This is a genomic window from Parapedobacter defluvii (assembly GCF_014642075.1).
Classification (GTDB): domain Bacteria; phylum Bacteroidota; class Bacteroidia; order Sphingobacteriales; family Sphingobacteriaceae; genus Parapedobacter; species Parapedobacter defluvii.
In genome coordinates this window covers 57,672-288,357 of record NZ_BMIK01000002.1, presented here as the reverse complement: position 1 = coordinate 288,357, position 230,686 = coordinate 57,672, and the positions used below count along the sequence as shown (strand labels likewise).

The following is a 230,686-nucleotide window of genomic DNA, read 5'->3' as shown; positions in this document are numbered from 1 at the left end:
CATGGGCATTGCCAAACGGTGAAGGTAGACGCAAAAAAAACCACAGAAGAACACCTTCCAGGTGCAGATACAAAGCCGGCAAAGATTTATCCGCTGGAGCTATTGGCTTTCACATTAGCCTATGTCATCAACCTGCCGTTGGATACCGACTATGCCATCAAAACGGCAGATGATGCCCCTCCCAATACTGCTGTCCCCTTGTTTATCCAACACTGCACGTACCGTATTTGAGTACTGACCATTGATTCTTCACCGACGGGCCAAGTTCACTGTTTCGCCCGCTGGGGCCATGGTGCAGCCGCACCATATCTTGGTTTTAAATCAATATCAGCATTCAAATTCGTAAAACATGACTTATCTGATCAAAGCGTACACCACGCTATTGTTGTTGCTCCCCATCTCGCTAATGACTAAGGCCCAGAACGAGCACAATTTTATCCTTACTGTGGCGGGCAATTGCAACATGTGCAAAGCCCGGATCGAGAAAGCGGCAAAAGATGCCGGCGCAGAGGCTGCCGCATGGAATGCGGCGAACCAACAACTTCAGCTTTCCCTTCCTTCCGCGAATTCCAACTTGGATACCATCAAAAAAAGCATCGCCGCTTCAGGCCACGATGTAGATGGGTTACGTGCCGATGACGACGCATATAATGCACTACCCGAGTGCTGCCATTACCGGAACCCGTCGAACATCCATAAGGTTACCGGACAAGACCATCGTGATCATGAGGTTACCGGCGTCGTGATGCAGGAAAACAACCGTGGCGAACTCACCCCCATTGAATCGGCCAACATCCGCTGGCTGGAAGATGCGACCATCTATGCGCAGACAGATACTTCTGGGGTGTTCAGGATTGACCACGAGGAACACTTCAAACGGCTGATCATCTCCTACGCGGGACACCAGTCCGACACGCTTACCATAAACGACCCACATGAAGTGGTAGTGATCACTGCCAAAGACAACGTATTGGCCGAGGTAACCGTATCTGCGAGGCGGCGTTCCAATTATATTTCGGCCCTCAGCCCGACACGGCTAGAAGTCCTTACCGGGCAGGAACTATTCAAGGCAGCTTGCTGCGACCTCAGTGAAAGCTTCGAAACTAATGCATCCGTAGATGTGGTAAGCAGCGATGCGGTGACAGGCAGCAAACAGATCCAAATGCTCGGCCTAAGCGGTATCTATACCCAACTGACGGTCGAAAACCTACCCGGTCCACGCGGACTGGCTACGCCACTTGGACTCAACAGCATCTCCGGAACATGGATAGAATCCATTCAGATCGGTAAGGGGATCGGGTCGGTAGTAAATGGTTTTGAGAACATTGCAGGGCAAATCAATGTAGAATTGAAGAAACCCGAAACATCGGAACGGTTGTTTTTCAACGCCTATACCAATAACATGGGGCGGTCAGATATCAACGTCAACCTGTCTCATCGGTTTAGTGACCGGTGGACAGGCGGGCTCCTGCTGCATGATAATTTCATGTACAATAAAAACATGAATTTCAGTAAAAATGGATTCCGGGATATTCCGGTGGGAAACCTGTTCTCGGGTGTCAGCCGGTGGAAATACGAAGACGGAAAAGGCTTAATGCTCCAATTTGGCGTCAAATTTCTCAGTGATGACCGTACAGGCGGACAAATCGATTTCAATCCCACAACGGATAAGCTTACGGAAAATCGCTACGGACTGGGATTTGACATCGAACGGTATGAGGCATTTGCCAAAATCGGCTATGTATTTCCGCAGCAGACGCAACGCAGCATCGGCCTGCAACTCGCTGGCACGTCATTCAATCAAACCTCCTATTTTGGTCTGCGCACCTATGATGCCGAGCAGCAAAACGGTTATGCGAACTTAATTTACCAGGACATCATTGGCACCGTGGTGCATAAATACCGCACGGGCCTGAGTATGCAATATGACCGGTACAAGGAACAGTACATCGCACAGCGGTTTAGCCGGACCGAAGTCGTTCCGGGCGGCTTTTTTGAATATACCTATGGCCCTTCTGATAAATTTGATGCGGTATTGGGTATCCGCGGCGACTATAATAACCTATATGGCTGGTTCGCGACACCCCGTGCACACGTACGTTATCAACCCGTGGCCGGTACCGTCTTCCGGATCAGCAGTGGCCGTGGCCAGCGCACTGCAAATATTTTTGCAGAAAACACCGCCGCATTGGCCAGTGCTCGGACCGTACGTATCGTTACCCCAGACAATACCCAAAATGCGTATGGACTGAAACCTGAAATTGCCTGGAATACCGGTATCAGTTTCGACCAATCGTTCCGGTTGTTCCACCGCGAAGCCTCATTCAGTACTGAATTTTTCAGAAACGACTTTATCAATCAAGTGGTTGTCGACTATGAGAACCCACGTGAATTATCCTTCTATAATCTGGAAGGCAAATCCTATTCGAATAGCCTGCAAACCGAGCTGCGTTTCATGCCGCTAGCTCATTTTGAAACACGGATGGCCTATCGCTTTTTCGATGTAAAAACCACCTACGGAAACACGTTATTGCAACGCCCGCTTGTAGCCCGGCACCGGGGCTTCCTTAATCTTAGCTATGCTACACATAGCAGCGGATGGCATTTCGACTATACGCTCAATATTACGGGTCAGAAACGATTACCCTCCACCGAGGCGAATCCGGTGGAGTATCAGATCCCCGGATATTCACGCGCCTACAGCACGATGAACGCCCAGATCAGCAAAACCGTTGGCAAAACCCGCCCGATTGACCTCTATATTGGGGGCGAGAATCTTACCGACTTTTTTCAGCCAAACCCGATACTCGCGGCCGACCAACCGTTTAGTCCGTATTTTGACTCATCGCTGCTTTGGGGGCCCATCTCCGGACGGATGTTTTATGCAGGGATCCGGTTTAGCATTAAATGAAGGATTAGGGATTAAGGACTAAGGATTAAAGATCAAGGATCGCCCGTCTTTCCTTGATCCTTATTCTTTTTATCCTTATTCTTTTTCATCTGTAAATAATTTTGTTCCATCGGTCAGATGGAGCTTACCTTGTTTAAAATTTACATTTCCTTGTGTGATAAAAATGAAATTTTAAACATGGACGGTTCATTTAACATTAAAAAAGCGGGAATGGAGCACTTCGCTGAGTTTCGCAGTAGGCAGCCCGACCACATTGGTGTACGATCCTACGATCTTCTCAATGGCCACAATGCCGATCCACTCCTGGATACCGTAAGCACCTGCTTTATCAAAGGGCTGGTAATGCTGGACATAATAATCAATCTCATCGGCCGATAGACTCCGGAAATGCACTTCGGTGAGATCGTGAAATACCTCGATAGCTCCTTCATGTAAGAGTGCCACTGCGGTGATCACCTCATGCCGCCTGCCGGATAACAGGGTGAGCATTTCTTTTGCATGGACTTCATCCTTCGGCTTGCCAAGTACCCGGCCATCGATGGTTACAATGGTATCCGCTGTGATGACCAACGCATCGGTAATTTCCTCCCTGAAAGCCTGGGCTTTTTTTTCGGCTATGTAACGTACCGCTGTCACCGGATCCAGTTCGTCGGGGAAAGATTCCTCCACTTCACGGATAGCCACCGTAAACGAAAGCCCCATCAATGAAAGCAGTTCTTTCCGTCTGGGCGATTGAGAAGCAAGGATAATACGCATTGCGAATCGATTGTCTGCTATTACTGTTCTTTCAGATACTGGCTACCTCCGGATCCTCATGCCACGTGCCTTGTAATTTCATTACTTTTTCGATCACATCGCGTGCAGCTCCCTGACCGCCCTTACAGAACGACACGTAAGCCGAGATTGCCTTAATCTCCTCCACAGCGTCGGCCGGACAGGTGGCAAATCCCGCCACCTTCATATTGCCTAGATCGGGTATATCATCCCCCATGTATAGAATATCCCGATAGGTCAGTTGACGGAATGACAGCCATTCACGCAATACTGCACTTTTGTCACTCACTGATAGAAAAACATCTGCTATTCCCAATCCTTCCATTCTCTTTTTTACCCCTGCCGATCGTCCGCCGGTAATCACAGCCATGGGATACCCCCTTTTTATGGCCAGTTGCATGGCGTAGCCATCTTTTATATTAAACGACCGAAGTTGATCGCCCTGTTCCGTAACCAATATATTTCCATCAGACAACACGCCATCCACATCAAACACAAAGGCCTTTACCTGCTTAAACTTATCAAATAACATGATTAAGTACTATTTGAAGCCAAACTTAGCATTAAAATCCGAACTTTATGAGTACCGGGCAAAAAGTGTTATTCTGGGTGACATCGTGTCCACTAAACCCGTCGTCCTTAACCGTTCTCGCTACACGTTTGAAAAGACAGCCATTATAAATGGCCACAATAGTCCGTATTTTATTTTGGCATGGCCTTTGCTCCTATAATAGAAACGCTTAAAAAATAATATATAAGCGGATTTACAAGCAATGTTCTTTTGACAATTTATTAACAAAAGTTTCATTGAAAAATAAAAAAGAGATGCTATTTTTGCATCAGAAAACAAACCCGGGTAGTACCGGGATTTTAAAGTGTCTTTTCATAATTTAGGTTTATAATTGGTTAGTAACAAACCCCGGTGCCCATCACCGGGGTTTTGTTTTAGTTACTTCTTTTCTCCTTTATCCGTACTGCTTCCCGGTTTTGCAATGGATCCGCGCATATCTGTATCTGCCTGTATATTTTGCATCCGGTAGTAATCCATTACACCCAAATTACCATTCCGGAATGCTTCAGCCATAGCCAAAGGCACCTGTGCCTCGGCTTCGATTACTTTGGCACGTGCTTCCTGTGCTTTGGCCCGCATTTCCTGCTCGGATGCCACGGCCATCGCACGGCGCTCTTCCGCCCGCGCATTGGCTACCTTGAGGTCGGCCTCCGCTTGGTCCGTCTGCAATTTTGCCCCTACGTTTTCTCCGATATCGATGTCTGCAATGTCAATAGACAAAATCTCAAACGCAGTACCGCTGTCCAGTCCTTTTGCCAAAACAGTTTTTGAAATACGGTCCGGATTTTCCAACACCTCTTTGTGATTGGAAGCCGAACCGATCGTAGTTACAATCCCCTCTCCTACGCGGGCCAAAATGGTCTCTTCACCTGCTCCACCCACCAACTGATTGATATTGGCTCTTACAGTAACCCTTGCTTTCGCGATCAGCTGAATACCGTCCTTAGCCACGGCCGCTACAGGCGGCGTATTGATGACACGTGGGTTGACCGATATCTGCACGGCATCAAACACATCCCGTCCCGCCAGATCAATGGCCGTCGCCAGCTTGAAATCCAACGGAATATTGGCTTTGTCTGCTGAAATCAATGCCTTGATTACACTGTTTACGTTTCCACCTGCCAGGTAATGCGTTTCGATTTCATTCGAAGAAATATTCAGTCCGGCCTTGGTGGACGTAATCATCGCATTGGTAACCAAGGCGGGCGAAACTTTGCGCAGGCGCATCAGTAATAAATTCAACAAATTGACCCGGACACCGGACAACTGCGCGGTGAACCAAAGGTTTACGGGGAGCAAATAAAGTAAGACAAAGAATGCTACGATAACTCCGACGATCATCAGAATAGGGGTGAAATTGGGATCCATACGGTCTAATATGTTTAATGATGCTGTTTTAAAACTTCTAAAGATACAACTTTTATTTGTTTTACGCGGCAATCCGGTTTTATGTTTGGATAACCCAACCCAAACCGCTATTTTTAACGCATTTCAAAGATAGCTGCTGATCACCATGAACATTATACCTGTAGTGGATACACGTACAGCCCACTTGTTTGTAACCATGCCATTGCGTCTCTATCGGAATGATCCTAATTATATCCGGCCGCTCAACGCGGATGTTGAAGCCGTGTTTGATCCCGAAAAGAACCCCCGCTTCCAGCGGGGGAATTGTGCACGGTGGCTGTTGCTGGATCGTTCGGACAATCCGATCGGTCGTATCGCGGCGTTTTACGAAGAAAAAACCGGCAATACCGAATCCTGGGTGGGCGGATGTGGTTTTTTTGAATGCATCCACAATCAAAAGGCCGCCGATCTGCTGTTTGATACGGCCAAGTCATGGCTGTTGGAACACGGCGTAGAAGGGATGGATGGTCCCATTAATTTTGGCAACCGGGAACGTTGGTGGGGACTACTCGTTGACGGCTTCCATCCGCCGTGCTACTGCTGCAACTATAATCCTCCTTATTACCAGGAACTTTTTGAGCATTATGGGTTCCAGGTATATTTCAAACAGTTTACCTACCGCCGGGAAATTGCCACGCGTCTTTCCAGCAGAGTAGGTGAAAAAGCGCTGGTTGCCCTTCAGGATGCAGGATACACCTTCGGGCATATTGACCGTCGCCAGCTTGGGAAGGCTGCCGAAGATTTCCGTTCCGTATACAACGAAGCCTGGGCAAAACACGAAGGAGTAAGTCCGATGAGTGCCGAAAGTGCACACAAATTGATACAGAGCATGAAACCCATCATCGATCCGAAAATCATCTGGTTTGCATACCACGAAAATCGGCCGGTGGGCTTTTGGGTCAATATACCGGACGTTAATCAATTGATTGTCAAGTACACGAATGGCCGACTTACATTACCCGCGAAAATACGCTTTCTGTGGAACCGGTGGCGTAAACGTTGCAAAACCATGTTTGGCATCGTATTCGGTGTGGTACCAGCGCACCAACGCAAGGGACTCGAAGCAGCTCTCGTGGTGGCTGCTGCCAAGGTCGTGCAGGACCCCAAACAACTGAAGTACGAAGAATTACAGATGAATTGGATCGGCGATTTTAATCCGAAAATGATGAATGTAGCCCGGTATATCGGTGGTACGATCTATAAAACGCACCATACCTACCGTTACTGGTTTGATCGTACCAAACCCTTTGAGCGGCATCCCATACTTTAGGCTTGACTTTTTTATTTTTACAAACGGGAGAACGGCTAATTAACGATGAAAAAAATATCATTCAAGGCACATATATATATTGGCTTTTCCCTACTTATCGGTATCCTGTGCATCAGCCTATTCTATATACTGTATCAATTCAGATACATTGACATTTCGCACCAGATACTTGACAACATCAAAATTACCATCCTGATCACCGCAAGCCTGACCTCTGCAGTCATCTGCTGGCTGCTCGTTTATGCCACCAAGACTTTCGAACGGCAAAAGAAGACAGCATTACTCATCCGCGAAACCAACAGCAATTTAGCCAAGCTTTCCGAAGAAAAGGAACTAGACAACTGGATATTGAGCGGTTTGGCCAATCTTGATGAAAAAACCCGTGGTGGACTCAGTGAGCAGGAAATTGCGACGATTACCATCCAGGAAATCTGCAAGTACCTCAACGCAAAGATTGGGGTCATTTACCTGAAAAGCAGAGCAGATGAAAACACATTCGTACGGATGGGATCTTATGCTGCCGACGTGCAATCCCTTCGCCCCAGCATAGAAAGCGGCCAAGGCCTCGCGGGTGAATGCATCGCCTCCGGGGAAACCATCGTCCTTTCGGAAATACCCAAAAACTACCTGACGGTTACGTCTTCGTTGGGCAATAGCAAACCTGAATACCTCGTCATACAACCACTTGTCTACAAAAACGAAGCCGTTGGTGTAATGGAACTTGGCTTTTTCCGCAAAATTGATGATACGATACTGCGTTTTCTCGAAAAGGCCGCAGTTAACCTGGCCACTGCAACTGAGGTAGCCATAGCCCATGCCACCCTCACCCTGCTTTATGAAGAAACACAGCAACAGGCCGAGGAACTCGAAGCTCAGCAAGAGGAGCTACGGACCACCAACGACGAACTCATCCACAAAACCCATCAGTTAGCGGCATCTGAAGAAGAATTGAGGATACAGCAGGACGAGTTGAGACATACCAATCTTGAACTTCAGGAAAAGGCGAGGTTACTGGAAGAGCGCAATTTCTCCATCGAACAAGCCCGTCAGTCCATCGCGATGAAAGCGAACGAACTAGAACAGTCGGGCAAATACAAATCGGAGTTTTTAGCGAACATGAGCCATGAGTTGCGAACCCCATTGAACAGCATTCTCATACTCGCCAAACTGTTGGAAGATAATAAACCCGGTAACCTCTTGCCGGATCAACTGAAATATGCGTCAGTGATCCACAATGCCGGGAAAGACCTGCTACATTTGATCAACAACATTCTTGATTTATCAAAAATCGAATCCGGGAGCATGGAGCTGGTGATCGAAGACACAATGCTGTCGTCCATCGCCCAGGATTTGTTGGACCTCTTCAATGGTGTCGCAAACGGAAAATCAATTGATTTTAAGGTCGTTGTTGACAGCACCCTACCCCCTATCATCGCAACAGACGAACAGCGCCTGCGGCAGATTCTAAAAAATTTACTTTCCAATGCGTTCAAATTCACGAAAGAAAACGGAAAGGTAGAGCTTATGTTTACACGGGGTGCGAATGATACACTGGTGTTATCCGTAAAAGATACCGGTATCGGCATCCCCGAAAGCAAACAGCAATTGATATTCGAAGCCTTTAAACAAGCAGATGGTTCAACAAACCGTAAATTCGGAGGTACCGGTTTGGGGCTCTCGATTTGCCGCGAACTGGCCACCATGCTGGGCGGAGAAATCCAGCTTGAAAGCCGGGAGGGGGCAGGCAGCACCTTTACCCTGATACTTCCCATGCAGTTTAAGGCGGAAGCAGCGAGCGCAGTCGTTACCGACTACACCGGCTCACCCACGGTAACAGTACCGGAACAAGAGATGCCAACTGGGCCGCAGGTACCTCCGCAATCGGCTAACACCGGAAATCCCAAAAGGCTACTGATTATCGAAGACGATCAGAATTTTGCGGAAATACTGGAAAATTGCGCCCATGAGCATGGATTCGAGACGCTGGTCGCCCACCAGGGCGACACAGGACTGCAGATGGCTGTGGAACACCTACCCGATGCAATCATTTTGGACCTTGTACTACCCGCAATGGATGGCTGGACCGTACTGAAAAAACTGAAACTCAACCCCGGCACCGAAAATATCCCCGTACACCTGATGTCGGCAGACCGGCCAAACAGGCGAAAAATCAAAGAAGCTGCCGTGGGCTTTCTTAAAAAACCAGTTGACAAAAAATCATTGGATGATGCATTCGAACATCTTCACAAGATGACCGAATCTCCACTCAGAACGGTATTGGTTGTCGAAGATCAAAAAATCCAAAGCGATAGCCTCAAAACAAGCCTGGAAGAAAGTGGTGTGGACGTGATACAAGCTTTTACCGGCAGTCAGGCAATTCAGTTCCTTACATCCGGCGAACATTTCGACTGTATCATTCTCGATATCAACCTGCCGGATAAGTCCGGAGCGGATTTGCTCGATGAAATCAAAGGTATTCCTCAATATGCAGACACACCCGTTATCATCAACACTGCAATGGACCTCAATGCAGAAATGACGGACCGCATGCTTCACCACACGAAAACGCTGGTGATGAAATCGGATAAATCGAACAGCCGGATCCTCGACGAAGTAAATCTGTTTATAAACCGGATAAAAAATGGCACGCCTGCCGCGCATTCTTTCCCTTGGCTTGGCGGATCTCTATCAAAAAAGCAACCGCTTGACAATGCGTTGGAAGGCAAGCGTATTTTGTTGGCAGATGACGACATGCGTAATATATTCGCCTTAAGCACGGTTTTTGAATCCTATAACCTGATCGTGGAGACGGCAAATAACGGAACAGAGGCCCTGTCCATTCTTCAGCAGAAACCCGGTATCGATTTGGTATTGATGGATATTATGATGCCTGGGATGGATGGTTACGAAGCCATCGCTAAAATCCGCACCCATAAAAAGTTTGCAAAACTGCCCATCATTGCGCTTACGGCAAAGGCGATGCCGGACGACCGGCGGTTGGCACTTGAGGCGGGCGCCAATGACTATATCACCAAACCCGTAGATGTGAATAAATTACTTTCGCTCATACGGGTGTGGATCAGCTAATAAGTGGCAACTAAAATGAGTTTGTCGTTTGAAAACCTGGAAGAATTGATTGAATTGGTCAACCATGTCCATGGTTTTGATCTGAATGGATATTCGCGTGCTTCGCTTAAAAGGCGTATTTCCCGTATCCTCGATTTGTATAGACTTGATTTCCGTGGATTGAAACACAACCTGATTAATACTTCTGGCTTTTTCTACCGCTTCCTTGGTGAGATCACGGTCAACGTCACCGAAATGTTCCGTGATCCGCTTTTTTACGTTGCATTGCGTGAGGAAGTTTTTCCCTATTTGGCCACTTTTCCGCACATAAAGATATGGAGTGCAGGTTGTTCCACCGGTGAAGAGGTTTATTCATTAGCCATACTACTTAAAAAACAAAATCTCTATGACCGTTCTTTTATTTACGGCACAGACATCAATTCAAAGGTTCTTGAAACGGCCAAACAGGGTATTTTTGATCTAGGAAAGATGAAAGTGTACTCCGATAATTACTTACAGACGGGATGTGACGATTCTTTTTCCGACTATTACACTGCGGGATACGGCGCGGCTGCCATCCACCACGATTTGCGAAAAAACATCCTGTTTTCGATTCATAATCTCGTTTCGGATGGCGTATTCAATGAATTTCAGTTGATCACCTGCCGTAATGTCCTGATTTATTTCGATACAGCATTGCAGGAGCGTGTGTTTAACCTTTTGTATGAAAGTTTAGCCCTCTTTGGTTTTCTTGGTCTGGGATCAAAAGAGACCCTCCGATCGGAGCACCTGAGAGAGCGTTTTAGACTTATTAACAAAAAACAAAATATTTATCAAAAGATTGCCTAATTTAACTCCATATGCTGTTAGCAAACTTCAAAAAATTGAAGTACTGCTATTGGCATGCTCTGCCGGTGGATTTAATGTGTTGTTCAACATGCTCAAAGTATTCCCGGGAGGCCTGCCAATTGCAATCGTGGTCATCGTTCATCGAAATGCCCGATATGAAACTAACATCGAGGAGAGCATCATGACCAAATCTCATATTACCGTCAAGGTGGCGGAAGAAAAAGAACCTATCCGGCGAGCTACGGCTTATTTTGCGCCGGCAGGATATCATTTGTTGATTGAGCCGGACCATACTTTTTCACTGGATATCTCGGAACCGGTAAATTTCTGCAGGCCTTCCATTGACGTAACCCTACAAAGTGCTGCCGATGTGTATGGACCGGCCATCGCAGCGGCATTATTATCCGGAGCCAACCAAGACGGTGCACAAGGTATGTGTGCGGTGCAACGCGCGGGAGGACTCTGCATCGTACAGGATCCACGGGAGGCAGCGGTCAAAACCATGCCCGAAGCAGCGATCGGACTCGGGGCGGCCGATCTTATTCTTACAAACGAAGAACTCATTACATTCAGCCGACAGCTGGATACTTATATTTGACAGAAATCAGTTGACAGAAATCAGCATGGAGAAATTAAAATTAGTTATTGTTGATGATAAGGAGGAAAATGTACTCAGCCTAAAGGCACTGTTGGCCGATATCGACAATTTAGAAATATGGGGGAGCACTTCACCGAACGAAGCACTGCGCTATTGCTGGAACCAGGATGTGGCCATCGCATTGGTGGATGTACAAATGCCCGAGATCAATGGGTTTGAATTTGTCTCGTTATTGCAGAGCAATCCGAAAACCTGGCAAATCATGGTAATCATGGTGACTGCAATTTCCAAGGAAGACAAATTTCTCCTTAAAGGACTGCACAGCGGCGCCGTGGATTACCTCTATAAGCCCCTCAATCCGGACATCACGATTGCGAAGGTCAAGTCGTTTATGCAACAAGTGTATATCCAACGGGAGCTAAAACGGAAAAATGAAGAGCTGGAACGATCCCATATAGAGCTGGTCAAGGCAAAAAAAGAAGCGGATCTTGCCCGGAAATCGAAAGAAAATTTCCTCGCCAACATGAGCCATGAGATACGTACTCCTATTAACGGTATTACGGGAATCACGACGATGTTGCGAAACTCCCCCCTCAATGAAGAACAGTCGGAATGGTTGGATTACCTGGAAAATGCTTCACAGCAGCTACTGCTAATCATTAATGACATCCTCGACCTTTCCAAAATTGACTCGGGCAAAATGCGGCTGGATTATGCCAAAACATCGCTTACCAACATCTTGAAAGAACTCACGAATTTATTCGCCTATAAAGCCGAACAAAAAGGAATTGCGTTTCAAGTAGTCAGCGACGAAAACCTGCCCAAGCATATCCTTGCAGACTCATTGCGCCTGACGCAAATATTGAGTAACCTGATTTCCAATGGCATCAAATTTACTGAAAAAGGAAGCGTCACGCTCGAAGCCAAACTCCTCAAGCGATCAAAACATCGCGCACACATCCAGTTTTCCGTAAAAGATACCGGTATTGGCATCACCGACAGTGCGCTGGATAAGATTTTCCAGTCGTTCGAACAGGGAGAGGAAGGCATTACCAAACGCTTTGGCGGCACCGGACTAGGGCTCGCCATTGTAAAGCGCCTGGTCAACCTGCATCAAGGCCAGATCCATGCGTATAGTGAACTGGGTAAAGGGAGCGAATTCGTTTTTCAATGCTGGTTTGACGAAGAATCTTCCGAAGCAACCCCCAAATCCGAAAAAAGACAATATACGGATTTACCGCCGCTGACTGACATCCGTATACTCCTTGCGGAAGACAATGAGTTGAACAGCTTTATGGTTACCCATATGCTCAATACCTGGGGCATCACTGTCGATACGGTAAAAAATGGAAAGGAAGCCCTGGAAAAAGTAGAAACTACTCCATACAACTTAATTCTTATGGATGCACATATGCCCATCATGAGTGGATTTGATGCAATCCGTACCATCCGGAACGATCCACAGGAGCACATCCGTAAGATACCCATTATTTCTATTTCCGCTTCGGTACTGCAACGTGAGCAGCAGGCTGCATACGCCGCGGGGGCCGACGCCGTAGTGGGAAAACCATTCGATCCGGTATCCTTGTACCAAATCATCAAGACCCTGACACATACGACGACAAAAAACACAAAGTGACATTAAAATTACAATCAGGTGATAATTGCACTTTTGTACATTTTTAAATTCGACTACCTTTGGGGCGCAAACAAACAGCAATTTGAAATGAAGCGATTATTTTTGATGCCCGTAGTAGCGGGAGCCGTTTTTTTCGCCGCCTGCGGTGGCAACCAAACGAAAGAGCAATCTTCCACTGAATCAACTGAGTCAGCAGCCCCCACAGAACAAGCACCTGCTGCAGATATTCCGGGGTTAGATACAGTGGCTGTAAGCAATGACCTGACCTTAAATGCGAACGATCTAATGACGTTTGATAGAAAACTCTTCCGGGTAAAAGCCGGTCAATCGGTAAAACTGACGTTGCATAACGTAGGAGAGATGCCTAAAGAATCCATGGGACATAACGTGGTTGTCCTTGCGCCTGGAACCGATCTTCCTGCTTTTGGTGGTGAAGCCATTAAAGCGGTTGACACCGAATACATTCCGGTTACCTTTGGATCATCCATCGTGGCTCACACCAAATTATTGGGACCAGGTGAAACGGATGTTATCGAATTTACGCTGGACGAAAAAGGTGTTTATCCTTTCGTTTGCAGCTTTCCGGGTCACTACGGTGTGATGCAAGGAAAAATTGTAGCCGAATAAGACAAATAGCCTTTCATTTTTATAAAAAGACAGCCGTACGGCTGTCTTTTTTTGTATCTTTGACCATCTGAGTAGACTAACATCATCACATGCAATACGACGTCATTGTAATCGGTAGCGGACCCGGCGGATATGTGGCCGCTATCCGCTGTGCGCAATTGGGCCTGAAAACAGCCGTCATTGAAAAATACAGCACATTTGGGGGTACCTGCCTAAACGTAGGGTGTATTCCTTCCAAAGCCCTTCTGGACTCTTCGGAACATTACCACAACGCTGCCCATCATTTCGGGAGCCATGGTATCAATCTGAGCAATCTCAAAGTTGACATGAAGCAGATGATTGCCCGGAAGGATGATGTTATCAAGCAAAATGTAACCGGCATCGAATTTCTTTTCAAGAAAAATAAGATTGACAGCTTTACCGGAGTGGGATCTTTTGTGGATAAGAACACCATCAAGGTGACAAAAAATGACGGCAAGACCGAGCAGGTCAGTGGCAAACATGTGATTATCGCGACCGGATCCAAACCGACAGCGCTGCCTTTTCTCCCCGTTGACAAGAAGCGGATCATCACTTCTACCGAGGCATTGGCACTTGCAGAGGTACCCAACCACCTCATCGTTATCGGTGGCGGGGTAATTGGTCTGGAACTAGGCTCAGTCTACGCCCGGCTGGGTTCAAAAGTATCCGTTATCGAATACGAAAAAACCATCCTTCCAACCATGGATGGCGGATTGGGCAAGGAACTGCAACGGGTATTAAAAAAAACACTAGGCATGGAATTTTACCTGGGCCACAAAGTAACAGGAGGAACGGTCAAAGGGAAAAAAGTGACGATCACCGCCGAGGATCCAAAAGGGCAGCCTGCAAAATGGGAAGGCGATTACTGCATCGTCGCTGTGGGCCGCACAGCCTATACGGAGGGACTCGATTTGGACAAGATCGGCATCAAGTTGGAAGAACGGGGTAAGAAAGTACCGGTAAATGAAAATCTGGAAACACCGGTACCGGGGGTATATGCCATCGGTGATGTAATCAAAGGAGCCATGCTTGCCCATAAGGCAGAGGATGAAGGTGTCTTCGTTGCCGAACGCATTGCGGGGCAAAGACCCCACATCGACTACAACCTGATCCCGGGTGTCGTATACACATGGCCCGAAGTAGCCAGTGTCGGGAAAACCGAAGAACAACTGAAAGCGGAAGGCCGCAGCTACAAGACCGGCTCTTTCCCCTTTAAGGCCAGCGGACGTGCAAAGGCCAGCGGCGATACAGACGGGTTTATTAAAGTATTGGCGGACACCGAAACAGACGAGGTGCTGGGCGTACACATGATTGGGCCGAGGGCAGCAGACATGATTTCCGAGGCGACCGTCGCCATGGAATACCGGGCATCGGCCGAAGACATCGGCCGGATTTGCCATGCACACCCTACCTTTACGGAAGCATTCCGGGAGGCGTCTTTGGCTGCCACGGCCAACCGGGCGATTCACATGTAGAAGACATGAATTTCCATACACGCAAGTGGGTAAAACCCGAGGACCTCAACCCAAACGGCACGTTGTTTGGAGGCACATTGCTCCGATGGATCGACGAAGAAGCCGTAATTTATGCCATTGTACAACTAGGTAATCCCCATGTGGTCACTAAATTTATTTCTGAAATCAACTTCGTAAGTTCGGCTAAACAGGGTGACATTATCGAACTGGGTATTACCGCTACGCACTTCGGCCGGACATCTATTACACTTACCTGCCAGGTGCGCAACAAAATAACACGCCAGCGTATCTTAACAATAGATAGATTGGTATTTGTCAATCTCGACCCGGAGGGGAATCCATCACCACACGGAAAGACGGAAATTACATACGCCTATTCGGGTGACCGTCCTTAAGATCGTTCTTCGTGCCTCAACTTCCTTTCGACGAAAAATGGGGCAAAAGGAATCAGCGAAGCAAGGAAAAATATCGCCACACGGCTAAATTTCCATTTGTATTTGTCTGTGCACATCCACAGCAAATAAACGTAGGCGATAAACAGGATGCCGTGGGCCCACCCCACATATTTAACACCCAAAGCAGCCCACTCAAAATCAGTGGTACGCTTCAATACAGAAAATGTAACCAAGACAACCATGGAGATCCCCTCTACCAAGGCAACGTTACGAAACCAATCCAAAATTTTGTTATTCGCGCTCATGATGATTAAATTGGGCGCAAAATAGGCAATTATGTACCATCCGGCACCATAGTTAACAGGCTTTGACCAAAATGTGACCGTTAACCGATACTTTTGGGTTTCCCGGCTTTCCAAAAAAAAGCGTAAGTTTGTAGCCACCGTATTTTTGATCTGACAGCAAAAAACAGGAATCAATCTCAGGAAACAGAATATATATGAACTACGACATCATTGTAATCGGGAGCGGACCGGGTGGTTATGTTGCGGCCATCAGGGCATCCCAGCTTGGTTTTAAGACCGCCATTATAGAGCGGGAGTCCTTGGGCGGCATCTGCCTCAACTGGGGCTGTATTCCCACAAAGGCTTTGCTTAAAAGCGCACAAGTATTTGAATACCTTAACCACGCCGAAGACTATGGCATTAAGGTAACCGGCGGTGAGCCCGATTTCGGTGCTATTATCAAACGTAGCCGTGGGGTAGCCGACGGTATGAGCAAGGGCATCCAGTTTCTGATGAAGAAGAACAAGATCGATGTCATCATGGGTACTGCCCGCATTAAAAAGGGCGGAAACATTGAAGTAAAAGATGCAGAAGGCAATACCAAAACGTATCAGGCAAAACATACCATTTTAGCTACAGGCGCACGCTCGCGTGAATTACCCAACCTGAAACAAGATGGTAAGCGAGTGATTGGCTACCGCCAGGCAATGAACCTAGAAAAGCAACCCGAGTCATTGGTGGTTGTGGGATCCGGAGCCATCGGTGTTGAATTTGCCTATTTTTATAATGCCATTGGGACGAAAGTGACCGTAGTGGAATATCTTGACCGCATTGTGCCGGTGGAAGATGAGGAGGTATCCAAACAACTGGAACGCAGCCTTAAAAAGGCGGGTATTCAGATCCTTACCGGTGCCGAGGTACAGTCTGTAGATACCTCGGGCAAACTGAGCAAAATACAGATCAAAACGTCAAAAGGTACCGAAACGATCGAAGCTGAAACGGTACTCTCAGCAGTTGGCATTACTCCCAACATTGAAAACCTCGGGTTGGAAGAAGTGGGTGTCAAAACAGAGAAGGGCCGTGTAGTGGTAGATGATTTCTATAAGACGAATGTGGAAGGTGTTTACGCCATCGGTGATATCGTGAAAGGCCAAGCCCTGGCACACGTAGCGTCTGCCGAAGGCATTACCTGTGTCGAAAAAATCAAAGGCCTGGATGTTCATCCCATCGATTACAATAACATTCCGGGATGTACGTACTGTTCGCCGGAAATTGCTTCAGTAGGATACACCGAAAAAGCGGCGAAAGAGGCCGGATATGAAATCAAAGTAGGTAAGTTTCCCTTCTCCGCATCCGGCAAGGCGAGTGCTGCAGGTGCTAAGGATGGTTTCGTTAAAGTCATCTTCGATGCCAAATACGGGGAATTTCTAGGTGCCCACATGATCGGTTTCAACGTTACCGAGATGATTGCGGAAGTAGTGGTGGCACGCAAACTGGAAACCACCGGACACGAAATCATCAAATCTGTACATCCACATCCTACCATGAGCGAAGCCATCATGGAAGCAGCAGCCGATGCATACGGAGAGGTGATACACCTATAAACAGTTAGTAAGGGAGGGCAATGCCTTTTCAGTCATTGCCCTCCCTCCTTTTAAACCGCAGCTAGCTCCTGAATCCAATCCAAGAATTAATTTATCCCGGATTAACCAACCGTGAATGGAAGGTGATTTTTGTGGGTTCCCGCCCTTCTGTCGTTTCTATTAGCTGAAAGAGCAACTCAGCCGCCTTTCTCCCCTGGTCTCCGGGAAATTGTTCGATAGACGCCATGGGTGGGTTTTCTATATATTTCCAAAGCGGATAATTTGCATAGCTGATAAAGTGGATATCCTGATTGAGGGCGACTCCCCGTTTCCGTACGGCTTTCATTACATCCATTGCCACATAATCATTGAAGGAAACCACCGCAGACGGCCTATCCGACAAAGCCAAAAGCTGCAAAATGGCGGCCTCATTACCCTCAGGCGTCAGGTCTGTATTGACCATGTATTCTTCTTTAAACGGTATACTGTGTTTGGATAGACCTTTTCTGTATGCCTTTTCGCGCTCCATGCTAGCCAGCAGACGTGCGGGACCATTAATCAGCGAGATCGCATGGTGCCCACAGGAAACAAACCGATCAATGGCTTCCAGCATACCGGTCTCCAGATCACAATATACCTTATGTATGTTCTCAATATCCGGTACACAATCAAAAAAAACGATGGGTATACCTGCGCTTTCCATCAGTTCTATAAAGGGATAATTTTGCGTATTCTTGCCGATTGACATCAGTACGCCGTCGACCCGATGCGTTTTCAGTGTCTGGAGTATGCGCATTTCACGGTCGGCATCGTCCAGGGATTGCCCCATGATGACTGTATAATTCTTTTCACTGGCCACATTTTCAATTTCACTGATCGCCGCTGAAAAAAAAGGCTCCGACAGACTTGGGAGCACTACCCCTACCGTAAACGTCTTACGCTGCTTAAAAAAAATTGCTGTTTGGTTGGGTTCGTAATTTAATTCAGCCGCGACCTTCTTCACACGCATCGTAGTTACCAGCCCAATACTTGGGTGGTCATTCAGTGCCCGGGAAACGGTAGAAGGTGAAATCTTCAACCGTTTGGCAATTTCCTTGATTGTTGCTGGCTTCCCTTCTTTCATTGAAGTGCAAGATACTAATTATCACCCAAAGTCGCATAGTTAAAAAAGATACATACCCTTATTTCGCCGATTATCCAGGACACCATTCAAAGAAGGAGTACGAGTTTTGGTTCCGTTTACGGCTGTCTTTGCCTGAGGGCTAACCTGCTGGTCAGAAAAACTACCGTTACGCACATAATATAATGCCTCAGCGATCATATCCTCTTCAACATCGCCAAAATCTTTTGTGAGATCATCGTAAATCAATTTATCGACTTCCATGCCTGAAAAATAGTTGCCGTATCCCACTGAATTAAATGTCTGGAACGATACCGCATAGAGGTCTACCCCTAAGATATTCCAGTTGAAAAATCCAACCGGCTTTCCATACGTTCTGTGCTCACCAATCAACTTTACGTCCACGTGCGGCGTTAAATTGTTAATCAATAGCTCGCTAGCTGATGCAGTCCCTTCCGTTACCAAAAAATAAATGCGGCGAAGGTTGAGGGCATTCGTCTTATGGAAATGCACAGGAGAGAAATCAATGCGGACCCGATGAGCCAGTAAAAAGTCGTCCAATCGAGGATTCACCTTATTCGTATACATTAACCCGCTGCCTACCGATGAAGGTGCTAGCAAATTTGAAAGATACTCAGCGGTCACGACGGCTCCTCCCCCATTGTATCGGAGATCTACGATCATTTCCTCGACCCCTGCCCCCTCAAACCGTGTCATCAGTTGATCCAGTTGCTGTTTAACATACGTCGCGTTTCCCCAATCGTTGAGCGTTGAAACAAAGGCATCAAACGCAAAGTATCCCACTTTCTTTTCCCCAACGGTATACACCTGACTTGCCAATATAGGCTGCAATTGATAATTGCTACGATTCAGTTGGAGTGACACCTCACTCCCATCCGGCTTTCGGAGTAACAGATCCACACTGTTGCCATCCAGCGCATTGAAAAGAAAATCAAAATTATCAGCTTCTATAGATGCGAGCGATAAATCGCTTCTGCCATTTATGCGTAGCACCTGCCACCCCCTTTTTACGCCAGCTTGATCTGCAGGTGAACCTGGATCTACTTTTTTGATATACAGATCTGTGTCGTTATGGTAACGAACGTCAAACCCGAAGCTACCGGCTAGTCCCTGCTGTATTTCCGCATTAACGGTTCCCCAACGGTCCAAAAAGCTGAAACGGTCGAGCGGATTTCCTTTCTCGTCTTGAGCATATGTCTTCAACGATTCCAAGACCGCATCCGCAGAATTGAAGCGGCCGGTGTTTCCCCGCACATCCCCAAACCAATCGGGTAAATCGTCCTGCCACAGGTAAAACCCATACGTATACAGATAAACCGAATCTTTCAATAGGTCTTCGTCCGTATCCGCCTGTTTAGGGCGTTCGAGCTTCGGCATGACTGTATCCTCGCTACAAGCCGACATAACGAGGGTTAACACCCCCATTACCATAAAAATTTTTATCGTCATTCTATTCATTTGTCGTCTGTCAAAATCCGTTCTACATCCACGCTATCCACACCCGCAATCCTTGCCAGCCTATCATCGCCGGGGGCATGGATATATAAAACATCCTCGCTCTCCAAGCCGTTTTCCGCCAGCAAAAACGTCATGGGTTCCTTCTGCTGGCCAGCCAGTTCTTCTTCAAAATACACTTTGATAACCCGGTCCAGCCCTTCCCATTCCACATGCCTCAATTTATTCAACTGCATGGCAGGGTTTCCGCCGGTCAATATAAAAAGCGGCTTCCCGTTTTCGTGTGCTGCCCGCATAATGTCCCTGACGGATTCATAAAGCAACAGTTTTAAGGGGAGTTTTGCTGTAAAATGGAGCCGATCAAACTGTGCTTGGTACTTGTTATCGATACCGAATACTTCAGCGCCCCGTTCAAAAAGTCTGTCTTCGCCGTGATGCATATAGGCCGATTTCAGAAACTCGGTCAGATCTTTGGCGGGCGGCACGGTTTCGGTGTATTCAAGCAAATTTGCGAACAGATAATATACTTGTAAAAGATAATCCTTTTTTGGAAAAAGCACATCATCCAGTCCAATGACAAGTGCCCTTTTTTGATAAATATTCACGTCTGTTCGCATATACCGGTTGGAATCACAAATAACAGAATGGTTTAATTCATCCGCTAATCGGCAATGCAACATAACGCTATTTCATCGCCGGAGTCCGACGGCGTAAAAACACCCGATAACCCATCGAATTGCCGATTCACCCTTTTGCCGACAATCACCGTATCTGCGGACAATATGACCAAAGGCATTTGTTTGGGTGGATTTTCGATGACGGGAAGCTGAGTTAACGTATTCACAGCGGGCACCCATACATCAATGCCGTATTCCGAAAAAAGGGGTCGGGCCTCAGCCATCGGGTGGAGTTCCTGTATCCCCAAGGGAATCACCACCGAAATTTCCCTATCGAGGCATCTTTTAAGTACTTCGTGTACGAAAGCAGGTGCATTGGGATGCGGAATTCTCAGGAAATTCCCCCCATCTATAAGCACCTGCGGCACATCGGCTGCTGAGCCGAATAAAGGGACATATGCTGCGGGCAGTCTCTTTGCTACGCGTTGGGCAAACGGCTGCATACCCTGTGTAATCAATACCTTATCCTGCATGGCGGTCAACCGATTCAATCCGTCCATCTTTAATATGGACAATACGGTCGGCAATCGTTGCCAACTCCTCGTTATGTGTCACGACGACGAAGGTCTGATTCAATTGCGCCCGTAGGTCCATAAACAGCTTATGTAATGCTGCTGCATTTTCAGAGTCGAGGTTTCCCGAAGGTTCGTCGGCAAGAATAATGGATGGATTGTTTACCAAGGCACGTGCCACCGCTACCCGCTGTTGCTCACCGCCTGACAATTCTCCGGGTTTGTGATCGGCACGCTGCCGTACCCCCAACAAGTCCAGCAATTCCGTCGCCCGGTGCTCCGCCTTCTTCCGGCTCTCCTTTTTAATAAAAGCGGGGATGCAGACGTTTTCCAGCGCCGTAAACTCCGGGAGTAGGTGATGAAACTGAAAGACGAAACCAATGTGTTCGTTGCGGAACATGCTCAGTTGCTTGGCTTGGAGCGATCCGACGTCCGTTCCGTTTATGACTACCTTGCCCCGGTCGGGGCGATCCAATGTACCTATAATGTGTAAAAGGGTACTTTTGCCGGCGCCGGATGCGCCGATCAGGCTCACGATCTCTCCTTTGGCAACGTGGAGGTCTACTCCTTTCAGAATCGGTAACGTGCCGTATGATTTATAAATGCCAGTAGCTTGTAGCATGCTGCGAAGGTAGGCAATTTTTAGAGGTTTCCCTTGACCATTCCCGATTAAAACCCTACTTTTACGCCAAATTTTTCGCAAATGAACATTCACGAATATCAAGGCAAACAGATACTGAAGAGTTTCGGCGTACGGGTGCAGGAAGGCATTGTCGCTGAGACGCCTGAAGAAGCTGTGGAAGCAGCCAAAAAGTTGAAGGAAGACTACAACTCGGACTGGGTGGTGGTGAAAGCCCAGATACATGCCGGTGGCCGTGGCAAGGGTGGCGGCGTGAAGCTGGCCAAGAATCTTGACGAGGTGAAACAGCGGGCTTCCGACATCATCGGTATGCAACTGGTGACCCCTCAAACGGGGCCGGAAGGCAAAAAGGTAAACAAAGTATTGATTGCCCAGGATGTTTATTATCCCGGCGAAAGCGAAACCAAGGAATTTTATATGAGCGTGCTGCTGGATCGTGGCCGCGGCCGCAACATCATCATGTATTCCACGGAAGGCGGCATGGACATTGAAGAAGTCGCCGCAAAAACACCGCATCTTATTTTTAAGGAAGAAATTGATCCGAAAGTCGGCCTCCAAGGCTTTCAAACACGTAAAATTGCCTTTAACCTCGGGTTAAGCGGTGTGGCGTTCAAAGACATGACCAAATTCGTTGCTTCCTTATATAAGGCATATGATGCTACAGATTCTTCGCTCTTTGAAATCAATCCGGTATTGAAAACTTCGGACGATAAGATTCTGGCTGTAGACGCAAAGGTGAATCTGGATGAGAACGGTTTGTTCCGTCATCCGGATTATGCGGAGATGCGGGATGTAACCGAAGAAGACCCCACAGAGGTAGAAGCTGGCGAGTCCAACCTCAACTATGTAAAGCTTGATGGAAACGTAGGCTGCATGGTGAATGGTGCCGGGCTAGCCATGGCTACCATGGACATCATCAAACTGGCAGGAGGCGAACCCGCGAATTTCCTGGATGTAGGGGGCACGGCAAATGCACAAACCGTCAAAGCTGGGTTTAACATCATTCTGAAAGATCCGAATGTAAAAGCCATCCTCATCAACATTTTTGGAGGCATTGTACGGTGCGACCGCGTAGCTCAGGGTGTTATTGATGCGTATCAGGAAATCGGTAATATTCCCGTTCCGATCATCGTCCGCCTTCATGGCACAAACGCCGAAGAAGCCAAACGGCTGATTGATGAATCCGGGTTGGAGGTTTACTCGGCTATTTTATTAAAAGAAGCCGCAGACCTGGTAACCAAGGTTTTATCGTGACTATAAAATTTAAATGATGTATCAAAGCCTCCAGTTTCATTGGAGGTTTTTTTGGTTTTAGTATATCCGATGATTGCAGCCCTTATCCACTGGAACATATCTCCCGAAATCACCAAACTTTTCGGGGTATTTCCGGTACGCTACTACGGCTTATTATTTGCGATGGGCATTGCTGCCGCATATTATGTCATGGCTCGGATATACAAAAAAGAAGGTATTCCACCTGAACAATTTGAGCGACTGGCAATCTATACGATATTGGGAACCTTTATCGGTGCGCGGCTTGGACATTTTATCTTTTATCAACCCGAATATTTCTGGAAGGCTCCCATTGAAATATTTCTTCCCATAGCAAAAATAGACGGGGCTTATCGGTTTGTTGGGTTTGGCGGATTAGCCAGCCACGGTGGAACCCTTGGTATCCTCATCGCTATCATCCTATATTGCCAAAAAACCAAGCTGGGTTTTCTTTGGGTAGTGGACCGCCTGGCCATTGTTGCCCCCTTAACGAGTGCTTTTATCCGGATCGGGAATTTCATGAATTCTGAAATCATTGGCAAACCCACGGGAGAGGGTTACGGTATCATCTTTCAACGGGTAGATAATCTTCCCCGCCATCCCGCCCAGCTTTACGAAGCGGTTTCTTACCTGGTTATTTTTTGTGTAATGCTTTTTCTGTACCAAAAAAATAACCGACCCAGTGGCTTTATGTTCGGGATATTTCTGATTTTATTATTTTCTGCCCGCTTCTGTATTGAATTTTTCAAAGAAGATCAGGTTGCCTTTGAACAAGGGATGGCGCTTAATATGGGGCAATGGCTAAGTATCCCCTTCATTTTAGCCGGCATAGCATTAGCGCTATACAAAAACAAACCTACGCCGGCAACAGTTGAATTAACAAATGGCTGATCGCCGGAAGCCGATCGCTGAAAGCGGATAGCTACAAACAACCGAAAGGTAAGATATGAAACATACACGTATAAAGGATTTATTGAATGCAACGGAATACGGGCAACAGGTAACCGTAAAAGGATGGGTTAAAACATTTCGGAACAATCAGTTTATAGCCATCAACGATGGATCTACCCTCGGCAACATCCAAGCGGTGGTAGATTTTACCCGTACCGATGAAAACCTGTTGAAGCGGATTACCACCGGCGCAGCCATTGCGGTTTCCGGGCCGCTGGTAGAATCATTGGGCAAGGGGCAACGGGTCGAAATCAAGGTAGAGTCGCTCGAAATACTCGGCGACAGTGATCCGGAAAAATTTCCGTTGCAGCCCAAGAAACACAGCCTCGAATTTTTACGTGAAATCGCCCACCTACGGTTCCGTACAAATACCTTCAACGCGATATTCAAGGTACGCAATGCATTGTCTTTTGCCATTCATCAGTTCTTTTTTGACCGTGGATTTGTGTATATGCATACCCCGATTATCACGGGGTCTGACGCCGAAGGTGCGGGCGAAATGTTCAAGGTGACGACCCTGGATTTTGACCATACGCCGAGGAACCCGGATGGTTCCGTTGATTACCGGGAGGATTTTTTCGGCAAGCCTACCAATCTGACCGTATCCGGACAACTGGAGGGCGAATTGGCTGCCATGGCCTTGGGCAACATCTATACATTCGGGCCGACGTTCCGTGCGGAAAACTCAAACACCACGCGTCACCTGGCGGAGTTTTGGATGATTGAGCCGGAAATGGCCTTTTACGAACTGGAAGATAACATGGATTTGGCAGAGGAACTTCTCAAATACGTTATCCGATTTGCCCTCGACCACTGCCCCGATGAAATCGAATTCCTCAGGAACAGGCTACTGGAAGAGGAAAAGGGTAAACCCCAACAGGAGCGCTCGGAGATGGATCTCGTCACGAAACTCCATTTCTGTTTGGACAACCAGTTTGAGCGGATTACGTATACAGAAGCGATCGATATATTGCGCCAAAGCAAGCCCAATCAAAAGAAACAATTTAAATACCCCATAACGGGTTGGGGTACTGACCTGCAATCTGAGCACGAACGGTATTTGGTAGAAAAACATTTCAAGAAGCCGGTCATTATTACCGATTACCCGGCAGAAATCAAATCATTTTATATGCGGCTCAATGAGCCGGATGACCAGGGACGGCAGACCGTTGCTGCCATGGACATCCTGTTTCCCGGCATTGGCGAAATGGTAGGCGGCTCACAGCGCGAAGAGCGATACGATAAGTTGGTGCAACGTATGCAGGAACTGGGTGTTCCGACCGATGAAATGGACTGGTTCCTGGATACCCGGCGTTTTGGCACCGCCCCGCATTCGGGGTTCGGTGTCGGATTTGAGCGGCTGGTCCTCTTTGTTACAGGTATGACCAACATCCGCGATGTAATTCCTTTTCCGCGTACGCCAAACAACGCGGAGTTTTGATGGTTTAATTAGCACACAGATGACACAGATTAAACGGATTTACGCATCCGTGTCATCTGTGTTCAATTGCTGAAACGATGTTAATACGTATCTATGAAGAGAATCCGAATCCGAAAGCCATCCAACAGGTAGTGGACGTGCTGCGCAGAGGTGGCTTGATTATTTACCCAACGGATACTGTTTATGGCCTGGGCTGTGACATCAACAACCACCGCGCAATTGAGCGGGTGTGCGAACTGCGGGGCATCAAGCCTGAAAAGGCAAATCTGTCTTTTGTCTGCAATGACCTCACCAGCATTGCGCAATACACCAAGCCCTTTGATACCGCAACATTCCGGTTGCTGAAAAAGGCGCTTCCGGGTCCATTCACGTTCATTTTTAATGCCAGCGGACAGGTACCCAAACTATTGAGCTCGAAGAAAAAGACTGTGGGTATCCGCGTACCGGATAATGCCATTGCCCGGGAGATCGTGCGTGAGCTGGGCAACCCCATCGTATCGGCCTCCATCCACGACGACGACGAAATCGTGGAGTACTCCACGGACCCGGAGCTGATTCACGAAAAATACGGCAACCAAGTAGACCTGGTCATCGACGGAGGCTACGGCGGCAACGTTGCCTCTACGGTGGTGGATGCTACTTCGGGTGATTTCGAAATTGTCCGCGAGGGAAAAGGCGATTTGTCCCTTTTTTTGTAAATTTGGGCATTTCTCACGAGATTACCCATCCATGCGTAAACAGATCAAACAATTTTTTGAAGCCGACTCGGCCAGTGGCATGACATTGTTGGTGTTTCTGGTTATTTCCCTGGTTATTGCCAATTCACCCCTGGGCTCCGGTTTCGAATCGTTACTTGCCCATCCGGTAGGAATCGAGACACCGCAGGTCCATCTCCGGTATAGCATCCTCCAATGGATAAACGATGGCTTAATGGCTGTGTTCTTCCTGATGGTCGGCATAGAGATAAAACAAGAGCTGGCACATGGCCAGCTTTCATCGGCTAAGAAAGCGTCACTTCCCTTCTTTGCCGCACTGGGTGGCATGCTGATACCGGCAGGCATTTATTTACTGTTTAATATGGGCACTGAAACCGCTCACGGCTGGGGCATTCCGATGGCAACGGATATTGCGTTCGCCATTGGCATTCTTTCGCTATTAGGCAAACGTGTACCGATTGCACTGAAGGTATTTCTGACGGCCCTGGCAATCGTGGACGATCTCGGAGCCATTCTGGTCATAGCCATCTTTTATACAACTGATCTGGCAGCAAGTTATTTGCTGTATGCACTGGGAATTTTCCTGCTGCTGACTTTTATGAACCGGATGGGCCTGAAATCCATTTGGCTATACCTGATTCCAGGGTTATTTATTTGGTATTTCATCCATCATTCCGGCATACACGCTACCATCGCCGGCGTACTTACTGCTTTTGCCATTCCGATTCGGGGTAGAAATGGCGGCCCCTCTCCGATCCAACAGGTTGAACACGCCATCAGTACTCCCGTCAATTTTTTCATTATGCCCTTGTTTGCCCTCGCCAATACCAATATCCGGTTTGAAAGTGGAATGGTAGAAGGACTTACCAGTCCGCTTGGGCTCGGAATTATCGCCGGATTATGTATAGGCAAACCTTTGGGCATCACCCTTCTATCCTGGATTGCAGTCAGGCTGAAGGTAAGTGAGCTTCCCAAAGGCACACAATGGACCCAACTGCTCTCCATTGGATTGATTGGAGGCATCGGTTTTACGATGTCGATATTCATCGCGTTACTTTCTTTTGAAGACCTCAATCATCAGACAGCGGCTAAATTTGCCATTTTGGTCGCGTCGATATTCTCCGGCAGTATTGGATATGTTATCCTCAATCGATTAGGGCGCAAGTATACGAACCAAAACAGCAACTAGTGAATACACCGTTTTTAGCGTTAACCGACGTAACCGTGACGAAAGAGGGGCAACCCGTTGCCAAGAACCTCAACTTCAAAATGGAAAGAGGTCAACAGTGGGCCATTACAGGATATCCCGAAGAGTCAAAACGCCTGCTTCTGGAAGTATTTACCGGGCGTACCCCGATTACCCGGGGTATCGTTCGTCATTATTATGCGGATGACTACCTGGCGCAACCCGAAGATGGCACCTACCGTAACCACCACGACCTGGTCTGTTACGTCCCTTTCCACCATCATTTTCGCAGCAAAAGCAACGTGCAGAACTTTTATTACCAGCAACGGTTCAACAGTACAGAGGCGGAGGATGTTGCCACCGTAACCGAGTACCTACACAGCATTACGTCCAAGAATCCGGTAATCACCTGGAAGACCAACGATGTGATGGAACTGCTGGCGCTTGACCCGCTGGCCGACAAAAACCTGATTAAATTATCCAACGGGGAAACACGGCGGCTCATGATTGCCGCCGCTCTGGTCCGCAATCCCAGGCTGTTACTTCTCGACCATCCACTCATTGGGCTCGATGTGGAAACACGGCATCGATTGAATGGAATTCTGGACACCATTGCCAGGTCCGGTACACAGATCATCCTCGCTACCACTCCAGAAGAAATCCCACCGTGTATCACACACGTTGCCGTAATCCAGGGAGATACCGTCATCGCGCAAGGACCCAAGCGTGAAATCAAGTGGTCCCCCCCCGAACTGGCTACTTCCCAATCCCAGCTGCACCAGTCATTACACGGCCCTATCCGTAGGCTGCTCGAACCCCGCCCCCCTGAAGACTCCAAGGTGGTTGTTGAGCTGAAGAATGTAACGGTACGTTATGGAGATAAGCTCATCCTGGATGGAATAACCTGGCGGGTGGCTACCGGTGAAGCCTGGGCCTTGCAGGGTCACAACGGCGCTGGCAAATCTACCTTGCTCAGCTTGATTAACGGCGACAATCCACAGGCGTACAGCAATAATATTACGCTATTTGGGCGAAAACGCGGCTCGGGCGAAAGCATTTGGGACATCAAAAGACAAATCGGCTACGTGTCACCGGAGCTACACCAATATTTTCCCAAAACCCAAACGGCATTGCAGGTAGTACTTTCGGGATTTTTTGATACGGTTGGACTATTCCGGAAAGTAAGTGCTGCACAGCAGGAAACAGCTCTTCAATGGCTGCAGCTTTTTGGCATGGCCGATACTGCTTCCCTGCGTTTGGCACAGCTGAGTCCAGACCGGCAACGGCTGTGCTTGCTCGCCAGGGCAGTAATCAAAAACCCGACACTGCTCATTCTCGATGAGCCCTGCCAAGGCCTGGGACCGCAGCACCATGATTTTTTCAAAAATTTAGTCGACGAGTTACATCGCATCGTCGGTACAACGCTCATTTACGTAAGTCACTATGCCGAAGATATCCCCGCTTGTGTAACGAAGTATATCCGATTGGAAAAAGGGAAAATCGCAGAAAAAACAGACAGACATGCCTGACTACAGTCACCAGTTAAGCCAATACATGCCCGCGCTTGCTGCGCCGGTTATTTCCCGATGGATTGTTGATAGCCGATGTCTTTTCCGCATCAGCAAAAGCCGATCGTCCAAATTGGGCGACTACAGGGCGCCACATGGTAAACATGGACATCGCATATCCGTAAATCACAATTTGAATCCTTACGCTTTCTTGATTACGACCATCCACGAGTTTGCCCATTTAAAAACTTGGAATAACCATAAAAATAGCGTAAAGCCCCATGGACAGGAGTGGAAAACCCATTTCGGCCAACTTATGCAACCTTTTATCCAATTGAGGGTTTTCCCCGGTGACGTCGAAGCGGCCCTGATTCGCTATCTGGCTAATCCGGCTGCATCAAGTTGTACGGACCTGGGATTATTCCGCGTATTGAAACGATATGATATCCAAAGCAATGGTATCCAAGTTGTGGAGCAATTGCCAGAAAATGCTATTTTTTCCCTCAAAAACGGCCGTGTTTTCCAAAAGAAGGAAAAAATCAGAAAGCGGTACCGCTGCATTGAGCTAACCACACGGCGCATCTATCTTTTCAGTCCGGTTGCCGAAGTAACGGTGCTGGAATCTCCAATTAATTCCGTAATTTTAGCACGTCATTCATCGTAATGGCAACAACAGCCCCACTATCGAGTTGGGGATGGTACTAACATAAACAACTAAAAAACTATGTACACCGGGATCAAACACCTGCATTCAACTTTGGCTTATGTACTACTGGCCGGATTGGTTATTTCCATTCTTTACGTCTTATTCGCTTACCTGCAAAATAAAGGGTATAACCGTAAAATGGCATTGTTAGGACTCATCTGTGCGCATCTGCAATTGGTCGTTGGTTTGATCACCTATTTCGTCTCACCTTATGGCATTAAAAATGCATCAGGAGCCGCAATGAAAGATAGCGTAGCCCGCCTTTACTTTCTCGAACACCCCCTCATGATGCTGGTAGCCGTTGTGCTGATTACCGTCGGCTATTCACGGGCAAAACGATTGCCAACCCCCAAACAACAAAATGCAAGTGTGCTGATATTTTATATCATCGGATTGATTTTGATTCTTTCCCGCATTCCGTGGCATGCCTGGCCAAGCGGACTGGCCGGCTAGTAGCAGCGTCGAAAAAATGTGTTAGGTTTTTTTGAGGAATTTCGTTATCTTTATCCTGTATTTGCGAAACGCCGATTATAGTTATAAGCTGGCCCCTGTATTTCTGTTGACATATTAAGCAACGACTTGACTTATGAACCGTTCCTGTTTGAAATTTCATTTTTATCACACAAGGAAATGTAAATTTTAAACAGGATAAGCTCCATCTGACCGATGAAATAAAATTATTTACAGATGAAAACCGTTAAGCACATCCTCAACAACAAACCAGCCGTCGTCTATTCGGTATCCCAAGATGTTTCTGTACTGGAAGCATTAAAGATGATGATGGAAAAAAACATCAGTGCATTGCTGATCATTGAAAACGGGGCATTACGGGGCATCTTTACGGAAAGGGATTATGCCCGCAAGATTATTCTACAGGGAAAATCCTCCAAAGATACGCCCATGTATGAGGTGATGACTCCTAATCCGCATACCATCTCACCGCATGAAGCCATTGATCATTGCATGCAGCTGATGACCAATCATCATTTCAGGCATCTCCCGGTTGTTGAAGGAGATACAGTGATCGGTATGCTTTCTATCGGTGACTTGGTCAAATACATCATCGAAGACCAGCAGCAGACCATCAACCAATTAGAAAATTACATTAATAGTTAGCAGGTTACGTCATCGTCCTATTTCATAATCCGGAACACCACGCGGAAGACAATAAACCAACCGAGGGCGAGCAGGATATTGGAAATGGCGGATAGCAGTGCTGAATCCTGTAAGAACCGGAGGAAGGTACCAGCCAACCCGATTGCTACAGCAATAGCCAATGTTACATAATAATGGGTTTGATTTGCGTTGTTATCGGTTTTTCTCGGAGGTGTTTTTTCTAATGCAGTTGCCATATAAATAACATTTGCGCCAAAAGTACAAAAAAATATCTCAAAAAAACTACGAATACACGAATTAACACGAATCATCTAACAAACGAATCATCTGACAAACACGGATCATTTATAACCATCTGTGCATTCGTGGCAAACATCAACTGCTATCGATTAATACCCCCGCTTCCGTGGCTATTCGTGTAAACTTAAATTACTATCTTTGGCATCGTAAAATAACCTCAAAACAAGTAACCTACAGAAAATGGCTTTACAAGATAAAATAGATCAGGACATTAAGGCAGCCATGCTGGCCAAAGACAATACCCGGCTCCGCGGCCTACGCGCCATCAAGGCAGCCATACTGCTTGCAAAAACAGAAAAAGGACCTGCCGAGGCACTCACGGAAGACACCGAAGTTAAAGTGCTGCAGAAATTGGCCAAACAACGACGGGAGTCTGCGGAGATTTACAAACAGCAAAACCGTGACGATCTGTATCAGATCGAAATAGAAGAACTGGAAGTAATCGAAAGCTTCCTGCCAAAGCAGCTCAGCCGTGAAGAAGTGGAAAGTGCCGTCAAACAACTCATTGCTGAAACGGGTGCTTCGGGTCCGAAAGACATGGGCAAGGTGATGGGATTGGCAAACCAGAAACTCGCCGGAAAAGCAGACGGCAAAACCATTTCCGAAATTGCCAAGGCCTTATTAACCGAGAATTAGCTGTTGTCGGCAGTCGGCTATCAGCTGTCGGCAATCGGCTGATAGCTGATAGCTGATAGCCTAAATCACCTTTCGGCTTCCGATTTCCTTATCGCGCTCATACGTAGAAATGTGGCGCTCTTTTTTGCTTTCGAAGATATCGTCAATCGTAATCATGATGCCGGTTTCCTCTACCGTACCAAATTCGTTGTTCTGGGCGGTACCAAACGTTTTCATGGTAGAAGATAGATTCATATAGGTATTGATCAACGGGGGGATGTTTTCCCCCAGTGCCCGTATCCGGGTATTGAGTATTTTATATCCCTCCTTATATTCAAGTCCTTCAAAAAGCCGGCGGAAGTGCGTGGTATCACTAAAATAGCCGAGAGGTCTGATCGGCCAAACCAAATTTTCGTTATCCGGAAAATAATGGTGCATGAAATAAATCAACAGATCTCTTGCCTCCTGGTTATAATGCGGATACATGGTTACCTTTCCAAACAGGTATTTAACGTCGGGGTTGAGTTTTACCACGGCGCCCAACCCATCCCACAGATTGTCAAGTGAAAACAATCCTTTCCGGTTATCCTTTCCTGGCTGGTATTTGGGTTGCACAAATGAACGCCCCAATTCAATGGTGTAAGGTAAGTATTCGCGAATGAATTTGGGCGAAAAATGAAAATAATGAGCGGTGGATAAGTTGATTTCTCCGTGGCTGTTTGTTCCTACATCCTTACATTTAATCAGCCGGTATCCCGCGATGATTTCCTCGTCTTCTGGGTTCCAGGCAATCAGTTGGTCATAAGCATCGGCACAGGTATCGTTATCATCCAAGTCGAGATCCAACCCCGTACCACCTCCGGCCGCGCGAAAAGTCAGTTCCCTCAATCGTCCGATTTCTCTTACCGTGTTTGGCGCATTGTGATGATTTATCAGGTAAATTTCGTTATTCCCATTGTTGGTATACCTGACAAACGCCTCCTGAGTAAGCTCCGTTTTTATGAGACTGCGGTCAACAGGTGCTATTATTTCTTGCATATAGTTAGTTTTCAGGGGCTAAGTCGTAAACCAATTGTTTTATATGCCCAGCCCACTCTCTTTCACTTTTAGAGGCGTCAAAATAAGTATAAGAAATTGGTTTTCCTATACATATGGTTACTTTTTTGTTTTTCTGCGCAAACATTTCATCTGCAAGATAAAACATTTCAATGTTAGCCTTGATTCCTATAAATTCCCTGAAACGGGCGAAATTATAAAAAAAATTAGAATTTTTTCCTTCGATGTACACGGGCACAATATCTTTCTGATATTTTTTAGCCTTGTTGATAAAACTTTTTTTCCACTCCAGGTCCTCAATCCTGCCCTTTCGCTTGCGGGATACCAGTCCGGCTGGAAAAACCAGGAGCGCATGATCGCGCGCATAGGCTTCCTCAATTTGCTCCATCCCTTTACGACCCTGTGTTCCGTGTTTGTTTACTCCCACGAATAAGGGTTCCAGGTTCTTGATGTTCAACAGAATGTCATTCACCAAAAATTTGATATCCTGTCTGTATTTGCCCAGTGCATGCATGAAGGCAATTCCATCCAATCCGCCCAGGGGATGGTTCGAGGCAAAAATCGCTCCTCCCGTAGCCGGAATATTTTCTTCGCCGCGGAGTTCAACAACGACACCCAGTTCTGCAATCAATGCATTCACAAAATCAAGCCCATGCAAGTGTCCTATGTTGGCCATCACCTGGTTGATGTCCTCTTCATGCACGACTCGTTCAATGTAACGCAGTAAGAAGCGAGGTATCCACTGGAGGAGTCGCGGGTTTTTCTTCCGGATAACCTCCCTAATAACAATGTATTTGTCTTTATCTTCCAAAACAGCGTATGCGATCAGCAGCCAAAAGTAGTAAAAGTTCGTGTATTGTCATTCGTTTGTTTAATTACCTTCTAAAATCATCAATATGTGAAAAAAAACGCAAAACAGTCGTGGTTGTCAACAAAACCGACTAATTTTGACAAGATTAAACGATTTGACATTTTACTCGTTTAATAAATAAAGAGCTTGGAGAGCAGTCATGAATATCGGTCAAGTCATTACAGAAGGCAATTATGCGATCAATCCGACGGATAGCATCCGCTATACGCTGGATAAAATGGCCGACCTACGCCTGACCCAATTGCCGGTGGTAAAAGACGATCTGTTCCTCGGATCGGTATCTTATGAAACCTTAGCAGGTCTTACAAACGTCGATCAAAATATCGAGCAGGCCGATGTGGCGTATCTGCAAATTCATCTCTATGCCACCCAGCACATTTATGACGCCCTACTCTTTTTTCAGATTTATCAACTTGATCTCTTAGCCGTTGTGGATGAACAGCATACCTATTTAGGGGCCATCACGCCACTTGAGCTGGTCAGCACATTGAGCCAAACCATGTCTATTCATCAGCCCGGAGGCATTATTGTGTTGGAAATGGGATATCGCGACAATGCACTTTCACACATCGCTCACATTGTCGAATCGGACAACGCACAGATCCTGAATTCTTATGTACAAACTTTCTCGGATTCCTCCCGGCTGGAGGTCACCATCAAAGTCAATAAATCGAATATTTCATCCATCGTATCTTCGTTTTTACGGCACGATTACACCGTCAAAGCTACGTATAACGACGAGAATAGCCGCGACAACTCCCGCGACCGCTACGAGCAATTGATGAACTACATCAACATGTAAAACTATGAAGATAGCGGTTTACGGACGGGAATTCCAACCATCGGTCATCCCTTATGTGCAGCACCTATTTGACGTATTGATAGCCCGAAACGCCGAACTGTGGATATACGAAGATTTTCAGCAGTTCCTGGGGCAGCAGATTACCTTTTCTGGAGCATTCCATAATTACTCCAGCCGCAGCCAATTGCCGGAAGATATCGGGTTTATGCTGAGTCTGGGCGGTGATGGCACTATGCTGGCTGCGGTGTCCATCGTGGGCGACTCAGGGATTCCCGTTGCGGGTGTCAATCTCGGGCGACTCGGTTTTTTGGCAGATATTAACAAAGACGATATCGACACTGCCATCGAGGCCATTTTCCAGGGCGAATACAACATTCAGAAACGGACGCTGTTATCGGTATGGTCCGAGCAGACGACACTCTTCAAAGGCAGTCCCTTTGCATTAAATGATATTACGCTGTTCAAAAGCGACAGCTCGGCAATGATTACGGTAAGTGCGTACCTCAACGGTGAATTACTGAACGCGTATTGGGCAGACGGGATCATTGTGGCTACTCCTACCGGATCAACCGCCTATTCACTGAGCTGCGGCGGCCCCATTATTGTGCCTGGTAGCGGCAATTTTGTCATCACGCCCATATCACCGCATAACCTCAATGTGCGGCCTGTGGTTCTTTCGGATGACATCGAATTGGAGCTGCAAATCGAAAGCCGGAGCGGCAAGTTCCTCTTATCCTGCGATTCACAAACAACTTCGGTTTCTACAGATATCCGGCTCAAAATCCGTAGGGCCCATTACCAGGCCAATCTGCTACGGCTGAAAAATTACAGCTATTTTTCCAACCTGCGCAACAAGTTGCTTTGGGGACTTGACGCCCGGAATTATTGATGGAATGCGGATAATCGATGGAACACGGATAACGCAGGTTTGGCGGATTTACACGGAGCCCTTTACACGTGAACGAAAATAGCTATCTTTATCCCCTTATAATTTAGACGACCATAGCGTGCTTCGAGGACTATTGACGTTATTCATCGCTTTCCAATTTATGAATGCCTGCGCGCAGGAATGGGAATTCGGTTTACAGGGAGGCAGCTCGGGTTACATGGGCGATCTCAATCCCGAAAATCCATTGGCGTTCAACGATTGGTCGGCAGCAGCGTCCGTTAAATACAACCTCGACCATACCTGGGGCCTACGGGGCAATTTTGCTTACGCGAATGTGTTTGCATACGACGGTTATTCCCGCTTCGAACAACGGCGTAATCGTAATCTCGGCTTTTTCGGTGCAGTGAAAGAAGCGGCGCTGCTGGTAGATTTCAATTTCTTTAAATGGCTGCCCCAACGGGGTAGGATTGTTTACACGCCGTATATTTTTGCAGGGATTGGGGGCGTGCGGTTTAACCCGAAACGATATGTATCCGATCAATCGGGAGCGATTCATACCGCTATATTAAGGGATTGGCAAACGGAATACGATAGATTGTATAACAGCACACCTTACGGCCGATATGCTGTGTCCATCCCTTTTGGTGCTGGATTCAAATACAACCTGAGGGGTTCGTGGTCCGTGGGAATTGAACTTGGATATCGGCTGACTTTGACCGATTACCTAGATGATGTCAGTGGCAATTATGGAACCTTTCCCCCAAAAAAAATCGACCCAGGGATTTGGCGAGCCCTTGCTTACGGTAATTCTCCCAATGCCCAGCCGGGAAGCCAACGCGGCGACGGCCGTCCGTATGATTCGTTCATGACCATTGGTATTACCCTCTCCTACACAATCTTCAAAGGAGGATGTCCGGAATGGCAGTAAGTCCTCAAAAAAATCTTAACTTTGCCCTGAATTATTGAATGGATAGTAAAGAAATTATAGACAGGGCCCGGTTACCCCAACACATCGCTGTTATCATGGATGGCAACGGGCGATGGGCCAAAGAGCAGGGTAAGTTACGTGTATTTGGCCACAAAAACGGGGTAACTGCCGTTCGGGATACCGTGGAAGGAGCCGTTGAAATCGGTGTTAAATACCTAACACTCTATGCTTTTTCCACAGAAAACTGGAACCGCCCAAAGCTGGAGGTTTCTGCCTTGATGGAGTTATTGGTCAACACCATCAACAAGGAAACAAAAACACTCATGGACAACGGCGTACGGTTGAATGCCATCGGCGACCTTGGTAAATTGCCTTCCAGATGCCACAAACAACTGTCTGAAGCCATCAAAAAGACGGCTGAGAACCAGCAATGTACCTTGACACTTGCGTTGAGTTACAGTGCCCGTTGGGAAATCGTCCAAGCCGCCCGCAAACTAGCGATAGAAGTCCAGCAAGGCCGCCTCCATCCCGATGAGATCGATGAAAACCGTTTTGCCCAATCGCTTGAAACGCATGATATACCTGATCCGGAACTGATGATCCGCACCAGTGGCGAACAACGAATCAGCAATTACCTATTGTGGCAGCTGGCTTATGCCGAGTTATATTTCACGGAAAAAATGTGGCCGGAATTCAGAAGAACCGACTTATTTGAGGCTATCCTTGCCTACCAACGGCGCGAACGCCGCTTCGGATTAACAAGTGAACAAGTAGTGAGGTAGTGGTGGGGGCCGGTGGTCAGTGGTGGGGGGCCGGTGCCGGGGAGCCGAATTGCTGAAAGCCGATAGCCGATGGTTTGATAACTGATAGCCAACACAGAATAGCTCAAAAAAAAACCTTTTAACAAAAATTAACAACTGTTTGACGTACTTTAGCGGCAATAAATTAGATAGATGAAGCGAATACTCTTTTTTGTACTCATTACCATATTGGCAGCAGAGACCACCCTAGCCCAACAACGCGGTAGACCTGTGGATGATTCGGATGAATTCAGCTACCTCAATCCGCAGAATTATATCATTGGCGGGATAACGGTAAGCGGCACGGAATACCTCGATAATGATGTGCTCATCACCATTTCCAAACTGGTTGTGGGGTCACGAATTGAAGTGCCGAGCGATGCTACCTCCAACGTGGTAAAAAACCTGATGTCCCAAGGCTTGTTTGATGAAGTAGAGCTCTATGCCGATGCCATAAAAGGAGATTCCATCTTCTTCAACATCCACGTAGTGGAACGCCCACGCCTTACCCGGATTGACATTGAAGGTCTTAACAAGACCCAAACCGAGGAAGTACGCAAAAAACTCAACGAAAATACCGGAAAAATCGTCAATGAAAATCTGATGAATACCACCCGGAATACCATCACCCGCTATTTAAGTGAAAAAGGATACCTGTATCCCGAAATCACCATGGCTCCGGTAAAGGATTCCGCCCAGGTAAACAACCAGATTCTGGTGGTCAATGTAGACAAGAACCGGAAGGTGCGCGCACACCGGATCAACTTTACCGGCAATGAAGATTTTTCGCAACATCAACTCCGTAAATTTTTCAAGGGTGTACGTCAACGTACGTGGTGGCGGATTACCGGGCCCGGCAAATTTAAGCAGGATAAATACAAAGAAGCCAAGGAAAAGCTCATCGCCAAAATGCACGAACGCGGCTACCGGGATGCAGAAATCCTACGGGATACGTTCTACAAGTACAACAACCGCAACGTCATTGTGGATATTGACTTATACGAAGGCTCCAAATATTATTTCGGGAACATTACTTGGCAGGGAAATGCCAAATATTCTGACTCGTTGCTAAATGTTATCCTCGGCATCCAAAAAGGTGAAGTATTCAGTGAAGAAAAACTGACTACTAAACTCATGGGACCAACCCGCAACAGCGATGACGTTTCTTCACTGTATCTGAACGATGGATACCTGACCTTTACCGTAGACCCGGTACAGACCAAAATCTATAACGACACCATCGATTTGGATCTGCGCATCTATGAAGGTGCCCAGTTCACAATAAACAACATCATCCTGAAGGGCAACGACGTAACCAATGACCGGGTGCTGCTCCGTTCCATTTACACCAAACCGGGGCAGAAGTTCTCAAAAGAGCTATTAATGCGGAGCACACGTGAAATTGCACAACTCGGCAATTTTGACGAGCAGAAAACCAATCCGGTACCGACAAATCTGAACCATTCGGACGGAACGGTTGACATTGAGTACACCGTGGTGGAAAAACCCTCGGATCAGGTAGAACTGTCCGGCGGATTCGGCGCCGGTCAGGTGATCGGCACACTGGGACTTTCATTCAACAATTTTTCAACCCGGAACTTTTTTGACAAGACTGCCTGGAAGCCACTTCCACGGGGCGACGGACAGAAACTAAGTCTACGTGGACAAACCAGTGGCAAGCGCTACCAGTCGTATAGTTTCTCCTTCTCGGAACCCTGGTTGGGAGGCAAAAAGCCCATTTATTTCGGGGTCAGTGCGTATACATCGTCTTCCTCGTTCGGCGGATTCGATTACTGGACCGGACGGCAGATTGCAGCGGACAAAGACCTGAACCGCATCTGGATGAACGGGGTGACCGTCAGCTTGGGTAAGCGCCTGCAATGGCCCGACAACTATTTCCAACTGAACTACTCGGTGGGATTCCAGCAATACAAGTTACAGAATTATCCCGGGTTCCTGTTTGAAAACGGAACATCCTATAACATTAACCTCACCCAGGAAATCAGCCGTAACTCGGTCGATGCTCCGATCTATCCAACGTCGGGATCGCACCTACGGTTAACCATCCAGGTGACTCCCCCCTATTCGTCGTTTAATAACGTCAACTATCCCACAGCGCCCAACGAAGAGCGTTACAAGTGGACGGAATACCACAAATGGAAATTTGATTCCCAGTGGTACACGCGGATTACCGGTAAATTAGTGCTGAAAGCGCAGGCCCAATTCGGATTCCTGGGTACCTACAACAGTGTTACCGGCCAATCGGCTTTTGAGCGTTTCAAACTGGGTGGAGACGGTATGATGGGATTTGACTTCCTTCAGGGTTCTGAAATTATCGCAATGCGGGGCTATGCCAATGGCATGGTTATTCCTGACGGTGCGGATGTAAACATTGCCCGCAATTCAGGGAGTCCCATCTACAATAAGTACCAATTGGAACTGCGCCACCCGGTTATGCTGAATGACCAAGCTACCGTATTCGTACTGGCTTTTGCGGAGGGCGGAAATACGTGGAACAACTTCCGCGATTTCAATCCGTTCAAAGTTCGCCGTTCAGTAGGTGTAGGCGCCCGCATCTTCCTGCCTATCTTCGGTTTGCTGGGTATCGATTACGGCCATGCGTTTGATCCGATACCGGGTGTAGATGCCGGTCAATGGCGGCAGAATTTCACATTCAGTATCATGCAGCAGATGGGAGGATTTAACTAATTAAATAAAAAAATGGAATTACTTTTGCAGCGATATTCCAGAAATCAAAATATGTACTAAAATGAGCATGAAAAAAATAATAGGTGTAATAGCATTGACCGTGATGGCATCATCGGCGACATTTGCCCAACGGTTTGCCTACGTAGATACCGAGTACATTCTCAAACATATACCCGAATACCTCGCCGCCCAAAAACAATTGGATGCACTATCTGTCCAATGGCAGGAAGAAGTAGATAACCGGTTTGCCGACATCGAAAAGCTTTACAAAGCTTACCAGGAAGACCAGGTATTGCTCAGCGAGGAAATGCGCCGGAAAAGAGAAGACGAAATTGTGCTCAAAGAGCGAGAAGCCAAGGAGTTTCAACGTCAGAAATTCGGTTTCGAAGGAGACCTTTTCGAGGAGCGAGTAAAACTGATCCAACCCATACAGGACCGGGTAGCCCAGGCCATACAAGCTATCGCAACCGACCAGAGTTTGGATATTGTACTTGACAAAGGCAGCGAAGTTACTTTTCTTTACGCCAATCCCAAGTTGGATAAAAGCAATGATGTTATTACGCGCTTAGGATATAAACCCGATCCTTCACTTGCAGAAAAATGATTCATTTCGTATCATTGCGCTGTTTAAGAAAATTAGTAACTTACAAATAAAAACTGTATAATTCACAAAGCAGGGCTCGGAAAACAGGCCCCACAACAATGTAAAAATCAAAATGAATAGCATGAAAAATTTGTTAAAAGGTGTAGGGATCGTTGCGGTGCTGTTTTTATCAACCGGACTCGTTAGTGCGCAGCAGAAAATCGGGCATGTCAATTCCAATGACATTATTCAATCGATGCCTGAATTCAAAACCGCTCAAACGGAATTTGAAAATCTCCAAAAGGCCAAAGAAGGCGAATTACAGCAAATGGGAACGGAGCATGATAAAAAGCTCACAGAAGCCCAAACCCTGCAACGTAACCGGAGCGAAGCGAATAAAGACTCGATAGATAACAAACTGCAACAAATAGGCACAGAATTGCAGGAAATTGCGCGACGCATTCAAGAAGTACAGCAACTTGCTCAAGAGGACTTACAGAAGAAGCAAGAAGAATTATTTGCACCTATCTTCCAAAAAGCAAATACAGCCGTTCAAAGTGTTGCAAAAGAAAAGGGATACGCATACGTATTTGATATCGCCAACTCGGCTATTCCTTATTTTGCGGGAGGCGATGATCTGACTACGGATGTAAAGACCAAATTGGGCATCACTTCCACAACGCCGGCAGCTACTCCATCGAAGTAACAGGCTAACAGAAAAAATATAAAAATATAGCGAATGAGGTCGTCTCAAAATAATGAGACGACTTTTTTTATCTTTGATCTTTGACATTGTGGAACTTCTAAAAAGTATACTCATTTTGCTAGTTGCTGTTGAGCACTTGTACATTCTTTGGATAGAAATGTTCGCTTGGGAAACCGCCGGAAAAAAAGCTTTTGGCGGCAGCTTACCGGATCATCTTTTTACACCAACGAAGAAATTGGCTGCTAACCAGGGGCTCTACAACGGCTTTCTTGCTGCAGGTTTAATTTGGTCATTACTGATTAACGATGCGATATGGAGTCAATACATCGCTGCTTTTTTTCTGTCGTGCGTCATTATCGCAGCAGTTTATGGCGCGATCTCCGCAAGCCGAAAAATACTCATTATCCAAGGATTGCCCGCTATTGCTGCACTAACGGCGTTATGGTTGCTCTAAGCACTACTTAAAGTATCACCAAATCTTCGATCACTACCTGCCCCACGTGCTCATTCATACGCCCAATAATCTGGGAGCGCATCAGCAAAAGTTCATGCTTGATGACGGATGATTCTACCTTAACAAACAACTTCCGATCACGGATGTAGAGCTGTTTGGTACGGTTAGCAATGGCATTGCCCATCAATTGCGGCCAAGCAGCTATCAACGCAGTCTCGTCAAACCTGCGCCGCAATTTGTACACATCAAGCATCTTTTCAATTGCCTCTTTGATGGTTATATCGTCACCTCTGCCACTCATATCCTTTCGAATTACTGTACGGTGCCGTGACTGATTTCATAAACCCGCACCTTTCGGTTTATTTCTTCAAAGATACGGTTTATACGGACCGCATCCGTATCGGTGAGAAATATTTGTCCGAAATCATCGGCAGACACCATTTGCATAAGCTTGCGGGTGCGGTGATCATCCAATTTATCAAAGATGTCATCCAGCAATAACAAGGGCTTGAAGCCTTTCTGTCTATATAAAAAACTATACTGTGCCAGTTTCAATGCAATCAGGAAAGATTTCTGCTGTCCTTGGGAACCGAATTTCTTGAGCGGCATATCCACGTGGATGGTAAATTGCAGATCATCCTTATGAATACCTACGGTTGTACGCTCCAACGCCCTGTCCCGATCCAGGTGTTGTTTCAATAGCTCTGCAAAATTACCGCCCATCAATTGGGATTCGTAAGTCAAAGAGACACTTTCAGCTGTTTCCGTCAGAAAGCCGTAGTGCCTGTTAAACTCCGGGATAAACTCATCCATAAATGCACGTCGTTTCTCAAAAATCGGCAGCCCCAATTCGACCAGCTGCGCATCCAGGACATCCAACAGACCTTTATCCAATACTCCACCCCGGGAGGCCTGCTTTAGCAGGCTGTTGCGCTGCATAAGGCAACGGTTATAAGCAATTAGCCGATCAAGATAAGGGAGGTCGGTCTGTGAAATCACATTATCGACAAAGCGGCGGCGCTCCTCGCTCCCCTCGGTTACAATCGCCGAATCGTTTGGAGAAATCATGACCAACGGAAACTGGCCGATGTGGTCCGCCAGGCGGGTATATTCCTTCTTATTCTTTTTGAATTGCTTTTTTTGATTTCGTTTCAGACTGCAGGCTACCAAATCCAGCTGTCCATCCTTATCAAACTCCCCCTGCACCATAAACCAGTCTTCTCCCTGTTTGATTTGCTGGGAATCTACAGGATTGAAATAACTTTTACAAAGTGAAAGGTAATGGATGGCATCCAGCAGATTGGTTTTCCCGGCTCCATTGGCGCCTGTAAAGGCATTTACTTCGCGGGTAAATTGGAGCGTGGCCTCCGTATAGTTTTTGAAATTAAGGACAGACAATTTTTTCAGCCACATACCTGCAAAGGTAAGGTTTTTGATGGCTATTCCGCAGACGGCTTGATTTCTTCAAATTCCACAAATTCCCCTGCCTTTTTTGCTCCCTTTGATTGGTTTTGGGGCGGCACATAGTCGATACGTATCTTGCCGTCGGGCTGACGGGTACCATGGTTACGATAGGGCGCATTCCGTTGTTGGTACGGCTGCTGCGCATTGTCCATTACCTTCTGAGCCATCTTACGCATTGCCCAAGGGAAGATCAGCCGGAACACAATACGTACCAACCATAAAACGGCGATTGCTATGAATAAAAATTTCAGTAACCCCATACGTACACAAACATACGTAAAAAAGGATAAGATTTATTTACTGTATTTGTTTTTTTACGAACTTTTTAACGATCCATTGACAAAAACCCACCGTATTTATTGAGCCGCGTCCTTCCCCGATTTGTTTTTCGCTTTGAGAATGGCCTGCTCAAGTTCCACCTGCCGCTGCGTACCGATGATGTACACCAGCCCGTCCCGGTCGGTCAACCACACGGCGTCTTTCCCTCCCGCATAAAACTTAATCCGCCCCTTTTGATGCAGGTTATATACCGGATTGTTGATAAAGAACTTACTGTAGGGTTTACGCTCAATTTTCACAATGCTATTCAGGTCAATTTTGACCAGGCGGGTAGTCCATAAACCGCTGAGTTTTACACTCCCCTGTTCTACCGTAATGCGGTATTGAAGCATATACATCATCACAATGGACACAAATATGATCGCACTTCCCACCAATAGGAACAATTGGCTTTCGCTTTCCCGTTCGATGTTGATGTAGTATGCGATAAAACAAAACAAAGCCAGTACCAGCCGCACACTCACCCAACCACGGTCACGGCCCAAATATTGATTTTCGATGTATATCGGTTTTTCTCCCATGGGTTTAAAAACATGCTAATGTAAGCACTTTTTTGGTTTTGCCCGTAATTTTATAACGATCGTCCATCCGATAGGGAACCACCCACAGGATATCGCCATTGCCGTTGGTCACTACAGGCACTGTATGCTTGCGGTGTACTGGAATTTTCAACGATACAAATAGATCGCTCAATTTCTTATGTCCCTTCATCCCCAAGGGCCGAAATGCATCCCCCTCTTGCCAGGACCGGATAGACAGTGGAAATACGATTTTATCCGCATCAAATTGCGCGATGTGCATTTCCGCTTGGATACGCTTGTCTTCCGATACATGAGATTCGAAACGGCATGTCCCCCATTTTACCGCTGCTCCCGGCCGCTCAAGGGCAGCAATCGGTTCATGTATTGCCTTTTTTGGGGTAAGGATTACCTCTTCGCGGTCTACATACAGCACATAGGATGACGAGGCAAACTGTTTACCTGATATCCCCGTCCCCATTAATGTACCGGCTAAGTCGCTCATTACGGCATCCGTAAAGCCAAAGGGCTTAAATAACTCGTACATCAGGAACTGCTGTGGTTCCAGGGTTGCCAATGCACGTTTACTCATGCGCCATTCTCCCTCCTTATATTCGGCAAAAAGCTGTTTGCGCAATTGTTTCACGTGGTGCTGTAATACGGTGTAGGCATCCGCAAAATGGGCCATACTTTTCGCCAAGGTTACTTCCAGGTCTGGATTGAGTTCCTTTAACCGGGGGATAACCTCCATACGGATTTTATTGCGGGCGTATTTGGTGGAGAAGTTGGATAAATCGTCCCGGTATTCCAGTTTATTCTCCTTTACGTATGCTGCGATTTCATCTGCGTTGAGAAAAAGCATCGGGCGGATAATGTGGCCACGCTTGGGCTGTATACCGCATAGGCCGGCCAACCCTGTCCCGCGCACCAGGTTAAGCAATAAGGTTTCCACATGATCGTTGCGATGTTGGGCTACCGCAATGTATTTGTAGCCTTGCGATACCCGGATGGTTTCAAACCAAGCATAGCGCAAATCACGCGCTGCCATTTGAATGGAAATACCGTGTTTACGTGCATACGATGCTGTATCGAAACGGGTTACATAGAAGGGCACATTCAATGTCTTTGCAAGTTCATATACCAACGCCTCATCCGCATCGGATTCCTTCCCCCTTAGCTGAAAGTTGCAATGCGCAAACCCCACGGCATATCCCGACTCGACAAACAGCCGGGCCATCATCACCGAATCTTTGCCTCCACTCACCGCTATTAAGATACGGTCATGCGGCTGGCACAGTGCTTGCTCTTGGAGATATTGGATAAATCGCTCCGGTACGCTCATAGGGCCAAAGGTACAGGTTATCCAACAAAAAAATCATCCATATAAGGCGCATTTTATCTAAGTTTGCTCCCGTGAAGAAAAGCCTGCTGCTCATATGCCTTTCGATGTTGGTTTCCTCCTTCCTGCATGCGCAGCAGCGGGACGAATTGAGGCTTATCTCTTCCTCACACAGCCGTCTCAGTGCGTCCACCGGCAACATGATGAATTACCGCCCGGTATACGAACACCATGGCTCCACATTATCGGCAGATAGCGGCTACGTATACAGCGACGACGAAGAAAAGCAATACTTCGATGCATTTGGAAAGGTCATCATCACCCAACCCAATGGTACGGTCATTTTTGCAGACAAACTCCACTATGTAGCGGAAACCCAGCTGGCCACCCTTACCAATAACGTACGCATGGTAGACGGAAATTCGGTATTGACCACCAATTACCTCACATACAACATGAAAAATGGTGTGGGAACTTATACGGGAGGCGGCCGGATCGTGAACACAACCGATACCATTACCAGCCGGAACGCCACGTATTTCGACAATTCCAAAGACGCCTATTTCCGTTATGATGTAGTGGTTCGCACGCCGGATGTCAAAATATATACCGATACCATGCGGTACAATTCCGTATCCAAGGTCACCTTTTTCTACGGTCCCACCAATATCAAAGGAAATGAGGGAGAAAATCTCTACACAGAACGGGGTGAGTATAATACGGAAACCGAACAGGCATGGTTTGACCGCAACAACCTGTATACTTCCGGAAGCCGGTTTTTACAGGGTGACAGTTTGTTTTATAACGGTCAGACCGGCAATGGACGTGCCGTGGACAATGTGATATTCATTGACACTGCCGATCAGTTCTTTGCCTATGGCGGCGTGGGATTGTACCACCGGGGCGACGAATCCATCACCATGACCCGGAATCCATTGGTCATGACCGTAACACGGGCCGACAGTGTTCGGAAAGACAGTACAGCAGTAGACAGTACCGTGCTAACGCGTACCGCCTTGGATAGCACAGCGGTGGACAGCGCAGCCATGGACAGCCTGAAACACCCCGCGGGTGACCGGCCTTCCGTCGATACCATTTATATGACCGCCGATACCCTATTTTCTCAGGTCATTCCGCTGAAGGACTATATACCCAAGGTCTTTGAGCTTGACCGCGAAGGCGGGGCGCTTGACGAATATGAAGACGAAGATTACGGCGAAAATTTTGATGAGATGGAGGGAATGGATGCCGACACCACGGATTCCCTGATAGTTGCCCCTCCCGGTGACAACCCGGAGGAGTTCCCTAAGGACTCAGTAGCAAACCAGCCCGATTCGTTGGCGAATGTTTCAAAAGCTCCACCTGACAGCACCAAGGCGTTGCCGGACAACGGCGCAGTGAGGGTAGACACCGCATTAGCCAACGTTTCGCCTAAAACCGATTCGGCACTGCTCAAGACACACATCAAACGGGTAGAAGCTGTACCGTTGCAGACTCAGGCAACCCACGATGTGTTAGCACGCAATCTTGCCGCAGACAGTGTGTTGCGTGCACAAGCCTCAATACCCACCGGTGGCGAGGCAGATAGTCTGATGGCGGGTGCCGTCGCTGCAATTTCGCGCCCTCCCACTGATACGGTAACGATGGATCCGCTTGCCAGCGATACGGCCAAAACGCGTATCATCAAAGCCTATTACAACGTGAGGTTGTTCAAATCGGATCTCCAGGCAGTTGCTGATTCCGTGTACTATGGGTATCCCGATTCGATGATGCGGTTTTTTGGCAAGCCCATGATCTGGGCCCAAGGTTCGCAGATGACTGCGGATACCATCTATATGCAGATCCGCAACGAACAGCTGGATAACATGCTGCTGGTAAGCAATGCCTTTATGGTAAATACCCAATTGGATTCGACCAAATATAACCAGATCAAGGGCAGACGGATTACCGGATTTTTTACAGACAATGCCTTGGAACGGATGTTCATCGACGGGAATGCCGAAAGCATCTACTACATTGTCGATGAGAAACGAAAAGCTTATACAGACATGTACCACAGCCGCAGCAGCCGTATCAAGATATTGGTGGACAGCAACCAGATTACCCACTTTATCCCGATCCGGGGCATTGACGGCAAAGTATATCCCCTTAATCTCGTTCCCCAAGAGGAGGAAATATTGGAAGGTTTTGTATGGAAACCGGGCGACCGTCCGACATCCAAGGAAGACCTGCTCGCACGCCGGCGACCACCTGCCGATGCCGATACGGTAGTTCCGGCCGATACGACCCATACAACCGATGTGCCCTCCGGCCGCGCCATACAGGAGGAAGAACCCGATCCTCCTACCACTGATACGACTTCGAACGAAACCGAGCGGGATTACTCCAGTATCCATCTGTTTCGCTTGAAAATGCTCAATAAATCTCCGGAGCTAGTTGCCCGGGGATGTTACTCATCTTCGATTGGCCCGCTGTTGCAGCAACGACTATCCGAGGCCGATCGGCGGAGCCTGACCGTCAGGAGGCCGTGGCTATGCACCGCACCTTTCAGCACTTCCTTTGCCACTGGTACACCCGTTGGGCATCCGCGGCCAACAGGCACCGTATCCTAGCGGAGTCTGCTGGCAGTCGGAGTGCGATCATCCTGCAGTCAGGGTGCTGAAAACAGCCAGCGGACCGCCGGCACATGGCAGGCCGATAGTTACGTCATGCGCAGCAGTCAGGCAGCGGTTACGCAGCAGGTACGATGGCTTTATGGTTGCTCTTACATCCGTTCGTGCAACCAATTGGGCAGCCATCGGTAAAGCCAAGCGACCATACGCCAGCGCCGGGTTACATAAATTATATGCCGCTGTTTACGCAGCCCTTGGTAGATTTGCGTTGCAGCCTTAGGTACGGGAGCGACCCAAAAACGGGCCGGTGACTTTGCGGCGGGTGTGTCTACGAAACCGGGACAGATGTCTGTAATAACTATACCCGTCCGTTCTTTGCGGGCTTTTTGCCTCAATCCCTCCAGATAGGTAATCTGATAGGCTTTGGTAGCACTGTATGCCGGTGCCTGTCTACTTCCCCGGATGCCCGCTACCGAAGTGATAGCGGCCAATTGGCCATGCCCCTGACGTTTAAAATAGTTGAATGCCCAATCGGCAAGACAGGTAAAAGCTTCTACATTCAGTGCGATCATCCGATGCTCTACTTCAAAATCCAGCGAACGATTGACATCCCCGCCCCCGGCACTGATTACAACGGTATCTAAGCCACCCATCGCAAGTACTAGTTCTTCCAGGTGTATAGTGACATTCGCGGTATCTGTCACATCGAATGACCGGAACCGATATTGATCGGGATCCGTGGCGGCTAATTCCAGAAGAAGCTCTTCCCTGCGGCCCGTGATACCTACCGTATAGCCCTCCGACACCAGTAATTGGGCCAGTGCACGCCCAATGCCGGACGTAGCCCCTATAATCATGATTTTTTTTTGCTCCGTTGTACCCATGTGCTTATGCTTTGGGGATAAAGATAATAGTTTCATTCCGATGGATTTCGCTATCCCGTTTTCATTTATTACCTTTGTATAACGGCAGCACTTTCTTACCCTTCGTTTTTGCCTGCTTCTTCGTTAGCAAAATCATCGAATATGCTCCTTAGTTGTTATCAACATCAAAGTTTAATTTAAAGTTCATCAATGGGAAGATCTCAGGAAACATTCAACAAAAAAGAAAACGTAAAGAAAAAACTTCAGAAACAAAAAGAAAAAGAACAGCGTCGTGAAGAAAGACGTCAAGCGGCATCATCCAACAAAGGAAAAAGTCTGGATGATATGATGGCGTATGTAGATGAAAATGGAAATATTACGACCACACCGCCTGATCCCAAAAAACTTAAACCCATATCTCCCGATGAGATTATTATCAGCACCCCGAAATTGGAAGATTCGGAAGAGGATAATGGGGTACGCACAGGCCGCGTAGCCTATTTCAACGATTCCAAAGGATATGGCTTTATCTCTGACGCGCAAAGCGGAGAACGCATATTCGTGCACATCAACGACCTGGCCGGGCCTATTGCCGAAGAAGACCGTGTGGAATTCACCTTATCCAAAGGGCCTAAAGGTCTACAAGCTACTTCCGTAAAAAAACTCTCGTAATACCTCTGTATTAACTGTACTTAATTAGTTTGCAATGCGCACGACATAGATATCCTGCGCAATTGCAAACCACAGTGACACTTAACTTGCATGGGACCCTCCCAAATGCCCACGCCTCTTCTATAAAAAGAACGCTTGGGATGATAGTGTGGTGCAAGGTAACGTGGCCGGTTTGGAAAGGCAATACCTAAATATCGGTATTTTTAAACAATACCAAGGGCTGCTTGTTGCTTTAGCAGGAAAGAGCTACTAGACAGAGAAGCATGATACAGGAAAAATTCAGAAAATGTATGGAAGCGTGTTACGATTGTGCAGACGCATGTGATCATTGTGCAACAGCGTGTCTCGGAGAAGATCACGTAAAGGCGATGGTCACCTGTATCCATTTAGACCGCTTTTGCGCAGAGGCATGCCGGATGGCCGCCTCCTTTATGGCTAAAACCAGTGGAATTGGCCACCACGGCTACGTAATCCAGCTTTGCGATTTATGTGCTCAGATCTGCGATGATTGTGCTGATGAATGCGAAAAACATGACATGGCTCATTGCCGCGTCTGTGCGGAGGCATGCAGGCGCTGCTCGGAAGCATGCAGGCAAATGGAAGCCGCTTAGTTTATCCCCATGCGTCTTTAAACCCATGTGCTTCAAGCACATCCTGCGGCACACCGTCCCATACCCCGGGACGGTTGCCAACGTATCCGATGTCTTTCACACCCATCTCGCTGGTGAAAAAACCCGAGGCTGTCAGGTTGCGCATCAGGTTGAAAAACGCGACCCCCTGCCCCATTTCGGGCTTGGCCTTTGCCGGATAGGCGATTTCATTCACCAGTTCCAGCTGTTGTGATTCACCGCAATCGGCAAAGGCCTTGCCGTAGCGCCGCTGACATTGTACGTCCAGCCATTTCAGTCCACCACGCATCGGCGTTTGATAGGCCGGAATATCCTTGACCATAAACTCGATGAAGGCAGGGACACCTGCATCGGTTGCACTTCCTGAAACACCGTCGGCAGGAATAATAATGTCTGCCAGTACTCCGATGGCAGTCAGCTCATGGTCGGTGAAGAATTTCTCACCGGCCAGTTTCCCATTCCGTGCATGCTCCCAGTCCTGTACGCCCGGCAGTTTATCTGCAAGCTTTGCCGTTTCCTTTCCCGCCTTGGTTTGATGCCCGCATCCATCCAGCAGCAGGGCGCCCCCTGCAGCTGCCAGCCCCAGCGCCTTGAGCGAATCTCTTCTATTCATAAGCTATATAGGTCCGAAGACCGTTTTATATGTTAGATATTTAGTTTATTACGTTGTTCCAGGATATAGTCAGCTGTCCGCATTGACAGTGCCAGAATCGTCCAAGTCAGGTTCTTGTCACCCTGCTGCACAAACGGACCGGCATCTACGACAAAAAGATTGCGGCAGTCATGCGCCTGGCTCCATTTGTTCAGTACCGATTTCTTGGGATCGTCGCCCATCCGTGTGGTTCCCCCTTCGTGGATGATCTTTCCCGGTGCTTCCAAGCCGTACTTGGTTTCCGGCCCCGGCATGGAAGAAGCCACGACAGCCCCCATTTCGTGCAGGATTTCCCGGAAGGTTTCCTGCATATGCCGGGCTTGTTCAACTTCTTCGTCGGCCCATTTATAATGGAACCTGAGTACGGGTATTCCGTATTTATCTACACGCGATGGATCGATCTCACAATAGTTGTCATAACGTGCCAACGCGGTACCCCGGCCCGCCATACCCACACTCGCCCCGTAAAATCTGCGGTAATCTTCCTTCAGCGACACGCCATAGCCACCCTGTTCCCGTTGCGCTCCGTCTTTGGTAGGCACCAGGTGATTCACATGCGGAACCCAATCCATAAAACCATAAGAAGGCATGTGCATACCCCCACCATACTCAATGTGGTAACCACGCGGGAAGTTCAGCTTACTGTTATCGCCCCACCAGGGCGAGTAAATGTGTACGCTGCCTACCCCGTCTTCGTTATATCGTTTCCGGTCCAATAATTGCGGCAGAAAACCTCCGGCACTGGCTCCCGTGGAATCATGCAGGTACCGTCCTACCAGACCGCTGCTGTTACCCAGTCCGCCTGGGTGAGCGGCTGAACGGGAGTTTAGCAGCAACCGCGCACTCTCGCAGGCGCTGGCGCCTAAAATAACCAGCTTACCCCGTACGGTATGCTCCTGAAGGTCCGTGGTGCTTACGTACGAAACACCTGTGGCAAGCCCCTCGTCATTCGTCAGCACCTCTCGTACCATGGCGTTATCAATTACCGTCAGGTTACCCGTCTTCATGGCCGGTATTACCAAACAGGAAGAAGAAGAAAAGTCGCCGTATACACGGCATGCCCTGCCGCACTGCCCGCAGTAGAAGCACGTGCCCCGGCCTTCCACGCCCGGCAATGCTTCGGTGAGTACCGAGCCACGGCCGGCAATCACCGGTACACCTGCTTTCTGGGCACCGCGACGGATATAAAGCTCGTTCAGCCTGGGTTTAGGTGGTTTCAGGAAAATTCCGTCCGGTTCGTTGTGAATTCCCTCCACCGTGCCATAAATCCCGATCATCCGGTCCACCCGGTCATAATAGGGCTTCACTTCATCGTACATAATCGGCCAGGAGTCGGTTATGCCATCGGTGGGTTTGAAGTCATCCGGGCCCATGCGGAGCGAAATACGTCCCCAGTGGTTTGTCCGGCCGCCAAGCATCCGTGCACGAAACCATTCGAACTCTGTACCCGCTGCACGTGTATAAGGCTCACCATCCAGTTCCCAACCTCCGTAGGCCGCGTCGAAATCTCCGAACGGACGGACGGTACCCGCTCCCCGCCGTGGGGACTCCCACGGCCAACGCAATTGCAGTGTATCCTTAGCCGGGTCAAAAAACGGACCCGCCTCCAGCATCAGCACCTTCAACCCAGCGTTGGCTAGCACATAGCCTGCCATACCCCCTCCAGCTCCCGAACCCACTACCACTGCATCGTATACCTCGGGGTTTTCTTTGATTTGATAAGAAATCATTCTTCTATGGTCTATATATAGTTACTGTTTAGTTTGATAGCAAATGAACACGTTCATGAGCGCTACCACCGGCCAAATATATAATTTTTCTTGATAATAATGCAAAATGATGGCTAAAACGATTATGCAAATGCCCCAAAGAAAAAGCCCAATTTGCCGGATATGCAAGCTAATATGCGGTCATTAACCTAATAGGTAGTTTTCAAAAATTCGGCGAGTTTAGCCACGGCAATTGCACGGTGACTGATGGTATTCTTCTCAGCGGCACTCATTTGCGCAAACGTACGGCTGTGCCCATGAGGTGTAAACAAGGGGTCATAACCGAACCCACCGTCGCCACGCCGTTCGAATCCGATTGAACCTTCTACGGTTCCCTCAAAAAAATGTTCAGCTTTCCCGACCCGCAACGATATAACCGTCCGGAACCGCGCCCTTCTATCTGATTGGTTGCCTAACCGCTGTAGCAGCAGATCGATGTTTTTCTGCATATCCCGCGTGCCGGAATAGCGGGCCGAATACACACCGGGTTCATTGCCTAATGCCAGCACCTCAAGCCCTGAATCGTCTGCAAAACAGTCGTATCCATATTTGTCATACAGATAACTGCTTTTTTGCGAAGCATTGGCTTCAAAGGTATTACCCGTTTCCGGTATCTCATCGGTACAACCGATCTCTGCCAATGTCAGGATACGAAACTGATCACCGACGACTGCTTGTACCTCTTCGAGTTTATGAAGATTATTGGTGGCAAATACTAATTCAATCATACCAGCAAGGTCTTTATGGTGGTCCAAAACACCCGTTTTTTTTCGGCATCCACCAACATCTCGTCAAACGAGTAGGTCTTGAAAATCGTTAAACCGTCCGATTCATCCCACGACAACGGCACGCCCAATGCGACCACGATCCGCGATTTGAAAAAAGTGATGAGATCTGTTTTTGCCGGAATCTTGGACAGTTTTCCGACATTTAGCAAGGCAATGTCATCCATAGACAATTTCAGTGCCGCCAATGTTTTGGTAAATGCATCCAAGGCTGCGGCAGACATCCACTCATGCTGCGGTTCATGCGTTAAAAACAGGTAATTCCGTTTATTTGCGCCGTAATAAGAAAATTGAAGCGATACGCTAGGAGCTGCACTGGGAGCAGCCGAATGACGATCTGATGAATCCGTCATCGGTTCGTCTATACCGAAAATGGTTTCCGTCATCAGGTAACGAAGTGCCGTTGGATCAACAGTATGTAAGGATGATTCCCGCATGCGCTCTCCTTATTGTCCCAGTACCCAGGCAAATATCAGCGGTGCAACGATGGTGGCATCCGATTCAACGATATATTTAGGTGTATTGACATCCAATTTTCCCCAGGTGATTTTCTCATTGGGTACGGCTCCCGAATAAGACCCATACGAAGTTGTCGAATCCGAAATCTGACAGAAATATGCCCAAAAGGGTACGTCGTGCCATTCCAGGTCCTGATACATCATCGGTACTACACAAATCGGAAAATCGCCGGCTATCCCCCCTCCTATCTGGAAAAATCCTACGCCTTTTCCTCCGGAATTGGCGCGATACCATTCCGTTAGGTACACCATATATTCGATGCCGCTCTTTACGGTTGACGCTTTCAATTCGCCTTTGATTACATAGGATGTAAAAATGTTACCGGTGGTAGAGTCTTCCCATCCCGGCACCACAATCGGTATGTTTTTTTCTGCGGCGGCTAATATCCACGAGTTTTTGGGATCTATTTCATAATATTGTTCCAGTTCGCCCGACCGTACAACCTGATATAAAAATTCATGGGGGAAATACCGCTCACCGCGCTCCTCCGCATTACGCCATACTTTTTCAAGGTGTGATTGCAGGCGACGGAAAGCTTCTTCTTCAGGGATACAGGTATCCGTGACCCGGTTGTAGTGATTTTCCAATAGGTCCCATTCTTCCTGCGGACTGAGATCGCGGTAATTAGGTACCCGTTTATAATGCGAATGGGCAACAAGGTTCATCACATCCTCCTCCAAATTCGCCCCGGTGCAGCTGATGATCGCTACTTTATCCTGACGGATCATCTCGGCCAGTGAAATCCCCAGTTCAGCGGTACTCATCGCACCCGCCAAAGAAATCAGCATTTTCCCGCCAGCATCCAGGTGTGCTTCGTATCCCTTAGCGGCATCAACCAATGCGGCCGCATTGAAGTGCAGGTAGTTTCTTTCAATAAATTGAGATATTGGACCTCTTGTTTTGCTCATTGCTCTGTTGTACTTGGTTTTTGCCTACAAAGGTAGGGTTTTAAATAGGAAGTTAGAAGTACTTTTGCACAAGCGCCGTATGTGGAAAACCTAACTCATATCAATCCAATTAATTGACATCGCGCGCTCCTCAAGTTTACCACATCGTTAGGCTTTGCTTGCAAAAATCCGTAAGTTTGTTTGGGTTTAATTACTTCCCCAGTAATTTTTGAAGCAAGCGATGTATTTGATTTTTGACACCGAAACAACCGGTCTTCCCAAGCGATGGGATGCCCCCATTTCCGATACAGATAACTGGCCGCGATGCATACAGATTGCCTGGCAACTGCATGATTCGATGGGCAACCTGATCGAACATCAGGACTACCTGATCAAACCGGATGGGTTCAATATCCCTTTTGATGCGGAGCGCATCCACGGCATATCCACAGAGCTGGCGATGGAGCAGGGAATTCCCTTGGTAGGCGTTCTTGAAAAATTCAATGCAGCATTGACCCAGGCAAAATTCGTAGTGGGGCAGAACATTGGGTTTGATATCAACATCATGGGATGTGAGTTTCACCGATATGGCGTGGCTACCCCATTGGCACAATTACCCGTGCTGGATACCTGTACCGAGGTTACGGCTGAGTTACTCCAGCTTCCCGGCGGACGTGGCGGCAAATACAAATTGCCCAATCTCACCGAACTGCATCAATACCTTTTCGGAATCCCCTTTGCTGAGGCGCATAATGCGACTGCCGACGTTGAAGCAACCACGCGTTGTTTTCTTGAGCTCATTAAGCGGGAAGTATTCACTCCCAACGAATTGCAGGCGGATACGGGATACTTCGTAGAATTCCGCCAATGCAATCCGCAACCCATCCAGCCTGTTGGGTTGACACACATCAACCTGAAAGCAGCCTCGGATGAAATACGAAGACGCCTGCAAGATCAGCAACAGGCAGCGATACCTACGCAGGATCTCGAAGCGAATAGGCGCGACATGGCGAAGGTTGACTTCGTACACCTGCATAACCATACGCAATTCTCCGTGCTCCAGTCGACCATATCCGTGGGCGACCTGGTGAAGGCGGCGGCGGCTCACAAGATGCCTGCGGTGGCGATTACCGACCACGGCAACATGATGGGGGCCTTTCACTTTGTGAGCAATGTACTGAACCATAACAAGGCCGCAGAGGCTAAAAACAAAGCTGCTGTTGAAAAAGGCGAAAGTCCAACGGAAGTGGTCATCAAGCCGATCGTGGGTTGTGAGTTTTACATCTGCGACAACCATACCGATAAATCACGCAAAGACAACGGCTACCAGGTGGTCTTTCTGGCCAAAAACAAAAACGGGTACCACAACCTGGCCAAAATGTCGTCCATCGCCTACACGAAAGGCTTCTATTACGTACCGCGCATCGACCGCTCCGTTGTTGAACGATACAGGGAAGATGTCATCGTACTCTCGGGCAACCTATACGGCGAAATCCCCAATAAGCTTCTCAACATGGGTGAAAACCAAGCCGAGGAAGCGTTGCTATGGTGGAAGGATACTTTTGGGCCAGATTTTTACATTGAGCTCATGCGGCACGGACAGGAAGATGAAGACCGCGTAAACCAAAGCCTCATCGCCCTGGCGGAAAAACACGACGTGAAAGTGGTCGCTACCAATAACACCTATTATATAAATAAAGCGGACGCTCATGCACACGACATCCTACTCTGTGTAAAGGATGGCGAGAAACTTACTACGCCTAAGGGGCGCGGGCGAGGTTTCCGCTTTGGGCTGCCCAACGATGAATACTATTTCAAGTCGGGCGAAGAAATGAAAAAGGGGTTTGCCGACCTACCCGATGCCATCCTGAATATCCAGGAAATCGTCGATAAGATCGAACCCTATTCGCTGTACCGCGATGTATTGCTACCCAAATTTGAAATACCGGAAGAATTCCAGGTGGCGGAAGACAAAGACGACGGAGGCAAACGGGGCGAAAACAAGTACCTGCGGCATCTCACCTATGAAGGGGCAAAAAAGCGGTACGCCGAGATTACCGATGAGATCCGCGAACGGCTGGATTTTGAATTGGCGACCATCGAACGGACCGGATACCCCGGTTACTTCCTTATCGTACAGGATTTCATTGCGGCCGCACGCAATATGGGGGTATCTGTCGGGCCGGGTCGTGGATCAGCGGCGGGGTCGGCCGTTGCTTATTGCCTCGGCATCACCAACATTGACCCCATTGCCTACGACTTGCTGTTCGAACGGTTTCTTAACCCCGACCGGATATCCATGCCCGATATTGATATCGACTTCGACGACGAAGGCCGCGGCCGCGTTATGGAATACGTTATTAATAAATATGGCGCCAATCAGGTGGCCCAGATCATCACGTATGGTACGATGGCAGCCAAATCATCCATCCGGGATACGGCCCGCGTGTTGGATCTTCCCTTGTTCGAGGCCGATAAGATTGCCAAACTCATACCCAACCTAAAACTCAACAAGATTTTCAACATGGATGCGCAGGCACTCAAGAGTGCCCTGCGCTCCGAAGAGCTGGAAAATGTGCAGCAATTGGTATCCATGGCCCAGGGCACCGGCCTGGAAGCTGAAACCATCAAACAGGCACAGGTACTCGAAGGCTCGCTCCGCAATACCGGCATCCACGCCTGTGGCGTCATCATCACACCGGATGACATCACCAACTTTGTGCCGGTGGCCACCGCAAAGGACTCCGAGTTGTATGTCACCCAATTTGACAACTCCGTGGTGGAAAGCGCCGGACTGCTCAAGATGGACTTTCTCGGTCTTAAAACACTCACGCTGATTAAAGACACCGTGAGCATCGTCAAACAACGTCATGATATTGACCTGAATCCGGACGAATTTCCGATTGATGACGCGCTGACCTATGAGCTTTTCCAACGCGGTGAAACCGTCGGTATCTTCCAGTATGAGTCGCCCGGCATGCAGAAATACATGAAAGAGCTGAAACCAACGGTATTCGGCGACCTGATTGCGATGAACGCTTTGTACCGACCGGGGCCCATGGAATACATTCCCAGTTTCATCCGCCGCAAACACGGTTTGGAACCCATTACCTATGATCTCGATGCATGTGAAGAATACCTGAAGGAGACCTATGGTATTTCGGTATACCAGGAGCAGGTGATGCTTCTCTCCCAGAAACTGGCTAATTTCACGAAAGGCGAAGCCGATGTTTTGCGGAAAGCCATGGGTAAGAAGCAGCGCGATGTACTGGACAAGATGAAGACCAAATTCATCGACCAGGCTGCGGCCAATGGACACCCGCCAAAAGTCTTGGAGAAAATATGGAAAGACTGGGAAGCGTTTGCCAGTTATGCATTCAATAAATCGCACTCCACCTGTTATGCCTGGGTGGCTTACCAAACGGCGTACCTGAAAGCACACTACCCTGCGGAATACATGGCCGCCGTGCTCTCCAACAACATGAATGACATCAAACAGGTGACTTTTTTCATGGAGGAATGCAAGCGCATGGGCTTGCAGGTACTGGGGCCTGACGTCAATGAATCTTACTATAAGTTTACGGTAAACGACAAAGGAGCCATCCGTTTTGGCATGGGCGCTGTGAAGGGGGTGGGCGCAGGTGCCGTAGAAACCATCGTACAAAGCCGGAAAGAAAGTCCTTACAAATCCATTTTTGACCTCGCACGGCGTATTGACCTGCGGGCTGCCAATAAAAAAGCATTTGAAAGTTTGGCCTATGCGGGCGGATTCGACTGCTTCGCAGGCACACACCGTGCCCAGTATTTCCACGCGGATAGCGATGGCGGTGGTACAACGCTCGAAAAAGCGTTAAAATACGGAGCTAAATACAAGGAAAACGAAAATTCGGCACAGGTGAGTCTCTTCGGTGGCGGCAGTAGCATAGAAATTCCGGAGCCGGCTCTCCCCTTCTGCCCTGAATGGGGGCTGATTGAGAAACTGAAATACGAAAAGGATGTCATCGGCATCTATTTGACAAGTCATCCGCTGGATAATTACCGCTTCGAAATCAGCCACTTTTGTCAGCACCCGGTGCGGTTGCTTGCATTGATCGATAAGATGAAAGAGCTGGAAGTCGACGAGGAGCTCCGCATGGAATTCAACAAAATCAAAAATCGGGAACTGACCATCGGCGGCATGGTCACAACGGCAAGCCACCGCATTACCAAAAACGGCAAACCGTTTGGCGTGATGGTTTTCGAAGACTATTCAGATTCGTATGAGATTGCCTTATTCGGAGAAGACTATGTAAAAATGAAGGGTTACCTCAACGAAGGATACTTTATCCAAGTGAAAGGCATCATTCAAGAGCGCTTCCGACAACCGGGAAATTGGGGGTTTGAGGTCAAAAGTATGCAGCTGCTTTCAGATCTACGCGATAAGCTGGCTAAATGCCTGACCATACAGGTGCCCCTGCATGAATTGAATGATAGTTTTGTAAACCGTATCCAGCACCTCGTGCATACGAATATCGAACAACACGAAAACACAACCTGCCAACTGAAATTTGCAGTCCGAGATTTTGAATCGGAAATCAGCGTAGAAATGCCATCCAAAGGCCTGAAAATCAGCCCAAGTAATGACTTTATAGAAGCACTTATGGAGCTGAATGGAGTCAATTACAAGTTAAATTAATGTCAGATTGTCGGTAGGTATGCGTTGGCAATAATTTTGATAACTATCTTTGCAACAGTGATGGGGGATGGGTGATCGGTGATTGGTGGTCAGTGATCGGAGATCAGAGGCTGATAGCAAAAAACAAAACGTGTAAACAATTAAAGTAAAAATAAGCTGGGTAGCCGGCAGACAACAGACTGGTAGCTGACAGCGCAACTAACTAACATCATGGCATTAGAAATCACAGACAGCAACTTTGATGAAGTTGTATTACAATCAGACAAACCTGTATTGGTCGATTTTTGGGCTGAATGGTGCGGTCCTTGCCGCATGGTAGGCCCCATCGTCGAAGAATTGGCAAAAGAGTACGATGGAAAGGCAGTCGTAGGCAAGGTCAATGTAGACCATAATCCGGATATATCGGTAAAATACGGTATCCGTAATATCCCTGCCCTGCTCTTTTTCAAGGATGGTCAGATTGTGGACAAACAAATCGGAGCGGTACCCAAATCTGTATTGGCAGATAAATTGGTCAAACAACTATAAAAAACCGTACAAATCGCGTGACATGGCCCGCTGTATTCATATAGTGGGCCATGTTGTTTGGGGTGGGGTTCATGCCAGAAAAGCCCTTGTATAACGTTCATCCAAAGAGGCCAAAGGCGCTTCAAGCATAGCGCATGCAGATTTCGGGTATTTTCTGTATGTTTGTGAAGTGATTTGATTTATGCTAAAACAGACTTTACAACAGAAGTTATTACAAAAATTATCACCCCAGCAGATCCAGTTCATCAAACTGCTGCAGGTGCCTACTGTTTCTTTGGATACCCGTATCAAGGAAGAACTGGAAGAAAATCCAGCTTTGGAAGACATCAGTCTGGCCAATATGAACGAGCCGGCCGAAGAATATCCCGATAAGGACCCCGATGAAGATAGCTTTGGAGAGGACGATCAATCAACAGAGCTCGACGAGTTCAATGTAGATGACTACCTGCAGGCCGACGACATAAACGATTATGGCGGGGGCCAAAACAGCAACGGTGATGACGAAGACGACCGCAAGGAAATTCCTATCGCCATCCAAAACTCGTTTTTCGAAAACCTCCAGCAACAATTGGATCTGCTGGCATTATCCGACAGGGATTTCCTGATCGGTCAGCAGATCATTGGCAGCCTGGATGACGATGGTTACCTGAGGCGTCCTATCTCTTCGCTCATTGACGACCTGGCATTTTCTCAAAACATCATTGCTGAAGAGCAGGAGATGGAAGATATGCTGAAAGTCATCCAGGAATTTGACCCGGCAGGCATTGGTGCCCGCAATCTTCAGGAATGTCTGCTCATTCAGCTTCGCAAAAAAGATCAGGATAATCCGATCATCAAAAAGGCGATGGCCGTGGTGGAAGATCACCTTGAAGAATTTACCAAGAAGCACTACGACAAGCTGGAACGCTCACTCAACATCAATTCTGATGAGCTGAAAGAAATCGTTAATGAGATTCTGAAACTTAACCCCAAACCCGGTGATTCGGGCGCTGTAGCGGGGAAACAACTGCACATCATTCCCGATTTTCACATCACCAACAACGACGGGGTCCTGCACCTTACCCTGAATGCACGCAACGCACCAGAGCTGCGTGTAAGCCGGTCCTATCAGGAAATGTTTGACCACTACGACAAGGCGGCGCAAAAGGACAAAAAGATGAAGGAGGCGGTACAGTTTGTCAAGCAAAAGCTCGATTCGGCAAAATGGTTCATCGATGCCATCAAACAACGGCAGCAAACGTTGCTTAAAACTATGAATGCCATCATGAATTACCAATATGAGTATTTCCTGACAGCAGATGAGCGCAAGTTGAAACCGATGATCCTGAAGGATATCGCTGACCGTATTGACATGGATATCTCAACGGTTTCCCGCGTGGCCAATTCCAAGTATGTACAAACCGAATTTGGAACGTTTCTGCTGAAATCGTTTTTTTCGGAAGCAATCCAAACGGACACTGGCGAAGAAGTATCCAATAAAGAGGTAAAGAAAATACTGGAAGAATGTATATCGACAGAGAATAAACGGAAACCCCTGGCAGACGAAAAGTTAACGGAAATATTGAAGGAAAAAGGATATACGATCGCCCGTCGCACAGTGGCCAAATACCGGGAAGCCATGGGTATACCCGTTGCAAGGCTCCGTAAGCAGCTGTAGGTGGTGGTCAGAGAAGGATGATCAGTGGTCAGTGAACGGTAGTCGGTAGTGGTAAATAATCGGCATTATTAATTAAATCCTAAATAGAATGAACAAGTTATTTCTTACTGCAGCCATTGCATCCACGTTACTGGGGTGCACCGGCACCCAACAAAACAAAGACTCTGCCGAAACACCCGCGGCTCCGGAACTGACACTTTCCTGGAAAACAGACACCTCATTTACCGGTTCGGAATCGACACTATACGACCCCGCGGCTGGTGTCATTTATGTTTCCAACGGCAACACCAAGGCCGGAGAAAAAGACAACGATGGGTTTATTTCCATCCTCAATACGGATGGTACCGTCCGGGATTTAAAATGGGTAGAAGGAAACCTTCACGCACCAAAGGGTATGGCGCTACTCAATGGAAAGCTATATGTGACAGACATTGATGAAGTAAAAATCATTGATGTTGCATCAGCGGCAATTGAAAAGACCGTGGCTATTGATAGTGCCCTCTTCCTGAACGACCTTGCCACCGATGGCCAGCAGCTTTATTTTTCAGATAGCCGGGCAGGAAAAATTTACAGCATGGCGACAGATGGCAACTATACGGCCATTTCGACGACAAATCCAAATGTAAACGGACTGGAATGCCACGATGGTCATTTGTATGCGCTGGACGGTGAGGGCCTGAAAAAATTCAGTAACGATGGAAGTTACACCCAGGAAACGATCAATACAGAAGTAACCGGCGGTGATGGATTGGTAATACTGAACGACAGCACCTTCGTGGCCAGTCGGTGGCATGGAGAGATCTTTTTCATCCGTGGAGGCGAAACGACGGTCATTCTGGATACCCAGGCTGAAAAATCCAACACGGCGGATATTGGCTTCGTAGCGGATAAAAACCTGGTTATTGTGCCTACCTTCCTGAAGAACGAAGTCGCCGCGTACGAACTGAAATATTGACTTAATAGAATGCGGATGACGCTGATGATTTATTACGCTAAGAATCCATGTGATCATTAGCCACGGATGGCACGAAAAGCACGGATAATTCGTGTCAATCTGTGGAATCTGTGACGTAAAGAAAAAACCCGTGTCAATCTGTTTGATCCACGTCATCCGTGTTCCATACGCTTTTCGTATCTTTGCGCCTCAATAATAGGATAGCATCATGACCAAGGTGAAAATCGGGACGGTACAAATGAGTTGCGAAGCGGACAAGGCTACCAACTTAGCTAAAGCGGGTGACCAGATCCGTGTGGCCGCCTCTAAAGGGGCACAAATCATCTGCCTTCAGGAATTGTTTACGTCGCTTTATTTTTGCGATGTGGAAGATTACGACAATTTTGAACTGGCGGAGCCCATTCCGGGCCCGGCTACGGAGACTTTGCAGGCCCTCGCCGCCGAACTGGGCGTGGTCGTCATTGCTTCCTTGTTTGAAAAACGCACTCAGGGTCTGTATCATAATACCACGGCGGTCATCGATGCAGACGGCGCCTATCTTGGAAAATACCGCAAGATGCACATTCCCGATGATCCGGCATATTACGAAAAGTTCTACTTTACACCGGGGGATCTGGGGTATAAGGTTTTCAAAACACGGTATGCCACCATTGGTGTACTGATTTGCTGGGATCAATGGTATCCGGAGGCTGCGCGGATCACCGCCTTAATGGGGGCAGAGATTTTATTCTTCCCCACTGCAATCGGTTGGGCTACGGATCAGGACGAAGAGACCAATCAAGATCAATACAACGCTTGGCAGACCATTCAACGGAGCCATTCGGTAGCCAATGGGCTGCCTGTGGTCAGTGTAAACCGTGTCGGATTTGAACAGAATGGTGCGATGAAATTCTGGGGTGGAAGCTTTGTCACCAACGGCCAAGGGCGGTTATTGTACTTAGCATCTCACGATGCGGAAGAAACCGAAGTTACCGAAGTGGATTTATCCCAATCCGACTATTTCCGGAAACACTGGCCCTTCCTGCGTGACAGGCGGATTGACAGCTATAAACCGATCACCAAGCGGTTTATAGATTAAATTGGAACCGTCACTTCAGACTTTCCCAGTTTTTTCCCAAAACAGTACATTTCTTTGTTTAAAATGACTTCTCCAACACCCAAAGCGTTAGGTTATTATTTTCCCGCAGAATGGCATCCGCACCGGGCTACCTGGTTGAGCTGGCCGCATAAAGAGGCTAGTTGGCCTGGCAAGATCGATGAAGTATACCGACCTTACTGCCAATTTATTGAGGAGGTATCTACCGGAGAGCAAGTATGTATTAACGTGGCCGATGCAGCTATGCAGGCGGCAGCTACCAATCACCTCACGGAAGCCGGTGTTGATCTCTCCAAAATTGAATTTTACCACCATCCGACAGATGATGCCTGGTGCCGTGACCACGGTCCTGCGTTTCTCGTCAATCCCGGCGCCGATATACAAAAGCTGGTTGTGGATTGGGGGTACAATGCATGGGGAAATAAATATCCGCCTTACGAACAGGATGATGTCATCCCCTCTTTGGTGGCAAATGCGCTGAATCTTCCCGTCGTATACCCGGGCATTGTGATGGAAGGCGGTTCTGTAGATTTCAATGGAAAGGGCACAGTACTCACCACCACGGCGTGCCTGCTCAACAAAAACCGCAATCCGCATTTGAATCGAAACGAAATTGAAGCCTATCTTTTTGACTACTATGGTGTGTCACAGATTCTTTGGTTGGGCGACGGCATTGTAGGAGACGATACCGATGGTCACATCGATGACATCACGCGTTTCGTAAACGAGGATACGGTGGTCACCGTAGTTGAAACAAACCGAGCCGACGAAAACTATGCAATTTTGCAGGACAATCTGAAATTGCTCCGAAAGATGCGATTGACGGACGGCAGGCAACTTAATATCATCGAATTGCCCATGCCAGCTCCCGTCATATACGATGGACAACGGCTTCCGGCCTCGTATGCAAACTTCTATATTGCGAATGCGGCCGTCGTTGTGCCTACATACCGCGATGAGCTGAACGATCAGCGTGCACTGGATATCCTCGCATCCTGCTTTCCCGACCGCAGGGTGATAGGAATAGATAGTACAGATATCATATGGGGGCTTGGTAGCTGGCACTGCTTAAGTCAACAAGAACCAGACGTCATCCATTTACCCTAAAATTTATAAATCAATAACCAAGAACATGAATTATCGGCTGCTGACATTATTTATAACCTATATTAGCCTTTTGTCTCCAACTGTATTATTCGGCCAGCGGCAACGTGACGAACGCCCGACCATTGAAAATTTCAAGGGTATCCAATATACCGGCGACGATTCGACTTTCTACATCAATTTCAGGTTCCGAATGCAGAGCCGCTTAAAATATACATCACTCAGCGGAAATGACTTCGGTGCCGAATCTTTTGAGGCAAGGATCAGAAGGTTGAGACTGCGTATGGATGGCTACATTTACACACCCAAATTATCCTACAGTATACAGCTCGGTTTTACGCGCGGTGATCAGGATTACGACGATACCGATGTACCGAATATCGTGCGCGACGCCGTGATTTTTTATAATTTTACGGATAACTTCTACGTTGCCTTCGGACAGAATAAGCTACCCGGAAACCGCCAGCGTGTAAATTCTTCGGGTGAGTTGCAATTTGCCGAACGTTCGTTGGTCAATGCAACTTTTAACATCGACCGCGATTTCGGTATAAAAGCCTATTATTCACCTAAGATCGGCGATGTGCCCCTTCATTTCAAGGCCGCCATCAGTACCGGGGAGGGGCGTGTAGCCAATGTTACCGACGACGGATTGGCGTATACCGGACGGGCGGAATTTCTACCCCTGGGTGAATTCACCAACGAAGGCGATTACTACGAAGGCGATCTTGAATATGAGGAAACACCCAAGGTGGCCTTTGGCGGGGGCTATAGCTTCAACGACCGGACAACACGTTCAGGCGGCCAAACTGGAAAATATCTTACTGCACCGCTTACGCTGAAAACTTCTTTCTACGATGCAATCTTCAAATACCGGGGTTGGGCATACCAAATCGAATACATGAAACGGGGAGCGGATAACCCATTCAGCACAGACAAAGAAGGGGAAGTGGCCTACACATTTAAAGGTCAGGGTGTAAACCAGCAGCTCTCTTATGTATTGAATAAGGACTCCGGTTACGAGCTCGCAGGCCGGTATACCTGGATCAAACCCCATCAAGATATCCGCGCATTCGAACGACAAACGGAAATCGTAGAATTGGGGTTAACCAAATATTTCCGCGCCCACCGTCTCAAATTGCAGCTGAATACCCATTACCAAACCAAAGACGGTGTCTATCAGACGGGCTACGATGGAAACAATTGGGGAGCTACTTTCCAGATTGAGTTAGGGATATAATTCCGACAGCTGATAGCCGAAAAAATGAAATACTACGTCATAGCTGGAGAAACATCGGGCGACCTACACGGCGCCAACCTCATCCATGCGCTGAAAAGACTAGATACTGAGGCGGAATTCCGGATCGTCGGCGGCGACCGGATGCAGCAGGCTGCGGGCGAGACCGCGGCCATCCACATTGCGCAAATGGCTTTTATGGGGTTTGTGGAAGTGCTTGCCAATCTTAGAACCATCGCCAGAAATCTACGGATTGTAAAAGCAGACATCGCTGCCTATGCCCCCGATACATTGATCCTGATTGATTTTCCCGGCTTCAATCTAAAAATCGCCTCCTATGCCAAAAAAATCGGCATGAAGGTATGTTACTACATTTCTCCGAAAGTATGGGCATGGAATCAACGGCGTGTCTTAAAAATCAAACGGGTGGTAGACCGGCTGTTCTGTATCCTGCCCTTTGAGGTTGAATTTTACCATAAATGGGGCATGGAAGTCGACTATGTGGGAAATCCACTCCTGGATGCGATAGCGGGTCATACAGACAATCCCTTATTTATCCAGGAAAACCACCTCTCGGGAAAGCCCATCATTGCATTACTCCCCGGTAGCCGCCACATGGAAATCAGCAAACTGCTTCCCCTGATGAGTGACCTGGCTTTCCGGTTTCCTGCCCACCATTGCGTAATTGCCGGTGCTCCCAACTTCGATGAATCCTACTATAAACAGTACATGGGCGAAGCCGACCTACCCGTGGTGTTCAATGCGACTTACGACCTGCTGAAGCACGCAGAGGCTGCTGTGGTGGCCAGCGGCACAGCAACGCTGGAAACCGCGCTGCTAAACGTTCCCCAGGTGGTGGTCTATAAAGCCAATCCCTTGTCCATTGCCATTGGCCGGATGGTCATCCAGGTCAAATACATCTCGCTGGTAAACCTTATTCTGGATAAGCCCGCCGTCAGGGAACTGATCCAAAAAGAATGCACGACGGAGGAAATTGCGGCCGAACTCGATCGCCTATTGAATAAAAAAGCGTATCGAGAACAGGTATTTGCAGATTACACCACTCTCCATCAAAAAATGGGGGAACCGGGTGCATCCGGACGCACGGCCCAGCTGATAACCAACTTTCTGGGTAGACAGACCGAGGATTGATTGGAATGCTATGCGATCAGCTTCCGGTAAAAGTCGAGACTTTCCCGAATCAATTCTTCTTCCACAAACACGTCGATGCTACATTGCCCTATGGAACTGAGTAAGGCGAAGCCGATCTGATTTCCCGCATTCTTTTTGTCATTTTTCATGAGCGCCAATAACCCGTCGTAAATATCGGGACTAAAGGTATAATCGGGAAAATGCACGCGGAACGTCCGGATAACGTCTTCAAGCGCATCTTCAGAAAGCCCGTTTATTCGATGCGCCAGGTATGCCTCACAAATCATTCCCGCTGCAATGGCCTCGCCATGCAACAACGGATTACGATCGTTTGCCAAGGAATGGCCTTCCAGTGCATGACCGATGGTATGACCAAAGTTCAGTATCTTTCGGATTCCCTTTTCCAGGGGATCCTGGGTCACAACGCTGTTTTTGATGGCTACCGAATGCTGGATGTGTTCAAGGGACACGGTTTCAACATCCAATCCTTTGACCTTTTCATAAAATGCACGGTCGGCAATCAGACCGTGTTTGATGACCTCTGCAAAACCCGAAACCAGCTGCCTCCTATCCAGTGTTTGCAGGAATGTAGACGCAATGAATACCGCTTTTGGCTGTGCGAATGTGCCGATGATGTTTTTCACATTATCCATATCAACCCCGGTCTTGCCACCCACAGAGGCGTCTACCTGCGATAATAACGTGGTAGGAACCTGGATAAAATCAATCCCCCGTTTGAACGTAGATGCCGTAAATCCGCCCATATCCGTAACCACCCCACCGCCAAGATTGATCATCAGACTCTGGCGGTCTGCACCGAAGTCGAGCATCATTTTCCAGATACCTACACAGAAATCAATGTTCTTATTTTCTTCGCCCGGATCTACCTCAATGACATCGTATCCGTCGAATTCGGGTAACGCTGCCTGTAACACCGGCAGGCAATGTATACAGGTATTTCGGTCGGTCAGTATCAATATCCGGGAGTAATTACCCCGTTGGATAAATCTATTCAACTCGGCCAACGAATCATCAAAAACGACGTCATAGCCTATGCTGGTTATTGTGTGGTCACTCATCCTGGTTATCTTGCTTTCATCAATTTCAATTCAAAATCTTTTACCCGATCGTAATATGGAATGTTGGAACGCCGCGCGAATTGGATAAAATTCATGATGACGCTGTCCCGTTGATCCTGTGGAATGGAAGGTACTACGTCACTGCCCGTCTCATCCATGATTTTCAACCCACTTACACCTTTTATCGAATCGGGGAACTGCTCGGTATGCATCAATACCGCTGCATATTTTTGGATGCCTTTGGAATAGGCCGCCAAAGGCGTAGGTACCGTCACTGTATCGGTTTCCAGTTTCTCGACGACGGCATCGGTCCCTTTTTTTGCAAAGGTCTCTACCGTAATGGCCAGGATATACGGCCTGTCTCCTTTCTTCTTATTTCCCGTGCAGGCACATAGGGATACAAGCAATAAAGCAATCAACCCGTTTTTCATTGATTCACGATTCATTTCTGTATATTGACTTGTTTTCCATTGAACTCAACTATGTCTTCCGGCTTTACTTTCAGACGTTTTCGGTGATCGACGTTTCCATTGTAACGCACCAATCCCGCCGACACAACTGCTTGCGCCTCTCCTCCATTTTCCACCCAATTGAGAGCCTTAAGCAATTGAATCAATGTAATGTATTCTCCCTTGATCCGATACGTAATCATGGCGCAAATGTACAGGAAGTTTTTGTAACCCCGTATAGGTTTCTGTTGTTCACTAAGACGGGGTTCTTCTGCTCAGGCCGCAGAGGCTATTTGCTCAATCGCCACAAGGACTCGGTACTTTTTTCGGCAAGTGTTTGTTTCCAATGGCCCTCAAGCTTGCTTCGCAGGTTGACCGCAAAAGTTGGCAAACCGAACGACGTGAGTTCATGAACACCGATGAAAACAAAAACACGAGCGTGAATAACCTCGTCGCTTGGATACTTTGCTACAAAGGTAGTGCTTCAACGTGCAGACCGCAAAGCATATGCAGGAACGACCATACTGGCAGTAACCAAGCGGATTGGGGAAGCGGCTGCAATACGCGCCATGTATGCTTTGCAATCAACCTGCGACCGAGGCTTCAAAGCCTTGACCTTTGGTTCTTTGGGTCAAGCCAAAGAACGAGCTTTGCGGCGACTGAGCGAGCCTGTCCGGCGAGGACAAAAAACCAATTCATTGCAATCTCCGCAATCAGAAACGTATATGATTAACAAATTATCAATAATAAACATAAATAATAGGTAATTATCAACAAAAATGATAAAAGTTTGATAAAAATTTAATTATTTTCATTTTATTTACTAATTTAGCAATTGGAATTTAGCTAACTAAACAGAATGACTGATAGATTGAGAAAACAGGAGGGGCTATACCATGCTGATTTTGAGCATGATGCATGTGGTGTAGGTTTTATTGCGAACCTCAAAGGCAACAAAACTCATCAACAGGTGCGGGACGCGTTGACCATGCTCGAAAACATGGAACACCGCGGTGCCTGCGGTTGTGATCCCGAAAGCGGTGACGGTGCCGGCATCATGATTCAACTACCGCACGAACTTCTTTGGGAAGAATGTATCGCGCTGGGTATTCAATTGAGTGAGCCCGGCTACTACGGCACGGGAATGGCTTTCTTACCGAAAGATGCGGAAGCAAACCGAATTTGCCTTGAGATTATCCAACAGGCTACCAAGGAAAGAGGCATGGATTTCCTGGGTTTCCGGCGTGTCCCGGTAAATCCGGAAGGGATTGGTACCACCGCATTGAGCGTGGAGCCAGAGATTGTTCAGTTCTTTGTTTCTCGGCCCGCGGGCGTGACGGATACCACCGAATTTGAGCGGAAACTATTTGTACTGAGGCGATTGATCGCTAAAAAAGTACGGGAAACCGCGGAACTCACCGAAGATCTCTATATCGCATCGTTGTCCTGTAAAGTAATTGTTTATAAAGGACAGTTGACTACTTATCAGGTGGGCACCTATTATCCCGATCTTTCGGATAAACGGGTGGTCTCTGCTTTTGGGTTGGTCCACTCCCGCTTTTCAACCAACACGTTCCCCTCGTGGCAATTGGCCCAACCATTCCGCATGTTGGCCCACAATGGTGAGATCAACACCCTGACGGGTAACCTCAATTGGTTTTATGCGGGTTTACGCTCTCTGTCTTCTCCCTACTTTACCGAAGAAGAACTGCAGATTCTCCTGCCGGTGGTTGATGGGCACCAGTCAGATTCGGCCTGTTTAGACAACGTGGCTGAACTGCTACTCCACAGCGGCCGTAGCATCGCCCATGTGATGCTTATGATGGTTCCCGAAGCGTGGGACGGCAACTCCCAAATGGATCCATTGAAGAAAGCATTCTATGAATACCATGCTACGCTGATGGAACCTTGGGACGGACCTGCGGCCCTTTGTTTCACCGATGGCACCACCATTGGTGCTATGCTCGACCGGAACGGCTTGCGGCCTCTCCGGTTTGCCGTCACATCGGACGACCGTGTGATCGTTGCTTCGGAAGCCGGCGCCCTGCCCATTGACGAAAACCTCATCATAAAAAAGGGCCGCCAACAACCGGGTAAGATTTTCCTGATTGACATGGAAAAAGGAGAAATCCTATCGGATGAACAGGTAAAAGGCGAATTGATAGCGAGACAGCCGTATAGCGACTGGTTACACCAATACAAAATCCGGATGGACGAGCTTGCCGAACCCCGGGTTACTTTCACCTATTTATCGAAGGAGTCTGTATTCAAATATCAGCAGATATTCGGCTACTCCCGCGAAGACATCGAAGGGATCCTTACACCGATGGCGCTGGACGGAAAGGAACCCGTCGGATCCATGGGAACAGACGTGCCCTTAGCCGTACTTTCCAATCATCCCCAGCACCTGTCAAGTTATTTCAAGCAGTTCTTCGCACAGGTTACCAACCCCCCGATTGACCCGATCCGCGAGCGCCTGGTCATGAGCTTGGCCACCTTCATCGGCAATGCGGGGAATATTCTGGATGAAGATAAAATGCACTGCCACTGTGTAGCGCTGGAGCATCCCATATTAACAAGCAGGGAGCTTGAAAAACTCCGTAGCATTGACACCGGAATTTTCCAAGCCAAAACTCTGCAGTGTTATTTCAACGCCAATGGCAAGCCGGGTGCCCTGGAAGAAGGATTGGCCCGCCTGTGCCGCTATGCGGAAGATGCGGTGAAGGATGGATTTGAGGTAATCATCCTCTCTGACCGCGCGATTGATTCGCAGCACGCGGCCATCCCTTCGCTGTTGGCTGTATCAGCCGTTCACCACCACCTCATCAAAACCGGACACCGCGGTGCAGTGGGTCTTGTTGTGGAAGGCGGTGATGTATGGGAAGTGCACCATTTCGCCTGCCTGCTGGCATTCGGCGCAACAGCGATCAATCCCTATATGGCATTGGCGTCCATCCGTACACTCAAAGAGCAGAAAATACTGGATACTGACCTAACCTGGCCCCAACTTGCCAAGAACTACGTGAAAGCGGTATGCGGCGGATTGCTCAAGATTTTCTCGAAGATGGGCATTTCCACCCTGCAGTCGTACCATGGCGCCCAGATTTTTGAGGTGCTGGGTATCAACAAAAATGTGGTGGATACCTATTTCTGCGGTGCCGTTTCCCGGATCGGTGGATTGGATTTGGATGATATCGCCCGCGAGGTACTGAGTAAGCACCATCGCGGCTTCACCAGTTCGCGCAATGCCGCCGACCTGTTACCTGAAGGAGGTATCTATCAGTGGAAAAGAAGAGGCGAAGCACACCTGTTCAACCCGCAGACGGTACACCTGCTTCAACAGGCATGCCGCACGGGCGACTACGAAACCTTTAAAAAGTATAGTGCGCTTATCAATAACCAAAAGGAACGCATGTATACCCTGCGCGGATTACTGGACTTTGCACGGCACCGCACACCGGTTCCCATTGACGAGGTGGAACCTGCGGAAAACATCATGAAACGCTTCGCTACGGGTGCCATGTCGTTCGGGTCCATCTCGCACGAAGCACACAGTACCCTCGCCATTGCGATGAACCGCATCGGCGGCAAAAGTAACACCGGCGAGGGTGGTGAGGACGAGATCCGTTACAAACCGTTGCCAAACGGCGATTCCATGCGCTCGGCCATCAAACAGGTGGCTTCCGGCCGTTTCGGTGTGACTTCCCATTACCTCACCCAGGCCGATGAGCTGCAGATTAAGATGGCGCAGGGCGCAAAACCCGGCGAGGGCGGACAGCTGCCCGGACACAAAGTGGATGATTGGATTGCCAAGGTAAGGCACTCCACTCCGGGTGTGGGATTGATTTCTCCGCCCCCGCACCACGACATCTACTCCATCGAAGACCTGGCACAACTGATCTTTGACCTGAAGAATGCCAACCGCGACGCCCGGATCAATGTGAAACTGGTATCCAAAGCCGGTGTAGGTACGATTGCTGCGGGTGTTGCAAAAGCCCATGCCGACGTGATCCTTATTGCCGGATACGACGGTGGAACCGGGGCATCTCCCATCAGTTCAATCAAACATGCCGGATTGCCCTGGGAGTTGGGATTGGCTGAATCGCACCAAACCCTCGTGAAAAACGGGCTACGCAGCCGCGTGGTGCTGCAAACCGACGGACAGCTGAAAACCGGACGGGACATTGCCATCGCAACCTTGCTGGGCGCTGAAGAGTGGGGCGTGGCAACGGCCGCTCTGGTAGCTGGCGGATGCATCATGATGCGGAAATGCCATCTGAATACCTGCCCCGTTGGGGTGGCTACCCAAGACCCCGAACTTCGTAAACTGTTTACAGGTAAGCCCGAAGATATTGTCAATCTGTTTAAGTTCCTCGCCGAAGAATTGCGGGAAATCATGGCCGAGCTCGGTTTCCGTACCATCAATGAAATGGTAGGCCGTGCGCAATTCCTCAAAAAACGGGAGAACATAGACCACTGGAAAGTTAACAAACTGGATCTGTCGGGCATACTCCACGTAGCCCACAGCCGTACGGGCGATACACTGTACCAAACGGAACACCAGGATCACGGATTGGATATGATCCTGGATTGGGGGCTGGTAACTCAGGCACGTAGTGCGCTGGACAGCAAAACCCCGGTTTTCGGCACATTCAACGTAAAGAATACGGACCGTACCATCGGCACCCTGTTATCCAATGAAGTATCTAAGATATACGGCGGCGAAGGCCTTCCCGACAATACGATCAACTATAAGTTTACGGGTTCGGCCGGACAAAGCTTTGGTGCATTTGCCGCTAAGGGACTTTCTTTCGAATTGGAAGGCGAGGCCAACGACTACGTGGGCAAAGGCTTGTCCGGCGCGCAGTTAGCCATTTACCCGGCGCACAACAGCCCTCTGGTACCCCATGAAAATATCATTATCGGTAATGTGGCACTGTACGGCGCTACTTCGGGCCACCTGTTCGTATGCGGACAGGCGGGCGAGCGGTTTGCCGTGCGCAACTCCGGTGCCACAGCGGTGGTGGAAGGTGTGGGCGATCATGGGTGTGAATACATGACGGGCGGACGGGCTCTGATACTGGGTGCAACAGGACGTAACTTTGCTGCGGGAATGAGTGGCGGTATTGCGTGGATATACGACCTGGAAGGTACATTCAGGGACAACTGCAATACCGAAATGGTCGATCTTGATCCGCTCGAAGCCGAAGATGAAACGGCTATTATTGCGTTGCTGAAACGGCACATACACCTCACAGGTAGCAAACGGGCTACCTCCATCCTCCAAAATTGGAAGACCGAAAAAAGCTATTTCATCAAGGTATTCCCGCGGGAATACAAAAACGTATTACGGTCAAAATTAATAGAGGCTTGATGGAGAGAAAGAAAGGACTTAGGGAGCAAAGGGTAAGGAGTAAGGAACAAAGACTAATGACTAACGACTAACGTCTAAAGACTAAAATAAGATGGGAAAACCAACCGGATTTAAGGAATTTGAACGGGCGCTCCCCAAAAAGGATCCCGTTGCAAACCGGAAGAAGACGTACAATGAATTTGTACATCCATATAGCGACGATGAACTCAACAGGCAGGCCGCACGGTGCATGAACTGTGGCATACCTTTCTGCCATTCGGGATGTCCCTTGGGTAATGTCATTCCCGAATTTAACGATGCGGTATACGACGGAAAATGGGAAGAAGCATACCGGATATTGGTGTCTACCAACAATTTTCCGGAATTTACGGGGCGGATATGCCCCGCACCCTGCGAATCGGCTTGTGTGTTGGGCATTAACCGATCGCCGGTTGCAATCGAAGAAATCGAAAAGCACATCATTGAAATCGCCTACAAACGGGAATATGTGAAGGCAAGGCCTACGCACCTGAAAACAGGAAAACGCGTGGCTGTTGTGGGCAGTGGCCCTGCAGGGTTGGCAGCAGCTGCGCAACTGATCCGCGTGGGTCACGAGGTAACCGTATACGAACGGGACGATAAACCGGGAGGATTGCTCCGTTACGGTATTCCGGACTTCAAATTGGAAAAATGGGTAATAGACCGCCGGATCAAAGTAATGAAAGAAGAAGGCATCGTGTTCCGCTGCAATGCCGAAGTGGGCAAAAATGTTCCGGCTGCTGAACTGCAGGCGTACGATGCGATCGTGCTTGCGGGTGGATCTACCATTCCACGTAACCTCAACATTCCGGGCAGGGAGCTTAAAGGTGTGCATTTTGCCATGGAGTTTCTGAAACAACAAAACAAACGGGTGGGCAACTCACCCTTTGAGGAGGAGGAAATTCTGGCCACAGGAAAACATGTGCTGGTCATTGGCGGGGGCGACACGGGCTCCGATTGCGTGGGTACCTCAAACCGCCACAAGGCCAAGTCCGTGACCCAATTTGAGCTGATGCCCCAGCCGCCCCAACAGCGTACGGAAGCCATGCCCTGGCCTACATACCCCATGCTGCTTAAAACCACCACATCGCATGAAGAAGGCTGCGAACGCCATTGGAGCATCAGCACGAAGGCGTTCATCGGCGATGACAAGGGCAACCTCAAAGCCGTGCGCATCGTTGACCTGGAATGGGAACGCGATCAGTTGGGCCGTCCGGTAAAATTCGCTGAAGTCCCCGGTTCCGAGCGTGAGATTCCCTGTGAACTCGCTTTGTTGGCCATGGGGTTCCTGCATCCACAGCACGAGGGACTTCTGCAACAGCTGGGTGTGGAATTAGACGAACGGGGCAATGTACGGGCAAAGGAAGGTGAGTACCAAACCTCCACCGCACGCGTTTTTGCGGCTGGCGATATGCGCCGTGGCCAATCGTTGGTGGTGTGGGCTATTTCTGAAGGACGCGAGTGTGCACGCAAAGTAGACGAGTACCTGATGGGCTATTCGGAACTTGAAAGCAAAGATGCTGTGTTTGACTACGCTTGATACGTACCGGTGGATTTCCGTTTGGCCAGTCGGTATCTCACGATTGGATAAAGGAAAACCGCCCCAAGAATGATAACAGCGCCGGCATAAAAGCCGGCGCTCATTTTTTCCTGATGACCAAAAAACAGCCAGGCGAGCGCGATCCCGTAGATCGGCTCCATATTGCTTGCCAGCGCTACACGAAATGCACTGATTTCCTTCATCACCGATACCGCTGCGACATACGCACCCGAAGTGCATACCGTACCCAGTAATAGCAGGTAGAGCCAGTCTGCTCCCGTTGCTTTCATTTCCTCATTAAAGCCACCCGAAGCCAGCATAACCAACGAAAGCAACAGCCATGCCCCCGCCATCTCATAAAGGCTGATGAGGGTAGCGCCGCTGCGCTTAATCAGCATGGAATTGATCGTACCAAAGAAGGCTGCCGCCAATGCCGCCGCCAATCCCAAAACAATCCCCCTGATATATTGGCTTTCAAATTTAAAAACCAGGTAGATGCCAACAATAATCAGCAAGCCGACAAACACTTCCATTTTTGAAGTTCGCCGCTTGTAAAACAACGGCTCCACCAGTGCTGTAAACAGCGTAACCGATGACAAGCAAACCAATGTAACCGATACCGTAGACGCCTTGATAGACTCAAAAAAAAGCAACCAATGCAATCCCACCAATCCGCCTGTGCAAAAGAAAGAGACAAAGTCCCGCCCACTTACTGCAAAAGATCGACCCCTGAGGGCAAAATAAAGGGCCAGCGACACGAAAGCAATCCCCACCCGGTACCATACCAGATGAACAGCTGAGATGGAAATGAGGTTACCCAGTATTCCGGTGAATCCCCATACCACTACGGTAAGATGCAAAATAAATAGATTGCGGCCGCTTGTTGGAGGTTCCATGGCAAAGGTTGGTTTATTTCGGTGCTTTATGCAGGAGGTAAAATGCTAACAAACCGAAAATGATATTAGGAATAAAAACTGCAATGATAGGCGGTAGCCCCCCTTTCAGCGAAAACATGGTCGAAAATTGGATAAACACAATGTAGGTGAAACTTAATCCAATTCCGATACCCAACGATAGCCCGATTCCGCCACGTACTTTCTTTGACGATAGGGCCACGCCCATCAGTGTAAGCACATAGGCAGCCAACGGCGTGACAAAGCGTTTGTATTTCTCCAGTAGCAAATCGGTCATCATGCCCGTGCCTCTGATTTTCTCTTTTTCGATGCGATCGTTCAGTTCGGTCATCTTCATAGCCGTGAATATATTGTCGTACACTTCGAAATCTCCCGGCGACATGTCCAGCAGCGTGTCCATGCTGGTACCTTTTACCATTTTCTCTTTTAGCGAATCGATCATGCGGATCGTATAATTTTCAATCCGCCAGTTATTTTTGATGGAATCCCACGTGATGCGGTCTGCCATCAGTTTTTCGGTCATCTCCCCTTCCTTGAATTTTTCAAGCACAAAATTGTACCCTATTTTCCGGTTATTGTCAAAATTATCAATGTACACATAGCTATCTTCGTCAATCTGCATGTGGGTGGAACTTTTGGTATTATTCGCGACGGGTTTTACATAAATCCGCTCAAAACCCACTTTTAGCTTATTGGTACGGGGAATGATGTATACACTGAACGCGAAATTGAGGGCAAATATTAAGGTGGCCGCAACCATATAGGGACGTATGAACCGATTGAAACTCATCCCTCCACTCAAAATCGGTACAATTTCGGTTTGGTCTGCCATTTTAGCCGTAAAAAAGATAACCGCAATAAAATTGATCAACGGCGACAGCATGTTCAGGTAAAAGGGAACAAATCCGGCATAATACTCAAACACAATTTTTGAGAGCGGGGCCTTGTGTTTCATAAAATCATCCAGCCGCTCAGACACGTCAAACACCACAGCTACGACAGTAAAAATAGCCATCGTAAATACAAACGTACTCAGGTATTTCCGGATGATATACCGATCAATAATATTAAACGAAGACTGCAGCCACCTCATCATACCCTATAACCTTTCGTCCAATTGTACCACCATTTTATTTTTCCATGCAAGAAAATCACCCGCCAAAATATGTTTGCGCGCCTCTCCCACCAACCAAAGATAAAAATGAAGGTTATGCAACGACGCAATCTGTGCGCCAAGAATTTCCTGCGACCGGATGAGATGCCTTAAATAAGCCTTGGTATATACCCGATCGGCCAGCAAATCACTTGTTGCATCAATCGGCGAAAAATCTGCCTCCCATTTCTTATTTTTGATATTAATAATCCCTTCTTTGGTGAACAGCATACCATTGCGCGCATTCCGCGTGGGCATTACGCAGTCAAACAGATCGATACCCAAGGCGATGTTCTCCAGGATATTGACCGGTGTACCCACTCCCATCAGATAACGCGGTTTTTCAGTAGGAAGTATGTTACAAACCAATTCGGTCATCGCATACATTTCCTCGGCCGGTTCGCCCACAGAAAGGCCACCGATGGCATTCCCGTCGCGTTCGAAGGATGCAATGGTTTCCGCTGACCGTGCCCTCAGATCCGGGTATACCGACCCCTGGACGATGGGGAAAAGCGTCTGTTCGTAACCATACAGCGGCTGCGTTTGGTCAAACCGCTCGCAACAGCGTTTCAGCCAGCGATGGGTCATATCCAACGAGCGCTTTGCATAGGAATAGTCACAGGGATACGGCGTACATTCATCAAAAGCCATTACAATATCTGCGCCGATGATCCGCTGCGTATCCATGACATTTTCAGGTGTAAAAAGGTGCTTCGAGCCATCAATATGCGAACGGAACGTTACTCCTTCTTCTTTGATTTTCCGTACTTCGGTAAGCGAATACACCTGGTAACCTCCACTGTCGGTTAATATCGGTTTGTCCCAACCGTTGAACCGGTGAAGGCCACCCGCACGGTTCAGGACATCCAGTCCGGGCCGCAGGTAAAGGTGGTACGTATTTCCGAGAATGATCTGCGCACCGATATCGTGTACCAATTCATGCTGATGTACCGCCTTTACGGTACCTGCTGTGCCTACAGGCATAAAAATGGGTGTCTCGATGGTGCCATGGGCGGTCTCCATTAAACCGGCACGCGCCCTGCACTGTTTATCTGTTGCCTGAAGGGTAAATTTCATGTTGCGCAAAAATAGGAAAAACAAATTAACCTACTATCTTTGGCAACGTATATGGACATATTCAGCCAAATAGCCGAGAACGCTTTTATCCTGTTATCGGGAATATGCGGGTTACTGTTGCTCTTTCAATTGTATTACATTTTATCGGTTTACAGCAAACTGGCACTTTACAAAATCCCGTCCTTACCGGTTAAATCTTCGCTCCCCCCCCTTTCCGTCATTATCTGTGCCCGTAACGAGGAAGAAAATTTACGGCGGAACCTTCCACATATCCTGGCGCAGGATTATCCTGCGTTTGAAGTGATCCTGGTCAATGATTTCTCCGAAGATGAGACCAAATGGTTGTTGCGGGACCTTTGCGCGCAATCTCCGTACCTCAAAGTAGTCGAAATCGCCGAGCATGTACGCCTCAAGCACGGCAAGAAGTTTGCCGTCACGCTTGGTATCAAAGCCGCTCAATACGAACACATGGTTTTTACCGATGCCGATTGCATTCCGCAATCCGACCAATGGCTCAAACACATGGGCAGTTCCTTTGATGGCGGAGAGGAAATCGTGCTCGGTTATTCTCCTTACCTGAAAAAACCGGGATTTCTCAATGCTTTAATCCGTTTTGAAACATTTCACACCGCCATGAGCTACCTTTCCTATGCACTTCGGAAGAATGCATACATGGGGGTAGGGCGCAATCTCGCTTATACCAAAAGCTTGTTTTTCAGGGGAAAGGGATTTGCAGCCCACATGCATATCGCCTCGGGTGACGACGATCTATTCGTGAACCAGAACGCTACCCCGCATAATACGGTCATCTGTATCCACCCCGAAGCACAGGTGTGGAGCGAACCCAAAACTACATTTTCAGCCTATGCCCGGCAGAAAACCCGGCATGCAGGGGCTTCCAAAGCGTACAAACCCTCCCATCGACGCATGTTAGCCACACAGCTTGTAACCGCGTTTCTTTTCTATGTGTTTGCCACCGCAACGCTTGTCGCCTACCCACAATACGGATACGTTGTCGCCGGAATGTATCTCTTCAGGCTGCTGGCGCAGCTCCTGGTCTATTATCCCATCATGAAAAAATTGCAGGTGAAGGGACTGTTATGGGGATTACCGGTGCTTGACTTCGTTTATTATTGCTATATCTGCCTCAATGGCTTTGCTGCACTTTATAAGAAGGACGTAAAATGGAAGTAATGTTCAGTCCGGGTGTCGAGATTATCTACCACTATTTCCCCAAGCTTTCCGAAATACAACGAGAACAATTTGCGAAATTAGGTACCCTATATGCGCACTGGAATGCGCAGATCAATGTAGTCTCACGCAAAGATATGGATAGTCTTTACCTTCACCATGTATTGCATTCCCTCGGTATTGCCAAGTTTATCCATTTTACTCCTGGCACACGTGTACTGGATGTCGGCACAGGGGGTGGCTTCCCGGGCATTCCATTGGCAATTTTATTCCCTGAACTATCATTCCATCTTGTCGACTCCATTGGCAAGAAAATCAAGGTTGTGCGGGAAGTTTCCACAGCAATTGGATTGAAAAATATGGAGGCTTACCACATGCGGGCAGAACAACTGGATGAAAAATACGATTTCGTGGTATCGCGTGCCGTTACCCGTTTGGCCGACTTCTACCCCTGGGTTAGCAATAAATTCCTCAAGAAAGATAAAAATGCCATTCCCAATGGCATCTTATACCTGAAAGGGGGCGATCTGCGCGAGGAAATACGGGAAGCGCGTGTGCGCGCAGAAATCCACCCATTATCCCAGTATTTTGCCGAAGATTTTTTTGAAACCAAACACCTGGTGTACATTCCGGTTTAAGCAAAGCGGGAATGCACTATGTGAGCAAAGGCAGCAGTTTAAGGGTCACGAACAACTGTCCCAAATGGCGTTGTGTATGTTCTGCCGCATGAAATAATAATCCGATCAAGGTTGTAGGGATACGTTTCCTGCCAAGGTACCGCGGATGGGTCAATTGATTTTCATCCGTCTGTTTGAGCTGCCCAATGGCCCAATCTACCCGTTCCTGTAAAGCAATTACCAACCCCGCACCACTTATTTCCGGCATTTCCATCCCTTCCGCGCGCAGACGGGCAAACTGCGCCTCCGATAAGGCCTGGTTGTTGGCATAGGTAAACATGCGTTCGATCACACCATCCATATGCTGTAAATGAAAGCCCACAGCAGCCCTCCCACCCGGGCGCTGCCATAGGTACCGGTTATCAAAATCTTCCATGTATACGGCCACTTCTTCTTTTACCTGCAACAGGGCATGTGCCACCGGCTGCAATAATGCCGGGACACCGGATATGGGACCGCGCATCCATACTTCGAGTTGTCGTTCTTCAGCCATTGATCTATCTCATTTTAAATGTACACAATATCGTATTTTTTTTCTACATTCGTATCCTCCTATGAGCCTGTTTCACCAAATCGCATTAACAAAAATAAACGGTGTCGGACCGGTCATTGCCCGTCATTTACTGGATCATTTTCAGGATGCCGAAGCGGTATTTTCTGCATCCCGGAAAGCACTTATGACCATCCCGGGAATCGGAAGCCGATTGGCCACTGCCATTTTAGAAACGCGGGTATTACGCGACGCAGAGAACGAACTTCAATTCATCGAAAAGCATCGTATCAAAGTACTTTTTTGGAATGAAAAGCATTATCCCAAACGCCTCACGGAATGCCCTGACGCGCCATTATTGCTTTATTATAAAGGAAACGCAGATCTTAACGCACCACGTATCATCAGTATCGTCGGCACACGAAACGCCACTTCCTATGGAAAAGCAATCTGCAGCGAACTGATCAGGGACCTTCAACCCTACCACACCAGCGTAATCAGCGGATTGGCATACGGTATTGATAGTCATGCCCACCAAAACGCCCTCGCTTATGGTTTACCTACTGTAGGCGTCCTGGGCCACGGTCTCGATCGGATCTACCCCTCGGCTAACCGCGAAATGGCAGCAAGAATGCTGGATCAGGGAGGATTACTCACCGAATTTCCATCCGGCACCAATCCCGATAGACAAAATTTTCCGATGCGCAACCGCATCATTGCCGGCTTGGCCGATGTGACCATCGTTGTGGAGGCCGCTACCCGCGGTGGCGCACTCATCACCGCAGAAATTGCCAACACCTACAACCGCGACGTATGTGCATTTCCGGGAAACCTGAATCAGGAATTTTCCGCAGGATGCAATTACCTCATCAAAACCAACCGTGCACACCTGATTACCGGTGCGAAGGACCTGGAATATCTTATGAACTGGGAAATCGACGAAACGCCTGCCCAGCCCAAACAACTCCCTCTTCATATTTCAATGGACAGGACTGAACAGCAGGTATTTGACACCATTCAGGCCATGGGACAGATGGCGGTGGATGAGCTCTCACGACGGTTGCAATGGCCACAGAGCAAACTAGCCATCACACTGCTTGAAATGGAAATGAAAGGCATCCTCGCTGCATTGCCGGGTAAGATGTATCGAATTCTTTCATAATCTTATTGGTTTTCTTCACTTTTTCCCTACCTTTGTGGCATGGGTAAGTCTTTTACGACCAGCTCCCCGAGAATCCCCCAGGGTGGGAACACAGCAAGGGTATTGGGTTGTAGCGGTGCGATAAAAGGAGCTTGCCCATATTTTATTTGTAGTTACCGGTTACTAACAAGTGTATGGCGACGCTTGCATATCCCCGCAAGTTTATCTAAGTTTGCACCCCATAACAACAATTTGCATGAGTTGGTTTAGACGTGAAAAGGCCGGAATCAGTACGGCTACCGAGCATAAAAAGGAAGCGCCCGACGGTCTTTGGAATAAATGCCCTTCCTGCAAAAAACCGTTGCTGAATATTGAGCAGATCGAAAATAAATATGTATGCCAGTATTGCGGTTATCACCTCCGCATCGGATCGGCAGCATACTTTTCCATCCTATTTGATGACAATCAGTTTACCGAGCTATTTGCCAATCTGAGATCGGGAGATCCCCTGCATTTTGAAGACACCAAGAAGTATACGGAACGACTGGAAGAAAGCTATGCCAAAACCGGATTGAACGATGCGATCCGCTGTGCCCGTGGCAAGGTACAGGGCCGTGATTTGGTGCTGGCATGCATGGATTTTACGTTCATCGGCGGTTCCATGGGATCGGTCGTGGGCGAAAAAATCGCCCGGTCTATCGACTATTGCTTACAACATCGGACTCCGTTCATGCTGATATCCAAATCGGGAGGTGCCCGTATGATGGAGGCTGCATTTTCATTGATGCAGATGGCCAAGACCTCTGCCAAACTTGCGCTGCTTAACGAAGCTAAATTACCTTACATCTGCCTGCTGACGGATCCGACAACCGGCGGGGTAACCGCTTCTTACGCCATGCTTGGCGACATCAACATTGCCGAACCGGGAGCACTGATTGGTTTTGCCGGCCCCCGTGTCATTAAGGAAACCATCAAAAAGGACTTACCTAAAGGGTTTCAGACTTCCGAGTTTTTGCTGGAACATGGGTTTTTGGACTTTATTGTCGACCGTCGGCAACTCAAAGAAAAAATAGCCCTGTTTTTATCCATGGTCAGCTAGCTGATTTTAATTTTGTACATAAAGGCAATTTTATATAAGTTTGTTTTCAACTAATTGGCGACCGCAGTATCGAAGTCAGTCTGAACTGTGAACTGAAGTGAATCAAATACAGCGCTAATGGCGAAAACAAAGTATCATTATAATTCTCATACGCTGAAATATGAGAAAATAAAAACAAGCACCAAGACCTGGGTTTTACGAATTATCGGCTTCCTGACCAGTTCCTTCGCTTGTGCCATTTTTCTTTTCTATGTGGGTTTCACATTTTTTGACTCGCCCAAAGAAAAACAGATGCAGCGGGAAATGGACCAAATGGCGCTTCAATACAACCTGATGCAGGAACGCATGAAACAGATCGATGCTTCCCTCGAAAGCATGCAGCGCCGCGACGATCATATTTACCGGGTCATTTTTGAAGCAGACCCCATCGATCCTGATATCCGCAAAGCGGGATTTGGCGGCATTAACCGATATAAAAGCCTGGAACACTTCAGCAATTCAGATTTGATGGTTGAAACGGCCAAAAAACTCGATTACATAACCAAGGCACTGTATATACAATCGAAATCGTACGATGAGCTGACGGAAATGGCTAAATCCAAAGCGGAAATGATGGCAAGCATACCAGCCATCCAACCCGTAGACAGCCGGAAAGGACAGGTTGGTGTATCAGGTTTCGGGATCCGGATACACCCGGTATATAAAATCCGGAAAATGCACGCGGGAATCGATTTTGCGGCACCCGTAGGTACTCCGATTTACGCAACCGGAAATGGAAAGGTCGAAGCGGTGGGAATGGATAGCGGATATGGACAGCGGATAATCATCAATCATGGCTACAGCTATAAAACGCTATACGGCCATATGAACCGGTTCGCTGTACGGGTGGGTCAACAGGTAAAACGAGGTGACCTGATCGGTTACGTGGGCAACACGGGAATTTCCACAGGCCCTCATGTACATTACGAAGTGCATAAAAACAGCAAACCGGTGAATCCCATAAATTTCATCTATAATGATCTTTCACCCGCAGAATATGTAGCGATTCTAGAAGCTGCTTCCCAGGAAAATCAGTCGTTTGATTGATAGCCTTAGGATATTCCAAGGGTAATCGTATCTTTGCAATACAAGGTGCATTAATCTGGTTCGTTATATGCCTTACAAAGAGCGCGAAATCAACAAACTCTATTACACCATGGGGGAAGTGACGGCCATGTTTGGCGTCAATGCGTCCCAAATACGGTTTTACGAACGTGAGTTCGATATTCTTCAACCCAAGAAGAATAAGAAAGGCAACCGCCTGTTTACGCCGGACGACATTGCCAATCTGAAAATCATCTTCAATTTGGTCAAAGATAAAGGATACACATTGCAGGGGGCGAGAGATTATCTGCGGGACAACAAAAGTGAAGCGCGGGAAAACCAACGGGTGATTGACTCACTCCAGCGCCTGAAAGCCTTCCTACTGGAAGTGCGGGACAGCCTCTAACTGTATAAACTCCTCCACTTTTTCCACCATTGCTGTACTACCGATAAAAATCGGTGTGCGCTCATGGAGATTCCGGGGTTGGATATCCAGGATCCGGCGATACCCATCGGTTGCTTTCCCACCTGCCTGCTCGACGATGAAAGCCAATGGATTGCATTCGTACATCAAGCGCAATTTGCCTTGGGGATGGGATGACGTAGTGGGATACAGAAAAACCCCGCCTTTGATCAAATTGCGATGTACATCGGCCACCATTGATCCGATATACCGGGAAGTAAAAGGCCGGTTGGTCTCCTTCTCTTCTACCTGGCAATATTTGATGTAATCTTTTACCCCCTGTGGAAATTTCACGTAGTTTCCTTCGTTAATCGAATAAATCGTCCCATCAAGCGGTATCCGCATATTGGGATGTGAAAGACAAAACTCACCGATCGAGGGATCGAGTGTGAAGCCGTTCACCCCCTTGCCTGTGGTATAAACCAGCATCGTGGAAGAACCATACACCACATAGCCCGCCGCAACCTGACAAGTTCCTTTTTGAAGCACTTCCTCGGGCCGTACGGGTCCCACCGGATTCATGCGTCTGTATATGGAAAAAATGGTACCGACAGAAACATTGACATCAATGTTCGAAGAACCATCCAATGGATCGATACAAACGATATATTTGGCATCTTGCGATACATGTGAATCGATAAAAATACAATCATCGTGTTCCTCAGAGGCAACCAGACAGCATTCGCCGCCACTACGCAAAGCTGAGATGAATTGCTCATCTGCATACACGTCGAGCTTCTTCTGGCCTTCTCCCTGAATATTGGTGGTACCGTTATCCCCGAGTATATCGACAAGCCCGGCTTTGTTTACCTCCCTGTTTACAATTTTTGCGGCAATACCGATATCGCGCAAAAGCCTTGACAATTCACCCTTCGCATACGGAAAGTCTGCCTGCTTTTCAATAATGAACTGGCCCAACGTGGTCACTTTCGTCATAGAGTCCGTTTTAGTTAGTGTATTTTATATTTTAAAATTTCGGACAAAAATAGCCAAAAATGCCATTTAAGCAAGTAAATCATAAAAACTTAGTGTAAATAAAAAATTAATTGCCTCTCAATTCTATCACTTCCAGGTTTTCAATACGCTTATCGTCGATGCTAAAACGTAAAAGCGTACGGACTTTGTGCCACCCCTGTTTTCCCGCGGCTCCGGGGTTGAGGTGTAAACACTGTAACTTTTGATCGTACATCACCTTGAGAATATGCGAATGCCCGCAAATAAAGAGCTTTGGAGGGTTCAATTGGATGGCTTTGCGCACCTGGGGGCTGTAGTGATTAGGGTAACCACCGATGTGGGTCATCCAGACATCCACGGCTTCGCAATCGAAACGCAGGTGTTCGGGATACACAGCCCGGATATCTTTACCGTCTATGTTCCCATATACCCCCTTTAAGGGTTTAAAGGCCGCAAGTGTATCTGCCACGGCAATATTTCCGAAATCTCCCGCATGCCATATTTCGTCGCACGACTCAAAATAGTTGAATACGGCCTCATCCAAGTAACCGTGTGTATCCGAAAGCAATCCGATCCTGGTCATATAAAGGCGAATATAAGGATTCTTAGAACGCCACAAAAAAGTCTTTCAGCAATGCCCGGTATGCAGGACTGTATATGCCTTTGTCTTCGTAAATCACCAAATCGCCGGTAAGTGCAGGGAGCGCTGACGGAAGTTTGCCTATGGCTACGATGCGGCGGATCGGAGGTTGGGATACAAACGAACGGATAGCTAGCCGTCCTTGCACGACCATCCCGTACTCACCGGTTGCCCGTTGTTCGATCCATTCCGCCAAAGAAACCGGGAGTATAAGCTGAAGGCTCCCCTTTTCTTCCAGCCACATAGCCGCCCGCTCCAGCAACTGGGAGTAAAATAACACGTTGGTATGCCGTGATACCTGTTTCCGCCGATCGCGGTTTTTAAGCGCATGCAGAAAAAAGGGCGGATTGGATACGATGAGATCAAAAGGTTTCTCCGGCTGGAAATCTGCCAGTGCCACCTCCTGAGCAGAAATGCGCTCCGCGAAAACGGATCTGATAAAATTCTTGCCCGCCAGCCTGGCCGCTGTTGCATCCATTTCGATGGCGGCTACCGTCGCCCCGGGAAACCGTTGTGCCAGCATCAAGGCGATCACGCCTGTACCCGTACCTATATCGAGGATGCGAACGGGATTTGTCGCAAAGGCGACAGCCCCCAGCAATACACCATCGGTATTAATCTTCATGGTACTTCCGGTCTGATCAACTGCAAATTGTTTGAAGCGGAATATAGACATACGGGGTAAAGTTAAAAAGTTTGTCACATTGCCAAAAAAAAGGATTTTCTATTGCGGAATTACTGAATAGTTCCGATTATTGTACAAATTCATAGATAATCTGCGTTTTCTAAGCGAATTGCCGAATAACCTGTTGCATACATGAAGAATTTTCGGTACGGTACTGACAAACTTACGATAGGATCGGTTATAGGGCTCACACGGGGCCTCCTTCAGGGAACACTTTCTGCCAAGTCACGGCATAAAGTGGATCAATCCGAAGCGTTTGTAAAAAGCATGGTATCCCACAACGATGTCGTATACGGCATCAACACAGGATTCGGCCCTTTATGCGATACCATCATTTCCGCCGAAGATACACCCCAACTGCAATACAATCTGCTGCAGAGCCATGCAGTTGGCGTTGGCAACCCCATTCCGGCCAGCGTTGCTAAAACGATGATGATTATCAAAGCGCAGGCGCTAGCCCAAGGGTATTCCGGTGTGCAACTACGTACATTGGAACGCATTATCTGGATGGCTGAACAGGATCTCATCCCCGTTGTGCCTTCCCGGGGTTCGGTTGGTGCATCCGGTGATCTTGCCCCGCTTTCCCACCTGTTTTTGCCGCTCATCGGACTGGGCAACGTGTATTACAAAGGGGGCATCATACCCGCCGACGTGGCACTGAAGGCCTATGGGATGTCTCCACTTCAGCTTGGCCCCAAAGAAGGATTGGCACTCATCAATGGCACTCAGTTCATAGCAGCCTACGCTGTGCACGCCTTACACCGGATGTACAACGCACTGGAAGTAGCCGATCTGATCGGAGCGATGTCGTTGGAAGGACTGATGGGCTCTTACAAACCATTTGATTCACGCCTACACGAAATCCGGCCGTTTCCGGGCAATCAGTTAGTCGCTCATCGCCTGTGGGAATTGCTCCATACATCCGAGATTGCCAATTCCCATCCCGATTGCGGACGTGTACAGGATCCATACTCATTGAGGTGTATGCCCCAGGTGCATGGGGCTTCACGGACGGCTTGGCTGCATCTCAAAGAGCTCACCGAAATCGAAATCAATGCCGTCACCGATAATCCCATCGTATTGGGCCCGCATGAAGCCATCAGCGGCGGTAATTTCCATGGCCAGCCCTTGGCCCTAGCCATTGATTATGCCACTGTCGGTGCCGCGGAGCTGGGTAATATTTCGGATCGCCGGAGTTATCTCATCATCGAAGGCCGGTATGGTCTTCCCAAGCTGCTGATACCGAATGCAGGCCTTCACTCGGGTTTCATGGTACCACAGTATACATCAGCTGCATTGGTATCTGAAAATAAAACATTGTGTTTTCCGGCAAGTGCGGATAGTATTCCGACGTCTCTGGGTCAGGAAGATCACGTATCGATGGGCGCGATCGGTGCCCGTAAATTGAATAGCGTTCTTGACAACCTCGAATACATTCTGGCCATCGAATTGTTGTATGCGGCACAGGCCCTGGAATTTCGTCGTCCCCTCAGGTCATCAGCGGTATTGGAAGCTTGCCATACGCTGGTAAGAACAGAGGTTCCCTTTGCGGATCGCGACCGGATTTTTGCCGACGACATCGAAAAGCTCCAGCATCTGATCCATAGCGGAAAGCTTTTGGAAACCGCAAATCAGGCCGCTAAAACCAGCCATTGCCCCCTTAATAAATCGGCGTATGATGCGTTCCGGATTTAGGCCTCAAATTTATACCCCACACCTTTTACGGTGGAGACGTAATTTTCACCTATTTTTTCGCGCAATTTGCGGATGTGTACGTCAATGGTCCGGTTGGTGACCACTACCGAGTCTTCCCAGATATTCTTTAAAATTACCTCGCGGGTATAAACTTTGCCCGGTTTAGAAGCTAACAGATAAAGTAATTCAAATTCCTTTTTGGCCAGCACTATCTTTTCGCCGTTTCTGAATACCAAAAAAGCTTCCCGATCGATCACCAAATCTGAAATTTCCAGCTTCTCATTCGGAATTTCATCCGTTGGGGCGTTCCGTCTCAGAATGGCATTGATACGGCTCAGCAATGCACGGGGTTTGATGGGCTTAGCAATGTAATCGTCCGCACCGACATTGAATCCTGCTATCTCCGAATATTCCTCACTGCGTGCGGTAAGAAACACCATGAACGTACTTTTGAATTCCGGCATAGCCCGCATGATTCGGCAAGCCTCTATTCCATCCATTTTGGGCATCATTACATCCAGGATAATCAGATCAGGCATGATCTTCTTGGCCGTCGTCACAGCTTCCTGTCCATTGGACGCGGTGTGTACCTGATATCCTTCCCGTTTGAGATTATATGCAATCAGTTCCACAATATCGGGTTCATCGTCGACCACCAAGATCTTTTGTTTTGCAGTGCTCATCGTGTTTTTTTTTGCTAAAGTATGTACTTAATGACAAATCACCGTTAAATCAAGATTAATAAATCGTTAAACCACACATGCTATTAACACAGAATATGCACTAATCCAATGTTTTCTTTAAAAAAGCTTCCAACTCAGCACCCCGCAGGTTCTTAGCAACAATAATCCCCTTCGGATCAAGGAGATAGGAGGTCGGAATAGCCTGTATGCGGTACAAGCCCACCACTTCGCTACCCCATTGCTGCAAGTCCGAAACCTGAGTCCATTCCAATCCATCGTCCTTGATGGCACGCATCCAGGAGCCGGGATTGTCATCAAGCGATACCCCCAATATGGTAAACCCTTTATCCTTATATGTATGGTATTGCTTTACGATATTCGGGTTTTCCTGCCGGCAGGGTCCACACCAGGAGGCCCAAAAATCCACTAATGTATATTTCCCGCGAAAGTCAGACAATTTGACCCGTTGATTGTTGGGGGTTAACGATTCAAAATCAGGCGCCGGCTGGCCGATAGCCAGTCGTTTCAGACGCGCCATTTCGTCTATAAATTGCCGTACCTGCACATTATCATCCCACCGCCCCGCTATCCGGTCTGCATAGGCTACCAGCTCCGTTTCAGCCACTTCCTTATCCAGCGTACTCATTGCGTAAAAGCCGGCCAGGTCATCGTGTTCATTTGCAAACCGTACGGCCGCATCTGTGTAACTTTTCATGTGCTGCCGGTATTTTTGCATAAACTGCTCCCTCAGATTCATCAGTGCTGCGTCATCCAATCGGGCAGCCTGGCTGGCAAACGAAGATTCCAATTCTGCCTCAAACTGTTCTTTCTCAGCAATCGTACTAGCAAAATGCTGTATCTTTTCGGACAATGGCGAACCGGAAATTTCGTAATCGTTCCCATCCGACATCAGATCGGCATGGAACGTGACACGGTCGCCATTCTGTAGAATCAGATGATATTTTTTGGTACCCGCCTGCAATGTGAGCAGCCTGGGGTGGGAAGCCGTACGCCGCAATACAAACCTACCCTGTTCGTTCAAAAACACGGAATCCAATTTCCGATCCGCTTCATACAACGATACAGTGTGTGTATTTCCGGCATTACTGATCTCTCCCTCGATCGTGAACTGCTCGTTATCGGTACAGGCCGGCAACAAGTATACTAAAAATCCGGTTATTACAGCGATTCTTTTCATTCGAAACCGTTATTAATCCTTAAACTTGCCATTTATCCATCCACAAAATCCCGTGCCTTGGTCAATGCCCGATACAGGCCACTGGCATCCTTACCTCCTGCCGTAGCATAAAAGGCCTGTCCGCCGCCGCCGCCTTGTATCTCTTTAGCGAGTTCCCGCACCACGGCACCTGCATTCCAGCCCTTATCTTTAACCAGATTATCAGAAATAACCACGGTGAGCGAAGGTTTGCCGTTAATTTCAGCGGCCAGCACAAGAAACAGGTTTTCAACCGCCCCTTTCAGCGCATAAGCCAGGGTCTTCACGGCCTCGTTATTAGGTAAGTCTACCTGCTCGGCTATGAAAGTAATACCGTTCACATGGAAGGCTTTCGCAGCTAATTCCTCTTTCAGTTTCAGTGCTTTTTCCGTTATGGCACGTTCTACTTCCTTTTTCAATACGCTATTTTCTTCCAGCAACCGGTCCAAAGCCGACACAAAGTCCTTGGGACTGTTAAGCAGTTCCCTGAACCTATTAACGATGGATGTCTGTTCCTCGACGAACCGCTCGGCGGCGCTTCCGGTAATTGCCTCGATCCGCCGCACGCCGGCAGCCACTGCACTTTCGGCTATGATTTTAAAAAAACCGATCTGCCCGGTTGCCCGTACATGTGTGCCTCCGCATAACTCTTTGGAAAAACCGTCGTCAAATGTGATTACCCGGACACGGTCTCCGTATTTTTCACCGAACAAAGCCGTCACCCCGGTATCGATTGCCGTCTGGAAGGGTATATCCCGTTCTTCTTTCAGTGGAATATTTTCCCGTACTTTCTCGTTTACAATACGTTCAATCTGTAAAAGCTCTTCATCGCTCACCTTCGCAAAATGTGAAAAATCGAAACGGAGGTAATCGGCATTGACCAACGATCCCTTTTGGTTCACATGATTGCCTAGTACCTGCTTCAACGCAGCATGAAGCAAGTGCGTAGCCGAATGGTTTCCTTCTGTATCACGCCGTTTTTGAGCATCAACTTTGGCCACAAAAATCCCCTGCAACTCCGCCGGAATCACTTGCGCGTAATGCACGATAAGCCCATTTTCCTTTTTGGTGTCGGTAATAACGATCCGTTCGCCGGTCTCCTGAGAAACCAACGTACCGGTATCGCCCGCCTGCCCGCCACCTTCCGCGTAAAACGGTGTGACAGACAGTACCAATTGATACTGTTCCCTGCCCTTTGCCTTGATCTTTCGGTATTTGAGTACCTCGGTTTCACATTCCAATCGGTCATATCCCACAAAATCCACTGTCTCGCTTTCATGCAATACCACCCAATCATCGGTATCGATCACCGTAGCGGCCCTTGAACGGTCCTTCTGCGCAGCCAGCGCCTGCTGGAACCCCCGCATGTCTACCTTCAATCCCTTTTCTCTCGCCAGCAATTCGGTCAGATCTATGGGAAAACCGAATGTATCATACAATTCGAAAGCAAAATCGCCCGTAATTGCTTGCTTTTCCTTTACATAATTCTCAAAACGCTGAACACCTGTAACCAACGTACGCAGGAAAGACTGCTCTTCCTCGAGAACCACTTTCTGAACAAAATCCTGCTGAGACTTCAACTCGTCAAAGACCCCTTCAAACTGTTTCGCCAGCAACGGAACCAGCTCGTGGAGGAATGGCTCCTTAAAATGAAGAAATGTGTAGGCATAGCGTACAGCACGCCTCAGAATCCGTCGGATTACGTACCCCGCCTTATTGTTCGATGGCAACTGCCCGTCGGCAATCGTGAAGCTGATGGCACGGATGTGATCAGCCAGCACACGCATGGCAATATCCGTCTTTTCATCCTGTCCATAGGGTATCCCAGCTCTATCGGCGATATAGCCGATAATCGGTTGAAAAACATCGGTATCGTAGTTAGACGTTTTGCCCTGGATTACGCGTACCAGCCGTTCAAACCCCATGCCCGTATCCACATGCTTCGCGGGGAGTGGATTCAATGAGCCATCTTTCTGACGATTAAACTGCATGAATACCAGGTTCCAGATTTCAATTACCTGTGGATGATCGGCATTAACCAGTGTTTTCCCGTCCACCACAGTCCGTTCCGTATCCGGACGGCAGTCCACATGTATTTCAGAACAAGGCCCACAGGGCCCTGTATCTCCCATTTCCCAAAAATTATCCTTCTTGTTGCCCAATAAGATACGGTCTTCCGGAATAATGGTCTTCCAGTAGGCATAGGCATCCTCATCCCTAGACAGCCCGTCAGCCTCATCTCCCTCGAAAATCGTTACGTAAAGCCTATCTTTATCCAGTTTATACACCTCCGTAAGCAATTCCCAGCTCCAGGCGATGGCTTCTTTTTTGAAATAATCACCGAAACTCCAGTTTCCCAGCATTTCGAATAAGGTGTGGTGATAGGTGTCGATTCCCACTTCTTCCAAATCGTTGTGTTTTCCCGAAACACGCAAGCAACGTTGGGTATCCGCTATACGGGGGAAATGTGCGCGGGCCTCACCCAGAAAAATGTCCTTGAATTGGTTCATCCCCGCATTGGTAAACATCAATGTTGGATCATTCTTGACAACAACCGGTGCGGAAGGTACGATATGGTGGTCTTTATTTTTGAAAAAAGCCAAAAAGGCTGCACGGATTTCCCTACTTGTCATTGAAACAGATGTGTTTAATATTCGCGCAAACTTAGGCAAAATTGCCTGTATTTCCAATGGATGGGCAACGCTGTCACCACATGAGGTACCGTGTACCTGCGGAAAATGGCCGGCATAAAATACAAGGGTACACGCAGCTGTTTAGGGATAACCTTTTCAGTTATCTGCCATTCCGGGCAAAAATGGCTCGTTAATTGCTACACAATTCAAAATAAACGATCAAACAATTACTTTACGACGAATGAGAATGAATCTTACCAAAACAGGATTTCTTGCCGCAGCAGGTATCCTATCTGTAACACAGTTGGTTGCACAGGCTCCCGCCCTGAATGAAGTCAAACCTTTCGCCCCTGAAACCGAATACCGTACCTGGTCCGTTGGCGTACATGTCGGATTGCTGGACCAATCCAATCTAATCGGTATACGCCGCAAGTTTGACCAGGTGAAAAGCAATTTGGGATATGGTGTGTATGTAAAAAGACAAATTTTGCCGGGCTTCGGTATTCAGGCCGAATACATTGGCGGCAAGGTAGCGGGTGCGTACAAAGACAATGACAACACCTTTGAAACCAAGTTACCATGGTCTGCGGCTTTGTCGGCTAACGTCACGCTGGCCAACATCAATTGGCGGTACCATGAAGGTATTATCAAACCGTATTTGAATGTTGGTTTGGGAGCGATGGGCTTCGAACCGTCGGCGAACATCAACGGCGCTACCAATTCTTATGAGCAAACTACGGAGCTTTTTGTTCCGGGTGGCGTGGGATTGAAATTTGCGGTTGCCAACGATATCGCCATTGATTTGGGCTACCGCCTTAATTTAGTGCAGTCAACAAATTTTGATGGCGTCCGTGGCGGTGGATCCAAAGACATATTTTCTTACGCCCATTTGGGTGTAGAATTTGCATTAGGCGACCGCAGCAAACCCTTCTTGGCGAATAGCAACCCGGTATCGGCCATGCAGAAAGAGTACACCGCACAGTACGATGAGCTGGTTGCTCAAAAGGCAGCGGTAGAAGCACAGAAAGCAGAAAATGAAAAACTGAAATCACAGCTTGAACGGCTTTATGCAGACCTCGCCGATGACGATGGGGACGGGGTAGCTAATCGGTATGATAAATGCCCGGATACTCCCGAAAAAACAAAGGTAGACGGAGCGGGATGTCCGCTGCCAGAGCCTAAGGCTCCGGTTGTACAGCAAATCACGGTAACTGACGAAGACCGAAGAGTAGTAGACGAAGCAATCCAGAACCTGGAATTTGATTTAGGTAAAGCCACGATCCGCTCAACCTCACATGCCAGCCTGAACAAGGTTGCCGCGTTACTGATCGAGAAAAACTTCAGCCTCAAACTAGCTGGACACACGGATAATACCGGTTCCATGCAGACGAATATGCGCCTTTCCAAAGAACGTGCTGAGGCTGTAAAAGCCTACTTGGTCAGCAGAGGTGCCAACCCATCGCGTATTGAAGCCACCGGCTATGGACCTACTCAACCCATTGCCAGCAACAATACCGCGGCAGGCCGCCAGCAAAACCGCAGGGTAGAGTTTACGCTATATTAAGTTAAAAACTAAAAGTCAAAAAGCCGATCTGCGTCATCAGATCGGCTTTCGCTTTCTCATTTAGCGCTCATTCACTTTTGATTTTTTTACTTTCAATCACTTTTCACTTCTCTATTTGAATTTCAATAATTTAACCGTATCTTTGCACCGCCTTAGGCAATAGTGCCTATTGTATACATAATATTCATGAACCCATTTGTTGAACTGGGGATCCGTCATGATATTGTTAATGCCATCACAGAGTTAGGTTTCGAGAAACCCACTCCCATTCAGGAACAAGCCGTTCCCGTACTTTTGACAGGCAGCAACGATTTTGTCGGATTAGCCCAAACAGGCACCGGCAAAACCGCAGCGTTTGGCTTGCCATTGTTAGAATTGTTGGATTTTTCGCAGAAGCACCCGCAGGCATTGATTCTTTGCCCTACGCGTGAGTTGTGTTTGCAGATTTCCAAAGACATCGAAAAATTTGCCAAGAACATTCCGAATGTACATGTAGTCGCCGTTTACGGCGGTGCGAGTATCAGTGACCAGTTGCGGCAGATCCGTCGAGGCGTGCATATTGTTGTAGCCACTCCAGGCCGCATGCTCGACATCATCGGCCGCGATGCCATCGATTTCTCTCATGTACGGTATGTTGTGTTGGATGAAGCCGACGAAATGCTCAACATGGGCTTTCAGGAGGACATCAACAATATCCTGTCCACTACCCCGGACGAGAAAAAAACCTGGCTGTTTTCAGCCACCATGCCCGCCGAAGTGCGCCGGATCGCAAAGAATTACATGACCGATCCGTATGAGCTGACCGTAGGCACCAAAAACAGCGGAAACGCCAACATCGAGCACCATTATTACGTGATCCGTGCCCGCGACAAATACGCAGCATTCAAGCGTATCGTGGATTCCAATCCCGAAATCTTCGGTATCGTATTCTGCCGTACCAAGGTTGAAACACAGGAAATTGCCGAGGCCCTTATTAAAGACGGCTACAATGCCGATTCACTTCACGGCGACCTGTCGCAGCAGCAGCGTGACAAGGTGATGAAACGCTACCGTGAACGCTCCTTACAATTGCTCATTGCCACCGATGTGGCCGCACGCGGTATCGACGTAAACGACGTAACGCACGTCATCAATTATTCATTACCCGATGAAATCGAAAACTATACGCACCGGAGTGGCCGTACGGCACGCGCCGGCAAGACAGGGATTTCACTTTCATTGGTAAACCTGAAAGAACTGGGTAAGATCCGTCAGATCGAGAAGGTCATCGGCAAGTCGTTCATCAAAATGGATGTCCCCAGGGGTGAAGCGGTTGTCGAAAGCCAACTGTTTGCAATGATCAATAAGGTTCAGCAGGTATCGGTCAACGACGACCACATCGACCCTTATCTACCGAAAATCATGGAAAGCTTTGCCGACCTTAGCAAGGAAGAGATCATTAAGCGGTTTGCATCGCTCGAATTCAACCGGTTTTTGGAATATTACCAAAACGCACCTGATCTCAACGTCGATGCGAATGAACGGCGTGGCGATTTCGACCGCAAGGGTAAAACGGAGCGCTTTGGGCGCGATGGTTACAAATCGGATTATACACGCTTGTTCATCAACCTCGGTTCAGTAGATGACTTCACCCGCGGCGACATATTGGGATATATCTGCAATACGACCCGGATCAGTGGAAAAGCCATCGGCAAGATCGACCTGAAAGGTGTTTATACCTTCTTCGAGGTAGAAAATGCATCCGTCGATAAAGTATTCAGTGGATTCCAGGATGTGGATTTCAATGGCCGTACCGTACGCGTTGAAAGCGCAGGCGAGGGGCGCAGCGAAAGCCGAGGCGGCAGTGAGCGCCGAAATCGCTCTTTCCGCAACGGACCGGACAACGGTGGCCGCCGCAAGCGTGAAAACGGCGGTGGTTTCCGTGACTTTTCCGGGAAACGCCGGGAAAAAAGCCGTTGGTAACCTAACATTCATTTTTCTTCATAAAAAAACCTTTAGCGAAACGCTAAAGGTTTTTTTATGATTATTGTCCATGCACCAAGTGTACCGACAGCTCCTACTAATCGATATCCGTTATCGGTGTATAATGCGGCACGAGTGACTTCATAATGAGCCAGCCGATGAGGTAGGAAACCGAGCAAATGGAGAAAATAATAAAATATCCCGACTCGATTCCGGCAAAGCCCATGAATTTCATGTTTGTATCGGCTGCATAATCGAAAAGCACACCAGACCCTTTATTGATAAAGAATGAACTTATACCGCCCGCCATTCCCCCGATTCCGGTAATGGTGGCCACGCTAGACCGGGGAAACATATCACCGATTGTCGAGAAAATATTAGCGGACCACGCCTGGTGCGCCGCTGCGGCGATACCAATGATGATCACCGGGATCCAGACTGAAATGTGGCCAAGCGGCTGGGCAAGCAAGGTCAATAAGGGGAAAAATGCAAAAATCAACATCGATTTCATCCGACCGGAATATGGATTCATCCCTTTCTTCTCCACGAAATACGTAGGTAACCATCCACCGATGATCGATAGCAAGGTAAGCGCATACAGTACAAATATATGCAATGCACTTTCTGTAGAATCCAAATTATAGACCGAACTGAGGTAGGCCGGTGTCCAAAACAGGAAAAACCACCAAACGCCATCTGTCATAAATTTACCTACCGCAAAAGCCCACGTTTGCCTGTACCCAAATGCCTGCAAAAAAGACATCTTCCGTCGTTCGGCCGGTTGATCGGTCGTGGTTAACGGTATTTCAGCATCGTCCTGTTGGATATAGGCAAGTTCAGCAGCATTGACCCGGGGATGTACATGCGGCTTTTTATACATAAAGAGCCAAAATCCCATCCAGATGAATCCGAGTGCTCCAATAATGATGAACGATGCTTCCCAGCCATACGCTTCAGCGATGAAAGGGATGGTTACCGGTGCAGCCAGTGCCCCTACCGTTGAGCCGGCATTAAAAATACTGGTCGCAAATCCCCGGTCCTTTTTCGGAAAAAATTCAGCCGTAGCTTTAATGGCCGCAGGAAAGTTTCCGGCTTCACCGATTGCTAACACAATCCGGGCGAAAATAAACAGGGACACGCTGACCGAAATGATGCTTCCCACATCCCCCACCGTACCAAGAATCTCCTTTGCCTGTTCGAAACCGACCAACCAATTGCCCGTGAGCACCCCCGCTGTGGCAATTCCGCAATAGGCATGCAAACAAGCACCCACAGACCAAATACCAATGGCCCACAAGAATCCCTTTTTGGTATCTAACCAGTCTACAAACCGTCCCGCAAATAACATCCCAATTGCGTACACCAATGAAAAGATCGCGGTAATGTTTCCATAGTCATTATTCCGCCAATGAAACTCAGGAACGATGAAATCCTTCCATGTCAGCGAAAGAACCTGTCTATCCAAATAGTTGATTGTGGTAGCAAAAAAAAGCAAATAACAAACCGTCCATCTGTACTTGCTGGCTCGTTGGCTAGAAGTCATTATATAAGTTTTAACATGATTAGATTTATACCGCGTAAACGTTTACGCCAGCCAAATATAACAAGACTTGCCGAATTTCTCGGCCCTTGCGCTGGATTTTCTGCGAAATCGTTTTCGTCGTTATGCCGGACGCTGCTCCCAACCAAAATACCGGTTTGCGTTGTGATAGCAAATGTCCTGAATCATCTGCCCAATCCATGGCAGGTCATTTGGTAGTTCTCCACTTTCCACTTCCGTTCCAAATAAATCGCACAGCAACCGACGGAAATATTCATGCCGGGGGAAAGAAAGAAAACTCCGGGAATCCGTCAACATTCCCACAAAGCGGCTTAACAGTCCCATATTGGACAGCGCGTTCATTTGTTTGATCATTCCATCTTTTTGATCGAGGAACCACCAAGCCGATCCGAGCTGAACTTTACCCGCCACCGATCCATCGTTGAAATTTCCGATCATCGTTGCCATCAATTCATTATCGGCCGGGTTCAGGTTATAGAGAATCGTTTTTGTCAATTGGTTTTTGCTGTCGAGCCTGTCAAGAAATTTCGAGAGTGCCCTCCCATGCCTGAAATCTCCGATGGAATCCCAACCTGTATCTGGACCTAAGTTTTTCATCATACGCGAATTGTTATTACGCAACGCTCCGAGGTGATACTGTTGTACCCAATTTTTCTCTGCATCCCACTGCGCAAATAAGAAAAGGAGCGCTGATTTAAATTTCCGGTGCTCTAAATCCGACACGGTATTTCCTGCCAAGGCTTTGTCAAAAATGCGGGGAATCTCTTCATCGGTATACTCTTCTGCATAGATCTCTTCCAATCCGTGATCGGAAACACAGCAGCCCATGGATGAGAAAAAGTCATGCCGGGATTTTAAGGCGTATAGATAGCTGTCAAAATCCGAAACAGAGCAATGAGACACCCGCTCTAAAGCGCTAACATATGTCCTAAATTTCCCCAAATCACTCAGGTTCATCCCCGCATCCGGACGGAATGCAGGAAAGACAGGAATTGTATAACCTTCCTCACGGAGTCGCTGATGGAAATCAAGCGTATCCGTCGGATCATCAGTCGTGCAGATAACCTTCACATTCATACGTTCCAGCAGCCCACGCACCCGGTACTCGGGAGATTGAAGTCTCTCCCGGGTTTCATCAAATACGCGATCAGCGGTATCTGGATTCAGCAGTTCCGATATGCCGAAATAGCGTTGAAGTTCCAAGTGTGTCCAATGGTATAAGGGATTACGCATGGTATAGGGTACCGTCTCGGCCCATTTCCGGAACTTCTCGCGATCGGACGCCTCTCCGGTGATATAACGTTCATCGACGCCATTTGTCCGCATTGCCCTCCATTTGTAATGATCGCCATTTAACCAAACCTGTGTGATATTGTCGAACTGTGTATTCTCAGCTATCTGATGCGGAGGCAAGTGGCAATGATAATCGATGATGGGCATTTTTGCCGCATACTCATGGTATAAAATCTGAGCCGTACCTGTACTTAACAGAAAATGCTCGTCCAAAAATTTCTTCATTTCGCATTTTGCTTTCGGCTGCCAGTTTTAGCTATCAGCTGTCAGCTGTCAGCTGTCGGCTATCGACTTTCGGCCTTCAATTACTTATTTAATTTTTGCTTTGTCTTCCGTATCTGCATTTCTAACCTCGTACCTCGTACCCCTAACCCCGTACCTACAAAGAAACACCTCGTTTCCATGGAATAAAATCATCCTGATTAAGTTGTACGGCCTTTGGCACCACTTCTCCTGACGCTGCACGTATGCAATACTCCAGAATTTCTTCACCCATCTGCTGGATGGTCCGCTTTCCGTCTATAACCGGTCCGCAATCGATGTCGATGATATCGGCCATTCGTTCTGCAAGCACGCTGTTGGTTGCCACCTTGATCACCGGACAGACGGGATTGCCGGTAGGCGTTCCCAATCCGGTAGTAAACAGGATTAACGTGGCGCCGCTTGCTGCCTTCCCTGTAGTTGCTTCTACGTCGTTTCCAGGCGTACATACCAAATTCAAACCCGGTTTTGTCGCCCGCTCGGTATAATCCAACACATCAACAACTGGCGAGGTTCCTCCTTTTTTGGCCGCCCCATTGCTTTTAATAGCGTCTGTGATCAATCCATCACGTATGTTTCCGGGAGAAGGATTCATATGGAAACCGGAGCCAACCCGTTCCGCAGCCTCGCTGTATCCTTTCATCAATCGGATAAATTTGTGAGCCGCTTGCGCATCGATCGTACGATCGATCAGGTTCTGCTCGGCACCGCACAACTCCGGAAATTCAGCCAACAGTACCGTTCCTCCGAGGGCTACCAGTAGATCGGCGCAATGTCCAACCGCCGGGTTGGCCGATATGCCACTGAATCCGTCGCTTCCTCCACACTTGACGCCCAGGGTCAGTTTACTCAGGGGTGCGGGACTACGCACACACTTATCTGCCTCGATAAGGCCAACAAAGGTTTGACGGATGGCATCGGTAATCAGTTGCTCTTCACTTTGGGACCGCTGCTGCTCAAAGATTAACAGGGGTTTATCAAATTTCGGATTCAATGCATACAGATCATCCAAGAAATCACGCACCTGCAGATTCTGGCATCCGAGGCTGAGTACCGTAACCCCCGCTACATTCGGGTGGTCGGCATAGGCAGCTAGCAATTTGCCCAGTATGGCGGCATCCTGCCGGATTCCACCGCACCCTCCCTGATGGTTAAGAAACTTAATACCATCCACCTGCTTAAATAAGCGGTCTACAGGCACAACAGATTCCTTCACCGTTAAATCGGCCGAAGCCACATTCTGTCCCCGCTCGTACAGTTCGCGGAGCATATGCGTTTTGGCGCGGTATTTATCGGTAACAGCATACCCAAGTTCACGATGCATGGCCTCCCGTATCACATCCAGGTTGCGGTTTTCACAGAACACCGTAGGTATAAACAACCAATAATTGGCGGTACCTACCCGCCCGTCGTTGCGGTGATACCCCATGAATGATCGGTTTTTAAACCTGGAAACATCGGGTGCCTCCCAACGGTATCGATATGGGCGGTAAGCGTAGGGTTCTGCGGCATGTGCTACGTTGGCCGTATTCATCCACTGTCCTGCACGTACATCGTGCAATGTACGCCCCACCAATACGCCATACATCATGACCGCACTGCCTGCTGGAAGGTCATCCGTAAAAAATTTATGCTTTGCAGCGACATCTTCCACCAACACATAGGTTCTGCCACCAAAGGTGACGCTTTCACCCACTTTCAGGTCCTGCAACGCAACCAACACATTATCGTTGGGGTGAATCTGCAATACACGGACATCCATCGCTTCCATCTTACCTTATTTCCTCCTTTTTATTCAATTGATCTATTACACCCAATACAATCTCTTCTGCCTGCAACCGGTTGAGGTATTGTTTCGTGGTTTCCCAAAAATCACTGCATTCCTGCAGGTCATCTTTCCACTCGTTGAACAGCTCACCTCCTTCCGTGGCTTTCATAAAATACAGATATCCCGCGAATCCCAAGGCCATGTAGGTAGGCGCCATTGCGGATTGTTGCCTATGACGCACAATCGTGGGCAGGTTCCGCATCCGCATTTTTGATGTGTAATTTGTACTGATACTCTGCCAGTGGTGCTGGAGGAACGGGTTACTGAACCGATCAATCACGCGGTCAGCAAATTCAGATGCCTCACCCCTACCGATCCCTATCCCCACCAAAGTGGGAATGATTTCACGATGCATCAATTGCCTTACATATTTCGAAAATACCGGATCGGCCATAGCTTCTTTTACGGTATCAAAGCCTGCTAGTATTGCCAACCCGCAAGCAAAGGTATGACTTCCATTGAGTAGGCGTAGTTTCAGTTCTTTGAATTTTTGTATATCGGCAGCTATGACAACCCCTTTATCTACCTGTGCAAATGAGAGTACTTCCGAAACATACGGATCGGACGATTCGATGGCCCAAAGGCAAAATGGCTCGGCCATTATGGCCAGTTCATCTCTATAGCCCAATTGCCCTTCGGCCTGTTTCTGCTCGGCAGGCCCCAAACTGCCCGGCACAATCCGGTCAACTAACGTATTGCAAAAATGGTTACAGTTTTTTATCCACTTGATAAAATCTGCACCCAACTGTTGGCGCTCGGCCAACGTAAGCACAATGTCCTGCAACACCGCACCGTTTTTGTCAATCAGCTCCGTAGGAAGGATGACCAATCCCCTGTCTTCCGCACCGTTGAATGTCCGGAATCGTTCGAAAAGGACTGCCGTCAACTTACCCGGAAAAGAAACCGGTGGCGAAGCAAACAGATCTTCCCGTTCATCGAGTGTGATTCCTACTTCTGTGGTGTTGGAAATAACAATTTCTAGCTGGGGATTTCTGGCACTTTCCAAAACCGCGGCCCAGTTACTGACTGCAGAAATAACACGGCTGATTGCCGATATCCGTAACACATCCTGCACCTCACTTCCTTTTTCTATCCCTTTAATATGGATCGTGTAAAGATTGTCCTGCTGTTCAAATTTATCCACACCGCCTGTATCGGTCGACTTTACCACTACGATGCTTCCGCCAAATAGGCCCGCCCGATTGGCTTTCTCAATAAAATAGTCCGGCAAACCGCGGAGCAACACTCCGGTACCGAACTGGAGTACCCTTTCCGGATAAGAATCTTCATTAAATAACCGTCTGTTCAATAACTTCATTCGAAAACCGTTTATTTTTCATATCTGATGAAACCTAACTAAAACCTATGTGATACGCAACAACCCACACAGATAAATGCATTCCCAGTTCCTGCCACTGCAATGTTACAGCTTGGCGGTTAACGAATGAAACAACTGGACCACTATAATTGCGCAAACGTTGCCGGCAACGTTTGCGCAATCCGGATAAGAAAGTCGGCTTACTGTTGACCGTTGAATTCCGCAAACCGGTCGTTGATGGTAGCGGTATCCAATTTACTTCCGGCATGGATTAGGACCTTATACCTGAACCGGGTAGATGCGTCCTTATCCAATTTGAAATTCAGCACATCCTTTCCACCGCTGAGTTCTTTCTGTCCCAGTGGATTGGCAGCAAACAACCCGTAACCACGGGCATGCCAATAGGTAGGATATCCGGGATTTCCTTCGTGATCCAAAATGACGAGCGATACGCCCTCCCCTTCGATGGTTCCGTTCAGGGTTACCCATTTTCCGCGGGTTCCCCACACATCGTCACCTTCAATACCCTCGCTGCTTATGTAATGTCCAGTAACCCCATCGTTGTTGCTTTGGGCCACTTCGGTGACAATCCCGTTGGCATCCGTAAACTTAGCGGGCTGATCAGAGGGATGTTCAAGTTCACGGGCTAAGCGTATACCCAGTACCCCCTCTTTGTTGTCTTTGAGCGACACATCTTTCAGCGCCGTCAATTTGATATCAAGTTCAATGGACGTACTGCCTTCCTCATCCACCTGAAAGACATACCGGGTATCTTCTTTCAGGAGGCTATCTCCCTGCGGTCCCAGCCAATACTTGGTAACATCGAGCACACCGGTATTTCCATTGCTTTCTGTCTTGTTAACTGCTGCGTGGTGGATACTCCCGTAGCCCGAACGTTTTTCGGCCGGGATGGCCGGTGAATTGTTCCAAAAATCAAGTCCATTTACATCGCCGTAATTAAACCACAGTCCAATGTGGTGCGGATGATCCGTACGCTCATTTGCCCGGGGTTGCACCGGCCATCCCCTCGTTACAAAATGCCCGCCCTTGGTACGCAACGGAAACAAAACCGGCTTTTTTAAGCTATCCGTATAACAATAGGAGGTATAAGGCTGCCCATCCAGTAATACATCAATGCACTGGCTTCCGGGGTTCTCTACGAAGGAAAACCGATCGGTTTGTTCCGTCTGTGCCTGCCGGGACTGCGATTGTCCCGACTGTGACTGTCCGCAGCTAGCCAAAGCTGTGGACAGCACAACGGTACCTATCAAAATTTTTGCTGTTTTCATCAATCTACTTTTAATGTGTCTCCGGTTAAGAAACCACCACTTCTTGCTTTTCGTCATCAAATGTCACCCGTTTGCCGGTCACGTAGGCGGTATGTCCCATGATATTGGCCACGGAATGGTTATAGCCGGCGACAACGTCTGCATTGGGTTTCTTCCGGTTCCGCACACATTCCATCCAGTTAAGCATATGCAACGAGGTCATCGGATCTCTTCCTGTATCGGCGGATGTCTCGATTTTCGCTGCATTGGACAGCGTAAACGGTTCGAGGAGGTTTTCCTTCATCCCCATTTCACTGGCAGCGCGCTGGGTCAAACCACCCTCCGGGGTCACTTCGTTCGTATCCAGGTTCAGTGATCCAGAATTTGAAAAATACAATTCCTTTACGTCGCCCGCGGAGTTGGTGAATCGCGACGAATATAACACCTGAAATCCCTTTGACATGTCATCCGCCGGGCCGTAATCCATCACGGCAGTCAACGTATCGGGATTCGTACGGCCATCGTTCCACATATAAATACCGCCATTCGCCACCACACTGCGGGGATGTGGCAGGTCTGTAAACCAATGCACCGTATCGATTTGGTGAGCCATCCATTGACCAAAAATCCCCGATGAATAGGGCCAGAACAGCCGGTATTCAAGGTAATACCGTGGATTCCAAGCAACCTTTGGCCGATTCATGAGAAACCGATCCCAATCTGTATCCTGTTCGCGGATCTCTTTCGTCAGTTGCGGTAGGCGCCAGCGACCGGGTTGATTCACGTTCCAGGTCATTTCTACCATTTTAATATCTCCGAATTTGCCGGAACGAATGTATTCATTGGCAGCGATGTAGTTGGGTGCGCTGCGACGCTGTGAACCCACCTGCAAGATTTTGCCGGTTTCCTCCACGGCCTTCCGTACCACCTTAGCGTCTTCAAGCGATTCGGCCAACGGCTTTTCTACGTATACGTCTTTCCCATGCCGTACTGCATCTGCCGCAATCAGCGCGTGCTGGAAATCCGCCGTGCTGATGATCACCGCATCCACGTCCGTCCGTGGAAAAAGTTCATCGTTATTCCGGTATTTAGCGATTTCCACACCTGCTTTCTCCTTCACATAGGCATATGCTTCGTCGCGACGGCGATTCCACAAGTCCGAAACCGCTACAAATTCAAAATTCTGGGCCTTGGCATGGCTCATAAAGGCAGGGAACAGTGAACCCCTAAACCGGTTTGAAAACCCAACGATGCCTACCCGTACCCGGTCATTGGCTCCGATAATCCGTGCATAGCTTTTTGCGCTGAATCCCATAGCGGACAGGCCGACGACACCGGCTCCCACCGAAGCCTGTTTGATAAATTCTCGACGCGAAGTTGTTGATTTCATCTTCATTTGATTTTTATAATTGTGAATAATACTATTTATAATGGCGATTAATACTATAATAATAAGAATAAAAAACGTATCTCACTTCATTTAAACTAAACTTTTACATACTATACATCAATAATCCGGTGCTTTGCAACGAATGCCGGATCAAAGTCGATTCCCAAACCGGGGCCCGTGGGGACTTTCACCCGTCCTTTTTCAGGAAGCAATGTCGACGTTTTGCATTCGAACTCCATGTCGTCATTAAAAGGAGTTTTCAGTTCATGATAGGGTCCCGCATTGGGGATAGCAGAAACGAAATGCAAGGTATACACATAACCGATATTTGATACATGGGGAGTATGTACCTTACCCAGGACTTTGGCCATCCGTGCAACACGCATGGAGCGGATTAGTCCGCCGAAATAACACATATCGGCCTGAACTACCTGCAATGCATCGTTGCCCAGCAACCAACGGAAATTGCGCATGCTCGGCTCCTGTTCGCCGCCAGCGATCGGAATCTGCAGGGCATCTGAGACCTGTTTGGTTTCTTCGTACCAGTCAAAAGGAACCGGCTCTTCATAAAATTCGTACCGGTATTCTTCCATGATTTTTCCCACCCGGATCGCTTCGGCTACATCATACGACCCATTGGCGTCTGCGCAGATGACCATGTTGTCGCCGAACGTTTCACGCACCAAGGGAATCAATCGTTCGGTTCGGCCTTTCGGTACTTCCGGAGCATTCATCCGGCCGCCTATCTTGAATTTGATGGCACGGGCCTGTGACTTTTCCAGTTGCTCATGCAATTGATCGATCGTTTCTTCCGGTGTAATGCCCCGTTCGCTGTTCGCTTGGTACAGGTGGATCTCCGGATGATGGATTTCCCCGACCAGCTGTCCCATTGATTTGTTGGCAATCCGGCCCAATAGATCCAAAATGGCAAATTCAATCGTAGATACAGGCACCCACAGGGCGACGCTTTGAAGTTTATAGTTACTTTCGTGTACATAAACTCCTTCCAGCAATGCTTCCAGGTTCCGTGCATCTTTGCCGATAAAATAGGGCTTGATATCCTTCAGAAAAAACGGATACAGACGATCCATCTGGCTGTTTACAAACGCAATCCCTTCGGCGCCTCCCCTTGATCTCACACGACACAGGTAGTTGCGCTTATATTTTAACAAATCAATTGACTCGATAATAACGGGATCCCGAAACAACTCCGTTTTAAGCACGGGCCGTTTCATAGCGTTATCCAATTTTTCATAAATAGGCGCCAAAGACGGAGCGTCCCCTGTTCCTGCGCACACATGGAAAGGCAGAGCTGCCCCGATTCCGCCCGCTAAGGCCGTAGTCAGAAATTGGCGACGATCTGTGTTCAATAGTTAGCTAATTTTAAATGACAATTGTGTCTCATTGCATCTGCATTAAATATCCTGGCGATAATTGGGATTCTGCAACAATTGAGGAGCCTTTTGGCGTTCAGTTGTTGGGATTGGCAGCCAGTACGTGGCGTTTATCATAATATTGTTTGGCATCGCCTGATTATATTTCCACGTGGTTGTAACCGTCGCGGGGGATTTTCTATTATCCGTTACCTCCGTAATTTCTACACCATATTGCGGCAGTGTCATCGTTTTATCCATAATCACCCATCTTCGTATGTCAAACCACCTTGACTCTTCCCCATACAATTCGATTTTCCTTTCATGTCTTAGCGCGTCTCTTAGCCCTGCATCCGTTGCCGTTGTGTTGGGGAGGAGTACGCGGTTTCTGAAAAAATCCACCCACTTTCTGGTTTCTTCATATTCACCCAACTCCCAGCAAGCCTCAGCATACCCGAGTACTACTTCCGTATAGCGCAGATAGGGCCAAATATTGAAATTATAATCTGTGCTACCGGTAACCCCTTGTTGCACCCATTTCATGGTCAGATACCCAACGTAATTACCATTACCTGCCACAATTGGACCGTTACGTGTATCCAGCCCATATACTACTGTTTCTGATCCGTCTGCTTTGATCGTCACACGTGTACGCCGATCGTAAATTCCCAACGGATCCCGAAGTTTCAGACTCGACGGCCTGGGTTCGATGTTATAGATGGCACTGTCATATAACACATTTGCGTAAAACCTCGCTTCCCGATTGTGATAGGGATTTTGGCTATCAAAACCGGTGACTTCCGACTTATTTTTTATGTACCTGCCGGTATTTGACCCTTCGGCCACCTCTTCGATATAATAATGATCAAAGAAATTTGTGCCATCCTCCATTTCATACTCATCGACCATCCGTTGCAGCGGTGCATTTCTTCCATAAAGCCCATCATACCCGTTTGGTCCGTCTACCTGGTTCGTACGATGCCGGGTGCCAAGTGCCTGGTCAAACATTTTGGCAAAGATGAATTCGCCATCGGCCGGAGTGGTGCTATTGCCGGTCAACGCCCGGTAGTTCTCGGCAACGGTTGCCTTATCGCCACTCGATGCTCCGAAATCAGCCAAGGCCAAGGAAGAACCGGGAAGTTCCATTAAATCCTTCGCGGCATTTTTTGCCGCGGTCCACAAAGCTGTTCGGTCGGGATTTACGTAACGGACAAGTGCATTATCCGCACTGATATTGATACTGGATACATCCCCGGCTATGAGATCACTCGCCGCAAATAACAATATCCTTGCTTTAACCGCTAGCGCAGCTTCTTTACAGGCCCTTCCCAATTCCTGTTCCGATTTGAGCGGTAACAACGCGGCAGCAGCGTCACAGTCTGCAACGATAAAATTAACGGTTTCTTCAAAAGTAGCCCTCGTAATCGCCGAGAAATCATCATTTAACTTAGCTGCTTTATCCAATAAAGGCAGACCCCCGTAGGTGCGGGCCAGGTTACAATAGTTAAATGCCCGCAAGAATAACGCTTCCCCTTTTAACACATCTGTTTTCGCTTTGACATCTGCCTGCTGTGCGGAAGGATAGGTATCCGCAATCCCATCAATTTTCTCAAGAAATTGATTTATACGCTGGATCTGCTCGAATTGTGACCACCTATAAGGCTCCATAAAATGATCACTAAGCGAGGCATCCGGAGACATCGTACCGTTCAGGAGCGTCGTTGTACTGGCACCTCTGCCAAATATGGCCTCATCTGTAAAGTTACTTGCTTTAACACTCTGAAAACCATGACCAAGCCCATCGTAGCAGTAGTTCAGGTAAGAACTAGCAAGCTCCGGACTAGACCATACTATTTCATCAGAATATTGATCCAATGGGGTTTTGTCTAAAATGTTTTTACTACATGCCGTAATAAAAAATAAGAAGGCAACTATCAAATATTGTTTCATGACTTTGCTGTTTATCAGTTAAAAAGACACCCTTGCACCCAATGCTAACACCCTGGTTGTAGGATAAGTAGAGACAGAAGCTACTTCCGGATCTGTTCCGACCGCATTTTTATTATACAGGAAAAACAGATTCTTGCCCGTAAGGTATACGCTTGCTCCTTTAAGTCGTACAGATTTCAATAAGTTTTCAGAGAACGTGTAGGAAAGCTCTACGCTTTTGAGACGGGCGAAAGCCATATTGTAATAGTCAAAGCTGGACAAATAAGCATCCTTTCTCCAGTATTCCTCCACCCTTTCAAATGCCCTGTGCATGGTTGCATCGGTGTTAGACTCCGTCCACCTATCATCGGCATAATATTGAAAATAATTGCCGAAGGTACCCATGTATATAAAATCACCTTCTGTTTCAGCAATCCTTCGCCAGTTGTTTCCAACCCCCTGCACCAACGCCTGCAGTTGTATGTTTCCATACCGTACGGAAAGGTTAACGCCAAAGGTTATTTCCGGATCCCCATTCAGATCGTAGACGATCCGATCTGCTTCGGTAATTTCACCATCGCCATTATGATCCGCCAAGATCACATCCCCTGCTCTCGCTCCCGGTACATGCGGTGTGGAGTTAACTTGCTCTGCATCCCGATAGATACCAATTGCCTTATATTGTAAAAAAGCAGTAGTGGGGTGTCCTGTTAGTCGTTGCCAGTCATAGGAAACGGCTGGCTCATCGTATTCCACAATCTTATTACGTGCAAATGAAAATATACCGGTTACCGAATAATCGAACTTGGTCGATTTACTGCGAAAACCAAGTGTTGCATCAAAGCCTCTACTCGATACGATTCCAAAATTCTCATCTGGCAAGGACAACCCCGTAAAATCCGGTACGGAAGCATTCCGGGCCACAAGGATGTCTGTGCGTTTTTGATAGAATGCATCAATGTCAAATCTGAGTTTACTATCCAGTAGGAACGATTCAAATCCCACATTGAAGACATTAGCTACTTCCCAGGTTATATTTGGATTGGGCTCTCCTACCTGATACAAACTTGATTGATAACCTCTTGATGGCCCGAAGGTCTGTCCGTCACCTATTGCGTACATTGTCAGGTACTGGAAAGGAAGCACTGCATCATTTCCTAACTGTCCCCATGAAGCCTTTAATTTAAAGTAATTAATTGCTTGGATGTTATTTTGCCAGAAATCCTCGCTTGAGGCAGTCCACCCTAACAGAACACTCGGGAAATTGCCCCAACGGCCGACATCTTTGGAAAACCTAAGGGAACCATCTCTCCGAAAGGTAAATTCAAACAGATATTTACTATCATAGTTATAAGCAAGTCTACCGAAATAATTTAGGCGCGCATCGATACCGGCAGACGAGCTGTTGCTCATTTCCTCAGTCGAGCCGAAATTCAGGTAAGGAAGGGCTACCGTTTGGAACCCCCTGCGGTATGCCGTTATTCCCTTATTCAGGTAGTCCATGCTCTCAATAGCAGCAAATGTGCTTATGGAGTGTTTGTCAAACGATTTATCATAGTTTATCTTTAAGCTATTCGTTATTCTTCTTGCATCGGTATATGTATCTTCTACCCGAGGATCGGCTATTTCTGCTCTTACCTGAGGAGTCAGGAAAGCCTGGCCATTCTGACTGCCGTCATTTCCGGCAGCTAAATAGGCATCTTTATCCAGAAAATACAACGTTGCCAGATCCCTTACATATTTCTGTACGCCGAAGATCATATCGTAGGAATAATTGCCGATTACCGATAGTCCATCTACCCAGGGAATTTTTACGGTAGCGGTCAGCATATTCTCACTGGTATAGCGTTTATTGTCGGTATAACCTGTTTTGCTTGCATCGGTATCCGTTACGGGTTGCTGAGCCTTTTCAATATCCGGACCCGGTTCGCCGGTTGGCCAGATTGCTGTGGATACGGGAAGGTTCCGAATGATACTGGTAAACTCCGTATTGTACGGATCCATGATGTTGGATTGAGATCCCGATACATTCAGGTTGAGTGTGATGTATTCATTTAAAGCCGCTTGTAAATTAAGCCTCACATTATACCTATTATGAGACGAAGACCCGGATTTATAAATTCCGTCGTCCTTCTGTGCACCGAACCCGCCATAATATTTCACATCTTTGGAGCCTCCGGACACCCTGAACGTATAATGATCGCTTTTGGAGTAATCTTTGATCACAGCGCTGAACCAATCGGTATTCGGATGCGTCCATGGATAGTTGCCCGATTTGAATTTTTCAACATCTTCGGCCGAATAGGCCATATTTTCTTCGGAAATACCCCGGTAGGATTGTACTTCCCGTATCATGGTTGCATACGTAGCAGCATCCGTCATTTTTGGAAGAACCGATGCCGAGGACCATCCCGAGTAAAAATCAAAGTCGAATCTTGGTGGACTTTCTCTTCCGGATTTTGTAGTTACCAGTATGACTCCGTTTGCGGCACGAGATCCGTAAATCGCTGCTGACGCATCCTTTAATACGGAGAGACTTTCGATATCTCCGGGCTCTATGGAATTGAGATCTCTTCCGGGAACACCGTCAACAACAACGAGGACGGCCGTATTATCAATACCGGTATCTTCGCGATAACCAATTGTTGAGGTCCCTCTGATACTTAATGTGGCATTATCAGCGCCGGGGCGCCCGCTTGACTGTGTGACGAACAAACCGGGCACGCGACCACTTAATGCACTGGAAACATTGGGAGCCGGAGCGGCCGTGATTTCCTCAGAAGATAGGGTTGAAACAGAACCAATCACGTTGATCTTTTTCTGAACTCCATAACCTACCGCTACTACTTCCTGCATCTCCGTAGCCTGCCCAATCAATTCGACACTGACGACTGACCTGTTTTCAACCGGAATTTCCTGCGTCTTCATTCCAATAAATGAAAACACCAGTACCGAATTCCCGGGAACATTTGAAAGTGAGTACCTCCCTTCATCATCGGTCACCGTTGAAATTGAAGTACCTTTTACGGTCACTGTAGCACCTGAAAGCGAATCACCAAAGGAATCTGTTACTTTGCCCGTAATAATGGCTTGGCCTGCCGCATGGAAAACCACGAACAAAAACAAAACACTAATAACTAGTACTTTCCTCATAATTATAGATTTTAAATTGGATGCCTTATGCTGAGCGCATATATTAGCTTATATGCAAACAATTATAAAGACAATAATCAATTGAAAGACCAATATAACCGCAAAATATCTACGCAATCGATCCCGGTAACGATTGCAAAACAGCAACATACCACAATCGGGGGTAATTTATCACACCAAAAGGAAAGCTAGGGCAAGTAAATTTTTGGTATCGATTTCTATAGGAATTTTTTCATGAATTCAATAAATACATACCAGTCTGACGGGATCATACCGTGCCCGCCATCATGCATGTAGTACCCTAGAGGTTGGTAGGCAAGCGAAGTATCCCCCGCTTTCGGCATCCGGGGAAAAGCATTTTCGATACCGAACAAATCGTATACGGGCTGTGCCGCCTGTGCCGCAAGGAATTCCCCTTTCGGATCCGACCAATAATCGGTATCTCCGGTTTGCAATAAGAGATAACGGGGTGCCATCAGTGCAATCAGTTCGTGGGCATCAATGGGACAGCTGTCGAAATCATCGGAATAGGAATGTCTATTAGGGGCAAACTGATAGTAATACCGTGAAGTATCCGTCATATGTTTGATATTTTCACCGTAATCACGTCTACTCAACGCCGCACCACCTTCCCCCGAACAACTGGCCAGCACCATTTTAAAACGCTGGTCATTGGCTCCTGTCCACAAGACGGTTTTTCCCAGGCGTGACGAACCGGTGATTGCCACACGCGCAGCATCGATCTGGTCATCGGTCTCCAGGTAGTCCATGACGCGGCTCAATCCCCAGGACCAAGCCGCGATAGCCCCCCATTCATCTGCTTCGGGCACCGTCTGGCCGGGGGTCAGATAATGTTTCCGTATCCCGCCCAGTTCGATCCCCTTCTTTAGATCGGGCTCTATATCGCCATAATATAAGGTGGCAAAACCGATACCATTGGCTACCAGGTCTTCAATGGGTATCCCGTACCTTTGTGGCCCGCTATCGTTCCCCGTAGCGGGTACCCGCTTATCTCCCTTGCCTTCCCGCGGCCAAACAAACCCCACTTTGACACCCGTATCGCTGACTGTCCTATTATTGGTATTAAATGAAACATTGAGCAGCAAGGGCACTTTTTGCTGCGTATTTGTCGGCAAATAGAACAGGACATCTACTTTGTGATTGGCCGTGTCATTCGTAAAATAGATTGTCACTTGTTTCCGGATGGCTTTACCTCCGAATACGGCGGTTCCTTTGTCAAATACGACGAATGACAGATCTTCAGGTTTGGGGGGCGTCTTTCCGAACTGTGTCGTTTCGAACAACCGGTGAATTTCCGGTCTGCGCTGATTAATCCATGCTTCCTTACGGGTTACTTTTTGTCCATTTTCCAATGTCAACGGATCGGGTAATGTATATGTTCCGACCTTCGCTTCGTCATAGTTTACGGGTAGTCCCGCTACCCGCTGATTTGGATCTGGCTGGCAGTAACCTCTGCTCATCACCCCTAAAAAGGTAAATAGGAGTATCTGTTTTGCCTGGGTGCTTATTCTCATCCTTTTTTTATAAGTTCACGCTATCGCAACCGGTATTTCCGGATAACCACATTACCCTGCAAACCCGATGGCTGTATATCCCACCCTGACGCATCGAATGTTTTATAATCGATGTTGACCACGTTGATTTCGTGGTAATCGTTCCACTTGATGTGATTTTTCTCCATGAATCGAATCCGATTGGCCATCAAGTTGGCCACTTCGATACGGAGGGTATTCTTACCCTGCTTCAGGTATTTTGAAATATCCAACTGATAGGGAACCGATCCTATCCAGCCGGCGTCTTCATCGTTGACCCAAATCCGTGCGCTTTCGGCGAGATCATCCAACACCAAATCGTATCGGCCTGCACGATCTATCGCATCCAGCGTGAAACTGGTTTCATATACACCAATACCACTGAATGACGAATAGGCCTCGCCGGGAAGCGCGGTCCAGTAGATTGGTTGCTTAAGCTGCGTGTCGACGGGCAATTGGGGGCCGCCCTCCCTAAATGATAATTTCCATGCATTGCTTAGTTCGATTATGCTATCTAAGGCTTCCCGGTAATTCCATCGCGGCAGTCCGTCAAGGGAACTTTGATCTCCAAACTGAACAAATAAACTCTCGCCCGTGCGGATCTGTAAATGAACCTGGCTTTGGTTACCTTGTATCTTCGCATTACACCAACCGAAATCCCCTTGCTGTGGGTCCATCAATAACACATGGCGGCTCTGCGTGTTAAATGCAATCCATTTATCCAGGTCTTCCTTTCCGTGGTTAACGACATAATAAATGGTTTTCCCTCCGGATTTCAACCGGACAAAACGAAGCCCCTCGTGTACCAGTGGTTCACCCATAAATTTCATCTTCCCCAGTCCGGAAACTACATCTGGCGTAACATGTATGTTCGTTGCAGATGACAGGCTATCGATAAGTTGTTTAAACAATCGGTTCCGCTGCTCATAATTTCCAAAACCGGGGACGTCCTCCGGCAGCTGTTCGAATACCACCTGTATCCCCTTTTCGGCGAACTCCTTGATTTTCGCCAATGTTTCCAGTGGCATCCGGCGTGCAGCGGGAACAAGCAATACCCGGTAACGGTTTCCACCCGGCGATTGCAGATGTCCCCGATCGGCTTGCAAATCGGCCAGCAGCCGATCCGATACGAAGTCAACGCCGTATCCTTCATCCATCAATGCCCTAGCTATCCGATAAAAAGTAGCAGGGTGCAACCAGTCTTCCACGTTATGGTAGGTAAGTGATTTCATCCCTCCTTTTGGGTCGTCCCAAATATCGTATGCCGGCCAATAGAGCAACACTTCATTATCCATCACACCGGATTGAAGGATGGATTGCACACGGGTGATGTACGTATTAAGTCCACGTACATGCGGCCACCAGCTGTTGGTAGGTACCATGTTGACCGACGCATAGAACAACCAACCCGGCCAGGGAACGTCCTGCGGAGAATACGTGATGCCGTGATAAAAAACATGATTAATCCCCGCGAGAAAACATTGTTCCACTTCCGGTTTGAATTGGGATAGCGACGAGCGAAAATGTTCACCCAACCACGTAAACGTTTCTGAGGACACCAATGGTTTCCCTTTCAGGTGTGCGGCCGAGCTGGGGAATTTCATCAACACCGGGTCTGGTTTATCACCGCTTTTTGGCTTAATTCCTGGTTTAAAACCCGGAATCGGAAAGTCGCTGGAACCAAAGGTTTCCATCTCGGGGATGTCTACGGTTGCATACAGGTCAAGCAGGTTCGACGGCGATCCATGTGCCTGGTTTTTGGTTTTAGCATGCCGGCCATGTGCCCATGCAGTCCATCGCTCCGTAAAATTTTCGCGTAGCAGATCCCCCACGGTTTCCCGATAATCGGCTTTCACGCGCGCAACCCGGACGTCGCCCGTATCTGCAAATAATTCCGGAAGATGCAAACGCAGGTCATACCCCCGCCGCTGTTCGAATTCGCTGAAAAATCCCGGTGTCCAGTCGGCGCCATACACTTCATAGCTATCGTTATAAAATGCCCGTACACCTATCTCCTGTTCGGCAAATGCCGTGTCAAAGCGATTCAGGTAATGGTCTACCGCAGCTGTGGAAAAATGATCCAACGTATAGCCCTCCCCTCCGGGAGCAGCGCGTTTCACTTGCTGGCCGGTTTTGCCGACAAAAACCGCATACAGCGTCCAATCGCCCTGCGGGGCATCCCAATCCAGCATCCCCTGAGTGTCTACCTTTTCCGTTAGGATTTTAGCGTTACCCTCCCCATCAAACGCCACCACCTCCGACAGTACCGCTTTTTTGTCTCGTTGATCCGCGGGGCGGATCGCCTCGGTAAGCCGTTGACCTTTGCCAAGCCTATAGATACGATAAACCAGCTTGGTTGCAGCATCTTCCGTGGAAACCTGTGGCCCACCAAATGGCCACCCGGTTCCGGTCGTAAGGTCGACTCCCATATCCAGTCGGTCCCCCTTGTGCAGGACAAATCGAAGCGTATTCACCCAAGCTGGCGAAAGAAATCGCAGATATCGGTCTTCAAAACCTTTTGCCCCGTAAATCGGTGCTATTTCGAGTCCGCCGAATCCTGCTTCGTGGTATTTCTGCATGGCAGCTGAGAGATTCACCGTATCCACGGCATTGCCCATCCACCACCACCGCGCCCACGGTTTGTTTTCCTGTATGGGCTTGGGCCAGGGGTTAAGTTGCTGGGCGGTTCCGGGTACGGAATTCAGTAGCAAACACGATAAAACAATACCGATAAAGATGTTCCTGATGTCCTTCAAAACAACCGTTCTCGTGCTCATGCGCTCGTGACTGAGATCAACCAGCCTATAATTGTTTGCGACAAAAAGAGAAATAATTCAGCATATTTCAAACACATCGGTTGCAATAAATTACGCAATCGTTTCCGACAATCGAGTTAATCCTTATCTTTGATGACTCCAAAAAAAATACCGTGTTCAAACCCATCACTATAAAAGACATTGCCCAGGCACTGGAACTTTCGCCGTCTACCGTTTCGCGGGCACTGAGCGACAGTTACGAGATCAACGAGGAAACCAAGAAACGGGTGATTGAATATGCCGAAAAGCACAACTACAGACGCAACCCCATGGCGTCCAGCTTACGCCAGGGAAGAAGCTATTCGATCGGCGTGGTGGTATGCGAGGTGGCCAACAGTTTTTTTTCACACGCGATTGATGGCATTGAATCGGTAGCATATGGAAAAGGATATCACGTCATTATCTCCCAAAGCCACGACGCATACGAGCGTGAAGTAGTGAATATCCAACACCTTGCTAACCGCGCCGTAGATGGCCTGCTTATTTCCATGTCGGCGGAAACCAAGGATTTTTCGCATATTATAAATTTACATGCGCAGGGGCTTCCCATTGTCTTTTTTGATCGTGTTATCGACGCGTTCGAAACCCATACCGTAACCGCAAATAACCAAAAGGGAGCAATGGTGGCTACCGAATCCCTGATCGACCGCGGATTTAAAAAAATCGCCCACCTCGCCAACGCCCCCCACCTCTCCATCACCGCCGAACGGCTGAAAGGATACGAAGACGCCTTAAAGCAACACGGCATTCCTTTGGATGAGTCACTCATCCGCTATTGCCATCACGGCGGCCGCATACAGCGGGAAGTAGAGGAAGCCATCCAGTACTTTCTCAACCTACCAGAAAAACCGGATGCAGTTTTTGTGGCCAGCGACCGGTTAAGCATGGGATGTCTCTCTGCATACAACAAACTTGCTCCCCGGGATGAACATCCTGCCGTAGCGGGTTTTTCCAATTCCGACGTGCTTGATTTGCTTCAGGCCGATTTTACCTGTATCCGTCAGCCTGCCTTTAAAATGGGTCAGGTGGCTATGGAGATGCTCATCCAACTGATCGAAAGCCGGTATCCGGTGTATGACTTTCAGAACATCGTATTAGAGACCGAATTAATACACCGATAAAGGTACTTCGTATTTCGTACCTCGTATTTAAAACCGTACCTTTGCACCCATGATTAATGTATCCAACCTCTCGCTCCGTTATGGCAAGCGTGTACTGTTTGAAGACGTCAACCTTAAATTCACACCTGGCAACTGCTATGGCATCATCGGTGCAAACGGTGCCGGTAAATCCACCTTCCTGAAAATCATTTCGGGCGACGTGGATCCTACCACCGGATCTGTTAGTTTCACTCCCGGCGAACGTATGGCTGTGCTGAAGCAGGACCACTACGCGTTCGATGATTTTTCCGTTATTGAAACGGTGATGATGGGTCATAAAGAACTTTATGACATCATGAAGGAGAAAGATGCCATCTACGCAAAGGAGGATTTCTCTGATGCCGATGGCGAACGCGCGGGCGAGCTGGAGGCTAAATTTGCAGAAATGGACGGCTGGAACGCGGAAAGTGATGCAGCAACGCTGTTGAGTAACCTCGGTATCGACGAATCACTTCACTACAAGTTCGTAAAGGAACTGGATGGCAATCAAAAGGTACGCGTGTTGTTGGCGCAGGCACTTTTCGGCAGTCCGGATATCCTGCTGCTGGACGAGCCAACCAACGACCTCGACATCCATACCATTGCCTGGCTGGAAGACTTCCTGGCCGGATATGAAGCCATCGTACTGGTCGTATCGCACGATAGGCACTTTCTCGATGCCGTATGTACCCACGTTGTGGATATCGACTTTGGTAAAATGACCATTTATACAGGCAATTATACCTTCTGGTACGAATCAAGCCAACTGGCATTGAAACAGCGTGCTGATCAAAACAAGAAAATGGAAGACAAGGTGAAGGAGCTCCAGGAGTTTATCCGCCGCTTCAGTGCCAATGCCTCCAAATCCAAGCAAGCCACCAGCCGGAAGAAGGCACTCGAAAAGATCAACCTGGAAGAAATTAAGCCATCCAACCGGAAATATCCAGCCATCATGTTCAATACCATGGCGAGAGAAGCGGGCGATCAGATTTTACAGGTAGAAAAGCTTGGAAAAACAGTACACGGTGAATCGCTCTTCCGCGATGTCGACTTCATGGTCAATAAAGGAGACAAAATTGCAGTACTCTCCCAAAACAGCTTGGCGACCACCGCATTTTACGATATTCTGACCGGACGTGATACGGATTATACAGGCAGCTTCAAGTGGGGCGTTACGATCAACATCGCCGACATCCCAATGGACAACACGCCTTATTTCGAAGGGAAAACCGAAAACTTGGTTGATTGGTTGCGGGAATATTCATCTGCTGATAAGGACGAGCAATTTATCCGTGGCTTTTTGGGTAAAATGCTGTTTTCCGGCGAAGAAGTACTCAAAAAATGCTCCGTGCTCTCGGGCGGTGAAAAGATGCGATGCATGTTTTCCCGGATGATGCTACAAGGTGCGAATGTGTTGCTTTTCGATGAGCCGACCAATCACCTTGATCTGGAATCGATTACTGCGCTCAATAACGGCATGAATGACTTTCGCGGAAGCATCCTCTTTACCTCGCGCGACCATGAGCTTACTCAGACCGTGGCCAACCGCATCATCGAGTTGACACCAAGCGGTATCATTGATAAGCTAATGACTTACGATGACTACATCAACAGTGACTCCGTAAAAGAGCAGCGAGAGGCTATGTACGCCTAAAACAGGCTACCGAGCAGCCGGATAAAGCAAAGAAACAACTCCTTCACTAATGAGATTTTTTTCCCGGATCCTGCCATATATTTTGCTGCTGATACCTGCGGTAGGAGATGCGCTAGCAAAAGATCCCGAATGGACGGCTCACGTGGGGGTTCGTAAGCTAACTATCCCGGATACCTTGTTTAACGTAGCCGACTACGGGGCAATTGCCGATGGAGCTACGATGAATACGGTTGCGATCCAGGCAGCTATCGACAGTTGTGCCGCACAGGGTGGAGGAAAAGTGGTATTCGACAATGGCAAATACCTCACCGGATCACTTTATCTGAAAAGCAATGTGGAACTACATGTGGGCGAAGGGGTCGAATTGCTGGGAAGTCAGGATCTTGCCGACTACCCCGAAATTCCAACACGTGTGGCCGGTGTGGAAATGCAATGGCCTTCCGCACTTGTCAACATCCTGAATCAACGGAACGCAGCGGTAACGGGCCGGGGCATCATAGATGGCCAGGGGAAGCCGTTTTGGGATGCCTATTGGGCCTTGCGCAATACGTACGATCGAAAGAAGCTCCGTTGGATTGCAGATTACGATGCCAAGCGGCCCCGCACCTTGCTTGTTGAGAACTGCCAGGATGTATTGATTGAAGATATCACCTTCCAGCGGGCCGGCTTTTGGACCGTGCACATCCTTTACTCTTCGTACGTGACCATTGAGGGCATTACCGTGCGGAACAACATCGGCGGTCATGGACCCAGCACCGATGGCATCGACATTGATTCCTCTTCATGGATCTTAATCCAAAATTCGGATATCGACTGCAACGACGATAATTTTTGCTTTAAATCGGGTAGGGACTGGGATGGTCTCCGCGTGAATCGCCCCACGGAATACGTACTGATACAAGATTGTATCTCCCGTAACGGAGCCGGCCTCATCACCTTTGGCAGTGAAACCTCGGGTGGAATAAGGCACATTGTGGCACGGAATCTCCACGCCCAGGGTACACGGAGCGGCATCCGGTTTAAATCTGCCATCACCCGCGGCGGCGTGGTGGAGAACCTGCTTTTGGAAGACATCACCCTGGAGGATGTCGAGATCGCGATCGATGTCACCGCCAACTGGTACCCCGCTTATAGCTACGCCTCGCTTCCAAGGGGTTACGACATCCATAAGGTGCCAGACTACTGGTTGAAAATACTCAAACCTGTCATTCCGAAGGAACGCGGTATTCCTACTTTCCGTGATGTGCAGATCCGTAACGTAACTGCAAGGAACGTAAAACGAGCAATCTATGCAGAGGGATTGCGTGAGAGTCCCCTGCAGCGGTTTTCCTTCGAAAACGTCCACATCTCAGCGGCCGAAGCAGGTACCATCCGGTACGCAGAAAACTGGTCGTTCAGGAATGTGGTCATTGAAACTCCAAAGGCCCGCCGGGTACGGGTGAAACGTTCAACAAATGTCGTTTTGTAAGATCAATGCACAAATAACCCGACTGTGATAAAAATGTTATGCTGACTGAATTTGTAGCCTGAATAGCGGGAATCAAACTGCTGAAAGCCGTAACCGGCGCTGAATTGCAAGTCTGACCCTTCTACCAATAACTGCGAGTAAGTAATACCCGCTTTTCCGAGAAATCCTTTGAAATAATCGGCTCCGATACTTGGAGCATACCCCGCATCGACCATCGCGCCGAAGGTACCGAGTGGCGATATCCGGGCGAACGGCGCGCGGAAATCCACGAATATGGGCAGGGTATTCACCCGGCGTGTAGAGCGCTTTCCGTCGGCCAAAGTGGTCCGGCCACGGTATACATCATTGCCAATTCCCAGGCCGAGATACATCCGGTCATAAAAGTTCCGGCCGAATGCAAACTGGAATTGGTAACCATGCATCGCTGACTGGTCGCCTGTCGTGGCCATACCGAATATACCCCCCGCCTGCAGCAGTGTATAGGTATCACGCCGCTGGGCCTGCCCCTGGAAACAACAAAAAAGAAGTAAAAAAGCTACGGTCAATAAACGACTATGTATCATTTAATAGAGAATTTTGTAAACCAATTCCTTAAGCAAATCTCCCTGCTCGATATTTGCCGCGTTCAAACCCTTCGACTTGAGGTCGTATTCGCGCAGATATGCGATAATGTCAAACGTTTTGCGACGGTTATAACTGCGTGCCGCCAAATCGTATTCCCGGGTAAAAAAAGGATGGACACCGAGTTCCCGCGCTACCGCCTGCGGCGATTTATCAGGAAGGTAATGGTATTTCAATATTTTTGTAAAATACCCCGCCATGGCACCCAATATCACCTGTATGGGATTACTGCGCGGATTGGCTGCAAAATACGATACGATCTGAAAAGCCTTGGTTGCTTCCCGTTTTGCGAGGGCGGTATTTAATTCAAACACATTAAAGTCCTTGCTGATACCGATATTCCGTTCAATGTCCTGTGCAGAAATCTGGCGGTCTTTCGGTACATTGAGCATCAGCTTCTCCAGCTCATTGACCACTTTGGAAAGGTCATTCCCTAAGTATTCAGCCATCATCGCAGCCGCCTGTGGATGAATTTCCCAGCCCCGTTCTTTGGCAAATGAGTTGATCCAAGGAGCTATTTTGTCGTCGTATAGTTTGGCCGATTCGAGCACCACGCCGGCTTTTTCTGCTATTTTATAAATCTTTTTCCGCTTATCGAATTTCGCATGCTTATGAGCAAGCACCAGCACGGTACTTCGCATCGGGTTTTCCAGGTAAGCCAACAGCAGGTCATCATCCCCTTTCCACTTAAGATTCTGGGCTTCTTTGACAATAATAACCTGATACTCACCTAACATCGGATACCGCTTAGCGGCATTCACCAGGGTTACAAAATCGGTATCCTTGCCGTATAAGATTGTTTGGTCAAACCCCTTATGGGCTTCTTCCAGTACGTGTTCCTCGATGTAATCACTGATCAGATCAATGTAATAGGGTTCCTCCCCGTGCAACAGGTAAACAGGCAATAACTTCCTGTTTTTTATATCGGCAATGATTTTATTGGCATCCATCTTTCTTTCCGCCGCCAAATTAAACATTATTTTAGGTTTTATAAGTAACTTACCTAAGTTTGCAGGATGTTCACTCCAATACCGCTCAATTTACCGGCGTATGCCGCGAAGATCCAACGGGATGGCACGAAGTTGTATATATTTGACGAATTACGCAAAAAGCAACTGGTGCTTACGCCTGAGGAATGGGTGCGTCAGCATTGGGTACAACACCTTATCCGCACGAAACGCTATCCGAAGTCGCTCATTAAGCTGGAAGGTGGGCTCAAGGTTAACGAGATGCCGCGGAGGAGCGACCTGGTTGTCTTTGACACGGGAGGCAATAAGATTCTGCTGGCGGAATTTAAGGCTCCGTCCGTAAAAATCACACAGGCAGCATTTGAACAGATCGCCCGATACAATACGGTACACCGTATTCCTTTTTTATTGGTAAGTAATGGCCTGCAGCACTACTATTGCCGCATTGATTTCGAGCATAGTTCTTTTGAATTTCTCACCGATCTCCCCGACTTCGGCGCCCCGTATTTTACCTAAGAAAAACCGACATGCTGGCAGCAAATCATAGGGCATTTTGGCAGTCAAAATGTCTCAGATGCCAATGGCCTGATGTTTGTCGCAACGATTAAATACTGCGCTACAAATTAAAATTTAAACAAAATCATATATATTAGCACAATTAATCAGAAAAATATGAGTATCGATAAAAAGGAATTCAGGAAATATGCAATCAAGCACCACCGGATCGGCAGCCAACACATAGATAACTTCATCTCCCGCGTGGAACACAAGATGCCCACTTCACTTACACCCTATATCATCGAAGAGCGGCAACTGAACGTGGCACAAATGGACGTATTTTCACGTCTCATGATGGATCGCATTATCTTCCTTGGAGATGCCGTTACGGATCAGGTAGCCAATATCATACAGGCACAACTGCTCTTCCTACAGTCTGCAGATGCCCACCGCGACATTCAGATTTACATCAATTCGCCGGGTGGAAGTGTATATGCAGGCTTAGGAATCTACGATACCATGCAGTACATTACGCCTGACGTGGCTACGATCTGCACCGGTATGGCCGCGTCTATGGGAGCGGTATTACTTTGCGCGGGCGCAAAAGGAAAACGTGCGGCATTGACCCACTCGCGCGTGATGATACACCAGCCATCGGGAGGCGCACAGGGAGTGGCTTCCGACATGGAAATCAACCTCCGTGAAATGCTGAAACTTAAAAAGGAATTATACGAAATCATCTCACATCATTCCGGCAAACCCTATGACTGGGTGGAAAAATCGTCGGATCGCGACTACTGGATGACCTCTTCGGAAGCCAAAGAACACGGTATGGTGGACGAAGTGTTGAATTCCAAAAAGGAAAAATAAAATGGCAAAAAATATGAAAGAAGTGACCTGTTCGTTCTGCGGTATACGAAAACAAGATGCATTGATGCTTATCGCAGGCGACGGTGCACACATATGTGACCGCTGTATTACCCAGGCCGGCGAAATTCTGGCCGAAGAGATGAACCTGCGAAAAAGCAAGGCGCTGCAAACGACATTGAAATTAATACGGCCCATCGAGATCAAAGAACATCTTGACCAATACGTTATCGGGCAGGATGATGCGAAAAAGGTGATGGCCGTATCGGTATACAACCATTACAAACGGCTCAACCAAAAGGTGGACAAAGATGAAATCGAAATCGAGAAATCCAACATCATCATGGTCGGCGAAACGGGTACCGGAAAAACATTGCTCGCCAAGACCATTGCCAAAATCCTGAATGTGCCATTTTGTATATGCGATGCCACGGTGCTGACGGAAGCAGGTTACGTAGGTGAAGATGTGGAAAGTATTCTGACCCGCCTGCTTCAAGCCGCCGATTACGATGTTGCGGCCGCAGAACGTGGAATTATTTACATCGACGAAATAGACAAAATAGCGCGTAAAAGCGATAATCCGTCTATTACACGGGATGTATCCGGTGAAGGTGTGCAGCAGGCGCTGCTCAAAATCCTGGAGGGTACCATCGTTAACGTGCCACCGCAGGGCGGTCGCAAACACCCGGACCAAAAGATGATTGCCGTGAATACAAATAACATCCTGTTTATGTGTGGGGGGGCGTTTGACGGCATACAGAAGAAGATAGCCAATCGGTTGCGTACGCAAACCATTGGGTATAAGGTCAACAAGGAAGATGCAGACATCGACGTAAATAACCTTTATAAATATATTACGCCGCAGGATTTAAAAAACTACGGTTTGATCCCCGAACTGATCGGCAGGCTACCGGTTTTGACGTATCTCAACCCACTCGATAAAAAAACGCTGCTTAACATACTCACGGAGCCCAGAAATGCGCTCATCAAACAGTACAGGAAGTTGTTTGATTACGAGGGTGTGACACTCAAATTTGACGAGGATGTCTTTGAATTCATCGTCGATAAAGCAGAAGAATTCAAGTTGGGCGCACGTGGACTTCGCTCCATCTGCGAAGCAATCATGCTGGATGCCATGTTTGAAATTCCTTCTACCAAAAACAAAAATGACCAGAAGGAGTTATACATATCACTGGAATACGCCAAACACAAGTTTGAGAAATCTGATCTGAAAAAACTGAAAGCGGCGTAACAAGGGGCCTCGCCATGGCAACAAAAAAAGTAAAACCGGTGCAAAGCCCCATCAAACCGGGCTTAAAATCCAAGGAAGATATCGTGAACAGTTGGTTGCCCCGGTACACGAGCCGTCCCTTGGGCGAATTCGGAGAATATATTTTGTTGACCAACTTCTCCAACTATGTAAGGTTGTTTTCAGAGATGCATGACAACGCCCCCATTATGGGTTTGGACAAGCCCATGCAAAGTGTGACGGCTGGAGGCATCACCATCATCAACTTTGGAATGGGTAGCCCGATGGCGGCAACAATTATGGATCTGCTATCGGCGATTGCCCCGAAGGCGGTGTTGTTTTTAGGCAAAGCCGGGGGGCTTAAGAAAAAAAATAAGATTGGCGATCTCGTGTTGCCGATTGCTGCAATCCGGGGCGAGGGAACCTCCAACGATTACTTCCCACCGGAAGTTCCCGCCCTTCCTGCATTTGCGTTGCAGAAGGCCATCTCTACAACCATACGGGATCATTCACTTGATTATTGGACGGGAACCGTCTATACGACGAATCGACGGGTATGGGAACACGATAAAGTCTTTAAACGGTATCTCAAGCGCATACGGGCCATGTTGGTAGACATGGAAACTGCTACGATATTTTCTGTGGGATTTGCCAATAAAATCCCCACGGGGGCGCTGCTGCTGGTTTCGGACCAACCCATGATTCCGGAGGGTGTGAAAACGGTAGAAAGTGATTCCAGCGTAACCGCCGAATTCGTTGAAACACACCTTACCATTGGAATCGAATCCCTGCGGCAGCTCATCAATAACGGATTGACGGTAAAACACCTGAAATTTTAATCGTTTTGTGATGTGGTACAATAACATTCTGGAAACCATCGGCAATACCCCACTCGTTAGGCTGAACGACATCACTAAAGGTGTCAAAGGCACGATACTGGTGAAAGTAGAAACCACAAACCCGGGCAATTCCATCAAAGACCGTATGGCGGTAAAGATGATCGAAGATGCGGAAAAGGCCGGATTACTCAAACCCGGTGGGACCATCATTGAGGGTACATCCGGCAATACCGGCATGGGGTTAGCCATCGCAGCCGTTATTAAAGGATACAAATGTATCTTTACAACAACCGACAAGCAGTCCAAGGAAAAAATCGACGCGCTGCGTGCGTTCGGTGCGCAGGTTATTGTCTGCCCCACCAATGTCGACCCGGAAGATCCCCGCTCCTACTATTCGGTATCCAGCCGCTTAGAACGGGAAATTCCCAATTCGTGGAAGGCCAACCAATACGATAACCTGTCCAACACGCAAGCCCACTACGAGCAGACGGGCCCCGAGATATGGGAACAGACCGAAGGCCGGATTACCCATCTGGTTGCCGGTGTGGGCACGGGTGGAACGATCAGTGGTGCAGGCCGGTATCTCAAAGAAAAGAATCCCAATATACAAGTTTGGGGAATTGATTCATACGGATCGGTCTTCAAGAAATACAAGGAAACCGGAATATTCGACAAGGAGGAGATCTATCCGTACAGCACGGAAGGCATCGGAGAAGATTTCCTGCCGAAAAATGTGGACTTCGATGTGATCGACCTGTTCGAGAAAGTAACGGACAAAGACGCAGCACTGATGACCCGGGAAATCGCGCGAAGGGAAGGAATTTTTGCCGGTAACTCTGCTGGGGCGGCGGTAGCCGGACTACTCCAACTACGTGAACGGCTCGACGAAAATTCAGTGGTTGTCATTATTCTGCACGATCACGGGTCTCGTTATATGGGTAAAATGTACAACGAAGACTGGCTCCGTGAACGTGGCTTCCTCAAAGATGAAAAGCTGACCGCACAGGCTATCCTTAAGAAGCGGGGTGATGTGCCGATTGTGACAGCCGATGTTGAACAGTCGGTCATCGAGACATTCAATCTGATGAAAACACTCAACATCTCGCAGATACCGGTAACTCAGCAGGGAATGGTCATTGGAAAAGTCACAGAAGCCGACATCTTACATGCGCTGCTGGAAAATCCTTCCTTAAAATCAGCCGGGGTAGAAGAGATCTGTACCCCGCCCTTTCCATTCGTTGATCTGCGGACATCGATCGACAAAATATCATCACTGATCCACAAAGATAATCAGGCTGTGTTGGTCGAAGACGAATACGGCAAGATCAACATCATCACACAATACGACATCATTAACACGATTTCAGGATACTAAAAACCCCCCAAAGCTGAATGCCTTGAGGGGTTCTTTCATTGTAACTTTTTAGGCTTTCGCCACCAACGTCACTTTCAAATTGATCTCTTTACTGATCAAATCGTCTGCCTGGCCCGCATAATTTACTCCCCAGTCTTCACGAGCGATGTTGAAATCCGCTGTTGCTTTGACAGAAGAATCTGTTGCCTCTTCCACATGGGCATCAAACGTAATGTTCTTGCTGATCCCGCGGATGGTCAGATTGCCCGAAACCTTGACCACACCTGCTTCCGAACCGGGGGCTACATTGGTGATTTCGAAAGTAGCTTCCGGATGGTTTTCGACGTCAAAAAAGTCGGGCGACTTCAGGTGGCCTTCCAATTTTCCTTTGTACTCACCTTCGAGATCGTGATTCGTGATGGTCGTCAGGTCGGCCACAAAGTTACCGCCCGTCAATTGCCCACCATCTACCGTCAACGAACCTGATTTAATTTTGACGGTACCGTGATGCTGACCACTGACTTTGCGCCCGGTCCATGCCAACTCGGAGGCACTGGTATCTACCGTTAGCGTATTGCCTGTCCCAACCGTTTCGGTTGTTTCCACGCTGTCGGTCGTTTCCGCTTTTTTTCCTTCTGGATTGCTTACACAGGAGGTTAACAATAGTGCACCTGCTGCTACCGATAAAAACAATTTTTCCATGGGTTTGAATGATTAAGTAATAGATGGTTAAACAATTATTCGATGCAAATATATAAAAGCGATTGTTATTTCCTATAATTAATGTGGATTAAATAACAATTAACTTACATAATTGTTTTAATGCAACGGTAGATTTGAGTCAATGCGCCGGATGTTAGCCCCCAATGCCTGTAACCGCCTTTCGATGTCCTGATAGCCACGTTCAATCTGTTCGATGTTATGGATAACGGACTTTCCCTGTGCCGAGAGGGCCGCAATCAGTAGGGAAACACCAGCCCTGATATCGGGGGAAGTCATTTCGATGCCCCGCAGTTTAAACGCCTTATTCAGACCAATCACGGTAGCTCTGTGCGGATCGCACAGAATGATCTGTGCGCCCATATCTATTAGTTTGTCAACAAAAAACAACCGGCTTTCAAACATCTTTTGATGAATCAGCACATTGCCCTTGGCCTGTGTAGCCACAACCAGCACAATACTGAGCAGATCCGGCGTAAAGCCCGGCCAGGGGGCGTCCGCCACGGTGAGAATGGAGCCGTCGATAAAGGTATCGATCTCGTAACTGGTCTGATGAGGGATATAAATGTCATCACCCTTCCGCTCGAACCGGATTCCCAATTTGGAAAAAACCGAGGGAATGATGCCTAATTCATCAAAATGAACATCTTTGATTGTAATCTCCGACTCAGTCATAGCTGCCAGTCCGATAAACGAACCGATTTCGATCATATCCGGCAGCATGCGGTGTTCGGTCCCTCCCAAGTGGTCCACCCCTTCGATGGTCAGCAAGTTGGAACCAATGCCGGTGATCTTTGCTCCCATCCGGTTCAGCATTTTGCACAGTTGCTGTAGGTAAGGCTCACATGCCGCATTGTAAATCGTGGTAGTTCCTTTTGCCAATACGGCCGCCATCACTATATTGGCCGTGCCCGTTACCGATGCTTCATCCATCAGGATGTACGTGCCGGTCAGGTCCGTTGCATCTACGTTGAAGAAATGGGCATTTGCGTCGTAATGGAAGCGGGCGCCTAATTTTTCAAACCCCAAAAAATGAGTATCCAGTCTCCGGCGTCCGATTTTATCGCCACCGGGCTTAGGAATAGCGGCTTTACCAAACCGTGCCAACAGCGGCCCCACAATCATAATAGACCCCCGTAAACCACCTCCTTTGCTTCTAAATGTGTCCGATTTGAAATATTCCAGGTTGATATCCTTCGCCCTAAACACGTAGGTATCCTGACTCTGACGGTGCACTTCGACTCCGAGGTCACCGAGCAGCTCAATCAGCTTATTGACATCTTTGATATCGGGAACGTTGCTCACCGTTACGGCCTCTTCGGTCAGCAAAACGGCTGACAGAATCTGCAGGGCTTCGTTTTTTGCACCCTGAGGGATGATTTCACCCTTTAATGGGTTACCCCCATATATTTCGAATGCATTCAATGCTTCTTCTTTTTCTTTTGAGGTTTTTTGTTTTTCCCGTTGTTATTGTTCTGTTGGGTGGTCCCTCCTTTGGTCCGGCTACCCGGAGGCGGAGTTTTGAAATCAAGTTTGGTTAAGCTCACATCGGGCCCAAGCTGCAGTTCGCCGTTAGACAATTCGCGAAGATCCGCAATAATCGAATCATCTTCCACGGTATCTTTATTCCAAGTCACATACGCCATTTTCATAAAATTGGCGATGGCCTGAGTCATGTTCTTTTTCTTTTCTGGATCCGCAATTTTCCGGGCACGTTCAATCATCTTTTCGATGGTATGGCCATAATGCTTATACCGGATCCGGTGCTGCGGGTATTCAAGCAGCTCGGGTTTCGGGTGAATGGCATTCCGATCGGGGGTCGGATAAGGTGAATCGACGTCGATCTTAAAGTCCGAAATAATATGCAGGTGATCCCATAGCTTGTGTTTGAAATCGGCCACATCGCGAAGATGCGGATTGAGGAATCCCATCATATCAATAACGACCTGAGCGTGGCGGTTCCGCTCTTCTTTGGTCGGCAATGCACAGATGTAATCAACCATATTCTGTACATTCCGGCCATATTCCGCCAAAATCAATTTCGGCCGCGTGCTATTATAATCAAAATTCATTTCCATAACTTTTTATCTGTGCATTTATGCTCACCCCACGATCCTCAATTTGGCAAATTTAAGCAACAATTGCTTCTGTCCCAATTCCCGGAAGAAAATAGTTGCTTTTATCTCATTTTTACTTCCTTCCAGGTTGATCACTTTTCCAAATCCGAACCGTTCGTGCTCCACTTCCATACCTACCTGCAGGTTGCTGGTATCCGAAGGCGTAAATCCAGGGGTAGGTGTATGTGCCTTAGGCAGAATCGCTGTGGTCTTCGGGGGTACTTTGGGTTTTGGTTTGGTAAAGACATCACGCTGCCCCCAAGCTTGGCGTTCGTCTGCAAAGGAAGCCGTACTTTCAGGTACAGTCCGCGGCTTGAAATCCAATTCAAGGTAAGCAGGGTTCAACTCATCCAGGAACCGGCTGGGCTCGCAATTATTCAATGTCCCCCAACGGTACCGCGATGTCGCGTAGCTGAGTGTCAGTTTCTTCTCGGCGCGTGTCACCGCTACATAAAACAGCCGCCGCTCTTCTTCCAATTCACTGCGCGAATTGAGTGACAGCTGTGAGGGAAACAAATTTTCTTCCAGTCCTACGATGAACACGTGTGGAAATTCCAGTCCTTTCGAAGAATGGATGGTCATAAGCGACACGGTATCGGCATTGGGATCTTTGTCGTTGTCATCGTTGGTCAGCAACGCCACATCCTGCATAAATACATCCAGTCCCTTCTCTTCAATGTCTTCCCGTTCGCTGAATTCCTTGATCCCGTTGAGCAATTCCTGAATATTTTCATAGCGGCTCAGTCCTTCCACCGATTTGTCTTCATACAGGTTCTTTAAGATACCTGAATGCTGCGCGATGTGCATGGCGGCATCAAATGCCGAATGGCCTTTAGCTACTACCTGAAAACCCTGTATCATGGTAGCAAATATACCTACCGGCCCGGCGCTTCTTCCATCCAGATAGGTGGATGCCTGACTGATGACATCCCAAAGTGTCACCTGATGTTGATCGGCAGCAATCAGAATACGGTCTACAGTAGTATCCCCGATCCCCCTTCGCGGGTAGTTAATCACCCGCTTAATGGCCTCTTCGTCATTGGGATTGAATGTCAGCCTGAAATACGCGATCAGGTCCTTGATTTCCTTCCGTTGGTAAAACGAGGTTCCGCCGTAAATCTTATAGGGGATGTTGATTTTCCGAAGGGCTTCTTCCATCGCCCTCGACTGTGCATTGGTACGGTATAGAATGGCAAAATCCCGGTACTTTCCACCGTTAAGCGCCCGTTCCTGGGCAATGGCTTCCGCTACAATCTTACCTTCTTCATTATCGCTGAATGCCCGGCATACTTTAATCTTTTCGCCGGTTTCATTCTCCGAAAACACATTTTTCTTGAGCTGGTTTTTATTGTTGGCGATGATGCTGTTGGCCGCATTCACGATATTCTGTGTAGAACGGTAGTTCTGCTCCAGTTTAAAGACCTTCAGATCCGGGTAATCTTTTTCAAAGTTGAGAATGTTCTGGATATTGGCGCCGCGGAACGCATAGATACTCTGTGCATCGTCGCCCACCACGCAGATATTTTCATTGATCGCAGCCAGCTTACGGACGATGAGGTACTGGGAAAAATTGGTATCCTGATACTCATCTACCATCAAGTATTTGAATTTGTGCTGGTATTTATGCAATACATCGGGATATTCGCGGAACAGTACATTGGTTTTGAACAGCAGATCGTCAAAGTCCATCGCACCTGCTTTATAACACCGTTGGGTATACGTAAGGTAAATCTGCCCCAACTGTCCCCGCCCATTGGAAAAATCCTCGGCCTGAATCTGTTCGTTGCGGCTGTACTCCTGTGCCGAAATTAGGTTATTCTTGGCGGATGATATGCGGTTATAGACAAAACTTGCGTTGTACAGCTTGTCGTCCAGTTGCATCTCTTTGAGGATGCTCCGGATAAGACTTTTGCTGTCGTCGGTATCATAGATGGTGAAATTACGTGGGTATCCGATGTGCTCCGCTTCCACACGCAGTATTTTCGCAAATACAGAGTGAAAGGTACCCATCCAAATATTTTTAGCCTCATCGCCCACCACCCTCATAATGCGTTCCCGCATTTCCTTGGCAGCCTTGTTGGTAAAAGTGAGCACCAAAATATTGAATGGGTCTACTCCCCGCCGCACCAAGTGGGCCACCCGATACGTAATTACGCGCGTCTTGCCGGAACCGGCTCCGGCCACAATCATGACCGGCCCCTCGGTTTGTTCCACTGCGGCCCGTTGCGACGGGTTTAAACCTGCTAAATAATCCAAAATCCTATTCCTCTTCTGTCGTTTCTGATTGAGGCGTAAAGGTACGAATTCGGTGCGAGATACGAAAACGAGGGCACTACAAATTGCCGATTGGGATAATGGGATAGATTTTTCTTATTGCCACGGATTTCACGAAATTGACACAAATCAAATTACTCGTGTTTTTCTTATTATCCGTGGCTAATGTGAGCCGCGTCAAAACGGCGAATCGTCATTCATGTCGTTCATCCGCGACTGCCGGACGATGCTGCCGGGTGAATCGAACGAGGCAGATGGCGACATGCCCGATCCAAATGACCCCGATTCGGGCAGCCCACCGCTACCAAACGAAAAATCATCTTCCAGGTCTGCAAATTTCACATATTTACCTACAAAGCGAAGTTGTACTGTACCGGTTTCACCGTTCCGGTGCTTGGCAATAATGACTTCTCCAACGCCGGCCGTAGGACGCCCGGCTTCGTCTTCGGTAAGCCCATAATATTCCGGCCGGTATAAAAACAGTACCATGTCGGCGTCTTGCTCAATGGAGCCGGATTCACGCAGATCGGATAGCATCGGGCGTTTACTTCCTCCCGGACGGCTTTCCACGGCCCGGCTCAGCTGCGAAAGTGCGAGAACCGGAATGTTCAGCTCTTTTGCAACCGACTTTAAGGAACGGGAAATGCTACCGATTTCCTGTTCGCGGTTTCCTCCCTTGCCATCATTCTTGCCATGCATCAACTGTAGGTAATCCACAATGACCATCTGGATATCGTATTGGGCCTTAAGCCTGCGGCATTTGGCACGAAACTCAAAGATATTGAGTGCAGGTGTATCGTCGATCAGCAACGGCGCCTGGGTTAGCCTTCCGATGCGGGAATGGAGCTGTGTCCATTCGTGGTCTGCCAGGTTGCCTTTCCGCAGTTTTTCCTGCTCGATTTCCGTTTCCCCGGCAATCAAACGGTTCACCAACTGCACGGACGACATTTCAAGGGAAAATACGGCTACCGGTTTACCGTGGTCGACCGCGGCATTGCGTGCACAGCTCAGTACGAAAGCCGTTTTACCCATCGCCGGGCGGGCTGCGATAATAACCAGGTCAGAAGGTTGCCAGCCCGATGTCATCCGGTCCAGTTCGGTAAATCCGGAAGGTACACCGGTAAGGCCATCGGTACGGTCACGCAGGGTTTCCAATGCCTCCACAGCCTCCCGCATGATATCATCCATTTTCCGGGTATCCCGTCTCAGGTTGTTTTGCGCAATATCAAACAGGCTCTTTTCGGCGTGGTCCATCAGATCGAAGATATCCGTTGTATCCTCGTATGCATTGTTGATGATTTCTGTAGACACCTTGATAAGTTCGCGCTGAATGTATTTCTGAGAAACGATACGGGCATGATATTCAATATTGGCAGCCGATACCACCCGGTCGGTTAACTGCGTAATGTAATATGCTCCACCTACCAGCTCCAGTGTCCCCATCTTGCGCAATTCGGCGGTCACGGTAAGCAAATCAATGGGGGAAGTTTTCTGAAAGAGATTGTAAATTGCCTCAAAAATTTTCTGATGAGCCTCCACGTAGAAGGTTTCGGGCTTGAGAATGTCAATAACCTCACTCAATGCATTTTTCTCCAGCATCAGCGCACCCAACACCGCTTCCTCCAGATCCACGGCTTGTGGCGGCAACTTTCCCAATCCGCTTACCAAATTATTCAACCGAGTACGCCGATCCGCAAACGTACCCCGCGAAGAATTAACAGTTTGGCTGGAAGCATATTCATTCTCGTTACTCATATACCATTACCATATTATTCGTTACTAATGAAGGTAGAATTGAAACCGTGGCTTATCACCAGTTGCTGCTCCGAAAACCAGCAGAGCAAATGTAGGGATTTTTGACAGCCACACGCAGACAAGTTCTGAACAGCCTTTTCACAACACATTTTTCACAAATCCTTTCCGCCTGACACAAGCATAATTAGCAAGATACGTTATTAACATCAACTGTGCAAAAAATGTTAAAAAAATAAAATGGATGCTGAGACACAACACCTTAAGCAAGTGTTAACAACTTTACAAACTGTTAATATATGAAATAAGAATCAAAAACACCCGGCCAAAAAAGATATTCGGACCCGATCAATTTGATATCAATTGATTATCAATCCATAGCGCAAAAATCGTTAACAATTACTTAACAAGGGTACTCAGGTTGTGAAACTAAAATCGGAAATCTTATCTTTGCCTTCCATGGCGACATCGGAAACAGTAAAGCCCTATAACGACAACGACGCAGACAAGAAGCAGCAGGTGGCCGATATGTTTGACAACATATCAGGCACCTATGATTTCCTAAACCATTTCCTGTCATTGGGGATTGATATTATCTGGCGGAAAAAGGCAATCCGCACATTAAAAGCCTCCCAGCCGCAGTATTTGTTGGATGTTGCCACAGGCACTGGTGATTTTGCATTGGAAGCCCTCCGTATGCTGAATCCCCGGAAGATCATTGGCGTTGACATTTCACAGGGCATGCTGGATGTTGCAAAAGAAAAAATAACAAAAAAGAACCTGGGAGACCGGTTTGAAGTCGTATTGGGCGATTCGGAAAATCTTCCTTTTGCAGCCGATACATTTGATGCCGTAACGGTCGCTTTTGGTGTCCGCAATTTCGAAAACCTCGAAAAGGGCCTCGCTGATATCTGCCGGGTACTGAAACCCGGTGGCAAAGCGGTTATCCTCGAATTTTCGAAACCGAAAAGGTTTCCCGTAAAGCAGCTATACCACTTTTACTTCAATCACATCACGCCCCGCATTGGCAAAGTGTTTTCAAAGGACCATCGTGCCTACAGCTACCTGCCCGAGTCTGTTGCTCAGTTCCCGGATGGGCAACGGTTTACCGATATTCTCCACCGTGTCGGATTCAGCCAGACGGAATGCCGTCCGCAAACATTTGGCATTTGCACCCTCTACATCGGCACCAAATGAACACGGTGCGCCTGATATTGGCATTGAGCATTACGGCCCTGCTGCTGATGGCTCTTCCCTCCCCCGCCCAGCAAAGGTTCCAGCGGTGGGGAGGTGGCGTAGACGATGAACCCCTGCATTTCGGCTTTAGTTTCCACTATATCAATGCCGACTATAAAATCACGCTGAAACCCGATTGGCAGGCTCCATATTCCGATTATCCCAATAGTTCATTTTCCGCAGACTCCCTATATGGTGTATATTCTCCGTTTTCCAGTGGTGTGGGATTGGGTCTGTTAGCAGATATTAAACTAACTGAAAACACCAATATCAGATTTGCTCCCTCTTTAGTTTTTTCTAATAAAATGGTTAATTATGAATATACTCCCTACTATATCAATCCACACAAGCGTGAATTAGAAGTTCAAGTCCGTGCTTCCTACATTGACCTTCCACTCCTTTTCAAATTCAAGTCAGACCGCAAAGGTAATTACCGGGGCTATCTGATCGGCGGAGGCAAATACTCCGTTAACGTACTATCCAGCAAAGCCATTGACGACTCAAAAAAAACAGGAACGGAAAAACATTTAAAAACCAAGCCCGGTTACTTTTCATATGAAGCCGGTATTGGCTTTGACCTCTATTTTGATTTCTTCAAGATGTCTCCCGAAATCCGGTGGGTGCAAAGTATTGGCAATTTATTGGATAGTCGGGAACCCAACATGTATAATCGTCCGATCGATAGACTGATGTTGCGGAATTTACAGATCAGTCTGTTTTTCGAATAATCTTGTCGTTTGAAAATGAGTGACTAAATTTAATATCCAGTGTCCCTTAGCTAATGTCTCATGTCTCAAATCTCAAATCTCATGTCTAAGAAAAAAGCTTTCGTTACAGGAGCCAGTGCAGGCATCGGAGAAGCCTGTGCTTCCGTATTTGCCCGTGAGGGGTATGATCTATTGCTTGCGGCACGCCGTATTGACCGCTTATCAGAAATTTCGGACCGGCTAACCCGTGCACATGGCATCAAAACCCATCTCCTTGCACTCGATGTACGCAATGCTGATGAGGTATTTTCTACTTTTAGTAACCTACCGGGTGAATGGCAGCAGGTAGATATACTAGTCAACAATGCGGGCTTAAGCCAAGGACTGGATCCCATTCACGAAGGTGACATTGGCGACTGGGACCGAATGATCGACACCAACATCAAGGGACTTCTTTATGTGACGCGTGCCGTAGCACCGATTATGGCGGCACGTGGCGAGGGACACATCATCAACATCGGCTCCATTGCTGCTAAGGAAGTGTATCCCAATGGCAATGTGTATTGCGCCACCAAACATGCGGTGGATGCACTGACCAAGGGCATGCGTATTGATCTGCTGGACAAGCACATCAAGGTAACGGCCATCCATCCCGGCATGGTGGAGACGGAGTTTTCCATTGTCCGCTTCAAGGGCGACAGAGACCGTGCATCCGCCGTCTACAAAAATCTTGAACCCCTAGTAGCCGACGATATCGCCGAGGCTGTATGGTTCGCTGCCTCCCGGCCGAAACATGTTAACATCAATGACCTGGTCATCATGCCTACGGCACAGGCCAGCGCCACGTTAACCGTAAGGGAGAATTGAAATATAATCATGAAAAGAGTCCGTATCTTCTTATTTATTCTAATGACAACCGCAGTGTCTTCCGCTTTCGCTGTATCCCAGCCCAGCATTCATTTTGAAGTTTCTTTTAAAGAACCTCAGGCCCATTATGTCGAAATCACCATGAAAATTGAAAATATCCAGCGTGATTTCATCGACGTAAAGATGCCCGTTTGGACTCCCGGCTCATACCTGGTGCGTGAATACGCAAAAAATGTGGAAGGCTTGGTAGCATTTAGCGGGGATCATGCGCCGCTTGCCACAGAGAAAATCAATAAGAATACATGGCGGATCAACTCGGGAAAAAAAAGTGCCCTAACCGTCCAATACCGGGTATATGGCTTCGAAGTGTCGGTACGCACTAATTTCATCGATGACAGTCATGCTTTTCTATCTCCCGCGGGTACTTTCCTATATGTAGACGGGTTCCTCGAACTTCCGGTGGATGTGACCATCCTTCCATATGTCTCCTGGTCTAAAATCTCCACTGGCCTTGCCCCTGTCGACGGAAAACCGGGAACGTATCATGCCGCTGATTTCGACATCCTGTTTGATTCGCCGATTGAAGTGGGGAATCAGGATGTGTTCACATTTGAAGCGGCCGGTGTACTCCACGAAATCGCCATGGTGGGTGGAGGCAATTACGACTCGGATCGGCTAAAGAAGGACTGTGCCTCCATTGTGGAAGAAGCTACGCGTATCTTCGGTGTAAATCCCAACAAACGTTATGTATTCATCGTGCACAACTATCAGTCGGGCGGTGGCGGTTTGGAACACCTCAATTCAACCGTGCTGGGCGCCAGCCGCAACGGCTACCAAAATGAGCGGTCATACGTCGGTTTTCTTGGGCTCGTAGCGCACGAATATTTCCATTTATGGCACGTTAAGCGGCTCCGTCCCATTGAACTCGGCCCCTTTGACTACGATGTTGAAAATTATACAACCTCCTTATGGATCATGGAGGGATTCACGGCGTATTTTGACAACCTCTTGCTCAGACGCTGCGGTTTCCTCAGCGAGAACAGTTATCTGCAAGCGTTGGGCAGCGACATCAACACCATTGAAAACCGTGCAGGAAACCAGGTGCAGTCGGCGGCATCTGCCAGCTTCGATGCCTGGATCAAATATTACCGCCCGGATGAAAACTCAGCCAATACAAGTATTTCCTACTACAACAAAGGCGCCTTGCTCGCCCTGATGCTGGACCTCAAGATCCTCGCGGCAACTAACGGTGAAAAGCGGCTCGACGATGTATTGAAAGCTGCCTATGAAACCTTCTATGTACAGCAAAAAAGGGGGTTCCGTGAGCAAGAGCTTCAAACATTGATCGAACAAATTGCCGGAACGTCCGTATCGGATATTTTTGATGCGGCCTATACGCCGGGATCGTTGGACTACAACCGCTACCTGAAGGCCGTTGGCTACGAAGTGATCGACTACAACGAAGGACGCGAATTGCCCGATTTAGGTATCACTACTTCAGCCTCAGACGGCCGTGTATTGGTTACCGGCGTAAGCCGCGGTACCGGTGCATGGGACGGAGGCATTAATGTCCGGGATGAAATTATTGCCATCAATGGCGAGCGACTGGATGCTAACGGCAAGGAATTAAACCGTGTGTTGCAAACGGCGGCTATCGGAGATGCACTTCAGGTGCTGGTGGCAAGAGATGGAAAAATACGGGAACTTACGATTACCCTCACCAAAGACACCCGGGGTTCATTTGGCATCGTCCCATTGGTTAACGCGACACCGGAACAGCAGCGCCTTGGGAAGATCTGGATTGGTGGTCGGTGATGGGTGACCGGTGATGAGTGAACGGTGGTCTGTGGTCAGATACCGATCACCGACCACTGGTCACCGGTTACCATTAAAACACAAACCGTATTGACAATCCAATGCCATCAAACCGTACGCCTGATTCGGGTGTAAGTTCCATCGTAGGCTTCCAATCCAACGACAGATTAATCGGTGCGGTTGGAATTTTATAGTCCAGGCCTACTACACCGTCAAAACTCCAGGCCATCCCGCTTTCATCCGTATCTTTATAACGGTACGAACCCAAGCCACCTCCAAAGCCGTAGTACCAACGTAAGCCTTCGGCATCCACGAAATTGATCGGCTGATGAATTTCGTAAAGGCCCAGTAACTTAAAAATTGTAAAACTCCGATTACCCTGAAAATTCAGGATACCGTCGATGGCGTGGTTTTCATTGATGAAATGCTTGTATGTAATGCCGTTTGCTACTCCAAAGCGCCCCCCAATACCACGTGTATACGTGCTGCTTTCCTGACTTTCCTGAGCGGCAACCTCCTGCCAGGCAATAAGTCCCATAAAAAAAACGGCGATGAAGACGGCGATACGATTTCTTTCCATGCCCCTTTCCGCGCAAAACAAATGCCAAAGAATGAACAAGGATGACGCAGATTTAACAGATTTCCACAGATATTATTTTTTTTTAAAGATCTCGCAGAAGCGCTTCATTATCACCCAAGAATCCACGTGATTAGCCACCAATGACACGAAAGGCACGAATAATTTGTGCCAATCCGTGGAATCCGTGGTAACAAGAAAAGAAATCCGTGTTCCATCCTCGTAACCTGCAATTGGTCGCACATCACTTAAACTATGAGGTTTTCTAAATTATTGTTAACTTTAAATGCGCTACTACGTAGCCAGCAAAATAAATTATAGACCAACAATAAAATATATGACACCGGCAACCCGCATTTTTGACATTCTGACAAATTACAAAGCGCATTATTCCAAACCGGTCATGGTGGCAGGAAAAGCACACGGGAAATGGACAAACTATTCAACCGAAACATTTATTTCTTTGGTAAATAACCTAAGCAAGGGACTGGTTGCAAAGGGCATACAAAAAGGCGACAAAATTGCATTGATGTCTGCCAACCGTCCGGAATGGAATTTCTGCGATTTTGCCATCAACCAGCTCGGTGCCGCCGTTGTACCCCTGTATCCCACTCTTTCGGGCCAGGATCTTTCCTTTATCATCGACGACGCAAACGTCAAGCTTATTTTTGTGAGCAATACCGAATTACATGACAAGATAAAGACAGCCTTACAAGCCAAAAATCTTGACATTCCGGTCTACTCGTTTGATGCGGTCGAAGGATTACCTTCATGGCAGCAATTAGTTGAAGAGGGAACCAAGCAGGATGTGGATTTGGATCCTTATCGCGAAGCGGTGCATGAGGATGATCTGTTCACACTTATTTATACTTCCGGAACCACCGGCAAACCAAAAGGTGTCCACCTTTCTCATAAAAACGTAGTTACCAACGTGTACGATTGCTATGACCTACTGCCCGATTACTTCAAGAAAGCATTGAGCTTCCTACCCCTTTGCCATATCTTCGAGCGGATGGTTGTATATTTATACTTCGCCAGAGGCGTGGAAATCCATTATGCAGAAAGCCTGGATACCATCGTGGCCGACATTAATGACGTGAAACCCGATGGCTTCACCACCGTACCCCGGGTACTGGAAAAGGTATACGACCGCATTGTATCCAAAGGCAAGGAACTTACCGGAGTGAAACGGCATATTTTCTTTTGGGCGCTCGCGCTTGGCCTCCGCAACAAAGAGCCACAAAAAAACAGCGCGTGGTTTAACATACGTCTCGCCATTGCGCGGAAACTCGTGTTTTCCAAATGGCAGGCAGCGCTCGGTGGCAACATTAAATTGATTATTTCCGGCGGCGCTGCCTTACAGCCCCGTTTGTCCCGCGTATTCTGGGCGGCCGGAATACCGGTGTTGGAAGGATACGGCCTCACCGAAACTTCTCCCGTTATCGCCGTAAACAACCTCGAAAAAGGAGGCGTAAAATTCGGCTCCGTGGGCAGGGTACTGAAACACGTAGACGTAAAGATCGCACCCGATGGCGAAATACTGTGCAAAGGCCCCAGTATTTCTTCCGGATACTATAAAAATGAAGCAGCCACGGCAGAAGCCATTGACAATGAAGGATATTTTCATACGGGCGATATCGGTGAACTGGACGCAGAGGGTTTCCTGCGCATTACCGATCGCAAGAAAGAAATGTTCAAAACGGCTGGAGGCAAATATGTGGCACCCCAAGCGCTCGAAAACAAGTATATGGAATCGACCTTCATCGCCCAGGTAATGGTCGTTGGTGAAAACCGAAAATTTCCGGGAGCGCTTATTGTTCCTGCCTTTGACGTACTGGAAAATTGGTGTAAGATCAAAGGCATCCCCTTTGATTCGCGGGAAACAGTGATTCAAAAACCGGAAGTCATCGAAAAATACCAACGCGAAATCAGCCGGCTGAACCAGGATTTCGGACATTGGGAACAGGTGAAAAAATTTGCACTGCTGCCCAAAGAGTGGACAATCGATGCCGGTGAACTCACGCCAAAGCTGAGTTTAAAACGCAAAGCTATTCTACAGCGCTACGAAAAAGAAATTGAAGATATCTACCAAGCGTAAACAACCCTGTCAATTTCTGGTTTATAGAATACATCAAGTACGTATGTATGAAGCTTTTTAAAAAATCTTTCTATCGGGAAATCTTTCAGCTGCTGAATAACACATTTTCTGAATTTTCAAAAGATAATGCGATGAAAATGAGCGCCTCACTGGCTTATTACACCATTTTCTCCATCGCTCCGCTGCTGCTCATTGTCATTTGGTTAGTCGGTTTTTTTTACGGTGAAATTCTCGCCGGCGAGCAGGATGCTCAATCCGAAGTTTTTCATGAATTTGCAGCTATTTTCGGGCCGGATACCGCAGCACAGATCCAACAAATTATCCAGAACATCAGTTTGTCCAATAAATCGGGGATTGGAATCGCAGTTGGCATCGGTACCCTGGTATTGGGGTCTACGACCATCTTCACTGAAATACAGGACTCATTGAACCGGATATGGGGTGTGCGGCCCAAGCCGAAAAAAGGATGGTTGAAGATGCTTCTGAATCGTGCCATCTCGTTTTCCATGGTACTCGGCCTCGGCTTCCTGCTAATTGTTTCGTTGATCGCCAACGGACTGATTGTGGCACTCAGTTCGCAGATTACACGTTTTTTCCCCGAAATATCCGTCTATGTTGTCGAATGGATCAACATAGGGCTCACATTTATCGTCATTACATCCTTATTTGCTTTTATCTTCCGTTTTTTACCCGATGCACGGATGCGTTTTCGGGATGTAGCCGGTGGCGCCATCTTCACCGCTGCCCTCTTTATGCTGGGGAGGTACCTGATTTCGCTTTATATGCAATACAGTGCCCCCGCATCTGCCTATGGGGCCGCAGGCGCCATTATCATTTTGCTGCTTTGGGTATATTATTCGGCGTCTATTCTCTATTTCGGTGCGGAGTTTACGAAGGTGTATGCGCTCCGTTATGGCAAAGGAGTATGGCCTTCGTCCTATGCAGTGAAAGTCGTATTAAAGGAGGAAGAAGTAGAAGATGAACCGCTCGAATTGCCAACCGATCAAAACAAGGAAAGCTGATTGGCTTCTGGATTGGCACGGTCAAAGTTGCTAACCGATATGCCCAGGAGGCGTACCGGCATTGGGTCTGATGTCATGACCGATTGAAGTGAATTACGGGCAGTAGACAAAATTTCATCGATCGCATCGGTATAATAAGGCAAGGAATGGCTTCGGGTTATCAGTTTAAAATCGGCAAACCGCACTTTCAGCGTAACAGTCCGTCCTTTCAATTTTCGGGTTTGCATCCGCCCTGCCAATTTGATCGCTATTTTTTCCAGCTCTGCTTCCATGGTTGGCAGCAAATACAGGTCTTCGCTAAACGTATCTTCGACTGCGATCGACTTCAGCTCACGGTCAGGCTGCACGGGACGGTCATCGATGCCCCGCACAATACGGTAATAAAAACGTCCGCTTTTCCCGAAAAAACGCACCAAATCTGCCTCGGGCAGCCGTTTGAGGTCTGCGCCTGTAAATAGTTGCAGCTGCTTCATTTTAGCCGCCGTCACCTTTCCTACACCAAAAAATTTTTCCACGGGGAGGCTTTCCATGAACCGCTCGATGCGAGACGGACCGATAAACGTAAGCCCATCGGGCTTTTGCATATCCGACGCAATTTTGGCTACAAACTTATTCACCGAGACACCTGCCGATGCGGTGAGGTGAAGCTCGGAACGAATGGCTTCCTTGATCCGCCGTGCAATCTCCAGGGCGGAACCGATGGACTGTTTATCCGTTGTTACATCCAAATACGCTTCATCCAACGATAGGGGCTCTATCACATCGGTATAGCGGCGGAATATTTCGCGGATTTTAGCAGAAACTGCCTTGTATGCATCAAACCGGGGCGGTACAAAGACCGCATCCGGGCACAGCCTAGCGGCTTTGCTGCATGGCATGGCCGAACGGATTCCATATTTACGGGCCTCGTAGCTACCCGTTGCCACCACGCCCCGGCTGTTGGGCGGACCACCCACCACCAACGGAATACCCCGATACTCGGGAAAATCCCGTTGCTCCACCGAAGCATAAAATGCATCCATGTCGATATGGATGATTTTCCGCATCCCATTCCTTATTGAATCATTGCTTCACCGTATATCGATACACGGCCCGACCGATATTTCCTGTGGCATCCACACCTTCTACAACTACCCGATAACTGCCCGCACCGTCGGCGTTATAGAAATCCAGTTGCGCGGTACCCTCTTCGGTGGTTTGTACCTCGGGGTTCCAATAGACAGTGGTCCGGATATCGTTCACCGCACGGCGTTCGGGTGTATCGTATTTGGGTGTATAAAACTTCCGCTCTTCCAAATACCCCAACGGCGTCAGGTCAATGATATTGCTTTTCGGTAACAGCGCCTCAATCTGACTCAACGACATCCGCGGTCCTTTTTCCTGCTTTTTAGTGGTATAAATCGCTACAACACCATTATTTTGATACATCCGGCTTACCGTACCCAACTCATCGCGTAGAAAAATTTCAATTCCTTCCACTTCCGAAGGCATGATACCGTTTAGCGAAGGAACATCCATTGCCATTCCATTCACAAAAAACTGCACTGGAATACGCCCCCCTGCATTGTAATCGCGGGTAATGTAGAAGAGCTGGCTTTGGCTATCGTAGGTAATCCCTGTAAGTGCGGTCTGCAAACACATGATGAGGTTATTACATCCCTTTAACCGGTCGGCATTGATCTGGTGATCGGCCATACCCAATCCGGAAATTGCCGGATAGTCTTTGTGTGAAAAACTAGGCCGGGAGGAAGCTGTCACCTCCACTTCTTCAAGCAATATGGATGTCCGGTATTCATTTCGGCTATTGGTCAGATAAGGAGCAAGCGTAGCGTCGATATTCAGCACATCGTCTGCCCGGTAGGCCGTGGTATCGATTCCCGGATATTGCGTTGGATCTACATTGATGACCATATCGCGGTAGTTGTCATTGCCGCGGGCATTGATGGTTACACGCGACGAATCGGTAAATACCAGATCTTTAAATACAAAGTGTCCGTTTTCATCTGTATAGGTATCTTTACGGAAACTCCGGTCGGGAATCGACAGCAATAGCCCGCCGTTCACCACTGGCTTCCCATTGTTCAACCTCAGGATCCCGGATATTTCGATGCCCTGCTCAGGGAAAAAATGCACGTCGGGGTACCGATCTGCCAGCACATCCGGATATGAGAACCGACGATATCCCTGGGTAAGCAACAGGATATCAAGCGCTTCTCTTTTTTGGTCATCTGGCTGATTAAAGTAGTAATTTGGTTCCTCCACGTAGCCCTTCAGGTCTGACGTAAGCAACAGGTTACTCAATATAGTTGTTTCCTTGTTTTCGTCGTAAGGAACTTTGGACTCGTCTACCACCGCTACTGAATAGCTGCCAACCGTCGTTGTGTCGTTGTTGGCGACTTTTATGCCTAACTTAACCAACTGCTTGGCGGCATATTCCTGTTGATCGGTACTCAGCGCTATTGATAAGGGTTTGATATTCTCGACAAAGACCAGGCGTTCGCTCACCGGTTTCCCCTCCGAAGTAAATAAAGTCAGTTGAGCGATGCCCGTGGGGAAACGATCTTTGGGCAGATTTACTACTACCGTTTCGTTGCGTAAAGCAGCCTGCGCAGCATAACAAAGAATTCCATTGGTTTGTGCGATCAGGTAAAATGCCTTGCCTTTATTTGCCGAAAAAAAACGGTCGTTGGCCAAAATGGCCAATTGCAGCTGTGCTGTATCGGATTTCACCACCGTTACGCTGATTCCCTGCTCAACTACCGGAGGCAGCGGAAAACTTTGGGTTTCACCATTTTCAAAGGTAGCGTTGGCAGTATATGCATTCCCCGCCTCGGGTATAAAAGTGATAACCCCCATCCCTTTATGTGCATCCGAAAACGCAGCTACCTCCGCTCCTTTCTGGTCTACTATGGCCCCCTTGATAGCCAGCCCACGGCCATCGCTTCCAATCGCCTTGAAGGCTACTTTTTTGGACAGCCCTGCAATCAGATCGCCACCCTCAGGAAAAAATTGAACGTCCGCATCCCAAAGTGCTGACCGGAGTGACAACGTACCGAGCATCGGTGGTGCACTGCTGCCCGATTCAAGAGATACATACAGGTTTCCCTTTCTAAGCTGCTCCCTATCCTTCCCGTTGATATGGATGACTACATTACCTACGGCATCTGTTTGTCCTTTACCATTGTCAATGGGATTCCAGCCTACCTGTGCAGACCAATTCAGCTTCCGGTTGGCCAATGGCTTTCCTTCACGGTCTTTGAATTGAATGACGGCTTGTGTGCGGGCATTTTTACCTTTACCCAGGTCATTGAATGTAACGTCGTAATGAAGCGCATTATTCAGCACATCGCCCACCGGAACAATCTTGTTGAAAAAATAAGCCGGGTCAAAATTCATCATCCATTTCGTGTAAGCCCGAAACCGGTAATTGCCTTGGGTATACCATTCCTGATCGAATACCAGGTAGCCTTTACCCACATGATTGGTCAGTGGAATCCGCATTGTTTGCATCAGCGAATCTTTACCGTTCAGTACTTCAACATATACCACTTTGCTAAGGTCATAATTGTACATGTTACTGGTGAGGTAGGTTTTGAACCATAGCGTATCTCCTACCGCATAGTAGGGCTTATCAAAATGCAGGTGCACCTTTTCAATGGGATAAGCCTCTAGCAGTTTCTGTGTTTTCTCGACAACAGTATTGACGGAAATGCTATCCTGCTGGGCTAAGGAAGGGATCGATTGGCAACAGATAAAAATCGAACAACAGACTAGTTTAACGATACGGTTCATTCAAATCAATCTTATATACAATAAGTGGCTAAGATATTCTTTTTGATGCTTTATGCCAAAATTCGGGTCAATTTTAACATTTAGAGCAGGGGCGTCAGCAGCCTGCATACGGAGTCCATTCCGCGCTTCCATCTTGGACGCCGCATCCAGATCGCACGGGTCATCAGGGTACTATCCGACTTATCCTTCTCAAATTGGGTGTCCAATTGGGCGCAAAGATCACGATCACTGATGACCGCGCTGACTTCAAAATTGATATAAAAGCTACGGATGTCTAAGTTGACCGTACCGATATAAGCCAACCGGCCATCGATGCAGATGGTTTTCGCATGCAGGAAACCCTTTTCATACAAATACACGGACACGCCACGTTCCAATAAGGGCTTCAAAAAAGAAAACGAGGCATGCTGCACGAGAAAAGAATCGGACCGGGCGGGCAACATCAATTCAACCTGTACTCCCGAAGCAGCAGCCAATTGAAGTGTAGTACTTAACTCGTCGCTGGGGATAAAATATGGCGTACAGATCCGCACCGTATGTGCTGCCTCGGCAATGCCAATTAACATAGCTTCCATGTTGAACGGCGCATTGGAGCCGGGATCGCTAAAAGCAAAACTCACTGCCGAATGCCCGGCTGGAATTACAGGTACCGTGTGGAAATACCCATCGCGGAGGTTAAAAGGAGATCCCTCCGCCAGGTGCCAATTCATCCAAAAATGGACCTGAAGGACGTTTACCGCATCTCCCTGGATTTTTACCGCCGTATCCCGCCAATACAGGGGATATTTACCGCTGTTTACATACCGATCACTGATGTTGATGCCCCCTACAAATGCCGTATGTCCATCAATAATGGCTATTTTACGATGGTTCCGATAATTACCGTTTGCCAACGACGTAAAGGTGACCGGCATAAACGGGATAAACTGGATTCCGGCTTTTTCAAACCGCTTCCGCCGGCGCCTGAGTTTAGGTGACCCGAATGCATCGACTATGATGCGGACAGTTACACCTGCGGATGCTTTTTCCTTCAACAACGAAATCAACGCAAGACCGATATCATCGGGATCGAAAATATAATATTCTAAATGGATATGATGCTCCGCCTCACGGATTGCGCGGAGCAGTTCGGGAAATTTCTGTTCGCCATTTATCAAAAGTTCAACGTGGTTATGCAGCGAGGGCGGTGCAATCCGTTGGTTTTTCAGGAAGGTAAAAACCCTGCTGAGCGGCCCGATGGATTGCCTTAACACTTCAAGGTTGTGATCCATAATGGGATTAAGCTTGTTCCACACGCTTAATAAACGGGTATGTTTCTCCCGGTTTTGAATCCGAAAAACCTTGACTCTCTTAAATTTCTGACCAAAAAAATAGTAAAAAACGATTCCCACCACCGGTACGAAAACAATGACCATAATCCAGGCAATTGTTTTCGTAGGATTGCGGTTTTCAATCAGGATGGTGACGATAATGGCGACATAGACCAATAAAAGCGGTATCCAATACCACTGGTAAATGAACGCTCCTATCTGATGAAGTATCTGCATGATATCCGCCACGCCCAACGAATGTATGACCAAACGTACTCATTTTACGCGAGATTTGCTACCTTCTTTTCGACGGCTGAAATAACCTCATCCATAAAATCCGTGCGCTGGAATTCACAGGCATGGATTAAGCCTCCGGGGCTGAACACATTAATTTCCATCAGTTTGTCGCCTACGATATCCAATCCCGCTAAAAATATCCCATCCTCGCGGAGCAGCGGTCCCACCGCTTCCACAATGTGCTCCATCTCCTTATTCATGACCGCCTTTTTTGCCTTGGCACCCTGATGGATATTGCTCCGGATTTCGCCCGACTGCTGCACACGCTTGATTGCCGCCACCTTTCCGTCCCGCTGCAGGAGTTCCCCATCCATCAAAAACAAACGGATATCTCCCTTTTTTGCAGCGGGCAGGTATTCCTGTGCAATGGCAAAACCGTCTCTGCAAATTGCTTCGACGATCTGCTTGCGGTTTTTGTCTTCCTTTTTGTCGATGAGAAATACATTTTTCCCCCCCGAGCCTTTCAGCGGTTTAAGAATAATGCGGTGGTGTTGATCGCGATAAAAGGCTTCTACGTCTGCCATATCGCGCGTGATGAGGGTCTGGGGCCGTACTGATTCGGGAAAATATTGCAAGTACATCTTATTGGAGGCTTTTACCAACCCATTTGGATTATTAAGTACCAAAACCCCTTGCTGCTGGACTAATTGGCCAAACAGAACCCCTGCATCCTGAGCCCATGGCCTTTTTTCCATATCTGCTGCCGGATCGTTACGCAACCACATAACATCCCAATTTTTAGAACTCAACAGCCGCTTTTCTTCAGTTACCACAGCCTCCAGAAAGGTATGCAGCGATCTGAATTCACGGTCAGGTACTTTCCGGCTATGTGCCCCTACTCGCCCATCTGGCAGGTAAACCAGGTCTCCAACCCCTGCATAATAAACTGTATGCCCCCGTCGGTGGGCTTCCAGCGCCAACGCTGTGGTCGTGTAACCCGCCAGTTCTTTCCGTACTTGATTAACGATGAATGTGATAGTCATCTTTGTTATTTTTTGTTTGTGTTTTTGCGTTTTTGTTTGTCAACTACCGCATCCTTCCGACCACTGACCACCGGTCACTGATCACCGGTCACTGATCACCGGTCACTGATCACCGGTCACTGATCACCGGTCACCCATCCCCACCATTACCCAATCATTTTAAATACGCTACCTCCCTTTTTTATCTCTTCGATCTTCGCGACGTAGGGCTTTTCCAGGTATTTGGGATGCAGCGGTGAAGGCTTCAACAGTCGCCTATGCAACAGTTCCTGAATGATGGGAAGATAATCCTGTCTTATCTTTCCAATCAGCAATTGTGAAATATCGTTTCCCTCTTTTACATATTCAATAACGTTCAGCAACCCTTTCAGGTATACAGCATCTTTCGTGAGCCCCCCGCCTCTATATACCCGCATGGTAATGTAAAAAGCGGTCTCGGGCTTAAAATTGTATTTGTCTACCAGAAGGTCAAACGTATCTGTAAATGGATTACCGGCCAGCATGTGGTGGACCGCCACTACCCGCGCTGCCAATATACGCATCCGTTGGTTGGTTAGCCCTCCCGTCATGTATTCACTGAGTACAGCAAGTCCTTCCTGCAATTGTTCGTAGCCCGGTACCCCCACGTAAAAAAGCTTGAAGGGCTGGGCCATACCGTTATAATAAGTAGCAACATGGGTACCTACCTCGTGTTGCAACAGCGAGAACGCACGCTCCCGTGATATGCGGTAACGGCTACTGATGTTCAGCGTTCCGCGGGAAACCATAACCCCTTCCACATCGTCACGTACACGGACGGCCGTAGACACCATATCGTATTGTTGTTTCAGGTATTCTAATTCTGTTTTTGCCAACTCTGCAAAGGTGTGGGCATCCAGCATCTCACTTTCTTTGGGGGCCTGCTGTGGCTCGGAGGCTACCAGGATAGCACGGGCAATTTCCAGTAAACTTTCCTCCACATTACCGAAAATCTGCTGGCTGCTATATAGGAAGTCAGGCTTTTCCCGCTCACCCAACATGTTAAGCATCCGGTCTACCTCCTTGCGCTTATCACGGAAAAGGTAAGCAATGGTCGGATCCGAAATATCCTCTATGGGCAGGTTATAGAGCTTTCTTTTAATAAGTTCTGGATCTATCGGCATAGGGCGGTAGTGAAATACCGGATTTTTCCGGTTTTTGTTCCCGGAGAAACTCTGCCAAGCTTCCTGTGCATTGATGGGAGTTACCAACAGCAGGAAATCAAATTGATTGCTGTACTCAGCCAACTTTTCATCGATTTCCCATACGGATTCGTGCAGCTCCGTGGTACCCAGCATTTGGAAATGCGCGGCGCTATACGAAGTTTTCATCCGCACAAACTCGAAAAAACTTTTGCGCAATGCCTTCCCGAAATACTCCCGCAGTTCCCTAAGAAAAAGCGGATACGGTGAGCCCGTCTGTTGGTTAATGTATACCGGCCTGATTTCCAGTCCGATCAGAATAATTTCATTCTTCCGTGCCTCCTCCGCACTGAATAAGGCGGTGTAGTAAGGCGGCGACGGCATCTGCTTGTCCTTTTCCAGCACCGTGTGGTCACCGATCATCTGGGTAAGATGAATCCGCTGCAACTCAAGCTGCAATTTCTCCGCAATAGGCAATGCACTTTTTTGGCTGATATGGATATTGAAAGCCGATGAGTCTACCCGGTCTGACAACCACACTTCCAATAACATAAATCCCCCGAATTTATCAGCCATTGCACCGGCTATGGCATGGATAATCGGATTTATGGGGCACTCGGCTGTATCCGGAGCAACGAGATAAGCTGATTCTGTTTTCCCAAGTGTCGACGTAAATGCATCCTCCCCGTCCGGCGGAACACGGTAGACCAAAAGGTATGGAAGCGGCCGATCCATGCGGAGTTCACCCCCGCAAGGCAATCTGGTAAACAAGGGTCTGCCTTTTTTCAGTTTGTCAAGAATGCGTTGGATGTATTTCTTACCCTCAATGTCCATGCAAAAAAGAAGATTTAATCGGTGTATCAAGCATGTGCAACAGAAACGGGATACACCCCGCCAGCATGGATCGAATTTGGTTCAGGTAGGCTATATCGACCCAACCGGTCCACTCGTCCATAAAGGTTTTCTTAAATTCAAGCGAAAAGACACAGCCATACTCCCCGTAATTCCGGTTGATCCACTCCGAAAAACCACCTCCTTTGAATTTGATGTTTTCCCGGACGTCCAAAAACCGGCCTTTAATCCGGCAATGTCCCATAAAACTGGTTAGGCAATGCCCCAGGGATTTCCACTTTTCGTGGTTGTGGCCGGTCCCGATGTTGATCTCCGGATTTTCCCCCACACTCGCCGCTTCGTTGGGATGTACGCGCCGGTGGTTATAGCTATGGATATCAAGCACCACAAATTTTCCGAACAAGGCGAGGGTCCATTGCAGCAATTGATCTATATCCACATAAAACCGATCGTATCCTTCTAGCAACCGATCGACCATCAATTCAGGTAAAACCGGCTTCCAAACCGTCAGCCCCCAGGCATCTTCCGGCCTGCGGTAGATCGCCTGTTCCCGCCTGCGATTAAGATCCGTCTGAAAGCGGGATGTATCTACAATAACACGGCTAACCGGCAGATTTTCTACCATGTAGCCCGTATAAGGATCTTCTTCACGAAAACGCTCGTGTTCCTGCAGATGCATGTAATCCAGCAGAGGCACAGCCAACCGATGTCCTTGATGGACTGCGGTTGCAATGATAGGAACTTGTTCCCTTTGTAATGAGTAAACCAAATCCATTTGGAATCAATAACACGATAGGTTAGGAAATGTTTGGCACACTATCTGACCCTTATTCAACAATTGATGGCATGAAAACCGTCGAACCCTACGTAATTAGACAGATCACACAGAAGTACTAAAACAATAAATAGTAAACAACATGAACATTTCCGTCAAAACAAACATCAAAACACTCATAATCATTGCTTTATCAGCATTATCCTTATTTGTAATTTTCAGCTGTTCCACAGGATCTTCCAAGACCAGCGATACCGAAAATAATGCGATCGCTCTACCCGTGCAGCCCATAGATACTGCCACGGCAACTACCGTAAAAGACTATCTGGGAACGATAGAAGGTAAGGTCAATGTGGAAATACGTCCACAGGTTGAGGGGATTTTGGAAGAGATTTATGTAGATGAAGGTGCATTTGTGAAAGAAGGGCAACGGCTTTTCAAGATCAACCCGCAGCCCTATCAGGAAGAGTTAAACAACGCAATTGCCAATGAAAATGTAGAAAAGGCAAAATTGGAGAATGCCAAGCTGGAAGTGGATCGGTTGAAACCCTTGGTAGAGAACGATGTGATTTCGGATGTCCGCCTCCGGACGGCAATGTCTGATTACGATGTGGCCAAAGCATCACTCGCACAGGCCTCTGCAGCTGTGGCAAGCGCCCGTATTAATCTCGGATTTACCACAATCAAAGCGCCCGTGAGCGGTTTTATCGGGCGGATTCCCAAACGTGTTGGAAACTTGGTAAGCAGCAGCGACCCGTTGACCGAACTTTCAGACATCAGTGAGGTATACGTCTATTTTGCCATGAGTGAATCGGATTTCCTTTATTTCCGGAAAAAATACGGTAAACGGGATTCCTCCTCAACCGATCCTGCCGATACGACCCAACTCATTCCCAACGTTTCACTGGTCATGGCCGATGGCACGGTCTATCCGGAAAAGGGTGTGGTGGATGCCATCAATGGTCAGGTGAATCGAACCACCGGTGCGATCAGTCTACGGGCAACGTTTCCCAATGCAGATTACGTACTCCGTTCCGGCAATACAGGCACGCTCAAAATGGAAGAACACCAACGTGGGGTGCTCACGGTTCCCCAAGTGGCTACCACCGAATTGCAGGATAAGATTTTCGTGTATACACTCGATTCCGCCAATCGGGTAAAGCAGCGGGCAATCGAGGTAATAGGGAAAAGCGGAAAGCAATATATCGTGAAGAATGGTGTTAACCCGGGCGATCGCATTGTCCTTTCAGGACTCGACAAACTCGAAGACGGCATGGAAATCAAACCGCTGAATGTTCCTTCAGCTTCCGCAGAATAATCTCTTGCATTTAATAATCCCAATGTTTGTTGAAGCTTGATGCTAGTGGTGGCTTGTATTTGCCATTGGCTCACGTTATAAAAAAAATGTAATGCTCAAAACATTCATCAATAGACCCGTATTAGCTACCGTTATCTCCACCCTACTGGTAATCCTCGGTTTGGTATCCATGTGGCAGTTGCCCATTACACGATTTCCTGAAATTGCTCCCCCAAGTGTTACCGTTTCCACGTCCTATCCCGGCGCCAATGCGGAAACCGTAGCCGGAGCGGTGCTGTTACCCATCGAAGAAGCTATCAACGGTGTTCCCAACATGACCTATATCCGGTCGTCAGCAACTAACTCCGGATCAGGCAATATCACTGTATTTTTTAAGACAGGAACCGATCCCAACCAGGCTTCTGTAAACGTACAGACCCGGGTTTCGAAAGCAAATGCCCGTATCCCAGCTGAGGTGATCGAATCGGGTATCACGGTGGAACCCCGCCAAAGCGGGATTATCATGACCATTGATATATTCAGCAACCGTCCTGACACCCTGTATGACGAAACATTTTTGCAGGCCTATGCCCAGATCAACCTCATGCGCGAATTGGCGCGTGTAGATGGCGTAGGGGAAGTACGGCGTGTGGGTGCACGCGATTATTCCATCCGTACCTGGTTGAACCCGGAGAAAATGGCCGTATATGGACTGGTACCGCAGGATGTGCGGACAGCAATCCGGGATCAGAATTTTGAGATCGCCCCGGGAAAATTCGGGGAAACCTCTGACGAGGCTTTCGAAACTATTTTACGGCACCAGGGACGGTTTACACTGCCGGAAGAGTTCGAGCAGATTGTCATCAAAACCAATAAAGACGGTTCGGTCCTCTATCTGAAAGATATTGCACGGGTCGAACTCGGTGCCACCAATCTCGGAAGTGACAATAAGGTAAACGGCTATCCGGGGCTTACCCTGAATATCCTCCAGACCAGCGGATCCAATGCCCGTGAGATTGATATCCAGATACGCGACGTATTGGAAAGGCTTTCCAAGGACTTTCCCGAGGGTATCCAATACCGGATATCCTACAGCGTGCGTGATCAGATTGATGAATCGATCAATCAGGTGCAGCATACGATTTTTGAAGCCTTCATTTTGGTTTTTATTATTGTATTCATTTTTCTGCAAGATTTCCGGTCTACACTTATTCCAGCCATTGCGATCCCCGTTTCCCTGGTCGGTACATTTTTCTTCCTTCAGCTGTTCGGGTTCTCCATCAATGTATTGACCATGTTTGCACTGGTGCTTGCCATCGGGATCGTGGTCGACGATGCCATCGTGGTAGTCGAGGCTGTCCATCAGAAGATGCACGCGACCAAACTCGGACCCCGAAAAGCCACCATCTCTACAATGGGCGAAATTACGCGGGCCATTGTGTCCATCACGTTGGTAATGTCTGCTGTATTTTTTCCCGTCGGTTTCATGGGAGGTCCGTCAGGTGTGTTCTTCCAGCAATTTGCGTACACCCTGGCTACCGCCATCCTCATTTCCGCGCTGAATGCGTTAACACTTACCCCCGCACTTTGTGCATTGCTCCTTCGGAAATCGGATGCACATCCAACACCCACTACCATGGCCGATACCATTGCCGATGACCATTCCGAAAAAAAACCTGGCTTCAGCCGATTCAAATCCAGGTTTTTCAGTGCATTTAATACCGGTTTTGCAACCCTTACGAATAGATATATCGGTTCACTGCGCTTTTTAATCGGCCGCAAATGGATAGCCATAGGCGGGCTTGTGCTGGTTACAGGCATTGGCGTATGGCTGATGAATCGTACCCCCTCCAGTTTTATTCCTACGGAAGACGACAGCTTCATTACCTACTCGCTTTCGATGCCCCCGGGGGCATCACTGGCCCGTACGACGGCTGCGCTTTCCAAAGCAGACAGTATCCTGAAAAAAAGAACAGCTATCGAGGGCATGACCACCGTCTCCGGCTACAATGCCATTGACGCCAGCGCAAGTTCGGCCTTCGCGGTTGGCTACATCAATCTCAAACCGGCGAAGGAACGTGGGGAAATCCGGAATATCAACGCCATTATGGACACCATACGTGCAGACCTGGCCCAGATTACCGACGCATCGTTCAGCGTCTTTCCGAGGCCCACCATCCAGGGATTTGGTGACTTTTCCGGTCTTGAATTTGTATTGCAGGACCGCATGGGCGGCTCGATGTGGGATTTCGGATCGGTGGCAGATAGTTTTATGCGCGAACTGGAAAAACGTCCGGAAATCGCATCTGCCTATACCACCTTCAACGCCAATTTCCCACAGTATCTGTTGGAGGTGGACCCGGTAAAAGCGAAAGCCCTGGGTGTGAGTGTTAATGAGATGATGCGGACCATACAGGGTTACTATGGCAGGGTCATGGTGAGTGATTTTAACCGTTTCGGGAGGCAATACCGCCTTTATATGCAAGCGGATTTTGAATACCGTGCCGAACCTGAATCCTTCAAATCCATCTTCGTGCGTAACGGCAGCGGCGAAATGGTACCGGTGAATACCATCGTGAAGCTCAAAAAAGTGATGGGTCCCGAAATCGTAAACCGTTATAACTTGTACAATGCCATCGCTATTAATGCCATTCCGTCTGAAGGGTACAGCACGGGCGAGGCGATGCAAGCGATGGAGGAAACAGCCGCTGCCCACCTGCCCGGCAACTACAGCTACGAGTGGACGGGGATGAGTCTGGAAGAAAGCCAATCGGGCAACGAGACCCTGCTGATCTTTGCATTGAGCATTATCTTCGTTTATTTTCTGTTAGCAGCCCAGTATGAAAGCTACATTTTACCGTTGGCCGTGATGTTATCGGTTCCCGTCGGATTGATCGGCGTCTATGCGCTCATCAACCTGGTTGGTCTAGAAAACAACATCTACGTACAGGTAGGGCTTATCATGCTCATCGGGCTATTAGCCAAAAATGCCATCCTTATTGTTGAATTTGCCGTACAGCAGCGCCAGGCGGGGCTGAGTATTTATGAGTCGGCCGTAGAAGGCGCACGCATGCGGCTCCGCCCGATTCTGATGACCTCCCTTGCGTTTATTGCAGGACTAATTCCACTCATGTGGACGGTAGGTCCTTCTGCACAAGGTAACCACTCGATCAGTTTCGGAGCAGCCGGAGGCATGTTGATCGGCGTTACGCTCGGTATTTTCATCATACCGGTATTGTACGTTATTTTTAAATACCTGGATGAACAGGTAAAAACTAAATTGACAACAACAGAAGAAGATTAATCATGAATCCCATCCTTCGATATACCGGATTAGCTGTTTCCTGCTGCTTTTTGCTATCCTCCTGCAAAGTAGGAAAAGATTACGTACGCCCCGAGCTACCCGTTGCGGATACATTCAGGGGTGGCAACTCAACGGCAGACTCTGCAACGATTGCTGACATTCCCTGGAATGATTTTTTCACAGATAGCATGCTGATGATGCTCATCGACAGTGCAATTACCAACAATTACGATATGCAAACCGCACTGAAAAACATCGAGATAGCCAATCAATCGTTGCGGCAATCCCGTGCCGCCTTTTTACCTGAGATCGAAGCCGAACTAGGCGGTACCAACCACCAATGGCGGTCGCGCGATTTCTATTCTTCCCCCTCTTCGGGTTGGTATGATCGCGGAGGGCAATCCCCTCCGCCCGAAAACTTGTATATGTACCAGTCACAGTACCTATCATCCGTCAGCGTAAGCTGGGAACTGGACGTCTGGGGAAAGCTGCGCAGGCAGAAAGAAGGAGCCATGGCTGAATACCTGCAAACGTTTGAGGCCCGGAAAGCGATACAAACCAGTTTAGTATCGGCCATTGCGGAGGGATACTATAATCTGCTTATGCTGGATGCCCAGCTGGAAGTAGCACAGCGTAATCTTAAACTGAACGACAGCACACTGCAGATTGTGAAGCTGCAACGGGATGCAGGCGAGGTGAGTTCGTTAGCCATCCAGCAAACCCAATCGCAGATGCTGGTTGCCGCCTCGCTTATTCCGCAGTTGGAGCAGGAAATCGCCATCCAGGAAAACACGCTGATGGAATTAACCGGGAAAATGCCAGACAGCGTTTACCGTTCGTCTGCCCTGATGGACTGGCGCATGCAGGATTCGTACGATGCCGGTGTACCCATACAACTGTTGGCCAACCGGCCCGATGTGCGGGAGGCAGAACTTGCTTTGCGTGCTGCCAATGCGGAAGTAGGCGTTGCACAGGCTTACCGATATCCGACACTTACCATCGAAGCCTCGGGTGGCCTCAATGCAATGCTACCGCAAAACTGGTTCAACATTCCAGGAGCGCTGTTCGGCGGCCTTATCAGCGGAGTCACTCAACCCGTTTTTGCGGGGAGAAAGCTGAAAACTCAGCATGAAATTGCGAAATTGGAACGGGACAAGGCCGAAATCGGTTTCCAACGAACGGTCATGGAAGCGGTTCATGAAGTGACCAATGCGCTGGTGATGATCGAGAAGCTCAATGAGCAATATGCGATTACCGAGCAACGTGTCGCCACGGCGCAATTAGGTGTCAAAAATGCGAACCTGCTTTTCAAGAGCGGAGAAGCTACCTATTTGGAAGTCATCACGGCACAAAGCAATGCGCTCAACAGTGAATTGGACCTGGTCAGTATCAAACAACAGCAGCTCAACGCAAAAGTAACACTTTATAGAGCGTTGGGTGGCGGCTGGAAGTAGTCGGTTAGAACACGTGCTGCGTACGCTATCGTCTACTGGCAGGTAATGGCGCCCTCCGGGTGAATCAACGGACTAAGAAAAGGAATATCGAGTCCGGCTCCGCGGAGCATGAACCACCCCCCCATTACCAGGCAGATAATGGGTAACCAAGCGGCCAGGTTGATCCGGACATGCCGCTTGAGAAAATTACCAACGATAGCTGCAGACAGCATAGCCGGCCACGTACCCACGCCAAACAATAACATGAATGTTCCTCCGCCTTGTATGGTTTCGGTATTCAGTGCAGCGACCAAGGCCATATATACCATACCACAAGGTAGCAGCCCGTTCAGTATCCCCACAATAAAATGACCTCCGGGTCGGTGAAACCAGTATCCGATCCAACGGATTACCGGGCGCATCAGGAACTGCTGCATACGGGCGACCCGATGAACATGTTTGCCGGATATTGAAAACACGCCTATCCCGATCAGCAGAAGCCCAATGGATAGGCTCATACCTTGCTGCCATCCGCTTACGTTGATCGAATGGCCGATGAATCCGACAACCAATCCGAGCAGTCCATACATCAGCGTCCGGCCAAGCTGATAGATCAACGTATTGCCCAGCGTTGTCCATTTCGATGGACGATCGGCCGGCATAGCCAATAACAGCGGACCGCACATCGCTATGCAATGAAGGCTGCCAAGCAGCCCCATAAAAAACGCAAAGACGAGATAGTTCATTTTCCTTGTCGTTTGAAACCTGCAGACGTTGTGTCTAACGGCATCTGTAGGGAATCGGCTTCCCGCAAGCGGTCATAGTTTAACCCACGCTCGTAATAATCCTCGGCAACCAGCGAATCGGTATCCTTGCTCACCATATAAACCCCGAACGACACAATCAACGCTATGAAAAGTGCCAATGTAATTACTATTTTTGTTCCCCAGTTCATTTCTTTAATGGATAATGGATAATGGATAATGGATAATGGATAATGGATAATGGATAATGGATAGTTGATAATGGATAATGGATAATGAACTGTCAATTATCAACTGTCAACTGTCAATTATCAACTGTCAACTGTCAATTTATAAAGGCGGTGCTACAAATGTGGTTTTCATGGTTTCGACCACGTTACCATCTACCATTACCTGCACTTTTACATTCGTTTTATACGATTTGATATCGCTTTGACGACTCACCAAAAAGAAACTGAGCTGCGCTACACCTCCTTGCTTTAACTCAGCAATATGATTCACCAATTGGACCGTGAAACCTGCATTTTCCGAGACCAGTTCAAACGGCATATCCTGCTGTGTTTTATTGATGAGTTCCAAGCTGTACAGATTGCTCACCGTTCCATCTTCACGCAACTGGTAGGAGCTCCCTTTTGCCCGCAATAAGGTACCGTCGACCTGACTCCGGCTGAACAAAAGCCATCCAAAAACTGCGAGCAATACAATCAGCACAACACTGTATGCGATTGCCCGTGTATTTCCGGATTTAGCCTCCACATCCCCCTCAATCTGTCCCACGGTAAAGAAACCGATCAACCGTTTGGGCTTATTCAGTTTTTCCATCACCGCATCGCAGGCGTCGATACACGCCGTACAATTGACGCATTCCATCTGCAACCCGTCGCGGATATCGATTCCGGTGGGACATACATGCACGCATAGCCCACAGTCTACGCAATCGCCCAACTGCTGGTCTCCACCTTTTTTCCGGTGGCCCCGGGGTTCTCCTCGTTTATAATCGTAGGCTACGGTCATACTCTTATCGTCGAGCATCACGCCCTGCAGACGGCCATACGGACAGATCGTCGTACATACAATTTCACGCACAAATGCAAACACCGCGTAAAATACCAATGTGAACAGAACCAGCGAAATCAACCCGCCTATGTGCTGTCCTATGGGATCGGTCATAATCTGCCATAACTGTTCTGCTCCGATGATGTACGCAAGAAAAACATTCGATATCCCAAACGAAATAAGAAAGAAAATCAGGTGTTTACCGCCCTTTCTGAGATACCATTCCGTATTTCTTTTGGCTTGTTGCAATCGCTTCTGCTGCTGCCAATCACCTTCAATCCAGTATTCGATCCTCCGGAACACCAATTCCATAAAAATAGTCTGGGGACAGGTCCATCCGCACCAGATACGTCCATAAACCACGGTAAACAAGACCACGCATACCATGGCAATTAGCATCCCGAATACGAAGATATGCAAATCCTGCGGCCAAAATACACTTCCGAGGATTACAAACTTGCGGTCTACGATGTTGAAGAGCAACATCGGTTCGCCGTTGATACGTACCAGGGGTGCAGCGATGAGGAAAAGGAGCAACGCATAGCCCACCCACTGCCGGTAACGGTAAAGCTGACCCGCTGGTTTCTTGACATAAATCCATTCGCGTTTAGGCCTTTTACTTGCGATTGCTTTTTCCATCGAAATCCTTTAGCCTTTAGATTGCACTGCCGTCCGCTGCTGCGACTTCGCCCGTGCCATCGGCCTGCAACGGCGCATATTCCACTTTTTCACCTTGTGGTTCTTTTGCATTCGGAGGGTTAGTTCCCCTGAGCGTGACAATATAGTTGCTTACTTCCGCTATTTGCGCAGGTGTCAGGCTTTGCTCCCACGGTACCATGCCCTTGTCCAATACACCGTATTTGATGGTCTTGAAGACATCCTTGATTTCACCGCCGTGCAACCAATACTCATCGGCGAGATTCGGACCAATCCCCCCTTCCCCGGCAGCTCCGTGGCACGCTGCGCAGTTCTGCGTAAAAATGGCCGCTCCTGATGCGATGGTCTCGGGGCGGGTGTCCACCTCCACCGAATGCTCATCGATGCTATTTGCAGCTTGTGCCAGCCATTCATTCCGTGCTTGCTCGGCTTTCGCCATTTCATGCACGTATTCCTGATCCTGATCCATTCCCCAGCCAAAAACATGGTAAACGCATAAGTATATTACCGCAAATGCCATGGTGCCATAAAATAAGCTATTGAACCACATCGGAACCGGATTATCCAGTTCCTTGATGCCATCGTAGGCATGATCAATGACCAGATCCTTTTCCTCCGCGATGGGGCGTAGACCCATCAGCTTGTTCCACCAGGCCCAGCGATCGGCTTTGCGTGCCGTCTGCGCTTCCACCTTGGCCGCCTTTTCTTCTTCCAGCACCTGCGGCATCGTGATACGAAGCATGGCACGCATCGCGCGTAATATGACGAGTGCCGCTGCCAGCACCACCACCATGACGACGATGAGGGCTACGATCAATATATGATCGGCCGTGTTTAATTGTATGAATAGGGTATTCATGGTTTGTTCCGTTTAGTTTTCCAATTCTGCCTGTTCTGGAGTCTCGTCATCCATGGGCATGTCCTTCATATAGTCCACGTAGTCCTTACGCATCCGAAGCAGCATAATTCCTACCGTGATAAAGAATACCAAAAAAATCCACAGTGACACAATAAGATACCACTCATTGCCACTTAAGTCCGTTATCTGCTTAAACATTGTTTAGTTGTTTTTATGTTATTCATTCACTGCTACGGGTGTCTCCTGTGCCTTGATATCCGTTCCCAGCCGCTGCAGGTAGGCAATCAATGCAACGATTTCACGATCCGCTCGCACATCGGCCCCCTGTTGGCTTAAATCGGCGGCAATCTCTTCTGCCTGCTGCCGGAGTTTATCATTCGCTTGGACCACATCTTCGTCGGTATAGGGTACCCCCAGCAATCTCATCGCATTCAACTTAGCTTTCGTTGCAGTGGTGTCCAATGTTTGCTCGATAAGCCAGGGATAAGGCGGCATGATACTTCCCGGAGAGGTAATGGTCGGGTCGAGCATGTGGTCAAAATGCCATTTATTGGGATATTTCTTACCGATACGGTGCAAGTCGGGACCGGTACGTTTTGATCCCCAAAGGAAGGGGTGGTCATAAACGAATTCACCCGCCTTGCTGTAGTCGCCATAGCGCACGGTTTCCGAGCGGAACGGCCGCACCGTCTGTGTATGGCAATTTACACAGCCTTCCCGGATGTATAGGTCGCGTCCCTGCAGCTCCAGCGCCGTATAGGGTTTTACACTCGAAATTGTGGGAACATTCGACGAAATCAAAAAGGTGGGCATCATCTGAACCATTCCGCCAATTAGGATGGTGATAAGCGCAAGCACCAAAAACAGAATCGGTTTGCGTTCCAAGCGACGGTGTTTCGAACGTTCGTTGACCACTACGGGAGTTAATTCGGGCGCCTCCGCAGGCTCATTTGCCAGCAGCTTGCCTTTCTTCATGGTCTTCACCAGGTTGTAGGTCATTAACAACGCACCGGAAAGGTAGAGTGTTCCCCCGATGGCCCGCATCATGTGCATGGGAATGATCTGCAGCGTTGTAGCCAAAAAGTTGGGATATTTAAGGACACCTTCGGGTGTGAATTCCTTCCACATCAACCCCTGCACAACAGCAGCCCAGTACATGGGTATGGCGTAAAACAGGATACCCAGTGTGCCAATCCAGAAATGCACCGATGCCAGTTTTTTCGAAAACAACTCGGTCTTATAAATCCGCGGTATCAACCAATAGAGGATACCGAACGTCATAAACCCGTTCCATCCCAACGCGCCCACGTGGACGTGTGCCACAATCCAGTCTGTAAAGTGCGCAATCGCATTCACCTGCTTCAGGGAAAGCATGGGTCCTTCGAAAGTAGCCATCCCATAGGCGGTAAGCGCTACCACCATAAATTTGAGCGTGGGTTCGCTGCGTACTTTGTCCCATGCCCCACGCAGTGTAAGCAGCCCATTGATCATACCGCCCCAGCTGGGAGCGATCAGCATTACGGAAAAAGCCACGCCAAGCGACTGCACCCAGCCCGGCAACGATGTATAGAGCAAGTGGTGCGGTCCGGCCCATATGTAAATAAAAATCAGCGACCAGAAATGCAGGATACTTAACTTATACGAATAAATGGGACGGTTTGCCATTTTGGGGAGGAAATAATACATCAGTCCCAAATAGGGAGTCGTCAGGAAAAATGCCACGGCATTGTGGCCATACCACCACTGCACCAGCGCATCCTGCACCCCCGCATAGAGGTAATAGCTTTTCCACATTGAGATCGGCAACTGGACCGAATTGACGATATGCAGCACCGCCACGGTAACAAACGTGGCAATATAAAACCAGATGGCCACATACATATGGCGCTCACGCCGCTTGATGATGGTGCCAAACATGTTGATGCCGAAGACGACCCAGATGATCGTAATCCCAACATCAATGGGCCACTCCAGTTCCGCATACTCGTGGGATGTGGTCAATCCCAGCGGCAAGGTGATTGCGGCTGCAAGGATGATCAGTTGCCAACCCCAAAAATGCAGCCGGCTTAAAAAATCACTGAACATACGCGCCTTCAGTAGGCGCTGCAAGGAATAATACACCCCCATGAAAATGGCGTTTCCTACAAACGCGAAGATTACCGCATTCGTATGCAGCGGCCGTACTCTCCCAAACGTGGTGTATTGCAGTTCGAAATTCATGAAGGGCCATACGAGCTGTATGGCAACCAGTAAGCCTACCGACATACCGACAATGCCCCAAATGATGGTGGCAATGCCGAAATCCCGCACAATTTTGTTGTCGTAATTAAATTTAGTTAGCTGCATTTGCAATAAGTGTTTTTCCGGGGATAAAATTACTGTCATGGCAGTGTCAATTGAATGACAGCGATTGGATTAAAAAGTAATGGTTGTCACAATTTGCGAGCGGGAGTCGGGCAGCATTCCGTAGGGGGCATGGATTGGGACGCTACTGGAGACCGCTTCGGGTCTGCTTGGGTGATCGTATTAGACAACTACTGCGCTTAGTTTGGACTCCTATTGGCGATTCCAAACCAAGTCCAGTCGAAGCACGAACCAAGTGCAGATTCTGTTCAAACGGAGCTCCGAAGCGGGGGGCAACCTTGGGGCCAGCAAATTCGGAGAACTTCCATATCTACAACGTTGCGTGAACGCACCGAAACCGTTATCTTTGTATCCGGCTAACTTGATATGGACATCGACACTTTCACAGAATCCCTGAAACACCACACGCCTCCCCTTGGCCTTACCCGCCAACTGGAAGCCTTGTGGTACGATGGAAAAGGCGATTGGGAAAAGGCGCACGACCTGATCAATGACCTGGAGGACAAACAGTCGGCCCATGTACATGCGTATTTACATCGCAAAGAGGGCGATTTATGGAACGCCGACTATTGGTACCGGCGTGCCGGCAGACAACGTCCGTCAACAATGCTGGAAGAAGAATGGATGGATTTAGTTAAGCTGTTGGAGTCCTGAATGCTCCGTTTTATCCATTAGGTCACGGGATTCTCTATAGGTATTACAAACACGATTTTCTATTGATCGTTGTCCAAACCAAATCTGAATTTCGCATCGGTTTTGCCGATGGCATCGCTACCTTAATGGCCCGAAACCACTTCCACCCGTTCAATTTCCCTGAGGTGCAATTCGATGTGTTTGTACCGGGCTTTTGTCTCAAACTCGCTGATGATCTCCAGGATATCGTGGTCAATAAAGTCGGATTCACTGCCGTCTATGGTCAGAACACTGTACTCGGGGACTTCATCCAATGTTTTGCGAAGCTTCACCTTATTAAGGAAGGTCACATCGGTATTCAGCTTGATGTAAAAATGTTCAATCCCCTGGAACGTGGATTTTGTGATTTTGTACTCGGTTTTAAAATTCTGCTGGATAATATAGTACATGGAGATCAGTAGCCCGATACTTACTCCAATCAACAGATCGGTTGCCAAAATAATGACAATGGTGATGATAAACGGGAAAAACTGCGTCCATCCCAATCGCCACATCTTTACGTAGAGAGATGGTTTCGTAAGGTTATAACCGGTAACTAACAGTATTGCCGCCAACGAAGCGTAGGGAATGAAGTTGATAACCATCGGTATCGCTGCAACGGCAATCAGCATGAATATGCCGTGGGTAAAGGACGATAACTTGGTACGTCCGCCGGCTTGCACATTGGCCGCACCCCGTACCACAACGGCCGTAATCGGGATAGCGCCCAATAACCCGCATACAATGTTGCCCACTCCCTGAGCAAATAATTCCCGGTTTACGGGAGTGATGCGATGTCGTTGATCCAGTTTGTCAATGGCTTCGATACAGAGCAATGTTTCTAACGTGGCTAACAGACCAATGAACAGCCCATCTTTCCAAAGCTGCAACGAGGTGAATAATTTACTGAAATCCGGAAAAGTGATACTTTCCATGATATTCAGGGGAATGTCTACCAATTGGGTACGCTTCAGCGGATATATACCCGATACTTCGGTAAATATGAGGTTGATCAGCACCCCCGCCAACACCCCCGCCAAGGCGGCGGGGATATAAGAAAACCGTTTAAAGTACGGTCGTTGGAAAATAGCCATGACCATGAGGGATGCCAACGTGACGGCCACTGCGGCCAATGTCATGTGCTCCCGATAGAAATCAAAATCTCCCGAAAAGACTTCCTTCGAAAAGATCTCTATAAAGCCGCTACGCCAGAAATCAGGTTGATCATATCCAAGGGCAAGCGGCACCTGCTTGGAGATGAGAATGATGCCGATGGCGGCCAGCATCCCTTTGATGACCGCAGCAGGAAAATAATTGGCAATGACACCCAATTTCAGCAATCCAAGCACCAACTGAAAAACACCCGCGATGATGACAGCCAATAGAAAAATGCGGTAATCGCCCAATGACACGATGGATGCCGCTACCAAGGTGGTCAAACCCGCAGCCGGCCCGGATACAGCAAGCTGCGAACCGCTGACCAGCGATACGACGAGTCCACCGACGATTCCAGATAATAATCCGGCATAGAGCGGTGCTCCTGAAGCCAGTGCAATCCCAAGACAAAGGGGTAATGCCACTAAAAACACCGACAAACCGGCGGGTAGGTCATGCTTGAGCCATACCAACCGATAATACTTCATTTTCCGCCTCATATGAACTTTGTCATTTTGATAACCGCATCATTCTGTCGTCACCTGCGGACTGCGATTTGGCGGTTTCTGACTATAAAGATAGTTTTTTTCAGCTTGCTTCGGAACGCTCTGTCGGTGTACTTCCGGCTTCCTCCACTTCGTCATCAAACAGGATCCTCACGGAAGGTGTATACGTATCGTCGTGCTGTCCCGTCTTATTCGCCCAGAAAAAAGCTGCGAGGAAAATAAGCGCGATGAAGACGCTGCAACCGATCAGAAAAAAAATTACACCCATTAGCTCTTTATTAATTGATTTTTTCTTGCATACAGGTGGGTGGCAACGGTGGTAAAACCGATGATGGTGACTGTGCTCAGAGGCATCAGCACCGCCGCAAATAAGGGCGACATGGTCCCCGTCACCGCAAAACTCAGCCCTATCAGGTTATATGCAAGCGAAATGCCAAAACTCATGTGAATAACTTTGACCACGTCTTTCGCAAACCGGAAAAAACGGGGTAGCTTCACAAACGAACGTCCATCCAGAATGGCATCGCAGCCCGGTGAAAAATTATTGATGTCATCACTTACTGCAACCCCTAAATTGGCCTGCTTCAATGCCCCCGCATCGTTGAGTCCATCGCCAAACATACATACACGATGTCCCTTTGCCTGCAACGATTGGATATATTCCATTTTCTCAATGGGCAATCTACCAAACAGCAAGTCGGCTTGTGGAGGGAATATGCTGCATAATTGGGCTTTTTCTTTGTCGTTATCTCCTGAAATCAGGTGCAGCCGACATTCTTTCGCCAACTCACCCAGCACCAATCCCAAATTCTGCCGCCAGGGCTGTGCTACCAGAAAACATCCTTTTACTTCACCGTCTATCGATACGTAAACCCGGCTTCCCTTCTCATTTCCGGGTGCCCCCGTATATGATGCGCTGCCAACCCGTATCCGGTAATCTGACACGATGGCTTCGATGCCTTTACCTGCTATTTCACGGTATTCGCTCAGGGACAAAGATTCGGATGACCCTTCCCCGGCCCATTTAACCAACTCGCGGCTGAGTGGGTGACTGGAATTTTTGCAGACCGCCCTGACCATCTCCCACTCATGGGGTAAGAGGCTTCCTTCAAAGCGCATCCGTGATGCAGATGGCGACGAGATAGTGCCGGTCTTGTCAAACACCAAACAGTCTATGGTGGCCAGCTGTTCGATCGCTGCGGTATTCTTTATATATAACCGGTTTTTATCGAATATACTGAGTGCCGCGGAAAGTGTAAACGGGCTACTTAATGCCAGGGCGCACGGACATGCGATGATCAGTACCGCAGTAAATGCTCCCCAGGCGCGTACACCATCGCCCGCCAAAAACCAATAGGCCAAAACAGAACAGGCAATTCCCAGCAAGGTAACGGTAAAATAGCGGCTCACGGTATTGCTAAATGTACGGAAATTACGTTCATAGGGCTTAAACGCCTCATTGTTCCAAAGCCGCGTCAGATAGCTCTGCGAAACCGCTTTGACCACTTCCAACTCAATGGCTTCCCCGGTTTGCCGCCCTCCGGCATAGATGATCTCACCGAGCACCTTCCGGACAGGATCCGATTCTCCGGTTACGAAACTGAAATCAATTGCTGCCTGCCCGTTCAGTAAAATGGCATCTGCCGGTACAATTTCGTTGTTGCGGATCAGCAGGCGGTCGCCCACACGGATATCTGCAAGTGGTACCGGTTTTGCTCCTCCCTCACCCAGCCGTGTTACGGCTATCGGGAAATACGAACGGTAGTCACGCTCAAAGGACAAATGGTGGTAGGTACGCTCTTGTATCCATCGTCCTACCAGCAGAAAGAAAACCAATCCACAAAGTGTGTCGGCAAATCCCGGGCCCGACGTGGATAATACCTCCCACGCCGTCCGCACAAACAGCACGGCAATACCGATCGCCAGGGGGACATCCAGGTTGAGTTCCTTCCGGCGGAGGCTCTGCCAGGCTGAGCGGAAATAGTCCCGGCCACTGTAAAGTAAGACAGGCAACGCAAAGCCCAGGTTCATCCAACCGAAAAATTCGGAATACCGTGCTTCAAAAGCTCCCATGCCAAAATACTCCGGAAAGCTCAACATCATGGAATTTCCGAAGCAAAATCCGGCTACCGCTATCTTAGCAATCAGCCCCTTCTGTGAAAATTTCCGCCCTTCCTTGATGACATCCTGCAACGTAATCTTGGGCTCGTACCCGATATCTACCAGTAGTTCAACCAACCCGCGCAGGGTGAGTTCCGTATGCTTAAACCTAATGTTGACCTGCTTTTTCAGGAAATCACTCTGTGACATCACGATAGCCGGATGAAGCTTATACAGGTGTTCAAGCAACCAGATGCACGAACTGCAATGGATGGACGGAATGTAAAAGGTTGCTACGGAGATTTCATCGTTTTTGAAGTCGATCAGTTTATCGGCAATGGCTGCCTCGTCGAGGTATTCGTACCGCACCGATGCTTCCGTTTTCTTCTTTCCGGGATGGGTGTTGTAGCGGTAGTACTGCTGCATGTTGCTGCTGCTCAGGATTTGGTACACGCTTTGGCAGCCCAGGCAACAGAATGCATGCCCATCGGCTTCATAAGCCGTATGAGATACCTCATCGCCGCAGTGGTAACATTGGGTAGTTTTGGATACAATCATACGGCGTTGCTGAAAACGGGTTGTTCATACTGCTTTTCGTAAAGGCGTTCGTCAAAGGCCATGCAGATGTTCCGGAGAAATGCTGCCCCTTGCGTTGTTACGGTAACCCGATTGTTCTCCCATTGTACCAGACCGTCGTCGAGCAGCGGCGACAAGCGCTGCAAGATCGCTGCCGACTGCGGGGTGTCTCTATCCAACAATGTAGTACCCCGGCACATGATATCGAGAATATAGCGCCTGATTACCAGATCGGCCGGTGAAAGAACATGACCTTTGAAAACGGGCAACTTGCCTGCGTTCACCAAATCCCGGTATTCTTCAACCGTTTTTACATTTTGGGCAAACGCCGTCCACGAGTCGCTGATGGATGATACGCCCAGACCGATCAGCAAAGGTGTGTACCGGTCGGTATATCCCATAAAATTCCGATGCAGTTGCCCCGCTTCTGCAGCCTGGCAGAGTGCATCTTTGGGAAGGGCAAAATGATCCATGCCTACATCTACGTAACCCGCTTGCAGGATGTGTTCCTTCCCCAACTGATAAAGTTTCAGCTTATCTTCCCCTTTCGGCAGATCTGCTTCGGTATAGCGACGTTGACCCGGCTTCATCCAGGGTACATGTGCATAACTGTAAAACGAAATGCGTTCCGGCCGCATGGCCAGCGCTTTCTTCACCGTATCGGTTACACTTTCAGGGGTTTGCAGCGGCAAGCCGTAGATCAAATCAAAATTGATTGACGTGTAGCCGATGTGGCGGGCTTCTTCCATTACCCGCCACACATCGGCTTCGGTTTGCTTGCGGTTGATGAGCTGCTGTACGCGGATGTCAAAATCCTGTATGCCCAGACTTAGCCGCCTGAATCCCCCATTGTATAAAACCTGTAGATGTTCGGCCGTCGTGTTGGCAGGGTGCGCCTCAAAAGAAAAGGCCGAATCCGGGAGCACACGGTTGCCTTCCAGCAATCCTGTGACCAGCCGCTGCAGCTGCGGGGGTGCAAAGAACGTAGGAGTACCACCCCCCAGGTGAAGCTCACGGATGGGTATTCCGGATGATCCGAGAAAATCCCGGTAAAGCTTCCACTCGGCCAGCAACGTATCGATATAGGGTGTTTCTACACGGTGATTTCTGGTGATCCGCGTGTTGCAACCGCAATACGTACACAGACTTTCACAAAACGGCAGGTGGACATACAGACTGACACCTTGTTCGGACGACACATTAAATTGCCCCCGTACATGTTCTACCCATGTATCCGGGCTCCACGTTTGCTGATCCCAGTAGGGTACCGTCGGATAACTTGTATAGCGCGGAGCTGCTACGTTGTAACGTTGTATGAGGTCATTCAGTTTCTTTGTCATTTCCGCCATATCGATGTCATGATTTATTGGACTCCGCGGCAACGGAGCAGTCGGATTGACAGCAGCATGCACGCCCCACACATTTACCTGCTTCCCAAGCATTGAGGTTCCGGATGGTTTGCTTGGCAATGCCGGCAACAGATTGATCGTCATCGGGCGCATTGGCTACTTTCAGTCCCATGCGGGTGGCTTCCTTGAGATCAATGTGGGTGGTCGTCTTGCATCGGGTAATGATATTCTTGACCCCCGCATTTTTTAACTCCCACAGCATTTCACGGTCCAGGATATCGTATGAAGATACGATAACCACCTCTTTACCTTGTGCATAAGACACCGTCCATTTATTCAACTCATTGGAAATCAACGTTAAATCATGTTTCTTTCCATTAGCAACAGCAAGGCATTCCTTTTCCTGGGGCTTGATACTGTAGGCTATCGCTTTCATTTACGGATATTACGTTCTTTTCACAAAGTTACAACCGTAATACCCGGTGGCAGATGCAGGGAGTCAGTCTAAAAAGTGACAGTGCTCACTTTTTCCGATAAAAAATAGGGCGGGATGCTATTGTTTGATATTTTTCAGTTTGTAAATGGAGAGGATACGGATCGCATTTCCTTCTTTGGCAATCAGCTTTTCATCGCGGAAGTCGGCCAGCATGCGGCTGATCGTCTCATTGGCGGTCCCGGCCAGAGAGGCCAGGTCGTCACGCGAGATGCGGACCAGGCATTCATCCGCATCCGGACGGTCTAGGTTTTTTTCGGCCACGCGGATCAACGCATTGGCAACGCGTTTGCGGACGGAATCGTAGGCAAATGCGAGCAATTGGGTTTCCTTGCCACGGATGTTTCCGGAGAGCCATTGGATAAATTTATTGGCGATACCCGGCTTGCGGTACAGCAATTCCAGAAAGTTTTCTTTCTCAATCAGTGCCAACTCGGTCTCCTCCAGCGTTTCGGCATTGTCCGTGTATTGCTGCTGTAGCAGAATGGCTCCATACCCGAAAAAGGAATCACTTATGTGAATGTCCGTGGAAAGTTCACGTCCGTCCAGGTAAGACAGGAACCTACGCACTTTTCCTTTCTTGATGTAATATACATACAGCGGCGAATCTCCTTCCTGATAAACCTGCTGCTTTTTTTTGTAACTTTTTACGCGGGATCCTGTGACCAATTCTTTCAACAACATTTCCTGCTCCTCATTGCTGAGGTACAAGCTTTTACGATCCATCTTCTCTCCCTCCAACTGCTTGCGTTTTTTTAGCCGGGTTTCCAGCGCATTCAGGAGCTCAATATCGTCAAAAGGCTTGGTCAGGTAGTCATCGGCTCCCATTTCCATTGCTTTGCGCATATCAGCCCGCTCTGCTTTTGCCGTAAGGAAGATGAAAGGTATGCCAGCGGCTTCCGGATGTTTGGTGAGCAGATACAGTACGCCAAAACCATCCAGTTCAGGCATCATAATGTCGCATAAGATAATATCGGGCAGGTATTTCAGCGCCATATCCACCCCTGTCTTGCCTTCGGGGGCCGCATACACTTGGTAACCGGAAAGTTCCAGTATTTCTTTCGTACCTTCGCGGATGTCGTCGTTATCTTCAATGATTAGAACAGAGGTTTGTTTAGTTGCCATTGGGTATCGGTAGTGTCGTGTTGCCGAATGAAAGTGTAAAAATAGTGCCCGTGTGCTGCGCGCTTTGGCAACTCACGATTCCGCCCATCAAAGATACATATCTTTTCACAATATTAAGCCCTAAACCTGTTCCGGGAATATTGCCGGTATTGTGTGCCCGGAAGAAGGGTTCGAACAGGTTTTTCTGATCTTCCAATGGGATGCCGATGCCATCGTCTTTGACCACAATGGTACAGACGTCGCCCTTAATTTCTGTGTTAAATTCGATAAACGTATTTTCCCCGGAATACTTGATCGCATTGGAAATCAGGTTGATGATACAGTTTTTCAGGAGATTGGCATCCAGCACAAATGTTCCGCTGGAGCCGGTATGCTGATAAACAATATGCTGGTTGGTTTTGCAGATCAACTGCATCTCTTCCGTGATTTCTTCTGCAAGCCGCACGAGATTGATTTCCTGTTGGTTTGCCGAAACATTACCTGCCTCCAAGCGCTCAAGGGATAAGAAATCGTTGAGAATGCTGGTAAGCAGTTGCACGGAGCCTTTGATACGGGCCGTATGCTTAAGCACATTGGCGGAGTCAGTCTTCTCAAGGTACTTTTCGATGAGCGATGCCGACAGTTGCACGGCACTCAAAGGCGTACGGAATTCGTGTGAGGCCATGGAAACAAAACGGGATTTCAGCTGGTTCAGCTCTTTCTCCTTCTCCAGGGATAGGCTTACTTCCGATTTGGCTTTTTCCAGTTCGGACACCAGCTTAATCAGATCCTTGGTACGGTTGCTGACGGTTGCCTCAAGCTCTTCCATGTGCTGAAGCAGCTTTTCTTCGGCCTCCTTTTCTTTGGAAAGATCGTGCACAAAGCCGGTAAAAGCAGTTTTATTTTCGTAATGCACCTCACTTACCGCCAACCGGAAAGGGAATGTACTGCCATCCTTGCGCAGGCCCCTCACCTCACGGCCAATGCCGATGATTTTCTTCTCGCCGGTCCGGTGATAATTCTGGATGTACTGGTCGTGGTTGCTGTGATCCGGTTCAGGCATCAACATGGATACATTGTTGCCGATAACTTCCCCGGGTTCATAGCCAAACAGCTTCAATGCCGCCGGGTTGATCGATTCGACGATGCCATAGCGGTCTATCGTAATGATACCGTCAATGGCATTTTCGATGATCGCTTTTAATAACTTGGCGGTATCCATCATCCTTTCACCAGTTTTTTATATTTGATCCGTTTGGGAGTACTATCGCCCAGACGTTTCTTGCGGTTTTCTTCGTATTCCGAATAATTCCCTTCAAAGAAATATACCTGAGAATCGCCCTCAAATGCGAGTATGTGCGTGCAAATCCGGTCAAGAAACCAGCGGTCGTGTGAGATCACCACGGCACAACCGCCAAAATTTTCCAAGCCTTCTTCCAGTGCCCGCAGGGTGTTTACGTCGATATCGTTGGTCGGCTCATCGAGCAGCAGTACATTGGCGCTTTTTTTCAGGGTGATGGCCAGGTGAACACGGTTACGCTCCCCACCCGAGAGTACCCCTACTTTTTTCTGCTGGTCGGCACCGTTGAAATTGAATTTGGACACATACGCACGAGAGTTGACGAGCCGGTTGCCCAAGGGTATATTTTCGTTGCCGCCTGTGATGTTCTCCCAAACCGTCTTTTCGGGATCCAGGTCGTCATGCAGCTGATCCACATACCCCAATGCAACGGTTTCACCAACACGGAACGTACCGCTGTCCGGCTGTTCCTGTCCGGTGATAAGCCGAAAAAGGGTTGTCTTGCCTGCTCCGTTAGGTCCGATGATGCCTACGATACCCGCGGGGGGCAAAGAGAAGCTCAACCCTTCGAAGAGAATCTTGTCTCCATAGGCCTTACTTACCTGTTGGGCTTCGATCACGACATTACCCAAGCGGGGGCCGGGCGGGATAAAAAGTTCCAGCTTGTCTTCCCGCTCCCTCGTTTCTTCCGAAGCCAGTTTTTCATAGTTATGCAAGCGGGCTTTGGATTTGGCATGACGGGCTTTGGGAGCCATGCGTACCCACTCCAACTCCCGTTCCAGTGTTTTTTGCCGTTTACTTTCCGATTTCTCCTCCTGAGCGAGGCGTTTCGCCTTCTGATCCAGCCACGAAGAGTAGTTTCCTTTCCAGGGAATACCTTCCCCCCGGTCGAGTTCCAGGATCCACCCTGCCACGTTATCCAGGAAATAACGATCGTGGGTAACAGCAATGACTGTACCCTGGTACTGTTGCAAATGCTGTTCAAGCCAATCGATCGATTCCGCATCAAGGTGGTTCGTTGGCTCGTCAAGCAGGAGCACATCGGGTTCCTGCAGCAGTAAACGACATAATGCCACCCGGCGACGTTCACCTCCTGACAATGTGTCTACTTTTCGTTCGGGCTCCGGACAACGCAATGCGTCCATGGCACGCTCCAGTTTCGTGTCCAGTTCCCATGCGCCCACTGCATCAATTTTATCCTGCAATTCACCTTGCCGAGCCAGCAGTTTATCCATTTCATCCGCATTCTCATACACTTCCGGCAGACCGAATTTCTCGTTGATTCCCTCGTATTCTTTTAGAATGGCTGTAATCTCGGCCACTCCCTCTTCCACCACTTCCCTTACCGTTTTATCGGGGTCCAATTCGGGCTCCTGGGCCAAATAACCTACGGTATAGCCGGGCGAAAACACCACTTCTCCCTGATAGGATTTGTCTAAACCGGCTATGATTTTAAGCAGTGACGATTTTCCTGAACCGTTAAGACCGATCACGCCGATTTTAGCTCCGTAGAAAAAAGAAAGGTAAATATTTTTGAGCACCTGCTTCTGAGGCGGGTAAATTTTATTTACCCCTGCCATAGAAAAGATGATTTTTTCGTCTGACATCTTTAGTTTTTTACGTGCAAACATAGTTAACTTACCCCTGATATGCAAGTTCGCTCTATCGCCGCGAAGGTTTGTTCCTTTTTGCCCTCGCCGGGCATGGCTTTTACTTTTGCCCTGGCCGGGCAGGCCTTCATTTTTTTGCTTGATCAAAAAAACGAAGCAAAAAAAATCAAGGCTGTGAAGCCTCGGTTGCAGGTTGATTGCAAAGCATTTACGGCGCGGATTGCAGCCGCTTCGCTTTCCCAATCCGCTTGTTTGCTGCCAGTACGGTTGTTTCTACATATGCTTTTCCGCCAGCTGGCGGATTCCCGATTCTTCAAGGCCGATTGCCCTCCGAACCGAGATTTCGTGCGGGAAAATTACCATTTTGCTCCAAACGACCGTTCCGTGCGTTTTCAGCACCTCCCCACCGTATCCCGCCAATGCCGCCTGATCCTGCCGCGGCTTGCAGTGGGATGCACTACCGTGGTAGCGGCAGGATACAGCGGCGAGTTTTTTGCCTACTTTTTTGCGGAAAAAAAGTAGGAGCCTCTGCGGCTTGAGCAGAAAGAGCCTCTGCGGCTTGAGCAGCTATCGTCACAATGATGCAATAATACTTTTATCAAAACTGACAAAATGTTATATTTGTGTCTATGGCTTAATTGTTGATAAATGTTACACAAATAGTAAGGCACAAGCGATATTTTTTTATACATTTATCGCATCCTTAGCATACAAAAGAGAAAGGTAAACATTCATGGAAGCAAAATTTTCGCCTCGCGTAAAGGATGTGATTTCATACAGCAGAGAAGAAGCTATCAGATTGAAACACGATTACATCGGCACAGAACATTTATTGTTGGGGTTGATTCGTGAAGGAGACGGTATGGCCATCAAGATATTGAAGCATGCAGGGATTGACACAACTGAGCTACGCAAATCTATCGAGGATGCCGTAAAAGGTTCTTCAATGTCCCGCGCTCCGATCGGCAATATGCCGCTCACCAAGCAAGCGGAGAAAGTACTGAAAATCACATATCTTGAAGCAAAAATCTTTAAAAGTGACGTAATCGGCACTGAACACCTGCTTTTATCCATTCTGCGCGACGAGGAAAACATCGCCTCGCAAATTCTGCAGCAATACGACATTAATTACGATGTCTTCAAAGCAGATGTAGAGCAGCATAAAGCGGGTATTACCGACCAAGCCTCCGGTTCAACAGCCGGGGATGACGATTTCAAAGAGGATGATCATTTCAGCCAACCGAAGAAGGTATCGGACATCAAATCGAAAACACCGGTGCTTGATAACTTTGGCCGGGACTTGACCCGGGCAGCGGAAGAAGGCAGACTAGATCCGATCGTGGGTCGCGAAAAGGAAATTGAACGGGTATCACAGATTCTTTCCAGACGGAAGAAAAATAACCCGATCCTGATCGGCGAACCCGGCGTGGGTAAATCTGCCATCGCAGAAGGATTGGCCCTGCGCATCATCCAGCGAAAGGTATCCCGCGTACTGTTCAATAAGCGGGTGGTCACACTGGATCTCGCTTCGTTGGTGGCAGGCACGAAATACCGTGGGCAGTTCGAAGAACGTATGAAAGCGGTGATGAATGAATTAGAGAAATCGCCGGATGTCATCTTATTTATTGATGAGATCCACACCATTGTCGGTGCGGGTGGCGCATCGGGTTCGTTGGACGCCTCTAACATGTTCAAACCGGCATTGGCCCGTGGAGAAATCCAATGCATCGGTGCCACGACGCTCGATGAATACCGTCAATACATCGAAAAGGATGGTGCGCTTGACCGCAGGTTCCAAAAGGTAATGATCGAGCCGGCTACACACGATGAGACGGTCGAAATCCTGAACCGCATCAAGGACAAATACGAAGAACACCACAATGTCAACTACACGCCCGAGGCCATAGAGGCTTGCGTTACGTTGACTACGCGGTACATTACCGACCGTTTTTTACCTGACAAAGCCATCGATGCGATGGACGAAGCGGGGTCACGTGTACACCTCACCAATATCCATGTGCCACAGAGCATTATCGATATTGAACAGAAAATCGAGGAAATCAAAATCGAGAAAAACAAGGTAGTCCGCAGCCAGAAATACGAGGAAGCAGCCAAGCTGCGCGACACGGAAAAAAGGTTGCTGGAAGAACTTGAGCACGAAAAAACGGCATGGGAAGCGGAGACAAAGACCAAACGGTATACCGTAACGGAAGATAACGTTGCGGAAGTGGTATCGATGATGACGGGTATCCCGGTTCAGCGGGTCGGCCAATCCGACAGCCAAAAGCTGTTGAACATGGCTGAATCGATGAAGGGCCGTATCATCGGACAGGACGAAGCGGTGAAGAAGCTTGTCAAAGCCATCCAACGTACCCGTGCCGGGTTGAAAGATCCGAAAAAACCGATTGGTTCCTTTATTTTCTTAGGCCCTACCGGCGTCGGAAAAACCGAATTGGCAAAAGAGCTGGCTCGATTCATGTTTGACAGTGAGGATTCTCTCATCCAAATCGACATGAGCGAATACATGGAAAAATTCGCCATCTCACGTCTTGTAGGCGCGCCTCCAGGCTATGTAGGCTACGAAGAAGGGGGACAACTGACAGAAAAGGTACGGCGTAAGCCTTATTCGGTAGTCCTGTTGGATGAAATCGAAAAAGCGCATCCCGATGTATTCAATTTGCTACTGCAAGTACTGGATGAAGGACAGCTGACCGATAGCCTCGGCCGCCGGGTGGACTTCAGGAACACCATTCTGATCATGACCTCCAATATCGGCGCCCGTCAGTTAAAGGACTTCGGACAAGGAGTCGGCTTCACTACGTCGGCAAAAGCTGAACAGGCCGAGGCCCACTCCCGCGGTGTCATTGAAAACGCACTTAAACGTGCTTTCGCACCGGAATTCCTCAACCGTATTGATGACGTGATTGTCTTTAATTCACTGGATAAGGAACACATCTTCAAAATTATCGATATCGAGTTGAAATCACTGTTCGTGCGGATCGAAGCACTGGGATACAACATCCGGCTCACAGATGCTGCAAAGGACTTTGTTGCAGAAAAAGGATTTGACAGCAATTTCGGGGCGCGCCCGCTCAAACGGGCTATCCAGAAATACCTGGAAGATCCCATTGCCGAGGAAATTCTAAAAGGCGAGGTCAGCGAAGGGAATACGCTGGAAGTTGATTATGACAAAGACAAAGCTGAAATCGTAGTCAATATACAGTCGGAAGACGGTGGTTCTTCCAAACCATCGGATATGGCCGAAGAGAAAAAAGACGAATAGCGAACAAACTGTTTTAGGTAAAAGCGCGTCACAGGACAAAGTTCTGTGACGCTTTTTTTAGCATACATTACTTGCTTTTCTCGTTTCATCTTCCCAACCAATCGGGCGCAATCCGCTTTATTTTATGTTTGTCTTTGTCAAACAAAACCCAAAGTGTACGTGAGTCCACGACCAGTTCGTCGTTGCGGTAAAACTCCACTTTTCTAGGTTGTTTGATTCCGTCGGGTGGTAAAGGATATGTTTTTACCGTTAGGATTTCACCTAAATACACTTGCTTTTTATATTGGATGTGATGGTCAAAAAGCACCCAGTAATCATTTACATAATCGGTTTTGTGCCTCAGGATTTCCCAGTGTTCAGCAGCTGCCTGTTCCACCCAGCTCACAAATTGCACGTTATTGACGTGATTATTTTGATCCAAATGTTCACGGGTTACCTGAATCTGCTTTGTATAGATCTTTTTACGCATATCCATATTCATCCCCATAGAAAGCAAAATTACAAGATTTCTTTTCACGAATGAGCAAATCGCTCCATACAGTTGCATGATGCCGAAGGAAATGGACGAAATTATTGGTGCAATTATTGCGTTAAACCTTTTCATACGATTTGTTGTCATAGTAAACAGACGCGCAGACATAGCAACGGAATTATTTACCCAAAACAAACTTATATGAAAAAGCTCCTTACCCTAATCGTCGGATTCTTCGTAATCCTCGGTATCTCATCCTGTACAAAAGAGGAAATTATCCAACAGATCAACTATAATAAGATCATCCCCTATACGATTACGCAAAATGAATGGAAACCCGTTGCAGGTCGGCCGGATCTTTGGGTTGCCACATTGGACTTTCCGGAAATAGACCAATATGTGGTTGACTACGGAACGGTATTGGTTGACATTTCATTCGGCGACGGCATATACGAACCGCTGACAACCGTATATGACGGCGTAGCGTACCGCTACGATTACTCCGTTGGCACTTTGGTCATCGACGTATCCTTCGCAGATGGCCTGAGAGGCGACCTTCCACAACCGGGGCGTGCCGACATCAAGGTGATTTTGCTCGACACGGAGGACTATTAAGCATAGAACCGCTATCGGTTTATAAAAAGGCGGCTTTTGGAGTACCCAAAAGCCGCCTTTTTTATGAGTTGAAAATGGGCGGTGAAGCTACTTCTCTCCCATCCCGTTGATCACTGCTTCGCTTACACCCATGAAGGAAAAACCACCGTCATGGAATAAGTTCTGCATGGTGACCATTTTGGTTAGGTCAGAGAACAGTGTTACGGTATAATCTGCGCATTGGTCTGCGGTCGCATTGCCAAGCGGAGACATTTTATCTGCATATGAAATGAAATCGCCAAAGCCCTTGACACCCGAACCGGCTGTCGTTTGGGTGGGCGACTGGCTAATCGTATTAACACGGACGTGTTTTTTTATGCCATATTGGTAACCAAAGTTGCGCGTAATACTTTCGAGCAATGCCTTCGCGTCGGCCATATCGTTGTAATCGGGAAATACACGCTGGGCTGCAATGTATGTGAGGGCCACAACCGATCCCCATTCATTGATGGCATCTTTTTTCATGGCGGTAGCCAGCACACGATGCAGGCTGATGGATGATATATCAAACGCCTTGTGCATGAAGTCGTAGTTATTTTCTGTATAAGGGATGCCCTTACGCACGTTGATACTCATGCCTACCGAATGAAGAATAAAATCCACACCACTTCCAAAATGTTCCAACGTCTGGTCAAAGAGGCCCTCGATATCTTCGCTACTGGTCACATCAGCCGGAATAACAGGTGCATTGTTGCATTCCTCGGCCAGTTGCCTAATGGTGCCCATGCGCAATGCCACCGGTGCATTGGTAAGCACGATCTCGGCCCCTTCCTGTACACAGCGTTGGGCGGTTTTCCAGGCGATGGACTTCTCATCCAGCGCACCGAAAATAATTCCTTTCTTTCCTTTCAGTAGGTTATGGGACATAGTTTATTTATTTAGTCAAACGTAAAAAATTGGGTAAAAGTAATGCTTTTTTATTATTTCCCCAACAACTCCGCGGCATGTTGTATAGCCGCTTCCCCCGGATTGGCGCCACTCAGCATTTGGGCGATTTCCTGAATCCGCTCAGCTATTTCCAGTTGCGTAATGCCCGTGGCGGTCTTGCCTGCCGACTCCATTTTATATACCTTGAAATGTGTATCTCCTTTGGAAGCAATTTGCGGTAAGTGTGTGATGGCAATTACCTGCATATGATCGGCCAATCGTTCCATGATTTCACCTACTTTCAATGCGATTTCGCCGGATATTCCGGTATCGATTTCGTCAAAAATAATGGTGGGTAGTGCCGATGTTTTAGCAATCAACGATTTGATCGCCAGCATCAGCCGCGAGAGTTCGCCCCCCGATGCGACTTTACCCACAGGCTGCGGTGGCTGTCCTTTGTTGGCCGTAAACAGAAATCTGACCTCATCCCGGCCACTGGCTCTCAACTCGTTTCCGGTGAATCTACTTAATACGATTTGCAATTGGCTATGCGGCATGCCCACTTCGTGCAGCATGTGGGCAACCTCTTCCTGTATATTCCCCACAACCGATTGACGACTTTCACTCAGCTGTCCGGCAAGCTTTACAGCTTCCGCCTCGGTGCGTTTCACTTCCGCTTCCAACCGTTCGATTTCCACTTCGCTCGACGAAATCGCTTCCAATTTCTCCCGCAGATCTTCGCGTAGGGCAATTAAGGCACTTATGTCGTCCACCCGGTGTTTCTGTTGCAACGCATACAGCAGGCTTAGTCGTTCGTTAACTTCAACCAAACGTGCTTCGTCCAGTATCACTCCCTGTTCAACACGGCTGATTTCTTCGCTTAAATCTTTCAATTCGATGAAACTGCTCTGCAACCGTTCGGTCTGCTGTGCCAGGTCCGGTTTATACCGCTCGGCTTGCTGAAGCTGGTGCAGGGCCTCCCTCAGCAGCACCAATGCGTTCATCTCCTGTTCCTGCAGTGCATTTACGGTGCCCAGCAAACTCCGCTTGATTTCCTCGGCATGTTCTAGTTGCTGCTGTTCGGCCTCCAACTCTTCCTGTTCGCCCGGTTCGAGGTTTGCCGCAGCCAATTCATCGTATAGAAATTGGTGGTAGTCAGCATCGGCATTTGCCTTTTGAGCGGCTTCCCGCAGTGTACTCAGCTGTGATAAGACGGCCTTGTATCCGCGATAGGCACCTTCATACCGGGCTCTCAACGATTGGTTTTGCGCTACGCTATCCAGCGTCAGCAATTGAAACGACTCCGTATCGAGTTGAAGTGTCGCATGCTGGGAATGGATGTCGATCAGCCGTTCGGCCAGTGCCTTCAGTACGTTGAGTGTAACGGGTGTATCGTTGACGAAAGCCCTCGACTTGCCATCTACACTGACTTCCCGGCGCATGATGGTTTCCCGCTCGTAATCCAGATCCTGTTCTTCGAAAAACGCTTCCAGCTGATAATCCGCTAGGTCGAAATATCCCTCGATGACACATTTCCGGTCTTGGTTGAAGAAATAGCGACTCTCTATACGTTGTCCCAGGATGAGCGACAACCCTCCCATGATGATTGACTTGCCAGCTCCGGTTTCTCCGGTAAGGATATTCAATCCACGGTTGAATTGGATATCAACGGAATCGATCAGGGCATAATTTTGGATGGATAGACGCGTAAGCATGGTATTCAGGGATCAATCAACTCGCATTAAGTCATCTACTGGTACGGAGGTTTTCATATTTGTTTGCATTTGCGGGATCCACCTCGGCAAGCACATTGTATGCCTGCACCCGCTCCTGCGGGCCCATTCCCCCAAACACACCGATCAATTCATCCGATTTGGCCGTAAAAAAAACCTGGTTAAACACGGCACCCTGTGCCAGTCTATCCACTTTTTGCAACAATGGCAATAGTTCCAGAATGGCCTTGCGTGCGTCGGTGGGGTTATCAGACATCTTATCCAGGCCGTTTAAATAAAAGCTGTACAGGAAATCCCGGATGGGCTGATACCTCCGGTCTAGCAGGTTATTAACCAGCCAGAACCGATTGTCGGTTCCTTCCATGGAACGCCAGCCACTGAAGCCTGTATTTTGGGCATTATTCACAATGTTTTGGGCAGCGGTATAGAAGGGTGTCCCTCCGTTGGGTTCAAAGGTATCTGCATCCAACCCGACAATGATATATGCGTAGTACGCAAGCAATGAGGTTAAGTTGCTCATGTATTGCTGGTCGGAATAATCCATCAACTGCCCTTCGGTATAACTGAAATTGAAGTTATTGTCCGAGATACTCAAGACCGGGCTGTTATAGGATGTATTAAAAACCGGCCGGGTAGATATAATTTGTGCCTGTGCCGTAAAGTTGGACGAGCCGTCCCATGCGTTGATGGTGATGACAAAACTGCAATCGATACGCTCTTGGGGCTGCAGGACGTTGGCACTCCATGTCCGGTTATTCAAAAAGTCGGAAACTGCTTTCTGCAATACCTCAAGTGCCCGCTTATTGGTATTCTGGACCTGCGGTGAGAGAATTTGGACACGCGCATTCAGATCCTGGGCTTGGATACAGCAAACCAGCGATAGAAATAGAAAAACAAGCGACAACCGTTTAGCCATGATATCCGTTAGAATCATCTCCAAAGATATGCTTTTTTGGCAAATGCTGTTTCATGTAACTTCGTTCCATTGAAAACTTGTGACAGCCCATCTGCTTACCTCATTTCAATGAAGCAAGGTATTCGATTAGATCGACCAATTGCCCTTTGGACATGGTATGTTGCAGGGGTGGCATCATCGACTCTTTTGTTTCTTTCACAGAAGCAATTTCCGCCATTTTGAACGATTGGGAAACCCCGCCCATGAAACGGATTGTTACTTCCAATTCGGTCCTGCTAGAGACGATTCCCATCAGGGTCGCCCCGTTTTTCGTCGTTATGACAGACGTTTCGTAACCGAAGCTGATCCCCGCAGAAGGGTTTACGATTGCATCGAGCAAGGCCGTCTTCGGCAATTTAGCACCTATCTGTGAAAGCTTTGGACCGAAATCCTGTCCTTGCCCGTTCACCTGGTGGCAGGTCGCACAGTTAGCCTGGAATACTGTTTTCCCCTTTTCGATATTTCCTTTGGAGGCCATCAATTCCGCTTCGGTTAACACTTCTGCCGCTGCATCCGGGTTGTTTTCAGTTCCGGGCAGGTACGACCGGGCTTCGGCATAAATCGCTTTTCTCCAGGTGTTTTTCAGTCCTTCCACCGCAACGGGAATCAATTCCTCCGGAATCGCATGGGTTTTCAACAAAGACAATACCCGATCTTCCCCAGCCATGCTTTTGCCAAGTACGGCAGCAGAAAGCCTGCGGATTTCATCATTTGAAGACCGTGAAAGCATGAGATTCTCCAGCATGTCTACCGAGCGTTCCATACCTACCGGACCGATTGCCGTGATGATACTGTCTGGCTGCTGCTTCAGCGCTTCTTTCACCTGCTTTTCAGCCTGAAGTTGAAAGAGAAGCCCGGCAGCCCTATGCCCTATGGATGAACTGGCCCGCGAAACCACCAGTTCCAGCAATCTGGGCACCTCTGATTTCAATTCATACTGCGTTACCAGGTCTATGTACTCGGGCTTGCCGTATACGGCATCCAACAGGGTATGCAACACATCCGATGCAGACTTGGACTCCATGACCACTTTTGTATCCAGCGCCCTTAGGATGATACTGTTCAATTGAAGATCGTCGCCGCTGTCTCCTGGCCGGATCATTGCCAGCAGAGCCTGAGCCTTCACTTCGCCCGGAATGAAATCAAATGCCCTAAAATACCTAAGCCTGGATTTCAGGCCCACGGAACTGTCCCCCGCCAATTGGGCAAGCAGAGGTACCGCTGTTTCGGTTCGTGCCCGCCAGATGATATCCCGGCCGGCATCCGTTTTCACGGCATCCCGGTTTATCTCTAAAAATGCAGTAAAAAATGAATCCCACTGCCCTTCAGCCCCAATTCCCAATGCTTCCAGATACCATCGGTCTTTTCCATCGTGCTGACTGGCCAATGTTGCCCACAATTCCGCAGCCTGCGGGTCTTTAACGTGCCTCAATGCGATTGCACATGCCCGTCTGACTTGCACATTTTTGTCTTTACTAAGCGGCGCAATGTACGGAATGATATTTTTCCGGGTCTGTTGAGCAGCTCGGATGGCCGTTATCCGGATATCCGGATTGGAATCTTGCAATCCTTCTAACAGGTACGTATCGCCCTTGTCTATCTTGGTCAGTAACCACAGTGCCCGCGCCCGCATACGATCATTGCCGTTGGAATGAAACAGTTTCTCCAACTGCGGAACGGCTTTGCTGCCCTGATCAGACAGACTCACCCACGCGTTGTACCGGACAGACAGGTTGGGACTTTGCAACGCGTGGATTGCACCTTCCACGCTCGAATAGTCAGGACTGGGAATTCGGTATTTTGATACGGAGCGTGCAATGCGGTAAATCCGTCCCCGGGTTTGGTCGCCCGCTTGGTGACCGCCCACGCCGGGATCGTACCAGTCGGCTATGATCAACGAGCCGTCGGGCGCAACGCAAACATCGGAGGGCCGGAACCACTGGTCTCTCCCCTTAAGCAGATTGAGTATACTTGCCCTGTATCCGGCACCATCCCGCTCTACGGGATACGACCGGATGATGTTCGGGCCGGCATCCGAATGGACGATCTGATTCCGGAATTCTTTGGGAAGCATGTCCCCCTCATATACCAACATACCGGTTGGCGATCCCGCGCCTGTTTGCAGTAAATTGGGAACGACCCCGGGATCATTGAGGTGCCAATGCTGCAGGGGGATCGAATCTTCGAGGTTTGTCCGGTTTTCCCGCCAACCTGCACCAGTCAGCTCATCGCTGTACCCATAATTGCCGTATTCCATGACGTAGTTGATCCGCACCGCCCGGTTCCCATCGTCATCGTTGTCACTTTGCCAGATGGTACCGTAGCTGTCCACTGCTAACTCGTAGTTGTTCCGGAAATTATGGCCCAGTACTTCCACATTTGAACCATCGATATCGCAGCGGAATACCATGCCCTGCCGGTATTTTTTATTGGTTATTCCATCGCCGTCCTGATCGGTTACGATGTTTCCGTCCCTGTCCAGTAGGGTATGGCATTCGTTCCCGAAGTTGAAATAGAGCTTTCCATCGGGACCAAAGACAAAAGCGTGCACACCGTGGTCATGCTGCTCCCCGCCAATGCCCTGGAAAAGAATTTCTTTCCGGTCCGCTTTTCCGTCCCCGTTATCGTCGTAAAAATCCCATACATAGGGGCTCTGCGACACGATGACCCGGTTGCCCAGTACACAGATACCCAACGGTGCATTGATTTCTGGCCCCTGGTAAAACACGGTTCGCTGATCCAACACACCGTCGTGATCGGCATCTTCAAGAATAAGGATCCGGTCGCCCTTGTCGGTAGTAGGATTACCGTTAAGCGTGGGCCGGTAATTGTAAGCCTCATTCACCCACACCCGGCCCCGGTCATCGACATCGATGTTGGTCGGATTCAACAGCATAGGCTCCGAAGCCATCAATCCCACTTCCAGGCCATCCCTTATGTCCAGGCCCAATGTTGCATTTTCAGGAAGGCGCTTTTCGTCTTCCGTCAGTTGCTCAAATCTGGCAGCATGATCTGTATGGCAGCCCGCGGCCACCAAAAGTGCCATTGCCGGAGGCAATAGGCCCCTCCCTTTTCGTTTGAATGCCTGCATTTTCGTTATCGTTCAGTTTATTGTTTGTAATCTGCGATGTCGCCCTATCGTTATCTTGAAGCTATTAATTGGTTTCAAGGGCGAAAATTACAACAAAAATTTCGGAGCTTCTAATTTATATGCGTGCTTAAAGTTTCGGGCACAAACTACGCATGATAAGCACTCAGTTTTGCTTGGTGGTGTCCAAGCTTGTCCAAGACCTGTTCGAGATGTTTCGCAACGAGCCATGTTATCTTCTCTTCATGTTCGATGCTATCGACAGGAAGTAATCAGGTTCCCAAGTTGTCTGGCTGTACGCTCAAGATTTGTGGCGGTAGCCGGGATGGCCTCATCCAACCTTGCAGGACCATTTCCTATCGCCAACAGCATATCAAAATAGTGCTCCAGCTCCACATCCTGTTTCAGGGGTACGATCCCCGCCAAACCGATAACCGGCAGGTTAAGCTCCTTTGCCATTTTTGCCACTCCAAAAGGGGCTTTGCCCTGAAGGGTCTGATTATCGATACTCCCCTCTCCCGTGATGACCAGATTGCTTTCGGCGAGCGCCTGCTGAAACTGCGTCAATTGGAGGAAGTAATCGATACCATTGACCAATTCGGCATTCAATACGCCCTTCAATCCCGCACTTGCCCCTCCAGCTACCCCGCCCGACTCCACATGGGAAATTGCTATGCCCGTTTCCGACTCGATTACCTTTGCAAACTGCTCCAGGATCGACTCAAGCTGTCCGACCATATCCGGTGTAGCTCCCTTTTGGGGGCCGAAAACAGCTGACGCCCCGGCCGGTCCCAGCAACGGGTTCAGGACATCGCATAAAACAACAATCCTGCAGTCGTTTATCCGTCTATCCACCGATGAGCAATCAATGTGATGCAGCCGCTCAAGCCCCGACGGTAAATCCAGGATTTCCCTGCCGGCCCTATCCAGGAAGCGTACACCCAACGCCGCCAATATCCCGGTTCCCCCGTCGACCGTGGCAGATCCGCCCATGCAGAGGATAATTTCCTTTGCGCCCGCATCCAGCGCCGCATCCATAAGCTGCCCTGTTCCGTAAGAACTTGTCCGAAGGGGATTCAGCTCATGCTGCTTCAACAGGTGCAGGCCCGAGGCATCGGCCATTTCGATTACGGCGACGCTGCCGTTGTCAATCCAGCCGTAAAAAGCCGAAACCGGGCGGCCCAAAGGATCCTTCACCGTCAATTCGATCCGTTTGCCCCCCAGTCGATCTACAATCAATGCACCTGTCCCATTGCCTCCGTCACCGACCGGAAAGCATTCGCACGTGCAGGGAAGGCTGCTTGCCAACAGGCCACTTCGGATGCATGCCGCTACTTCTTGGGCATCGAGCGCATTCTTAAAAGCATTCGGGGCTATCAGGATATGCATATTTCTGTTGTTTCTATCAATCGGTTATGCCTGCAAGCCTCTCTATAAGCAAAGCAAGCGCACTGTGATCCAAATCACCTTTACCATTGGCTATCGCTGCGTCCATCTGCGCAGCAATCAATGACGCCCCATACAACGGCACGGCCAGTTCTTTTCCGGTCTGCAAGACAATGTTCATATCTTTGCGATGTAATTTAAGTCTAAACCCCGGTTCAAAGCTACGATTTATAATGCGATTCCCATATAAGTCCGATACGGCTCTGGGCAACTAAAGCAATTTCCTTTCCGACGCTTATATATCTAATATTAAAACTGCCACCTCCACTGCACCCGTACATCCGACCGCTGATTTCCCTCAATTGCATCCAACCCGCTTCCCACCTCTTCCACGCCGCGATAGATAAATGTTGCATACCGCAGCCACACATCCATCTTCCGTCCAAATCGATAGCGAAGGTTAACATACGCACGGACTCCATCGTTATGATAAAGTGGAAAGGAATAGGCATAAAGCACATCGTTTTCAAACGCATAAATGCGTGAATTATATCCGGGCGTGCTAAACAGGGCTATACGTGCATTGCCGCTTAGGTTTCCGTTCATCGGTTTGAAAATAATATCCTGATAAACCATCCACCCGATTTCCGTCGCATCTCCCTCTTTCCGGTAGCGGGTCAGTTCCACACGGTTCCGCATACTCCATACGTCACCCAGTTTATACTGTCCATTTACCCGCAATTGCTGACGGAATACGTCCACTACGACATGATGCGGCCCTTCAGCCGAAGCGTTTTCTCCCCGCTGCCGGTGGCGGTAACGGATGGATACATTGGCTTTTTTATACCAGGTATAGGTGAATTGAGTTAGTAAATCAGCGCCTTGGGAGGGGGCATCAACCCGATACCGCAACCAGGGAAAGCGAAAAAAGTCAGTATACAATACCCATTCCACCGACCTACCCGGATGATACACCAAGCCGGAATAGAAACCCCGCTCGTTAACCACACCGCTTCCCTCCGCGATTCCCTGGCTAAAAAAAGAATAGTAATCACGTCCATAATTGCGGTAGTGCAACGCCAGCGAAAGATGGGGGTGCAGGGATGCAATGAGCCCATTGGCGAAGGCAGTGCCGCTTCCGAGGCTATGGGCGGCTTCGCCAAACAGGTAGATTCCCCGCCACGAGTAATTGTAGTAAACACTGGCATTCCAAAGGTTGTTTCCGTGAAATGCATATTGGTTTCGCAGCAGACCCTGGGGTTGGATCGTTGCGTCCAAACGCATACGATACGCCGTTGCGCCAATCCGGAGACGCCGGTATTCGTATTGTGCGTTTGCACCATATGTCCATTGCAATACAGAACCTCGATTGGCTACTTCTGTAGGTGTACGGTGAAGCCCGGTTTGCCCGATGACGCCCACTATGCGTTGGCCCTCCTCGTCATAGTCGATTGATCCGTCAAGCCAGCGTCGGGAGACAAACGGGGTAAACAGCAAATGTCCAAATGCGAGGGTCGCAGCAGTGCCTCTTAAAAAGAGTACCTCATTGGATGAAGTATAAGGCTGTAAGCCAGTAGCCTGCTTCGACACGCTCTGTACCATCGAACCCTTACCAAAACCCAAACCGGTCCACAGGGCTAATCCCTGACCAAACTGAAGCGTATAATCACCCACAACCAGTCCCTTTAACCAACGCTGATTCTTTACATAGACACTGCCTGAATAAAAATCAAAACCACCGCGTTGTGCACCGGTAAAGAAAGCTTCGCCGGCATCTTTCTTTGCATTCAGGGAAACCTGCAAATCGTGGCCAAAATGAAACCGGTAACGGGTAAATACTTGATCGGCAGATCCGAGATAACGGGATCGCGCCGGATCCGTAATCTTATATCCCTCCCGCCGTTGCAACGTACGTCCATACCGGACCATCAAATCATGCGTACCCTCCGTCAACAGTTGACCCGCACGTACGTCTGACAGCGAAGGGGATGCCCCTACCGTAACATAGGGTAATAGGAACCGGAGTAACCCGGTGTCCAGCCCTTCAAGTGTCTGCAACTCATAAGGAGCAACAAATTTACCCGAACGGGAGCGATGTTCCAACAGACGGTCAATGAACAGTTGGGGAACAAATCCGAGCTCCCGCAACTCGCTTCCGTCTGTACGATTGAGATCAATAGGGTGCTGCCTATAAAATTCCAATCGTTCTGCCAATTCGGAAAAATCAAAATCCTCGGTTAATTCCTCCGCCAACTGTTCCATCAGCCGCTCAACCAACAGATCAGCCTCAGTTTGTGCATATAAACTGCAAGCGGCCCATAAGTCTAAAAACAGAAACAACAGTATATACCGATTAAAATGCATAACATATCCCTATTTGCGGTGACATACCCAAGCGGGGATGGAACGTTGCCGCGGTATCGAAGCTGAAACTGCGTAAACGAATGCCAAATCCAGCATGCTGCAGCATGGGGTTGACCGATATTCCACCCCGCAGATATAACGGTTCCATCAGGTTGTATTCGACCCCAAAATGCCCGCCAATCGCTTGTTGCCATCGGTATTGCACATCTGCCGTTACCAACACCGCAGCTAAGGGATAACTTGCTCCTACACCGACAAATACGGGAAGATTCCCGGAGATATCCGACCCCAAATCCGTCCTGCCCACGTTCGTGCACTGCAATCCGAAAATGGCACCCTGTGCTGTTCTGTACTGCACGCCGATATCCACGGATAAGGAAGAAACGCGCAGATACGCCGGAATGTAAAACTGGTGATAATTGACCGACATGCCAAAGGCCAGTTCGGAACCGAATTGTTTCGCAAAGGAAAACCCGGCTTTCGTATCTTCATACGCCTTATTCATTCCATAGCGGGATACGGCGACGCCAAAGGCCCCTAACCGGGTTGGCACCCCCAGCAGTGCTACCTGCGTGGTGATATCGGCCGACATGAAATGTTGTTGGTAACTGACCCCTGCGGTAGGGCGTTCCATTCCCACCAGCCCCGCCGGATTGGCCGTCAGGCTGTAAATCCCCTTGAGGGCGATGCCCGTGGACCCCATGGCTTGGTAGGTTGGGCCGACGTAGGTTTGGGCGAGGCTTTCATAGGAGATCAGGAGGAGTAAAAGACACCTTCCAATCATAGAGGTGAAAATAGAAAAAATTCTAAATCAAAAAAAGCGTGTATCCAATTCGTTACCAACGGATACACGCTTCCTGAACTGTACTTAGGTTGTCAGATCAATAACCCGGGTTTTGTGTCCATTGTTGATCGATATTCAAGTCCATCTGTTCCTGCGGAATCGGCCACAAGACATGGTAGTCCTGGATATTCAATCCCGGATTCAATGGATTATTATTGTATTTGCGAACACGCTCAACCAATTTCCCAGTACGGCGGAGCACAAAATGACGGCAATCTTCACCGTACAGTTCCCTTGCCCGTTCATCGAGCAAGTAATCGATATCGATGTCTGCCGTGGTAGCCGGCTTTGCATGTGAACGGGTACGGACGGCATTGATATCTTCCTTTGCCAAATCCAATTCGCCGAGACCAATGTACGCTTCGGCACGGAACAAATACGTTTCAGCCAGTCGCATGGCATAGACGTCTTTATACGAAGCACCATTTCCCGAGGTGGCTTCGTTGTCCAAGACATGCATGGGATCGGCAAATTTTATGAAATACGGATAGATATATTGACAGGTATCGCGGATGGGATCTCTCCCTGCCGATGCTGGGTATTTGGAGAAATCAATCTTTTGCCCGTGGAAAGCCGACTCAGGGCTGTCGTAGTAAAAATCCCGTTTGATCATGTGCTTAGCGTTACGGATATCGTTGTTCCAGTTGCCTTCCCATATCGTGTAAGCACTGAAATTTGTAGGACGCACCCAAGCGACGCCCCGCCCCAACGAATCCGAGTAGCCTGTATAAGCCCCATTCACTAATTCGCCCCGGAAAGCGGGCTTTCCATCGGGTGTATTGCCCATCCGGAAGTAGGCGGGTGCAAAGGCCCGGTTCCAGCGATTGTTGGATCCACCGATCACGGTAGAAGGCTCAAATTGGAGCACCCAGATGCTCTCTTTGTTCTCTCCTAAGTTCTGGTTACCATATGCAAATAAATCGGAATATACATCTCCGGAGCCAAACACATCCGGGTTTGAGCCAAACCGTTCGGTCATCAAATGGTAACCGAAGTCGTTAATCACATGCGTTGCTGCGGTTACCGCCTCTGTATATTTGTGTTGCATGAGATACACTTCGGTGAGCAGATGATAGGCCGCACCTTTTGTAATTCGCCCGGGATCCTTTTCCGAGCCGGGATCGGGAAGATGCTCAACGGCGAAAGACAGGTCTTCCTCCATCTGTTGATAGGCAACGGAAGTAGGGTCGCGCACAAAATCCGTTTTGGCGAAATCGATTGCTTCCGTCACCACCGGCACGTCACCGAAAAAAGACACCAAATGCCGATAGGCGTATGCACGGAAGAACAACGCCTCGGCGATATAGGCATTCCTCTCCTCCGGCGTAAGCAATGACTCATCTGCATTGTTAATCCCTTCGACTAACAGATTGACCCGTTGTATGAGCCTGTAGGGTCTATTCCAGTATTCCCTTACGTACTCCGACGAAGGAGTCAGGTAATTGACGTAATTACACAAGAACCGTGTACTGTTCGGGTCCTCGCCGTGAAAAGCGATGTCCGTACCCAGTGCCTTGTATATAGTTCCGACGTCTTGAAGTTCCTCACCAAAATACCAGTCGTTCCGCACGGTGAAATGGAGACCGGTAATGCCTTGATTAATCCCCTCCACGGTATTGTAGGCATTTTGAGGCGCCAAAAAGTCTTTCGGCACCTCCTCCAAAAAATCCATATCATTGCAAGCGGAGACCACCATTGTCAACGAAAACAGACATGCTGCGCACTTCGCTGTTATATAGTTAAATTTCATTGTTGTCATGCTTTATGTATTTGATATTTTTCTACTATAAACCCAGCCTCAGTCCCAGTGATACGTTCCGCATAGCCGGATAGTTGGCATTGGCGGATGCGATCTCCGGATCCCAGCCGGACCATTTTGTCCACGTATAAACGTTCTTTCCAGACAGGAATATCTGTAGGTTATTGATGCGGCCCATACGTTGCAGGAGATCGTTGCCAAAGGTGTAGGTCAACGACACATCCTGTATCCTCACAAAGCTGCGGCTTTCAAAAATCCGGCTGGTCACTGCAGCGGAGTTATACACGCCGGTCGCATTGTCAACGCCGTTATCCGGTGTCCAATAAGGCCGTACTGCCGATTGGTTCATGCGCAAAACATCGTCCGAACGACTATTCACATTCACCACAGTATAGTTGTCGCGCAGGTAATACCCATTCCCTCCCTGGATGGAATTAAGCAGGAAGTAAAGCGAAAAGTTCTTCCAGGTGAGCGTATTTCCGATGCTGAAACGGTAATTGGGATCGGCATATCCTACAATTTTCCGGTCATTCTGCGGATCGATACGGTTATCCCCGTTCAGGTCAGCATACTTATACTGTCCCGGATACCAGCCGGTGTACGTCCGCCCGGCATACAGGTCGTCCTCGGTCCATAATCCCCCCAACATCTCGTAATCATAAAGTGCCGAGATCGGCTCCCCGACAAACCACTCATTGCCGACGTCAACGTCATTCTCGCCACCGTACAATTTGGAAATCTTGTTCCGATTGATGGAGAATACCACATTTGTTTTCCAGTTCAGATCAGTCGTCTGGATATTCTCAGACCTCAACTCGATGTCCAACCCCTTGTTGTCAAGAGCTCCTATATTGGACCAGATGTCGGCATACCCTGCAGACCCAGGTAGTTTACGTTTTACCAACACATCGGATGTTTTGGCCAGGTAGCCGTCCACGGAACCCGCTAACCGGTTATTCCAAAATCCAAAGTCGACACCAAGGTTGACGGATGAGGTTTTTTCCCAACGCAGGCTGGGGTTCCCGATCCGATTGGGGAACAGGGAAATTGAAGTATTGCTATCGTAAACATAGTATTCGGTCCCCATCTGTGCAAAACTGCTGTAACGGCCTATCCCCTGGTTACCGTTCTGGCCGTATGAAAGCCTTAGCTTGGTATAAATCGATGAACCTTCTTTCCAAAACGGTTCTTCGGAGACAACCCACCCAAGAGACACGGAGGGCAATGTGACAAATTTCGAATCCGGCCCGAAGCCCGAAAATCCATCCCGCCGCACTGTTCCGGTAATCATGTACCGACGTTTGTACTGGTAGTTCAGCCGGGCCATGTAGGAAACACCCTGTTCCTCCCACGCCCGTGCCGGATCACTGTCTCCGGGTGGCACAACCGTTACCACCGTTCCCATATTCAGGTTGTTGAAGCCCAGCAACGGATTTTCAAAACCCTCTACCCGCAGGATATAGGATTGTCCGAAATATTTTTCCCGGCTATAAAGTAAGGTGCTGTTAATATCGTGATCACCAAATGTGCGGTTATAAGACAAGATATTATTGAAGATCCATTGGCGCGTCTCTTCAGGCCGCCGCTCCGCACGTCCGTTGTTGGTGTTTCCGTTTTCAATGGATACCGGCCAAAATGTGTTATTCTTACGGTAATAAAATGTATTTGAATAGTTGAAATCATAGGTTAACCCCTCAACGAACGGAACATCCACTTTTGCGTTCGCCACAAAAAACAGGTTGTTCCGGATATCCTCGTTTGTAGCTTTTGTCTGCCCTAATGGATGGGGCATGTATCCTTCATTGGTCAGGAACGTCACATAATCATCGGGCGAATCCAAATCGTAGTTAGCCAAAGGGCTGGCCACCCTGGCGTCTTCCAAGCTGGCATTTACACCCGAATAGTCGCGATAGGAATAATTGACATTCAGCCCAAGTGACAGCCAGTCGGTCAATTTCCCATCAACCTTTGAATTGAACGTATACCGTTCGAACTGGTCGTTTTTCAGAATTCCCTCTTCGCGGGCAACCGATCCGGAGGCATAGTAATTTACTCGTTCTGAAGCGCCGGAAAAGCTGGCATCGTAGTTCGCAATCGATGCCCGATCCCGCATAACCTGATCCACCCAATCGATTTCGTTACCCGCCAGGTAGTTCTGCCGCTCCTCTTCGGTACGCAAACGCGCGGCGACAGTCTCGCGGTTTGTCACATCAGGCCTTACCGGCTTTCCAGCCTCACTGGTGGGATTGGTCCGATACCAATTGTAGAGCTCCTGTTGATAGAAATAATCCACCATCCGGATCGCATACTGTTCGGCGTTCATGACTTTCATCGGATTGTTGGTCATCGCCTGAAATCCATAATTGGCATTCACATTGATCCGGGGAGCCCCCGTCTTGCCCCGTTTGGTCGTGATAATGATGACACCGTTCGCCGAACGCGATCCGTATACAGCGGCGGCACTCGCATCGCGGAGAATGTCGATATATTCCACGTCATTCACGTTTATATCTGAAAGCGATCCATTGAAAATAATACCGTCCAGTACGATAAGGGGATTGTCATTTGCGGAAAGCGAGGTTTTGCCCCGGATGGAAAGCGAAGCATCCCCACCGGCCAGTCCGCTTTGTTGGATGTTGACACCTGCGGATGCACCCGACAATGCCTGTGTAAGGTTTACATTGGGCACGGGTTTGTCTTCCAATGCTACGCGTGTAACCGATCCGGTCAGGTCACTTTTCTTCATGGTGCCATAACCGACAACGATCACTTCATCCAGATCCTGTACCTCCGATTCCAGCACGATATCCAAAGGCATATTGGCTCCGCGTAAGCCAACTTCCTGAGATTCGTAGCCAACCGACGAGAAAACCAATGTTCCGTCTGCATTATTCACCGAAATGGTAAACCTGCCTAGCTCGTCTGTAGTCACCTGGGTGGCAGTGCCCTTTTGTACAACCGTCACTCCGGCGATCGGTTCGGCCTGTACGTCACGCACGGTACCTGTAATTGTCGATCCCTGTTGTGCACTGACCGGTAACCCCAAAGCGATTCCGACAAGCAGAAACACAAACGCTACCCTGCATCGCAAGTGTAGCGAATAAGCCCATTTGTTCATGTTCATCATACTACAATTGATTTATGTTTATAAAGAATGTTAATACGGTTTCAATCTCGTATCAAACAACGTATACAACAGCAAGTGGCCCCGTCAATGTACTTCACGGCACTGCATCCAATATGGAGATTGTATATGAAGTCCAAAGGAGATTATCCCCATTGGCAAAAGAAACAACTGGTTAACGAAGGGTTTTATCCCCTTTCAATCATGTTATGGTTTGTATTTGTTTGTTTTAAATGTTGGTGTGTTTTATTGGTGTGTTTTAATGCGATTGTGTGTTCTATAATGTGTGTATATATGTGTTTGTATTGTGGTTTTATTAGGTGTGTTCGGCAACTGGAAAAAGGAACTGCCCTACCTCAACGGCAGTTCCTTCTAACCGTTTGTCCTAAACTTGATAGTATTGTTCCCAGCCTTTTTTCGGTGGCGGTCCTACCAATAGCTCGTTCGCCATTTTGTTGTTGGTGATGACTTTTTTCTTTCTATCAAATTCAAGTTTTGTCTTCAACTGTTGAGACAGAACGCCCAAACAAAATACCTGGCTAAGCGGCCCAGCAATCTCAAATGGAGACCGTGTTTCTTCTTCTCCTTTACAAGCTTTCAGGAAATTGGCAAAGTGATTGGACGGACTTACCGGTACTTCCGGTAGCCGGGAAGCCATTTCTTTTGCCTTCTCTTCCGGGATGATGGAAAGTGTGCTTCCGTGCGACCCTCCCTTGAATGTCAATTCTTTGCTATAAATGATTTTACCGGGATTCAGTTTTACGGGCTCAAGCGCACCCGTACTGGGTGGTGGAATATTCGGATCCAGCCCGGATACTCCATATCCCTCGGGAATAGGAGGTAAATTATCTAACCCATCATACCATGTAATGTCCAGTGCCGGCATCTTCTTCCGTTCAGGAAAGCGGAATACGATGGTCGAAGACATGGGAAAAAAGAATTCGTTATGTCCGGTGGCTTTTGTACATTCCACTTCGTAGGGCAACCCCAGGTCAAGAAACTGATGCGCGGTATCAATAATATGCGCACCCCAGTCTCCTAGGGCTCCCATACCGAAATCATACCAGCAACGCCATTGTCCGTTGATATAGTCGTGGTTGTAATCGTGTTGCTTGGCAACAGCGGAATGCCACAGATCCCAGTCCAACGTAGCGGGGATCGGTTCAGCAGGAGGAAACGATTTGATATTGGGATCCCATCCATGCCAACGACGCGGTGAATTCATATGTGCGGTAATAGCGGTTACATCCTTGATGATACCGGCTTCCACCCAGGCTTTGAACTGAAAGTAGTTGGCATCCGAGTGCCCTTGGTTCCCCATTTGGGTGACTACCTTTTTATATTTCCTGGCTGCCTTCATCATCAGTTCCACCTCGTTAAACGTACGTGCCATGGGCTTTTCCACGTATACGTGCTTACCCAGACCCATCGCATGCATCGTGATGGGAAAATGTGAAAAATCAGGTACCCCAATGGATACCGCGTCAATTTGATTGTCCATTTTATCGAATAGCTGACGGAAATCCTGGAACCGTGGCACGTCCGGAAACTGTTCGATGGTTTTCAATGTATGCGGAGCACCCATATCCACGTCGCACAGCGCCACAATATTGGCGAGTCCCGTTGCATACAGATCGCGGATGATCTCTCCCCCCCGGTTACCGATTCCGATACACGCTAGATTAACCCGCTCATTCGCCGCCGCTAATTTGGGCCTGGCCGTCAACAAACCGGGAGATACCGCAGCTACCGCCGACGCCAACATCGCCTGCTTGATAAATACCCTTCTCGAATACGAATTTTTATCCATTTATAATTGATTTTAATATATTAGTTAGTTAATAACTAGTCAGATGCATGTATCACGCCAATGTATCGATCACTCCCTGGAAATAGCCTTTGCATTCAGCCAGTCCAGCCAACGGATCTGACATATCTTTTTCAAATTCCAGGCTACACTTTCCCCGATAGCCTATCTTACGCAACGTTTTGACAAATCGAGGAATGTCGATCACACCTCTTCCCAATTCACAGGTCGTACCGTCCTTTGTCGGCGCGGTAACATTCTTGAAATGGATATCAAATATCCGATGCTGGTAGCGCTCCAGGTCTTTGATGGAGTCCTGGCCGTCCCGCGTATTATGTCCCATATCGAAACACAGCCCCATTCGTTCATCCAGATTTTTCACTGCCTCGAAAACGGTCGTCGCGTTTGGATACAACTTATCTTCGGGACCATGGTTATGGATGGCATACCGGATATCGTATTCCTTTACTTTTTCAGAAATGTACGGCAGATTGTCCTGCGAGGGGATTCCTACCATTAACTTCACGCCTACCCGCTTGGCATATTCAAATCCCTTATCGATTTCTTCTTTGGATTTTGTCATGTAAATCGGCCCCACACCATATCCGGTAACGCCTGCGTCGGCCAGCTTCTTATGGAATGCGGCTATTTCAGCATCTGTACTAGTAAGCGGTAAATGAAAATCCTTGATACACAGATAACGGACCTCCATACGTTTCATCATAGCCAGCGCGTCATCCAGTCCAAATTTAACAAAACTGAATCCGGCGATGGCAAGGTCAAAACTGACATCCTTAGCCAACCCGGTAAGTACATCACCCTTCGGTTGTGTTGACCCGAATGCCCGGCCGGCCAAGCCCGTCGCTGCAATCCCTAACAATCCCTTCTGAACAAATTTTCTCCTTGTTTCCATGTAATATGAGTTATTGAATATATTGGTTTTTATTTTGTTTTTCCTGCAAAGGCGCTGAGATGCGGAGTGCAAAGCAGGTTTTTCCTTATCTTAGCCCGATGGATCACAAACGAGCTACGATTAGAGACATTGCTTCTGCACTTAAACTGTCTCCGTCTACCGTTTCCAAAGCACTGCGGGACCACCCTAACATTGGTATCGTTACACGGGAACGGGTTAAGAAATTAGCTAAAGAACTCCATTACGTTCCCAATCAAACCGCAATCCGGTTCAAACAACAGAAATCATATACCCTTGGTATCGTCATTCCCAACATGCTCGACCATTTTTATGTGGCCGCCGTGGAAGGTTTCGAAAAATTCGCTTACGACCATGGTTACCAGGTACTCATCGGCCAAAGCCATGAAAGCCTCCAACGGGAAAAAGAGTTGCTGCTAACCATGCAAAGCAACCGTGTGGATGGTCTGGTCATTGCCATATCCCGGGAAACCACCGACACTTCCCATATTAACGAAGTTGTTTATTCGGGTATCCCTGTCGTTTACTTTATACGGAAACCCATCAACGAAGAACTTCATTGCGTTTGCAGCGATGTCTACACCGGTGCTGTGGATGCAATCAGCTACTTCGTATCCCGGGGTCATAAGCGGATCGGCTTTATCAATGCTTCTTCCTATTGGACCACCAGCCGCGACCGCTTCTTAGGCTATCGAGACGGGCTGATTCAACATGGCATCCCTTTTGACAAATCGCTTGTTCAGGAAAGTGATTTCAGCCAGGAAAGTAATTACCAAGCCATACGCCGGCTGATGCAACTTGACGATCCGGCCACCGCTGTTTTGACTTTCAAAGATCAGGTGATGCTTGATGCACTGAATTGCCTTCGCTTTGAATTTGCCTCCATAGCGCCCGCTGTCGAGCTTATTGGCTACGGTGCCAACCCCATGATTCAATACTTAGAACATCCCCCCCTTGCGTCCCTCAAAGAACAACCCTATGAAATCGGGCAAAAATCAGGTTTATTGCTTTTGGACCTGGTTAATCATCCACAAACTGAATATGCGCCGCAACTTGTTAAATTTCCCTGTAACCTGCACGTATTCACCTCGCATAAACAAAGATAGTCAAAGCCGCCTCCAATTCATTTGCACAAACGCAAAACGCGGCAGCAACCCTTGAAAAATAATTCAAAATGTGTTTTTTTAACCTTTTCAAACGGTGTACCTGATTTCTGGCGGTTAATTTACTCAGGTCAGTTTATGGTGATTTCATCGACAAAAATCCAGGCAGGGTTTCCCTCAGCAGGATATCCCGGGGGTATGGGAACAAACGGCTCAACCACTAACCGCAGGTACCGGATTGCGTCGCCGACCGCAGGTATGCTGACTAGTTGACTTGCCGGTGCTTTTTCTGGCTTTTCCAGTATCGGCTGAACCCGGGTAAGCAAGCGTGCACCGATGGAGTCGGCACCACCCCATACCTGAATGACCTTTGGCGGATAAATATAGTTACCATACTGCTGCTTTACGCTGATACCGATGGTATCTATGTGAATCGCCTCGTCGAAATGGAACGATACATTCATCGGCTCACCATAGAATCCCAACCATTTGCCATCCGCGTGATTGTCTCCCCCGCTTACCAAATCGACTAAGGTCACAGCACCCCGTCCTTTGTAGCCTGGATTGGGTGGACCCAGCAGGAATAGACGGTCGGGACGGTTTGCCGAGGGGTGAAAGGCTTTTAACGTCTCCGCACTGGAAAACCAGCCAGATTTATAGCCTTTTACCCGCACAACGGTTGCGGCATCGATGGTAAAAGGCTCCTTGTAAAGACGTGCATGGGTACTATCGGGTTCACTTCCATCCAGCGTGTAACGCAATTCAACACCAGCTACCGGATGGCTTAACGTGACTGTAGCCCTCTCCTCAAAAAAACTGCTAGCCGGCTTAATCAGGGGAGCGTTTAACGGAAGGATCGTCTGGCCATCATCCCGGTATCCTTGTTCGATGGTCACATTTTTATGCTCCTGCTGCAGCCGCTCCAGCACATCCGTGCCGACCTGGGTATTCCATACGTATACCTGCTTCAGCTTTGGCAGGGCCAACAGGGTCGCGAGCCCGGTTTCTGTTACTTTCGTACCACTCAGGCTGATCGTACGCAATTTTGGGAGTGCCGCCAGTGTCTCACACCACCGGTCATCCACCGGGGTGTCATTCAATATCAATTCTTGTAGGTTGGTGAAATTTCCGAGTGTTTGCCGATCCTTTTCGGATAACGGCATTCCGCTCAGCGACATAGATACGACCTGTAGACCAACTGCCGTTAATTCGCTCAGCGATTGCTCGGTGAAAGCGGTTTTTCCATAGAAGCCTACGGTCAAAGCAGGCATCCCCAACGCGATCGGTTTAACAACCCGATACGGACTGTTCAATCCGGCTACCGTTCCGGCATCTGCAGCCGGAAAATCGTAAGCTTCTGTATTTGGAGCACCATAAACGGCTACAGCCAACCGATGAATCGGATCATCGGGAGGAACGGATGACAAGGGAACCTCAAAATCTGCACCGGATGCAACCCACGCTTGAACCAATGCCAACTCTTCATCGGTCAACTGCGGTTTGCCCTTGGGTGGCATATGATGCTCATGACCGATATCCAGCAGTAGGCGCTGAATAAGAAGGCTTTCTTCCGTGGAGCTGCTTACCCATAACGGGCCACTATCTCCCCCTTGGCGCATCAACGTCGTATCTGAGAGTATCAAGCCTCCTTTTGCCTTATTCGGACTGTGACAATTCAGGCATTTTGCTTCCAGGATCGGATAGACCAGATCGGGAAACACAACCGCCATTTCGATATCCAAAGCTTTCTGTTTTTTCCCGCGTACCGGTTCAAACAGGTAATCTGCACCGCGCGTCAACCCGGCACCGAAATGACCGGCCATCATTAATACGACCAACAAAACACTCAATCCGATCCGGAAAAGATTGGGATATTTCGTTCGTTTAACAGCTGTCCGCTCGTGATACCACAGCAATCCGGCGGATAAAAAACACAGTGCTACCCCCGTCCATTTATGCCATTGGAAAGCAGGGCCTTCATACCCTCCTTCCTTGGAAAGGAATAAACCTGCCACGACGGTTAGCGCGGCACTCCAGGCGGTCAACAGCAGTAGTGTATATACCAACTGCTTGACCAACGCCTGCCCCATATCCAGCTTTTCTCCAAAACACCCGAGCAGCCAGGCAAGCACCAACAACACAATCGGGAAGTGCAGCAACAAAGGATGAGCCCGACCCAGCACCTGCAGCGATGCCGGCACGTAAATCCTGCTCTCAAAAAGGAGGAAAAAAACAATGAATACCTGAAATGCAATCAGCAGGTTAAGCAGGGCGGTATGGATTGATTTCATGGGTAAGCGCTACACCAAGATGTCTTTTACCACCGTTCCGGCAACGTCGGTAAGGCGATAACGCCGCCCCAGGTGCCGGTACGTCAATTTCTCATGATTCAATCCGAGCTGATGAAGAATGGTAGCATGAAAATCATGCACATGCACCGGATCTTTAACAATGTTGTAACTAAACTCGTCTGTTTCGCCGTATACAATTCCAGGCTTTATACCGCCGCCAGCCATCCATACGCTGAAGCAACGGGGGTGGTGATCTCTTCCGTAGTTGTTAAACTCCAGTCTTCCCTGGCAGTAACTGGTCCGGCCGAACTCGCCGCCCCATATGACCAATGTTTCGTCCAGTAAGCCGCGTTGTTTCAAATCAGTTACCAAAGCAGCCGACGCCTGGTCTACATCTTTTGCCTGTGTGGCCATCTCGTTGGGCAGATTGCCGTGCTGATCCCATCCCTGATGATAGAGCTGCACAAAACGCACACCGTTTTCAGATAATTTTCTTGCCAACAAGCAGTTCGCCGCATAGGTACCCGGAACGAGGCAATCGGGACCATACAGTTTAACAATATGGTCCGGTTCTTTTGATAGGTCCGTAACCTCAGGGACAGAGGTTTGCATCCGGTAAGCCATCTCGTATTGCTGCACCTTTGCCGTAATTTCAGGATCCCCGAATGCCTCAAACTGGAGAAGATTCAGTTCGGCCAATTTATCGAACAACTTTCTGCGGCTCACTTTATCCGTTCCCGGCGGATTGCCCAGGTACAGCACCGGATCTGGTCCGCCCATAAGTTGCACCCCCTGGTGCACGGAATCCAGGAACCCGTTGGTCCACAGTTTTGCATAAACACCCTGTCCATTCCCCCTTCCTTTCGATACCAACACACAGAAAGCCGGAAGATTCTGATTTTCACTACCCAACCCGTAACTCAGCCATGCACCCATACTCGGGCGGTTCCCCTGTTGGGCACCCGTTTGGAAAAAGGTAATCGCCGGATCGTGATTGATGGCATCGGTATGAAGCGATCGGATGATGCAAAGGTCGTCAACGATTTTTGCCATGTGCGGAAACGCCGAGCTGACCCAGGCACCGCTTTTTCCATACTGGGCAAAATCATAGTAAGATCCCACCAGCGGGAAACTTGCCTGACCGGCTGTCATCCCCGTAAGCCGTTGCCCGCCGCGCACCGATTCAGGAAGATCCTGTCCCATCATCTCACGCAATTTAGGTTTCCCGTCAAACGATTCCAATTGGGACACGCCTCCGCTCTGGAAAAGATAAATAACCCGTTTGGCCTTTGGTGCAAAATGGGGAATTCCCGGTGCGGGACCATCGCTATCCCCTCCTTTACCTGAAAATAAATCCGGTATCAGCAATGAGCCCAACGCGGCGCTACCGATTCCGATACTCAATCGCGACAAGAACTGCCTCCGGTTTTCGTATAAACGGGCTTGTTCAACTTCTTTTTCTAACATTCCGTCTTTCTTCATACCACTTATTTCTCCTGTTTGCGGTCGGCTATCAGCTTGCCGTTATGTCCGTGTAATCGTTTCTTCTAAATTGTACAATCCGTGAATGACTGCCATCAAAGCCGCCTGTTCAACCACATTCACCGTCTTCTCGTGAGGTGCTTCGCCCACCGCTACAAACGCCTCTGCATCCGCTGGCGATTCACGATAGCGTTTCAGTTCATCTGAATAATAGGACTCCAACGAACTTAGTTCCTTTTCACTGGCGTCCCGGCTTAAAATACGCCGGAATGCGTGGTTGATCAGGTCACGGGGCTTCGCCTGCGGTGCTTCCTGCAGCAATTTTCCGGAAAACACACGCGATGCCTCCAAAATCACGGGATCGTTCAGCATCACCAGTGCCTGCAATGGGGTGTTGGTACGTTGGCGGGTTACCTCGCACATATCCCGGTTGCTGGCATCAAAAATCAGCATATTGGGAGGTGGCACCGTCAATTTGATAAACACATACATGCCCCGCCTATAAAGTGCATTTTCATGATCTTGCACATAATTGGACAGCGCGCCTCTTCCCGAACTGGTTACTTCCCATATTCCATCCGGTTGATAAGGCTTTATGCTGGGACCACCGATTTCCGGATTAAGCAGTCCGCTGCTGGCCAATGCCAAATCCCGTATAAATTCTGCCGGCAGGCGCAACCGTTTAGCCCGTGCCAGGTAGATATTTTCCGGATCTTCCGCCAAGTGTTTTTTCGTCACGACGGACGATTGCCGATAGGTAGCACTCATCACCAGTTGCTTCATTAACCGTTTCACATCCCAGCCCTGATCTCGGAAATCAGCTGCCAGCCAATCCAGTAATTCGGGGTGACTGGGCAGTTCGCCCTGGTTGCCGAAATCTGCCACGGTAGCTACCAGCCCCCGTCCAAACACCATTGTCCACAACTGATTGACAAACACCCTTGCCGTCAACGGATTTTCTTTGCTGAATGCCCAGTTGGCTAACCCGAGCCGGTTGGATGCATACTGCGTGCTGTCAAACGTCAAAATGGACTCCGGCGTACCGGGGTATACCCGCTCGGTAGGCGCATCGTATACACCCCTGTCAAGCACGTAGGTAGGACGTACCTCGTCCAGTTCGCCCATTACCGATACAGATACCGCCGACGTGTCACCGGCTTTGTTGATAAACTGGAGTACGCTATCCACATCCGCTTGCGTGATGGTTAATCGAGGTGTCTTAGAAGGGCCGGAGTTGACGAGCCCTTCCAGTCCCTTTTCGGCGGAATTATTGAAAAAAGCGTATAACTGGAAATAATTTTTTTGCGTGAAAGGATCGTACTTGTGATCGTGGCACTGAGCACACTCCATCGTGATACCCAAAATACCTTTACTGAAAGTGTTGGTTTTATCTATTGCATAGGCTACCCGGTACTCTTCTTCAATGACACCACCTTCTTCCGTGATCTTATGGTTCCGGTTAAATGCAGAAGCCAACAACTGTTCTTTGGTTGCATTCGGTAACATGTCTCCTGCCAGCTGCCAGGTTACAAACCGGTCATAAGGCATGTTTTGGTTGAAAGCATGAATTACCCAATCACGCCACGGCCATTGTGTGCGTATATCATCATCCTGATAGCCGTAAGAATCCGCATAACGGGCTACATCCAGCCAATGCATAGCCATACGTTCACCATAGGCCTTAGAGGCAATCAATTCATCCACCACACGTTCATACGCCTCGCGCGAATCATCGGCAAGAAAATGCTCCAATTGCTTCTCTGTGGGAGGTAATCCGGTAAGATCCAAACTCAATCGGCGTAATAAATGGGCTTTATCGGCCTCTGGATTAGGCTTAAATCCCATCATCTCCATCTTCGCCAATGCAAAGTGATCGATCTCATTGACCGGCCATTCGTCGTCATCGACCTCTGGAATTTCCGTCTTTTCGGGTGGGACGAACGCCCAGTGGGGTTTATATTCCGCACCCTGCCGGATCCATCGTTCAATAAGCCGGACTTCATAATCCGACAAGGTCAGGTTTGACGACACCGGCGGCATCCGTATCGTTTCGTCGTTACTGGTAATACGGCGATAGGCCTCGCTTTGATCCGGATGGCCCGGAACAATCGCATGCATGCCCGCGGTTTCCTTCAATGCTTTATAAGCACCTTCCTCGGTATCCAATCTGAGATCTGCCTCACGCGCATTCTTGTCTGGCCCGTGGCAGGCAAAACATTTGTCGGATAAGACCGGCCGGATATGGAAATTGTAATCAACCACCGCAGGTAACGGCATCGATCCGCCCAAACCGCTGACTCCCCGTCCTGAGAAAAAAAATCCGGACAACGCCGCGATAAGTAGGACGATTGCCGTGCCTATTAGCCACTTTGACGAAAGAAAATGCCTCATAATTAAATTTACACGGGTACGCTAAATCAAATTTAGCGAAATAATCTGAAACTAACCAACTCTAAATCGACAATTTGTCCTTGCTTTTTGTTTGAATAGGCGCGTTATTTCCATTGCTCATCAATCAGCTATACCCCTAATTTCCGGTTTTAAATTTACTCCGTTACCCTAATCACTCCCTTCATCACCCGCCAATGCCCCGGAAATGTACAGATAAACGGATAATCTCCTGGCTTAGCCGGAGCGGTAAAATTCAATTGAAATGTTTCGTCGGCGTTGACTAGCGGAGTTGAAAACAATACTTCCGGCATCTGAGGGATGAAATGCTTTTCGTAGCCATCCGGAAGACCCGCCATACCATCGGCGGCCGTTCCGACCTTCTCCTCGCTTCCGGGCTTTACAACGACGATATTATGTGCCATCTGGTCGCGGTTTTCGAAAATCAACGAAACTGATTTTCCCGCTACTACCGTGAGAATTTCTTTATCAAAGGCCATTTTCCCGGGCAATGCCGATAGGTGAACGACAATCTCTCCTAGGTCCTTTGGCTGCAGATCGGGGGAAGTTTCCCGTTTCTCGGTTTGCGGATTCAACAGCTCCCGGTGCCGTTCACGGAACTGCTCGACTGCGGCTACACCCGACAACGCTTCGAAATCCGCAGCGGATAACGGAGCCACTCCATATTGAGCATAGTCAGGATCGTCCATAATGAAACCAGGCACCTGTAATTCGGCTGCTGAGGCCAAGGGCCGGAGCAATGCGTCGGCCTTTTTGGGTTCGTTGGCCAGAAAGTCTTTATTCTTTTTAAACATCTCCATCCAAACCGGCTTGAGGTGCTTGAAAGATTCGATCAACGCATATCCAATGTAATCATCCACAGGCTGATCGGTAACAGCCAGCAAGGCGTGTATGGTCTCTTCGGATGCAAAGTGGCTCAGCGCCGCCACCGCTTCCAGCCTTACCCGTGGTGAAGGATCCTTTGACAGGACAATGAGCCGCTCCTGGGCATCTGTTAGGGCATCCGCCCAATAAAGCAGTACACGGACAGCCGCAGCCTGGACTGATGGCGTCTCGCTTTTCAATAGGTTATCCAATAGTTCCTTATTGGGATGGTTAAACTGTTGGTACACCCAAAGCCCCTCCAAGCGGTGCTGGTCGATTTCCGGGTCATTCTCATCCAATCCGGCCAGCCACTTTTCAACAGCGGGTAAGACCTCATCAGCCGTAAATTCCCGGAGCTGCATGCGGGTACGGTAACGCACTCCGTCTTCATAGACCTTCAGTTGTTCGAGTAATTCGCTGACAGTTAATCGGCTAAGGTCAGTCACAGGCAGCACATCTTTGCCCTTATACGTTATCCTCCAGATCCGCCCGCGGGAATGGTCCCGTAGCGAATCCCTGAAATTCTGCTCGCCGTGCTGAATAATCGGATCGTACCAATCGAGTACATAAAGCGCACCATCGGGACCGAATTTAAGGCCCACCGGACGGAAATTCGGATCAGTAGACTGCAGAAGTGGTTCAATTTCATGCCCTACGATGCCACTTCCCTCCTCTGTTACCGTATGCTGGCGAATTCCCTGGAATCCGATAAATGTGTTAAAAAGTACATTTCCCTGCGCATTTTCGGGGAAAGCCCGGCTGGATACGACAGCCATCCCGCAGGTTTTAGGTTTGGCCGAAGAAGTCAGGAAATCCTTCATGCCCATGTGTTTTTTTGGGTAGTCGATGGCTACCGTAAGTGGCGGGGCGAAATAGTTCATACCCGTAGATACGTCCGCAATCAGATGCGTACCATCCCGCGTGAATACACTTCCCCAAGGGTTGGCATAGGGATACGAAATGTATTCATCCAGCTTCATCGTCCGCGGCTCAAACCGCCAAGTATTGCCATAGGCTCCCCGCCTCGGCCCATAAGGCGTTTCAATCTGGGAATGCAAAAAAGTACCCATATGCATATACAGCGCTCCATCGGGACCCCACGTGTACGTATTGAGTGTATGATGCGAATCCTCCGTTCCGAATCCACTGAGAAGCGTCTTCCGGTCGTCTGCCCGGCCATCACCATCGGTATCCCGCAAAAAAATCATATCCGGTGCCTGGGTTACATATACCCCCCCATCGCCCAGCTCAAATCCCAACGGAAGATACAGGCTGTCAGCAAATACCGTATGTTTATCCGCCTTTCCGTCGTGGTCGGTATCTTCCAACACCACGATGCGATCATCCGGCGGATTACCGGGGAAGTAGTGCGGATAGGCGGGCATCGTAGCCACCCATAGTCTTCCCTGCGGGTCGAATGTCAACGATACCGGATTGGCGATCGGAAAATCCAATTCGGAGGCAAACAGATTGATTTCATAACCATCCTGCAGTATAAATTGCGATTGAGCCTTTTCAAGGTCTTTCGGGTCGGTCGGGACGTGTTTATGTTCTTCAGATCGTTGCCTGAAGCTGGTGATAGCGATTGCTTTTTCTAAATCGACCGTTCCCTGCGGATTACTACCCGCCCAGACAAGGCTGTCTAACCGCACCACAATACGGTCAATTTCCTGCAATTCGGCAGGAAGTGCTTCTCCGCCTGCCCAGTCTTTCCGTCTGCCATAGATATATTCGCCATTTTGTGCTTTATACCGATAAAAAAAATGCTGGTTTTTCTTTTTCACCACTTCCTTTAATTGCTCCGAGTGAGGCGTACGCTCCCAGCTGGCTACAGGAAAGTCCAAGGCGGATGCCATCATTTCACTTACCTCGCGGTATCCGCGGTCATTGAGATAGATTCCGTTGGTTGTTAACGGTTCATCGGCACGGTTCATCAGCTTCCTGGTGGGCTCATACAGATCGATAAATGAAATCCCCAATTCATGGGCCACTTCCCGCATGCCCCGTGTATACGCTTTCAGGCTTTTGTTGTGCGCGGTTGGATCCGGCAATAAACCTCCCAGTTTCTCATGGGCGATCGGTGACACGAGAATGATTTGCGGCGCTTTTTCGCCGTTGTATTGTTGTTGCTGCAAATGGGTAAGGAAATTCTGAAGGTCGCGCTTGAAACCCTCCAGGCTGTCCAGCCCCTTGAACGCTTCGTTGAGCCCGAAACATACGAAAATAATATCGGCTTCCTGCTGTTGCAGATGCTCATCCAACGTTCCGAAATTCAGAGGCCTGGGGCGGAGATTCACCTCGTCGGCACTCCACGCCAAATTCCGCATCCGGAGGTGTTGTTCCGGGAAACTCATATGCAATAACGTCTCAAAATAGTTGTGCTCTTGAAGCCCTACGCCGAATGAATTGCCTACAACGACAATATGACTGTTGGGTTCCGGACGCAGCGGGGCAACGATGTCTTGCTGCCTGCAAGAGTAGAAAAGCAAAAATACGCCCAATAGCAGGCTGAAAGGTAGTTTCTTATTCATCGGGATAAGCTTGGTATGCGCACGAGACATTCAATATAACTTCGGTATAACTGGAAATTCTTACAATAGTAAAAAAATCCAATTAATAGTCCCTGCAAAGTGTCATGTACTGTCCTGCAATCAGCGCTAAATCTGCATCCATAGCTCCCCTTACGGATACACCAAGCTCATCTAGCGCCGTTCTATATAGAATGTCGTGCACGGATCCCGTAACCAAATAAACCGGCATACCTGCCGGTATGCATTTCAGTTCAGCACCCATCAACAGTCCGCTCAAATAATGGAAATTCTCCGTTTTTGAAATATTCTTGAGCAGTTGATTGGTTCTTACCCTAAATGCGGCATGCAACAGCCCCGATGCGCTGCCTGCTTCTACTCCTTCACGAAAACACACTTGATTGGCTGGTTCATTGAGATCTGTCCCTTCTTCGATAGACGCGGCGAGTATGCTATGCGTTGAAAGCAGCTTAAAAAATTCGCCGGTCATATGGGTTTGAAAAGCGATTACCTTTCGTTGCTTCACGGTCACATGTTTGGAATGGGTACCGGGCAGTATAATCAGTTGTTCTCCATCCTCATCTGCGAGCATCGACGAGCAGCCGACCATTTTGGTTTCTTCTCCGCGCATGACATCAGTATCCGTTTGTACCCCGGAAATGATAACAAGCGGATTCATCTCTTCATCGGATTCGAACCTTTCAACCCATAAATTGGCACCATCCAGGGAAATGGGCAACTTTTGATAAGGAAGTTCCTTCATCCCGATGGACGATGAAGCCATTCCCGAAAGGATTACGGGGATTCCCGTTAACAGCTGACCGGATTGACGGCCTAATTCCAGGATGCAGTCTCGCAATATGGATGCGTAAAATGCCTGTCTCCCCGGTGTATTTTCTTGTTTTTTCCAACGGCTGTAAGTCTCAGCGATGCCTTGCCCCTCCGTTATCTCAGCGAGGATACGGAGATCCGCTGCCCGGACCAGCCGAAGCCGGAAGGTGCTGGTTCCCCAATCACAACTTAAGAACATCGCTTCCATCGCTTACCATTCCGCCACACTGCCATCCCGATGGCGCCAAACGGGATTCTGCCACTGATGGCCTACGGCCGCCATTTTCCGGACGTGTGCTTCGTCAATGACGACGCCCAATCCCGGACCTTCCGGGATATTCACATACCCCTCCTTATACTGGAATACCGATTTGTCTTCTAAATAATCCAGGAGGTCACTCCCCCGGTTGTAATGAATGCCTAAACTCTGCTCCTGGATAAACGCGTTGTGACACGTGGCGTCTACCTGCAGACAGGCCGCCAAGGCAATGGGGCCTAGCGGACAATGCGGAGCAGCCGCCACATCAAAGGCTTCTGCCATGGAAATGATTTTCTTGCATTCCGTAATTCCACCTGCATGCGAAAGGTCAGGCTGGATGATATCCGCATAACCTTCGGCCAATAACGTTTTAAATTGCCATTTCGAAAACATCCGCTCACCGGTCGCAATGGGAATGGATACATGATTGGCAATTTCTCTCAGATCTTCATTGTTCTCGGGCAAGACCGGCTCTTCAATAAACATGGGCCGGTAAGGTTCCAGCTCTTTTGCCAGTATTTTTGCCATGGGCTTATGCACCCGTCCATGGAAATCGATCCCTACCCCGAAATCTCGCCCAACGGCATCACGTATGGCCGCAATACGGCTTACTGCCTCGTCGATCTTGGCATAGCTATCTACGTATTGCAACTCCTCGGTCGCATTCATTTTAACCGCCAAAAAGCCGCTGTCAGCCATTTTTTTGGCTGCCATACCCACATCGGCCGGTCTGTCGCCTCCGATCCACGAATATACTTTCATCTTATCCCTTGCCTTTCCTCCCAGTAACTGGTGGATCGGGGCTCCGTAGTATTTGCCTTTGATATCCCACAATGCCTGATCGATACCGGCGATTGCGCTCATCAAAATGGGGCCACCCCGGTAAAAGCCGGCCCTGTATAATACATTCCAATGATCTTCAATGGGTAACGGATCTTTCCCGATGAGGTAAGTCATCAATTCATCGACAGCAGCCTTCACTGTAGCTGCCTTTCCCTCAATTACCGGCTCGCCCCAGCCCACGAGGCCATCGTCTGTTTCAATTTTCAGGAACAGCCACCGCGGGGGCACCAAAAATAATTCATAGGACGTAATCTTCATTTTAAACTCGTATTGATGACCTGTTATTATTCATCTGCAAGTGCAGCAACAAACTGGCGTGCCTTATCGGTAATTATTTCCAGGGATCGGGCTGTAACGGGTTGTTTCGTGTTGACCAAGGCGCTGCCGACTCCAAATCCCACGGCACCCGCTTTTTTATAATCGTTAATATTCTGAGGTGTGATACCACCGGTAGGCAGCAAAGGTATTTGCGGCAGGGGTCCCGCGAGCTCCCGGATATAGCCGGGCGACGTGGCAGGAAATACCTTGATGAGATCTGCTCCCCATTTGAAAGCCGTATATATCTCCGTAGGCGTATAGGCACCCGGGATGCTTACCATCCCAAGGTCTTTCGTGGTCCTAATCACATCGCGGTCAACAATCGGTGAAAGTACAAATGTTGCTCCCGCAGCTATTGCAGCTTCTGCCATCTTCGCATCGAGTACAGTTCCTGCTCCCACTACCATTCGGTCGCCAAAGGTTTCGGCCACTTTACGAATGGCTGTCAGAGGATCGTCGGAATTCATCGTAATTTCCAGCACACGGATTCCCCCGGCATACAATGCATGGGCTACGTCCAATACATGGGCGGGTGGTAGCCCTCTAACAATTGCAATGACCCTGTTCTCCGTAATTTTGGTTAATGTAGACATACGGGTAAAAGTAATTAATCTTTACCAAATAATTCGTGCAATTCGCTCTGTACAAACGGCTCTGCACGGTCACCAAACCGGGATCGGATCGCTCCCAAATCTTCCGGCAGGATCTGATCGTCCACATTGTTGCCCCATGCGTTGCGGATATAACTTAACAGTTCAGCCAATTCCGCATCTTCAATTGCGGGGTTGTGCACGATTCCAGGCATTTCACCACTCACCTCGGGAGTTTCATAGGTATGACCAGCAACTTCAACGGGACCGGTCAGTCCGTATAATACCAACGCCATCAGCCGTTCTTTTTTTCCTTTGACCCATTCCGAACCCGCCAAGGGCGGCGCAATGGGTGATACCCCCCTTCCGTCTTCTCCGTGACAGGGCTGGCATGCCGTTTGAAAGAGTATGGCTCCCTTTGGATATCGCTTGGCTAACAGCGCCTGGTCTTCGCCCTTACTTTTTTCGTCAATCGCGTCTACCACCGAAGCAAGATGGCGATACAGCGCCGTGGATGTATCGGATTTTCCGCGTTCCAACTCATGCAAAAAACTTTTCTCGTGCCCGCCGATACCACTTATAAAAGCATCCGTTACATACCGGTCGTTTGCATAGGTCTTCGCCCATTGTTCGTACAAAGGCGTTACTTCGGAAATCCCCTCAGCACTCAATGCTGCCATGGTCAGCATCGCATACGGAGCGAGTAACGTATCGCCCTGAGAAACAGTAATTTTTAGAAAGTCCACCAATTGATCCGCCGACAATGTGTTTTTCAACGAGGATAACGCCGCCAATGCTTGGGCACGTACCTCCCACCGGGGGTGGTTCATCGCAATAAGAATATCGTCCGACGTCAGCTGCCCCAATCCTTCCAATGTCCACAATGCATGGATCATACGTAACGGTTCGCTGTCTTTTCGCAGCAAATCACGCAGCTTATCAGCCCCGTCATTGGCACGTTGGTCGATCAGCGTACGCTGTGCCTGATCACGTACCCATCCATTGGGATGCCCCAATAGCAAAATCAGTGAATCTGTATTCCGGGGGATGGCAACCGCCGTACGTTTGACATCGGTTGGAAATATCCGGTAAATCCGGCCCATACTTAACGGCAACGTCAAATTACGTTTGGCAATTTCATTTTTCAGATAAGGGGTTAAGTAGGTATTGTGCTGGATGATACCCCGGTACATATCCAGCATATACAGGGAGCCATCGGGCCCGTCATACAAGTTCACCGGTCTAAACCGTTCGTCATCACTTGCCAGAAATTCTTTGCCCTGGTACGCTTGCTTCCCGGTTACGCGAAAGCCTTCTGTATCCAACACGTTGCGCTTGATCAGGTTAGCCGAAGGCTCCGCAACGAAAGCATTCATACCGTCGATTAGTCCGCCCCGGTATAGGAGAGGCCCGCATGCCGCCGTGAAATTTACCAATCGCCCCGTGCTGTCCAATATCCCCTCCATGTAACCACGGTTGACTCCCGGTGTGGGATGTATGGGATAGACTCGTTTATCGGCTACAATGGTTTCACCGTATCCGGCCACCCTACGCTGGTTTGGGTTACCGGCACCGAGACCCGGCGGGAAATAATCGCCTGAAAGGTTACTGGAGTTGTCGTTGTAATACAGTCTGCCCCAATCGTCGTGACTGATTCCCCACTGTCCACGAAAATGGGTTTTCTCCTTGAGCCATTTGCCATCGGGACGCCTTCTATACCGCCAATCGTATTTAGCACTGTAAATCCAGTTGTCCAGCCCCCGCAAAAGGCCGTTCGGCTGATGTTCCACATTGCCACCTTCCGCATAGGCGCTATCCACCAGTATCCGGTTGGTGGGTGTATCGCCTTTCATTTCATAAAACCACAAGTTCGGTGGTTCAGCGACCAGCAGCCCGCCCCCTACAAGACAAAGCGCACGGGGCATCACGAGGGAGTCCAAAAAAATCTTCCGGTCATCCATCTGCCCATCCCCATCCTGATCCGTTAAGATGACAATCCGGCCAACCGGCGCATCTTCACCTGTTCCCAACGTGTCGGGCATGTAGCCCTCCATCTCCGCCAGCCATATGCGGCCTGCATTATCAAAAGTCATTGCCACCGGGGCGATTACCAAGGGTTCTGATGCGACCAATGCTACCTGAAAGCCCTCTTCCACTTCCATCGCCTTTATGGATTCCTGGGGACTGAGAACTCCGTCTTTTTCAGTATTGCCGCACCTCACCAAGGTGGTCACGATGAGGAAAAAGCTACAGAAAAAAATGAAACGGTTAAACACGGGTTTTAGATGATCGGATGTTTTGTATCTGTTTATATGAATTGTTTTCACGTTACAAATCTGCATGAATTTGGGGAAAAATCAAGATAAATAGCAAATTAGATACAATTAACATTATAAAGTCGGGTTGGCAAGCACTTGCTTTTCTGCGAGCAATTGCTCTTCCAATGCGGCGTAGGGCACATCCTGTACCGATACATGCCGGTCAATGGCGAGTACAGCCGCCAAAGCCGCGCTTTGACCCAGTATCATAAACACCGGCTCCATCCGGATGCTACCAAAAGCGATGTGGGAACTTGACACGCATACCGGCACCAACAGGTTCGCGCATTCTCCCTTTTTTGGAATCAACGACCCATAGGAAATCTGATAGGGACCTTTCTTCGGATGTACGCCGATGTCTCCTTCGTTCTGCACGAAACCATCCGGCTTCACGTAGCGCTGCACATTGTGTGAATCCAGTGTATAGGATCCCATTCCTACGGGGTCCGCGATTTCCCGATCGCTGAACGTATCATGCTCTGTCATCACGTATTGCCCAATCATCCGCCGGGCCTCCCGGATGTATAGCTGATGCGGCCAGTTCCCATTGTCTGTGAACTCGTCGGCCGCCAGGCCCCATTGGGCCATCTCGTTCCGTACATCTTCCGGTACCCCCGGATCGTTGGCCAGGAAGTACATCAATCCCTTTTGATAGTCTTCATGTTCCCGGATCATTTCCCGGCGCCGTTCATAGCTTGCCTCCGGGTAATCGTAGTTCATCCCGATGAAATCCGTACTGAAAGGCCCATGGCTATTGGTATCTGTTTTCCGGTTTGGAATCGGATCGAATTTCTCGAAGGTCTCCCGCCAACCCGAGGCAAATACACGGGCCAGTAGTTCATAGTTTTCCGGGTTGTAATTGTCGGGTTTGGGAAATGCCACCCGGTTTTCGGGGTGATTACTCAGACACATGCGGAAGCAATAGGCCTGCAGGCGGTGATCGCCCATTCCATACACGCCGGGATCTTCTGCAGACACGCCATATAGCAAACCACTCATGCTATCGCCTGCTACTTTATAGGGGCTAATATCGCTTTTGAACCAATGCCCATGGTGCAATACACCCGTTTGCACACCGTTCCACTGCTCGTCATAAACGCTGTTGGCCTCGCGCCCCACATGATAGCTTACCCCAGCTGCGGCCATCAGATCACCTTCATACGTCGCATCAATGAATACCTTACCCCGGTACGTCTTACCGCTGAGCGTAGTTATTGCCACAATCCGGTCTCCTTCTTTGGCAACACCTTTTTCACGGTCAAGCCATTCGTCCTTCCGAACATCCAGTTCAAATTCCTTCACATAATCTCCGAATACTTTTTCAGCGACATGGGGTTCGAAAATCCACATGGTCCGGGCATCCCCATCCATGGCCGGTGTTCCCTGCCCCTTATTACCGTATTCCGAATGTTTCTGCCAGCGCCACGCGGAACTGTCTTCGTAGTGGAGGTAAACACGGTGATAGAAATCACGGCTCAGTCCACCGATGACCGACTTATCGCCTGTATCGGTAAACCCCAAACCACCCGATGACAGCCCTCCCAAGTGAATATCCGGAGAGACAACAATGACGGATTTTCCCGACTTCTTGGCTTGTACGGCGGCGGTGACCGCTGCAGACGTGCCTCCGTAGATGATCAAGTCTGCCTCGTATGTGTTGGGATCGGAGGTACTACAAGCCAAGTGGCAACACAACAACAGGAATAAAACAACTCTAATCATAATTAAGTAATTGATTAATACGTAAGGGCCACCGTTTGGCTTTCCAAACGTCTCAAAGGTAAAAATAAAAAATTGTCCCTCACCTTGCGCTTTCTTAACCTATTTCAATGTGAACATTCAAGTATCATTCGTACATTTGTGTTTAAACAATAAAGAGAAGAAAATGGAATTGGGCATTAGCATATTCGGAGATCTGCAGGTAGATAAAGCAACGGGAAAATTTCAGCCTGCTGGACAGCGGTTACGCGAAATCATGGAGGAAATCAAACTGATGGACGAGGTAGGGCTGGATTATTTTGGCATCGGCGAACATCATCGGCCGGACTATGCCGTACCCACTCCCGAGATTGTTTTAGCGGCTGCCGCTACCGTAACAAAAAAAATTAAGCTGGGAAGTGCCGTCTCCGTGTTAAGCTCATCCGATCCCGTGAAACTCTATCAGAATTTCGCAATGATCGATCAATTGTCCGGCGGCCGCGCGGAACTGATGGCCGGCAGGGGGAGCTTCATCGAATCGTTTCCGCTTTTTGGGTACAACCTGCACGACTATGATGCATTATTTTCCGAAAAGCTGGATTTACTTTTAGCTATCAATAAAAACGAACGGCTCACCTGGCAGGGCAAATTCAGGGCACCGCTGAATGACCAGCAAATCTTGCCGCGTGCAGTAGGCAACAACCTCTCCATCTGGATCGCCGTGGGCGGAACCGCAGCATCCGTGGTTCGCGCCGGAAAACTTGGGCTGCCCTTGATGATTGCCATCATCGGCGGTTCTCCCGCACAATTCCAGCCGCTTTTTGACCTCTATAAAAAAACCTACCTCGAAAACGGCCATGACCCTGCCCGGTTTCAGGTCGGCATCCATTCCCATGCTCTATTTGGCGACAACGATGCAGAACTGAGCAAGGCCTACTATCCCTTGTATGCCGCACAGATGGATCGGGTCGGCAAATCGCGTGGCTGGCCTCCTTATCAGCGTACGCAGTTCGATTTCGGCAAGTCCAAGCACGGGGCGTTGTTCATCGGCGAACCCAATGCGATGGTTGATAAAATTCTCTACATGCACGAACTGTTCGGCCTTACCCGTTTTGCGGCGCACATGGATGTAGGAGCTCCCTCCCACGCCATGATGCTGAAATCCATTGAAATTTACGGTACCAAAATCGCTCCTCAAGTAAAGGCGTCAATTGGCAGTTAGTTGGAAATAAACCTCATTCATTGGACGTTACGCGTTCATAGGTTTCCGGAAAGCTAAATCCGAATTGTTTGGCTGTCCTGGGGTTATATACTCGTTTCCGGACGTTAAGCATCTCCACTTGCAAACCATCGGTTGAACCGCTTTTGAGATAATGTGCTGCCTGGGCTCCGCTTTGATGCCCCCATTGATAAATATCGGCACCAAAGGCGGCCACGGCACCACGGGCTACCAAACCCGATTCACTCGTGAATACCGGTACCTCTTTATCGTTACAGTTTTTGAGGATGGTCTCGAATGCAGCAAACACCGTGTTGTCGGGGTTTGCAAAGAAGGCATCGATGTGCTTGGTTAATAACGAGCGGACCACCAATTGTGCTTCCGCAGATGAATTGAGGGGCAGTGCGACAAGGAGGGTATTCATGCTGTCTGCAAGCGCAGCGATATGCTCATACGCCTCTACCGACTGAGGCTCGGACTGATTGTATATCATTCCCACCGTCAACTGATCACCCCGGGGTTTTACCATTTCCGTAATCAGGGCAAAAGAGGTGTCGATGTAATTCAGATTTTCCCCCGTGCCGAATAGGTTTACCGGTGGCTTTCCATTAGCGTCCAACAATCCCAAGATATCGGGCATGGCTGTTACCGTCTGAAAAATCGGGATGCCTTTACTGCGTTGTACAGTGGCAACGGTTGCCAAGGTGGTACTGGTGCCGATAAGATTGACTTGCTGACTGTTAAAATAGCTGATGATCTGGTTCAGCGTTGCTGCATCACCCTGTGCATTGCGATGGAGAACCTTAATTGTTCCATCCTGTTCGCTATACCCGCTGTCACGCAACGCATCCATAAAACCTTGATATGCCTGGGCAATGGTGGCGTCTTCAAATGCTTCCACGAAACCCACGACTGGAATACCTTCCTTTTTTTGCGGCGATTGGCAGGAAAATACCAAACCCATCAACCATATTGCCATCCAGGCATTGCGTATTTTAGTCATAAAAGCAAACTTAGCTAAAAAATTCGTAACCTTACACCATGGCTTTCAACTGGATAAAACGGTGGACTAAGCCCCGCAAAGTAGGCTTGGTTCTTTCAGGAGGTGGTTTGCGGGGTATTGGCCATTTGGGAGCGATTAAGGCGCTGGAAGAGCATGGTTTCCACCCAACCCTCATCTCGGGTTGCAGCGCAGGGGCTATTATCGGTGCCTTCTATGCAGCCGGCTATACAGTGGACGATATGCTGCACATTGTACAGGAAAACGATCTGTTTCCGACTACAAGCCTCCGCCTGCGAACTTCGGGATTTGTGAACACCCATTTCCTCACGCGCCTTTTCCGGACACATATGCCTGACAACTCGTTCGAATCGCTTAAAAAACCATTGTATGTGGCTACGACCAACATCCGCTCCGGAAAAACCGAATATCTCCATGCCGGACCGTTAGACGAAGCACTGCTGGCATCGGCCAGCATACCGTTACTATTCCCCGCGGTAAAACACGGGAGCACTGCCTATTACGACGGAGGCGTATTGGATAATCTCCCTGTCCAGCCCCTACTCGGGCAATGTAATTTCCTGATCGGTGTCCATGTTAACTCTCCGGATAACCTCACACCGGATCAATTGACCCCCATGAAAACGCTCGACCGCATCATTCACCTGGCTATCGGCCAATCCGTGGCGGACAACGCAAAAAAATGTGACCTTTTTATTGAGCCCCCCGATATGCTGCAATTCAGCATGTTTGGCAAGAAAGAATTGACACACATCTATGAATATGTGTATGCCTACGCTTCCGAGCAATTATCAAAACGACAAAAAACACACAAAAGACATCCATTTTCAACGCTCAATTGAAAAGCATATCTTTGAAGGGTATCTTTTCATGAAACGATCACTAGCATGCTCGCTCAACTATTTGGAGTCATTTTCGGACTCACGGCTGTTATACTCGGCGCTTTCGGCGCCCATGCCCTCAAGAAGAAATTTACGGAAGACCAACAGGACAGTTTTGAAACGGGTGTACGGTATCAGTTTTACCATGCATTGGTATTGCTGATCGCTGGTTTTGCGCAGACCGCCGGGTTAATCGAACCAGGGGCCTACACCTGGCTATTTATCAGTGGTACGGTGTTGTTTTCGTTCAGCATCTACGGTTTGTGCCTCAGTGGCGCCTTTGGTACTAAGTGGCGTTTTTTGGGACCGGTAACACCTTTGGGCGGTTTGCTGCTGGTAGCGGGATGGCTCTCGTTATTGAGTGAGATATTAACTACTTAAAAAGGGGATTTAGATCGATATTTCACCTGTTTATTTAAAGCCTTCCAATATTTGACTTATGTCATCTTTCAGTGGCAATAAATCCGTTCGTATAATCTCCCAAATAATACTTCCGTCCAATCCGAACTATTCATGGACAACATAATTCCTGAACCCTTTAATTTCCCGCCAAGTTATTTTCGGATAAGCCGCTTTAAATATTTCAGGCAATTTAGAAACGGCCTCCCCTATCACCGCAAAATTGTGCAATACAGCATGCTTTACTTGTAAATTACTCTCAAACAAATCAAAGTCAAGATCTTTTGTGAATTCCAAGATATTTTTAATCGCGTCATCGATATCAATCAACCAAAGTTTTATGTCCCGCTCACTCATATTCGAATCAGACTTTTTTCAATATACGGAAGATAATGAGGTTTTATCCCCTTTCTGGATACAACATCTACTTTTGTCTGAAACTCATCTTCTAATTCATTTGCAAGCCTAAAAAAACCCATCCAATCGAATCACTGAAATCTACCAAGACATCGATATCACTTGTTTCAGAATGCTCCCCTCTTGCCACAGAGCCGAATAAACCCAATTCACTAATTGGATAACGCTTTTGCAACGAAGGTTTCAATTTCTTAAGCCGATTGATAATATATTCTTTGGTATACACCATAGAGAGTTAGTTTTATACGATATGCATTTACAGCATCTGACTCCTATTCCAAAGGTAGTAAATATTCAGTTATTTAAGAAATTCCAGCAGGATGGCTATCCTTATTGCTCGCAGTCCTTCACTGACGATACTTCTTCTTCCTTATTCGGGCGGAGAATCAACCGCAAGGTCGGATCATTGGTGACAAACGACCATGCCCAATTCGTGGCAAGAACCAATTTATTACGGAAGCTGATCAACGGGATGATGTGTACAAACAACCAGCTTACCCAGGCAATCGATCCACGTAGAAAACCCTTGGGCAAATCGGCAACCGCCCGGTATTTGGAAATGATGGCCATTGTGCCTTTATTGCGATAAGCAAATGGCTTCATCGGCTTCCCATCAACCAAACGCGATAAGTTCTTGCCCAATAACCTTCCCTGCTGAATGGCCACCTGCGCCACCTGGGGATGGCCTTCGGGGTAATTTTTATCAGCTGTCAGCAGGCATTGATCACCTAATGCAAAGATGGATTCGGTATGCAGGACCCGGTTGAAGGCGTCCACATGAATGCGCCCACCACGGGCAACAGCATCCCCGGGAAGCCCTTCCACGTGGACTGCCACTACACCGGAAGTCCAGATCAGTGTATCCGTGGCAATGGTTTCGCCCGTGCTTAGCTGTACGTTGCCCGAAACGTAGTCGACCACCTTGGCGTTCAGGATAATCTTGGCTCCGAGTTTGTCCAACACGGTGTACGCCTCGTGCTGTGCCTTCTCACTCATTGGAGGCAATAGCACAGGCGCAGAATTGACAATATACAAATGGGACTTGAGATCGGTTAATTCCGGATATTCTTTAGCCACAATCTCCCTTCCCATCTCGGTGAGGATTCCCGCCAACTCTACGCCGGTGGGGCCTCCTCCGGCAATCACGATATTCAACGCTTTGTCGCGTTCAGACGAATCCCTGGTTCGTACAGCACATTCCATACGAAGCAATATGTGATTCCGCAGGTTCATTGCGTCGTCAAGCGTTTTCATCGGCATGGCATGCTCGGCGATGTTTTCAAAACCGAAATAATTGGTTCCGGTACCCATAGCCAGCACCAGGTAGTCGTACGAAAGGGTACCTGTTGTCGTTTCTACTTTTTTTTCCTTTGGGTCAATACGTTTTAACTCACCCATATGGAAACGGATGTGTGATTTCTCCTGAAACAACCGCCGGAACGGATAAGAAATATTTGATGGTTCGATGAATGCGGCAGCGACCTGGTAAATCAGCGGAGGAAAAAAATGGTAATTGTTCCGGTCGACCAACGTGATCAAAAACCGCTTATCTTTTCCAAGATGTTTAACAAAGTTGATCCCCGCAAATCCTCCTCCGATGACAATGACGTGCTTGATGTGATCTTTCATGTAGCTTTTTGACTTGCGGAAACCTCCAAAATCGTGCCTATCCCGCCAGACCCATCGCACGCTTCAATATCCCGACACTTTCTTCCAATGCGTCTTTGGTGGATGAGGCAAACCCTAGCCGGATGGCATGTGCATCATAAGTCGGATACCGATGTGGCATTCCATCCGAAATATACAATCCTTTTTTACGGACCTCGGCTGCAAGCTGGATAAGATCGATATGCCTGTCGAACCGCGTCCACACTGTCAGACCACCTTCCGGGACATCGAACTCCACCTGTCCGGCCAACTCAGTAGTCAGCAAATCACAGAAATAATCCCTGCGTTCGCGGTATACCGATAGCGCTTTACGTTGACTGCGCTGGATGGTTCCATCGTCCAGCAGTTCGGCCATTGCCCGTTCGAGGATATGGTCCCCTTGCCGATCCAATAGGGTCCTCACCTTCGCCAGGTGCGCAATCACGTTTTCCGAAGCGACCAAATATCCCAGGCGGAAGGCAGGGGAAAAAGTCTTGCTGAACGAACCGCAATAGATTACCATCCCCGCTTCATCGGCACTGGCCAACGGGAGTATGGGCCGATGTTTGTAATGGTAATCGAAATCGTAATCATCTTCGAAAATGACGAATCCATATCGATGCGCCAAATCCAGCAGGCGCAACCGCCGATCCATGGGCAGGGATACCGTAGTTGGGTAGTGGTGGTGTGGTGTCACATACACCAAGCGCACCTTCGTAGCTTGGCAAAGCTGTTCCAGCGCATCCACCTGTATTCCCCCGCCGTCTACCGGAATCCCTAAAAGCTGTGCACCCGCATGCTGGAAGTTCGCCTCTGCCCGCCGCCAACCGGGTATACCTGCTACGACCATGTCTCCCGGCTGGATAAGCCCGTTGCACACCAGGTTGAGCCCCATGACCGTACCACGTACGGAAAGCACATTCCGCTCCGTGATATTTAGTCCGCGTGTCAAATTGAGGTATCGGGTCAGCGAATCAAGGAAACGTCCAGATCCATTGGCGAGACCGTAACTACCGAATCTTCCATATAAATCGCCCCGATCCAGTTGTGCCCGGTAAGCCCGATAAAGCTCTTTCAGAGGTGCCAGCGATGGATCCGGAAAGCCATCGTCCAAATGCAGTCTCGTGGTCACCGGATCGACTCCGTGCTGCAGGTACTCCGCACCCCGTAGTTCAAAACCCGCCCGGCGTAGGCTATCCCGTTCTGCGGTTCCTTCACCCAATGCCCATGGTTTGGGCTGGGGAAGGCTGACAGCGACAAACGTACCCCTGCCGATGTGGCTTTCCAGCCACCCCTGCATCTCCAATTCCTGAAACGCCTTGGTAACCGTCAGCCGATTCAACCGGAGAATACCTGCCAATTCCCTGGAACCGGGCAGTCGCCCACCGGCCGGTATGCGGCCCTGTTGAATGAGAGTAACCATGGCCTCTGCCAATTGCAGGTACACCGCCTTCCCACACTGCGGCCTCAACGTAATCCCCGCAAACAGGGAATGCAAAATTGGACTATCCACTTTATCCATATTGGACGATAAAGATAGTCCAATCAGTCGGTAATTTTGCAAGGAACGAAAAAATTGAATGCCATGTATGTACCCAAGAGTTTCCAGTTTGACAATCCGGCCGAAAAAATCGCATTCATGCAACGCTATCCATTCGCCACACTGGTTACGGTAGCCCATGGCCTTCCTTTGGCAACGCACCTGCCTTTCGCGGTGGAAGAGAAAGATGGAAAAGTTATACTGAGTTCGCATTTTGCTGCTGGCAATAGTCAGACGCAATACGTCGAAACGGGTTCCTCCCTTGTCATTTTCAGCGAACCGCACGCCTACATTTCGCCACGCCATTACGACAAGCAGGAAAGTGTACCCACCTGGGATTATATCGCTGTCCATGCATACGGCAAATGCCGGATTGAACAAGATGCCGATGCCAAACTGATACTGCTGGAAAAGATGATCCGCTTTTATGAACCAAATTACCTGCAACAATGGACCTCCCTATCCCATCGCTTCCGGATGGGTATGCTGAGTGGTTTAACAGCATTTACCCTCGAAGTGACTGAACTTCAGGGCCAACGGAAACTCAGCCAAAATAAAACCATCACTGAACGCACACGCATTATCCGGCAACTGGAAGAAAGTCCGGTCGGTATAGAACAGGATCTCGCTAAGTATATCCAAAACACATTGAAATAACGATTCATTCAATTATCCCATTTAAAACTCATGAAACCGTTCACGATCCCCATCCAACTGGAAAACGACCGCACCCTCCTGCTGCCACTGCAGGAATCGGATTTCGGCACGCTGTACGCCGTAGCATCCGATCCGAAAATCTGGGAACAGCACCCGCAGCCAGACCGATGGAAAGAAGACGTTTTCCGCCTATTCTTTGAAGGGGCTCTTCAAAGCCAGGGTGCTTTTAAAGTCATCGATAAAGATACTGGAGCGGTAGCCGGAAGCACCCGATTTTACGATTACGATGCACCAAACCGGAGCCTCTTTATCGGCTATACCTTCTACGCAGTACGCTATTGGGGCAACGGACTTAACGCTTCGGTAAAAGAATTGATGCTGGACTATGCATTTCAATCCGTGGATACCGTATACCTCCATGTAGGCGCTTCCAACTTCCGTTCCCAAAAAGCCGTTGAAAAACTGGGTGCTCAAAAGGTGGCCGAAGAATGCGTGGCATATCAGGAAGGCACCCCAAAATGGAATTTGCGCTACCAAATCCAAAAGGGTAATCGGTAGCAAATTTTTAGCTAAGTTTGCGGTGCAGGATATGAACAGCATCGTATCATCCCATTTCAGCAAACTACTGGTGGTTGCCGCAAACCTGCTGCTGTACCTTGTTCCAGCCAGCCACGTTAACGGGCAGCAAGGCCTGTACACGGCCTACGGCAGCTATCCGGTGAAAACACCAGACACGCTCCTGGCAACTTACCAAAACGCAAAACGCCCCCAAGACAGGTTACGGGCAGCAGAACAATTAGTGACGTTCCACCAACCGTATGGTGCGTCCGATTCTGTTATCTATTATGCCAAAGCAATGGAAGCAGCGCTTTCTGAAATAACCCCGCCCCCACCTGACCGCGATCATCAGCTCATGCACATTAACCACATTTTAGCAGAAACCTTCCAAAAAAAGGGGCTATACTATGAAGCGCTGGGAAATTACCTGAACGCCATACAACTTGCGGAAAAAACGAGGGAGCGCACAGCTATAGATAGCCTGGAATTCGGACTCGCCAATGTCTATTCGCTGAGGGGACAAACAGCAAACGCCCTCGATATCTACCAAACATTGGTCCGTACCTCCAACAATCCTTACCTGGTCCACCAAATCCGGAAAGAGCTTGGTAAGATTTACCTGGCCCAACAGAAAGCCGGAGCCGCCAAGAACGAATTGGACACCGCCTACCACTACTTCTTGAAGGAATCCCGGCCGAAAGAGACTTTGGAAAGCCAACTGTATCTGGGTGATATTGCCTTGGTGGAAAACCGCGAAGACGAGGCGTTCGATAGGTATAATGACGTAAAGGACAAGGCCTATAAACATCAATTCATCGATTTATACGTCATGGCCGGACAGCGGATCGGCGACTTATTACTGCACAAAAAAGATTACGAAGGGGCACAGATGATGCTCGGCATGACTTATACCAACGCCATCCAACTGGAGGATCTCGAAAGCCAGCAAAAAGCCCTTCGCAGTCTCCAATCTTTGTATATCCAGATCAGGGACTACGAAAACGCCTATGCAATCAGCACCCAATACCGGATGGTTTCCGACGAAATCACCGCATTGCAGAATCAGCGGGAAGTAAATGAACTGGAAGCGAAGTACCAAACCGCACAGAAAGAAAAGGAACTGCTGAAGCAGCAGCAGGAAGTCGAAAAACAGAAAAGCGCCAAGGTTTTTCTGCTGGTTGGCTTCCTCGCCGTATTGATTCCATTGATTGCGCTTATGTACGTATACTATCAAAAACTCCAGGCCCAGAGTGCCCTTAACCAAAGTATGGAGCGACTGAATAAGCAGCGTATCACTACATTGATGAAAGAAAACGAACTGGAACTGCTAAAGGCAAACATGGATGGGCAGGAGGCCGAGCGTGAACGCATTGCCAGGGAGCTGCACGATAGCATCGGCGGTAACCTTGCAGCTATTAAATTGCAGCTGTCGTCATCCGGATCCCTCCACATTGTCAGGCAGGTAGATGATACCTATCAACAGGTACGCGACCTGGCACATCACTTGATCCCTCCTAAATTCAGCAAAGACGATTTTACCGAACTGATTGCCCAATACCTCAAAAATTTTGATATATCCGGAAAAACCACTGTTTCTTTCCAGGCTTTCCAAAAAGATACACTGAACACCATACCCAGTGACCTGAAAGTTGAAATTTACAAAATCATCCAGGAATTGATGACCAATACCGCAAAACATGCGGATGCAAGCCGTGTGGAGGTCCAGATTATGGTATTGGACAACGAATTGCAACTTATTTTCGAAGACAATGGAAAAGGGTTTTCGGCAGATGAAACAACACCGGGCATCGGACTGCGTAACCTGCACGATCGGCTGCAACGATGTCAAGGAACCCTAGAATTGAACACAACACCGGGAAGAGGAACGGTAATTGATATAACACTACCCATAAAAACTCAACAGCATGTCGTATAACATCCTAATTGCAGATGACCATATCCTCTTTTTGGAAGGCCTCTTGACCTTGCTCAAATCGGAAGAAGACCTGCATGTATTACTGGCCACCGACTCTGGGGATAAGGCATTGGCTTACATACGGGGCAACCAACAGAAGCCGTTGCACCTGCTGATTACGGATATCAGTATGCCCGGCATGGACGGCATCACACTGAACAACCAGGTGAAAGCTACCTGGCCGGGCATTAAGACACTGGTCGTGAGCATGCATACCGATACCTCGATAATCGACAACCTCGTCAAAAATGACGTAGACGGTTTTATCTCAAAAAATGCGGATTCGACAGAATTGCTGCAAGCCATACGGACCATCCTGAAAGGCGGGAAATTTTTTTCCGAAAATGTAAAAAAAGCCTACGTGGAAGGAATTTTCCACAAAGAAAAAAATACGCTCGAAACATTGACCACCCGGGAAAAAGAAGTACTGCGGCTTATCGCCGAAGAGCATACCACGCAGGAAATCGCCGACAAATTATTTCTCAGCAAACATACCATTGAAAGCTACCGGAAAATCCTATTGTATAAATTGAATGCCCGCAACCTGGCGGGCCTCACCAAATATGCCATCAAACTGGGACTTTTGGAAGAGAAGTGATCACCCCCGGAAACAGGGGGATGGTTTTCACCGAAAAACAGGTTGTCCGCCCTTCTGGTAAGCGCCATCTTTGTTCCGTATCAAATTCATAAAAACATGATTTACGGAATTACACTCATTTTTTTAAGTATCCTCGCTGTCCCTTCCCTTATTTTGTCCAGAAAGCCGGACGCGAAAGAATTGCTGGCGAAGATCGAACCCTATCAGGGATGGATCGGCATCGTTGTTTGTTTTTGGGGCGTATGGGGCCTTGTACAAGCCATCCTGCACCTCGACTGGCTTACCAATGCACCGGTGTGGTGGGGTACCCTACTGGCCGGAAACATCGTACAGGCAGGCTTGGGGTTCCTGCTGGGTTATCCTCTACTCAATAAACACCTGCTTTCGGGCAACGCCGGCGCACAGCAAAAAGCCGAACGCCTACGGGCACGTATTGCTCCCAAGCAGGGCAAGCTGGGGATGTTGGGCATCGCCGTGGGTGCCTGGGTGATTATCGCATCCTTTCTTTTTATCTGAAAATCCAATCGGTTCAGTCGGTCACCATGTATTCCAGTTCCTGGTAACCGATTTGCCCGGCCGGTGACAGGGCCTCTACGACCACCATCGTTTCGCCAACCGCATCCGAATGGTAATAGGAGGCCTTAACCGTTCCGTCGGCTTCTGCAGTTAATTCCGGTGCCCAGTGGATCAATGTCCGTAAATCGGGTCTCGCTGAATCTTTCGCTGCGGGCGATTCATAACGCGGCGCATAAAACTCGATAGTAGGAGAATATACGGGTACCGAAGTCTGTAAGAGGCCTGTAGGCTTACGGGCAGCATATACGCCGTTCCCCGCATGTGTATAGATGGCAATTACACTGCCGACTGCAGGCACTTCTAACGGCGATGCCTCGGGATACACCTCTTGATAGAGCCGACTGAAATTCTTTGCATAGCGGATAAGTTCTACACTTTTCACTTCACTGGGTGGGATATTCGGAATAAATTCATAGCTGTGGCCGGGTACTGGAATACCATCCACAACGACCAGCGTAGTTTCGCCACCGATGATACTTGCCCGGAGGTAACCGCCGCTCCCTCCAACCCGATCGATACGCAGATCGTGGGGGAAATTGAACAGCAACACACTGTACAATCCATATGACCATTTTTCTTCCCTCTCCCGGATGGCATCACCCGAAATCACGACATCAGACTCTCCGTACCGATCAAAAACCCTTTGCTGTTGCGGACTGAGCGCCCTACGTTCCACCAATACCTCGTCCAACAGGATCTCGCCCGCCGAAAGCCGATACGAATATTCGCGTTGCGCCCGTTCCTGCCGTTTTTTGACCACATAGGAAACTACGCTGTCTATCCGTTCAACGGAACGCTCTTGGTCATATGTAATCGCCGGAGGCTTCCTTTCATCCAGCGACAGTGTATAGTTCCGCTTTTTCCCTGCCTTGTTGGAGCTTTGAATCAGCACATCCAACGAATCGGTGTATTCATCGGCCAACCCGAAATAAAAGCGTCCGAGACTATCGGTGTTTTGAGCAATTACCGATTGCCTTTCCCCGAATGTCATCAGCGTAAGTCCGATCCCTGCCTGCGCTTTCCTGGAAAGAACACCGCCCACTTTTCCACTGATATATGGATAGGGTTCATTTGGAAAAGGAAGGGTATCTCCCGGCGGTTTATCATAGTTGTACTTTCGCCACCCCTGCGTAAGCATCAATGCATCTAGATCTTCAAACCGAGCCTCCTCTGCCTGCCTGAAATAATACCCCGGCTCTTCGACGTTGCCGCGCAGTTCCGATGACAACAATAAACGCGAAAGCAGGTTCTCCCGCACTGTCCACGCATTCCCCACATGGTCCTTATTGATCACCATAACAGAGACCTTCGCGCCAACCGGCTTCCCCTTCTCATCGGCCACCTGTATGGATAGGTCCACTTTATCACGCTTCCGATACCCGGCTTTATCTGTTGATACAGCCAGATACAGCCTCTCACTCGGCCGCTGGTTGAAAAAGAGCCTCTCGGCCAACGGCTTCATATCCTTATCCATCAGCGTGAATAAAAGAATGCCTTCGGGCAGTTCCGCAACCGGCAGTGACGTGGTGATCTGTTGATTTTTCAGCGAGGCCCGGATGAGGTAATACAGCATGCCACGGCAACTCACCTGGACAAACAGGCTGTCTTTTTCTTCGTGATTGGAATAAACAGCCACCTCAACAGTTTCCGCCGCCTTGGTAACAGAAAGCACCCGCCCTTTATCCACTACGTTTGGAAGAGGGTAACGGTGGGTGCCGTGCCCGCCCGACGATGAATCCAACACCGCATAGTAGGACACGCTGCTGTCGGCAGTTAAGGTGAAACTTCCCATTCCCAAGTGATTGCTTCCAAACGATGTAAGGGTGTTGCCGCGGCTGTCCATCACAACTCCTGACACCGCGGTGCCTCGCCCCAGACCATTAACTGCCTTAAAGCCTACTTTGCTTGCCAACCCATGTACCAGTTGCCCACTTTCGGCAAAGAACTGCAAATCCAGCAGACTTTCTTGAAGCGCGAGGGTTTTGGTGTACCGGATCCCATGTTGTGTCTCCATCTTTACGGTGGCGATTTTTGCACCTTCCGGCAATGGATATTCGAGCGGATAAAATCCGTTGCGCGCACTTTTCAAAGAGAGTGTGTCTTTCTTTCCGTCAACCGTTACCTGTACGGCAAGCTGCTTTTGATGCTCCGGATCGATCAACGTGGGGTTTAACTGGGCTTGCAGCCAGTACCTGCCGGGTTCCCGTTCAGCCAGGTGTAACGCCGTCATGGGATTACGGCCAATCTCCCTGTTGGTGGGAAACACCGCCACGTAGGTTTGAAACATAAAATCCGGACCAAAGTTCCGGTTCCATTCGGTATAGGCACGCACCAGGTAATTTCCCTGCGTGTATTGCTCCTTCACCCCAAAACCTCCTGCACCGATTCCATCGGTTAATCTGATCCGCTTACGGTCCACAACCTGCTCATCCGGTCCGATCAGCTCCACATGAAGCACACCGCTCACGGCACTGGGCCGATGACTAGCCGATTCAACAACCACCCCCTTAAACCAAATCGTGTCGTCGGTCGTGTATACATCCGCATCCAATTGCAGGTAAATCTTTTCCGCAAAAGCCGCACTGGAAGCAACCTGATCGGATTGCGCATGAACGATAAGCGCACAGAACAAAAAGACAATGCTTGCAAGGATTGCGATGTCTCGGCTGCCCCGGTTACAGCCACTGCTATTGCATATCCCGATCATTTGAACAGGCTGTATCCACACCGATTACTTCAAATACATTCCTCCCCTGTTCTATGATCGGAATGGGATAACCTCCTTGTTTTCTGAAAAACGAGATACCAAAGCAAATAATCATCGGATCGGCCGATGCTTCCGGCAATTCCAGCCGGAACGTCTGGGAAGGAATGGTCTGCTGCCCGATGGGAAGCAATTCGTTCTCCTGTGCAACAAAGGGCAGTAGCTGATAATCTGTACTGAATGACAGGGCCGCAACATGAAAACTGCATAATTCGCCACCCTTCGGTGCCGCTATGGCGGAAACCGGGCACAATGCCGGGAGGACCACCTCCAACAAGCCCGTTTCCCTCCGATATGTGTAACGGGGCGAGGTGAATAATACATCTTTCAGCGCAGAAACGGCATTAAAACTGAACCCATGAAGCAAAGAGAGGCTCTTGGGCAAGACCACGCGTTCGCCACGACCATGAATGTCGTCAGCCCGGACAATTGCGGCCATCCTTGGCGTCAGCCGGTTTACCAGCGTAGTGTCTTCAAACAGTTCATGACGCTCGCCCAAGGATAACCTTGCTGCCAAACGGATAAGTCTCGCCGCGCTGCTGGCACGGCCAAATTCCGTGTTGTTTTCCCGGGTCCGCACATAGCGTGGGTCTTTTGCGATGCGCTCCTTACTGACTCCTGAACGTTGCCTGGCTAATGGTTTGCCGTTGCTTCGATAGAAAGACAAATTCCCAATTTGTCCTTCCAAAATAATAGAACCTTTCTGAGTGGCCATGATAAATGGCGTTATTGGTTCATGCTAAGGTACGGAAAATCCACGGATTATACAACCACCGCCCAGGAAGATCCCGGACGTAACATATATCAGACACACCATTAAAAAGGCGAATAAAAGGTGGCAAATAGGTGGATAATATGTGGTAAATACCCGACGAATAAGCGGATCAAACCTGTTAACAGTGGGGATAAAAAGGCTTTGTAACACTCATCAAAAAAGTGATATCTTTGATGTTGGAACACAACACACCGATGGCGGATTTCACGCAGTTTGATAACACTAAATTCCTGATTGACTTGGCTGATCAACTGCAGGACACCTGGCATTCGGGCCAAGAAGACTATTATACGCCGGAATTACGCGCTCAAATGGCCCTGTTGGAAGAAATGGCCAGATTAAATAAATGTGTCTATTCGCTGTTTGATTTTGAAAAATACCGATACATCTTCCATACCAAAAACCTCTTTGATTTAATCGGACTGACATCGGGCCAAAAAGCAGCAAAATGGGATTCATCCTATCTTTCGCTCATTGAAGACGGGAGACCGATTGAAAAATACCTAGCCCTGCGGAAGCAGTTTCTGGCCCTGCTTCCCGACGATGAACGGACCGCGTTCCAATCCACCACCTGCGGTTCTTTTGTGATAAACCTGAAGGGTCAGCGGCTACGGGGAATGTACCGGGCAAAGCCCTTAACTTTCGACGCATCGGGTAATGTGAAGCTAAGTTTTGACAGCGTATCCGATGTCAAAAACTTGATGGTAGCTCAGGTTGGCTATTGGATCCGCTTCGCGGCAAGCACTGTAGTCTACCACTGGCACTCCCATAC

General features: G+C 48.5%; 186 protein-coding genes and 1 other RNA gene (2 of these 187 only partly in view). 83 read left to right on the top strand and 104 right to left on the bottom strand.

The features are described 5' to 3' along the window. Together IEX60_RS05045 and IEX60_RS05040 are read left to right on the top strand one after the other, a co-directional pair. Positions 1-231, top strand: partial view of an HYC_CC_PP family protein gene (locus IEX60_RS05045; protein ID WP_188748100.1) — the final stretch only. It extends 237 nt beyond the left edge of the window; only the last 231 of its 468 coding nucleotides appear in the window; the start codon falls outside the window, past its left edge; the stop codon is at positions 229-231. Between the two features lie 118 nt (positions 232-349). Then, on the top strand, positions 350-2,911 hold the full coding sequence (locus IEX60_RS05040; protein ID WP_188748097.1) for a TonB-dependent receptor plug domain-containing protein: 2,562 nt from the start codon (positions 350-352) through the stop codon (positions 2,909-2,911). Positions 2,912-3,097: 186 nt separating this feature from the next. Here the strand turns inward: IEX60_RS05040 and IEX60_RS05035 are convergent, their stop codons facing one another. The 3 genes from IEX60_RS05035 to floA all read right to left on the bottom strand — a co-directional run bounded on the left by IEX60_RS05035 (position 3,098) and on the right by floA (position 5,624). Beyond that, positions 3,098-3,667, bottom strand: coding sequence for a Maf family nucleotide pyrophosphatase (locus tag IEX60_RS05035; protein ID WP_188748096.1), 570 nt, complete (start codon positions 3,665-3,667; stop codon positions 3,098-3,100). A 31-nt stretch (positions 3,668-3,698) separates the two neighbouring features. Next, the gene (locus IEX60_RS05030; protein ID WP_188748093.1) at positions 3,699-4,217 is read right to left on the bottom strand and encodes a KdsC family phosphatase; all 519 of its coding nucleotides are present in this window, start codon (positions 4,215-4,217) and stop codon (positions 3,699-3,701) included. 417 nt (positions 4,218-4,634) lie between these two features. Continuing rightward, positions 4,635-5,624, bottom strand: coding sequence for a flotillin-like protein FloA (gene floA / locus IEX60_RS05025; RefSeq protein ID WP_188748091.1), 990 nt, complete (start codon positions 5,622-5,624; stop codon positions 4,635-4,637). A 145-nt stretch (positions 5,625-5,769) separates the two neighbouring features. Here floA and IEX60_RS05020 point away from each other — a divergent pair, with 145 nt between their 5' ends. From IEX60_RS05020 to IEX60_RS04985, 8 genes are all read left to right on the top strand, one after another. Beyond that, positions 5,770-6,933: a hypothetical protein gene (locus IEX60_RS05020; protein ID WP_188748090.1), complete on the top strand. Its 1,164-nt coding sequence runs from the start codon at positions 5,770-5,772 to the stop codon at positions 6,931-6,933. A 45-nt stretch (positions 6,934-6,978) separates the two neighbouring features. Beyond that, positions 6,979-10,020 carry a hybrid sensor histidine kinase/response regulator gene (locus tag IEX60_RS05015; RefSeq protein ID WP_188748088.1) on the top strand — a complete coding sequence of 1,014 codons (3,042 nt, stop codon included), beginning with the start codon at positions 6,979-6,981 and terminating at the stop codon, positions 10,018-10,020. A 15-nt stretch (positions 10,021-10,035) separates the two neighbouring features. Further along, positions 10,036-10,848: a CheR family methyltransferase gene (locus IEX60_RS05010; protein WP_188748086.1), complete on the top strand. Its 813-nt coding sequence runs from the start codon at positions 10,036-10,038 to the stop codon at positions 10,846-10,848. Further along, on the top strand, positions 10,841-11,446 hold the full coding sequence (locus IEX60_RS05005; protein WP_308420733.1) for a chemotaxis protein CheB: 606 nt from the start codon (positions 10,841-10,843) through the stop codon (positions 11,444-11,446). The genes IEX60_RS05010 and IEX60_RS05005 overlap by 8 nt, the downstream gene beginning before the upstream one ends. 25 nt (positions 11,447-11,471) lie before the next feature. Beyond that, positions 11,472-13,085 (top strand): hybrid sensor histidine kinase/response regulator, encoded by a 1,614-nt coding sequence (locus tag IEX60_RS05000; RefSeq protein ID WP_188748082.1) that lies wholly within the window; start codon positions 11,472-11,474, stop codon positions 13,083-13,085. 87 nt (positions 13,086-13,172) lie between these two features. Next, positions 13,173-13,712: a plastocyanin/azurin family copper-binding protein gene (locus IEX60_RS04995; protein ID WP_188748080.1), complete on the top strand. Its 540-nt coding sequence runs from the start codon at positions 13,173-13,175 to the stop codon at positions 13,710-13,712. Positions 13,713-13,801: 89 nt separating this feature from the next. Continuing rightward, on the top strand, positions 13,802-15,208 hold the full coding sequence (gene lpdA, locus IEX60_RS04990) for a dihydrolipoyl dehydrogenase (protein WP_188748078.1): 1,407 nt from the start codon (positions 13,802-13,804) through the stop codon (positions 15,206-15,208). 5 nt (positions 15,209-15,213) lie between these two features. Further along, positions 15,214-15,603, top strand: a complete 390-nt coding sequence (locus IEX60_RS04985; protein ID WP_188748076.1) for an acyl-CoA thioesterase — start codon at positions 15,214-15,216, stop codon at positions 15,601-15,603. On the opposite strand, the gene IEX60_RS04980 is transcribed toward IEX60_RS04985, so the two are convergent. Further along, positions 15,600-16,046, bottom strand: a complete 447-nt coding sequence (locus IEX60_RS04980) for a DUF3817 domain-containing protein (RefSeq protein WP_229717424.1) — start codon at positions 16,044-16,046, stop codon at positions 15,600-15,602. The two genes, IEX60_RS04985 and IEX60_RS04980, sit on opposite strands and share 4 nt — an antisense overlap. Positions 16,047-16,102: 56 nt before the next feature. Between IEX60_RS04980 and lpdA (IEX60_RS04975) the strand changes: the two genes are divergently transcribed. Next, on the top strand, positions 16,103-17,491 hold the full coding sequence (lpdA, locus tag IEX60_RS04975; protein ID WP_188748072.1) for a dihydrolipoyl dehydrogenase: 1,389 nt from the start codon (positions 16,103-16,105) through the stop codon (positions 17,489-17,491). 91 nt (positions 17,492-17,582) lie between these two features. Here lpdA (IEX60_RS04975) and IEX60_RS04970 read toward each other — a convergent pair whose 3' ends face one another. From IEX60_RS04970 to IEX60_RS04950, 5 genes are read right to left on the bottom strand one after another with little or no spacing between them, the layout of a single operon-like run. After that, on the bottom strand, positions 17,583-18,593 hold the full coding sequence (locus tag IEX60_RS04970) for a LacI family DNA-binding transcriptional regulator (protein WP_188748070.1): 1,011 nt from the start codon (positions 18,591-18,593) through the stop codon (positions 17,583-17,585). A gap of 39 nt (positions 18,594-18,632) precedes the next feature. After that, the gene (locus tag IEX60_RS04965) at positions 18,633-20,060 is read right to left on the bottom strand and encodes a S41 family peptidase (RefSeq protein ID WP_229717423.1); all 1,428 of its coding nucleotides are present in this window, start codon (positions 20,058-20,060) and stop codon (positions 18,633-18,635) included. A 5-nt stretch (positions 20,061-20,065) separates the two neighbouring features. After that, positions 20,066-20,683, bottom strand: a complete 618-nt coding sequence (locus IEX60_RS04960; protein WP_188748066.1) for an HAD family hydrolase — start codon at positions 20,681-20,683, stop codon at positions 20,066-20,068. A 44-nt stretch (positions 20,684-20,727) separates the two neighbouring features. After that, on the bottom strand, positions 20,728-21,243 hold the full coding sequence (locus tag IEX60_RS04955; protein ID WP_188748063.1) for a hypothetical protein: 516 nt from the start codon (positions 21,241-21,243) through the stop codon (positions 20,728-20,730). Then, positions 21,206-21,877 carry an ABC transporter ATP-binding protein gene (locus tag IEX60_RS04950; protein ID WP_188748061.1) on the bottom strand — a complete coding sequence of 224 codons (672 nt, stop codon included), beginning with the start codon at positions 21,875-21,877 and terminating at the stop codon, positions 21,206-21,208. Before IEX60_RS04950 ends, IEX60_RS04955 begins: the two co-directional genes overlap by 38 nt. Before the next feature lie 81 nt (positions 21,878-21,958). Between IEX60_RS04950 and sucC the strand changes: the two genes are divergently transcribed. The 9 genes from sucC (at position 21,959) to IEX60_RS04905 (ending at position 30,791) form a co-directional block, all read left to right on the top strand. Then, positions 21,959-23,149: an ADP-forming succinate--CoA ligase subunit beta gene (gene sucC, locus IEX60_RS04945; protein ID WP_188748058.1), complete on the top strand. Its 1,191-nt coding sequence runs from the start codon at positions 21,959-21,961 to the stop codon at positions 23,147-23,149. A 69-nt stretch (positions 23,150-23,218) separates the two neighbouring features. Next, positions 23,219-24,058, top strand: coding sequence for a prolipoprotein diacylglyceryl transferase (lgt, locus tag IEX60_RS04940; protein ID WP_188748056.1), 840 nt, complete (start codon positions 23,219-23,221; stop codon positions 24,056-24,058). A gap of 55 nt (positions 24,059-24,113) precedes the next feature. Then, the gene (asnS, locus tag IEX60_RS04935) at positions 24,114-25,559 is read left to right on the top strand and encodes an asparagine--tRNA ligase (protein WP_188748053.1); all 1,446 of its coding nucleotides are present in this window, start codon (positions 24,114-24,116) and stop codon (positions 25,557-25,559) included. 77 nt (positions 25,560-25,636) lie between these two features. Next, a complete protein-coding gene (locus IEX60_RS04930) occupies positions 25,637-26,257 on the top strand; it encodes an L-threonylcarbamoyladenylate synthase (protein WP_188748051.1) in 621 nt (206 codons plus the stop codon). Between the two features lie 31 nt (positions 26,258-26,288). After that, entirely contained in the window at positions 26,289-27,464 is a 1,176-nt protein-coding gene (gene nhaA, locus IEX60_RS04925) for a Na+/H+ antiporter NhaA (protein WP_188748049.1), read from the top strand. Next, complete coding sequence (locus IEX60_RS04920) at positions 27,464-28,990, top strand: ATP-binding cassette domain-containing protein (protein ID WP_188748047.1); 1,527 nt, start codon at positions 27,464-27,466, stop codon at positions 28,988-28,990. The genes nhaA and IEX60_RS04920 overlap by 1 nt, the downstream gene beginning before the upstream one ends. Continuing rightward, positions 28,983-29,633 (top strand): SprT-like domain-containing protein, encoded by a 651-nt coding sequence (locus IEX60_RS04915; protein ID WP_188748045.1) that lies wholly within the window; start codon positions 28,983-28,985, stop codon positions 29,631-29,633. The genes IEX60_RS04920 and IEX60_RS04915 overlap by 8 nt, the downstream gene beginning before the upstream one ends. Before the next feature lie 60 nt (positions 29,634-29,693). Continuing rightward, positions 29,694-30,128 carry a hypothetical protein gene (locus IEX60_RS04910; RefSeq protein ID WP_188748044.1) on the top strand — a complete coding sequence of 145 codons (435 nt, stop codon included), beginning with the start codon at positions 29,694-29,696 and terminating at the stop codon, positions 30,126-30,128. A gap of 234 nt (positions 30,129-30,362) precedes the next feature. Further along, a complete protein-coding gene (locus IEX60_RS04905) occupies positions 30,363-30,791 on the top strand; it encodes a CBS domain-containing protein (protein ID WP_188748042.1) in 429 nt (142 codons plus the stop codon). Between the two features lie 17 nt (positions 30,792-30,808). On the opposite strand, the gene IEX60_RS04900 is transcribed toward IEX60_RS04905, so the two are convergent. Further along, positions 30,809-31,027 (bottom strand): hypothetical protein, encoded by a 219-nt coding sequence (locus IEX60_RS04900; RefSeq protein WP_090622961.1) that lies wholly within the window; start codon positions 31,025-31,027, stop codon positions 30,809-30,811. 244 nt (positions 31,028-31,271) lie between these two features. On the opposite strand from IEX60_RS04900, the gene IEX60_RS04895 reads away from it, so the two are divergent. After that, positions 31,272-31,727, top strand: a complete 456-nt coding sequence (locus IEX60_RS04895; protein ID WP_188748039.1) for a GatB/YqeY domain-containing protein — start codon at positions 31,272-31,274, stop codon at positions 31,725-31,727. A gap of 60 nt (positions 31,728-31,787) precedes the next feature. On the opposite strand, the gene glsB is transcribed toward IEX60_RS04895, so the two are convergent. Both glsB and glsA read right to left on the bottom strand, forming a co-directional pair. Continuing rightward, on the bottom strand, positions 31,788-32,744 hold the full coding sequence (glsB, locus tag IEX60_RS04890) for a glycine N(alpha)-acyltransferase GlsB (protein ID WP_188748036.1): 957 nt from the start codon (positions 32,742-32,744) through the stop codon (positions 31,788-31,790). 4 nt (positions 32,745-32,748) lie between these two features. Then, positions 32,749-33,573: a lyso-glycine lipid O-acyltransferase GlsA gene (gene glsA / locus IEX60_RS04885; protein WP_188748034.1), complete on the bottom strand. Its 825-nt coding sequence runs from the start codon at positions 33,571-33,573 to the stop codon at positions 32,749-32,751. 199 nt (positions 33,574-33,772) lie between these two features. Here glsA and IEX60_RS04880 point away from each other — a divergent pair, with 199 nt between their 5' ends. From IEX60_RS04880 to IEX60_RS04845, 8 genes are all read left to right on the top strand, one after another. After that, a complete protein-coding gene (locus IEX60_RS04880) occupies positions 33,773-34,435 on the top strand; it encodes a CBS domain-containing protein (protein WP_188748032.1) in 663 nt (220 codons plus the stop codon). A gap of 4 nt (positions 34,436-34,439) precedes the next feature. After that, positions 34,440-35,324, top strand: coding sequence for an NAD kinase (locus tag IEX60_RS04875; protein WP_188748030.1), 885 nt, complete (start codon positions 34,440-34,442; stop codon positions 35,322-35,324). 118 nt (positions 35,325-35,442) lie between these two features. Further along, positions 35,443-36,252: a type IX secretion system protein PorG gene (gene porG / locus IEX60_RS04870; RefSeq protein WP_188748028.1), complete on the top strand. Its 810-nt coding sequence runs from the start codon at positions 35,443-35,445 to the stop codon at positions 36,250-36,252. Positions 36,253-36,290: 38 nt separating this feature from the next. After that, the gene (gene uppS / locus IEX60_RS04865; RefSeq protein ID WP_188748026.1) at positions 36,291-37,034 is read left to right on the top strand and encodes an undecaprenyl pyrophosphate synthase; all 744 of its coding nucleotides are present in this window, start codon (positions 36,291-36,293) and stop codon (positions 37,032-37,034) included. Between the two features lie 171 nt (positions 37,035-37,205). Continuing rightward, a complete protein-coding gene (bamA, locus tag IEX60_RS04860; protein ID WP_188748023.1) occupies positions 37,206-39,761 on the top strand; it encodes an outer membrane protein assembly factor BamA in 2,556 nt (851 codons plus the stop codon). A gap of 67 nt (positions 39,762-39,828) precedes the next feature. Further along, the gene (locus IEX60_RS04855; protein WP_188748021.1) at positions 39,829-40,365 is read left to right on the top strand and encodes an OmpH/Skp family outer membrane protein; all 537 of its coding nucleotides are present in this window, start codon (positions 39,829-39,831) and stop codon (positions 40,363-40,365) included. Between the two features lie 121 nt (positions 40,366-40,486). Next, complete coding sequence (locus IEX60_RS04850) at positions 40,487-41,050, top strand: OmpH/Skp family outer membrane protein (protein ID WP_188748019.1); 564 nt, start codon at positions 40,487-40,489, stop codon at positions 41,048-41,050. A gap of 52 nt (positions 41,051-41,102) precedes the next feature. Then, positions 41,103-41,504, top strand: a complete 402-nt coding sequence (locus IEX60_RS04845) for a DUF1304 domain-containing protein (protein ID WP_229717422.1) — start codon at positions 41,103-41,105, stop codon at positions 41,502-41,504. 7 nt (positions 41,505-41,511) lie between these two features. On the opposite strand, the gene IEX60_RS04840 is transcribed toward IEX60_RS04845, so the two are convergent. The 5 genes from IEX60_RS04840 to tilS all read right to left on the bottom strand — a co-directional run bounded on the left by IEX60_RS04840 (position 41,512) and on the right by tilS (position 45,167). Next, positions 41,512-41,805 carry a DciA family protein gene (locus IEX60_RS04840; protein WP_188748017.1) on the bottom strand — a complete coding sequence of 98 codons (294 nt, stop codon included), beginning with the start codon at positions 41,803-41,805 and terminating at the stop codon, positions 41,512-41,514. 11 nt (positions 41,806-41,816) lie between these two features. Beyond that, a complete protein-coding gene (recF, locus tag IEX60_RS04835; RefSeq protein ID WP_188748015.1) occupies positions 41,817-42,917 on the bottom strand; it encodes a DNA replication/repair protein RecF in 1,101 nt (366 codons plus the stop codon). A gap of 26 nt (positions 42,918-42,943) precedes the next feature. Continuing rightward, complete coding sequence (locus IEX60_RS04830) at positions 42,944-43,228, bottom strand: DUF4834 family protein (RefSeq protein WP_188748013.1); 285 nt, start codon at positions 43,226-43,228, stop codon at positions 42,944-42,946. Positions 43,229-43,324: 96 nt separating this feature from the next. Beyond that, positions 43,325-43,828: a hypothetical protein gene (locus IEX60_RS04825; RefSeq protein ID WP_188748011.1), complete on the bottom strand. Its 504-nt coding sequence runs from the start codon at positions 43,826-43,828 to the stop codon at positions 43,325-43,327. 4 nt (positions 43,829-43,832) lie between these two features. Next, positions 43,833-45,167: a tRNA lysidine(34) synthetase TilS gene (tilS, locus tag IEX60_RS04820; protein WP_188748008.1), complete on the bottom strand. Its 1,335-nt coding sequence runs from the start codon at positions 45,165-45,167 to the stop codon at positions 43,833-43,835. Between the two features lie 71 nt (positions 45,168-45,238). On the opposite strand from tilS, the gene IEX60_RS04815 reads away from it, so the two are divergent. Then, positions 45,239-47,776 carry an OstA-like protein gene (locus IEX60_RS04815; RefSeq protein ID WP_188748006.1) on the top strand — a complete coding sequence of 846 codons (2,538 nt, stop codon included), beginning with the start codon at positions 45,239-45,241 and terminating at the stop codon, positions 47,774-47,776. A gap of 152 nt (positions 47,777-47,928) precedes the next feature. Here the strand turns inward: IEX60_RS04815 and IEX60_RS04810 are convergent, their stop codons facing one another. Continuing rightward, complete coding sequence (locus IEX60_RS04810) at positions 47,929-48,660, bottom strand: SDR family NAD(P)-dependent oxidoreductase (protein ID WP_188748003.1); 732 nt, start codon at positions 48,658-48,660, stop codon at positions 47,929-47,931. Positions 48,661-48,849: 189 nt separating this feature from the next. Between IEX60_RS04810 and IEX60_RS04805 the strand changes: the two genes are divergently transcribed. Then, positions 48,850-49,311, top strand: a complete 462-nt coding sequence (locus IEX60_RS04805; protein ID WP_188748002.1) for a cold-shock protein — start codon at positions 48,850-48,852, stop codon at positions 49,309-49,311. A 263-nt stretch (positions 49,312-49,574) separates the two neighbouring features. Beyond that, positions 49,575-49,922 (top strand): four-helix bundle copper-binding protein, encoded by a 348-nt coding sequence (locus tag IEX60_RS04800; protein ID WP_188747999.1) that lies wholly within the window; start codon positions 49,575-49,577, stop codon positions 49,920-49,922. Position 49,923: 1 nt separating this feature from the next. Here the strand turns inward: IEX60_RS04800 and IEX60_RS04795 are convergent, their stop codons facing one another. The 5 genes from IEX60_RS04795 to IEX60_RS04775 form a co-directional block, all read right to left on the bottom strand. Further along, a complete protein-coding gene (locus IEX60_RS04795) occupies positions 49,924-50,553 on the bottom strand; it encodes a gluconate 2-dehydrogenase subunit 3 family protein (protein WP_188747998.1) in 630 nt (209 codons plus the stop codon). A gap of 32 nt (positions 50,554-50,585) precedes the next feature. Next, a complete protein-coding gene (locus IEX60_RS04790; protein WP_188747996.1) occupies positions 50,586-52,322 on the bottom strand; it encodes a GMC family oxidoreductase in 1,737 nt (578 codons plus the stop codon). A 188-nt stretch (positions 52,323-52,510) separates the two neighbouring features. Next, positions 52,511-53,089, bottom strand: coding sequence for an RdgB/HAM1 family non-canonical purine NTP pyrophosphatase (rdgB, locus tag IEX60_RS04785; protein WP_188747994.1), 579 nt, complete (start codon positions 53,087-53,089; stop codon positions 52,511-52,513). Continuing rightward, complete coding sequence (locus IEX60_RS04780) at positions 53,086-53,583, bottom strand: hypothetical protein (RefSeq protein WP_188747991.1); 498 nt, start codon at positions 53,581-53,583, stop codon at positions 53,086-53,088. Before IEX60_RS04780 ends, rdgB begins: the two co-directional genes overlap by 4 nt. 9 nt (positions 53,584-53,592) lie before the next feature. Beyond that, entirely contained in the window at positions 53,593-54,573 is a 981-nt protein-coding gene (locus IEX60_RS04775; protein ID WP_188747989.1) for a deoxyhypusine synthase family protein, read from the bottom strand. Positions 54,574-54,793: 220 nt separating this feature from the next. Here IEX60_RS04775 and dnaE point away from each other — a divergent pair, with 220 nt between their 5' ends. The 8 genes from dnaE (at position 54,794) to lpxB (ending at position 66,953) form a co-directional block, all read left to right on the top strand. Continuing rightward, positions 54,794-59,227 carry a DNA polymerase III subunit alpha gene (dnaE, locus tag IEX60_RS04770; protein ID WP_188747987.1) on the top strand — a complete coding sequence of 1,478 codons (4,434 nt, stop codon included), beginning with the start codon at positions 54,794-54,796 and terminating at the stop codon, positions 59,225-59,227. Positions 59,228-59,437: 210 nt separating this feature from the next. Next, entirely contained in the window at positions 59,438-59,755 is a 318-nt protein-coding gene (gene trxA, locus IEX60_RS04765) for a thioredoxin (RefSeq protein WP_188747985.1), read from the top strand. A 181-nt stretch (positions 59,756-59,936) separates the two neighbouring features. Further along, the gene (rpoN, locus tag IEX60_RS04760; protein WP_188747983.1) at positions 59,937-61,412 is read left to right on the top strand and encodes an RNA polymerase factor sigma-54; all 1,476 of its coding nucleotides are present in this window, start codon (positions 59,937-59,939) and stop codon (positions 61,410-61,412) included. A gap of 88 nt (positions 61,413-61,500) precedes the next feature. Then, positions 61,501-62,367, top strand: coding sequence for a hypothetical protein (locus tag IEX60_RS04755; protein ID WP_229717420.1), 867 nt, complete (start codon positions 61,501-61,503; stop codon positions 62,365-62,367). Positions 62,368-62,575: 208 nt separating this feature from the next. Further along, positions 62,576-63,445: a carbon-nitrogen hydrolase gene (locus tag IEX60_RS04750; RefSeq protein WP_188747981.1), complete on the top strand. Its 870-nt coding sequence runs from the start codon at positions 62,576-62,578 to the stop codon at positions 63,443-63,445. 63 nt (positions 63,446-63,508) lie between these two features. Then, the gene (locus IEX60_RS04745) at positions 63,509-64,570 is read left to right on the top strand and encodes an agmatine deiminase family protein (protein WP_188747980.1); all 1,062 of its coding nucleotides are present in this window, start codon (positions 63,509-63,511) and stop codon (positions 64,568-64,570) included. Between the two features lie 25 nt (positions 64,571-64,595). After that, positions 64,596-65,804: a porin gene (locus tag IEX60_RS04740; protein WP_188747978.1), complete on the top strand. Its 1,209-nt coding sequence runs from the start codon at positions 64,596-64,598 to the stop codon at positions 65,802-65,804. A gap of 24 nt (positions 65,805-65,828) precedes the next feature. After that, on the top strand, positions 65,829-66,953 hold the full coding sequence (gene lpxB, locus IEX60_RS04735; protein ID WP_188747976.1) for a lipid-A-disaccharide synthase: 1,125 nt from the start codon (positions 65,829-65,831) through the stop codon (positions 66,951-66,953). An 8-nt stretch (positions 66,954-66,961) separates the two neighbouring features. On the opposite strand, the gene aroB is transcribed toward lpxB, so the two are convergent. The 3 genes from aroB to IEX60_RS04720 are packed head-to-tail and all read right to left on the bottom strand — an operon-like array spanning position 66,962 to position 68,684. Continuing rightward, positions 66,962-68,032, bottom strand: coding sequence for a 3-dehydroquinate synthase (gene aroB, locus IEX60_RS04730; RefSeq protein ID WP_188747972.1), 1,071 nt, complete (start codon positions 68,030-68,032; stop codon positions 66,962-66,964). A 5-nt stretch (positions 68,033-68,037) separates the two neighbouring features. Beyond that, positions 68,038-68,478 (bottom strand): hypothetical protein, encoded by a 441-nt coding sequence (locus IEX60_RS04725; RefSeq protein ID WP_188747970.1) that lies wholly within the window; start codon positions 68,476-68,478, stop codon positions 68,038-68,040. Beyond that, the gene (locus IEX60_RS04720) at positions 68,475-68,684 is read right to left on the bottom strand and encodes an RNA-binding S4 domain-containing protein (protein ID WP_188747968.1); all 210 of its coding nucleotides are present in this window, start codon (positions 68,682-68,684) and stop codon (positions 68,475-68,477) included. The genes IEX60_RS04725 and IEX60_RS04720 overlap by 4 nt, the downstream gene beginning before the upstream one ends. A 656-nt stretch (positions 68,685-69,340) precedes the next feature. On the opposite strand from IEX60_RS04720, the gene gltB reads away from it, so the two are divergent. After that, positions 69,341-73,855 carry a glutamate synthase large subunit gene (gene gltB, locus IEX60_RS04715; protein WP_188747966.1) on the top strand — a complete coding sequence of 1,505 codons (4,515 nt, stop codon included), beginning with the start codon at positions 69,341-69,343 and terminating at the stop codon, positions 73,853-73,855. A 91-nt stretch (positions 73,856-73,946) separates the two neighbouring features. Continuing rightward, entirely contained in the window at positions 73,947-75,413 is a 1,467-nt protein-coding gene (locus IEX60_RS04710; RefSeq protein WP_188747965.1) for a glutamate synthase subunit beta, read from the top strand. Here IEX60_RS04710 and IEX60_RS04705 read toward each other — a convergent pair. The 3 genes from IEX60_RS04705 to tgt are packed head-to-tail and all read right to left on the bottom strand — an operon-like array spanning position 75,404 to position 78,557. Next, a complete protein-coding gene (locus IEX60_RS04705; RefSeq protein ID WP_188747962.1) occupies positions 75,404-76,309 on the bottom strand; it encodes a DMT family transporter in 906 nt (301 codons plus the stop codon). The genes IEX60_RS04710 and IEX60_RS04705 overlap by 10 nt on opposite strands. A gap of 13 nt (positions 76,310-76,322) precedes the next feature. Beyond that, a complete protein-coding gene (locus IEX60_RS04700) occupies positions 76,323-77,420 on the bottom strand; it encodes an LptF/LptG family permease (protein ID WP_188748635.1) in 1,098 nt (365 codons plus the stop codon). A gap of 6 nt (positions 77,421-77,426) precedes the next feature. Further along, entirely contained in the window at positions 77,427-78,557 is a 1,131-nt protein-coding gene (gene tgt / locus IEX60_RS04695; RefSeq protein WP_188747960.1) for a tRNA guanosine(34) transglycosylase Tgt, read from the bottom strand. Between the two features lie 51 nt (positions 78,558-78,608). Between tgt and IEX60_RS04690 the strand changes: the two genes are divergently transcribed. Together IEX60_RS04690 and rsmG are read left to right on the top strand one after the other, a co-directional pair. After that, positions 78,609-79,751, top strand: a complete 1,143-nt coding sequence (locus IEX60_RS04690) for a glycosyltransferase (RefSeq protein WP_188747958.1) — start codon at positions 78,609-78,611, stop codon at positions 79,749-79,751. Further along, a complete protein-coding gene (gene rsmG / locus IEX60_RS04685) occupies positions 79,742-80,386 on the top strand; it encodes a 16S rRNA (guanine(527)-N(7))-methyltransferase RsmG (RefSeq protein WP_188747956.1) in 645 nt (214 codons plus the stop codon). Before IEX60_RS04690 ends, rsmG begins: the two co-directional genes overlap by 10 nt. Positions 80,387-80,402: 16 nt before the next feature. Here the strand turns inward: rsmG and IEX60_RS04680 are convergent, their stop codons facing one another. Beyond that, a complete protein-coding gene (locus IEX60_RS04680; RefSeq protein WP_188747953.1) occupies positions 80,403-80,918 on the bottom strand; it encodes a DinB family protein in 516 nt (171 codons plus the stop codon). A gap of 61 nt (positions 80,919-80,979) precedes the next feature. Here IEX60_RS04680 and dprA point away from each other — a divergent pair, with 61 nt between their 5' ends. The 5 genes from dprA (at position 80,980) to IEX60_RS04655 (ending at position 84,644) form a co-directional block, all read left to right on the top strand. Beyond that, positions 80,980-82,077, top strand: a complete 1,098-nt coding sequence (gene dprA, locus IEX60_RS04675) for a DNA-processing protein DprA (RefSeq protein WP_188747951.1) — start codon at positions 80,980-80,982, stop codon at positions 82,075-82,077. Between the two features lie 41 nt (positions 82,078-82,118). Then, positions 82,119-82,217, top strand: an RNA gene (gene ffs, locus IEX60_RS04670) — signal recognition particle sRNA small type. A gap of 95 nt (positions 82,218-82,312) precedes the next feature. Then, a complete protein-coding gene (gene accD / locus IEX60_RS04665; RefSeq protein WP_188747949.1) occupies positions 82,313-83,155 on the top strand; it encodes an acetyl-CoA carboxylase, carboxyltransferase subunit beta in 843 nt (280 codons plus the stop codon). A gap of 117 nt (positions 83,156-83,272) precedes the next feature. Next, on the top strand, positions 83,273-84,241 hold the full coding sequence (locus tag IEX60_RS04660; protein WP_188747947.1) for a M23 family metallopeptidase: 969 nt from the start codon (positions 83,273-83,275) through the stop codon (positions 84,239-84,241). A gap of 67 nt (positions 84,242-84,308) precedes the next feature. After that, positions 84,309-84,644 (top strand): MerR family transcriptional regulator, encoded by a 336-nt coding sequence (locus tag IEX60_RS04655; RefSeq protein WP_188747945.1) that lies wholly within the window; start codon positions 84,309-84,311, stop codon positions 84,642-84,644. Here IEX60_RS04655 and fbp read toward each other — a convergent pair. From fbp to IEX60_RS04640, 3 genes are all read right to left on the bottom strand, one after another. Continuing rightward, on the bottom strand, positions 84,618-85,637 hold the full coding sequence (fbp, locus tag IEX60_RS04650; RefSeq protein WP_188747943.1) for a class 1 fructose-bisphosphatase: 1,020 nt from the start codon (positions 85,635-85,637) through the stop codon (positions 84,618-84,620). The genes IEX60_RS04655 and fbp overlap by 27 nt on opposite strands. A 106-nt stretch (positions 85,638-85,743) precedes the next feature. Further along, positions 85,744-86,238 (bottom strand): metallophosphoesterase family protein, encoded by a 495-nt coding sequence (locus IEX60_RS04645; protein WP_188747940.1) that lies wholly within the window; start codon positions 86,236-86,238, stop codon positions 85,744-85,746. A 22-nt stretch (positions 86,239-86,260) separates the two neighbouring features. Then, a complete protein-coding gene (locus tag IEX60_RS04640; protein ID WP_188747938.1) occupies positions 86,261-86,971 on the bottom strand; it encodes a tRNA1(Val) (adenine(37)-N6)-methyltransferase in 711 nt (236 codons plus the stop codon). 141 nt (positions 86,972-87,112) lie between these two features. Here IEX60_RS04640 and hutH point away from each other — a divergent pair, with 141 nt between their 5' ends. Next, positions 87,113-88,675 (top strand): histidine ammonia-lyase, encoded by a 1,563-nt coding sequence (hutH, locus tag IEX60_RS04635; RefSeq protein ID WP_188747935.1) that lies wholly within the window; start codon positions 87,113-87,115, stop codon positions 88,673-88,675. On the opposite strand, the gene IEX60_RS04630 is transcribed toward hutH, so the two are convergent. The 3 genes from IEX60_RS04630 to alaS all read right to left on the bottom strand — a co-directional run bounded on the left by IEX60_RS04630 (position 88,672) and on the right by alaS (position 93,207). Continuing rightward, positions 88,672-89,358: a response regulator transcription factor gene (locus tag IEX60_RS04630; protein ID WP_188747932.1), complete on the bottom strand. Its 687-nt coding sequence runs from the start codon at positions 89,356-89,358 to the stop codon at positions 88,672-88,674. The genes hutH and IEX60_RS04630 overlap by 4 nt on opposite strands. A 100-nt stretch (positions 89,359-89,458) precedes the next feature. Further along, a complete protein-coding gene (locus IEX60_RS04625; RefSeq protein WP_188747930.1) occupies positions 89,459-90,556 on the bottom strand; it encodes a TlpA disulfide reductase family protein in 1,098 nt (365 codons plus the stop codon). Between the two features lie 32 nt (positions 90,557-90,588). After that, on the bottom strand, positions 90,589-93,207 hold the full coding sequence (alaS, locus tag IEX60_RS04620; RefSeq protein ID WP_188747928.1) for an alanine--tRNA ligase: 2,619 nt from the start codon (positions 93,205-93,207) through the stop codon (positions 90,589-90,591). A 241-nt stretch (positions 93,208-93,448) separates the two neighbouring features. Here alaS and IEX60_RS04615 point away from each other — a divergent pair, with 241 nt between their 5' ends. Both IEX60_RS04615 and IEX60_RS04610 read left to right on the top strand, forming a co-directional pair. Next, positions 93,449-94,771, top strand: coding sequence for an OmpA family protein (locus tag IEX60_RS04615; RefSeq protein WP_188747927.1), 1,323 nt, complete (start codon positions 93,449-93,451; stop codon positions 94,769-94,771). Positions 94,772-94,957: 186 nt separating this feature from the next. Continuing rightward, positions 94,958-96,733: a DEAD/DEAH box helicase gene (locus IEX60_RS04610; protein WP_188747925.1), complete on the top strand. Its 1,776-nt coding sequence runs from the start codon at positions 94,958-94,960 to the stop codon at positions 96,731-96,733. A gap of 97 nt (positions 96,734-96,830) precedes the next feature. Here the strand turns inward: IEX60_RS04610 and IEX60_RS04605 are convergent, their stop codons facing one another. The 11 genes from IEX60_RS04605 to IEX60_RS04555 all read right to left on the bottom strand — a co-directional run bounded on the left by IEX60_RS04605 (position 96,831) and on the right by IEX60_RS04555 (position 116,437). Beyond that, positions 96,831-98,276, bottom strand: a complete 1,446-nt coding sequence (locus IEX60_RS04605) for an MFS transporter (RefSeq protein ID WP_188747923.1) — start codon at positions 98,274-98,276, stop codon at positions 96,831-96,833. A gap of 120 nt (positions 98,277-98,396) precedes the next feature. Beyond that, on the bottom strand, positions 98,397-99,812 hold the full coding sequence (gene uxaC / locus IEX60_RS04600; protein ID WP_188747921.1) for a glucuronate isomerase: 1,416 nt from the start codon (positions 99,810-99,812) through the stop codon (positions 98,397-98,399). 154 nt (positions 99,813-99,966) lie between these two features. Continuing rightward, positions 99,967-101,610, bottom strand: a complete 1,644-nt coding sequence (locus tag IEX60_RS04595; RefSeq protein ID WP_188748632.1) for a UxaA family hydrolase — start codon at positions 101,608-101,610, stop codon at positions 99,967-99,969. 10 nt (positions 101,611-101,620) lie between these two features. Then, positions 101,621-102,994 carry a tagaturonate reductase gene (locus IEX60_RS04590; protein ID WP_188747918.1) on the bottom strand — a complete coding sequence of 458 codons (1,374 nt, stop codon included), beginning with the start codon at positions 102,992-102,994 and terminating at the stop codon, positions 101,621-101,623. Positions 102,995-103,194: 200 nt separating this feature from the next. Next, positions 103,195-104,283 (bottom strand): DUF6807 domain-containing protein, encoded by a 1,089-nt coding sequence (locus IEX60_RS04585; RefSeq protein WP_188747916.1) that lies wholly within the window; start codon positions 104,281-104,283, stop codon positions 103,195-103,197. A gap of 25 nt (positions 104,284-104,308) precedes the next feature. Continuing rightward, positions 104,309-105,652, bottom strand: a complete 1,344-nt coding sequence (locus IEX60_RS04580) for a Gfo/Idh/MocA family protein (RefSeq protein ID WP_229717419.1) — start codon at positions 105,650-105,652, stop codon at positions 104,309-104,311. 110 nt (positions 105,653-105,762) lie between these two features. After that, on the bottom strand, positions 105,763-107,022 hold the full coding sequence (locus tag IEX60_RS04575) for a mandelate racemase/muconate lactonizing enzyme family protein (protein WP_188747912.1): 1,260 nt from the start codon (positions 107,020-107,022) through the stop codon (positions 105,763-105,765). A gap of 45 nt (positions 107,023-107,067) precedes the next feature. Then, the gene (locus tag IEX60_RS04570) at positions 107,068-108,975 is read right to left on the bottom strand and encodes a RagB/SusD family nutrient uptake outer membrane protein (RefSeq protein WP_188747910.1); all 1,908 of its coding nucleotides are present in this window, start codon (positions 108,973-108,975) and stop codon (positions 107,068-107,070) included. Between the two features lie 18 nt (positions 108,976-108,993). After that, positions 108,994-112,107, bottom strand: coding sequence for a SusC/RagA family TonB-linked outer membrane protein (locus IEX60_RS04565; RefSeq protein WP_188747908.1), 3,114 nt, complete (start codon positions 112,105-112,107; stop codon positions 108,994-108,996). A gap of 218 nt (positions 112,108-112,325) precedes the next feature. Beyond that, the gene (locus IEX60_RS04560; RefSeq protein WP_188747906.1) at positions 112,326-113,642 is read right to left on the bottom strand and encodes a glucuronyl esterase domain-containing protein; all 1,317 of its coding nucleotides are present in this window, start codon (positions 113,640-113,642) and stop codon (positions 112,326-112,328) included. 20 nt (positions 113,643-113,662) lie between these two features. Then, the gene (locus IEX60_RS04555; RefSeq protein ID WP_188747904.1) at positions 113,663-116,437 is read right to left on the bottom strand and encodes a glycosyl hydrolase; all 2,775 of its coding nucleotides are present in this window, start codon (positions 116,435-116,437) and stop codon (positions 113,663-113,665) included. A gap of 152 nt (positions 116,438-116,589) precedes the next feature. Between IEX60_RS04555 and IEX60_RS04550 the strand changes: the two genes are divergently transcribed. The 3 genes from IEX60_RS04550 to IEX60_RS04540 are packed head-to-tail and all read left to right on the top strand — an operon-like array spanning position 116,590 to position 120,737. Continuing rightward, positions 116,590-117,597, top strand: a complete 1,008-nt coding sequence (locus IEX60_RS04550; protein WP_188747902.1) for a LacI family DNA-binding transcriptional regulator — start codon at positions 116,590-116,592, stop codon at positions 117,595-117,597. A gap of 49 nt (positions 117,598-117,646) precedes the next feature. Further along, positions 117,647-119,269, top strand: coding sequence for an ABC-F family ATP-binding cassette domain-containing protein (locus IEX60_RS04545; RefSeq protein ID WP_188747900.1), 1,623 nt, complete (start codon positions 117,647-117,649; stop codon positions 119,267-119,269). A 49-nt stretch (positions 119,270-119,318) separates the two neighbouring features. Continuing rightward, entirely contained in the window at positions 119,319-120,737 is a 1,419-nt protein-coding gene (locus IEX60_RS04540; protein WP_188747898.1) for a glycoside hydrolase family 28 protein, read from the top strand. Between the two features lie 2 nt (positions 120,738-120,739). Here IEX60_RS04540 and IEX60_RS04535 read toward each other — a convergent pair whose 3' ends face one another. Then, a complete protein-coding gene (locus IEX60_RS04535; protein ID WP_188747896.1) occupies positions 120,740-121,300 on the bottom strand; it encodes a hypothetical protein in 561 nt (186 codons plus the stop codon). Next, entirely contained in the window at positions 121,301-122,308 is a 1,008-nt protein-coding gene (holA, locus tag IEX60_RS04530; protein WP_188748630.1) for a DNA polymerase III subunit delta, read from the bottom strand. Positions 122,309-122,374: 66 nt separating this feature from the next. Here holA and IEX60_RS04525 point away from each other — a divergent pair, with 66 nt between their 5' ends. The 5 genes from IEX60_RS04525 (at position 122,375) to IEX60_RS04505 (ending at position 127,154) form a co-directional block, all read left to right on the top strand. Beyond that, on the top strand, positions 122,375-122,842 hold the full coding sequence (locus IEX60_RS04525) for a type I restriction enzyme HsdR N-terminal domain-containing protein (protein ID WP_188747894.1): 468 nt from the start codon (positions 122,375-122,377) through the stop codon (positions 122,840-122,842). Between the two features lie 156 nt (positions 122,843-122,998). Next, complete coding sequence (clpP, locus tag IEX60_RS04520) at positions 122,999-123,694, top strand: ATP-dependent Clp endopeptidase proteolytic subunit ClpP (protein WP_188747892.1); 696 nt, start codon at positions 122,999-123,001, stop codon at positions 123,692-123,694. 1 nt (position 123,695) lies between these two features. Next, the gene (clpX, locus tag IEX60_RS04515; RefSeq protein ID WP_188747891.1) at positions 123,696-124,943 is read left to right on the top strand and encodes an ATP-dependent Clp protease ATP-binding subunit ClpX; all 1,248 of its coding nucleotides are present in this window, start codon (positions 123,696-123,698) and stop codon (positions 124,941-124,943) included. Positions 124,944-124,957: 14 nt separating this feature from the next. Then, complete coding sequence (locus IEX60_RS04510; RefSeq protein ID WP_188747889.1) at positions 124,958-125,779, top strand: AMP nucleosidase; 822 nt, start codon at positions 124,958-124,960, stop codon at positions 125,777-125,779. A 10-nt stretch (positions 125,780-125,789) separates the two neighbouring features. Next, positions 125,790-127,154, top strand: a complete 1,365-nt coding sequence (locus IEX60_RS04505) for a pyridoxal-phosphate dependent enzyme (RefSeq protein ID WP_188747887.1) — start codon at positions 125,790-125,792, stop codon at positions 127,152-127,154. A gap of 48 nt (positions 127,155-127,202) precedes the next feature. Here the strand turns inward: IEX60_RS04505 and IEX60_RS04500 are convergent, their stop codons facing one another. The 5 genes from IEX60_RS04500 to dnaB form a co-directional block, all read right to left on the bottom strand. Continuing rightward, complete coding sequence (locus tag IEX60_RS04500) at positions 127,203-127,835, bottom strand: YceI family protein (RefSeq protein ID WP_188747885.1); 633 nt, start codon at positions 127,833-127,835, stop codon at positions 127,203-127,205. 117 nt (positions 127,836-127,952) lie between these two features. Next, the gene (gene murA / locus IEX60_RS04495; RefSeq protein ID WP_188747883.1) at positions 127,953-129,278 is read right to left on the bottom strand and encodes a UDP-N-acetylglucosamine 1-carboxyvinyltransferase; all 1,326 of its coding nucleotides are present in this window, start codon (positions 129,276-129,278) and stop codon (positions 127,953-127,955) included. Continuing rightward, positions 129,275-129,925, bottom strand: coding sequence for a DUF4290 domain-containing protein (locus IEX60_RS04490; RefSeq protein ID WP_188747881.1), 651 nt, complete (start codon positions 129,923-129,925; stop codon positions 129,275-129,277). The genes murA and IEX60_RS04490 overlap by 4 nt, the downstream gene beginning before the upstream one ends. A gap of 30 nt (positions 129,926-129,955) precedes the next feature. Then, complete coding sequence (locus tag IEX60_RS04485; protein WP_188747879.1) at positions 129,956-132,226, bottom strand: ATP-dependent helicase; 2,271 nt, start codon at positions 132,224-132,226, stop codon at positions 129,956-129,958. Between the two features lie 195 nt (positions 132,227-132,421). Then, positions 132,422-133,999, bottom strand: a complete 1,578-nt coding sequence (gene dnaB / locus IEX60_RS04480) for a replicative DNA helicase (RefSeq protein WP_188747877.1) — start codon at positions 133,997-133,999, stop codon at positions 132,422-132,424. A gap of 456 nt (positions 134,000-134,455) precedes the next feature. Here dnaB and ubiE point away from each other — a divergent pair, with 456 nt between their 5' ends. From ubiE to IEX60_RS04460, 4 genes are all read left to right on the top strand, one after another. Continuing rightward, the gene (gene ubiE / locus IEX60_RS04475) at positions 134,456-135,193 is read left to right on the top strand and encodes a bifunctional demethylmenaquinone methyltransferase/2-methoxy-6-polyprenyl-1,4-benzoquinol methylase UbiE (RefSeq protein WP_188747875.1); all 738 of its coding nucleotides are present in this window, start codon (positions 134,456-134,458) and stop codon (positions 135,191-135,193) included. Beyond that, positions 135,190-135,960 carry a type IX secretion/gliding motility protein PorT/SprT gene (porT, locus tag IEX60_RS04470; protein WP_188747873.1) on the top strand — a complete coding sequence of 257 codons (771 nt, stop codon included), beginning with the start codon at positions 135,190-135,192 and terminating at the stop codon, positions 135,958-135,960. Before ubiE ends, porT begins: the two co-directional genes overlap by 4 nt. Before the next feature lie 81 nt (positions 135,961-136,041). Continuing rightward, a complete protein-coding gene (locus tag IEX60_RS04465) occupies positions 136,042-136,806 on the top strand; it encodes an SDR family oxidoreductase (RefSeq protein ID WP_188747871.1) in 765 nt (254 codons plus the stop codon). A gap of 9 nt (positions 136,807-136,815) precedes the next feature. Next, positions 136,816-138,621 (top strand): M61 family metallopeptidase, encoded by a 1,806-nt coding sequence (locus tag IEX60_RS04460; RefSeq protein WP_188747869.1) that lies wholly within the window; start codon positions 136,816-136,818, stop codon positions 138,619-138,621. Between the two features lie 73 nt (positions 138,622-138,694). Here the strand turns inward: IEX60_RS04460 and IEX60_RS04455 are convergent, their stop codons facing one another. Further along, the gene (locus IEX60_RS04455) at positions 138,695-139,201 is read right to left on the bottom strand and encodes a hypothetical protein (RefSeq protein ID WP_229717418.1); all 507 of its coding nucleotides are present in this window, start codon (positions 139,199-139,201) and stop codon (positions 138,695-138,697) included. A gap of 334 nt (positions 139,202-139,535) precedes the next feature. On the opposite strand from IEX60_RS04455, the gene IEX60_RS04450 reads away from it, so the two are divergent. After that, positions 139,536-141,296: an AMP-dependent synthetase/ligase gene (locus IEX60_RS04450; protein WP_188747866.1), complete on the top strand. Its 1,761-nt coding sequence runs from the start codon at positions 139,536-139,538 to the stop codon at positions 141,294-141,296. Between the two features lie 47 nt (positions 141,297-141,343). Then, complete coding sequence (locus IEX60_RS04445) at positions 141,344-142,318, top strand: YihY/virulence factor BrkB family protein (RefSeq protein WP_188747865.1); 975 nt, start codon at positions 141,344-141,346, stop codon at positions 142,316-142,318. Here the strand turns inward: IEX60_RS04445 and dinB are convergent. From dinB to IEX60_RS04415, 6 genes are all read right to left on the bottom strand, one after another. Continuing rightward, on the bottom strand, positions 142,300-143,364 hold the full coding sequence (gene dinB / locus IEX60_RS04440; RefSeq protein WP_188747863.1) for a DNA polymerase IV: 1,065 nt from the start codon (positions 143,362-143,364) through the stop codon (positions 142,300-142,302). The genes IEX60_RS04445 and dinB overlap by 19 nt on opposite strands. Positions 143,365-143,380: 16 nt before the next feature. Next, the gene (locus tag IEX60_RS04435; protein ID WP_188747855.1) at positions 143,381-146,110 is read right to left on the bottom strand and encodes a carboxypeptidase-like regulatory domain-containing protein; all 2,730 of its coding nucleotides are present in this window, start codon (positions 146,108-146,110) and stop codon (positions 143,381-143,383) included. A gap of 80 nt (positions 146,111-146,190) precedes the next feature. After that, complete coding sequence (gene cls, locus IEX60_RS04430; RefSeq protein WP_229717417.1) at positions 146,191-147,690, bottom strand: cardiolipin synthase; 1,500 nt, start codon at positions 147,688-147,690, stop codon at positions 146,191-146,193. Between the two features lie 11 nt (positions 147,691-147,701). Next, complete coding sequence (locus IEX60_RS04425) at positions 147,702-148,700, bottom strand: ATP-grasp domain-containing protein (RefSeq protein ID WP_188747852.1); 999 nt, start codon at positions 148,698-148,700, stop codon at positions 147,702-147,704. Between the two features lie 146 nt (positions 148,701-148,846). Beyond that, on the bottom strand, positions 148,847-150,694 hold the full coding sequence (locus tag IEX60_RS04420; protein ID WP_188747850.1) for a flavohemoglobin expression-modulating QEGLA motif protein: 1,848 nt from the start codon (positions 150,692-150,694) through the stop codon (positions 148,847-148,849). Next, positions 150,684-151,487: an N-formylglutamate amidohydrolase gene (locus IEX60_RS04415; protein ID WP_188747848.1), complete on the bottom strand. Its 804-nt coding sequence runs from the start codon at positions 151,485-151,487 to the stop codon at positions 150,684-150,686. Before IEX60_RS04415 ends, IEX60_RS04420 begins: the two co-directional genes overlap by 11 nt. Positions 151,488-151,629: 142 nt before the next feature. Between IEX60_RS04415 and IEX60_RS04410 the strand changes: the two genes are divergently transcribed. The 3 genes from IEX60_RS04410 to IEX60_RS04400 all read left to right on the top strand — a co-directional run bounded on the left by IEX60_RS04410 (position 151,630) and on the right by IEX60_RS04400 (position 157,542). After that, positions 151,630-152,805, top strand: coding sequence for an efflux RND transporter periplasmic adaptor subunit (locus tag IEX60_RS04410; protein WP_188747846.1), 1,176 nt, complete (start codon positions 151,630-151,632; stop codon positions 152,803-152,805). 91 nt (positions 152,806-152,896) lie between these two features. Further along, on the top strand, positions 152,897-156,088 hold the full coding sequence (locus tag IEX60_RS04405; RefSeq protein ID WP_188747843.1) for an efflux RND transporter permease subunit: 3,192 nt from the start codon (positions 152,897-152,899) through the stop codon (positions 156,086-156,088). Positions 156,089-156,090: 2 nt separating this feature from the next. Further along, positions 156,091-157,542: an efflux transporter outer membrane subunit gene (locus IEX60_RS04400; protein WP_188747842.1), complete on the top strand. Its 1,452-nt coding sequence runs from the start codon at positions 156,091-156,093 to the stop codon at positions 157,540-157,542. Positions 157,543-157,574: 32 nt separating this feature from the next. Here IEX60_RS04400 and IEX60_RS04395 read toward each other — a convergent pair whose 3' ends face one another. The 6 genes from IEX60_RS04395 to ccoN all read right to left on the bottom strand — a co-directional run bounded on the left by IEX60_RS04395 (position 157,575) and on the right by ccoN (position 163,203). Continuing rightward, positions 157,575-158,267 (bottom strand): sulfite exporter TauE/SafE family protein, encoded by a 693-nt coding sequence (locus IEX60_RS04395; RefSeq protein ID WP_188747839.1) that lies wholly within the window; start codon positions 158,265-158,267, stop codon positions 157,575-157,577. Then, positions 158,264-158,476 (bottom strand): FixH family protein, encoded by a 213-nt coding sequence (locus IEX60_RS04390; RefSeq protein ID WP_188747837.1) that lies wholly within the window; start codon positions 158,474-158,476, stop codon positions 158,264-158,266. Before IEX60_RS04390 ends, IEX60_RS04395 begins: the two co-directional genes overlap by 4 nt. Before the next feature lie 139 nt (positions 158,477-158,615). Next, positions 158,616-159,980 carry a cytochrome c oxidase accessory protein CcoG gene (gene ccoG, locus IEX60_RS04385; RefSeq protein ID WP_188747835.1) on the bottom strand — a complete coding sequence of 455 codons (1,365 nt, stop codon included), beginning with the start codon at positions 159,978-159,980 and terminating at the stop codon, positions 158,616-158,618. A 16-nt stretch (positions 159,981-159,996) separates the two neighbouring features. Then, positions 159,997-160,857 carry a cbb3-type cytochrome c oxidase N-terminal domain-containing protein gene (locus IEX60_RS04380; RefSeq protein ID WP_188747833.1) on the bottom strand — a complete coding sequence of 287 codons (861 nt, stop codon included), beginning with the start codon at positions 160,855-160,857 and terminating at the stop codon, positions 159,997-159,999. A 12-nt stretch (positions 160,858-160,869) separates the two neighbouring features. Continuing rightward, complete coding sequence (locus tag IEX60_RS04375; protein ID WP_188747831.1) at positions 160,870-161,055, bottom strand: hypothetical protein; 186 nt, start codon at positions 161,053-161,055, stop codon at positions 160,870-160,872. An 18-nt stretch (positions 161,056-161,073) separates the two neighbouring features. After that, positions 161,074-163,203, bottom strand: a complete 2,130-nt coding sequence (gene ccoN / locus IEX60_RS04370) for a cytochrome-c oxidase, cbb3-type subunit I (protein WP_188747830.1) — start codon at positions 163,201-163,203, stop codon at positions 161,074-161,076. 384 nt (positions 163,204-163,587) lie between these two features. Between ccoN and IEX60_RS04365 the strand changes: the two genes are divergently transcribed. Further along, a complete protein-coding gene (locus IEX60_RS04365) occupies positions 163,588-163,875 on the top strand; it encodes a hypothetical protein (RefSeq protein ID WP_188747828.1) in 288 nt (95 codons plus the stop codon). A 122-nt stretch (positions 163,876-163,997) separates the two neighbouring features. Here the strand turns inward: IEX60_RS04365 and IEX60_RS04360 are convergent, their stop codons facing one another. From IEX60_RS04360 to ettA, 8 genes are all read right to left on the bottom strand, one after another. Further along, positions 163,998-165,536, bottom strand: coding sequence for a SulP family inorganic anion transporter (locus IEX60_RS04360; RefSeq protein WP_188747826.1), 1,539 nt, complete (start codon positions 165,534-165,536; stop codon positions 163,998-164,000). Between the two features lie 100 nt (positions 165,537-165,636). Further along, positions 165,637-165,822, bottom strand: a complete 186-nt coding sequence (gene ccoS, locus IEX60_RS04355; protein ID WP_188747824.1) for a cbb3-type cytochrome oxidase assembly protein CcoS — start codon at positions 165,820-165,822, stop codon at positions 165,637-165,639. After that, on the bottom strand, positions 165,822-168,212 hold the full coding sequence (locus tag IEX60_RS04350; protein ID WP_188747822.1) for a heavy metal translocating P-type ATPase: 2,391 nt from the start codon (positions 168,210-168,212) through the stop codon (positions 165,822-165,824). Before IEX60_RS04350 ends, ccoS begins: the two co-directional genes overlap by 1 nt. After that, positions 168,209-169,570, bottom strand: a complete 1,362-nt coding sequence (hemN, locus tag IEX60_RS04345) for an oxygen-independent coproporphyrinogen III oxidase (RefSeq protein ID WP_188748624.1) — start codon at positions 169,568-169,570, stop codon at positions 168,209-168,211. Before hemN ends, IEX60_RS04350 begins: the two co-directional genes overlap by 4 nt. Positions 169,571-169,586: 16 nt before the next feature. Further along, complete coding sequence (locus IEX60_RS04340) at positions 169,587-170,015, bottom strand: Rossmann-fold NAD(P)-binding domain-containing protein (RefSeq protein ID WP_188747820.1); 429 nt, start codon at positions 170,013-170,015, stop codon at positions 169,587-169,589. 117 nt (positions 170,016-170,132) lie between these two features. Continuing rightward, entirely contained in the window at positions 170,133-171,197 is a 1,065-nt protein-coding gene (locus IEX60_RS04335; RefSeq protein WP_188747818.1) for a response regulator, read from the bottom strand. After that, positions 171,187-172,398 carry a PAS domain-containing sensor histidine kinase gene (locus IEX60_RS04330; RefSeq protein WP_188748622.1) on the bottom strand — a complete coding sequence of 404 codons (1,212 nt, stop codon included), beginning with the start codon at positions 172,396-172,398 and terminating at the stop codon, positions 171,187-171,189. The genes IEX60_RS04335 and IEX60_RS04330 overlap by 11 nt, the downstream gene beginning before the upstream one ends. Continuing rightward, on the bottom strand, positions 172,398-174,083 hold the full coding sequence (ettA, locus tag IEX60_RS04325) for an energy-dependent translational throttle protein EttA (RefSeq protein ID WP_188747815.1): 1,686 nt from the start codon (positions 174,081-174,083) through the stop codon (positions 172,398-172,400). Before ettA ends, IEX60_RS04330 begins: the two co-directional genes overlap by 1 nt. A gap of 177 nt (positions 174,084-174,260) precedes the next feature. Here ettA and IEX60_RS04320 point away from each other — a divergent pair, with 177 nt between their 5' ends. Both IEX60_RS04320 and IEX60_RS04315 read left to right on the top strand, forming a co-directional pair. Beyond that, complete coding sequence (locus tag IEX60_RS04320) at positions 174,261-174,608, top strand: hypothetical protein (RefSeq protein WP_188747813.1); 348 nt, start codon at positions 174,261-174,263, stop codon at positions 174,606-174,608. A 211-nt stretch (positions 174,609-174,819) separates the two neighbouring features. Beyond that, positions 174,820-177,369: an ATP-dependent Clp protease ATP-binding subunit gene (locus IEX60_RS04315; RefSeq protein ID WP_188747811.1), complete on the top strand. Its 2,550-nt coding sequence runs from the start codon at positions 174,820-174,822 to the stop codon at positions 177,367-177,369. Between the two features lie 85 nt (positions 177,370-177,454). Here IEX60_RS04315 and IEX60_RS04310 read toward each other — a convergent pair whose 3' ends face one another. After that, a complete protein-coding gene (locus tag IEX60_RS04310) occupies positions 177,455-177,838 on the bottom strand; it encodes an acyl-CoA thioesterase (RefSeq protein WP_229717416.1) in 384 nt (127 codons plus the stop codon). Positions 177,839-178,042: 204 nt separating this feature from the next. On the opposite strand from IEX60_RS04310, the gene IEX60_RS04305 reads away from it, so the two are divergent. After that, positions 178,043-178,456 carry a hypothetical protein gene (locus IEX60_RS04305; RefSeq protein ID WP_188747809.1) on the top strand — a complete coding sequence of 138 codons (414 nt, stop codon included), beginning with the start codon at positions 178,043-178,045 and terminating at the stop codon, positions 178,454-178,456. Positions 178,457-178,543: 87 nt separating this feature from the next. Here the strand turns inward: IEX60_RS04305 and IEX60_RS04300 are convergent, their stop codons facing one another. From IEX60_RS04300 to IEX60_RS04245, 12 genes are all read right to left on the bottom strand, one after another. Beyond that, positions 178,544-179,362: an enoyl-ACP reductase FabI gene (locus tag IEX60_RS04300; protein ID WP_188747807.1), complete on the bottom strand. Its 819-nt coding sequence runs from the start codon at positions 179,360-179,362 to the stop codon at positions 178,544-178,546. Between the two features lie 53 nt (positions 179,363-179,415). Further along, positions 179,416-181,077: a DNA repair protein RecN gene (recN, locus tag IEX60_RS04295; RefSeq protein WP_188747806.1), complete on the bottom strand. Its 1,662-nt coding sequence runs from the start codon at positions 181,075-181,077 to the stop codon at positions 179,416-179,418. A gap of 31 nt (positions 181,078-181,108) precedes the next feature. After that, positions 181,109-182,011 (bottom strand): type IX secretion system protein PorD, encoded by a 903-nt coding sequence (gene porD, locus IEX60_RS04290; protein ID WP_188748617.1) that lies wholly within the window; start codon positions 182,009-182,011, stop codon positions 181,109-181,111. A gap of 100 nt (positions 182,012-182,111) precedes the next feature. Next, a complete protein-coding gene (locus tag IEX60_RS04285) occupies positions 182,112-185,141 on the bottom strand; it encodes a PVC-type heme-binding CxxCH protein (protein WP_188747804.1) in 3,030 nt (1,009 codons plus the stop codon). Between the two features lie 252 nt (positions 185,142-185,393). Then, on the bottom strand, positions 185,394-186,527 hold the full coding sequence (locus IEX60_RS04280) for a glycerate kinase (RefSeq protein WP_188747802.1): 1,134 nt from the start codon (positions 186,525-186,527) through the stop codon (positions 185,394-185,396). 16 nt (positions 186,528-186,543) lie between these two features. Continuing rightward, positions 186,544-186,795: an NAD-binding protein gene (locus IEX60_RS04275; protein WP_188747801.1), complete on the bottom strand. Its 252-nt coding sequence runs from the start codon at positions 186,793-186,795 to the stop codon at positions 186,544-186,546. A 38-nt stretch (positions 186,796-186,833) separates the two neighbouring features. Further along, positions 186,834-188,888 (bottom strand): ComEA family DNA-binding protein, encoded by a 2,055-nt coding sequence (locus IEX60_RS04270; protein ID WP_188747799.1) that lies wholly within the window; start codon positions 188,886-188,888, stop codon positions 186,834-186,836. Next, positions 188,878-189,672 (bottom strand): PorV/PorQ family protein, encoded by a 795-nt coding sequence (locus IEX60_RS04265; protein WP_188747797.1) that lies wholly within the window; start codon positions 189,670-189,672, stop codon positions 188,878-188,880. Before IEX60_RS04265 ends, IEX60_RS04270 begins: the two co-directional genes overlap by 11 nt. Before the next feature lie 97 nt (positions 189,673-189,769). Further along, a complete protein-coding gene (locus IEX60_RS04260) occupies positions 189,770-191,491 on the bottom strand; it encodes a RagB/SusD family nutrient uptake outer membrane protein (RefSeq protein ID WP_229717415.1) in 1,722 nt (573 codons plus the stop codon). Positions 191,492-191,516: 25 nt separating this feature from the next. After that, complete coding sequence (locus IEX60_RS04255; RefSeq protein ID WP_188747795.1) at positions 191,517-194,618, bottom strand: SusC/RagA family TonB-linked outer membrane protein; 3,102 nt, start codon at positions 194,616-194,618, stop codon at positions 191,517-191,519. 382 nt (positions 194,619-195,000) lie between these two features. Further along, positions 195,001-196,425, bottom strand: coding sequence for a Gfo/Idh/MocA family oxidoreductase (locus tag IEX60_RS04250; RefSeq protein ID WP_188747793.1), 1,425 nt, complete (start codon positions 196,423-196,425; stop codon positions 195,001-195,003). Positions 196,426-196,477: 52 nt separating this feature from the next. Further along, the gene (locus IEX60_RS04245; RefSeq protein WP_188747791.1) at positions 196,478-197,335 is read right to left on the bottom strand and encodes a sugar phosphate isomerase/epimerase family protein; all 858 of its coding nucleotides are present in this window, start codon (positions 197,333-197,335) and stop codon (positions 196,478-196,480) included. Between the two features lie 98 nt (positions 197,336-197,433). Here IEX60_RS04245 and IEX60_RS04240 point away from each other — a divergent pair, with 98 nt between their 5' ends. Then, a complete protein-coding gene (locus IEX60_RS04240) occupies positions 197,434-198,459 on the top strand; it encodes a LacI family DNA-binding transcriptional regulator (protein ID WP_188747789.1) in 1,026 nt (341 codons plus the stop codon). A 128-nt stretch (positions 198,460-198,587) separates the two neighbouring features. Here IEX60_RS04240 and IEX60_RS04235 read toward each other — a convergent pair whose 3' ends face one another. The 9 genes from IEX60_RS04235 to IEX60_RS04195 form a co-directional block, all read right to left on the bottom strand. Continuing rightward, positions 198,588-200,747 carry a chitobiase/beta-hexosaminidase C-terminal domain-containing protein gene (locus IEX60_RS04235; protein WP_188747787.1) on the bottom strand — a complete coding sequence of 720 codons (2,160 nt, stop codon included), beginning with the start codon at positions 200,745-200,747 and terminating at the stop codon, positions 198,588-198,590. Between the two features lie 9 nt (positions 200,748-200,756). Next, a complete protein-coding gene (locus tag IEX60_RS04230; protein WP_229717414.1) occupies positions 200,757-202,229 on the bottom strand; it encodes a DUF1501 domain-containing protein in 1,473 nt (490 codons plus the stop codon). A 42-nt stretch (positions 202,230-202,271) separates the two neighbouring features. After that, positions 202,272-204,620, bottom strand: coding sequence for a PSD1 and planctomycete cytochrome C domain-containing protein (locus IEX60_RS04225; RefSeq protein ID WP_188747785.1), 2,349 nt, complete (start codon positions 204,618-204,620; stop codon positions 202,272-202,274). A gap of 155 nt (positions 204,621-204,775) precedes the next feature. Further along, complete coding sequence (locus tag IEX60_RS04220; protein ID WP_188747783.1) at positions 204,776-208,033, bottom strand: PVC-type heme-binding CxxCH protein; 3,258 nt, start codon at positions 208,031-208,033, stop codon at positions 204,776-204,778. 82 nt (positions 208,034-208,115) lie between these two features. Then, positions 208,116-209,069 carry a 2-dehydro-3-deoxygalactonokinase gene (locus IEX60_RS04215; protein WP_188747780.1) on the bottom strand — a complete coding sequence of 318 codons (954 nt, stop codon included), beginning with the start codon at positions 209,067-209,069 and terminating at the stop codon, positions 208,116-208,118. Between the two features lie 3 nt (positions 209,070-209,072). Further along, the gene (dgoD, locus tag IEX60_RS04210; protein WP_188747778.1) at positions 209,073-210,221 is read right to left on the bottom strand and encodes a galactonate dehydratase; all 1,149 of its coding nucleotides are present in this window, start codon (positions 210,219-210,221) and stop codon (positions 209,073-209,075) included. 26 nt (positions 210,222-210,247) lie between these two features. Further along, positions 210,248-210,874 (bottom strand): bifunctional 4-hydroxy-2-oxoglutarate aldolase/2-dehydro-3-deoxy-phosphogluconate aldolase, encoded by a 627-nt coding sequence (locus IEX60_RS04205; protein ID WP_188747776.1) that lies wholly within the window; start codon positions 210,872-210,874, stop codon positions 210,248-210,250. 14 nt (positions 210,875-210,888) lie between these two features. Next, positions 210,889-213,147, bottom strand: a complete 2,259-nt coding sequence (locus IEX60_RS04200) for a DUF7133 domain-containing protein (protein ID WP_229717413.1) — start codon at positions 213,145-213,147, stop codon at positions 210,889-210,891. Between the two features lie 114 nt (positions 213,148-213,261). Further along, entirely contained in the window at positions 213,262-214,911 is a 1,650-nt protein-coding gene (locus IEX60_RS04195; protein WP_188747772.1) for an FAD-dependent oxidoreductase, read from the bottom strand. Between the two features lie 163 nt (positions 214,912-215,074). Between IEX60_RS04195 and IEX60_RS04190 the strand changes: the two genes are divergently transcribed. Further along, a complete protein-coding gene (locus IEX60_RS04190; RefSeq protein ID WP_188747770.1) occupies positions 215,075-216,109 on the top strand; it encodes an LLM class flavin-dependent oxidoreductase in 1,035 nt (344 codons plus the stop codon). A 13-nt stretch (positions 216,110-216,122) separates the two neighbouring features. Here the strand turns inward: IEX60_RS04190 and IEX60_RS04185 are convergent, their stop codons facing one another. Next, on the bottom strand, positions 216,123-217,109 hold the full coding sequence (locus tag IEX60_RS04185; protein WP_188747768.1) for an ABC transporter substrate-binding protein: 987 nt from the start codon (positions 217,107-217,109) through the stop codon (positions 216,123-216,125). A 38-nt stretch (positions 217,110-217,147) separates the two neighbouring features. Between IEX60_RS04185 and IEX60_RS04180 the strand changes: the two genes are divergently transcribed. Together IEX60_RS04180 and IEX60_RS04175 are read left to right on the top strand one after the other, a co-directional pair. Continuing rightward, positions 217,148-217,969: a patatin-like phospholipase family protein gene (locus IEX60_RS04180; RefSeq protein WP_188747766.1), complete on the top strand. Its 822-nt coding sequence runs from the start codon at positions 217,148-217,150 to the stop codon at positions 217,967-217,969. 45 nt (positions 217,970-218,014) lie between these two features. Next, entirely contained in the window at positions 218,015-218,389 is a 375-nt protein-coding gene (locus IEX60_RS04175) for a DUF423 domain-containing protein (RefSeq protein ID WP_188747765.1), read from the top strand. 126 nt (positions 218,390-218,515) lie between these two features. On the opposite strand, the gene IEX60_RS04170 is transcribed toward IEX60_RS04175, so the two are convergent. The 4 genes from IEX60_RS04170 to IEX60_RS04155 all read right to left on the bottom strand — a co-directional run bounded on the left by IEX60_RS04170 (position 218,516) and on the right by IEX60_RS04155 (position 221,993). Beyond that, positions 218,516-218,764, bottom strand: a complete 249-nt coding sequence (locus tag IEX60_RS04170; RefSeq protein ID WP_188747763.1) for a HepT-like ribonuclease domain-containing protein — start codon at positions 218,762-218,764, stop codon at positions 218,516-218,518. 91 nt (positions 218,765-218,855) lie between these two features. Continuing rightward, positions 218,856-219,053: a nucleotidyltransferase family protein gene (locus IEX60_RS04165; protein WP_229717412.1), complete on the bottom strand. Its 198-nt coding sequence runs from the start codon at positions 219,051-219,053 to the stop codon at positions 218,856-218,858. A gap of 101 nt (positions 219,054-219,154) precedes the next feature. After that, positions 219,155-220,453, bottom strand: a complete 1,299-nt coding sequence (locus tag IEX60_RS04160) for an NAD(P)/FAD-dependent oxidoreductase (RefSeq protein ID WP_188747761.1) — start codon at positions 220,451-220,453, stop codon at positions 219,155-219,157. Between the two features lie 37 nt (positions 220,454-220,490). Continuing rightward, on the bottom strand, positions 220,491-221,993 hold the full coding sequence (locus IEX60_RS04155; protein ID WP_188747759.1) for an aminotransferase-like domain-containing protein: 1,503 nt from the start codon (positions 221,991-221,993) through the stop codon (positions 220,491-220,493). 63 nt (positions 221,994-222,056) lie between these two features. Between IEX60_RS04155 and IEX60_RS04150 the strand changes: the two genes are divergently transcribed. From IEX60_RS04150 to IEX60_RS04130, 5 genes are all read left to right on the top strand, one after another. Continuing rightward, positions 222,057-222,668 (top strand): FMN-binding negative transcriptional regulator, encoded by a 612-nt coding sequence (locus IEX60_RS04150; RefSeq protein WP_188747757.1) that lies wholly within the window; start codon positions 222,057-222,059, stop codon positions 222,666-222,668. Between the two features lie 30 nt (positions 222,669-222,698). Then, positions 222,699-223,226 (top strand): GNAT family N-acetyltransferase, encoded by a 528-nt coding sequence (locus IEX60_RS04145; RefSeq protein ID WP_188747755.1) that lies wholly within the window; start codon positions 222,699-222,701, stop codon positions 223,224-223,226. Between the two features lie 31 nt (positions 223,227-223,257). Continuing rightward, positions 223,258-225,162: a sensor histidine kinase gene (locus tag IEX60_RS04140; protein ID WP_188747752.1), complete on the top strand. Its 1,905-nt coding sequence runs from the start codon at positions 223,258-223,260 to the stop codon at positions 225,160-225,162. Next, a complete protein-coding gene (locus IEX60_RS04135) occupies positions 225,152-225,799 on the top strand; it encodes a response regulator (RefSeq protein ID WP_188747750.1) in 648 nt (215 codons plus the stop codon). The genes IEX60_RS04140 and IEX60_RS04135 overlap by 11 nt, the downstream gene beginning before the upstream one ends. Before the next feature lie 96 nt (positions 225,800-225,895). Next, the gene (locus IEX60_RS04130; protein WP_188747748.1) at positions 225,896-226,315 is read left to right on the top strand and encodes a hypothetical protein; all 420 of its coding nucleotides are present in this window, start codon (positions 225,896-225,898) and stop codon (positions 226,313-226,315) included. Positions 226,316-226,328: 13 nt separating this feature from the next. Here IEX60_RS04130 and IEX60_RS04125 read toward each other — a convergent pair whose 3' ends face one another. Then, on the bottom strand, positions 226,329-229,082 hold the full coding sequence (locus IEX60_RS04125; RefSeq protein WP_188747746.1) for a Plug domain-containing protein: 2,754 nt from the start codon (positions 229,080-229,082) through the stop codon (positions 226,329-226,331). After that, positions 229,063-229,854 (bottom strand): hypothetical protein, encoded by a 792-nt coding sequence (locus IEX60_RS04120; protein WP_188747742.1) that lies wholly within the window; start codon positions 229,852-229,854, stop codon positions 229,063-229,065. Before IEX60_RS04120 ends, IEX60_RS04125 begins: the two co-directional genes overlap by 20 nt. Before the next feature lie 233 nt (positions 229,855-230,087). Here IEX60_RS04120 and IEX60_RS04115 point away from each other — a divergent pair, with 233 nt between their 5' ends. Next, a protein-coding gene (locus tag IEX60_RS04115) for a helix-turn-helix transcriptional regulator (protein WP_188747740.1) crosses the window boundary here: on the top strand, positions 230,088-230,686 show its 5' portion. Its footprint extends 223 nt past the window's final position; only the first 599 of its 822 coding nucleotides appear in the window; its start codon is at positions 230,088-230,090; its stop codon lies off the right edge, out of view.

Coding starts and splice junctions, on each gene's coding strand:
- IEX60_RS05040 (WP_188748097.1), top strand. CDS start 350: ATGACTTATCTGATCAAAGCGTACACCACGCTATTGTTGTTGCTCCCC.
- IEX60_RS05035 (WP_188748096.1), bottom strand. CDS start 3,667: ATGCGTATTATCCTTGCTTCTCAATCGCCCAGACGGAAAGAACTGCTT.
- IEX60_RS05030 (WP_188748093.1), bottom strand. CDS start 4,217: ATGTTATTTGATAAGTTTAAGCAGGTAAAGGCCTTTGTGTTTGATGTG.
- floA (WP_188748091.1), bottom strand. CDS start 5,624: ATGGATCCCAATTTCACCCCTATTCTGATGATCGTCGGAGTTATCGTA.
- IEX60_RS05020 (WP_188748090.1), top strand. CDS start 5,770: ATGAACATTATACCTGTAGTGGATACACGTACAGCCCACTTGTTTGTA.
- IEX60_RS05015 (WP_188748088.1), top strand. CDS start 6,979: ATGAAAAAAATATCATTCAAGGCACATATATATATTGGCTTTTCCCTA.
- IEX60_RS05010 (WP_188748086.1), top strand. CDS start 10,036: ATGAGTTTGTCGTTTGAAAACCTGGAAGAATTGATTGAATTGGTCAAC.
- IEX60_RS05000 (WP_188748082.1), top strand. CDS start 11,472: ATGGAGAAATTAAAATTAGTTATTGTTGATGATAAGGAGGAAAATGTA.
- IEX60_RS04995 (WP_188748080.1), top strand. CDS start 13,173: ATGAAGCGATTATTTTTGATGCCCGTAGTAGCGGGAGCCGTTTTTTTC.
- lpdA (WP_188748078.1), top strand. CDS start 13,802: ATGCAATACGACGTCATTGTAATCGGTAGCGGACCCGGCGGATATGTG.
- IEX60_RS04985 (WP_188748076.1), top strand. CDS start 15,214: ATGAATTTCCATACACGCAAGTGGGTAAAACCCGAGGACCTCAACCCA.
- lpdA (WP_188748072.1), top strand. CDS start 16,103: ATGAACTACGACATCATTGTAATCGGGAGCGGACCGGGTGGTTATGTT.
- IEX60_RS04970 (WP_188748070.1), bottom strand. CDS start 18,593: ATGAAAGAAGGGAAGCCAGCAACAATCAAGGAAATTGCCAAACGGTTG.
- IEX60_RS04965 (WP_229717423.1), bottom strand. CDS start 20,060: ATGACGATAAAAATTTTTATGGTAATGGGGGTGTTAACCCTCGTTATG.
- IEX60_RS04960 (WP_188748066.1), bottom strand. CDS start 20,683: ATGCGAACAGACGTGAATATTTATCAAAAAAGGGCACTTGTCATTGGA.
- IEX60_RS04955 (WP_188748063.1), bottom strand. CDS start 21,243: ATGGACGGATTGAATCGGTTGACCGCCATGCAGGATAAGGTATTGATT.
- IEX60_RS04950 (WP_188748061.1), bottom strand. CDS start 21,877: ATGCTACAAGCTACTGGCATTTATAAATCATACGGCACGTTACCGATT.
- sucC (WP_188748058.1), top strand. CDS start 21,959: ATGAACATTCACGAATATCAAGGCAAACAGATACTGAAGAGTTTCGGC.
- lgt (WP_188748056.1), top strand. CDS start 23,219: ATGATTGCAGCCCTTATCCACTGGAACATATCTCCCGAAATCACCAAA.
- asnS (WP_188748053.1), top strand. CDS start 24,114: ATGAAACATACACGTATAAAGGATTTATTGAATGCAACGGAATACGGG.
- IEX60_RS04930 (WP_188748051.1), top strand. CDS start 25,637: ATGTTAATACGTATCTATGAAGAGAATCCGAATCCGAAAGCCATCCAA.
- nhaA (WP_188748049.1), top strand. CDS start 26,289: ATGCGTAAACAGATCAAACAATTTTTTGAAGCCGACTCGGCCAGTGGC.
- IEX60_RS04915 (WP_188748045.1), top strand. CDS start 28,983: ATGCCTGACTACAGTCACCAGTTAAGCCAATACATGCCCGCGCTTGCT.
- IEX60_RS04910 (WP_188748044.1), top strand. CDS start 29,694: ATGTACACCGGGATCAAACACCTGCATTCAACTTTGGCTTATGTACTA.
- IEX60_RS04905 (WP_188748042.1), top strand. CDS start 30,363: ATGAAAACCGTTAAGCACATCCTCAACAACAAACCAGCCGTCGTCTAT.
- IEX60_RS04900 (WP_090622961.1), bottom strand. CDS start 31,027: ATGGCAACTGCATTAGAAAAAACACCTCCGAGAAAAACCGATAACAAC.
- IEX60_RS04895 (WP_188748039.1), top strand. CDS start 31,272: ATGGCTTTACAAGATAAAATAGATCAGGACATTAAGGCAGCCATGCTG.
- glsB (WP_188748036.1), bottom strand. CDS start 32,744: ATGCAAGAAATAATAGCACCTGTTGACCGCAGTCTCATAAAAACGGAG.
- IEX60_RS04880 (WP_188748032.1), top strand. CDS start 33,773: ATGAATATCGGTCAAGTCATTACAGAAGGCAATTATGCGATCAATCCG.
- IEX60_RS04875 (WP_188748030.1), top strand. CDS start 34,440: ATGAAGATAGCGGTTTACGGACGGGAATTCCAACCATCGGTCATCCCT.
- uppS (WP_188748026.1), top strand. CDS start 36,291: ATGGATAGTAAAGAAATTATAGACAGGGCCCGGTTACCCCAACACATC.
- bamA (WP_188748023.1), top strand. CDS start 37,206: ATGAAGCGAATACTCTTTTTTGTACTCATTACCATATTGGCAGCAGAG.
- IEX60_RS04855 (WP_188748021.1), top strand. CDS start 39,829: ATGAAAAAAATAATAGGTGTAATAGCATTGACCGTGATGGCATCATCG.
- IEX60_RS04850 (WP_188748019.1), top strand. CDS start 40,487: ATGAAAAATTTGTTAAAAGGTGTAGGGATCGTTGCGGTGCTGTTTTTA.
- IEX60_RS04845 (WP_229717422.1), top strand. CDS start 41,103: ATGAGACGACTTTTTTTATCTTTGATCTTTGACATTGTGGAACTTCTA.
- IEX60_RS04840 (WP_188748017.1), bottom strand. CDS start 41,805: ATGAGTGGCAGAGGTGACGATATAACCATCAAAGAGGCAATTGAAAAG.
- recF (WP_188748015.1), bottom strand. CDS start 42,917: ATGTGGCTGAAAAAATTGTCTGTCCTTAATTTCAAAAACTATACGGAG.
- IEX60_RS04830 (WP_188748013.1), bottom strand. CDS start 43,228: ATGGGGTTACTGAAATTTTTATTCATAGCAATCGCCGTTTTATGGTTG.
- IEX60_RS04825 (WP_188748011.1), bottom strand. CDS start 43,828: ATGGGAGAAAAACCGATATACATCGAAAATCAATATTTGGGCCGTGAC.
- tilS (WP_188748008.1), bottom strand. CDS start 45,167: ATGAGCGTACCGGAGCGATTTATCCAATATCTCCAAGAGCAAGCACTG.
- IEX60_RS04810 (WP_188748003.1), bottom strand. CDS start 48,660: ATGGGTACAACGGAGCAAAAAAAAATCATGATTATAGGGGCTACGTCC.
- IEX60_RS04805 (WP_188748002.1), top strand. CDS start 48,850: ATGGGAAGATCTCAGGAAACATTCAACAAAAAAGAAAACGTAAAGAAA.
- IEX60_RS04800 (WP_188747999.1), top strand. CDS start 49,575: ATGATACAGGAAAAATTCAGAAAATGTATGGAAGCGTGTTACGATTGT.
- IEX60_RS04795 (WP_188747998.1), bottom strand. CDS start 50,553: ATGAATAGAAGAGATTCGCTCAAGGCGCTGGGGCTGGCAGCTGCAGGG.
- IEX60_RS04790 (WP_188747996.1), bottom strand. CDS start 52,322: ATGATTTCTTATCAAATCAAAGAAAACCCCGAGGTATACGATGCAGTG.
- rdgB (WP_188747994.1), bottom strand. CDS start 53,089: ATGATTGAATTAGTATTTGCCACCAATAATCTTCATAAACTCGAAGAG.
- IEX60_RS04780 (WP_188747991.1), bottom strand. CDS start 53,583: ATGCGGGAATCATCCTTACATACTGTTGATCCAACGGCACTTCGTTAC.
- IEX60_RS04775 (WP_188747989.1), bottom strand. CDS start 54,573: ATGAGCAAAACAAGAGGTCCAATATCTCAATTTATTGAAAGAAACTAC.
- dnaE (WP_188747987.1), top strand. CDS start 54,794: ATGTATTTGATTTTTGACACCGAAACAACCGGTCTTCCCAAGCGATGG.
- trxA (WP_188747985.1), top strand. CDS start 59,438: ATGGCATTAGAAATCACAGACAGCAACTTTGATGAAGTTGTATTACAA.
- rpoN (WP_188747983.1), top strand. CDS start 59,937: ATGCTAAAACAGACTTTACAACAGAAGTTATTACAAAAATTATCACCC.
- IEX60_RS04755 (WP_229717420.1), top strand. CDS start 61,501: ATGAACAAGTTATTTCTTACTGCAGCCATTGCATCCACGTTACTGGGG.
- IEX60_RS04750 (WP_188747981.1), top strand. CDS start 62,576: ATGACCAAGGTGAAAATCGGGACGGTACAAATGAGTTGCGAAGCGGAC.
- IEX60_RS04745 (WP_188747980.1), top strand. CDS start 63,509: ATGACTTCTCCAACACCCAAAGCGTTAGGTTATTATTTTCCCGCAGAA.
- IEX60_RS04740 (WP_188747978.1), top strand. CDS start 64,596: ATGAATTATCGGCTGCTGACATTATTTATAACCTATATTAGCCTTTTG.
- lpxB (WP_188747976.1), top strand. CDS start 65,829: ATGAAATACTACGTCATAGCTGGAGAAACATCGGGCGACCTACACGGC.
- aroB (WP_188747972.1), bottom strand. CDS start 68,032: ATGAGTGACCACACAATAACCAGCATAGGCTATGACGTCGTTTTTGAT.
- IEX60_RS04725 (WP_188747970.1), bottom strand. CDS start 68,478: ATGAATCGTGAATCAATGAAAAACGGGTTGATTGCTTTATTGCTTGTA.
- IEX60_RS04720 (WP_188747968.1), bottom strand. CDS start 68,684: ATGATTACGTATCGGATCAAGGGAGAATACATTACATTGATTCAATTG.
- gltB (WP_188747966.1), top strand. CDS start 69,341: ATGACTGATAGATTGAGAAAACAGGAGGGGCTATACCATGCTGATTTT.
- IEX60_RS04710 (WP_188747965.1), top strand. CDS start 73,947: ATGGGAAAACCAACCGGATTTAAGGAATTTGAACGGGCGCTCCCCAAA.
- IEX60_RS04705 (WP_188747962.1), bottom strand. CDS start 76,309: ATGGAACCTCCAACAAGCGGCCGCAATCTATTTATTTTGCATCTTACC.
- IEX60_RS04700 (WP_188748635.1), bottom strand. CDS start 77,420: ATGAGGTGGCTGCAGTCTTCGTTTAATATTATTGATCGGTATATCATC.
- tgt (WP_188747960.1), bottom strand. CDS start 78,557: ATGAAATTTACCCTTCAGGCAACAGATAAACAGTGCAGGGCGCGTGCC.
- IEX60_RS04690 (WP_188747958.1), top strand. CDS start 78,609: ATGGACATATTCAGCCAAATAGCCGAGAACGCTTTTATCCTGTTATCG.
- rsmG (WP_188747956.1), top strand. CDS start 79,742: ATGGAAGTAATGTTCAGTCCGGGTGTCGAGATTATCTACCACTATTTC.
- IEX60_RS04680 (WP_188747953.1), bottom strand. CDS start 80,918: ATGGCTGAAGAACGACAACTCGAAGTATGGATGCGCGGTCCCATATCC.
- dprA (WP_188747951.1), top strand. CDS start 80,980: ATGAGCCTGTTTCACCAAATCGCATTAACAAAAATAAACGGTGTCGGA.
- accD (WP_188747949.1), top strand. CDS start 82,313: ATGAGTTGGTTTAGACGTGAAAAGGCCGGAATCAGTACGGCTACCGAG.
- IEX60_RS04660 (WP_188747947.1), top strand. CDS start 83,273: ATGGCGAAAACAAAGTATCATTATAATTCTCATACGCTGAAATATGAG.
- IEX60_RS04655 (WP_188747945.1), top strand. CDS start 84,309: ATGCCTTACAAAGAGCGCGAAATCAACAAACTCTATTACACCATGGGG.
- fbp (WP_188747943.1), bottom strand. CDS start 85,637: ATGACGAAAGTGACCACGTTGGGCCAGTTCATTATTGAAAAGCAGGCA.
- IEX60_RS04645 (WP_188747940.1), bottom strand. CDS start 86,238: ATGACCAGGATCGGATTGCTTTCGGATACACACGGTTACTTGGATGAG.
- IEX60_RS04640 (WP_188747938.1), bottom strand. CDS start 86,971: ATGTCTATATTCCGCTTCAAACAATTTGCAGTTGATCAGACCGGAAGT.
- hutH (WP_188747935.1), top strand. CDS start 87,113: ATGAAGAATTTTCGGTACGGTACTGACAAACTTACGATAGGATCGGTT.
- IEX60_RS04630 (WP_188747932.1), bottom strand. CDS start 89,358: ATGAGCACTGCAAAACAAAAGATCTTGGTGGTCGACGATGAACCCGAT.
- IEX60_RS04625 (WP_188747930.1), bottom strand. CDS start 90,556: ATGAAAAGAATCGCTGTAATAACCGGATTTTTAGTATACTTGTTGCCG.
- alaS (WP_188747928.1), bottom strand. CDS start 93,207: ATGACAAGTAGGGAAATCCGTGCAGCCTTTTTGGCTTTTTTCAAAAAT.
- IEX60_RS04615 (WP_188747927.1), top strand. CDS start 93,449: ATGAGAATGAATCTTACCAAAACAGGATTTCTTGCCGCAGCAGGTATC.
- IEX60_RS04610 (WP_188747925.1), top strand. CDS start 94,958: ATGAACCCATTTGTTGAACTGGGGATCCGTCATGATATTGTTAATGCC.
- IEX60_RS04605 (WP_188747923.1), bottom strand. CDS start 98,276: ATGACTTCTAGCCAACGAGCCAGCAAGTACAGATGGACGGTTTGTTAT.
- uxaC (WP_188747921.1), bottom strand. CDS start 99,812: ATGAAGAAATTTTTGGACGAGCATTTTCTGTTAAGTACAGGTACGGCT.
- IEX60_RS04595 (WP_188748632.1), bottom strand. CDS start 101,610: ATGGATGTCCGTGTATTGCAGATTCACCCCAACGATAATGTGTTGGTT.
- IEX60_RS04590 (WP_188747918.1), bottom strand. CDS start 102,994: ATGAAGTTATTGAACAGACGGTTATTTAATGAAGATTCTTATCCGGAA.
- IEX60_RS04585 (WP_188747916.1), bottom strand. CDS start 104,283: ATGAAAACAGCAAAAATTTTGATAGGTACCGTTGTGCTGTCCACAGCT.
- IEX60_RS04580 (WP_229717419.1), bottom strand. CDS start 105,652: ATGAAATCAACAACTTCGCGTCGAGAATTTATCAAACAGGCTTCGGTG.
- IEX60_RS04570 (WP_188747910.1), bottom strand. CDS start 108,975: ATGAAACAATATTTGATAGTTGCCTTCTTATTTTTTATTACGGCATGT.
- IEX60_RS04565 (WP_188747908.1), bottom strand. CDS start 112,107: ATGAGGAAAGTACTAGTTATTAGTGTTTTGTTTTTGTTCGTGGTTTTC.
- IEX60_RS04560 (WP_188747906.1), bottom strand. CDS start 113,642: ATGAGAATAAGCACCCAGGCAAAACAGATACTCCTATTTACCTTTTTA.
- IEX60_RS04555 (WP_188747904.1), bottom strand. CDS start 116,437: ATGAGCACGAGAACGGTTGTTTTGAAGGACATCAGGAACATCTTTATC.
- IEX60_RS04545 (WP_188747900.1), top strand. CDS start 117,647: ATGATTAATGTATCCAACCTCTCGCTCCGTTATGGCAAGCGTGTACTG.
- IEX60_RS04540 (WP_188747898.1), top strand. CDS start 119,319: ATGAGATTTTTTTCCCGGATCCTGCCATATATTTTGCTGCTGATACCT.
- IEX60_RS04535 (WP_188747896.1), bottom strand. CDS start 121,300: ATGATACATAGTCGTTTATTGACCGTAGCTTTTTTACTTCTTTTTTGT.
- holA (WP_188748630.1), bottom strand. CDS start 122,308: ATGGATGCCAATAAAATCATTGCCGATATAAAAAACAGGAAGTTATTG.
- IEX60_RS04525 (WP_188747894.1), top strand. CDS start 122,375: ATGTTCACTCCAATACCGCTCAATTTACCGGCGTATGCCGCGAAGATC.
- clpP (WP_188747892.1), top strand. CDS start 122,999: ATGAGTATCGATAAAAAGGAATTCAGGAAATATGCAATCAAGCACCAC.
- clpX (WP_188747891.1), top strand. CDS start 123,696: ATGGCAAAAAATATGAAAGAAGTGACCTGTTCGTTCTGCGGTATACGA.
- IEX60_RS04510 (WP_188747889.1), top strand. CDS start 124,958: ATGGCAACAAAAAAAGTAAAACCGGTGCAAAGCCCCATCAAACCGGGC.
- IEX60_RS04505 (WP_188747887.1), top strand. CDS start 125,790: ATGTGGTACAATAACATTCTGGAAACCATCGGCAATACCCCACTCGTT.
- IEX60_RS04500 (WP_188747885.1), bottom strand. CDS start 127,835: ATGGAAAAATTGTTTTTATCGGTAGCAGCAGGTGCACTATTGTTAACC.
- IEX60_RS04490 (WP_188747881.1), bottom strand. CDS start 129,925: ATGAATTTTGATTATAATAGCACGCGGCCGAAATTGATTTTGGCGGAA.
- dnaB (WP_188747877.1), bottom strand. CDS start 133,999: ATGAGTAACGAGAATGAATATGCTTCCAGCCAAACTGTTAATTCTTCG.
- ubiE (WP_188747875.1), top strand. CDS start 134,456: ATGGCGACATCGGAAACAGTAAAGCCCTATAACGACAACGACGCAGAC.
- porT (WP_188747873.1), top strand. CDS start 135,190: ATGAACACGGTGCGCCTGATATTGGCATTGAGCATTACGGCCCTGCTG.
- IEX60_RS04465 (WP_188747871.1), top strand. CDS start 136,042: ATGTCTAAGAAAAAAGCTTTCGTTACAGGAGCCAGTGCAGGCATCGGA.
- IEX60_RS04460 (WP_188747869.1), top strand. CDS start 136,816: ATGAAAAGAGTCCGTATCTTCTTATTTATTCTAATGACAACCGCAGTG.
- IEX60_RS04455 (WP_229717418.1), bottom strand. CDS start 139,201: ATGGAAAGAAATCGTATCGCCGTCTTCATCGCCGTTTTTTTTATGGGA.
- IEX60_RS04450 (WP_188747866.1), top strand. CDS start 139,536: ATGACACCGGCAACCCGCATTTTTGACATTCTGACAAATTACAAAGCG.
- IEX60_RS04445 (WP_188747865.1), top strand. CDS start 141,344: ATGAAGCTTTTTAAAAAATCTTTCTATCGGGAAATCTTTCAGCTGCTG.
- dinB (WP_188747863.1), bottom strand. CDS start 143,364: ATGCGGAAAATCATCCATATCGACATGGATGCATTTTATGCTTCGGTG.
- IEX60_RS04435 (WP_188747855.1), bottom strand. CDS start 146,110: ATGAACCGTATCGTTAAACTAGTCTGTTGTTCGATTTTTATCTGTTGC.
- IEX60_RS04425 (WP_188747852.1), bottom strand. CDS start 148,700: ATGACTATCACATTCATCGTTAATCAAGTACGGAAAGAACTGGCGGGT.
- IEX60_RS04420 (WP_188747850.1), bottom strand. CDS start 150,694: ATGGACATTGAGGGTAAGAAATACATCCAACGCATTCTTGACAAACTG.
- IEX60_RS04415 (WP_188747848.1), bottom strand. CDS start 151,487: ATGGATTTGGTTTACTCATTACAAAGGGAACAAGTTCCTATCATTGCA.
- IEX60_RS04410 (WP_188747846.1), top strand. CDS start 151,630: ATGAACATTTCCGTCAAAACAAACATCAAAACACTCATAATCATTGCT.
- IEX60_RS04405 (WP_188747843.1), top strand. CDS start 152,897: ATGCTCAAAACATTCATCAATAGACCCGTATTAGCTACCGTTATCTCC.
- IEX60_RS04400 (WP_188747842.1), top strand. CDS start 156,091: ATGAATCCCATCCTTCGATATACCGGATTAGCTGTTTCCTGCTGCTTT.
- IEX60_RS04395 (WP_188747839.1), bottom strand. CDS start 158,267: ATGAACTATCTCGTCTTTGCGTTTTTTATGGGGCTGCTTGGCAGCCTT.
- IEX60_RS04390 (WP_188747837.1), bottom strand. CDS start 158,476: ATGAACTGGGGAACAAAAATAGTAATTACATTGGCACTTTTCATAGCG.
- ccoG (WP_188747835.1), bottom strand. CDS start 159,980: ATGGAAAAAGCAATCGCAAGTAAAAGGCCTAAACGCGAATGGATTTAT.
- IEX60_RS04380 (WP_188747833.1), bottom strand. CDS start 160,857: ATGAATACCCTATTCATACAATTAAACACGGCCGATCATATATTGATC.
- IEX60_RS04375 (WP_188747831.1), bottom strand. CDS start 161,055: ATGTTTAAGCAGATAACGGACTTAAGTGGCAATGAGTGGTATCTTATT.
- ccoN (WP_188747830.1), bottom strand. CDS start 163,203: ATGCAGCTAACTAAATTTAATTACGACAACAAAATTGTGCGGGATTTC.
- IEX60_RS04365 (WP_188747828.1), top strand. CDS start 163,588: ATGGACATCGACACTTTCACAGAATCCCTGAAACACCACACGCCTCCC.
- IEX60_RS04360 (WP_188747826.1), bottom strand. CDS start 165,536: ATGAAGTATTATCGGTTGGTATGGCTCAAGCATGACCTACCCGCCGGT.
- ccoS (WP_188747824.1), bottom strand. CDS start 165,822: ATGGGTGTAATTTTTTTTCTGATCGGTTGCAGCGTCTTCATCGCGCTT.
- IEX60_RS04350 (WP_188747822.1), bottom strand. CDS start 168,212: ATGATTGTATCCAAAACTACCCAATGTTACCACTGCGGCGATGAGGTA.
- hemN (WP_188748624.1), bottom strand. CDS start 169,570: ATGACAAAGAAACTGAATGACCTCATACAACGTTACAACGTAGCAGCT.
- IEX60_RS04340 (WP_188747820.1), bottom strand. CDS start 170,015: ATGAAAGCGATAGCCTACAGTATCAAGCCCCAGGAAAAGGAATGCCTT.
- IEX60_RS04335 (WP_188747818.1), bottom strand. CDS start 171,197: ATGGCAACTAAACAAACCTCTGTTCTAATCATTGAAGATAACGACGAC.
- IEX60_RS04330 (WP_188748622.1), bottom strand. CDS start 172,398: ATGGATACCGCCAAGTTATTAAAAGCGATCATCGAAAATGCCATTGAC.
- ettA (WP_188747815.1), bottom strand. CDS start 174,083: ATGTCAGACGAAAAAATCATCTTTTCTATGGCAGGGGTAAATAAAATT.
- IEX60_RS04315 (WP_188747811.1), top strand. CDS start 174,820: ATGGAAGCAAAATTTTCGCCTCGCGTAAAGGATGTGATTTCATACAGC.
- IEX60_RS04310 (WP_229717416.1), bottom strand. CDS start 177,838: ATGCGTAAAAAGATCTATACAAAGCAGATTCAGGTAACCCGTGAACAT.
- IEX60_RS04305 (WP_188747809.1), top strand. CDS start 178,043: ATGAAAAAGCTCCTTACCCTAATCGTCGGATTCTTCGTAATCCTCGGT.
- IEX60_RS04300 (WP_188747807.1), bottom strand. CDS start 179,362: ATGTCCCATAACCTACTGAAAGGAAAGAAAGGAATTATTTTCGGTGCG.
- recN (WP_188747806.1), bottom strand. CDS start 181,077: ATGCTTACGCGTCTATCCATCCAAAATTATGCCCTGATCGATTCCGTT.
- porD (WP_188748617.1), bottom strand. CDS start 182,011: ATGGCTAAACGGTTGTCGCTTGTTTTTCTATTTCTATCGCTGGTTTGC.
- IEX60_RS04285 (WP_188747804.1), bottom strand. CDS start 185,141: ATGCAGGCATTCAAACGAAAAGGGAGGGGCCTATTGCCTCCGGCAATG.
- IEX60_RS04280 (WP_188747802.1), bottom strand. CDS start 186,527: ATGCATATCCTGATAGCCCCGAATGCTTTTAAGAATGCGCTCGATGCC.
- IEX60_RS04270 (WP_188747799.1), bottom strand. CDS start 188,888: ATGCATTTTAATCGGTATATACTGTTGTTTCTGTTTTTAGACTTATGG.
- IEX60_RS04265 (WP_188747797.1), bottom strand. CDS start 189,672: ATGATTGGAAGGTGTCTTTTACTCCTCCTGATCTCCTATGAAAGCCTC.
- IEX60_RS04260 (WP_229717415.1), bottom strand. CDS start 191,491: ATGACAACAATGAAATTTAACTATATAACAGCGAAGTGCGCAGCATGT.
- IEX60_RS04255 (WP_188747795.1), bottom strand. CDS start 194,618: ATGATGAACATGAACAAATGGGCTTATTCGCTACACTTGCGATGCAGG.
- IEX60_RS04250 (WP_188747793.1), bottom strand. CDS start 196,425: ATGGATAAAAATTCGTATTCGAGAAGGGTATTTATCAAGCAGGCGATG.
- IEX60_RS04245 (WP_188747791.1), bottom strand. CDS start 197,335: ATGGAAACAAGGAGAAAATTTGTTCAGAAGGGATTGTTAGGGATTGCA.
- IEX60_RS04240 (WP_188747789.1), top strand. CDS start 197,434: ATGGATCACAAACGAGCTACGATTAGAGACATTGCTTCTGCACTTAAA.
- IEX60_RS04235 (WP_188747787.1), bottom strand. CDS start 200,747: ATGAAATCAATCCATACCGCCCTGCTTAACCTGCTGATTGCATTTCAG.
- IEX60_RS04230 (WP_229717414.1), bottom strand. CDS start 202,229: ATGAAGAAAGACGGAATGTTAGAAAAAGAAGTTGAACAAGCCCGTTTA.
- IEX60_RS04225 (WP_188747785.1), bottom strand. CDS start 204,620: ATGAGGCATTTTCTTTCGTCAAAGTGGCTAATAGGCACGGCAATCGTC.
- IEX60_RS04220 (WP_188747783.1), bottom strand. CDS start 208,033: ATGAATAAGAAACTACCTTTCAGCCTGCTATTGGGCGTATTTTTGCTT.
- IEX60_RS04215 (WP_188747780.1), bottom strand. CDS start 209,069: ATGGAAGCGATGTTCTTAAGTTGTGATTGGGGAACCAGCACCTTCCGG.
- dgoD (WP_188747778.1), bottom strand. CDS start 210,221: ATGAAGATTACGTCCTATGAATTATTTTTGGTGCCCCCGCGGTGGCTG.
- IEX60_RS04205 (WP_188747776.1), bottom strand. CDS start 210,874: ATGTCTACATTAACCAAAATTACGGAGAACAGGGTCATTGCAATTGTT.
- IEX60_RS04195 (WP_188747772.1), bottom strand. CDS start 214,911: ATGATTAGAGTTGTTTTATTCCTGTTGTTGTGTTGCCACTTGGCTTGT.
- IEX60_RS04190 (WP_188747770.1), top strand. CDS start 215,075: ATGGAATTGGGCATTAGCATATTCGGAGATCTGCAGGTAGATAAAGCA.
- IEX60_RS04185 (WP_188747768.1), bottom strand. CDS start 217,109: ATGACTAAAATACGCAATGCCTGGATGGCAATATGGTTGATGGGTTTG.
- IEX60_RS04180 (WP_188747766.1), top strand. CDS start 217,148: ATGGCTTTCAACTGGATAAAACGGTGGACTAAGCCCCGCAAAGTAGGC.
- IEX60_RS04175 (WP_188747765.1), top strand. CDS start 218,015: ATGCTCGCTCAACTATTTGGAGTCATTTTCGGACTCACGGCTGTTATA.
- IEX60_RS04170 (WP_188747763.1), bottom strand. CDS start 218,764: ATGAGTGAGCGGGACATAAAACTTTGGTTGATTGATATCGATGACGCG.
- IEX60_RS04165 (WP_229717412.1), bottom strand. CDS start 219,053: ATGGTGTATACCAAAGAATATATTATCAATCGGCTTAAGAAATTGAAA.
- IEX60_RS04160 (WP_188747761.1), bottom strand. CDS start 220,453: ATGAAAGATCACATCAAGCACGTCATTGTCATCGGAGGAGGATTTGCG.
- IEX60_RS04155 (WP_188747759.1), bottom strand. CDS start 221,993: ATGGATAAAGTGGATAGTCCAATTTTGCATTCCCTGTTTGCGGGGATT.
- IEX60_RS04150 (WP_188747757.1), top strand. CDS start 222,057: ATGTATGTACCCAAGAGTTTCCAGTTTGACAATCCGGCCGAAAAAATC.
- IEX60_RS04145 (WP_188747755.1), top strand. CDS start 222,699: ATGAAACCGTTCACGATCCCCATCCAACTGGAAAACGACCGCACCCTC.
- IEX60_RS04140 (WP_188747752.1), top strand. CDS start 223,258: ATGAACAGCATCGTATCATCCCATTTCAGCAAACTACTGGTGGTTGCC.
- IEX60_RS04135 (WP_188747750.1), top strand. CDS start 225,152: ATGTCGTATAACATCCTAATTGCAGATGACCATATCCTCTTTTTGGAA.
- IEX60_RS04130 (WP_188747748.1), top strand. CDS start 225,896: ATGATTTACGGAATTACACTCATTTTTTTAAGTATCCTCGCTGTCCCT.
- IEX60_RS04125 (WP_188747746.1), bottom strand. CDS start 229,082: ATGATCGGGATATGCAATAGCAGTGGCTGTAACCGGGGCAGCCGAGAC.
- IEX60_RS04120 (WP_188747742.1), bottom strand. CDS start 229,854: ATGGCCACTCAGAAAGGTTCTATTATTTTGGAAGGACAAATTGGGAAT.